Source organism: Streptomyces sp. NPDC046805 (assembly GCF_040645355.1).
Classification (GTDB): Bacteria; Actinomycetota; Actinomycetes; order Streptomycetales; family Streptomycetaceae; genus Streptomyces.
Genome location: NZ_JBEYYC010000002.1, coordinates 56865 through 287550, shown reverse-complemented (window position 1 = coordinate 287550; position 230686 = coordinate 56865). Strand labels below are relative to the sequence as shown.

Annotated in this window: 207 protein-coding genes, 1 tRNA gene and 2 pseudogenes (2 of these 210 only partly in view); 128 read left to right on the top strand and 82 right to left on the bottom strand. The window is 71.0% G+C overall.

The annotated features are described in order from the left end of the window. The 16 genes from rsmH to ABZ910_RS03995 all read left to right on the top strand — a co-directional run. On the top strand, window positions 1-596 hold the 3' portion of the coding sequence (gene rsmH, locus ABZ910_RS04070; RefSeq protein WP_361358818.1) for a 16S rRNA (cytosine(1402)-N(4))-methyltransferase RsmH. It extends 361 nt beyond the left edge of the window; the window shows 596 of its 957 coding nt (coding positions 362-957); its start codon lies off the left edge, out of view; its stop codon occupies window positions 594-596. 33 nt (window positions 597-629) lie between these two features. Continuing rightward, a complete protein-coding gene (locus ABZ910_RS04065; RefSeq protein WP_361358815.1) occupies window positions 630-1238 on the top strand; it encodes a septum formation initiator family protein in 609 nt (202 codons plus the stop codon). A gap of 5 nt (window positions 1239-1243) precedes the next feature. Beyond that, window positions 1244-3271, top strand: coding sequence for a penicillin-binding protein 2 (locus tag ABZ910_RS04060; protein WP_361358812.1), 2028 nt, complete (start codon window positions 1244-1246; stop codon window positions 3269-3271). A gap of 190 nt (window positions 3272-3461) precedes the next feature. Beyond that, a complete protein-coding gene (locus tag ABZ910_RS04055; protein ID WP_361358809.1) occupies window positions 3462-4982 on the top strand; it encodes a UDP-N-acetylmuramoyl-L-alanyl-D-glutamate--2,6-diaminopimelate ligase in 1521 nt (506 codons plus the stop codon). Window positions 4983-4986: 4 nt separating this feature from the next. Then, window positions 4987-6393, top strand: a complete 1407-nt coding sequence (gene murF, locus ABZ910_RS04050) for a UDP-N-acetylmuramoyl-tripeptide--D-alanyl-D-alanine ligase (RefSeq protein WP_361358806.1) — start codon at window positions 4987-4989, stop codon at window positions 6391-6393. Beyond that, window positions 6393-7463, top strand: a complete 1071-nt coding sequence (gene mraY / locus ABZ910_RS04045; RefSeq protein ID WP_361359100.1) for a phospho-N-acetylmuramoyl-pentapeptide-transferase — start codon at window positions 6393-6395, stop codon at window positions 7461-7463. The genes murF and mraY overlap by 1 nt, the downstream gene beginning before the upstream one ends. After that, the gene (gene murD / locus ABZ910_RS04040; protein ID WP_361358804.1) at window positions 7445-8884 is read left to right on the top strand and encodes a UDP-N-acetylmuramoyl-L-alanine--D-glutamate ligase; all 1440 of its coding nucleotides are present in this window, start codon (window positions 7445-7447) and stop codon (window positions 8882-8884) included. The genes mraY and murD overlap by 19 nt, the downstream gene beginning before the upstream one ends. A 118-nt stretch (window positions 8885-9002) precedes the next feature. After that, window positions 9003-10358 (top strand): putative lipid II flippase FtsW, encoded by a 1356-nt coding sequence (gene ftsW, locus ABZ910_RS04035; RefSeq protein WP_361358801.1) that lies wholly within the window; start codon window positions 9003-9005, stop codon window positions 10356-10358. A 6-nt stretch (window positions 10359-10364) separates the two neighbouring features. Then, complete coding sequence (murG, locus tag ABZ910_RS04030; protein WP_361358798.1) at window positions 10365-11453, top strand: undecaprenyldiphospho-muramoylpentapeptide beta-N-acetylglucosaminyltransferase; 1089 nt, start codon at window positions 10365-10367, stop codon at window positions 11451-11453. A gap of 26 nt (window positions 11454-11479) precedes the next feature. Further along, on the top strand, window positions 11480-12274 hold the full coding sequence (locus tag ABZ910_RS04025) for an FtsQ-type POTRA domain-containing protein (RefSeq protein WP_361358795.1): 795 nt from the start codon (window positions 11480-11482) through the stop codon (window positions 12272-12274). A gap of 278 nt (window positions 12275-12552) precedes the next feature. Further along, on the top strand, window positions 12553-13752 hold the full coding sequence (gene ftsZ / locus ABZ910_RS04020; protein WP_361358792.1) for a cell division protein FtsZ: 1200 nt from the start codon (window positions 12553-12555) through the stop codon (window positions 13750-13752). Next, the gene (pgeF, locus tag ABZ910_RS04015) at window positions 13749-14477 is read left to right on the top strand and encodes a peptidoglycan editing factor PgeF (protein WP_361358789.1); all 729 of its coding nucleotides are present in this window, start codon (window positions 13749-13751) and stop codon (window positions 14475-14477) included. The genes ftsZ and pgeF overlap by 4 nt, the downstream gene beginning before the upstream one ends. A 6-nt stretch (window positions 14478-14483) precedes the next feature. Then, a complete protein-coding gene (locus ABZ910_RS04010) occupies window positions 14484-15203 on the top strand; it encodes a YggS family pyridoxal phosphate-dependent enzyme (RefSeq protein ID WP_361358786.1) in 720 nt (239 codons plus the stop codon). Window positions 15204-15332: 129 nt separating this feature from the next. Then, complete coding sequence (gene sepF, locus ABZ910_RS04005; protein ID WP_361358783.1) at window positions 15333-15974, top strand: cell division protein SepF; 642 nt, start codon at window positions 15333-15335, stop codon at window positions 15972-15974. 52 nt (window positions 15975-16026) lie between these two features. After that, window positions 16027-16311, top strand: a complete 285-nt coding sequence (locus tag ABZ910_RS04000; protein ID WP_361358780.1) for a YggT family protein — start codon at window positions 16027-16029, stop codon at window positions 16309-16311. A gap of 52 nt (window positions 16312-16363) precedes the next feature. Beyond that, window positions 16364-17590, top strand: a complete 1227-nt coding sequence (locus tag ABZ910_RS03995; protein ID WP_361358777.1) for a DivIVA domain-containing protein — start codon at window positions 16364-16366, stop codon at window positions 17588-17590. A 290-nt stretch (window positions 17591-17880) separates the two neighbouring features. On the opposite strand, the gene ileS is transcribed toward ABZ910_RS03995, so the two are convergent. Beyond that, window positions 17881-21018: an isoleucine--tRNA ligase gene (gene ileS / locus ABZ910_RS03990; protein WP_361358774.1), complete on the bottom strand. Its 3138-nt coding sequence runs from the start codon at window positions 21016-21018 to the stop codon at window positions 17881-17883. A gap of 603 nt (window positions 21019-21621) precedes the next feature. On the opposite strand from ileS, the gene ABZ910_RS03985 reads away from it, so the two are divergent. The 6 genes from ABZ910_RS03985 (at window position 21622) to ABZ910_RS03960 (ending at window position 27537) form a co-directional block, all read left to right on the top strand. Beyond that, a complete protein-coding gene (locus tag ABZ910_RS03985; RefSeq protein WP_361358771.1) occupies window positions 21622-22812 on the top strand; it encodes a TraR/DksA family transcriptional regulator in 1191 nt (396 codons plus the stop codon). Window positions 22813-22879: 67 nt separating this feature from the next. Further along, window positions 22880-23485 carry a signal peptidase II gene (gene lspA, locus ABZ910_RS03980; protein WP_361358768.1) on the top strand — a complete coding sequence of 202 codons (606 nt, stop codon included), beginning with the start codon at window positions 22880-22882 and terminating at the stop codon, window positions 23483-23485. A 43-nt stretch (window positions 23486-23528) separates the two neighbouring features. Further along, window positions 23529-24473 (top strand): RluA family pseudouridine synthase, encoded by a 945-nt coding sequence (locus ABZ910_RS03975; protein WP_361358765.1) that lies wholly within the window; start codon window positions 23529-23531, stop codon window positions 24471-24473. Then, on the top strand, window positions 24470-24937 hold the full coding sequence (locus ABZ910_RS03970) for a GNAT family N-acetyltransferase (RefSeq protein WP_361358762.1): 468 nt from the start codon (window positions 24470-24472) through the stop codon (window positions 24935-24937). The genes ABZ910_RS03975 and ABZ910_RS03970 overlap by 4 nt, the downstream gene beginning before the upstream one ends. An 88-nt stretch (window positions 24938-25025) precedes the next feature. After that, on the top strand, window positions 25026-26612 hold the full coding sequence (locus ABZ910_RS03965) for a Na+/H+ antiporter (RefSeq protein WP_361358759.1): 1587 nt from the start codon (window positions 25026-25028) through the stop codon (window positions 26610-26612). Window positions 26613-26793: 181 nt separating this feature from the next. Then, entirely contained in the window at window positions 26794-27537 is a 744-nt protein-coding gene (locus ABZ910_RS03960) for an SDR family oxidoreductase (protein WP_361358756.1), read from the top strand. Window positions 27538-27540: 3 nt separating this feature from the next. Here ABZ910_RS03960 and ABZ910_RS03955 read toward each other — a convergent pair whose 3' ends face one another. Next, window positions 27541-28647 (bottom strand): mechanosensitive ion channel domain-containing protein, encoded by a 1107-nt coding sequence (locus tag ABZ910_RS03955; protein ID WP_361358753.1) that lies wholly within the window; start codon window positions 28645-28647, stop codon window positions 27541-27543. A 105-nt stretch (window positions 28648-28752) separates the two neighbouring features. Here ABZ910_RS03955 and ABZ910_RS03950 point away from each other — a divergent pair, with 105 nt between their 5' ends. Continuing rightward, a complete protein-coding gene (locus tag ABZ910_RS03950) occupies window positions 28753-29322 on the top strand; it encodes a dienelactone hydrolase family protein (RefSeq protein ID WP_361358750.1) in 570 nt (189 codons plus the stop codon). Window positions 29323-29340: 18 nt separating this feature from the next. Here ABZ910_RS03950 and ABZ910_RS03945 read toward each other — a convergent pair whose 3' ends face one another. From ABZ910_RS03945 to ABZ910_RS03930, 4 genes are all read right to left on the bottom strand, one after another. Beyond that, window positions 29341-31011 (bottom strand): alkaline phosphatase D family protein, encoded by a 1671-nt coding sequence (locus ABZ910_RS03945; RefSeq protein WP_361358748.1) that lies wholly within the window; start codon window positions 31009-31011, stop codon window positions 29341-29343. Between the two features lie 108 nt (window positions 31012-31119). Beyond that, window positions 31120-31962 (bottom strand): DsbA family protein, encoded by an 843-nt coding sequence (locus ABZ910_RS03940; RefSeq protein ID WP_361358745.1) that lies wholly within the window; start codon window positions 31960-31962, stop codon window positions 31120-31122. An 87-nt stretch (window positions 31963-32049) separates the two neighbouring features. Then, complete coding sequence (locus tag ABZ910_RS03935) at window positions 32050-32745, bottom strand: hypothetical protein (protein ID WP_361358742.1); 696 nt, start codon at window positions 32743-32745, stop codon at window positions 32050-32052. A 79-nt stretch (window positions 32746-32824) separates the two neighbouring features. Continuing rightward, window positions 32825-34150, bottom strand: a complete 1326-nt coding sequence (locus ABZ910_RS03930; RefSeq protein ID WP_361358739.1) for a DUF2252 domain-containing protein — start codon at window positions 34148-34150, stop codon at window positions 32825-32827. Between the two features lie 297 nt (window positions 34151-34447). Here ABZ910_RS03930 and dnaE point away from each other — a divergent pair, with 297 nt between their 5' ends. Next, a complete protein-coding gene (gene dnaE, locus ABZ910_RS03925; RefSeq protein WP_361358736.1) occupies window positions 34448-37987 on the top strand; it encodes a DNA polymerase III subunit alpha in 3540 nt (1179 codons plus the stop codon). An 82-nt stretch (window positions 37988-38069) separates the two neighbouring features. Here dnaE and ABZ910_RS03920 read toward each other — a convergent pair whose 3' ends face one another. Next, window positions 38070-38249 carry a hypothetical protein gene (locus ABZ910_RS03920; protein WP_361358734.1) on the bottom strand — a complete coding sequence of 60 codons (180 nt, stop codon included), beginning with the start codon at window positions 38247-38249 and terminating at the stop codon, window positions 38070-38072. 224 nt (window positions 38250-38473) lie between these two features. Between ABZ910_RS03920 and ABZ910_RS03915 the strand changes: the two genes are divergently transcribed. The 4 genes from ABZ910_RS03915 (at window position 38474) to ABZ910_RS03900 (ending at window position 42400) form a co-directional block, all read left to right on the top strand. Next, window positions 38474-39694: an NYN domain-containing protein gene (locus ABZ910_RS03915; RefSeq protein WP_361358731.1), complete on the top strand. Its 1221-nt coding sequence runs from the start codon at window positions 38474-38476 to the stop codon at window positions 39692-39694. Window positions 39695-39821: 127 nt separating this feature from the next. Further along, entirely contained in the window at window positions 39822-40796 is a 975-nt protein-coding gene (locus ABZ910_RS03910) for an ABC transporter ATP-binding protein (RefSeq protein ID WP_361359097.1), read from the top strand. A 52-nt stretch (window positions 40797-40848) separates the two neighbouring features. Beyond that, window positions 40849-41670 carry an ABC transporter permease gene (locus ABZ910_RS03905; protein ID WP_361358728.1) on the top strand — a complete coding sequence of 274 codons (822 nt, stop codon included), beginning with the start codon at window positions 40849-40851 and terminating at the stop codon, window positions 41668-41670. A gap of 34 nt (window positions 41671-41704) precedes the next feature. Next, window positions 41705-42400 (top strand): AAA family ATPase, encoded by a 696-nt coding sequence (locus ABZ910_RS03900; protein WP_361358725.1) that lies wholly within the window; start codon window positions 41705-41707, stop codon window positions 42398-42400. Between the two features lie 202 nt (window positions 42401-42602). Here ABZ910_RS03900 and ybaK read toward each other — a convergent pair whose 3' ends face one another. The 4 genes from ybaK to ABZ910_RS03880 all read right to left on the bottom strand — a co-directional run bounded on the left by ybaK (window position 42603) and on the right by ABZ910_RS03880 (window position 46628). Next, the gene (gene ybaK / locus ABZ910_RS03895) at window positions 42603-43103 is read right to left on the bottom strand and encodes a Cys-tRNA(Pro) deacylase (protein WP_361359095.1); all 501 of its coding nucleotides are present in this window, start codon (window positions 43101-43103) and stop codon (window positions 42603-42605) included. Window positions 43104-43133: 30 nt separating this feature from the next. Further along, complete coding sequence (locus ABZ910_RS03890) at window positions 43134-43874, bottom strand: LON peptidase substrate-binding domain-containing protein (RefSeq protein WP_361358722.1); 741 nt, start codon at window positions 43872-43874, stop codon at window positions 43134-43136. 11 nt (window positions 43875-43885) lie between these two features. Next, window positions 43886-44905 carry a hypothetical protein gene (locus tag ABZ910_RS03885; protein WP_361358719.1) on the bottom strand — a complete coding sequence of 340 codons (1020 nt, stop codon included), beginning with the start codon at window positions 44903-44905 and terminating at the stop codon, window positions 43886-43888. A 145-nt stretch (window positions 44906-45050) separates the two neighbouring features. Further along, entirely contained in the window at window positions 45051-46628 is a 1578-nt protein-coding gene (locus tag ABZ910_RS03880) for an oxidoreductase (RefSeq protein ID WP_361359093.1), read from the bottom strand. A 221-nt stretch (window positions 46629-46849) separates the two neighbouring features. On the opposite strand from ABZ910_RS03880, the gene hisD reads away from it, so the two are divergent. The 12 genes from hisD (at window position 46850) to ABZ910_RS03820 (ending at window position 55259) form a co-directional block, all read left to right on the top strand. Then, on the top strand, window positions 46850-48175 hold the full coding sequence (hisD, locus tag ABZ910_RS03875; protein WP_361358716.1) for a histidinol dehydrogenase: 1326 nt from the start codon (window positions 46850-46852) through the stop codon (window positions 48173-48175). Next, window positions 48172-49278, top strand: a complete 1107-nt coding sequence (locus tag ABZ910_RS03870; RefSeq protein ID WP_361358713.1) for a histidinol-phosphate transaminase — start codon at window positions 48172-48174, stop codon at window positions 49276-49278. The genes hisD and ABZ910_RS03870 overlap by 4 nt, the downstream gene beginning before the upstream one ends. Further along, window positions 49275-49868: an imidazoleglycerol-phosphate dehydratase HisB gene (hisB, locus tag ABZ910_RS03865; RefSeq protein WP_019328035.1), complete on the top strand. Its 594-nt coding sequence runs from the start codon at window positions 49275-49277 to the stop codon at window positions 49866-49868. The genes ABZ910_RS03870 and hisB overlap by 4 nt, the downstream gene beginning before the upstream one ends. After that, entirely contained in the window at window positions 49865-50029 is a 165-nt protein-coding gene (locus tag ABZ910_RS03860) for a hypothetical protein (RefSeq protein ID WP_361358710.1), read from the top strand. The genes hisB and ABZ910_RS03860 overlap by 4 nt, the downstream gene beginning before the upstream one ends. Next, entirely contained in the window at window positions 50020-50667 is a 648-nt protein-coding gene (gene hisH / locus ABZ910_RS03855; RefSeq protein WP_361358707.1) for an imidazole glycerol phosphate synthase subunit HisH, read from the top strand. The genes ABZ910_RS03860 and hisH overlap by 10 nt, the downstream gene beginning before the upstream one ends. A 3-nt stretch (window positions 50668-50670) precedes the next feature. Further along, window positions 50671-51396 (top strand): bifunctional 1-(5-phosphoribosyl)-5-((5-phosphoribosylamino)methylideneamino)imidazole-4-carboxamide isomerase/phosphoribosylanthranilate isomerase PriA, encoded by a 726-nt coding sequence (gene priA / locus ABZ910_RS03850; protein WP_361358704.1) that lies wholly within the window; start codon window positions 50671-50673, stop codon window positions 51394-51396. After that, a complete protein-coding gene (locus tag ABZ910_RS03845; RefSeq protein WP_361358701.1) occupies window positions 51393-51785 on the top strand; it encodes a RidA family protein in 393 nt (130 codons plus the stop codon). The genes priA and ABZ910_RS03845 overlap by 4 nt, the downstream gene beginning before the upstream one ends. A gap of 71 nt (window positions 51786-51856) precedes the next feature. Then, complete coding sequence (hisF, locus tag ABZ910_RS03840) at window positions 51857-52612, top strand: imidazole glycerol phosphate synthase subunit HisF (RefSeq protein ID WP_361358698.1); 756 nt, start codon at window positions 51857-51859, stop codon at window positions 52610-52612. 67 nt (window positions 52613-52679) lie between these two features. Continuing rightward, window positions 52680-52898, top strand: a complete 219-nt coding sequence (locus ABZ910_RS03835; RefSeq protein WP_361358695.1) for a hypothetical protein — start codon at window positions 52680-52682, stop codon at window positions 52896-52898. Beyond that, complete coding sequence (locus tag ABZ910_RS03830) at window positions 52895-53269, top strand: hypothetical protein (RefSeq protein WP_361358692.1); 375 nt, start codon at window positions 52895-52897, stop codon at window positions 53267-53269. The genes ABZ910_RS03835 and ABZ910_RS03830 overlap by 4 nt, the downstream gene beginning before the upstream one ends. Before the next feature lie 83 nt (window positions 53270-53352). Then, complete coding sequence (locus ABZ910_RS03825; protein WP_361358689.1) at window positions 53353-53940, top strand: helix-turn-helix domain-containing protein; 588 nt, start codon at window positions 53353-53355, stop codon at window positions 53938-53940. 11 nt (window positions 53941-53951) lie between these two features. Next, a complete protein-coding gene (locus ABZ910_RS03820) occupies window positions 53952-55259 on the top strand; it encodes an MFS transporter (protein ID WP_361358685.1) in 1308 nt (435 codons plus the stop codon). A 22-nt stretch (window positions 55260-55281) separates the two neighbouring features. On the opposite strand, the gene ABZ910_RS03815 is transcribed toward ABZ910_RS03820, so the two are convergent. Beyond that, entirely contained in the window at window positions 55282-55680 is a 399-nt protein-coding gene (locus tag ABZ910_RS03815; RefSeq protein WP_361358682.1) for a VOC family protein, read from the bottom strand. Between the two features lie 17 nt (window positions 55681-55697). Next, on the bottom strand, window positions 55698-56333 hold the full coding sequence (locus tag ABZ910_RS03810) for a TIGR03085 family metal-binding protein (protein WP_361358679.1): 636 nt from the start codon (window positions 56331-56333) through the stop codon (window positions 55698-55700). Between the two features lie 95 nt (window positions 56334-56428). Between ABZ910_RS03810 and hisI the strand changes: the two genes are divergently transcribed. Together hisI and ABZ910_RS03800 are read left to right on the top strand one after the other, a co-directional pair. Then, window positions 56429-56827, top strand: a complete 399-nt coding sequence (hisI, locus tag ABZ910_RS03805) for a phosphoribosyl-AMP cyclohydrolase (RefSeq protein WP_361358676.1) — start codon at window positions 56429-56431, stop codon at window positions 56825-56827. Between the two features lie 11 nt (window positions 56828-56838). Further along, window positions 56839-58317, top strand: coding sequence for an anthranilate synthase component I (locus tag ABZ910_RS03800; RefSeq protein ID WP_361358673.1), 1479 nt, complete (start codon window positions 56839-56841; stop codon window positions 58315-58317). Window positions 58318-58332: 15 nt separating this feature from the next. Here the strand turns inward: ABZ910_RS03800 and ABZ910_RS03795 are convergent, their stop codons facing one another. Further along, window positions 58333-59523: a S53 family peptidase gene (locus ABZ910_RS03795; protein WP_361358670.1), complete on the bottom strand. Its 1191-nt coding sequence runs from the start codon at window positions 59521-59523 to the stop codon at window positions 58333-58335. A gap of 287 nt (window positions 59524-59810) precedes the next feature. On the opposite strand from ABZ910_RS03795, the gene ABZ910_RS03790 reads away from it, so the two are divergent. The 9 genes from ABZ910_RS03790 (at window position 59811) to lgt (ending at window position 66867) form a co-directional block, all read left to right on the top strand. After that, window positions 59811-60449, top strand: coding sequence for a TIGR02234 family membrane protein (locus tag ABZ910_RS03790; RefSeq protein ID WP_361359090.1), 639 nt, complete (start codon window positions 59811-59813; stop codon window positions 60447-60449). A 212-nt stretch (window positions 60450-60661) separates the two neighbouring features. Next, window positions 60662-60919 (top strand): HGxxPAAW family protein, encoded by a 258-nt coding sequence (locus tag ABZ910_RS03785; protein WP_361358667.1) that lies wholly within the window; start codon window positions 60662-60664, stop codon window positions 60917-60919. Window positions 60920-61035: 116 nt separating this feature from the next. Then, window positions 61036-61476 (top strand): DUF2752 domain-containing protein, encoded by a 441-nt coding sequence (locus ABZ910_RS03780; protein ID WP_361358664.1) that lies wholly within the window; start codon window positions 61036-61038, stop codon window positions 61474-61476. Between the two features lie 134 nt (window positions 61477-61610). Beyond that, entirely contained in the window at window positions 61611-62420 is an 810-nt protein-coding gene (gene trpC / locus ABZ910_RS03775; RefSeq protein ID WP_361358661.1) for an indole-3-glycerol phosphate synthase TrpC, read from the top strand. A gap of 22 nt (window positions 62421-62442) precedes the next feature. Next, entirely contained in the window at window positions 62443-62616 is a 174-nt protein-coding gene (locus tag ABZ910_RS03770; RefSeq protein ID WP_361358658.1) for a hypothetical protein, read from the top strand. Between the two features lie 137 nt (window positions 62617-62753). Then, window positions 62754-64037 (top strand): tryptophan synthase subunit beta, encoded by a 1284-nt coding sequence (gene trpB, locus ABZ910_RS03765; RefSeq protein WP_361358655.1) that lies wholly within the window; start codon window positions 62754-62756, stop codon window positions 64035-64037. Then, window positions 64034-64852, top strand: a complete 819-nt coding sequence (gene trpA, locus ABZ910_RS03760) for a tryptophan synthase subunit alpha (protein ID WP_361358653.1) — start codon at window positions 64034-64036, stop codon at window positions 64850-64852. Before trpB ends, trpA begins: the two co-directional genes overlap by 4 nt. An 88-nt stretch (window positions 64853-64940) precedes the next feature. Then, window positions 64941-65717: a thioredoxin domain-containing protein gene (locus ABZ910_RS03755; RefSeq protein ID WP_361358650.1), complete on the top strand. Its 777-nt coding sequence runs from the start codon at window positions 64941-64943 to the stop codon at window positions 65715-65717. Window positions 65718-65823: 106 nt separating this feature from the next. Continuing rightward, window positions 65824-66867, top strand: coding sequence for a prolipoprotein diacylglyceryl transferase (gene lgt / locus ABZ910_RS03750; protein ID WP_361358647.1), 1044 nt, complete (start codon window positions 65824-65826; stop codon window positions 66865-66867). A gap of 57 nt (window positions 66868-66924) precedes the next feature. Here the strand turns inward: lgt and ABZ910_RS03745 are convergent, their stop codons facing one another. From ABZ910_RS03745 to ABZ910_RS03715, 7 genes are all read right to left on the bottom strand, one after another. Further along, complete coding sequence (locus tag ABZ910_RS03745) at window positions 66925-67737, bottom strand: CoA ester lyase (protein WP_361358644.1); 813 nt, start codon at window positions 67735-67737, stop codon at window positions 66925-66927. After that, complete coding sequence (locus tag ABZ910_RS03740) at window positions 67734-68966, bottom strand: CoA transferase (protein ID WP_361358641.1); 1233 nt, start codon at window positions 68964-68966, stop codon at window positions 67734-67736. The genes ABZ910_RS03745 and ABZ910_RS03740 overlap by 4 nt, the downstream gene beginning before the upstream one ends. Then, complete coding sequence (gene rbsK / locus ABZ910_RS03735; RefSeq protein WP_361358638.1) at window positions 68963-69856, bottom strand: ribokinase; 894 nt, start codon at window positions 69854-69856, stop codon at window positions 68963-68965. The genes ABZ910_RS03740 and rbsK overlap by 4 nt, the downstream gene beginning before the upstream one ends. After that, a complete protein-coding gene (locus ABZ910_RS03730; protein WP_361358635.1) occupies window positions 69772-71217 on the bottom strand; it encodes an ADP-ribosylglycohydrolase family protein in 1446 nt (481 codons plus the stop codon). Before ABZ910_RS03730 ends, rbsK begins: the two co-directional genes overlap by 85 nt. Then, the gene (locus ABZ910_RS03725) at window positions 71205-72389 is read right to left on the bottom strand and encodes an ADP-ribosylglycohydrolase family protein (RefSeq protein ID WP_361358632.1); all 1185 of its coding nucleotides are present in this window, start codon (window positions 72387-72389) and stop codon (window positions 71205-71207) included. The genes ABZ910_RS03730 and ABZ910_RS03725 overlap by 13 nt, the downstream gene beginning before the upstream one ends. Before the next feature lie 8 nt (window positions 72390-72397). Beyond that, entirely contained in the window at window positions 72398-73513 is a 1116-nt protein-coding gene (locus tag ABZ910_RS03720; RefSeq protein ID WP_361358629.1) for an ADP-ribosylglycohydrolase family protein, read from the bottom strand. A 488-nt stretch (window positions 73514-74001) separates the two neighbouring features. Next, complete coding sequence (locus ABZ910_RS03715) at window positions 74002-75156, bottom strand: ADP-ribosylglycohydrolase family protein (RefSeq protein ID WP_361358626.1); 1155 nt, start codon at window positions 75154-75156, stop codon at window positions 74002-74004. A 267-nt stretch (window positions 75157-75423) separates the two neighbouring features. Between ABZ910_RS03715 and ABZ910_RS03710 the strand changes: the two genes are divergently transcribed. From ABZ910_RS03710 to ABZ910_RS03700, 3 genes are all read left to right on the top strand, one after another. Then, on the top strand, window positions 75424-76155 hold the full coding sequence (locus tag ABZ910_RS03710; RefSeq protein ID WP_361358623.1) for a VIT1/CCC1 transporter family protein: 732 nt from the start codon (window positions 75424-75426) through the stop codon (window positions 76153-76155). A 505-nt stretch (window positions 76156-76660) separates the two neighbouring features. After that, window positions 76661-81181: a glutamate synthase large subunit gene (gene gltB / locus ABZ910_RS03705; protein WP_361358620.1), complete on the top strand. Its 4521-nt coding sequence runs from the start codon at window positions 76661-76663 to the stop codon at window positions 81179-81181. Next, entirely contained in the window at window positions 81174-82637 is a 1464-nt protein-coding gene (locus tag ABZ910_RS03700) for a glutamate synthase subunit beta (RefSeq protein WP_361358617.1), read from the top strand. The genes gltB and ABZ910_RS03700 overlap by 8 nt, the downstream gene beginning before the upstream one ends. Window positions 82638-82793: 156 nt before the next feature. On the opposite strand, the gene ABZ910_RS03695 is transcribed toward ABZ910_RS03700, so the two are convergent. Together ABZ910_RS03695 and ABZ910_RS03690 are read right to left on the bottom strand one after the other, a co-directional pair. Then, complete coding sequence (locus ABZ910_RS03695) at window positions 82794-83702, bottom strand: chitosanase (RefSeq protein ID WP_361358614.1); 909 nt, start codon at window positions 83700-83702, stop codon at window positions 82794-82796. A 25-nt stretch (window positions 83703-83727) separates the two neighbouring features. Beyond that, a complete protein-coding gene (locus tag ABZ910_RS03690; RefSeq protein ID WP_361358611.1) occupies window positions 83728-84600 on the bottom strand; it encodes a rhomboid family intramembrane serine protease in 873 nt (290 codons plus the stop codon). Between the two features lie 183 nt (window positions 84601-84783). On the opposite strand from ABZ910_RS03690, the gene ABZ910_RS03685 reads away from it, so the two are divergent. Next, window positions 84784-86445 (top strand): cytochrome bc complex cytochrome b subunit, encoded by a 1662-nt coding sequence (locus ABZ910_RS03685; RefSeq protein WP_361358608.1) that lies wholly within the window; start codon window positions 84784-84786, stop codon window positions 86443-86445. A gap of 9 nt (window positions 86446-86454) precedes the next feature. Here the strand turns inward: ABZ910_RS03685 and ABZ910_RS03680 are convergent, their stop codons facing one another. Next, complete coding sequence (locus ABZ910_RS03680) at window positions 86455-87342, bottom strand: hypothetical protein (RefSeq protein ID WP_361358605.1); 888 nt, start codon at window positions 87340-87342, stop codon at window positions 86455-86457. A gap of 124 nt (window positions 87343-87466) precedes the next feature. Here ABZ910_RS03680 and ABZ910_RS03675 point away from each other — a divergent pair, with 124 nt between their 5' ends. The 7 genes from ABZ910_RS03675 (at window position 87467) to pyk (ending at window position 96836) form a co-directional block, all read left to right on the top strand. Beyond that, the gene (locus ABZ910_RS03675) at window positions 87467-87811 is read left to right on the top strand and encodes a chorismate mutase (RefSeq protein WP_361358602.1); all 345 of its coding nucleotides are present in this window, start codon (window positions 87467-87469) and stop codon (window positions 87809-87811) included. 139 nt (window positions 87812-87950) lie between these two features. Then, the gene (locus ABZ910_RS03670) at window positions 87951-88508 is read left to right on the top strand and encodes a response regulator (RefSeq protein ID WP_361358599.1); all 558 of its coding nucleotides are present in this window, start codon (window positions 87951-87953) and stop codon (window positions 88506-88508) included. A 56-nt stretch (window positions 88509-88564) separates the two neighbouring features. Further along, on the top strand, window positions 88565-91048 hold the full coding sequence (gene pepN, locus ABZ910_RS03665; protein WP_361358596.1) for an aminopeptidase N: 2484 nt from the start codon (window positions 88565-88567) through the stop codon (window positions 91046-91048). Window positions 91049-91168: 120 nt separating this feature from the next. Further along, on the top strand, window positions 91169-92005 hold the full coding sequence (locus tag ABZ910_RS03660) for an NAD(P)H-binding protein (protein WP_361358593.1): 837 nt from the start codon (window positions 91169-91171) through the stop codon (window positions 92003-92005). Between the two features lie 304 nt (window positions 92006-92309). Continuing rightward, window positions 92310-93668, top strand: coding sequence for a pyridoxal-dependent decarboxylase (locus ABZ910_RS03655; protein WP_361358590.1), 1359 nt, complete (start codon window positions 92310-92312; stop codon window positions 93666-93668). Further along, window positions 93665-95074: a SidA/IucD/PvdA family monooxygenase gene (locus ABZ910_RS03650; RefSeq protein ID WP_361358588.1), complete on the top strand. Its 1410-nt coding sequence runs from the start codon at window positions 93665-93667 to the stop codon at window positions 95072-95074. The genes ABZ910_RS03655 and ABZ910_RS03650 overlap by 4 nt, the downstream gene beginning before the upstream one ends. 325 nt (window positions 95075-95399) lie before the next feature. Beyond that, a complete protein-coding gene (gene pyk, locus ABZ910_RS03645; protein WP_361358585.1) occupies window positions 95400-96836 on the top strand; it encodes a pyruvate kinase in 1437 nt (478 codons plus the stop codon). A 10-nt stretch (window positions 96837-96846) separates the two neighbouring features. Here the strand turns inward: pyk and ABZ910_RS03640 are convergent, their stop codons facing one another. Beyond that, a complete protein-coding gene (locus tag ABZ910_RS03640) occupies window positions 96847-97623 on the bottom strand; it encodes a helix-turn-helix domain-containing protein (RefSeq protein ID WP_361358582.1) in 777 nt (258 codons plus the stop codon). A gap of 106 nt (window positions 97624-97729) precedes the next feature. After that, window positions 97730-97802 (bottom strand) — tRNA-Leu (locus ABZ910_RS03635). Between the two features lie 100 nt (window positions 97803-97902). Here ABZ910_RS03635 and ABZ910_RS03630 point away from each other — a divergent pair. Then, window positions 97903-98559: a response regulator gene (locus ABZ910_RS03630; protein WP_361358580.1), complete on the top strand. Its 657-nt coding sequence runs from the start codon at window positions 97903-97905 to the stop codon at window positions 98557-98559. Between the two features lie 85 nt (window positions 98560-98644). Here the strand turns inward: ABZ910_RS03630 and ABZ910_RS03625 are convergent, their stop codons facing one another. The 7 genes from ABZ910_RS03625 to ABZ910_RS03595 form a co-directional block, all read right to left on the bottom strand. Next, entirely contained in the window at window positions 98645-99361 is a 717-nt protein-coding gene (locus ABZ910_RS03625) for an ABC transporter ATP-binding protein (protein WP_361358577.1), read from the bottom strand. Further along, window positions 99358-100467, bottom strand: coding sequence for an ABC transporter ATP-binding protein (locus ABZ910_RS03620; RefSeq protein WP_361359088.1), 1110 nt, complete (start codon window positions 100465-100467; stop codon window positions 99358-99360). The genes ABZ910_RS03625 and ABZ910_RS03620 overlap by 4 nt, the downstream gene beginning before the upstream one ends. Before the next feature lie 8 nt (window positions 100468-100475). After that, window positions 100476-102269, bottom strand: a complete 1794-nt coding sequence (locus ABZ910_RS03615) for a branched-chain amino acid ABC transporter permease (RefSeq protein WP_361359085.1) — start codon at window positions 102267-102269, stop codon at window positions 100476-100478. Between the two features lie 5 nt (window positions 102270-102274). Then, window positions 102275-103204: a branched-chain amino acid ABC transporter permease gene (locus ABZ910_RS03610; protein WP_361358574.1), complete on the bottom strand. Its 930-nt coding sequence runs from the start codon at window positions 103202-103204 to the stop codon at window positions 102275-102277. Between the two features lie 106 nt (window positions 103205-103310). Continuing rightward, complete coding sequence (locus ABZ910_RS03605) at window positions 103311-104522, bottom strand: branched-chain amino acid ABC transporter substrate-binding protein (protein WP_361359083.1); 1212 nt, start codon at window positions 104520-104522, stop codon at window positions 103311-103313. 111 nt (window positions 104523-104633) lie between these two features. Then, entirely contained in the window at window positions 104634-105416 is a 783-nt protein-coding gene (locus tag ABZ910_RS03600) for a hypothetical protein (protein ID WP_361358571.1), read from the bottom strand. 72 nt (window positions 105417-105488) lie between these two features. After that, complete coding sequence (locus ABZ910_RS03595) at window positions 105489-105953, bottom strand: hotdog fold thioesterase (protein ID WP_361358568.1); 465 nt, start codon at window positions 105951-105953, stop codon at window positions 105489-105491. 159 nt (window positions 105954-106112) lie between these two features. On the opposite strand from ABZ910_RS03595, the gene polA reads away from it, so the two are divergent. Together polA and ABZ910_RS03585 are read left to right on the top strand one after the other, a co-directional pair. Beyond that, on the top strand, window positions 106113-108839 hold the full coding sequence (gene polA / locus ABZ910_RS03590; RefSeq protein WP_361358565.1) for a DNA polymerase I: 2727 nt from the start codon (window positions 106113-106115) through the stop codon (window positions 108837-108839). Between the two features lie 290 nt (window positions 108840-109129). Beyond that, the gene (locus ABZ910_RS03585) at window positions 109130-109573 is read left to right on the top strand and encodes a hypothetical protein (RefSeq protein ID WP_361358562.1); all 444 of its coding nucleotides are present in this window, start codon (window positions 109130-109132) and stop codon (window positions 109571-109573) included. Here ABZ910_RS03585 and ABZ910_RS03580 read toward each other — a convergent pair. Further along, complete coding sequence (locus ABZ910_RS03580) at window positions 109467-110348, bottom strand: DUF4184 family protein (RefSeq protein WP_361358560.1); 882 nt, start codon at window positions 110346-110348, stop codon at window positions 109467-109469. The two genes, ABZ910_RS03585 and ABZ910_RS03580, sit on opposite strands and share 107 nt — an antisense overlap. A 326-nt stretch (window positions 110349-110674) precedes the next feature. On the opposite strand from ABZ910_RS03580, the gene ABZ910_RS03575 reads away from it, so the two are divergent. After that, a complete protein-coding gene (locus tag ABZ910_RS03575; protein WP_361358557.1) occupies window positions 110675-112462 on the top strand; it encodes a lytic murein transglycosylase in 1788 nt (595 codons plus the stop codon). Window positions 112463-112498: 36 nt separating this feature from the next. On the opposite strand, the gene hrpB is transcribed toward ABZ910_RS03575, so the two are convergent. Next, window positions 112499-115042 carry an ATP-dependent helicase HrpB gene (gene hrpB / locus ABZ910_RS03570; protein WP_361358554.1) on the bottom strand — a complete coding sequence of 848 codons (2544 nt, stop codon included), beginning with the start codon at window positions 115040-115042 and terminating at the stop codon, window positions 112499-112501. 115 nt (window positions 115043-115157) lie between these two features. Beyond that, complete coding sequence (locus ABZ910_RS03565) at window positions 115158-116018, bottom strand: class I SAM-dependent methyltransferase (protein WP_361358552.1); 861 nt, start codon at window positions 116016-116018, stop codon at window positions 115158-115160. Window positions 116019-116330: 312 nt separating this feature from the next. Between ABZ910_RS03565 and rpsA the strand changes: the two genes are divergently transcribed. The 4 genes from rpsA (at window position 116331) to ABZ910_RS03545 (ending at window position 120225) form a co-directional block, all read left to right on the top strand. Then, complete coding sequence (rpsA, locus tag ABZ910_RS03560; protein ID WP_361358549.1) at window positions 116331-117824, top strand: 30S ribosomal protein S1; 1494 nt, start codon at window positions 116331-116333, stop codon at window positions 117822-117824. Between the two features lie 271 nt (window positions 117825-118095). Beyond that, a complete protein-coding gene (locus ABZ910_RS03555; protein ID WP_361358546.1) occupies window positions 118096-119034 on the top strand; it encodes a PAC2 family protein in 939 nt (312 codons plus the stop codon). A 79-nt stretch (window positions 119035-119113) separates the two neighbouring features. Next, window positions 119114-119794: a dephospho-CoA kinase gene (coaE, locus tag ABZ910_RS03550; protein ID WP_361358543.1), complete on the top strand. Its 681-nt coding sequence runs from the start codon at window positions 119114-119116 to the stop codon at window positions 119792-119794. Window positions 119795-119844: 50 nt separating this feature from the next. Then, a complete protein-coding gene (locus ABZ910_RS03545; protein WP_361358540.1) occupies window positions 119845-120225 on the top strand; it encodes a tetratricopeptide repeat protein in 381 nt (126 codons plus the stop codon). 150 nt (window positions 120226-120375) lie between these two features. Here the strand turns inward: ABZ910_RS03545 and ABZ910_RS03540 are convergent, their stop codons facing one another. Continuing rightward, window positions 120376-120687 (bottom strand): DUF6343 family protein, encoded by a 312-nt coding sequence (locus ABZ910_RS03540; RefSeq protein WP_361358538.1) that lies wholly within the window; start codon window positions 120685-120687, stop codon window positions 120376-120378. Window positions 120688-120764: 77 nt separating this feature from the next. Between ABZ910_RS03540 and ABZ910_RS03535 the strand changes: the two genes are divergently transcribed. Continuing rightward, window positions 120765-121673 carry an acyltransferase domain-containing protein gene (locus ABZ910_RS03535; protein ID WP_361358535.1) on the top strand — a complete coding sequence of 303 codons (909 nt, stop codon included), beginning with the start codon at window positions 120765-120767 and terminating at the stop codon, window positions 121671-121673. 88 nt (window positions 121674-121761) lie between these two features. Then, window positions 121762-122445 carry a class I SAM-dependent methyltransferase gene (locus tag ABZ910_RS03530; RefSeq protein WP_361358532.1) on the top strand — a complete coding sequence of 228 codons (684 nt, stop codon included), beginning with the start codon at window positions 121762-121764 and terminating at the stop codon, window positions 122443-122445. 161 nt (window positions 122446-122606) lie between these two features. Here the strand turns inward: ABZ910_RS03530 and ABZ910_RS03525 are convergent, their stop codons facing one another. Continuing rightward, on the bottom strand, window positions 122607-123074 hold the full coding sequence (locus ABZ910_RS03525) for an RNA-binding S4 domain-containing protein (RefSeq protein WP_361359080.1): 468 nt from the start codon (window positions 123072-123074) through the stop codon (window positions 122607-122609). Between the two features lie 507 nt (window positions 123075-123581). Between ABZ910_RS03525 and ABZ910_RS03520 the strand changes: the two genes are divergently transcribed. Next, entirely contained in the window at window positions 123582-124289 is a 708-nt protein-coding gene (locus ABZ910_RS03520; RefSeq protein ID WP_361358529.1) for a uracil-DNA glycosylase, read from the top strand. A gap of 84 nt (window positions 124290-124373) precedes the next feature. Here the strand turns inward: ABZ910_RS03520 and ABZ910_RS03515 are convergent, their stop codons facing one another. Next, on the bottom strand, window positions 124374-124847 hold the full coding sequence (locus ABZ910_RS03515) for a GNAT family N-acetyltransferase (RefSeq protein ID WP_361358526.1): 474 nt from the start codon (window positions 124845-124847) through the stop codon (window positions 124374-124376). Further along, window positions 124844-125260 carry a RidA family protein gene (locus ABZ910_RS03510; protein WP_361358523.1) on the bottom strand — a complete coding sequence of 139 codons (417 nt, stop codon included), beginning with the start codon at window positions 125258-125260 and terminating at the stop codon, window positions 124844-124846. Before ABZ910_RS03510 ends, ABZ910_RS03515 begins: the two co-directional genes overlap by 4 nt. A 214-nt stretch (window positions 125261-125474) precedes the next feature. On the opposite strand from ABZ910_RS03510, the pseudogene ABZ910_RS03505 reads away from it, so the two are divergent. Beyond that, window positions 125475-125709 (top strand): annotated as a pseudogene (locus tag ABZ910_RS03505) (DUF899 family protein); the annotation flags it as partial. 173 nt (window positions 125710-125882) lie between these two features. Beyond that, a complete protein-coding gene (locus ABZ910_RS03500) occupies window positions 125883-126059 on the top strand; it encodes a hypothetical protein (RefSeq protein ID WP_361358520.1) in 177 nt (58 codons plus the stop codon). A gap of 68 nt (window positions 126060-126127) precedes the next feature. Here the strand turns inward: ABZ910_RS03500 and ABZ910_RS03495 are convergent, their stop codons facing one another. Continuing rightward, the gene (locus ABZ910_RS03495; protein ID WP_361359077.1) at window positions 126128-127990 is read right to left on the bottom strand and encodes an ABC transporter ATP-binding protein; all 1863 of its coding nucleotides are present in this window, start codon (window positions 127988-127990) and stop codon (window positions 126128-126130) included. A gap of 293 nt (window positions 127991-128283) precedes the next feature. Beyond that, entirely contained in the window at window positions 128284-128718 is a 435-nt protein-coding gene (locus tag ABZ910_RS03490; RefSeq protein WP_361358516.1) for a hypothetical protein, read from the bottom strand. Between the two features lie 646 nt (window positions 128719-129364). Between ABZ910_RS03490 and ABZ910_RS03485 the strand changes: the two genes are divergently transcribed. Together ABZ910_RS03485 and ABZ910_RS03480 are read left to right on the top strand one after the other, a co-directional pair. After that, complete coding sequence (locus tag ABZ910_RS03485) at window positions 129365-130225, top strand: helix-turn-helix transcriptional regulator (protein ID WP_361358514.1); 861 nt, start codon at window positions 129365-129367, stop codon at window positions 130223-130225. Beyond that, window positions 130226-130501: a DUF397 domain-containing protein gene (locus ABZ910_RS03480; RefSeq protein WP_361358511.1), complete on the top strand. Its 276-nt coding sequence runs from the start codon at window positions 130226-130228 to the stop codon at window positions 130499-130501. It abuts the gene before it with no gap. Window positions 130502-130574: 73 nt separating this feature from the next. Here ABZ910_RS03480 and ABZ910_RS03475 read toward each other — a convergent pair whose 3' ends face one another. Continuing rightward, window positions 130575-132062 (bottom strand): glutamate synthase subunit beta, encoded by a 1488-nt coding sequence (locus ABZ910_RS03475; RefSeq protein WP_361358508.1) that lies wholly within the window; start codon window positions 132060-132062, stop codon window positions 130575-130577. A gap of 218 nt (window positions 132063-132280) precedes the next feature. Next, complete coding sequence (locus tag ABZ910_RS03470) at window positions 132281-132976, bottom strand: DUF2293 domain-containing protein (protein ID WP_361358505.1); 696 nt, start codon at window positions 132974-132976, stop codon at window positions 132281-132283. Window positions 132977-133102: 126 nt separating this feature from the next. Here ABZ910_RS03470 and ABZ910_RS03465 point away from each other — a divergent pair, with 126 nt between their 5' ends. Together ABZ910_RS03465 and ABZ910_RS03460 are read left to right on the top strand one after the other, a co-directional pair. Continuing rightward, window positions 133103-133744, top strand: a complete 642-nt coding sequence (locus ABZ910_RS03465) for a uridine kinase (RefSeq protein ID WP_361358502.1) — start codon at window positions 133103-133105, stop codon at window positions 133742-133744. Window positions 133745-133979: 235 nt separating this feature from the next. Next, complete coding sequence (locus ABZ910_RS03460; protein ID WP_361358499.1) at window positions 133980-134414, top strand: CBS domain-containing protein; 435 nt, start codon at window positions 133980-133982, stop codon at window positions 134412-134414. 36 nt (window positions 134415-134450) lie between these two features. Here the strand turns inward: ABZ910_RS03460 and ABZ910_RS03455 are convergent, their stop codons facing one another. Then, complete coding sequence (locus tag ABZ910_RS03455; RefSeq protein WP_361358496.1) at window positions 134451-135578, bottom strand: magnesium and cobalt transport protein CorA; 1128 nt, start codon at window positions 135576-135578, stop codon at window positions 134451-134453. A gap of 257 nt (window positions 135579-135835) precedes the next feature. Here ABZ910_RS03455 and ABZ910_RS03450 point away from each other — a divergent pair, with 257 nt between their 5' ends. Further along, on the top strand, window positions 135836-136630 hold the full coding sequence (locus tag ABZ910_RS03450; RefSeq protein ID WP_361358493.1) for a methyltransferase: 795 nt from the start codon (window positions 135836-135838) through the stop codon (window positions 136628-136630). Window positions 136631-136665: 35 nt separating this feature from the next. Here ABZ910_RS03450 and ABZ910_RS03445 read toward each other — a convergent pair whose 3' ends face one another. The 5 genes from ABZ910_RS03445 to ABZ910_RS03425 all read right to left on the bottom strand — a co-directional run bounded on the left by ABZ910_RS03445 (window position 136666) and on the right by ABZ910_RS03425 (window position 140285). After that, window positions 136666-136830 carry a PfkB family carbohydrate kinase gene (locus ABZ910_RS03445; RefSeq protein ID WP_361358490.1) on the bottom strand — a complete coding sequence of 55 codons (165 nt, stop codon included), beginning with the start codon at window positions 136828-136830 and terminating at the stop codon, window positions 136666-136668. Next, window positions 136796-137812 carry a PfkB family carbohydrate kinase gene (locus tag ABZ910_RS03440; protein WP_361358487.1) on the bottom strand — a complete coding sequence of 339 codons (1017 nt, stop codon included), beginning with the start codon at window positions 137810-137812 and terminating at the stop codon, window positions 136796-136798. The genes ABZ910_RS03445 and ABZ910_RS03440 overlap by 35 nt, the downstream gene beginning before the upstream one ends. Next, the gene (locus ABZ910_RS03435; RefSeq protein WP_361358484.1) at window positions 137797-138738 is read right to left on the bottom strand and encodes a pseudouridine-5'-phosphate glycosidase; all 942 of its coding nucleotides are present in this window, start codon (window positions 138736-138738) and stop codon (window positions 137797-137799) included. Before ABZ910_RS03435 ends, ABZ910_RS03440 begins: the two co-directional genes overlap by 16 nt. Before the next feature lie 78 nt (window positions 138739-138816). Further along, entirely contained in the window at window positions 138817-139371 is a 555-nt protein-coding gene (locus ABZ910_RS03430) for a methylated-DNA--[protein]-cysteine S-methyltransferase (RefSeq protein WP_361358481.1), read from the bottom strand. Between the two features lie 41 nt (window positions 139372-139412). Continuing rightward, window positions 139413-140285: a glycerophosphodiester phosphodiesterase family protein gene (locus ABZ910_RS03425; RefSeq protein WP_361358478.1), complete on the bottom strand. Its 873-nt coding sequence runs from the start codon at window positions 140283-140285 to the stop codon at window positions 139413-139415. A gap of 292 nt (window positions 140286-140577) precedes the next feature. Here ABZ910_RS03425 and ABZ910_RS03420 point away from each other — a divergent pair, with 292 nt between their 5' ends. From ABZ910_RS03420 to ABZ910_RS03395, 6 genes are all read left to right on the top strand, one after another. Continuing rightward, window positions 140578-141453 carry an MHYT domain-containing protein gene (locus ABZ910_RS03420; protein WP_361358475.1) on the top strand — a complete coding sequence of 292 codons (876 nt, stop codon included), beginning with the start codon at window positions 140578-140580 and terminating at the stop codon, window positions 141451-141453. 40 nt (window positions 141454-141493) lie between these two features. Further along, window positions 141494-143644 (top strand): excinuclease ABC subunit UvrB, encoded by a 2151-nt coding sequence (uvrB, locus tag ABZ910_RS03415; protein ID WP_361358472.1) that lies wholly within the window; start codon window positions 141494-141496, stop codon window positions 143642-143644. 156 nt (window positions 143645-143800) lie between these two features. Further along, the gene (locus ABZ910_RS03410; RefSeq protein ID WP_361358469.1) at window positions 143801-144379 is read left to right on the top strand and encodes a TerD family protein; all 579 of its coding nucleotides are present in this window, start codon (window positions 143801-143803) and stop codon (window positions 144377-144379) included. Between the two features lie 250 nt (window positions 144380-144629). After that, window positions 144630-145628, top strand: a complete 999-nt coding sequence (locus tag ABZ910_RS03405; protein ID WP_361358467.1) for a TerC family protein — start codon at window positions 144630-144632, stop codon at window positions 145626-145628. Window positions 145629-145685: 57 nt separating this feature from the next. Then, a complete protein-coding gene (locus tag ABZ910_RS03400) occupies window positions 145686-145988 on the top strand; it encodes a hypothetical protein (RefSeq protein WP_361358464.1) in 303 nt (100 codons plus the stop codon). A gap of 107 nt (window positions 145989-146095) precedes the next feature. After that, a complete protein-coding gene (locus tag ABZ910_RS03395; RefSeq protein WP_361358456.1) occupies window positions 146096-147196 on the top strand; it encodes an ionic transporter y4hA in 1101 nt (366 codons plus the stop codon). A gap of 75 nt (window positions 147197-147271) precedes the next feature. Here the strand turns inward: ABZ910_RS03395 and ABZ910_RS03390 are convergent, their stop codons facing one another. Then, on the bottom strand, window positions 147272-148543 hold the full coding sequence (locus ABZ910_RS03390; RefSeq protein WP_361358453.1) for an MFS transporter: 1272 nt from the start codon (window positions 148541-148543) through the stop codon (window positions 147272-147274). A 93-nt stretch (window positions 148544-148636) separates the two neighbouring features. Continuing rightward, the gene (locus tag ABZ910_RS03385) at window positions 148637-149683 is read right to left on the bottom strand and encodes a S66 peptidase family protein (protein ID WP_361358450.1); all 1047 of its coding nucleotides are present in this window, start codon (window positions 149681-149683) and stop codon (window positions 148637-148639) included. Window positions 149684-149788: 105 nt separating this feature from the next. Here ABZ910_RS03385 and aroQ point away from each other — a divergent pair, with 105 nt between their 5' ends. Continuing rightward, a complete protein-coding gene (aroQ, locus tag ABZ910_RS03380; RefSeq protein ID WP_361358447.1) occupies window positions 149789-150262 on the top strand; it encodes a type II 3-dehydroquinate dehydratase in 474 nt (157 codons plus the stop codon). Window positions 150263-150280: 18 nt separating this feature from the next. Here aroQ and ABZ910_RS03375 read toward each other — a convergent pair whose 3' ends face one another. Beyond that, the gene (locus ABZ910_RS03375) at window positions 150281-150937 is read right to left on the bottom strand and encodes an MBL fold metallo-hydrolase (RefSeq protein WP_361358444.1); all 657 of its coding nucleotides are present in this window, start codon (window positions 150935-150937) and stop codon (window positions 150281-150283) included. A 90-nt stretch (window positions 150938-151027) separates the two neighbouring features. Then, window positions 151028-151717, bottom strand: coding sequence for a maleylpyruvate isomerase family mycothiol-dependent enzyme (locus ABZ910_RS03370; RefSeq protein WP_361358441.1), 690 nt, complete (start codon window positions 151715-151717; stop codon window positions 151028-151030). Between the two features lie 223 nt (window positions 151718-151940). Between ABZ910_RS03370 and uvrA the strand changes: the two genes are divergently transcribed. Continuing rightward, window positions 151941-154988 carry an excinuclease ABC subunit UvrA gene (uvrA, locus tag ABZ910_RS03365; RefSeq protein ID WP_361358438.1) on the top strand — a complete coding sequence of 1016 codons (3048 nt, stop codon included), beginning with the start codon at window positions 151941-151943 and terminating at the stop codon, window positions 154986-154988. An 84-nt stretch (window positions 154989-155072) separates the two neighbouring features. On the opposite strand, the gene ABZ910_RS03360 is transcribed toward uvrA, so the two are convergent. Then, window positions 155073-155654 carry a YceI family protein gene (locus ABZ910_RS03360; protein ID WP_361358435.1) on the bottom strand — a complete coding sequence of 194 codons (582 nt, stop codon included), beginning with the start codon at window positions 155652-155654 and terminating at the stop codon, window positions 155073-155075. A 100-nt stretch (window positions 155655-155754) separates the two neighbouring features. On the opposite strand from ABZ910_RS03360, the gene ABZ910_RS03355 reads away from it, so the two are divergent. Continuing rightward, window positions 155755-156618 (top strand): helix-turn-helix transcriptional regulator, encoded by an 864-nt coding sequence (locus tag ABZ910_RS03355; protein WP_361358432.1) that lies wholly within the window; start codon window positions 155755-155757, stop codon window positions 156616-156618. Between the two features lie 67 nt (window positions 156619-156685). On the opposite strand, the gene ABZ910_RS03350 is transcribed toward ABZ910_RS03355, so the two are convergent. Next, entirely contained in the window at window positions 156686-157597 is a 912-nt protein-coding gene (locus tag ABZ910_RS03350) for a carbohydrate kinase (protein WP_361358429.1), read from the bottom strand. After that, window positions 157594-158706, bottom strand: a complete 1113-nt coding sequence (locus ABZ910_RS03345) for a LacI family DNA-binding transcriptional regulator (RefSeq protein ID WP_361358426.1) — start codon at window positions 158704-158706, stop codon at window positions 157594-157596. Before ABZ910_RS03345 ends, ABZ910_RS03350 begins: the two co-directional genes overlap by 4 nt. A 197-nt stretch (window positions 158707-158903) precedes the next feature. Here ABZ910_RS03345 and ABZ910_RS03340 point away from each other — a divergent pair, with 197 nt between their 5' ends. After that, window positions 158904-159335, top strand: coding sequence for a Rieske (2Fe-2S) protein (locus ABZ910_RS03340; RefSeq protein ID WP_361358423.1), 432 nt, complete (start codon window positions 158904-158906; stop codon window positions 159333-159335). 62 nt (window positions 159336-159397) lie between these two features. Here the strand turns inward: ABZ910_RS03340 and ABZ910_RS03335 are convergent, their stop codons facing one another. Beyond that, window positions 159398-160441 carry a hypothetical protein gene (locus ABZ910_RS03335; RefSeq protein WP_361358420.1) on the bottom strand — a complete coding sequence of 348 codons (1044 nt, stop codon included), beginning with the start codon at window positions 160439-160441 and terminating at the stop codon, window positions 159398-159400. Window positions 160442-160703: 262 nt separating this feature from the next. Between ABZ910_RS03335 and uvrC the strand changes: the two genes are divergently transcribed. From uvrC to pgi, 12 genes are all read left to right on the top strand, one after another. Continuing rightward, window positions 160704-162779 carry an excinuclease ABC subunit UvrC gene (gene uvrC, locus ABZ910_RS03330; protein ID WP_361358417.1) on the top strand — a complete coding sequence of 692 codons (2076 nt, stop codon included), beginning with the start codon at window positions 160704-160706 and terminating at the stop codon, window positions 162777-162779. After that, window positions 162776-163852, top strand: a complete 1077-nt coding sequence (gene rapZ / locus ABZ910_RS03325; protein ID WP_361358414.1) for an RNase adapter RapZ — start codon at window positions 162776-162778, stop codon at window positions 163850-163852. The genes uvrC and rapZ overlap by 4 nt, the downstream gene beginning before the upstream one ends. Next, entirely contained in the window at window positions 163849-164916 is a 1068-nt protein-coding gene (yvcK, locus tag ABZ910_RS03320; RefSeq protein ID WP_361358411.1) for a uridine diphosphate-N-acetylglucosamine-binding protein YvcK, read from the top strand. Before rapZ ends, yvcK begins: the two co-directional genes overlap by 4 nt. Further along, window positions 164907-165896, top strand: a complete 990-nt coding sequence (whiA, locus tag ABZ910_RS03315; protein ID WP_361358408.1) for a DNA-binding protein WhiA — start codon at window positions 164907-164909, stop codon at window positions 165894-165896. Before yvcK ends, whiA begins: the two co-directional genes overlap by 10 nt. 148 nt (window positions 165897-166044) lie before the next feature. Next, complete coding sequence (locus ABZ910_RS03310; protein WP_361358405.1) at window positions 166045-168999, top strand: M14 family zinc carboxypeptidase; 2955 nt, start codon at window positions 166045-166047, stop codon at window positions 168997-168999. A gap of 247 nt (window positions 169000-169246) precedes the next feature. Then, window positions 169247-170257, top strand: a complete 1011-nt coding sequence (gene gap / locus ABZ910_RS03305) for a type I glyceraldehyde-3-phosphate dehydrogenase (protein ID WP_361358402.1) — start codon at window positions 169247-169249, stop codon at window positions 170255-170257. Window positions 170258-170429: 172 nt separating this feature from the next. Beyond that, entirely contained in the window at window positions 170430-171641 is a 1212-nt protein-coding gene (locus tag ABZ910_RS03300) for a phosphoglycerate kinase (protein ID WP_361358399.1), read from the top strand. A 5-nt stretch (window positions 171642-171646) separates the two neighbouring features. Beyond that, window positions 171647-172423 (top strand): triose-phosphate isomerase, encoded by a 777-nt coding sequence (tpiA, locus tag ABZ910_RS03295; RefSeq protein ID WP_361358397.1) that lies wholly within the window; start codon window positions 171647-171649, stop codon window positions 172421-172423. Window positions 172424-172522: 99 nt separating this feature from the next. Continuing rightward, window positions 172523-172759 carry a preprotein translocase subunit SecG gene (gene secG / locus ABZ910_RS03290; protein WP_361358394.1) on the top strand — a complete coding sequence of 79 codons (237 nt, stop codon included), beginning with the start codon at window positions 172523-172525 and terminating at the stop codon, window positions 172757-172759. A 252-nt stretch (window positions 172760-173011) separates the two neighbouring features. After that, on the top strand, window positions 173012-173347 hold the full coding sequence (locus ABZ910_RS03285) for an RNA polymerase-binding protein RbpA (RefSeq protein WP_361358391.1): 336 nt from the start codon (window positions 173012-173014) through the stop codon (window positions 173345-173347). Between the two features lie 151 nt (window positions 173348-173498). Next, the gene (locus tag ABZ910_RS03280) at window positions 173499-174767 is read left to right on the top strand and encodes an MFS transporter (protein ID WP_361358389.1); all 1269 of its coding nucleotides are present in this window, start codon (window positions 173499-173501) and stop codon (window positions 174765-174767) included. Between the two features lie 58 nt (window positions 174768-174825). Continuing rightward, window positions 174826-176478: a glucose-6-phosphate isomerase gene (pgi, locus tag ABZ910_RS03275; protein ID WP_361358386.1), complete on the top strand. Its 1653-nt coding sequence runs from the start codon at window positions 174826-174828 to the stop codon at window positions 176476-176478. Between the two features lie 319 nt (window positions 176479-176797). On the opposite strand, the gene ABZ910_RS03270 is transcribed toward pgi, so the two are convergent. The 3 genes from ABZ910_RS03270 to ABZ910_RS03260 all read right to left on the bottom strand — a co-directional run bounded on the left by ABZ910_RS03270 (window position 176798) and on the right by ABZ910_RS03260 (window position 180470). Further along, window positions 176798-179080: an FtsX-like permease family protein gene (locus ABZ910_RS03270; protein ID WP_361358383.1), complete on the bottom strand. Its 2283-nt coding sequence runs from the start codon at window positions 179078-179080 to the stop codon at window positions 176798-176800. Window positions 179081-179187: 107 nt separating this feature from the next. Continuing rightward, window positions 179188-179958 carry an ABC transporter ATP-binding protein gene (locus tag ABZ910_RS03265; protein WP_361358380.1) on the bottom strand — a complete coding sequence of 257 codons (771 nt, stop codon included), beginning with the start codon at window positions 179956-179958 and terminating at the stop codon, window positions 179188-179190. Beyond that, window positions 179955-180470, bottom strand: a complete 516-nt coding sequence (locus tag ABZ910_RS03260; RefSeq protein WP_361358377.1) for a PadR family transcriptional regulator — start codon at window positions 180468-180470, stop codon at window positions 179955-179957. Before ABZ910_RS03260 ends, ABZ910_RS03265 begins: the two co-directional genes overlap by 4 nt. 139 nt (window positions 180471-180609) lie before the next feature. On the opposite strand from ABZ910_RS03260, the gene ABZ910_RS03255 reads away from it, so the two are divergent. The 5 genes from ABZ910_RS03255 (at window position 180610) to ABZ910_RS03235 (ending at window position 187311) form a co-directional block, all read left to right on the top strand. Further along, entirely contained in the window at window positions 180610-181881 is a 1272-nt protein-coding gene (locus tag ABZ910_RS03255) for an ABC transporter substrate-binding protein (protein ID WP_361358374.1), read from the top strand. A 145-nt stretch (window positions 181882-182026) separates the two neighbouring features. Continuing rightward, window positions 182027-183700: a glycoside hydrolase family 13 protein gene (locus ABZ910_RS03250; RefSeq protein WP_361358371.1), complete on the top strand. Its 1674-nt coding sequence runs from the start codon at window positions 182027-182029 to the stop codon at window positions 183698-183700. Window positions 183701-183742: 42 nt separating this feature from the next. Beyond that, window positions 183743-185077: an ABC transporter substrate-binding protein gene (locus ABZ910_RS03245; RefSeq protein ID WP_361358368.1), complete on the top strand. Its 1335-nt coding sequence runs from the start codon at window positions 183743-183745 to the stop codon at window positions 185075-185077. 6 nt (window positions 185078-185083) lie between these two features. Further along, complete coding sequence (locus tag ABZ910_RS03240) at window positions 185084-186451, top strand: ABC transporter permease subunit (RefSeq protein ID WP_361358365.1); 1368 nt, start codon at window positions 185084-185086, stop codon at window positions 186449-186451. A gap of 20 nt (window positions 186452-186471) precedes the next feature. Beyond that, complete coding sequence (locus tag ABZ910_RS03235; protein ID WP_361359074.1) at window positions 186472-187311, top strand: carbohydrate ABC transporter permease; 840 nt, start codon at window positions 186472-186474, stop codon at window positions 187309-187311. 86 nt (window positions 187312-187397) lie between these two features. Here the strand turns inward: ABZ910_RS03235 and pgl are convergent, their stop codons facing one another. Genes pgl through tkt form a run of 5 tightly spaced genes read right to left on the bottom strand, consistent with a single transcriptional unit; the run spans window position 187398 to window position 194029 of the window. Continuing rightward, window positions 187398-188180, bottom strand: a complete 783-nt coding sequence (pgl, locus tag ABZ910_RS03230) for a 6-phosphogluconolactonase (protein WP_361358362.1) — start codon at window positions 188178-188180, stop codon at window positions 187398-187400. After that, window positions 188177-189265 (bottom strand): glucose-6-phosphate dehydrogenase assembly protein OpcA, encoded by a 1089-nt coding sequence (opcA, locus tag ABZ910_RS03225; RefSeq protein WP_361358359.1) that lies wholly within the window; start codon window positions 189263-189265, stop codon window positions 188177-188179. The genes pgl and opcA overlap by 4 nt, the downstream gene beginning before the upstream one ends. After that, the gene (gene zwf / locus ABZ910_RS03220) at window positions 189262-190785 is read right to left on the bottom strand and encodes a glucose-6-phosphate dehydrogenase (RefSeq protein ID WP_361358356.1); all 1524 of its coding nucleotides are present in this window, start codon (window positions 190783-190785) and stop codon (window positions 189262-189264) included. The genes opcA and zwf overlap by 4 nt, the downstream gene beginning before the upstream one ends. A 4-nt stretch (window positions 190786-190789) precedes the next feature. Next, window positions 190790-191908, bottom strand: a complete 1119-nt coding sequence (gene tal / locus ABZ910_RS03215) for a transaldolase (protein WP_361358354.1) — start codon at window positions 191906-191908, stop codon at window positions 190790-190792. A gap of 33 nt (window positions 191909-191941) precedes the next feature. Continuing rightward, window positions 191942-194029: a transketolase gene (gene tkt / locus ABZ910_RS03210; RefSeq protein WP_361358351.1), complete on the bottom strand. Its 2088-nt coding sequence runs from the start codon at window positions 194027-194029 to the stop codon at window positions 191942-191944. Window positions 194030-194414: 385 nt separating this feature from the next. Between tkt and ABZ910_RS03205 the strand changes: the two genes are divergently transcribed. From ABZ910_RS03205 to ABZ910_RS03195, 3 genes are all read left to right on the top strand, one after another. Beyond that, a complete protein-coding gene (locus ABZ910_RS03205) occupies window positions 194415-195449 on the top strand; it encodes a heme o synthase (RefSeq protein WP_361358348.1) in 1035 nt (344 codons plus the stop codon). A 108-nt stretch (window positions 195450-195557) separates the two neighbouring features. After that, window positions 195558-195890, top strand: coding sequence for a hypothetical protein (locus ABZ910_RS03200; RefSeq protein WP_361358345.1), 333 nt, complete (start codon window positions 195558-195560; stop codon window positions 195888-195890). A gap of 66 nt (window positions 195891-195956) precedes the next feature. Beyond that, complete coding sequence (locus ABZ910_RS03195) at window positions 195957-197063, top strand: amidohydrolase family protein (RefSeq protein WP_361358343.1); 1107 nt, start codon at window positions 195957-195959, stop codon at window positions 197061-197063. A 44-nt stretch (window positions 197064-197107) separates the two neighbouring features. Here ABZ910_RS03195 and ABZ910_RS03190 read toward each other — a convergent pair whose 3' ends face one another. The 4 genes from ABZ910_RS03190 to ABZ910_RS03175 all read right to left on the bottom strand — a co-directional run bounded on the left by ABZ910_RS03190 (window position 197108) and on the right by ABZ910_RS03175 (window position 200798). Next, window positions 197108-198115 (bottom strand): COX15/CtaA family protein, encoded by a 1008-nt coding sequence (locus tag ABZ910_RS03190; RefSeq protein ID WP_361358340.1) that lies wholly within the window; start codon window positions 198113-198115, stop codon window positions 197108-197110. Between the two features lie 73 nt (window positions 198116-198188). Next, window positions 198189-198905, bottom strand: a complete 717-nt coding sequence (locus tag ABZ910_RS03185; protein ID WP_361359072.1) for an ABC transporter permease — start codon at window positions 198903-198905, stop codon at window positions 198189-198191. A 59-nt stretch (window positions 198906-198964) separates the two neighbouring features. Next, window positions 198965-199942 carry an ABC transporter ATP-binding protein gene (locus ABZ910_RS03180; protein WP_361358337.1) on the bottom strand — a complete coding sequence of 326 codons (978 nt, stop codon included), beginning with the start codon at window positions 199940-199942 and terminating at the stop codon, window positions 198965-198967. A 31-nt stretch (window positions 199943-199973) separates the two neighbouring features. Continuing rightward, window positions 199974-200798 (bottom strand): AAC(3) family N-acetyltransferase, encoded by an 825-nt coding sequence (locus ABZ910_RS03175; protein WP_361358334.1) that lies wholly within the window; start codon window positions 200796-200798, stop codon window positions 199974-199976. 195 nt (window positions 200799-200993) lie between these two features. Here ABZ910_RS03175 and ABZ910_RS03170 point away from each other — a divergent pair, with 195 nt between their 5' ends. From ABZ910_RS03170 to ABZ910_RS03110, 13 genes are all read left to right on the top strand, one after another. Continuing rightward, complete coding sequence (locus ABZ910_RS03170) at window positions 200994-201728, top strand: metalloregulator ArsR/SmtB family transcription factor (protein ID WP_361358331.1); 735 nt, start codon at window positions 200994-200996, stop codon at window positions 201726-201728. Beyond that, on the top strand, window positions 201725-203146 hold the full coding sequence (gene sufB / locus ABZ910_RS03165; protein WP_361358328.1) for a Fe-S cluster assembly protein SufB: 1422 nt from the start codon (window positions 201725-201727) through the stop codon (window positions 203144-203146). The genes ABZ910_RS03170 and sufB overlap by 4 nt, the downstream gene beginning before the upstream one ends. 58 nt (window positions 203147-203204) lie before the next feature. Continuing rightward, on the top strand, window positions 203205-204425 hold the full coding sequence (gene sufD / locus ABZ910_RS03160) for a Fe-S cluster assembly protein SufD (RefSeq protein WP_361358325.1): 1221 nt from the start codon (window positions 203205-203207) through the stop codon (window positions 204423-204425). Further along, window positions 204422-204742, top strand: a complete 321-nt coding sequence (locus ABZ910_RS03155) for a non-heme iron oxygenase ferredoxin subunit (RefSeq protein WP_361358322.1) — start codon at window positions 204422-204424, stop codon at window positions 204740-204742. Before sufD ends, ABZ910_RS03155 begins: the two co-directional genes overlap by 4 nt. Before the next feature lie 7 nt (window positions 204743-204749). Then, the gene (sufC, locus tag ABZ910_RS03150) at window positions 204750-205514 is read left to right on the top strand and encodes a Fe-S cluster assembly ATPase SufC (protein ID WP_361358319.1); all 765 of its coding nucleotides are present in this window, start codon (window positions 204750-204752) and stop codon (window positions 205512-205514) included. After that, window positions 205511-206767, top strand: a complete 1257-nt coding sequence (locus tag ABZ910_RS03145) for a cysteine desulfurase (protein WP_361358316.1) — start codon at window positions 205511-205513, stop codon at window positions 206765-206767. The genes sufC and ABZ910_RS03145 overlap by 4 nt, the downstream gene beginning before the upstream one ends. Window positions 206768-206783: 16 nt before the next feature. Next, window positions 206784-207251, top strand: a complete 468-nt coding sequence (sufU, locus tag ABZ910_RS03140; RefSeq protein WP_361358313.1) for a Fe-S cluster assembly sulfur transfer protein SufU — start codon at window positions 206784-206786, stop codon at window positions 207249-207251. Further along, window positions 207248-207580, top strand: coding sequence for a metal-sulfur cluster assembly factor (locus tag ABZ910_RS03135; protein ID WP_361358310.1), 333 nt, complete (start codon window positions 207248-207250; stop codon window positions 207578-207580). The genes sufU and ABZ910_RS03135 overlap by 4 nt, the downstream gene beginning before the upstream one ends. Before the next feature lie 119 nt (window positions 207581-207699). Further along, on the top strand, window positions 207700-208020 hold the full coding sequence (locus ABZ910_RS03130; RefSeq protein ID WP_361358308.1) for a multidrug efflux SMR transporter: 321 nt from the start codon (window positions 207700-207702) through the stop codon (window positions 208018-208020). Further along, on the top strand, window positions 208020-208559 hold the full coding sequence (locus ABZ910_RS03125; protein ID WP_361358305.1) for a TetR family transcriptional regulator: 540 nt from the start codon (window positions 208020-208022) through the stop codon (window positions 208557-208559). The genes ABZ910_RS03130 and ABZ910_RS03125 overlap by 1 nt, the downstream gene beginning before the upstream one ends. A 115-nt stretch (window positions 208560-208674) precedes the next feature. After that, window positions 208675-209664 carry a 2,3,4,5-tetrahydropyridine-2,6-dicarboxylate N-succinyltransferase gene (gene dapD, locus ABZ910_RS03120; protein WP_361358302.1) on the top strand — a complete coding sequence of 330 codons (990 nt, stop codon included), beginning with the start codon at window positions 208675-208677 and terminating at the stop codon, window positions 209662-209664. Between the two features lie 397 nt (window positions 209665-210061). Further along, entirely contained in the window at window positions 210062-210667 is a 606-nt protein-coding gene (locus ABZ910_RS03115) for a hypothetical protein (RefSeq protein WP_361358299.1), read from the top strand. A 166-nt stretch (window positions 210668-210833) separates the two neighbouring features. Then, on the top strand, window positions 210834-211469 hold the full coding sequence (locus ABZ910_RS03110; protein ID WP_361358296.1) for a LysE family transporter: 636 nt from the start codon (window positions 210834-210836) through the stop codon (window positions 211467-211469). Window positions 211470-211512: 43 nt separating this feature from the next. Here ABZ910_RS03110 and dapA read toward each other — a convergent pair. Both dapA and ABZ910_RS03100 read right to left on the bottom strand, forming a co-directional pair. After that, window positions 211513-212423: pseudogene (gene dapA, locus ABZ910_RS03105) on the bottom strand (4-hydroxy-tetrahydrodipicolinate synthase). A gap of 88 nt (window positions 212424-212511) precedes the next feature. Beyond that, entirely contained in the window at window positions 212512-214347 is a 1836-nt protein-coding gene (locus ABZ910_RS03100) for an endonuclease/exonuclease/phosphatase family protein (protein WP_361358293.1), read from the bottom strand. Between the two features lie 370 nt (window positions 214348-214717). Between ABZ910_RS03100 and ABZ910_RS03095 the strand changes: the two genes are divergently transcribed. After that, complete coding sequence (locus tag ABZ910_RS03095) at window positions 214718-216151, top strand: hypothetical protein (protein WP_361358290.1); 1434 nt, start codon at window positions 214718-214720, stop codon at window positions 216149-216151. A 55-nt stretch (window positions 216152-216206) separates the two neighbouring features. On the opposite strand, the gene ABZ910_RS03090 is transcribed toward ABZ910_RS03095, so the two are convergent. Next, entirely contained in the window at window positions 216207-216626 is a 420-nt protein-coding gene (locus ABZ910_RS03090) for a hypothetical protein (protein ID WP_361358287.1), read from the bottom strand. 117 nt (window positions 216627-216743) lie between these two features. On the opposite strand from ABZ910_RS03090, the gene ABZ910_RS03085 reads away from it, so the two are divergent. Then, the gene (locus ABZ910_RS03085; protein WP_361358284.1) at window positions 216744-218186 is read left to right on the top strand and encodes an alkaline phosphatase PhoX; all 1443 of its coding nucleotides are present in this window, start codon (window positions 216744-216746) and stop codon (window positions 218184-218186) included. A 67-nt stretch (window positions 218187-218253) separates the two neighbouring features. Here ABZ910_RS03085 and ABZ910_RS03080 read toward each other — a convergent pair whose 3' ends face one another. Continuing rightward, the gene (locus ABZ910_RS03080) at window positions 218254-219696 is read right to left on the bottom strand and encodes an MFS transporter (RefSeq protein ID WP_361358281.1); all 1443 of its coding nucleotides are present in this window, start codon (window positions 219694-219696) and stop codon (window positions 218254-218256) included. A 146-nt stretch (window positions 219697-219842) separates the two neighbouring features. On the opposite strand from ABZ910_RS03080, the gene ABZ910_RS03075 reads away from it, so the two are divergent. Then, on the top strand, window positions 219843-220421 hold the full coding sequence (locus ABZ910_RS03075) for a helix-turn-helix domain-containing protein (RefSeq protein ID WP_361358278.1): 579 nt from the start codon (window positions 219843-219845) through the stop codon (window positions 220419-220421). Between the two features lie 52 nt (window positions 220422-220473). Here ABZ910_RS03075 and ABZ910_RS03070 read toward each other — a convergent pair whose 3' ends face one another. From ABZ910_RS03070 to ABZ910_RS03035, 8 genes are all read right to left on the bottom strand, one after another. Then, on the bottom strand, window positions 220474-221649 hold the full coding sequence (locus ABZ910_RS03070) for a TerD family protein (protein ID WP_361359069.1): 1176 nt from the start codon (window positions 221647-221649) through the stop codon (window positions 220474-220476). A 61-nt stretch (window positions 221650-221710) separates the two neighbouring features. After that, window positions 221711-222703: a zinc-dependent alcohol dehydrogenase family protein gene (locus ABZ910_RS03065; protein WP_361358276.1), complete on the bottom strand. Its 993-nt coding sequence runs from the start codon at window positions 222701-222703 to the stop codon at window positions 221711-221713. Next, window positions 222700-223545, bottom strand: a complete 846-nt coding sequence (locus ABZ910_RS03060; RefSeq protein ID WP_361358273.1) for a carbohydrate ABC transporter permease — start codon at window positions 223543-223545, stop codon at window positions 222700-222702. Before ABZ910_RS03060 ends, ABZ910_RS03065 begins: the two co-directional genes overlap by 4 nt. Beyond that, window positions 223542-224477 carry a sugar ABC transporter permease gene (locus tag ABZ910_RS03055; RefSeq protein WP_361358270.1) on the bottom strand — a complete coding sequence of 312 codons (936 nt, stop codon included), beginning with the start codon at window positions 224475-224477 and terminating at the stop codon, window positions 223542-223544. Before ABZ910_RS03055 ends, ABZ910_RS03060 begins: the two co-directional genes overlap by 4 nt. After that, window positions 224474-225844 carry a sugar ABC transporter substrate-binding protein gene (locus tag ABZ910_RS03050; RefSeq protein WP_361358267.1) on the bottom strand — a complete coding sequence of 457 codons (1371 nt, stop codon included), beginning with the start codon at window positions 225842-225844 and terminating at the stop codon, window positions 224474-224476. The genes ABZ910_RS03055 and ABZ910_RS03050 overlap by 4 nt, the downstream gene beginning before the upstream one ends. A 78-nt stretch (window positions 225845-225922) precedes the next feature. Beyond that, window positions 225923-226693, bottom strand: coding sequence for a DeoR/GlpR family DNA-binding transcription regulator (locus tag ABZ910_RS03045; RefSeq protein WP_361358264.1), 771 nt, complete (start codon window positions 226691-226693; stop codon window positions 225923-225925). A 310-nt stretch (window positions 226694-227003) separates the two neighbouring features. Next, on the bottom strand, window positions 227004-227813 hold the full coding sequence (locus ABZ910_RS03040) for an NAD(P)-dependent oxidoreductase (RefSeq protein WP_361358261.1): 810 nt from the start codon (window positions 227811-227813) through the stop codon (window positions 227004-227006). 16 nt (window positions 227814-227829) lie between these two features. Continuing rightward, window positions 227830-229032, bottom strand: a complete 1203-nt coding sequence (locus ABZ910_RS03035; protein ID WP_361358259.1) for an MFS transporter — start codon at window positions 229030-229032, stop codon at window positions 227830-227832. A gap of 184 nt (window positions 229033-229216) precedes the next feature. Between ABZ910_RS03035 and ABZ910_RS03030 the strand changes: the two genes are divergently transcribed. Beyond that, window positions 229217-229804 (top strand): TIGR03086 family metal-binding protein, encoded by a 588-nt coding sequence (locus ABZ910_RS03030; RefSeq protein WP_361358256.1) that lies wholly within the window; start codon window positions 229217-229219, stop codon window positions 229802-229804. Window positions 229805-229937: 133 nt separating this feature from the next. Further along, window positions 229938-230686, top strand: partial view of an HAD family acid phosphatase gene (locus ABZ910_RS03025; protein ID WP_361358253.1) — the 5' portion only. It continues 49 nt past the right edge of the window; only the first 749 of its 798 coding nucleotides appear in the window; its start codon is at window positions 229938-229940; its stop codon lies off the right edge, out of view.

Sequence of the window (230686 nt, the reverse complement as noted above, 5' to 3'; positions counted from 1 at the left end):
ACGCCCAGGACGCCCCCCTCGACATGCGCATGGACCAGACGACCGGCATCAGCGCCGCCGAGGTCCTCAACACCTACCCGGCCGGCGAACTCGTCCGCATCCTGCGCGCGTACGGCGAGGAGAAGCAGGCCAAGCGGATCGTGGCCGCGATCGTCCGCGAGCGGGAGAAGGAACCGTTCAGCAACAGCGCCCGGCTGGTGGAGCTGATCCGGGACGCCCTGCCGCAGGCCGCCAAGCGCACCGGCGGCAACCCGGCCAAGCGCACCTTCCAGGCGCTGCGCATCGAGGTCAACGGTGAGCTGTCCGTCCTGGAGCGGGCGATCCCGGGCGCGGTGAAGACGCTCGACGTGGGCGGCCGGATCGCCGTCCTGTCGTACCACTCGCTGGAGGACCGGCTGGTCAAGCAGGTGTTCGCGGCCGGCGCCGCGTCCACCGCGCCGCCCGGACTGCCGGTCGTGCCCGAGCGCTACCAGCCGCGGCTCAAGCTGCTCACGCGCGGCGCCGAACTTCCCACCGAGGAAGAGGTCGCGGAGAACCGCCGCGCCGCCCCGGCGCGGCTGCGCGGGGCGCAGCGCATCAGGGAGGACGCCGAGTGAGCGCATGGGGTCTGCGGGCTCAGCGGAGGGCATGTGAGTAGGAAACCCGAACTGAGGGGGAGGGCCGCCCGGCTCGCGCGGCTCTTCCCGGCCGGCCGGGCACGGGCGGCCCGCACCCCGTTCGTCCTCCTCGTCGTCCTGCTCCTCGGCGGCGGCCTCATCGGGCTGCTGGTGCTGAACTCGGCGCTCAGCGAAGGCTCGTTCCAACTCGACGACCTGCAGAAGCAGACGAAGAACCTCACCGACGAGGAACAGGCCCTCCAGCGCGGCATCGACGCCTACTCCTCGCCCGACGCCCTCCAGCGCCGCGCCCGCGAACTCGGCATGGTGCCCGGCGGCGACCCGGCCTTCCTGGCCCCCGACGGCACCGTCAAGGGCGTCCCCGGCCCCGCCGCCGCGCAGCCCCGCCCGCTCGCGCCCCCGGCACCAGAAGCGCTCACCCAGTCCCCGCTCCCGTCGCAGTCGTCGGCACCCTCCGCGGGTCAGTCCCCGGCACCCACCGGGTCCGCCCCCGCAGTCCGGTCCCCGGCATCTCCCGCGTCCGCCCCCGCGGCCCTGGCTTCGGGTCACCCCGCCGCCACGTCGCCGGCGCCGCCCCCCTCCCCAGCCCGGTCCGCCCCGACCACGACCCCCGGCAGGTGACGGAAGTGTCCGACAGGGAACCGCCGCGCCGCCGCGTGCCCGGCCCCGCCAAGCCTTCTCCCGGCGCTCGCGTTCGTTCGGGCAACGGGAAGCCCCATCAGGGCCCCCACTGGCATCCCCAGCGGCCGGGCAACGGCGCGCGGCGGCCCTCCGGGCAGGGCGGCGGACCGGGCCGGCGCCCGAGCGCACCGCGGCCCCCGGCCCGGCGGACCCTCCGGCTCGGCAGTCCCCGGCCCCGGCTGCGCATGGTCAGCCTCGGCCTGACCCTGGTGCTGCTCGCCTTCGTCGTACGGCTGCTCCAGGTCCAGGCCGTCGACGCCAGCGCGTACGCCGCCAAGGCCGAGCAGAACCGCTACGTCGTCCACACCATCACCGCCGAGCGCGGCGGGATCACCGACCGCACCGGCGTGGCCCTCGCGATCAGCGAGGACGCCTACGACATCACCGCCGACCCGACGATGTTCACGCACAGGATGCTGGGCGTCGACGACGGCCCCGAGCAGGCCGCCGCGCTCCTCGCGCCGATCCTCGGCCAGGACCAAGGCGCCCTCGTCAGGAAGCTGCGCCCCGAGAACAAGGACGCGCGCTACGTCAGGCTCGCCGCCCGCCAGACCCCGCAGGTCTGGAAGCAGATCAAGGACCTGAAGGCCGCGCTCGCCAAGAAGGCCCAGACGGACAAGGCGACCGCCAACGTACTCGCCGGTGTCTTCTCCGACCCCAGCAGCCAGCGCGTGTACCCGGGCGGTGACCTCGCCGCCGGGATACTGGGCTGGGTCAACGCCGACGGGAAGGGCGCGGGCGGTGTCGAGCAGCAGCTCGACAAGGAGCTGTCCGGAAAGAACGGCGAGATCCGCTACGCCCAGTCCGGCGGCCGTGAGGTGCCCACGGTGGGTTCCACCGAGAAGCCCGCCGTGCCCGGCGCCGACGTCGAGCTCACCGTCGACCGCGACATCCAGTGGGCCGCGCAGAACGCCATCAGCGATCAGGTCAGGAAGTCCAAGGCCGACCGCGGCTACGTGATCGTCCAGGACACCCGCACCGGCGAGATCCTGGCCATGGCCAACTCACCCGGTTTCGACCCCAACGACCTGAGCAAGGCCGACCCGACCGCCCTCGGCAACGCGGCCCTCCAGGACGCCTACGAGCCGGGCTCGACCGCCAAGGTCATGTCGATGGCCGCCGTACTGGAGGAGAACGCCGCCACTCCGCTCACGCGCGTCGTCGTGCCCAACCGGCTGCACCGCGGCGACCGGCTCTTCCAGGACGACATCGACCACGGGACCTGGAACCTCACGCTCAACGGCGTGCTGGCCAAGTCCAGCAACATCGGCACCATCCTGGCCACCGGGCAGCTCAGCAAGAAGCAGTCGGAGGTCAACAAGATCCTCTACTCCTACCTGCACAGGTTCGGCATCGGCAGCTACACGGGACTCGACTTCCCCGGCGAGACCAGGGGCATCCTCGCCCCGGCGGACCGGTGGTCGACGTCGCAGCAGTACACGATTCCTTTCGGCCAGGGCTTCTCCATCAACGCCATGCAGGCGGCCTCCGTGTACTCGACGATCGCCAACGGCGGGGTCCGCGTCGAGCCGACCCTGGTGCGCGGGACCAGGGGCGCCGACGGGCGCTTCACCCCGGCTCCGCGCCCCGAGAAGACGCGGGTGGTCAGCGCGAAGACGGCCCGGGCCCTGGCCCGGATGCTGGAGTCGGTCGTCGACGACGAGCAGGGCACCGGCAACAAGGCGCGCATCCCCGGCTACCGCGTCGCAGGCAAGACGGGCACCGCCAACCGTGTGGATCCGGCCACCGGCAAGTACCGCGGCTACACCTCGTCCTTCGCCGGATTCGCCCCCGCGGACAAGCCGCGGATCACCGTCTACTGCGCGATCCAGAACGCCACCAAGGGCAACTACTTCGGGGGCCAGATCTGCGGCCCCATCTACAAGCAGGTGATGGAGTTCGCCCTGAAGACCCTGCAGATCCCGCCGACCGGCGCCAAGGCCGCGAACCTCCCCGTCGCCTACCAGCCCTGACCCGCTCCGACCCGTCCTGATCAGCACCTTCGGGAAGACCACCAGGAACCAGCTCGTGACAACGATCACTCCCGATTCCGGGAACCACGCCTCGCAACAGGCCTCCTTTCGCCCCGGAGCGGGTGCGCCCGGTACGCTCACCGCCGTGCCACACGCTGATCAGTCCCAAATCACCCAGAAGGGCGCTTCCGTGACATATTCGGGGCCGCCGCGACCGGTTCAGGTCTCCGCCACACCTCTCGCGGAGCTCGCCGATCAGCTGGGTGCCGCCGCGCCGGACAGCACCGCCGCAGTCACGGGCATCACCCATGACTCGCGCGCCGTGCGTCCCGGCGACCTGTACGCCGCCCTCCCGGGCGCCCGCCTGCACGGCGCCGACTTCGCCACCCAGGGCGCCGGCCTCGGCGCGGTCGCCGTGCTGACCGACCCGGCCGGCGCCGAGCGCGCCGCCGCGACCGGTCTGCCGGTGCTGGTCGTGGACGACCCGCGCGCGCGGATGGGCGAACTGGCGGCCACCATCTACGGCCACCCCGGCCGTGAGCTGCTCCAGATCGGCATCACCGGCACCTCCGGCAAGACCACCACCGCCTACCTCGTCGAGGGCGGCCTGAAGACGGTCAAGGCCACCGGCTTGGTCGGCACGGTCGAGATGCGCATCGGCGACGAGCGCATCAAGTCCGAGCGCACCACCCCCGAGGCCACCGACCTGCAGGCCCTGTTCGCCGTCATGCGCGAGCGCGGCGTCGAGGCGGTCGCCATGGAGGTCTCCAGCCACGCCCTGGTCCTCGGCCGGGTCGACGGCTGCGTCTTCGACATCGCCGTCTTCACCAACCTCAGCCCGGAACACATGGAGTTCCACTCCGACATGGAGGACTACTTCCGGGCCAAGGCGCAGCTGTTCACCCCGGGTCGCAGCAGGCTCGGCGTCGTCAACACCGACGACGAGTACGGCCGCCGGCTCGCGAAGGAGGCCTCCGTCCCGGTCGTCACCTTCTCCGCCGAGGGCCACCCCGACGCCGACTGGCGCGCCGAGGACGTGCAGGTCGGGCCGATGGACTCGACGTTCACGGTCGTCGGCCCGCAGGGCGAGCGGATCGCGGCCAAGTCGCCGCTCGCGGGTCCCTTCAACGTGGCGAACACGCTCGCCGCCATCGTCGCCCTCGCCGTCGCCGGCCTCGACCCGCAGGCCGCCGCCGACGGCATCGCCGGCGTGCCGGGTGTGCCGGGCCGCCTGGAGCGCGTCGACGCCGGACAGCCGTATCTCGCGGTCGTCGACTACGCCCACAAGACCGACGCCGTCGAATCGGTCCTCAAGGCGCTCCGCAAGGTCACCAAGGGGCAGCTGCACATCGTGCTCGGCTGCGGCGGCGACCGCGACCAGACCAAGCGCGTCCCGATGGGCGCCGCCGCGGCACGGCTCGCCGACACGGCCGTACTGACCTCCGACAACCCCCGCTCCGAGGACCCCCTCGCGATCCTCGCGACCATGCTCCAGGGCGCGGCGTCCGTGCCCGCGCACGAGCGTGGCGAGGTGCTCCTCTTCGAGGACCGGGCCGCCGCGATCGCCGCCGCCGTCGGCCGGGCGCAGCCCGGGGACACCGTGCTGGTCGCGGGCAAGGGCCACGAGCAGGGCCAGGACATCGCCGGAGTGGTCCGTCCCTTCGACGACCGCCAAGTGCTCCGCGAAGCTATCCAGAAGACCCAGGGATGAACTTGTGATCGCCCTCTCCCTCGCCGAGATCGCAGCAGTCGTCGGCGGGCAGACGTACGACATACCGGATCCGTCCGTCCAGGTCACCGGACCGGTCGTCCGGGACTCCCGTGAAGCGGAGCCCGGCAGCCTCTTCGTCGCCTTCGCCGGCGAGCGCGTGGACGGCCACGACTTCGCACCGCAGGTCACCCGGGCGGGCGCGGTCGCCGTACTGGCGTCGCGTCCCGTCGGCGTGCCCGCGATCGTGGTCGAGGACGTCCAGGCCGCGCTGGGTGCCCTCGCCCGGCATGTCGTGACCCGCCTCGGCGCGACCCTCGTGGGCCTCACCGGCTCCGCGGGCAAGACCAGCACCAAGGACCTCATCGCCCAGGTGCTCCAGCGCAAGGCGCCGACCGTGTTCACGCCCGGCTCGCTCAACAACGAGATCGGACTGCCGCTGACCGCCCTGTCCGCCACCGAGGAGACGAAGTTCCTCGTGCTGGAGATGGGTGCGCGCGGAGTCGGCCACATCCGTTACCTCGCCGGCCTCACCCCGCCGAGGATCGGCCTCGTGCTCAACGTCGGCACCGCCCACATCGGCGAGTTCGGCGGCCGCGAGCAGATCGCCGAGGCCAAGGGCGAGCTCGTGGAGAGCCTGCCCGAGGACGGCGCCGCGATCCTCAACGCCGACGACCCGCTGGTCCGCGCCATGGCCTCCCGTACCAAGGCGAAGGTGGTCCTTTTCGGAGAGTCGGCCGAAGCGGACGTACGGGCCGAGAACGTGCGACTCACGGACAGTGGACAGCCCTCGTTCAGGCTTCACACACCCTCCGGTGCAAGCGATGTGACCATGCGCCTGTACGGTGAGCACCACGTGTCGAACGCGCTCGCCGCGGCCGCCGTCGCCCATGAGCTGGGCATGTCCGCGAACGAGATCGCCACCGCGCTCTCGGAGGCGGGCTCCCTCTCCCGCTGGCGGATGGAGGTCACCGAGCGCCCGGACGGCGTGACCATCGTCAACGACGCCTACAACGCCAACCCCGAGTCCATGCGAGCCGCCCTGCGCGCGCTCGCGGCCATGGGCAACGGACGGCGGACCTGGGCGGTGCTCGGCAAGATGGCCGAGCTCGGTGACGAGTCACTCGCCGAGCACGACGCGGTCGGACGGCTCGCCGTCCGGCTCAACGTCAGCAAGCTCGTCGCGGTCGGGGGCAGGGAAGCCTCCTGGCTGCAACTGGGCGCATATAACGAGGGTTCGTGGGGTGAGGAGTCGGTGCACGTGTCCGACGCACAGGCGGCGGTCGACCTGTTGAGCAGCGAGTTGCGCCCGGGAGACGTCGTACTCGTGAAGGCGTCCCGTTCGGTCGGCCTGGAGAGCGTCGCCCAGGCGCTGCTTGCGGCCGGTGCCGAGGGTGAGGTCGCTGCCCGATGATGAAGCAGATCCTGTTCGCAGGAGTCATTGGTCTCTTCCTGAGCCTTGTCGGCACCCCGTTGCTGATCAAGCTCCTCGCCCGCAAGGGCTACGGCCAGTACATCCGCGACGACGGCCCGCGCGAGCACGCCAGCAAGCGCGGTACGCCGACCATGGGTGGCATCGCCTTCATACTGGCGACGATCGCCGCGTACTTCCTGTCCAAGGTGATCACGGGCTATCCGCCCACCTTCTCCGGCCTGCTGGTGCTCGGCCTGATGTTCGGCATGGGCCTGGTCGGCTTCCTCGACGACTACATCAAGATCGTCAAGCGGCGTTCGCTGGGTCTGCGGGCCAAGGCGAAGATGGCCGGCCAGCTGATCGTCGGCATCGCCTTCGCGGTGCTCTCCCTGCAGTTCGCCGACGCGCGCGGCAACACGCCCGCCTCGACGAAGCTCTCGTTCATCACGGACTTCGGCTGGACGATCGGCCCGGTGCTGTTCGTGGTCTGGGCGCTGTTCATGATCCTCGCGATGTCGAACGGCGTGAACCTCACCGACGGTCTGGACGGCCTGGCCACCGGCGCCTCCGTCCTCGTCTTCGGCGCGTACACCTTCATCGGCGTGTGGCAGTTCCAGGAGTCCTGCGCCAACGCGATGACGCTGACCAACCCGGCCGCCTGCTACGAGGTGCGCGACCCGCTCGACCTCGCGGTGGTCTCCTCCGCGCTGATGGGCGCCTGCCTGGGCTTCCTGTGGTGGAACACCTCGCCGGCGAAGATCTTCATGGGTGACACGGGCTCGCTCGCCCTCGGCGGTGTGCTCGCCGGTCTGGCCATCTGCTCCCGTACGGAGCTGCTGATGGCCATCCTCGGCGGCCTGTTCGTCCTCATCACCATGTCGGTGGTCATCCAGGTCGGCTCGTTCCGGCTCACCGGCAAGCGCGTCTTCCGGATGGCGCCACTCCAGCACCACTTCGAACTCAAGGGCTGGTCAGAAGTTCTCGTCGTGGTCCGATTCTGGATCATTCAGGGCATCTGTGTCATCGTCGGACTGGGTCTCTTCTACGCGGGATGGGCAGCAGACAAGTGACCGACTCGGTGCCTTCCGAATTCCAGGGCAAGCACGTCACCGTCGCCGGACTCGGCGTCTCCGGTGTCCCGGCGGCCAAGGTCCTCAGCGGCCTCGGCGCGATCGTCACCGTCGTCAACGACGGCGACGACGAGCGCGCCCGGGCGCAGGCCGCCGAGCTGGAGGCCCTCGGGATCACCGTCCGCCTCGGCGACGGGGCGACCCTGCCCGAAGGCACCGAGCTGATCGTCACCGCGCCCGGCTGGCAGCCGGACAAGCCGCTGTTCGCGGCCGCCGAGCAGGCTGGCGTCCCCATCTGGGGCGACGTCGAGCTGGCCTGGCGGCTGCGCGGCCCGGACGCGGCGCCCTGGCTGTGCGTCACGGGCACCAACGGCAAGACCACGACCGTCCAGATGCTCGCCTCCATGCTGAAGGCGGCGGGCCTGCGCACGGCCGCCGTCGGCAACATCGGCGTCTCCCTGCTGGACGCGGTCCTCGGCGACGAGAAGTACGACGTCCTCGCGGTCGAGCTCTCCAGCTACCAGCTCCACTGGGCGCCCTCGCTGCGCGCCTACTCGGCGGCCGTCCTCAACCTCGCCCCGGACCACCTCGACTGGCACGGCTCCATGGAGGCTTACGCCGCCGACAAGGGCCGTATCTACGAGGGCAATCGGGTCGCCTGCGTCTACAACGTGGCCGACAGGCTCACCGAGGACCTGGTGCGCGAGGCGGACGTCGAGGAGGGCTGCCGGGCCATCGGGTTCACCCTGGGCCCGCCCGCGCCCTCCCAACTCGGCGTCGTGGACGACATCCTGGTCGACCGCGCCTTCGTCGAGAACCGGCAGAAGAACGCGGCGGCGCTCGCCGAGGTCTCCGACGTCAACCCGCCCGCCCCGCACAACATCGCCAACGCCCTTGCCGCGGCAGCCCTCGCGCGCTCCTTCGGGGTGCCCGCCGAGGCCGTACGCGACGGTCTGCGGAACTTCACCCCGGACGCCCACCGCATCGCCCACGTCGCCGACGTGGACGGGGTGGCCTACGTCGACGACTCCAAGGCCACCAACACCCACGCGGCGGAAGCCTCGTTGGCGGCGTACGAGTCGATCGTCTGGATCGCGGGCGGACTCGCCAAGGGCGCGGACTTCGACGAGCTGGTCGCCACGTCGGCCAAGCGCCTTCGGGGCGTGGTCCTCATCGGCGCCGACCGCGCGCTCATCCGCGAAGCCCTCGCGCGACACGCGCCGGAAGTACCCGTCGTCGACCTCGACCGGACCGACACTGGGGCGATGCTCCAGGCGGTCCAGGAGGCGGCGCGGCTCGCGCAGCCCGGCGACACGGTGCTGCTCGCCCCGGCCTGCGCTTCCATGGACATGTTCACCAACTACAACAAGCGCGGTGACGCGTTCGCGCAGGCGGTGCGCGAGCTCGGCGCGGGCGCCTGACGGCGGGTCTCGGCCAAGACGGGTACCTCGGGACCCTGACCCTTGAAGGGACACGTGACTCGGATGTGGCTCAGGGTGGGTCGGCGGTCGCCCGCCGGTGGCCGGTCGGGGGCCGGGGATGACCGATAGCCGTACGGGCCGTCCACCGGTTCAGCGGGCGTCCCGGCGGCCCGCGGCCTTGCGTGTCCCGCGCGACCATGCCGTACGACGGTTCTGCACGAGCGCGCGGAGGGCCTGGGACCGGCCGCTGACCGCGTACTACCTGATCCTCGGCGGCAGCCTGCTGATCACCGTGCTCGGCCTGGTGATGGTCTACTCGGCCTCCCAGATCACCGCGCTCCAGCTGTCGCTGCCGGGGTCGTACTTCTTCCGTAAGCAGTTCCTGGCCGCCGTGATCGGCGGCGGGCTGCTGTTCACGGCCTCCCGCATGCCGGTGAAGCTGCACCGGGCGCTGGCCTACCCGATCCTCGCCGGTGCCGTCTTCCTGATGGCCCTGGTGCAGGTGCCGGGGATAGGGCTGGCGGTCAACGGCAACCAGAACTGGATCTCGCTCGGCGGCTCCTTCCAGATCCAGCCCAGCGAGTTCGGCAAGCTCGCGCTGGTGCTGTGGGGAGCGGACCTGATCGCGCGCAAGCAGGACAAGAAGCTGCTGGCCCAGTGGAAGCACATGCTGGTGCCGCTGGTCCCGGTCGCCTTCCTGCTGCTCGGGCTGATCATGCTCGGCGGCGACATGGGCACCGCGATCATTCTCACGGCGATCCTGTTCGGGCTGCTGTGGCTCGCGGGGGCGCCGACCCGGCTGTTCGTCGCCGTGCTGTCGATCGCCGCCGCGATCGGTGTGATCCTTATCAAAACCAGCCCGAACCGCATGGCCCGGCTCGCCTGCATCGGCGCCACCGAGCCGCGCTCCGGGGCCACTGACTGCTGGCAGGCCGTGCACGGGATCTATGCGCTGGCCTCCGGCGGACTCTTCGGATCCGGGCTCGGTGCGAGCGTGGAAAAATGGGGTCAACTCCCCGAAGCCCACACCGACTTCATCTTCGCCGTCACCGGTGAGGAACTGGGCCTGGCGGGGACGCTGTCGGTCCTCGCCCTCTTCGCGGCTCTAGGCTATGCGGGTATCCGCGTGGCCGGACGCACGGAGGACCCCTTCGTGAGGTACGCCGCGGGAGGCGTGACCACCTGGATCACCGCCCAGGCGGTGATCAACATCGGTGCGGTGCTCGGTCTGCTGCCGATCGCCGGCGTCCCCCTCCCGCTGTTCTCCTACGGAGGGTCCGCCCTGCTGCCGACCATGTTCGCCATCGGGCTGCTGATCGCGTTCGCGCGCGACGAGCCCGCTGCGCGGGCGGCGCTTGCGATGCGGCAACCTCGCTTTGGTAGAAAGCGGAGTGCCGGGGGCCGCACTGGGCCTCGGAGATGGAACACGATGCGACGGCGCGCCTCGGTGGCGCGTTCGTCCAGAGAGCGGTGAATTTCGGTGCATGTCGTACTCGCCGGCGGGGGTACCGCGGGCCACATCGAGCCCGCGCTCGCCCTCGCGGACGCCCTGCGCAGGCAGGACCCGACCATGGGGATCACGGCCCTGGGCACGGAGCGGGGCCTGGAGACCCGGCTCGTCCCCGAGCGCGGCTACGAGCTCGCGCTGATCCCGGCGGTCCCGCTGCCGCGCAAGCCCACGCCCGAGCTGATCACCGTCCCGGGCCGGCTGCGCGGCACGATCAAGGCGACCGAGGAGATCCTGGAGCGCACCAAGGCGGACTGCGTGGTCGGCTTCGGCGGCTACGTCGCGCTGCCCGCCTACCTGGCCGCCAAGCGGCTCGGTGTGCCGATCGTGATCCACGAGGCCAACGCGCGCCCGGGCCTGGCCAACAAGATCGGCTCGCGCTACGCCGCCCGCGTCGCGGTCTCCACACCCGACAGCAAGCTGCGTGACGCCCGCTACATCGGTATCCCGCTGCGCCGCTCCATCGCCACGTTGGACCGCGCGGCGCTGCGCCCCGAGGCCCGGCACTACTTCGGCCTCGACCCCAACCTGCCCACGCTGCTCGTCTCGGGCGGCTCGCAGGGCGCCCGCCGCCTCAACGAGGTGACCCAGCAGGTCGCGCCCTGGCTCCAGCAGTCCGGCATCCAGGTCCTGCACGCGGTCGGCCCGAAGAACGAACTGCCCCAGGTGCACCAGATGCCGGGAATGCCCCCGTACATCCCGGTAAGTTACCTGGACCGGATGGACCTCGCGTACGCCGCGGCCGACATGATGCTCTGCCGCGCCGGCGCGATGACCGTCGCCGAACTCTCCGCCGTCGGGCTTCCGGCCGCCTACGTCCCGCTGCCCATCGGCAACGGCGAACAGCGGCTCAACGCCCAGCCGGTGGTCAAGGCCGGCGGCGGCCTCCTCGTCGACGACGCGGACCTCACGCCGGAGTGGGTGCAGCAGAACGTCCTTCCCGTGCTCGCTGATCCGCACCGGCTGTACGAGATGTCCCGCGCCGCGGGCGAGTTCGGCCGCCGGGACGCCGACGACCTGCTCGTCGGCATGGTGTACGAGGCGATGGCCTCGCGCCGTTAGGACCGTATGACGAAAGGGCGATCAGCGTGGCCGGACCGACTGTTGCCGAGCGCGACGAAGCACGACAGGAGTCGTCCGGCCCGCCGCTCGTCCCGAAATGGCGCGCGCCCCGCCTTCGTACGATCGTCATCCTGGCCGCCACCGTGGTGCTCCTCGGCGCCGGTTGCGTATGGGCGTTGTACGGCTCCACGTGGCTGCGCGCGGAGTACGTATCCGTGTCCGGGACCCGTGCGTTGACGCCCGCTCAGGTCCGCGAGGCCGCCGACGTGCCGGTCGGGGAGCCGCTGGTCTCCCTCGACACCGGCGCGATCGAGGCCCGACTCCGCCGGAAACTGGCCCGAATTGACAGGGTCGACGTCGTTCGCTCCTGGCCGCACACCATCGGGCTGGAGGTGACCGAGCGGACCCCGGTCCTCCTGCTCCGCAAGGACGGCGGGTTCGTCGAAGTGGACGACGAGGGCGTCCGGTTCGCCACCGTTTCGAACGCCCCAGGGCGCGTTCCCGTACTCGAATTGACGGTTTCCCGGTCGAGTTCGGCCTCCGCGAGCCTGCGGCGCTTCGGAACGGACCGCCTCACGCGCGAGGCCGTGCGGGTCGCCCGCGTCATTCCGGCCGCCGTCGCGCGGGACACCCGGACCGTCAAGGTCCGTTCGTACGACGCCATCTCGTTGGAGTTGAGCGACGGCCGCAGTGTCGCGTGGGGGAGCAGCGAGAACGGCCGAGCGAAGGCGCGTGCGCTCACCGCTCTCATGAAAGCAGCTTCAAACGCACGGCACTTCGACGTCAGCGTCCCCTCCGCCCCTGCGTCATCGGGGAGTTGACGCACATTCACGCAGGCCAGCACCCTGGTTGAGCACCGCTACGGCTGATCACATAGGGTGAAAAGAAAAACGGGAGGTTCGGCGTGTTCGTTGAACGCGCGCCACTTGTCGACTTAGTGTCCTGTTCGGAAGAGTCCAAGGAACAGACACACTGGTAACCCTAAACTTCAGCGTTAGGGTTTGGGTCGGCCCTCGGACCGTCCCATTCGGCATCAGTCGTCGGATCGCGGCAGCGTCGCGAGACGCCGACACGTAACTCGAGGCGAGAGGCCTTCGACGTGGCAGCACCGCAGAACTACCTCGCAGTCATCAAAGTCATCGGTGTCGGCGGCGGTGGTGTCAATGCCATCAACCGGATGATCGAGGTCGGTCTCAAGGGTGTCGAGTTCATCGCCATCAACACGGACGCGCAGGCGCTGTTGATGAGCGACGCCGACGTCAAGCTCGACGTCGGCCGCGAACTGACGCGCGGACTCGGCGCCGGCGCCAACCCGGCCGTCGGCCGCAAGGCCGCCGAGGACCACCGCGAGGAGATCGAGGAGGTCCTCAAGGGGGCCGACATGGTCTTCGTGACGGCCGGTGAAGGCGGCGGCACCGGCACCGGCGGCGCCCCCGTCGTGGCCAACATCGCCCGCTCCCTGGGCGCTCTCACCATCGGCGTGGTCACGCGCCCGTTCACCTTCGAGGGACGGCGCCGCGCGAACCAGGCCGAGGACGGCATCGCCGAACTCCGCGAAGAGGTCGACACCCTCATCGTCATCCCGAACGACCGGCTGCTGTCCATCTCGGACCGCCAGGTCTCGGTCCTGGACGCCTTCAAGTCCGCGGACCAGGTGCTGCTCTCCGGTGTCCAGGGCATCACCGACCTCATCACCACGCCCGGCCTGATCAACCTCGACTTCGCCGACGTCAAGTCCGTGATGTCCGAGGCCGGTTCGGCCCTCATGGGCATCGGCTCGGCCCGCGGCGACGACCGCGCGGTGGCGGCGGCCGAGATGGCGATCTCCTCTCCGCTGCTCGAAGCCTCCATCGACGGCGCCCGCGGTGTGCTGCTCTCCATCTCCGGCGGCTCGGACCTCGGCCTGTTCGAGATCAACGAGGCCGCCCAGCTGGTCAGCGAGGCCGCCCACCCCGAGGCCAACATCATCTTCGGCGCGGTCATCGACGACGCCCTCGGCGACGAAGTCCGGGTCACCGTGATCGCGGCCGGCTTCGACGGCGGCCAGCCGCCGTCCCGCCGGGACAGCGCCGGCTCTACGTCGTCCTCCTCGGCCCGCCGTGAAGAGCCCGCTCCGGTACGGCAGTCCGAGAGCCGCCCCTCCTTCGGCTCGCTCGGCAGCGTGACCCCGAAGGAGGAGCCGGAGCCCGCTCCGGCGCCGGTGCCCGAGACCCCGGTGGTCGCGCCTCCGGTCCCGCCGTCCCGGACCTACTCGGACAGCGCGGCAGAGGAACTGGACGTGCCGGACTTCCTGAAGTGATAGGACAGCGCGACACCGTGAACGGCGCGCACTTCGCCTTCACCGACAGGTGGGGCGGGGTGAGCGCCGTTCCGTACGAGGAGCTCAACCTCGGCGGAGCGGTCGGCGACGACCCCGACGCCGTACGGACCAACCGTGAACTGGCCGCCAAGTCCCTGGGTATCGACCCGGCGGACGTGGTCTGGATGAACCAGGTGCACTCGGCGGACGTCGCGGTCGTGGACGGCCCCTGGGGCTCCGCACCGGTGCCGGAGGTCGACGCGATCGTCACCGCGCGACGCGGGCTTGCGCTCGCCGTCCTCACCGCGGACTGCACCCCGGTGCTGCTCGCCGACCCCGTCGCCGGGGTCGTGGCCGCGGCCCACGCCGGGCGGCCCGGGATGGTCGCCGGGGTCGTCCCCGCAGCCGTACGCGCGATGACGGAGCTGGGCGCGGACCCGGCCCGCATCGTCGCCCGCACCGGGCCCGCCGTCTGCGGCCGGTGCTACGAGGTGCCGGAGGCGATGCGCGCCGAGGTGGCCGCGGTGGAACCGGCGGCGCATTGCGAAACGAGTTGGGGTACTCCGGCGGTCGACGTGAGTGCCGGAGTGCACGCGCAGCTCGAACGGCTCGGGGTGCACGACCGGGAGCAGTCGCCGGTGTGCACGCTGGAGTCGGGCGATCACTTCTCGTACCGCCGCGACCGCACCACCGGGCGGCTCGCGGGCTATGTGTGGCTGGACTGATGGGGCATGACGGAACGTAGGGCTGAACTCGCCGCAAACCTGGCGAAAGTGGAGGAGCGCATCGCCGCCGCCTGCGCGGCCGCCGGGCGCAAGCGGGAAGAGGTGACCCTGATCGTGGTCACCAAGACTTATCCGGCGAGCGATGTGCGAATCCTGTCGGAACTTGGTGTGCGTCATGTCGCCGAGAACCGCGACCAGGACGCGGCTCCCAAGGCCGCCGAGTGTTCGGATCTTCCCTTGAGTTGGCATTTTGTCGGTCAATTGCAGACCAACAAGGTGCGATCTGTGGTCGGTTACGCGGATTTCGTGCAGTCTGTCGACCGGCCCAAGCTCGTTACGGCTCTGTCGAAGGAAGCGGTGCGGGCCGGGCGCGAGGTGGGGTGCCTCCTCCAGGTCGCGTTGGACGCGGGGGCGAGCGGGCGAGGCGAGCGGGGTGGCGTGGCCCCCGGCGGAATCGAGGAGTTGGCCGCCCTCGTCGCCGACGCTCCGGGGTTGCGGCTCGACGGGCTGATGACCGTCGCTCCGCTCACCGGGGAGTACGCGGGGCGTCAACAGGCGGCGTTCGAGCGGATGATGGATTTGTCGACCGACCTGCGCCGAGCCCATCCGGCTGCGAACATGGTCTCGGCAGGGATGAGCGTGGACCTCGAGCAGGCTGTGGCGGCCGGAGCGACACATGTACGCGTCGGCACCGCGGTACTCGGAGTCCGCCCCAGGCTCGGGTAACGTCGCCAAGAAGTCGGACCACAGCAGAAAATATGGTCAATGTCGCTGTAAAGCGGACACAACGACCCCGTGGATCGCGGGCACTTGGCAATCGTCACCCGATCCACCACAGAGCGGAGGACTCAGAGCATGGCCGGCGCGATGCGCAAGATGGCGGTCTACCTCGGCCTCGTGGAGGACGATGGGTACGACGGCCGGGGGTTCGACCCCGATGACGACTTCGAGCCCGAGCTCGACCCGGAGCCCGAGCGTGACCATCGGCGGCATGAACCGTCACACCAGTCACACGGTGCACATCAGTCCCAAAGGGACGATCCGGTAAGAGTGGTGCAGCCTCCGGCGCCGCGCGAGCCGGTCTCCCACTCGGCTTCGCTAGCCGCGGAATCCGGGCGCCCGGCGCGCATCGCTCCCGTGTCGTCCATCACACAAGAACGTCAGTCCCTGGAGAAGAACGCGCCGGTGATCATGCCCAAGGTCGTGTCGGAACGAGAGCCTTACCGGATCACCACGCTTCACCCCCGGACCTACAACGAGGCCCGTACCATCGGGGAACACTTCCGTGAAGGCACTCCGGTGATCATGAATCTGACCGAGATGGATGACACGGACGCGAAGCGACTTGTCGACTTTGCGGCCGGTTTGGTGTTCGGTCTTCACGGCAGCATCGAGCGGGTGACGCAGAAGGTGTTCCTGTTGTCGCCTGCTAACGTCGATGTCACGGCGGAGGACAAGGCCCGCATCGCAGAGGGCGGGTTCTTCAACCAGAGCTGAGACGCAGGACCGGTAGACGCAGTACCGCACAGGGGAGAGGGAAGAACAGGCCATGAGCGTGTTCGCGCAGGTGATCTACATCGCGCTGATGGTGTTCCTCATCGTGCTTATCTTCCGGCTGGTCATGGACTATGTCTTCCAGTTCGCCCGCTCGTGGCAACCCGGCAAGGCGATGGTGGTCGTTCTGGAGGCCACCTACACTGTCACCGATCCACCGCTCAAGCTTCTGCGGCGGTTCATTCCGCCGCTGCGTCTCGGGGGCGTGGCGCTCGATCTGTCCTTCTTCGTGCTGATGATCATCGTCTACATCCTGATCTCGATCGTGAGCCGGCTGTGAGCGATGTGAACTACCGTCTTGCCGATGCCGACGACTACGTTGAGGTGAAGAGATGCCGTTGACCCCCGAGGACGTGCGGAACAAGCAGTTCACGACCGTCCGCCTCCGAGAAGGCTATGACGAGGACGAGGTCGATGCCTTCCTCGACGAGGTCGAAGCCGAGCTGACCCGCCTGCTCCGCGAGAACGAGGACCTGCGCGCCAAGCTGGCCGCTGCCACGCGCGCGGCTGCCCAGAACCAGCAGAACATGCGCAAGCCCCCGGAGCAGCAGGACGGCCCGCCGCAGCAGCAGGGTGGCATGCCGCAGCAGGGTGGTATGCCGCAGCAGGGTGGTATGCCGCAGCAGGGCATGCGAGGCCCCGGCGCTCCGGTGCCCGCCGGCATATCGGGCCCGCCGCAGCAGCAGATGGGTGGCCCCATGGGTGGCCCGCCCCAGCTGCCGAGCGGTGCCCCGCAGCTGCCTGCCGGTCCCGGCGGTCAGGGCGGTCCGCAGGGCCCCGGCCCGATGGGTCAGGGTCCGGGTCCGATGGGTCAGGGCCCGATGGGTCAGGGCCCGATGGGTGGTCAGCCGCCCATGCAGCAGCAGATGGGTGGCCCGATGGGCGGTCCCATGGGTGGCCCGATGGGCGGCCCCGGTGGTCCTGGTGGCCCCGGTGGTCCCGGTCAGGGTCCCGGTGGCGACAGCGCCGCGCGTGTCCTCTCGCTGGCCCAGCAGACCGCCGACCAGGCGATCGCCGAGGCCCGCTCCGAGGCCAACAAGATCGTCGGCGAGGCCCGCAGCCGCGCCGAGGGTCTCGAGCGTGACGCCCGTGCCAAGGCCGACGCCCTGGAGCGGGACGCGCAGGAGAAGCACCGCGTGGCCATGGGCTCCCTGGAGTCCGCGCGCGCCACGCTGGAGCGCAAGGTCGAGGACCTGCGCGGCTTCGAGCGCGAGTACCGCACCCGCCTGAAGTCGTACCTGGAGTCGCAGATGCGTCAGCTGGAGGCCCAGTCCGACGACTCTCTGGCTCCGCCGCGCACCCCGGCCACCGCGTCCCTCCCGCCGTCCCCGGCGCCCTCCATGGCCCCGGCCGGCGCGGGTGCCCCGTCCTACGGCGGCGGCAACCAGACGATGGGCGGTGCCCCTGCTCCGTCCGCCCCGTCCTACGGCGGCGGTCAGCAGCAGATGTCCCCGGCGATGACCCAGCCGATGGCTCCCGTCCGTCCGCAGGGCCCGTCCCCGATGGGGCAGGCACCCTCGCCGATGCGCGGATTCCTCATCGACGAGGACGACAACTGACCGGCCCGAGGGCCATGTTGTGGCCTGACAGCCAGTAGTACGCCGTAGGCGTCGGCAGCGTTCACAGGGCGGGGCCCCGGATTCCGGTCCGGGGCCCCGCCCTTGCGCTACGCGCGTTCACGGTTTTTCTTGCGTTTCCTGCCCTATGAGCGGTTGCAGTGGTGCCGTAGCTGTTTACGGCATCTGTTCGTTTCTGGGGGACCTGTCCGACGTACACCACGCCGAAGGCCCGGGTCCGCCGAGATTCTTCTCGGTGGCCCCGGGCCTTCGTCTACCCGGCCGGCTCCCGGTTACGCCTTGCGCAGGCGGAACGTCAGGGACAGGCCCTCGTCGGTGAACGGCTCGCCGTAGGCGTCGTCCGCCTCGCCCTGGGCGAAGTCCGTGGCGAGGACCTCGTCGGCGATCAGGGCCGCGTGCTCGCTCAGGGCCGCGATGACCGCCGGGTCCGTGGACGTCCAGCGCAGCGCGATGCGGTCGGCCACATCGAGGCCGCTGTTCTTGCGGGCCTCCTGGATCAGACGGATCGCGTCACGGGCGAGGCCCGCCTGGCGCAGCTCCTCGGTGATCTCCAGGTCCAGCGCGACGGTCGCGCCGGAGTCCGAGGCCACCGACCAGCCCTCGCGCGGGGTCTCCGTGATGATCACCTCGTCGGGGGCGAGGGAGATCGTCTCGCCGTCGACCTCCACCGAGGCCGTGCCCTCGCGCAGGGCGAGGGACAGCGCGGCCGCGTCGGCGTTCGCGACGGCCTTGGCCACGTCCTGGACGCGCTTGCCGAACCGCTTGCCCAGCGCGCGGAAGTTGGCCTTGGCGGTCGTGTCCACCAGCGAGCCGCCGACCTCGGAGAGCGAGGCCAGGGAGCTGACGTTCAGCTCCTCGGTGATCTGCGTGTGCAGCTCGGGGTCGAGGGTCTCGAAGCCCGCGCCCGCCACCAGGGCGCGCGACAGCGGCTGGCGGGTCTTGACGCCCGACTCCGCGCGCGTGGCACGGCCGAGCTCCACCAGGCGGCGGACCAGGACCATCTGCCGCGACAGCTCCGGGTCGATCGCGGACAGGTCCGCCTCCGGCCAGGCCGCCAGGTGCACCGACTCGGGCGCGCCCGGGGTGACCGGCACGATCAGGTCCTGCCACACCCGCTCGGTGATGAACGGGGTGATCGGCGCCATCAGCTTCGTGACCGTCTCGACGACCTCGTGCAGCGTGCGCAGCGCGGCCTTGTCGCCCTGCCAGAAGCGGCGGCGCGAGCGGCGGACGTACCAGTTGGACAGGTCGTCGACGAACGCCGACAGGAGCTTGCCGGCGCGCTGGGTGTCGTACGCGTCCAGGGCCTGCGTCACCTGGTCGGTGAGCGCGTGCAGCTCCGACAGCAGCCAGCGGTCCAGGACCGGGCGGTCGGCCGGGGCCGGGTCCGCCGCGGACGGCGCCCAGTTCGAGGTACGGGCGTACAGCGCCTGGAAGGCGACCGTGTTCCAGTACGTCAGCAGCGTCTTGCGGACGACCTCCTGGATCGTGCCGTGGCCGACGCGGCGGGCCGCCCAGGGTGAGCCGCCGGCCGCCATGAACCAGCGCACCGCGTCCGCGCCGTGCCGGTCCATCAGCGGGATCGGCTCCAGGGTGTTGCCCAGGTGCTTGGACATCTTGCGGCCGTCCTCGGCGAGGATGTGGCCCAGGCAGACGACGTTCTCGTACGACGACTCGTCGAAGACGAGCGTGCCGACGGCCATCAGCGTGTAGAACCAGCCGCGGGTCTGGTCGATCGCCTCGGAGATGAACTGCGCCGGGTAGCGGCTCTCGAACAGCTCCTTGTTCTTGTGCGGGTAGCCCCACTGCGCGAACGGCATCGAACCCGAGTCGTACCAGGCGTCGATGACCTCCGGCACGCGCGTGGCCGTCTTGCCGCACTCGGGGCACGGGAACGTGACCTCGTCGATGAACGGGCGGTGCGGGTCCAGCTGGGACTGGTCCGTGCCGGTCAGCTCGGAGAGCTCCGCGCGCGAGCCGACGACGGTGAGGTGGTCCTCCTCGCAGCGCCAGATCGGCAGCGGGGTGCCCCAGTAGCGGTTGCGGGACAGCGCCCAGTCGACGTTGTTGGTCAGCCAGTCGCCGAACCGGCCGTGCTTGACCGTCTCCGGGAACCAGTTGGTGCCCTCGTTCTCCGCGATCATCCGGTCCTTGACGGCCGTGGTGCGGATGTACCAGGACGGCTGCGCGTAGTAGAGCAGCGCGGTGTGGCAGCGCCAGCAGTGCGGGTAGCTGTGCTCGTACGCCAGGTGCCGGAAGAGCAGGCCGCGGGCGTCGAGGTCCGCGGTGAGCTGCTCGTCGGCCTTCTTGAAGAAGACGCCGCCGACCAGCGGGACGTCCTCCTCGAAGGTGCCGTCGGGGCGGACCGGGTTCACGACCGGCAGGCCGTAGGAGCGGCAGACCTTGAGGTCGTCCTCACCGAAGGCGGGCGCCTGGTGGACCAGACCCGTACCGTCCTCGGTCGTGACGTAGTCGGCGTTCACCACGAAGTGGGCCGGCTCGGGGAACTCGACGAGCTCGAAGGGACGCTGGTACGTCCAGCGCTCCATCTCGGCGCCGGTGAAGGACTGACCGGTGGTCTCCCAGCCCTCGCCGAGCGCCTTCTCGACGAGCGGCTCGGCGACGACGATCTTCTCCTCGCCGTCGGTCGCGACGACGTAGGTGACGTCGGGGTGCGCGGCGACGGCGGTGTTGGAGACCAGGGTCCAGGGGGTCGTCGTCCACACCAGCAGCGAGGCCTCGCCGGCGAGCGGGCCGGAGGTCAGCGGGAAGCGGACGTACACGGACGGGTCGACGACCGTCTCGTAGCCCTGCGCCAGCTCGTGGTCGGACAGGCCGGTGCCGCAGCGCGGGCACCAGGGGGCGACGCGGTGGTCCTGGACGAGAAGGCCCTTGCCGAAGATCTCCTTCAGCGACCACCAGACCGACTCGATGTACTCGGGGTCCATCGTGCGGTACGGGTCTTCGAGGTCGGTCCAGTAGCCCATGCGGGTCGTGAGCGCGGCGAACGCGTCGGTGTGGCGCAGCACGGACTCACGGCACTTGGCGTTGAACTCGGCGATGCCGTACGCCTCGATGTCCTGCTTGCCGCTGAAGCCCAGCTCCTTCTCGACCGCCAGCTCCACCGGCAGGCCGTGGCAGTCCCAGCCGGCCTTGCGGCCCACGTGGTAGCCGCGCATGGTGCGGAAACGGGGGAAGACGTCCTTGAAGACGCGCGCCTCGATGTGGTGGGCGCCGGGCATGCCGTTGGCGGTGGGCGGGCCCTCGTAGAACACCCACTCCGGGCGGCCCTCGGACTGCTCCAGACTCTTGGCGAAGATCTTCTGCTCGCGCCAGAAGTCGAGCACCGCGTGCTCGAGTGCGGGCAGATCGACCTGGGCGGGTACCTGGCGGTACGTCGGCGCTGTCATCAGCGAGCTTCCTCCAACGGACTTGCTGCCTTCCGTCGGAGGGACGAGAGCCGTATGTGCTACGTACGCCGTGCGGCGCGCTCCCGCGGTACCACCCTCCTTGGCTCACCATGCGCCCTGCGCGCCGGTGAGCCCCCTCATTGGGGTCGCGATGCCGGTTCTACTCGCCCTCCGCGGGCTTTCCTCCGGCGGCTCAGGGGTGATCTTCACGTCGCGCTCGCCCCCGGGCTTCCACCGTCCCCGGGTCGCTCTGGGCTGCGTACGTCGCTACTCGTCCCCATCCACGCTTTTCGCTCAGCCCAGTGTACGGCGCCCCGGGGACAGCGGCCGACCGGTTTTTCGTACGGGGGCAGGCGGGTCTGAAGCCGCCGCCCGGCCGGTGGTGAGATGACCCGAATGGCGGGGTACGGGTGTTCGCACCCAGGGATGCCCGGCTCGGCGGATTACCCGGCGGGGAGCTGGGCACAACGCATGAAGGTTTGCTGCTCGGGGGGCGAGGGACGGCGAATCGGACCGCGTGCCCCGTTGCCGCGAGCCGCAAGTCGATTTATCGTCCCAGCACGATTCGCGAGCAAAATCACAAAATGTGAAGGGGCCGCGGCCATGGTGGCGAAGAAGACGGCCGTACAGCAGTCGGCGTCCGGCAGGTCCGGGAGCGTGCTTGCCTCCGGCGGTGCGGCCAAGGGTTCCGGGGGGAAGAAGAGCACGCAGGGGACGCCGGCGCGGCGGGCCGCGCATGCGGCGACGCCGGCGAAGACGGTGCGGACGGCTGCCGCCGGGGCCACGGCGGGGAAGGCCGTCGGCACTAAGGAAGTCGGTGGTGACGGGGTGAACGGCAGCAGCGTGGCCGACGGGCGTACGGCGGCGAACAAGGCGACGAAGGCCACGAAGACCACGAAGACGGCGAAGACGACCAAGGCGAAGGCGGCTGCGACGAGGGCCGCGGAGCCGGGAAAGGCGGCCCCTTCGAAGAAGGGGGCCGCGGCCACGGAGGAAGCCGCGGGAGCAGCGAAGGAGCGGGCCGCCGAGAAGACCGCCGCCAAGAGGACGGTGGCCAAGAAGACCACTAAGAAGACCGCCGCAAAGAAGGCGGCCGAAAGCAAGGCACCGGCCAAGAAGACAGCCGCCACGCGCGCGAACGCGAAGAAGACCGCGACCGCGGAGAAGACGGCGAGCGCAGAGGCCGGGGGCACGAAGGCCCCCGCCAAGAAGAGCACTCCCAGGAAAAGCACTCCCAGCAAGAGCACGGCCAAGAAGAGCACGGCCAAGAAAGCGGGCGCGGCGAGGGCCGCGAAGCAGACGGGAGCCACGACGGTGGTTGCGAAGAAGACTCCTGGCACGGCCACGGCGGCGAAGACCGCCGTCCCCAAGGCCCGGCTCGGCGCGGCGGCGGAGCCCGGCGAGCTGGCGGTGCGCCCGGGCGAGGACCCGTGGACGCCGGAGGAGGTCGAGGAGGCGCGCGCGGAGCTGCTGTCCGAGGGGGAGCGGCTGCGCGCCGAGATCAGCTCGTCCGAGGCGTCCCTCGTGGGCCTGATGAGGGACTCCGGGGGCGGTGCCGGCGACGACGAGGCGGACACCGGGTCCAAGAACATCACGCGCGAGCACGAGATGGCGCTGGCCGCCAACGCGCGCGAGATGCTCGTCCAGACCGAGCGTGCCCTCCAGCGGCTGGACACCGGCACCTACGGCCTGTGCGAGAACTGCGGCAACCCCATCGGAAAGGCCCGTATGCAGGCCTTCCCGCGGGCCACACTGTGCGTGGAGTGCAAGCAGAAGCAGGAACGTCGCTCCTGAGCACATGGGGTGCCGGGGGCGTGCCGTAGTCTCGTGCCCAGTCAGGCACCTAGGTTGAGGGACTCACGTGGCAGAGGCGGAGCGCATCATCGGTACGCCGGACACCCCGGACGACAGTGGCGAGAAGCCGGCAGCGGCCGGCGCGTCCGGGGCGGGCGAGCGAGAGACCGCGGTCGCGCGCCCCCGGGGCAAGCGCCGGATCGCCGTGCTGTTCGCGGTGGCCGTCTTCGCGTTCGCCCTCGACCTGATCAGCAAGATGATCGTGGTCGCGAAGCTGGAGCACCACGCGCCGATCCCGCTCGTCAACGACTGGCTGGAGCTCAACGCCATCCGCAACCCGGGTGCGGCCTTCGGCTTCGGGCAGGCCTTCACGATCATTTTCACCGTGATCGCGGCCGCCGTGATCGTGGTGATCATCCGGCTGGCCCGCAAGCTCTACAGCCTGCCCTGGGCGATCGCGCTCGGCCTGCTGCTCGGCGGTGCGCTCGGCAACCTCACCGACCGGATCTTCCGTTCCCCGGGGGTCTTCGAGGGCGAGGTCGTCGACTTCATCGCGCCCCGGGGATTCGCGGTGTTCAACCTGGCCGACTCGGCGATCGTGTGCGGCGGCATCCTGATCGTGCTGCTGTCCTTCCGCGGCCTGGACCCGGACGGCACCGTCCACAAGGACTGACGGCGCTGACGGCGCTGTCCGACCCGTCCGTCATACTCGTCGGGTGAGCACGATTCCCGAGATCCGTACCCTGCCCGTGCCCGACGGCCTGGAGGGCGAGCGCGTCGACGCCGCCATCTCGCGCATGTTCGGCTTCTCCCGCACCAAGGCGGCGGAGCTGGCCGCGGCCGGCAAGGTCCAGGTCGACGGCACGGTGGTCGGCAAGTCCGAGCGGGTGCACGGCGGTGCCTGGCTCGAGGTCGAGATGCCCCAGGCGCCCGCGCCCGTCCAGGTGGTCGCCGAGCCGGTCGAGGGCATGGAGATCGTCTACGACGACGATGACGTGGTCGTGATCGTCAAGCCGGTCGGCGTCGCGGCCCACCCGTCGCCGGGCTGGAGCGGTCCCACCGTCATCGGCGGCCTCGCCGCCGCCGGCTACCGGATCTCCACCTCCGGCGCCGCCGAGCGCCAGGGCATCGTGCACCGCCTCGACGTCGGCACGTCCGGTCTGATGGTGGTCGCCAAGTCCGAGCGCGCGTACACGTCGCTGAAGCGCCAGTTCAAGGAGCGCACGGTCGACAAGCGCTACCACACGCTCGTCCAGGGCCACCCGGACCCGACCAGCGGCACCATCGACGCCCCCATCGGCCGCCACCCCCAGCACGACTACAAGTGGGCGGTCACGGCCGACGGCAAGCCCTCCGTGACCCACTACGACCTCATCGAGGCCTTCCGCGCCGCCTCCCTGCTCGACGTGAAGCTGGAGACGGGCCGCACCCACCAGATCCGCGTCCACATGGCCGCCCACCGCCACCCGTGCGTCGGCGACCTGACCTACGGCGCCGACCCGACGCTGGCCAAGCGGCTCCACCTGCTCCGCCAGTGGCTGCACGCCGTACGACTCGGTTTCGAGCACCCGGGGACCGGCGAGTGGGTCGAGTTCGAGAGCGACTACCCGGAGGACCTGCAGAAGGCCCTGGACCAGGTCCGCGAGGAGACCTACGGGTGAGCGCCCCCTACGTGGTGCGCGTCGCCGAGGACCTCGCCGACCGCGAGGCGTGCTTCACGGTGCGCAAGGAGGTCTTCGTCGTCGAGCAGGGCGTCCCGCAGGACCTCGAGTACGACGAGTACGACGCCGTCGCCGTACATGTGCTGGCGGTCCGCGAGGACGGCACGCCCCTCGGCACCGGGCGGCTGCTGTACGGCGAGGAGGCCGCGGCCAAGACCGGCGGGGATCCGTCCGTGGGCTCGCTGGGGCGGCTCGCGGTCACGCGGGAGGCGCGCGGACTGGGCGTGGGCGTCGCGCTCGTGCGTGCCATCGAGGAGGCGGCACGCGCGCGTGGGCTCGCGGCGGTCGACCTGCACGCCCAGACGCACGCGCTGGGTTTCTACGAGCGGCTGGGCTACGAGGCGTACGGCCCGGAGTTCCCGGACGCGGGGATGCCGCACCGGGCGATGCGGCGCGCACTGTAGCCGGGGCGCCGAAAGGGCCGGTGCGGCAGGTCACATGGCAGGCTTGAGGCCCGCCGTGTGATCGTCGTCGACTCCCGGAGTACCGGCCGTGGATCAGTTGGGCCTGTTGTTCGTGCTGCTGCTCGGGGCCGTGCTGAGTGTCCCGATCGGGGACCGGTTCGGGCTGCCGGCGCCGGTGCTCATGACGCTGCTCGGGATCGTCCTGGCGGTGCTCGACTTCGTGCCGAACGTGCACATCCCGCCGGAGCTGATCCTGCCCGCGCTGCTCCCGCCGCTGCTGTACGCGGCCGTACGGCGCACCTCCTGGCGGCAGTTCGCGGCCAACAAGCGGCCCATCTTCCTGCTGGCCGTGGCCCTGGTGTTCGTCACCACGTTCTGCGTGGCCGCGGTGGCCCACGCGATCGTGCCCGGGCTGCCGATCGCCGCCGCCGTGGCGCTGGGCGCGCTGATCGCGCCGCCCGACCCGGTCGCCGCCACCGCCGTCGCCGGCCAGCTCGGGCTGCCGCGCCGGCTGGTGTCGATCCTGGAGGGCGAGGGGCTGTTCAACGACGTCACGGCCATCGTGCTGTACCACGTGGCGATCGCCGCCGTCGTCAGCGGCAGCTTCTCCCCGTGGCGGGCCGGCCTCGACCTCGTCCTCTCCGCCGTGGTCGCGGTCGCCGTGGGGCTCGTGCTGGGCTGGGGCGCGAACCAGCTGCTGGACGTCCTCGGGGACGCGACGCTGCAGATCGGGCTGAGCCTGCTCGTGCCCTACGCGTCGTACGTGCTCGCCGAGGACCTGCACGGCTCCGGCGTGCTGGCGGTCCTCACCACGGCGCTGTTCCTCGCCGAGTACGCCGCCGACCCCGACGACGTGATGACTCGGCTCGCCGGCCACGCCTTCTGGGAGATCATCGAGACGCTCGTCACCGGGGTGGCGTTCGGGCTGATCGGGCTCGAACTGTACAGCGCGACCCGGACGGCGTCCGGCCGGTGGGGGGAGCTGCTCGGTCAGGCGGCCGCGGTCGTGGGCGTGGTCGTGGTCGTACGACTGCTGTGGCTGGTGCCGGCCGCCACGCTGGCCCAGCGGCTGCACGCGAAGCGGGACCGTGACGAGGACATCCCGATGAGCTGGCGGGAGACGGTCGTCATGTGGTGGGCCGGGATGAGGGGGGTGGCGTCGGTGGCGCTGGCGCTCGCCATTCCGCTCACGACCCGTGCGGGGGAGCCCTTCCCCAAGCGGGACGAGATCGTGTTCATCGCGTTCTCGGTGATCATCGCGACGCTGGTGCTGCAGGGGCTGACCCTGCCGTGGCTGGTGAAGCGGCTGGGGGTGCGGGCGGACACGGAGCGGGAGAAGGAATTCGAGAAGGAGCTCGCGGTGCGGGCGGCGAAGGCGGCGAAGCTGCGGCTGCGGGAGATCGAGGCGGCGGAGGAGCTGCCCGAGGAGCTGTCCGAGCAGATGCTGCGGAGGTCCTTCGACATCGGGATGCGGATCAGTCCGGCGTTCGGCGAGGAAGAGCGCCGGGAGGGACACGAGAAGCGGGTACGCCGGCTCAAACGGGACCGGCGCATCCAGGGGGAGATGCTGAGCGCCGCGCGGCACGCGGTGCTGGCGGCGCGGAACGAACCGGGGGCGGATCCGGAGATCGTGGACCGGGTGCTCCGGCATCTGGACGTGCGGAGCCTGCGCTGAGTGACGCCCGCCGGGGCTTGCGCAGCCATGGACACCCAGGCCCGCAGGGTCGTGGACACCCAGGCCCGCAGGGGCAGAGAGGCAGAGAAGCCCAGGCCCGCGGACACTCGCGGTCATACAAGCGGACGGCGGCTGTGGACAACCGCAGGCCCGGCCGACGGCCCGGTCGTAGTCTCGGATCATGACACGCAACATTGTGATCAGTGGTGGCGGTACGGGAATCGGCCTGGCGACGGCACACCTCTTCGCGGGGGAGGGCGATCGGGTGCTGCTGCTCGGGCGGCGTGCGGAGGTGCTGGAGAAGGCCAAGGTGCCGGGGGCGCTCACCTATGCCGCCGACCTCAGCGATCCGGGGGCCGTGCGAGGCGTCGCCCGGTTCGTCGCCGAGGAGCTCGGGGCCGTGGACGTGCTCGTCCACAGCGCCGGGGGTTCGGGGAACCTCGAACCCGAGGCCGGGGCGGACGACCCCCTCGCTACCGTCGCACACGACTGGACCGTCGCCTTCCGGCTCAACACCCTGACCGCCGTGCTCCTCACGGAGGCCCTGAAGGAGCGGCTCGCCGAGCCCGGCGGCCGGGTGCTGTTCCTGAGCTCCATCGCCGCCTACCGGGGCTCGGGCAGCGTGGCCTACGCGGCCGCCAAGGCGGCCCTGCACCCCTATGCCCACGAGCTCGCCCGGGAGTTGGGGCCGCGGGGGATCACCGTGAACGTGGTGGCGCCCGGTTATGTCGAGGACACGGAATTCTTCGGGAGCGGCGGCATGCAGGAGACGCGGCGGGAGCGGCTCATAGCCGAGACGCTCAACGGCCGCGCCGGTACGCCGGGGGACGTCGCCGGCACGCTGCACTGGCTGGCCTCCCCGGCGGCCGGGCACATCACCTCGCAGGTCGTCCAGGTCAACGGGGGCGCCGAGCGCGGCCGTTGACCGTCACCCCCGGCCCGTACCCGGCGATTCGCGCGCGCGCCGCGACTCCGTACCGTCCTGGGACGGGATGCCACCGGACGGCAGGACCGCCTCCGCCGTGTTCACCCGCGGTAGCGCGTACGGGTGTTCCGCGCACAGCCAGCGGATCATCTGCTCGCGGACCGTGACCCGTACCGTCCAGACGTCGGCCGAGTCCTTGGCGGTCACCAGGGCGCGGATCTGGAGGGTGTTCGGCGTCGAGTCGACGACCGCGAGGGCGTAGTCGCGGCCGTCCCAGGCCGGGCACTCGCGCAGGATGTCGCGCAGCCGCTCGCGCATCGCCTCGACGGGAGCCGAGTGGTCGAGGTGCCAGAAGACGACGCCGGTCATCTGCGGGGTGCCGCGCGACCAGTTCTCGAAGGGTTTGGAGGTGAAGTACGACACCGGCATCGTGATCCGGCGCTCGTCCCAGGTCCGCACAGTGAGGAACGTCAGGGTGATCTCCTCGACGGTGCCCCACTCGCCGTCCACCACCACCGTGTCGCCGAGCCGCACCAAGTCGCCGAAGGCGATCTGCAGTCCGGCGAACACATTGGACAGCGTGGCCTGTGCGGCGACGCCGGCGACGATGCCCAGGATGCCGGCCGAGGCCAGCAGCGAGGCGCCGGCCGCGCGCATCGCCGGGAACGTCAGCAGCATCGACGCCGCGGCCACCACGGCGACGACGGCCGTCACCACGCGCTTGATCAGCGACACCTGGGTGTGCACCCGGCGGACCCGGGCCGGGTCGCGATGGGCGCGGGCGTAGCGGGAGTACGACGTCTCGACGATCGCAGCGGCGATCCGGACCACCAGCCAGGCAGCGGACCCGATCAGCACCAGGGTCAGCGTCCGGCCGATGCCGATCCGATGCTCCTCGAACAGCTCCGCCTCGTTGTACGAGCCTCTCAACAAGGCTGCGCACAGAACCAGTTGGTACGGGATCCGGGCGCGGCGCAGCAGGCCCCACAAGGGTGTCTCGTTATGGCGTTCGTCGGCCTTGCGCAGCAGCAGGTCCGTTCCCCACCCGATAATGAGCGTCAGGACAACGGCCCCGCCGACCACGATCAGTGGGCGGATGAGGTTCTCCATAGAGAGAACGTAACCAACTCCGGCGTTCATGAACATGTGACGCCCGGATCGACATGAGGACGGTCGCGGCCGAGTGCGGTCGTACCCGGCTGGCACCATGGCCTCATGAACATCATGCTCTTTCACTCGTCAGGCGGCCTCACCCCCGCCGTGCGCCAGGCCGCGGACCGCTTGCGGGAGGCGGGGCACGAGGTGTGGACACCGGACCTCTTCGAGGGGCGTACCTTCGAGACGGCCGAGGAGGGCATGGCCTTCCAGGAGGAGCTCGGCAAGGACGAGCTGCTGAAGCGGGCCGTCCTGGCGGCGGCGCCGTACTCCGAGCGGGGGCTGGTGTACGCCGGGTTCTCGCTCGGCGCCTCCATCGCGCAGACCCTGGCCCTCGGCGACGACAAGGCGCGCGGGCTGCTGCTCCTGCACGGCACGTCGGACATCGCACCGAACGCCTCCGCGGACAATCTGCCGGTCCAGCTGCACGTGGCCGACCCCGACCCGTACGAGACGGACGACTGGCTGAACACCTGGTACCTGCAGATGGGCAGGACGGGCGCCGACATGGAGGTCCACCGGTACGCCGGGGCCGGCCACCTCTACACCGACCCCGACTCGCCGGACTACGACGAGGAGGCCGCCGAGGCCACCTGGCGGGTGGCGCTCGGCTTCCTCGACAGCTTGTAGGCCCCGGAGGGCGGGCGGTCACACGGGGTCGTAGGTCTGCTCGACCTTCTGCGTGCCGCTGCGCGTGCGGTACGAACGCGCCCAGGACGAGGTCGCATTCGGGTTCGTGCGGTCGGACACCACGTAGTAGTCCATCTGCGCCCGGTCGGCGGTGATGTCCAGGATGCCGTGGCCGTGCCGGTCGGTGTCGACCCAGTGGACGTGCCGGTTGGCGGCGCGGATGGCCGGCGAGGCGGTCGCGGAGACACGGCCCTCGGGGAGGTTCGCCATGTCGTCGAGGTTGTCGGAGGTCACCGACGTGACCACGAACTCGGTGGCCGCCGACGCGGACAGCGGGTAGGTCCCCGCGTCCACCGGCACGTCGTTGGCCCACGCCATGTGGATGTCACCGGTCAGGAAGACGGTGTTGCCGATGGCGTGGGAGCGCAGGTGGTCCAGCAGCTCGCGGCGGTCGTCGGTGTAGCCGTCCCACTGGTCGGTGTTGAGGGCCAGGCCTTCCTTCGGCAGACCGAGCAGCTCGGCGAGCGGCCGGAGCAGATCGGCGGTGAGGGAGCCGAGGGCGACCGGCGAGATCATCACCGAGTTGCCGACCAGGCGCCAGGTGGTGTCGGAGGACGCCAACCCGGCCTTCATCCAGTCGAGTTGCGCACGGCCCGTGATCGTACGGTCCGGGTCGTCGACCGCGCCGCTGCCTGTGGCCGCCTGCTGGGAGCGGAAGGAGCGCAGGTCCAGCAGGGACAGGTCGGCCAGCTTGCCGAAGCGCAGCCGGCGGTAGGTGGTGCCCGCGATCGCCGGGCGGACCGGCATCCACTCGAAGTAGGCCTGCTTGGCGGCCGCCTGACGCGCCGTCCAGGTGCCCTCGGCGCCCTCGGTGTGGTTGACCGCGCCGCCCGACCACGCGTTGTCGGCGAACTCGTGGTCGTCCCAGATGGCGACGACCGGCGCCGTGAGGTGCAGGGCCTGCAGGTCCGGGTCGGTCTTGTACCGGCCGTGCCGGGCACGGTAGTCGGCGAGCGTGATGATCTCGTGGGTCGGGGTGTGCGGGCGTACGACCGTGCCGCGGGTGCCGTACTCGCCGGACCGGTACTCGTAGATGTAGTCGCCGAGGTGCAGCCACGCGTCGAGGTCGCCGCGGGAGGCGAGATAGCGGTACGAGGAGAAGTAGCCCGCCTCCCAGTTGGCGCAGGAGACCACGCCGAAACGGAGGTTCGGCACCGTCGCGTCCGCCGCCGGCGCGGTGCGGGTGTGCGCCACCGGGGAGTCGGTGCCGCCGGCCGAGAAGCGGAACCAGTAGTCGGTGGCCGGGGCCAGAGCGCGGATGTCGGCCTTGACGGTGTGGTCGGAGGCGGCCGTCGCGGTGGTGGAGCCCTGGGCGACGACGTTCCCGAGCGCCTTGTCCGTGGCGACGACCCAGCTCACCTCGGTGTCCGGACCGACCCCGGAACCGGGTATCGCCTCGGGGGTGGGGGTTACCCGGGTCCACAGCAGGACACCGTCCGGAAGCGGGTCACCGGAGGCGACACCGTGCAGAAAGGAGGGGGCGCCCGCGTCCGCCCGGGCCGGAAGCGCGGCGACGAGCGGCCCACCCAGAACGGCACCGGCGGCCGCGGCCTTGACGACCGTACGACGGCTGGGCGTACGGGAGTTGGGGCGCCGGAACGCCTCGAATGATCTGTCTCGACTGGTCACGAGCGATCAGGTTACTGATCGGTACCAGCGGCTGGGTACGAGTTGACGAAAGTGCCCCGGACCTGAACCAGGTCCGGGGCACTCCGCGTTCCCGTCGGCGACGTGGAACTACGAATTCAGGGCCTTCTGTATCGCGGTGTTGAAGTCGGCGACCGTCATGGGCGGGTTGCCCTGGCTGTTGGTCGTGAGCATCTTGCCGTCCATGACGAAGCTCGGGGTGCCCGTCACGCCGTCCTTGTTGGTGTCGAAGGTCTTCGACATCGCCAGAGCCCAGGCGTCGTACGTGCCCTTCTTCACCGCGTTCTGGAACGTCGTGTTGTTCTTGAGCGCCGGCACCGTGTCCGCGACCTTGATGAGGTAGGCGTCGTCCTTGAACTTGTCGTCCGTCTCCTCCGGGTGCCACTTCGCCGAGTACAGCGCGGTCTTGTACTCGAGGAAGGCCTCCGGGCTGACGTTCAGCGCGGCGCCCATGGCGCTCATCGCGTTCTTGGAGCCCTCGCCTCGCGTACCGATCTTGCCCTTGCCGAGCGAGTCGCCGTCGAGGAAGGTGCCACCGATGTACTGGATCTTGAACTTGCCGTCGTCGATGTCCTTCTTCACGGTCGCGCCGACGGTCTGCTCGAACTGGGCGCAGATCGGGCAGCGCGGGTCCTCGTAGACCTTCAGGGTCTTCTTGGCGGTGTCCTTGCCGATGACGACGGTGGTGCCGTTCGCGCCCGAGGTGTGGGCCGGGGCCACGACCTTGGCGTTCTTCAGGCTCTCCCAGTGGCTGGGCTTGTTGGCCTGCACGACGAAGTAGCCGATGCCGCCCGCCGCGGCCAGTACGGCCACGATCGCGCCGGCCACGACGGCCTGCCGCTTGACCTTGTCGCGCTTGGCCTGCCGCTCGCGCTCCGCGCGCAGCCGCTCGCGGGCCGCCGTCTTCGCCGCCTGGCTGTTCCGCTGACTCATGGTGGTGATCTCCCTGGGGGACGCGCACATGTCGTACGCGGGATAGGTGTGGGGACTGAGGGTGCTCGGGTGCCCGAAGGGTGTCGCTCAGGGCACGGCGACCGAGCACGGCGGTCCACGCCGTCCCAGGGAGTAGACGAAGATCGGGTCGCGGGCGGCGGTCGCCCGGCGGCGGGGGCGCGGCAGGCGCCGTACCGGCGCGGCGGCCGGGCGGGCCGAGACCGCGGCGACCGCCAGCAGCAGCGGGCGGAACGTCGTCGCGGCGGCGGCCGTCAGCAGCTGGGCCAGCGCCCGCTCGCCGCGGCGCAGCCAGGCGGCGGCGAGCAGGCCGACGCCGACGTGGGCCGCGAGCAGGAGCCACGCGGTGGCCGGGTCGGCATGGGCGAGCGGCGCCGCGAGGCGGTCGATGTCGGTGCCGGTCGCGCGGGCCAGCGGCGTGCCGACCTGGGTGTGGCTGCCGCAGAGCACGTCCCAGCCGACGGAACGCAGCGGTCCCGCGACCGGGCCGCCCGCCCGGCCGTAGCAGAGGTGCTGGCCGGTGGTGAAGACCGTGTCGGCGGCCAGCTCCAGCGGGACCAGCAGTGCGGCGATCGGCCCGAAGCGGCGCTCGCGGCCGGCCAGCGCGAAGGAGACCGCGAACACGGCGGCGGCGACCGCGGCCACCGTGTTCAACGGCAGCGGGACCCGCGACAGCAGCACGTGCGACGCGGTGCCGAGCGTCACGACGAGTGCCGTGAACAGCGCCGCGCGAAGCGCTCTGATGCGGGTCCCGGATATGTCCATAGCGGGGAGAGTCTGTCACGTGGTCCGGTAAGGGACCCTTAAAGGGTCCCTGTGAGCCCCGGGGGGCGACGACGGCCGGTCAGAGCCCCGGAATCCGGCCGTTGCGGAACAGGTCCACGAAGATCTGGTGGTCGGCACGCGCGCGTGCGCCGTAGCTGTGCGCGAACTCGGTCAGCAGGTCCGCGAGGCCGTCCTCGTCGGCCGCGATCGCCGCGTCGATGGCCCGCTCCGTGGAGAACGGCACCAGCGACTCGCCGGAGGTGGTGTCCGCCGCCGCGTGCATCGTGGCCGTGGCGCGGCCCAGGTCGGCGACGACGGCCGCGATCTCCTCCGGGTCGTCGATGTCGCTCCAGTCCAGGTCCACGGCGTACGGCGAGATCTCGGCGACCAGCTGGCCGGCCCCGTCCAGCTCGGTCCAGCCCAGCCACGGGTCGGCGTGCGCCTGCAGGGCCCGCTGGGAGATCACCGTGCGGTGGCCCTCGTGCTGGAAGTAGTCGCGGATCGCCGGGTCCGTGATGTGCCGGGAGACGGCCGGGGTCTGGGCCTGCTTGATGTAGATCACGACATCGTTCTCGAGGGCGTCGCTGTGGCCCTCCAGCAGGATGTTGTACGACGGCAGGCCCGCCGAGCCGATGCCGATCCCGCGCCGGCCGACGACGTCCTTGACCCGGTACGAGTCCGGGTGGGCCAGGGAGGTCTCCGGGAGCGTCTCCAGGTAGCCGTCGAAGGCGGCCAGGACCTTGTAGCGGGTGGCCGCGTCCAGCTCGATGGAGCCGGCCCCGGGCGCGAAGCGGCGCTCGAAGTCCCGGATCTCGGTCATCGAGTCCAGCAGTCCGAAGCGGGTCAGGGAGCGGGCGTCGCGCAGCGCGTCCAGGAGCGGCCCGCGCGCGGTGTCCAGCGTGAACGGCGGCACCTCGTCGCTCTTGGCGCCGGTGGCCAGGGCGTGGATGCGCTCGCGGTACGCGCCCGCGTACACCCGCACCAGGTCGCTGATCTGCTCGTCGCTGAGCGCCTTCGCGTACCCGATGAGGGCGACGGAGGCGGCGAAGCGCTTCAGGTCCCAGGTGAACGGGCCGACGTACGCCTCGTCGAAGTCGTTGACGTTGAAGACCAGGCGGCCGTTCGAGTCCATGTACGTGCCGAAGTTCTCCGCGTGCAGATCGCCGTGGATCCACACGCGCGAGGTGCGCTCGTCCAGGTACGGTCCCCCGCGCCGCTCCGCGTCCAGGTCGTGGTAGAAGAGGCAGGCCGTGCCCCGGTAGAACGCGAAGGCCGACGCCGCCATCTTGCGGAACTTCACGTGGAACGCGGCGGGGTCGGCGGCCAGAAGCCGGCCGAAGGCGGTGTCGAAGACGGCGAGGATCTCCTCGCCGCGCTGCTCGTCGCTGAGCTGGGGGAGCGGCATCGCTGGGTGCCTCCTGGTGCTGTTCGTGCAGGAACGGGACGGGGGCATTTCTGCCGTGTCCAACGGGCGACCATACGCACAAGTGCCCGGGCCCGCGGACGAAGGTACGCGAGGAATCCCGCCCGCCGCCGGACGACCGCCCCTCGCGGAGGCGCTTCGCGCCGCGGGATCCGTCCCGCTGTCAGTGCCGGGGCATAGACTTCGTCGCTGTCCCCCCGACCGCCCGCCGTCACCCGACCACCGCCCCTCAACGAGGCGCTACGCGCCGCCCTTGCTCATTTTCTGGAGGCCGAAACCGTGTCAAAGCCGCCCTTCACGCACCTGCACGTCCACACCCAGTACTCGCTGCTGGACGGTGCCGCGCGGCTCAAGGACATGTTCAATGCCTGCAACGAGATGGGCATGACGCACATCGCCATGTCCGACCACGGCAACCTCCACGGGGCGTACGACTTCTTCCACTCCGCGCAGAAGGCCGGAGTCACGCCGATCATCGGCATCGAGGCTTACGTCGCGCCCGAGTCCCGGCGCAACAAGCGCAAGATCCAGTGGGGCCAGCCGCACCAGAAGAGGGACGACGTCTCCGGCTCGGGCGGTTACACCCACAAGACGATCTGGGCGGCCAACCGGACGGGCCTGCACAACCTCTTCCGCCTCTCCTCGGACGCGTACGCCGAGGGCTGGCTGCAGAAGTGGCCCCGCATGGACAAGGAGACCATCGCCCAGTGGTCGGAGGGACTCATCGCCTCGACGGGCTGCCCCTCCGGCGAGCTCCAGACCAGGCTGCGCCTCGGTCAGTTCGACGAGGCCCTGAAGTCGGCCGCCGAGTACCAGGACATCTTCGGCAAGGACCGCTACTTCCTGGAGCTGATGGACCACGGCATCGAGATCGAGCGCCGGGTCCGCGACGGCCTGCTGGAGATCGGCAAGAAGCTCGGCATCCCCCCGCTGGTCACGAACGACTCGCACTACACGTACGCGCACGAGGCGGGCGCCCACGACGCCCTGCTGTGCATCCAGACCGGCAAGAACCTCTCCGACCCCGACCGCTTCAGGTTCGACGGCACCGGCTACTACCTGAAGTCCACGGACGAGATGTACGCCGTCGACTCCTCGGACGCCTGGCAGGAGGGCTGCCGCAACACGCTCCTGGTCGCCGAGCAGGTCGACACCACGGGCATGTTCGAGAAGCGCGACCTCATGCCCAAGTTCGACATCCCCGAGGGCTACACCGAGGTCACCTGGTTCAAGGAGGAGGTCCGCCGCGGCATGGAGCGCCGCTTCCCCGGCGGCATCCCCGAGGACCGCCAGAAGCAGGTCGAGTACGAGATGGACGTCATCATCCAGATGGGGTTCCCGGGCTACTTCCTCGTCGTCGCCGACTTCATCATGTGGGCCAAGAACAACGGCATCGCCGTCGGCCCCGGCCGAGGCTCCGCGGCCGGCTCGATCGTCGCCTACGCCCTCGGCATCACCGACCTCGACCCGATCCCGCACGGCCTGATCTTCGAGCGGTTCCTGAACCCCGAGCGCGTCTCCATGCCCGACGTCGACATCGACTTCGACGAGCGTCGGCGCGTCGAGGTCATCCGGTACGTGACGGAGAAGTACGGCGCCGACAAGGTCGCCATGATCGGCACGTACGGCAAGATCAAGGCCAAGAACGCGATCAAGGACTCCGCGCGCGTGCTCGGCTACCCGTACGCGATGGGCGACCGCCTCACCAAGGCGATGCCCGCCGACGTCCTCGGCAAGGGCATCGACCTGGACGGCATCACCAACTCCTCGCACCCCCGCTACAGCGAGGCGGGCGAGATCCGCGGGATGTACGAGAACGAGCCGGACGTGAAGAAGGTCATCGACACCGCCAGGGGCGTCGAGGGTCTGGTCCGGCAGATGGGCGTGCACGCCGCCGGCGTGATCATGTCCAGCGAGACCATCACCGAGCACGTGCCCGTCTGGGTCCGGCACACCGACGGCGTGACCATCACGCAGTGGGACTATCCGAGCTGCGAGTCGCTCGGCCTGCTGAAGATGGACTTCCTCGGCCTGCGCAACCTGACGATCATGGACGACGCCGTCAAGATGGTGAAGTCCAACAAGGGCATCGACATCGACCTGCTGTCGCTGCCGCTCGACGACCCGACGACCTTCGACCTGCTCCAGCGCGGCGACACGCTCGGCGTCTTCCAGTTCGACGGCGGCCCGATGCGCTCGCTGCTGCGGCTGATGAAGCCCGACAACTTCGAGGACATCTCCGCCGTCTCCGCGCTCTACCGTCCCGGCCCGATGGGCATGGACTCGCACACCAACTACGCGCTGCGCAAGAACGGCCTCCAGGAGATCACCCCGATCCACAAGGAGCTCGAAGAGCCCCTCAGGGAGGTCCTGGACGTCACCCACGGCCTGATCGTCTACCAGGAGCAGGTGCAGAAAGCCGCCCAGATCATCGCCGGCTACTCGCTCGGCGAGGCCGACATCCTCCGCCGCGTGATGGGCAAGAAGAAGCCCGAGGAGCTGGCGAAGAACTTCGTCCTCTTCCAGCAGGGTGCTCGCAAGAAGGGCTACAGCGACGAGGCGATCCAGGCGCTGTGGGACGTGCTGGTCCCCTTCGCCGGCTACGCGTTCAACAAGGCGCACTCGGCCGCGTACGGCCTGGTGTCGTACTGGACCGCCTACCTCAAGGCGAACCACCCCGCCGAGTACATGGCCGGCCTGCTCACGTCCGTCAAGGACGACAAGGACAAGTCGGCCGTCTACCTCAACGAGTGCCGGCGCATGGGCATCAAGGTGCTCCCGCCGAACGTCAACGAGTCCATGTCGAACTTCGCCGCCCAGGGCGACGACGTGATCCTCTTCGGCCTCTCCGCCGTCCGCAACGTCGGCACCAACGTGGTCGAGGCGATCATCCGCGGCCGCAGGACCAAGGGGAAGTACAGCTCCTTCCCGGACTACCTCGACAAGGTCGAGGCGGTCGCCTGCAACAAGCGCACCACCGAATCGCTGATCAAGGCGGGCGCGTTCGACTCGATGAACCACACCCGCAAGGGCCTCACCGCGCAGTACGAGCCGATGATCGACAACGTGGTCGCGGTCAAGCGCAAGGAGGCGGAGGGCCAGTTCGACCTCTTCGGCGGGATGGGCGAGGCCGACACCAGCGAGCCGGGCTTCGGGCTCGACGTGGAGTTCTCCACCGAGGAGTGGGACAAGACCTATCTGCTCGCTCAGGAGCGGGAGATGCTCGGTCTGTACGTCTCCGACCACCCGCTCTTCGGCCTGGAGCACGTGCTGTCCGACAAAGCCGACGCGGGCATCTCCCAGCTCACCGGAGGTGAGCACGCGGACGGCGCGGTCGTCACCATCGGCGGCATCATCTCGGGCCTGCAGCGCAAGATGACCAAGCAGGGCAACGCCTGGGCGATCGCCACTGTGGAGGACCTCGCGGGCTCCATCGAGTGCATGTTCTTCCCGGCGACGTACCAGCTCGTCTCGACCCAACTCGTCGAGGACGCCGTGGTGTTCGTCAAGGGCCGCCTCGACAAGCGCGAGGACGTGCCGCGGCTGGTCGCGATGGAGCTGCTGGTCCCGGACCTGTCCAACGCGGGCACCAACGCGCCGGTGATCCTGACCATCCCGGCGGTCAAGGTGACCCCGCCGATGATCAGCCGCCTCGGCGAGATCCTCAGCCATCACAAGGGCGACAGCGAGGTCCGCATCAAGCTCCAGGGCCCGCGCAAGACGACGGTGCTCCGCCTGGACCGGCACCGGGTGAAGCCCGACCCGGCGCTGTTCGGCGACTTGAAGGTGCTGCTGGGACCGTCCTGCCTGGCCGGCTGAGCGGCGCCGGCGCGAGCGCGGCACCAGCGTGAGAGGGGCGCACCCGGCACGGATGCGCCCCTCTTCTCTGCGTGCGCGGGCCTCAGTTGTGGCCGAAGCGCTTCTGCTGCTTACGGGCAACATCGGCGGGGCTGCCCGGGCTGTGCATGACGGGGGACTCGTGGGCCTCCGTCGACGTCCGGTGCGCCTGCTCCTGGGCCTGCTCGGCCTGCGAGGCGCGGTTTTGCGGGCCACCCTGCTTACGGTTCTTGTTCTTGGCCATGGTGATCTTGCCTCCTGTGGGGACTAGGGGCCAGGGCCGCCATCAGATTCACATAGGCTGACAGCACACGCATGTCGGATAATTACCGTGTGTGACACGGTAGGTCGGGGTTCCGGCCCCGGAAACGCCACGCCGAAGATCGAGTTCCGGCCGTGAACCCCCGCGCGGTCGGGCAGACTCGAAGGACAGCCCGAAGCAAACCTCCCGGAAAGAGGGTGAGTCGTGTGGACCGCTGCATCGTCCTGGTGGACGCCGGGTATCTGCTGGGGGCCGCTGCCAGCCTCCTCGCCGGTGAGCCTTCGCGGTCCCGGATCACCGTCGACCACACCGCACTGATCCAGGCGCTGCGCGAGCGCGCCGAGTCGGACACCGAACGCCCGCTGCTGCGCATCTACTGGTTCGACGGCGCACCCGACCGCGTCCCGCAACCCGAGCACCGCAGGCTGCGCGTGATGCCCCGGGTCACCGTCCGGCTCGGTGCCCTGACCCGCAGCGACGGACGCTGGGCCCAGAAGGGCGTGGACGCGGCCATGCACGCCGAGCTCACCGAGCTCGCCCGCAACCGCGCCTGCTCCGACATCGTCCTGGTCACCGGCGACGGCGACCTGCTGCCGGGCATGATGGCCGCCAAGGAGCACGGCGTCGCCGTCCACCTGTGGGCCGTACAGGCCGGCGACGGCGACTACAACCAGTCCGAGGACCTGGTCGCCGAGGCCGACGAACGGCGCGTCCTGGACCGTGCGTGGATCACCAAGGCCGTACGCGCCAAGGAGCTCACCGGCATCTGCGCGCCGCCCCCCGCGCCCCGGCCCGAGATCGCCGCGATCCTCTCCGCGCCGCTGCCCGACTCGGCCCTCGCCGCGGCGGCCGAGCGGCCCGCCGAGCAGAGCGAGCACGCGCCCGCGGCCACCGCACAGCAGAACGGCACGCAGGAGCGGGCGGCCGCGCCCAAGGGCGTCCCCACCCCCAAGGACCTCGCCGCGCTGCGCGCCCCCGGGGCCCATGCCGTCCAGCACCCCGCGACCGCGACCCTGCGCTGGTCCTCCGACAAGGGCTGGGTCGACCGCCCGGGCGCGACGGCCGAGCCCCCCGACGTCGCGGCGATGCCGACGCTGGCCCAGCTGACCACGGCCGAGCAGCGCTGGGCCGACCGGGAGGAGGACATCACCACGGTCGGCGGGGACCCCTACGAGGTCGGGCAGGTCTTCGCGCGGCGCTGGATGTCCCGGCTCGGCGACCAGAGCCATCTGCAGAAGCTGTCCGGTCTCTACCCGCGCATCCCGCACCGCATCGACGGCGAACTGCTGCGCTACGCCGCCCGTTTCGGCCTGCTGGCGCACAAGGACGACCAGATCGACGAGCACGACCGCTACGCGATCCGGGCCGGGTTCTGGCGCGAGATCGACGTACGCACGGCGGCGGAGCACGCGCCCGCCGGGGAGTGAAGACGCGGGGACACACGCGCGGGGTCCACGGCCGACGCCCCAAAGGCGAGTAAAGGCCGTGGACCCCGTAGTCTCCTCCCTTGTGAGTACGCGCGCGACCCAGGCACTTCGACATCGGGACGACGTCGTGTGCGCGGTGCGCGGGCTGACCAAGACCTATCCGGCCGTCCGGGGACGGCGCGGCGCGCCGGGGGCGCCCGAGGTGCGGGCCACCGACGGCGTGGAACTGGAGGTCCGGCGCGGGGAGATCTTCGGGCTGCTCGGGCCGAACGGCGCCGGCAAGTCCACCCTCGTACGGCAGCTCACCGGACTGCTGCGGCCGGACAGCGGCAGCGTCGAGATCCTCGGCCACGACATCGTGCGGCACCCGGAGCGGGCCGCCCGGATCCTCGCCTACCTCGGCCAGGAGTCGACCGCCCTCGACGAGCTGACCGTCTCCCTCGCCGCCGAGACCACCGGTCGGCTGCGCGGACTGGACCTGCGGCGGGCGCGCGCCGAGCGGGACGACGTGCTCGACGAGCTGGGGCTCACGCCGATCGCCGGACGCCCCCTGAAGAAGCTGTCCGGCGGACAGCGGCGGCTCGCCTGTCTCGCCGCCGCGCTCGTCGGGGAGCGGCCGCTGCTGATGCTCGACGAGCCCACGACCGGCATGGACCCGGTGGCCCGGCGCGCGGTGTGGGCGGCCGTGGACCGGCGGCGGGCCGAGCGCGGGACGACCGTGCTGCTCGTCACCCACAACGTCATCGAGGCCGAGACGGTGCTCGACCGGGTCGCCGTCCTCGACCGGGGCCGGGTCATCGCCTGCGACAGCCCCGCCGGACTCAAGGAACGCGTCGCCGACGAGGTGCGCGTCGAGCTGGTCTGGCGGGAGGCGGCGCCGCTGGAGGTGCCCGAGGTCGCCACGCTGCGGGAGCGGGCCGTGGAGTCCGGGCGCCGCTGGACGCTGCGGCTCGCGCCCGAGGAGGCCCGCGCGGTCGTCGCGACGGTGACCGGCGGGGCCGCGTTCGCCGCCCTGGACGACTTCACGCTCGCCACGCCCAGCCTGGAGGACGTGTACCTGGCGCTGGGCGGGGCCGCGCGGCAGGGACTGGTGAAGGCATGAGCGAGGGCACCGGCGGGAAGGGCGAGGGCATCCGCATGAAGGGGGGCGCGACGTGAGTGTCGTACCCGTGGAGGTTGTGCAGGGCGGTGCGCCGGCCGTGACGGACCGGGCGCGGGGGGCGGTCGAGCTCGGACCGTCCGCACGGCTGTGGCCGTCGCTGGCGGCCGTCTACCGGGCGCAGCTGTCGCGTGCGCGGGTGGCGCGCATCCCCCTGCTGTTCGTCGCGACCTTCCAGTCGGTCGGCATCATGATCATGATGCGCGGGGTGGTGGACACGCGGGGCGAGGCCCAGGCCGTGGTGGCCGGGTCGTCGATCGTGGTCGTCGCCTACGTCGCGCTGAACCTGCTCGCCCAGTACTTCGGGCAGCTGCGGGCCACCGGCGGGCTCGACCACTACGCGACGCTGCCGGTGCCGCCCGCGGCGGTGGTGCTGGGCGCGGCGGGCGCGTACGCCTCCTTCACCGTGCCCGGGACCCTGGTGACCGCCGTCTTCGGCTGTGTGCTGTTCGGGCTGCCGCTGACGAACCTGTGGATCCTGGCCGCCGTGATCCCGCTCGCGGGTGCCGCCCTCTCCGGGCTCGGCGCCGCCTTCGGGCTGCTCGCGCCGCGGCCGGAACTGGCCACCCTGCTCGGTCAGTTGGGCATGTCGGCGGCGCTGCTGCTCGGGGTGCTCCCGGCGGACCGGATGCCGGAGATCGTCCGGCTGGCGCGCGACCTGCTGCCGTCGACCTATGGTGTGGAGGCCTACGCGCGGACCTTCGGGGCGCACCCCGACTGGGCGCTCGTCGCCGCTGACCTGGGCGTGTGCGCGGGCGTCGGGGTGGCGTCGCTGGCCGCGGCGTCCTGGGCGTACCGCCGGGCCGCCGTCCGGTGACGCGCCGTACGGGCCGACCTGGCACGATGACAAGGTGACCGCACCGTTGACTCCGCCTCCTCCGCCGCACGACCAGTCCCAGCACCAGGCCTGGCAGGCGCCGCCTGCCGCGGCGGTGGGGGGCGCGTACGAACAGGACGGTCCCGGGATGAAGACCGAAGTGCGGGAGGCCGCCGTGGTCACGGTGGCGGTGGCCCTCTCCGGCGTGCTGCTCGGGCTGCTGTGGTGGTGGCTGGCTCCGCATGTGCCGCTGGTCGGGGACCAGGTGGACAAGGCCTGGGTCGTCTACCTCAAGGACACCGAGGGAGAGCAGGCGGCCGGGGTGGACGGAACGTTCACCCTGCTGGCGCTCGCCTTCGGCGTGGTCAGCGCGGTCGTCGCCTTCCTGCTGCGCCGGCGCGGAGGCGTGCCGATCGTGGTGGCGCTGGGCGTCGGGGGCCTGCTCGGGTCGCTGCTGGCCTGGCGGCTGGGGGTGTGGCTCGGACCCTCCCAGAACGTGGTCGCCCACGCGAAGGCCGTCGGCAAGGGCGTGACGTTCTCGGCGCCGCTGAAGCTGGGGGCTAAGGGCGCGCTGCTGACCTGGTCCATCGCCGCGCTGGTGGTGCACCTCGGGCTGACGGCGCTGTTCGGGCCGCGCGACCCCGACTCCTATCTGGAGGGGCCGTACGAGCAGGGGCCCCACGGTGAGCACGGTGAGCACCACGGGCCGTACGGGACGCCGCCGGCGTAGCCGCGGGGCGCCCCGTCGATCTCCTCAGCCGGTCGCCGATCTCCTCACGCCGGCCGCGGATCGCCTCACGCCGGCCGCGGATCGCCTCACGCTGGTCGCCGTCCGTGGTTCGAGCGGCCCTTCTTGATGCGCCACCTGCGTTTCCGGGTTCTCTTCGACATGTCCCTCGTACTTAACCGAGGAACGGGCGTCCGTCGAGAGGTCACGCACGCCCGATGGGGGCGAGGACGGCGCGGGTGAGCCGGGCCAGGTCGTCGGGGGACAGCTCGACCTCCAGGCCGCGGCGGCCCGCCGAGACACAGACCGTGCCGTGGGACGCGGCCGAGTCGTCCAGGACCGTGGGGAGCTTCTTGCGCTGGCCCAGCGGGGAGATGCCGCCGCGCACATAGCCCGTGGTGCGCTCGGCGAGGGCCGGATCCGCCATCGCGGCCCGCTTGCCGCCGACCGCCGAGGCCAGGGCCTTGAGGTCGAGGGAGCCCGCCACCGGGACCACCGCCACCGTCAGCGCGCCGTCGACCTCCGCCACCAGCGTCTTGAAGACGCGGTCGGGCAGGACGCCCATCGCCTCGGCCGCCTCCTCGCCGTAGGAGGGGTGGGCGGGGTCGTGGTCGTAGGAGTGGACCGTGTAGTCCACGCCCGCGGCCGTCAGGGCCACCGTCGCGGGGGTTCCCCCCGGCTGCTGCTTCTTCGACTTCTTCGCCATCGCGTTCTTCGCCATCGGGGGTCCGGGCCTTCAGTTCAGACTCGTCGGGGCGCGCGTCAGCTCCGACGCCGGCAGCGACGGCAGGTTGCGGATGATGGCCGTCTCCGCGCGCAGCAGCCCCAGCTCGTCCCGCAGCCGTGAGGCCGTGTCGGGTGCCTGGAGCAGGCGTTGCCGCGTCGGCGTGTCCAGCATCGTCGCGGCCGCCACCAGGTAGGAGACGACGCTCGGTTCGTCGGGCAGCTCCGCGCCCGTCGCCAGGGTCTGCTTCTGCGCGCCCGCCAGACGCTTCTGGTACTGCCGGAAGGCCCGCAGCACCCCCTCGGCCAGCGGGCCGGCCTCGTCGCCCGGCTCCTCGGTCAGCTCCTGGAGCTCCGCCGTCAGGAACGGGCCCGAGGCGTCCACCGACAGCAGCCGTACCCGGGTCGTCCCGGTCGCCAGCACCTCGAAGCCGCCGCCCGCCCGCTCCCGGATGGTCGCCGCGTCCGCCACGCAGCCCACGCCGTGGAACGCCCGGAACGGGTCGGCGCCGAAGCCGGCCGCCGGGCCGCGCTCGGGCACCGCGGTCGGATCCGGCATGCCCGGGGCGCTCGGGGCCACCTCGTGGCCGTCGCGGATCGCCACGACGGCGAACCGGCGCGGTTCGTCCTCGGGGGTCTTCAGCAACTCGCGCATCATGGCGCAATAGCGCTCCTCGAAGATGTTCAGAGGGAGCACCAGCCCCGGGAACAGCACGGAGTTCAGTGGGAAGAGGGGGAGACGGACGGTGGTCACGGCGTCACAGCCTAATGGTCACCGGCGGTCGCGTGTCCGCCGCGCTCGCTCCGGGGTCCTCGGCCGGCCGCCGTCGTGAGCTCGGCGCGCAGCCGCAGGACGTGTTCCAGCGGGTCCTCGGACACCCGGTCCCAGGGGAAGGACGTGACGTACGGCCCGGCCAGCCGCAGTTCGCGCAGGGCGTCCCGCGGCCGGTCGAGGCGTACGAGGAGGTGCGCCAGCAGGTTGCGTACCTCGGCCGGCCAGGGGTCGGCCGACGGATACAGCGCGGAGAGCGCGACGGCCCGGTCGGCGGCCGCGTCCAGCCGCCCCCGCGGCACCATGAGGCCGCGGGCCAGGCAGGCGTGCGCCGCGTGGGCCGGGAGGGCCTGGACCAGTGCCCCGGGCGGGGCGTCCCGGGCCGCCGACTCGGCGAAGGCGAGGCACGCGTCAAAGGAGTCGGCGGCGCCGGGCGAGGCCGCGGGGAGGCGGACGAGGTACCGGAGCGCGGCCACATGGCAGCCGTAGTGGTGGGCGGAGCGGCGCAGCGCCTCCCGCCACAGCCGCTCGAACTCCGTGTGCCCGGCGTTCATGCCGCGCGCCCGGTCCAGCGCGATCCGCCAGGGCACCGGGTCGCGCCGGTCGGCCTCGGCGGCCGCGGCGATCAGCGCTCCCGCCTCGCCCAGCAGCTCGGTCCGGGCCGGGGACGACCAGCCGCGGTCCACCGCGAGCTGCGCGACGAGCAGCTGGGCGTCCGGGTCGGCGGGGGCCGCCGCGCGCCACGCCTCGACCCACGCGGGGCGCGAGCGGGCGAACACGGCGAGCCGCCGCACATAGCGGTCCCGGTGCTCCCACTCGGCGCCGCCGCGGGCCGCGGCGAGCAGTTTCGCGGCAGGCTCGTACTCGCCCCGGGCGGCCGCGACCAGCGCGGGTGCCAGTCGCTCGTCGGGCGCGTCGAGCAGCACCTCGGCGTCGGCCGGTAGTCCGGCGGCGGGGCGCGAGGCGAACCGTGCCCGCCGTGCGTGGCGGAGGAGAGCGCGCAGTGGTCCCATGGTGTCGACCATTGAAAGTCCGCAGGTCGGGCCCGCGCCAGGGGCTACGGGCAACCCGTGGAAGGTTGTACGGCCCCCGGTCAAGGCCGGGTAAAAGGTGATTGTTCAGTCACTGTCGGGTACCTGCCGGTGCCGGATGCGGCGGTCATCCGCGCCGCAGCATCCGCGTCGCCCCCGCCGCCACCGTCGTCGCCAGGACCCAGCCCAGCAGGATCATCACCGCGGCCAGCCACTGCCAGCCGCCGCGCAGCCGCCACTGGTCCGCCTGGCCCAGATCGATCACCGGCAGCAGCAGGTCGAGGGCGAACAGGGCCGGGTTCCACACCGGATGGGCGCCGGAGTCCATCGGCTGCGGTCCGGCCCGCGCGAAGGCGAACGTGGCCGCCGCCCACAGCACCGCCATCCACACCGCGGCCCGGCCCGGCCGGTACCCGTAGGCGACCGTCCAGTCCTGCACGTACCCCCACAGCTTGGCGGCCGGCGGCAGGGTCTCGCGGCGACGGCGCTGCTTGGCGAGCAGCACCTCGCGCGCGTCCTCGTCCTCGCCCGCGGCCCGCAGCACACCGGCGAGGCGCTCGTACGGCTCCGGGTGGTACTCGGCGGTGGCCGCCGCGACCCAGTCCAGGCGCCGGTCCAGCGGGAACGGGCCCCGCGGTACGAGGCTCTCGTACGTGAAGCCGCCCATCTGCAGATTGCCCGGCTCCGGCCAGCTGCCCGCCCGGTCCACGAGGGTGACGATCCGCGCGCCCGACAACACCACCTTGCCGCGCCGCGGCTTCTCCCCGAGGAAGCGCAGCTCGGGCGTCTGTACCCGGCGCAGCGACAGTTCCTGGTCGTCGGTGAAGGCCAGCCGCGCCCGCTCCAGGTCGACCGCGTCCCCGAACCGCCCGTCGTCCAGACGCACGCCGCCCTGGCACTCGAACCGCTGGACGCGCGTCCCGCGCGCGGGCGTCATGCCGCCGAGCAGCGAGCTGCCCACGCCGGCCGGGGTCAGGTACAGGGTGCGCTCGACGGTCAGCTGGGGCGCGTTCAGGGCGAGCCGTGCGCAGGGGTTGACCAGCCGCGCGCCGCGCAGGCTCAGCGAGACGCCGACCTTGGCGCCGCGCAGGCTCAGCTCGCCGTACGACTGGAGCATCTCCGCCTGGAGGTCCTGGCCGACGGTCAGGCCGTCCGCGGCGATCGAGCGCCCGCCGCGGCCCGGGTGCACGACCGCCTGGTTGAGCAGCAGATCCGTACCGATGTGGGCGTCGGTCAGACGGACGCCGTACCGGAAGCGGCAGCGCGGCAGGTGCAGGTCGCCCTCGGTGTGCAGCCGGGCCGCCTCCAGGCGCGGCACCGAGCAGTCCACGAACCGCACGGTGGTGCAGCGGGCCTCGGGCAGCAGGACCTCCTGGTCGAAGCGGCAGCCCCGCAGCTCCAGGTACGGCGTGACCGTGCCGCCCGCCAGGTCCAGCGGGCCGGTGATCTGCACCCCGGCCAGCTTCAGGGCGGACACCCGGCCCGCGAGCGCGGGGGGCCCGGCGAGCAGCAGCCAGGCGACGACACGCGCCCGCACGGTCCGCTCGGGCCCCCAGGGTTGGTCACCGTGCGGATCGTCGAGGGCGCCGTCTCCGCGCGTGAGGTCGTACACGCTGCCGTTGCGGAAGGCCTGCCACATACCGGCCTCGGCGGCGGTGAGGTCGTCCGGCAGGTCCCCGCCCCGCGGCCCGGCCTCTTCGCTCAGGGCGCTTCCTTCCTCCACCGCCACTCCCGGGCCTCCTCGGTCACTCGCGAACTCGCCTGTTTCGTACAGCCGTTCATGCCCGCTGAGTGACATCTCGAACACTGTCCGTAAAGTGAGGGTGCCGGTTCCGGCCACGGCCGTGTATCAGCTGACGGCGGTTTCCGTATCACTCATTGATACGCGCGAACTGCGTCCGACTCCGGTCTGAGAGAATTGGCCCTGTGATCTCCCGAATCGATCTGCGCGGCGACGCCCTCCCCGAGGGCCCTGCCCTGCGCGACCTGCTGCCCCGAGCCGACTTCGACGTCCAGGCCGCCCTCGAGAAGGTGCGTCCGATCTGCGAAGCCGTGCATCATCGTGGCGACGCGGCACTGATCGACTTCGCCGAGAGGTTCGACGGGGTACGGCTGGAATCCGTCCGTGTCCCGGCCCAGGCGCTGGTCGACGCCCTGGAGTCCCTCGATCCGGCGGTCCGCGCGGCCCTGGAGGAGTCCATCCGCCGAGCCCGTCTCGTCCACCGCGCGCAGCGCCGTGCGGCGCACACGACCCAGGTCGTGCCCGGCGGCTCCGTCACCGAGAAGTGGGTGCCGGTCGAGCGGGTCGGGCTGTACGCGCCCGGCGGCCGCTCGGTCTACCCGTCCTCCGTGATCATGAACGCCGTGCCCGCCCAGGAGGCCGGCGTCGAGTCGATCGCGCTCGCCTCCCCGCCCCAGGCGGAGTTCGGCGGCCTGCCGCACCCGACGATCCTCGCCGCGTGCGCGCTGCTCGGCGTCGACGAGGTGTACGCGGCGGGCGGCGCGACCGCGGTCGCGATGTTCGCGTACGGCACCGAGTCCTGCGCCCCCGCCAACATGGTCACCGGCCCCGGCAACATCTGGGTCGCCGCCGCCAAGCGCTTCTTCACGGGCAAGATCGGCATCGACACGGAGGCCGGTCCCACCGAGATCGCGATCCTCGCGGACGACACGGCCGACCCGGTGCACGTCGCCGCCGACCTGATCAGCCAGGCCGAGCACGACCCGCTCGCGGCGGCCGTGCTGGTCACCGACTCGGTCGAGCTGGCCGAGGCGGTGGAGACCGAGCTCAAGGCGCAGGTCGCCGCCACCAAGCACATCGACGACCGGATCGTCCCGGCCCTGCGCGGGCGGCAGTCCGCGATCGTCCTGGTCGACGGCGTCGAGGAGGGCCTGCGCGTGGTCGACGCCTACGGCGCCGAGCACCTGGAGATCCAGACGGCGGACGCGGCCGCCGTCGCCGACCGGGTCAGGAACGCGGGCGCGATCTTCATCGGCCCCTGGGCGCCGGTGTCGCTGGGCGACTACGCGGCCGGGTCCAACCACGTCCTGCCCACCGGCGGCTGCGCCTGCCACTCCTCCGGCCTGTCCGTGCAGTCCTTCCTGCGCGGCATCCACATCGTCGACTACACGAAGGACGCGCTGGCCGACGTCGCGCATCACGTGGTGACGCTGGCGGAGGCGGAGGACCTGCCCGCGCACGGCGCGGCGGTCAAGGCGAGGTTCGGCTGGAAGGTACCCGAGAGCAAGTGACCGGCATCGACGATCTCCCCGTACGGGACGAACTGCGCGGCAAGTCCCCATATGGCGCGCCCCAGTTGGACGTCCCCGTACGGCTGAACACCAACGAGAACCCCTATCCGCTGCCCGAGCCGCTCGTCGAGCGGATCGCCGAGCGGGTGCGCGAGGCCGCCCGCGACCTGAACCGCTACCCCGACCGGGACGCGGTCCAGCTGCGCACCGAGCTGGCCGCGTACCTGACGAAGACCGGCAAGTACCCGCTCGGCATCGAGAACGTCTGGGCCGCCAACGGCTCCAACGAGGTCATCCAGCAGCTGCTGCAGACCTTCGGTGGACCGGGCCGCAGCGCGATCGGCTTCGAGCCGTCGTACTCGATGCACTCGCTCATCGCGCGCGGCACGGGCACGGGCTGGATCCCGGGCCCGCGGCGCGAGGACTTCACGATCGACGTCGCCGCGGCCGAGCAGGCCATCGCCGAGCACAAGCCCGACGTCGTCTTCATCACCACCCCCAACAACCCCACGGGCAACGCGGTCCCGCCCGAGACGGTCGTCGCGCTGTACGACGCCGCGCAGGCGGCCAAGCCGTCGATGGTGATCGTCGACGAGGCGTACATCGAGTTCAGCCACGGCGACTCGCTGCTGCCGCTGCTCGAAGGCCGCCCGCACCTGGTGGTCTCCCGGACCATGTCGAAGGCGTTCGGCGCGGCGGGCCTGCGCCTCGGCTACCTCGCCGCGCACCCGGCCGTCGTGGACGCCGTTCAGCTCGTCCGGCTGCCCTACCACCTGTCGGCGATCACGCAGGCGACCGCGCTGGCCGCCCTGGAGCACACCGACACGCTGCTGAAGTACGTCGAGCAGCTGAAGGGGGAGCGGGACCGGCTGGTCGCCGAGCTGCGTGCGATCGGCTACGACGTCACCGAATCCGACGCCAACTTCGTGCAGTTCGGACGGTTCCCCGACGCCCACGGGGCCTGGCGCAGGATCCTCGACCGGGGCGTCCTGGTCCGGGACAACGGCGTACCGGGATGGCTGCGGGTGTCCGCCGGGACCCCGGAAGAGAACGACGCGTTCCTGGACGCGGTCCGTGAGTTGAAGAAGGAGCTTGAGGCATGAGCCGCGTCGGGCGCGTGGAGCGCACCACCAAGGAGACCTCGGTCCTGGTCGAGATCGATCTCGACGGCACCGGGAAGACCGACATCGCCACCGGTGTCGGCTTCTACGACCACATGCTCGACCAGCTCGGCCGGCACGGTCTGTTCGACCTGACCGTGAAGACCGACGGCGACCTGCACATCGACTCGCACCACACCATCGAGGACACCGCCCTCGCGCTCGGCGCCGCCTTCAAGCAGGCGCTCGGCGACAAGGTCGGCATCTACCGCTTCGGCAACTGCACGGTCCCGCTGGACGAGTCCCTCGCCCAGGTCACCGTCGACCTGTCCGGCCGCCCCTACCTCGTGCACACCGAGCCCGAGAAGATGGCGCCGATGATCGGCGAGTACGACACGACGATGACCCGGCACATCCTGGAGTCCTTCGTCGCCCAGGCGCAGATCGCGCTGCACGTGCACGTGCCGTACGGGCGCAACGCGCACCACATCGTGGAGTGCCAGTTCAAGGCGCTGGCGCGGGCGCTGCGCTACGCCAGCGAGCGCGACCCGCGCGCGGCCGGCATCCTGCCCTCCACGAAGGGTGCGCTGTGAACGGTCTGTCCGCCCTCCTGATCTTCGTCGGTCTCTTCCTCGTCGGCGGGATCATCTCCTTCGTCAAGCAGCAGATGCCGAAGGGCCTGATCGTGCTGCTGTCCATAGGCGCGGCCATGGCCCTCGTGGCGGGCGTCATCCGGCTGGAGGTGTGGAATTGAGCACCCGTAAGAGCGTCGTGGTCTTCGACTACGGCTTCGGCAACGTCCGCTCCGCCGAGCGCGCCCTCGCGCGCGCGGGAGCCGACGTCGAGATCACCCGCGACTTCGACAAGGCGATGAACGCCGACGGCCTGCTGGTGCCGGGCGTCGGCGCCTTCGCCGCCTGCATGGAGGGCCTGAAGAAGGCCCGCGGCAACTGGATCGTCGACCGCCGGCTGGCCGGCGGGCGCCCGGTGATGGGCATCTGTGTCGGCATGCAGATCCTGTTCGCGCGCGGCATCGAGCACGGCGTGGAGACCGAGGGCCTCGACGAGTGGCCCGGCACGGTCGCGCCGCTGGAGGCCGACATCGTGCCCCACATGGGCTGGAACACCGTCGACCGGCCGGCCGGCTCCGACCTGTTCGCCGGCATCGACCCGGACGCGCGCTTCTACTTCGTGCACTCCTACGCCGTCCAGGACTGGACCATGGAGACGACCCACCCGGCGATGCGGGCCCCCATGGTGGCCTGGTCGACGTACGGCAAGCCCTTCGTGGCCGCCGTCGAGAACGGCGCCCTGCGCGCGACGCAGTTCCACCCCGAAAAGTCCGGCGACGCCGGCGCACAGCTGCTCACCAACTGGATCGGAACCCTGTAGACCATGGCCAAGCTCGAACTCCTCCCCGCCGTCGACGTCCGCGACGGCCAGGCCGTCCGCCTCGTGCACGGCGAGTCCGGGACCGAGACCTCGTACGGCTCCCCGCTGGAGGCCGCCCTCGCCTGGCAGCGGTCGGGCGCCGAGTGGCTGCACCTGGTCGACCTGGACGCCGCGTTCGGCACCGGCGACAACCGCGCGCTGATCGCCGAGGTCGCCAGGGCCATGGACATCAAGGTGGAGCTGTCCGGCGGCATCCGCGACGACGACACGCTCGCCGCCGCGCTCGCCACCGGCTGCACCCGCGTCAACCTCGGCACCGCCGCCCTGGAGACCCCGGAGTGGGTCGCCAAGGTCATCGCCGAGCACGGCGACAAGATCGCGGTGGGCCTGGACGTCCGGGGCACCACGCTCCGCGGCCGCGGCTGGACCCGCGACGGCGGTGACCTCTACGAGACGCTGGAGCGCCTCGACAAGGAGGGCTGCGCCCGCTACGTCGTCACGGACATCGCCAAGGACGGCACGCTGCAGGGCCCGAACCTGGAGCTGCTGCGGGGCGTGTGCGCGGCGACGGACCGCCCGGTCGTGGCCTCCGGCGGCGTCTCGTCCCTCGACGACCTGCGTGCCATCGCAGGCCTGGTCCCCCTCGGTGTCGAGGGCGCCATCGTCGGGAAGGCGCTGTACGCAAAGGCGTTCACCCTGGAAGAGGCCCTGGAGGCTGTGTCGTCATGACGTCCGGTGGCGTACGGCGCGTGCAGAGCGGAAGTCCCTGGGAGGAGTCGTTCGGATTCGCGCGCGCCGTCGCGGCGGGCGACCGTGTGCTGGTCGGCGGTACGACGGCCTTCAAGGGCCGGGTGCTGTACGGCGAGGGCGACCCGTACGAGCAGGCCAAGGTCGCCTTCACCAGCGCGCTGGAGGCGATCGGCGAGTTCGGGCTCGGCATCGAGTCCGTCATCCGTACGAGGATGTACCTGACGCATACGCGGGACGTCGACGAGGCGGGCCGGGCCCACAAGGAGCTCTTCGACGCGGTGCGCCCGGTGTCCACCCTGCTGGTGGTGGAGGGCTTCGTCGATCCCCGCATCCTGGTCGAAGTGGAAGTGGAAGCCTTCCGAGGCTGAGGCCCTTTCGAACGGATCGGCATTTCAAGGCAGTTCAGCATTTCAAGGCACTACAGAGGAGCCGTGGATTCATGACCCTGGCGGTCCGAGTCATCCCCTGCCTGGACGTGGACAACGGCCGGGTCGTCAAGGGCGTCAACTTCCAGAACCTGCGCGACGCGGGCGACCCCGTCGAGATGGCCAAGGTGTACGACGCAGAGGGCGCCGACGAGCTGACGTTCCTGGACATCACCGCGTCCTCGGGCAACCGTGAGACGACGTACGACGTGGTGCGCCGCACCGCGGAGCAGGTCTTCATCCCGCTGACGGTCGGCGGCGGCGTCCGCACGGCCGACGACGTGGACAAGCTGCTGCGGGCCGGTGCCGACAAGGTGGGGGTCAACACGGCCGCGATCGCCCGCCCGGACCTGATCCGCGAGATCGCCGAGCGCTTCGGCCGCCAGGTGCTGGTCCTGTCGGTCGACGCGCGCCGGACCCCGTCCGGAGGCTTCGAGGTCACCACCCACGGCGGCCGCCGTGGCACCGGCATCGACGCGGTGGAGTGGGCGCACCGGGCGGCCGAACTGGGCGCCGGCGAGATCCTGCTCAACTCCATGGACGCGGACGGCACCAAGGACGGCTACGACCTGGAGATGATCGCGGCGGTGCGGGGGCACGTCACGTGCCCCGTCATCGCCTCGGGCGGCGCGGGCAAGCTGGCGGACTTCCCGCCGGCGATCACCGCGGGCGCGGACGCGGTGCTCGCGGCGTCCGTGTTCCACTTCGGCGACCTGCGCATCGGCGAGGTGAAGCAGACGCTGCGGGAGGCGGGGCGTCCCGTTCGCTAGGTCGAGGTATCACCCCCGGTAGTGAACGCGGTAGTGATCAAGGTTGCGCGTTGACTAACGTGCTCGTATGCCTGGAATCACGATCGAGTTCACCGAGGAAGAGCTGGCCGAGCTGCGCGCGGAGGCCAAGGAGCAGGGCGTCGCGATCAAGCGGCTGGCGCACGACATACTGACGGAGGATGTCGTGCGGCGGCGGCAACGGCAGAAGTTCATCGAGGGGGCCAGCGCCAAGTTCAGGCTCCTCGCCCCGGAGTTTCTGGAAGCCTTTCCGGAGGGGGAGCGATGATTCTGCACATCGACGCCGGCTGGATCCTGGGTGTCCAGTACAGCAATACGCCCACTGATCCCGCTCTGCGTGACTGGGGCGCGCTTCATGCGGCCGTGGAGCGGCACAAGTTCGAGCGTTTCGCCGGCAGTGCCTACTACGAGGAGGCGCCGACTCGCGCTGCCGTCCTCCTGCAGACGATCGTGTTGCTCCAGCCCTTCGAGGACTACAACGGCATCATCGGCTCCATGTGTGCGTGGGAGTACATGGATCAGTCCGGAACTCCCATCGCTCCGCCGCCCGGCGCGATGACGCACCTGGTCCGCGATGTCCGAGGCGAGAAGGCGAGCCTCCAGGAAGCGGCCAGGCGGCTGCGCGACTGGGCCTCCTGACCCGCCACCCCCCTCGACGATACGAAAGAGAAGTTGTGCAACGTCTATTGTGCAACTTCTCTTTCGTATCTAGGGTCAGGGACATGGCAAGCAAGGAGCAGCGGCAGGTCACCGACATCGGCACGCTGAAGGCGCTCGCGCACCCGCTGCGCATGAAGCTCTACCGGTTGCTGTTCGTCGCCGAGGCGGCCACCGCCTCGCAGCTCGCCGGGCAGGTGAACGAGGCGGTCTCCCTGGTCAGCTACCACCTGCGCAAGCTGGCCGAGCACGGGCTGGTGGAGGAGGCCGAGCCGCGGAGCGCGGACGCCCGGGAGCGCTGGTGGCAGCCCTCGTCCGAAGGCGTCAACGTCCGGAACGAGAGCTTCCGGGACGCCCCGGAGAAGGTGGCCGCGCACATCGCGGCCTCCCGCCTGTTCCAGGAGCAGCGCTCCGAGATGTACCGCACGTACCTCGACGAACGCGCGCACTGGGGCCGGGACTGGAGCGAGGCCGCGTGCGACTCCGAGGCGCTGCTGCGGCTGACGGCCGACGAACTGGCCGATCTGAAGAGGGACATGCGCGCCGTACTGGAGCGGTACGACGAGCAGGGCCGCGCCCGTGAGGCCGCCGGCCGTATCGAGGGGCGGGAGAACGTCGCACTGCACGTGTACGGCTTCCCGTTCCGCGTCTGAGGGGGATCTTCGTGACCGAAACGCTCGACACGTCCATACCGTCCGCGGCCGGCGCCTCGGACCGGCCCGCCCACCGCGACTCGAACGTCCTGCGCTGGCTGGGCGCCTACCTGTCCTCGATGGTCGGCGACAGCGTCTACTACACCGCCCTGTCCTGGGCCGCCGTGCAGACCGGAACGCCCTCGCAGGCCGGTGTCGTGATGGCGGTCAGCGCGCTGCCGCGGGCCGTGCTGCTGCTGGGCGGGGGCGTGATCGCCGACCGGCTGGGTCCGCGCCGGGTCGTCATCGGCAGCGACGCGGTGCGCTGCGCGGCCGTCCTCGCGGTGGCCGCGCTGCTGTTCCTCACCACACCCGGTCTCTGGCCGCTGGCGGCGCTGTCCCTGGTCTTCGGGGCCGTCGACGCCGTGTTCATCCCCGCGGTGGGCGCGCTCCCGGCACGCGTCACCGCCAAGGACCAGCTGGCCCGGGTCCAGGGCATGCGCGGTCTCGCGATCCGCCTCGCGAACGTCGTCGGCGCCCCGCTCGGCGGCCTCGGTGTGGCGGTCGGTGGCGCGGCGACCGCGTTCGGTCTGGCCGGGCTGCTCATCGCCGTGTCGGTGCCGCTGCTGATCTCCGTACGGGTGCGGGAGCTGCCGGCGGACGACAAGGACGGCAAGGTCGGCACGCTCCACACGACCGACGCCACCGATGTGCCCGAGGCCGCTCCCGCGCAGCCCCGGCGTGAACTCCGGGACGGGTTCGCCTACATCCGCGGCCACCGCGTCCTGGCCCCCCTGATGCTGGCCATCGCGCTCGGTGACTTCGGCTTCGTGGGGCCGCTCAACATCGGGCTGACCCTGCTCGCCGACCGGCGTGGCTGGGGTGCCTCCGGGATGGGCTGGGTGCTCGCCGGGTTCGGCGTCGGCGCGGGCATCGCCTCGCTGCTGCTGGCCGTCCGGGGACGGCTGCCGCGCGCCGGGCTCGTCGCCGCGTACGCGATCCTCGCCGGGTCCGTCGCGATCGGTGCGCTCGCCTACGTCCCGAGCCTGCTCGGGGCCGTCGGGGTGTCCCTGCTCGTCGGGCTGCTCGCGGGGCTCAGCGGCGCCATGTGCGGCGCCCTGCTGCAGACCCAGGCCGAACCCGCCTACCTCGGCCGGGTCACCGCCGTCGCCAGCCTGGTCAGCCTGGGGCTCGCCCCGCTGAGCATGCCGTTCGCGGGCGCCGCCGTCGCCGCCTGGGGGGTTGCGCCGGTCTTCGTCGTCAGCGCCGCCGTCTGCGGCCTGGGCGGCGTCGTCGTCCTGTGCGCCCCGGCCCTGCGCCGCGCCGAACTGCCCCGCTGACGGCCCGGCCTGCTCAGCCGGCTCAGCCCGTCGGCTGGGCCAGCTGCACCAGGTTGCCGACCGTGTCGTCCAGCACGGCGGCGATCACCGGCCCCTGCTCCTGCGGCTCGTGCGTGAAACGCACGCCGAGGCCGCGCAGCCGCTCGTACTCCGCCTGGATGTCGTCCACGGAGAAGACGATGCAGGGGATTCCCGCCTCGTACAGTGCCCGGCGGTACGGCTCCGCGATCGGGCCCTCGCCCGGCTCCAGCAGCAGCTGGAGGTCCTGCTGGCCGCCGCCGCGCGCGCCGACCGTGACGAACAGCGTGCCGCCGCCCAGGTCCAGGTGGGTGCGGGTCTCGAAGCCGAGGACGTCGGTGTAGAAGGCGTGCGCCTTCGGCACGTCGTCGACGTACACGTGAGTCATCGCGACCTTGATCATGACCGTCGGCCCGCTTCTCAAAAGCCCAGTTGCTTCGACTCGGTCAGCTCGGCGATCGCGTTCTCGTCGCCGTCCAGGGCGACCTTGGCCGCGTTCTGCCGGCCGTACAGGAACAGCAGCAGCTCGGACGGCTCGCCGGTGACCGTGACGACCGGTGTGCCGCGGTGGGCGACGGTCGTCTGGCCGTCGGGGCGGCGCAGCACCATGCCGGTCGGGGCGCCGCGGCCCACCAGGCGGGCGGAGCGCTCCAGCCGGGACCACAGTGCGTCCTGGAAGACCGGGTCCAGCTCGCGCGCGCTCCAGTCCGGCTGGGCCCGGCGGACGTCCTCGGCGTGGACGTAGAACTCGACCGTGTTCGACGCCTCGTCCACCTGCTTGAGCTGGAAGGGCGAGAAGCGCGGCGGACCGGTGCGGATCAGCTGGATGAGCTCCTCGTACGGCTTGGCCGTGTACTCCGCCATCACGGTGTCCAGGCGCGGCGCGAGCTGCTTGATCAGGATGGCCGCGGCGGCGTCGGGACGGCGCTCGCGCACCACCACGTGCGCGGCGAGGTCTCGGGTCAGCCAGCCCTCGCAGAGGGTGGGGGCATCCGGACCGGCGGTTTCCAAGAGGTCGGCGAGCAGAAGCCGTTCACGCTTGGCGAAGGTCGACATACGGTCAGCGTACGACCACGCACCGGCTCCCCGCAGAGGACACGGTCGCGGGGCTGGTTCGGGGACTGCCGGTGCGGCGCGGCACAATGGCATCCATGACCAGCACGCCGCCCAGCAGCCTCGACCCCGAGATCGCCGCGCGCCTCAAGCGCAGCGCCGACGGTCTCGTCCCCGCCATCGCCCAGCAGTACGACACCGGGGAGGTGCTGATGCTGGGCTGGATGGACGACGAGGCGCTGCACCGCACGCTGACGACGGGCCGCTGCACCTACTGGTCGCGCAGCCGCCGGGAGTACTGGGTCAAGGGCGACACCTCCGGCCATGTCCAGTGGGTCAGGTCCGTCGCCCTCGACTGCGACGCCGACACGCTCCTGGTCAAGGTCGACCAGGTGGGCGCCGCCTGCCACACGGGCGCGCGCACCTGCTTCGACGAGGACGTGCTGTTCACCGGCGACCTGCCCGCCGGTTCCGGCGCGGCCGCCACGGACCAGTGAGGCCGGACGCCATGGACCTCGAGACCTTCCGCAAGCTCGCCACCGACCGCCGCGTCATCCCGGTCACCCGCAAGCTCCTCGCCGACGGCGACACCCCGGTCGCGCTCTACCGCAAGCTGGCCGCAGAGCGCCCCGGCACCTTCCTGCTGGAGTCCGCGGAGAACGGCCGCTCGTGGTCCCGGTACTCCTTCGTCGGCGTCCGCTCGGCCGCGACCCTGACCACGAAGGACGGCCAGGCCCACTGGGTCGGCACCCCGCCCGTCGGAGTCCCCACGGACGGCGACCCGCTGGCCGCCCTGCGCGCGACCATCGAGGCGCTCCACACCCCGCACCACGAGGGCCTGCCCCCCTTCACCGGCGGCATGGTCGGCTACCTCGGCTACGACATCGTCCGCCGCCTGGAGAAGATCGGCCCCGGCGAGCGCGACGACCTGAAGCTGCCCGAGCTGACCATGCTCCTCACCAGCGATCTCGCCGTCATGGACCACTGGGAGGGCTCGGTCCTGCTGATCGCCAACGCGATCAACCACAACGACCTCGACACCGGCGTCGACGAGGCGTACGCCGACGCGGTCGCCCGTCTCGACGCCATGGAGGCGGACCTCTCCCGCCCGGTCGTGCAGCCCCCGGCCGCCCTGCCGCCCTCCGAGCTCCCCGAGTACACCGCGCTGTGGGGCGGCCCCGACTTCCAGGCCGCCGTCGAGGACGTCAAGGAGCGCATCCGCGCGGGCGAGGCCTTCCAGGTCGTCCCCTCGCAGCGCTTCGAAACCCCCTGCACCGCAAGCGCGTTGGACGTGTACCGGGTCCTGCGGGCCACCAACCCCTCGCCGTACATGTATCTGTTCCGCTTCGAGGGCTTCGACGTGGTCGGCTCCTCGCCCGAGGCGCTGGTGAAGGTCGAGGACGGGCGGGCCATGGTCCACCCCATCGCCGGCACCCGGCCCCGCGGTGCCACCCCGCAGGAGGACCAGGCGCTCGCCGACGAGCTGCTCGCCGACCCCAAGGAGCGCGCCGAGCACCTCATGCTGGTCGACCTGGGCCGCAACGACCTCGGACGGGTCTGCGAGCCCGGCTCGGTCGAGGTCGTCGACTTCATGTCCATCGAGCGGTACTCGCACGTCATGCACATCGTCTCGACGGTCACCGGCAAGGTCGCCGAGGGGCGTACCGCCTTCGACGTCCTGACGGCCTGTTTCCCGGCGGGCACCCTCTCCGGCGCGCCCAAGCCTCGCGCGATGCAGATCATCGACGAACTGGAGCCGTCGCGGCGCGGGTTGTACGGCGGCTGCGTGGGCTACCTGGACTTCGCGGGCGACTCCGACACGGCCATCGCCATCCGTACGGCGCTGCTCCGCGGCGGCACGGCGTACGTCCAGGCCGGAGCCGGCATCGTCGCCGACTCCGACCCGGTCGCGGAGGACAACGAGTGCCGCAACAAGGCGGCCGCCGTCCTCCGCGCGGTGCATACGGCCAACCGGCTCAACTCATAGGGGCAGTGCCCGAGTTCAGCCGGTGAAGGCCGCCGTCCCGTTCGGCACACCGAGGCCGGACGGGCCGTCGTAGCCGGCGCCGCCGGTGCACAGGTACGACGGCGAGCAGGTGCCGTTGGAGCCGCTGGTCACGTCGTACAGCGCCGAGGTGTGCGCGTACGGGAACGACGCCGGGTACGAACCGGCCGACGGGGTGCCCGCCAGCGCGTAGACCGCCGCGATCAGCGGGGCCGAGGCGCTGGTGCCGCCGAAGACCATCCAGCCGGTGGCGGAGCGGTAGCTGTCATAGACCGCGACGCCGGTGTTGGGGTCGGCGACCGCGGAGACGTCGGCGACCGTGCGCCTGGCGCAGCCGCTGTCGGTCTGCCAGGTGGGCTTGGCGTCGTACGCGGAGCAGCCGGAGCCCGCGCCGCTCCACACGGTGTCGGTCCAGCCGCGTGCGGTGCCCGAGGTCGTCAGGGACGTACCGCCCACGGCCGTCACGTACCGGGAGGCGGCCGGGTACTCGACGCCGTAGCCGCCGTCACCGGAGCTGACGGTGATGGCGACGCCCGGGTGGTTGAAGTACGCCGAGTCGTAGGTGGTGTCGCTCGCGGACTCGCCGCCGCCGTAGCTGTTCGAGACGAACTTGGCGCCCTGGTTCACGGCGGTGTTCACGGCCGTACCGAGGTTGGTCATGGTCGGCGAACTGGCCTCGACCAGCAGGATCTTGCAGTTGGGGCAGGCCGCGCTGACCATGTCGAGGTCGAGGGAGATCTCCTCGGCCCATCCGGAGTCGCCGCGCGGGTAGCTGGTGCCGCCGTTCTGGTCGACCTTCTTGAAGCAGCCGTTGGCGGTGGTGCAGGCGGGCAGCCCGTACTGGGAGCGGTAGACGCCGAGGTCGGCCTCCGCGTTCGGGTCGTCGTACGCGTCGACGATGGCCACGGTCTGGCCCGAACCGCCCGTGGCGGAGGGCAGGTTGTACGCTGCCTGGAGCGAGGACGGGCCGTAGCCGGCCGGCGCTGCGGCCGCCGTCAGGTCGCTCTCGGTACGGGCGGACTTCGGGGTGCCCGCGGTGACCTTGAGGGCGTTGCAGGCCATGACGTTCTTCTGCGTCGGGGCCGCACACGAGCGGGCGACGGAGACGCCGTGCGCCGACGAGGCGGTGGACGCGGCCTGTCCGACGGGCGCCGTCAGTGCGAGGGCTGCTGTGGCCAGTGCTGCCACGACGGTGAATGAAGTGGTTCTGCGCAACGTACTTCCTCCGGAACGGGGGTGAGACCAGGGGGACATGCGGGTGCGCTGTGCAGCCCTGGGGCAGGGTGTGCGCCAGGACCGGCGCAGAACCTACGGCTGTCCGGAACACGTCAACAAGGAGATCGCTTGAGGGCGTGGAAAACCTTTGCCGTTGCCGGTCGATTCATGCCACATTTCTGAGGTGTTCATGATCGAACGGTGACTCGATCATGGGTTGACACGCCCCGGACGAGGGACCGGTCCCGGTGCAGGCGATAGTGGAGTACGTGACTGCCGTACCCCACCCCCGTTCCGAGGCCGCAGGACCCGCCCGGTCCGGCCGCCGAAGCCTCGCCCTGGCGCTGCTGTGCGGCGCGCTCGGCACGGCCGTGACGCTGCTCGCCAGCCGGCAGCGCTGGTCCGAGGGCACCGCCACGGTGGCCGGCGGCGCCTTCCCGCTCACCGCCAAGGGCAGCGACGTCACGGGCGTCCCCGCGGCCCTCGCCATCGTCGGGCTCGCCGCGCTCGTCGCCGTCTTCGCCGTCCGCCGGCTCGGCCGCCTCCTCGTCTCCGCGCTCCTCGCGCTCTGCGGCGCCGGTACCGTCGCCGCGGCCGTGATCGGCGCCTCCGACAGCTCCGCGCTGGACGAGCAGGCCGCCCAGGCCACCGGCGACACCGCCGCCACGGTGACCACGCTCACCCACACCGGCTGGCCCTACGTCGCGGCCGTCGGCGGCCTGCTGCTCCTGCTCGCCGGGCTCATCGCCCTGCGCCACGGACGGCTGTGGCCCGCCATGTCCGGCCGCTACGAGCGCGGCACGACCCGGCCGCGCCGCAGCGCCCCGCCCGTCGACCCGGACCGCCCCGAGGACCTCTGGAAGGCCCTGGACCGGGGCGAGGACCCGACGGGGGCATAGCTCGAGGACGACATGGCGCGCCGGACTTCGGGGGTCCGGTGCCGGTGCCGGTGTGGCGCATCAGACTCGACCGAGGTGCCACCCCCACTCATCTTCCGCGCGCGCGTACGGGACAATGGAGCGTGAGCGCCCCGCTCACCACGGAGGCACCGAGCCGTCCGGCTCGCACAGCCACACCGAGCACACACGCACAGAGCAACGAGGAGCAAGCAATGGCGGGCAGCAGCCACGGACACACCCCGGCCGCCTGGACCGGTGTCATCATCGCCTTCATCGGCTTCCTCGTCGCGGGCACGTTCACGGTGATGGCCCAGCCCGTGGGCTTCTGGGCCGGTCTGGTGATCGTGGCGCTCGGCGGTGTCGTCGGCGCCGTCATGCGGTCCATGGGCCTGGGCCAGCCGAAGGAGGCCCAGCAGCCGCCGCGGCCCCGGGCCTCAGTGACGGCCGAGCCGGTCGCCGCCGAGAGCTGATCCTCGCCCCGACGGTCGGGTAGACCGTCTCGCACGACGTCCCGGAGGGGCGGCCTAGGCGCCGAGAGCCGCCTAGGCCGCCCCTCCGCGCACGCGCGCGGCGCGCACGGGGCACAATGCCAAGCGTGAACGCCGACCGTCAGCGAGCCGCAGCGCGTGTGACCCCGTGGCGGAGGCTCGCCGCCCCGGCAGGCGTCCTCGCGGCCGTCGCCGGGGCCTTCGCGTACGTCGGGACCGTGGACCCCAACCAGCCCGGCCACTACCCGGTGTGCCCCCTCTACCGCCTCACCGGCCTCTACTGCCCCGGCTGCGGCGGTCTGCGCAGCGCGCACGCCTTCATCCACGGGGATCTCCCGGCCGCGCTCCAGGACAACGCGGTGGCCGTCGTCGCCTACGGGATCTTCGTGGTGCTGTGGACCATGTGGGCCGTCCGCGCGGCCCGTGGGCGACCGCTGGGGATCGAGCCGGGGCCGCTCCAGATGTGGAGCCTGGGGGCCGTGCTGCTGGCCTTCACCGTTGTCCGGAACCTGCCGTTCGGTGGCTGGTTGCATCCTTGATCGATCTGCGAACGCGCAGGTAATGGGGGTCGGGGGCGACCGGATGCGCGACCTGCGCCCTCCTCCGGATACCATCGCAGTGACCATGGGTTTTCAGCCCGCTTTGCACAACCGTCCGGAAGGGGGCCGCTCGCGTGAGTGTGCTCGACGGGATCATCGACGGAGTCCGTGCCGACCTCGCGGAGCGGCAGGCGCGCGTCAGCCTCGACGAGCTCAAGGAGCGCGCGGCGAAGGCTCCTGCGGCCAAGGACGGCGTGGCTGCCCTGCGCGGTGACGGCGTCAAGGTGATCTGTGAGGTCAAGCGCTCCAGCCCGTCCAAGGGCGCGCTGGCCGCGATCGCCGACCCGGCCGGTCTCGCCGCCGACTACGAGGCGGGCGGCGCGGCCGTCATCTCCGTGCTGACCGAGCAGCGCCGCTTCGGCGGTTCGCTCGCCGACCTGGAGGCCGTCCGGGCCCGGGTCGACATCCCCGTGCTGCGCAAGGACTTCATCGTCACGTCGTACCAGCTGTGGGAGGCCCGGGCGTACGGCGCCGACCTCGTGCTGCTGATCGTCGCGGCCCTGGACCAGCCGGCCCTGGAGTCGCTGATCGAGCGTGCCGTCTCCATCGGCCTCACCCCGCTCGTCGAGGTGCACGACGAGGACGAGGTCGAGCGTGCCGTGGCCGCGGGCGCCAAGGTGATCGGCGTGAACGCGCGCAACCTGAAGACGCTGGAGGTCGACCGCTCGACGTTCGAGCGCGTCGCCCCGGAGGTCCCCGAGGGCATCGTCAAGGTCGCCGAGTCCGGCGTGCGCGGCCCGCACGACCTGATCGCCTACGCCAACGCGGGCGCCGACGCGGTCCTGGTCGGCGAGTCCCTCGTCACCGGCCGCGACCCGAAGACGGCGGTCGCCGACATGGTCGCGGCGGGTGCGCACCCCGCGCTGCGGCAGGGGCGCGACTGATCTCCGGCTAGGCTTGGCTCCGATGACTTCCCCGATCACCCTGACGGCCCGGGACCCGTACGCCCGCCTCGCGCGCGGCTGCCGGCCCCGAGGCTGCCGTGCCCCCGCCCGCCGGGTGCACGGCCGCAGGGTCCGATACGTCATCGGGGACGAGCCGGGCCAGGTGAACGGCATGCGATGGCAGCAGCCGTCCTGAGGGGCGCGGGACTCTGCTGAATCTGCGACTTTGTCGCGTGGGCGCGACCAGCCACGACGCGGCCGCAGTCGACCGACCACCCCCCCGCCCCCACGGCGCTCAGTGTCTTTTCCACGCACTCACCGTGAGGTATCGGCATGCCCAGTCAGTTCTTCATCCCCGACCCGGAGGGTCAAGTCCCCAGCGCCGAAGGCTACTTCGGCGCATACGGCGGCAAGTTCATCCCGGAGGCCCTCGTCGCCGCCGTGGACGAGGTCGCCGTCGAGTACGACAAGGCCAAGCACGACCCCGAGTTCGCCCGTGAGCTCGACGACCTGCTCGTCCACTACACCGGCCGCCCCAGCTCCCTCACCGAGGTGCCGCGGTTCGCCGAACACGCCGGTGGCGCCCGGGTGTTCCTCAAGCGCGAGGACCTCAACCACACAGGGTCGCACAAGATCAACAACGTGCTCGGCCAGGCCCTGCTCACCAAGCGTATGGGCAAGACCCGCGTCATCGCGGAGACCGGCGCCGGCCAGCACGGCGTCGCCACCGCCACCGCCTGCGCGCTGTTCGGCCTCGACTGCACCATCTACATGGGCGAGATCGACACCCGGCGCCAGGCCCTCAACGTGGCCCGCATGCGCATGCTGGGCGCCGAGGTCGTCGCGGTGAAGTCCGGCAGCCGGACCCTGAAGGACGCCATCAACGAGGCGTTCCGGGACTGGGTCGCCAACGTCGACCACACCCACTACCTCTTCGGCACCGTCGCCGGACCCCACCCCTTCCCGGCCATGGTCCGCGACTTCCACCGTGTGATCGGTGTCGAGGCGCGCCGTCAGATCCTGGAGCGCGCGGGCCGGCTGCCCGACGCCGCCATCGCCTGCGTCGGCGGCGGCTCCAACGCCATCGGCCTCTTCCACGCCTTCATCCCGGACGCCTCCGTGCGCCTCATCGGCTGCGAGCCCGCGGGCCACGGAGTCGAGACCGGCGAGCACGCGGCCACGCTCACCGCGGGCGAGCCCGGCATCCTGCACGGATCGCGCTCCTACGTCCTCCAGGACGACGAGGGCCAGATCACGGAGCCGTACTCCATCTCGGCCGGTCTGGACTACCCGGGCATCGGCCCCGAGCACTCCTTCCTCAAGGACAGCGGCCGCGGCGAGTACCGCGCGGTCACCGACGACGCCGCCATGCAGGCGCTGCGCCTGCTGTCGCGCACCGAGGGCATCATCCCGGCCATCGAGAGCGCCCACGCGCTCGCCGGCGCCCTGGAGGTCGGCAAGGAGCTGGGCAAGGACGGGCTGATCGTCGTCAACCTGTCCGGCCGCGGCGACAAGGACATGGACACGGCCGCCCGCTACTTCGGCCTGTACGACACCGACGCCGAGGTCGCCGCCGACGCGGCCGACACCGCCGAGATCGAGGGGGACGCCAAGTGAGCGGCAACGTCCAGCTGTTGACCGACACCCTCGCGGGCGCCAGGGCCGAGGGCCGCTCCGCCCTCATCGCCTACCTCCCGGCCGGCTTCCCGACCGTGGACGGCGGCATCGAGGCGATCAAGGCCGTCTTCGACGGCGGCGCCGACATCGTCGAGGTCGGCCTGCCGCACAGCGACCCGGTCCTCGACGGTCCGGTCATCCAGACCGCCGACGACGTCGCCCTGCGTGGCGGCGTCAGGATCGCCGACGTCATGCGCACGGTCCGTGAGGCGTTCGAGGCCACCGGCAAGCCGGTGCTCGTCATGACGTACTGGAACCCCATCGACCGCTACGGCGTCGAGCGCTTCACCGCCGAGCTGGCCGAGGCGGGCGGCGCGGGCTGCATCCTGCCCGACCTCCCGGTCCAGGAGGCGGCGCTGTGGCGCGAGCACGCCGAGAAGCACGGCCTCGGCACGGTCTTCGTCGTCGCCCCCAGCAGCAAGGACGAGCGGCTCACCGAGATCACCGCCGCGGGCAGCGGCTTCGTGTACGCCGCCTCGCTGATGGGTGTCACCGGCACCCGTGAGTCGGTGGGCACGCAGGCCAAGGACCTGGTGCGGCGCACCCGGGCCGCCCGCGCCGACCTGCCCGTCTGCGTCGGCCTCGGCGTCTCCAACCGCGCCCAGGCCGCCGAGGTCGCCGGCTTCGCCGACGGCGTGATCGTCGGCTCGGCCTTCGTCAAGCTGATGCTGGACGCGCCGGACGACGCGGCCGGCGTCGAGGCCGTCCGCGAACTCGCCGGTGACCTGGCGAAGGGCGTGCGCGGACAGGCGTAACAGAGCGGGGTATCTCGCGTGGGTCCCTCGTACGGGTGGACCTGGGACCGGGGAGGCGCGCTGCGCCTCCCCGGTTCGTTCTGGGGGTGTGAGCGAGAAGAACCGTGACGGAAAGCGCGCCGCCCGGGAGCGGCTGGCGGTCGAGCGTGAGAAGCAGAAGTCCGCGGAGAAGCGACGGCGGGCGCTGATCGTGGGCGCCAGCGTCGTCTGTGTCCTGGGCCTCGCCGCGGTGATCGGCGTGATCGCCGCGAACGCGGGCAAGGACAAGCACAGCGAGAAGGCCGGCCCGGTCGTCGCGCCCTCGGGCGCACAGGGCAAGGACAGCCTCGCCATCCCGGTCGGCAAGGACAACGCCAAGTCCACGCTCACCGTGTGGGAGGACTTCCGCTGCCCGGCCTGCCGCGCCTTCGAGACGGTCTACCGCCCGACGCTCCACGAGCTGACCGATTCCGGCAAGCTCAGAATCGACTACCACGTGGTCACGCTCATCGACGGCAACCTCGGCGGCAGCGGCTCCCGGCGCGCGGCCAACGCGGCGGCCTGCGCGCAGGACGCCGGAAAGTTCCGTGACTTCCACGACGTGCTCTACGCGAACCAGCCCAAGGAGACCGACGACGCGTACTCCAGCAACGCCAAGCTGATCGCGCTCGCGGGCAAGGTCGAGGGCCTCGACACGCCGGCGTTCCGCAAGTGCGTCAACGACGGTACGCACAACAGCTGGGTCGAGAAGTCGCACCAGGCCTTCCAGGCGGGCGGCTACTCCGGCACCCCGACGGTCCTCCTGGACGGCAAGAACATCTACCAGGACCAGACGATGACCCCGGCGAAGCTGAAGCAGATGGTGGAGGCCGCGGCGAACCACTGAGCGCGGCGGGCGGGCCGCTCGGCGTCCCGCCCCCGGCTCCTGTTATGGACCCGTAGCCGGACTTCCTGCCGGGCGCCCGGTCCGGCACGGTAGCGTCGACCTTGCCATGGAACTTGCCTACATTCCCAGTCCGTCGCGCGGGGTCTGGAACCTCGGTCCGATTCCGCTGCGCGCCTACGCCTTCTGCATCATCATCGGCGTCTTCGTTGCCGTCTGGCTCGGCAACAAGCGCTGGGTCGCCCGCGGAGGGCGCTCCGGCACGGTGGCCGACATCGCGGTCTGGGCCGTGCCCTTCGGCCTGGTCGGCGGCCGGCTCTACCACGTGATCACGGACTACGAGCTGTACTTCACCCCGGGCCGTGACTGGGTGAACGCCTTCAAGGTGTGGGAGGGCGGCCTCGGGATCTGGGGCGCGATCGCGCTCGGCGCGGTGGGCGCCTGGATCGGCTGCCGCCGCCGCGGCATCCCGCTGCCCGCCTACGCCGACGCCATCGCCCCCGGCATTGCCTTCGCACAGGCCATCGGCCGCTGGGGCAACTGGTTCAACCAGGAGCTGTACGGCCGCGAGACGCACGTCCCGTGGGCGCTGCACATCACCTCCACCGCGGGCGACCGCGTGCCGGGCTACTACCACCCGACCTTCCTGTACGAGTCCCTGTGGTGCGTCGGCGTCGGCCTCCTGGTGATCTGGGCCGACCGCCGCTTCAACCTGGGCCATGGCCGGGCCTTCGCCCTGTACGTCGCTGCCTACTGCGTGGGCCGCGGCTGGATCGAGTACATGCGCGTCGACGACGCCCACCACATCCTGGGCCTGCGCCTCAACGACTGGACCGCGATGATCGTGTTCCTGCTCGCCGTGGCGTACATGGTGGTGTCGGCCAGGCTGCGGCCGGGCCGCGAGGCCGTGGTGGAGCCGGATGCCGCCGACGGTTCGGACGAGGACGACGCCGAGGCGGCGCCGGTCGTCTCCGGCGGCGATGCGCAGGACCGGGCGGAGACCGGCACCGAGGCCGACGTCGAGGACGAGGCCGAGGACGAAGGCAAGGACAAGACCGAGGCCGACGCCGACGCCGGGGACACGGCCGAGGCGGACGGGCCGGAGAGTTCCGAGACCAAGGACGCCGCCGAGTCGGTGACGAAGAAGGGCTGACGTCCGGCCGTACGACGACGAGGGTGCCCGTGGGATCACGGGCACCCTCGTCGTATGTCAGGACGTGCGGGCCAGGGACAGCGTGCGCCGGGCCGCCGCCACCACGGCCGCGTCGACGAACCGGCCGTCCGGCAGTGCCTGGGCGCCCTGCTCCGCCGTCGCCGCCTTCACGATCGTCTCGGCCTCCTCCAGCTCCGCGTCCGTGGGCAGATACGCCCGCTCGATGATCGGGAGCTGACGGGGGTGGATGGCGGCGCGCCCCAGGAAGCCGAGGGCGCGGCCGTGGGCGCAGGAGGCGGCCAGGCCCGCCAGGTCGCGGATGTCGGGGTGGACCGACTGGGGCGGCGGGGCGAGGCCGGCCGCCCGCGCGGCGACGACGACGCGGGAGCGGGACCAGTCCAGGCCCGCGTCGTCGCGTACCCCCAGATCGGCCCGCAGGTCCGCCTCGCCGAGGGAGATGCCCCGCAGCGACGGATGGGCGGAGGCGATGGCGTGGGCGTGCTCGATGCCCAGCGCTGTCTCCAGGAGGGCGTAGAGCGGGAGCCCGGTCCGCTCGGCGACCCGGACCACCTCCGCGGCAGACGTCACCTTCGGCAGCCGGAGCCCGGACACACCCGGAAGGGCGGCCACCGCCCGCAGGTCCGCGGCCGCCCAGGGTGCCTGCGCCGCGTTGACCCGGACATGCACACGGACCGGCTGCGGCTCGGCGAGAAGGTCGGCGGTCGCCGCGCGGGCGTACTCCTTGCGGTCGGGGGCGACCGCGTCCTCCAGGTCGATCACCACCACGTCCGCGCCCGAGACCAGGGCCTTGGCCACCACGTGCGGCCGGTCGCCGGGGACGTAGAGCCAGGTGAGCGGGAAGGGGATCACAGGGCGCCCTCCTCGCGCAGGGCGGCGAGCTCCGCCGGGGTCAGCCCCAGCTCGGTCAGGACGGCCTCCGTGTCCGCGCCGTGCGGCCGGCCGGCCCAGCGGATCGCGCCGGGCGTCGCCGAGAGCCGGAACAGCACGTTCTGCATGCGCAGCGGGCCCAGCTCGGGGTCGTCGACGGTGGTGAGGGTGCCGAGCGCGGCGTACTGGGGGTCGGTCATCACGTCCCGTACGTCCTGGATCGGCGCCACCGCCGCCTCCGCTTTCTCGAACGCGGACAGCACCTCCTCGCGGGTGCGGGCGGCGATCCAGGCGCCGACCGCCGCGTCGAGGACGTCGGCGTGCGCGGCCCGCTCCGCGCCGGTCGCGAACCACGGCTCGTCGGTCAGATCGGGGCGGCCGACCAGGCGCATCACGCGCTCGGCGACCGACTGCGCCGAGGTGGAGACGGCCACCCACGAGCCGTCCGCCGTGCGGTAGGTGTTGCGCGGGGCGTTGTTCTGGGAGCGGTTTCCGGTCCGGGGCTGGACATGACCCAACTGGTCGTACCAGACGGGCTGCGGGCCGAGGACGGTCAGGATCGGCTCGATGATCGCCATGTCGACGACCTGGCCCTCGCCGGTGCGCTCCCGCGCCGCGAGCGCCGCCAGCACCGCGTATGCCGTCGCCAGGGCCGCGATGGAGTCGGCGAGGCCGAAGGGCGGCAGGGTCGGCGGCGCGTCCGGCTCCCCGGTGATCGCGGCGAAGCCGCTCATCGCCTCGGCGAGGGTGCCGAAGCCCGGGCGGTGCGCGTACGGCCCGAACTGGCCGAAGGCGGTGACCCGGGCCAGCACCAGCCGGGGGTTGGCGGCTGACAGCTCCGCCCAGCCCAGGCCCCACTTCTCCAGGGTGCCGGGGCGGAAGTTCTCGATGATCACGTCGGCGGTGGCGGCGAGGCGCAGGAGGGTGGCGCGCCCGCCGGGCCTCGACAGGTCGAGGGTGATCGTGCGCTTGCCCCGGCCGAGCAGCTTCCACCACAGGCCGACGCCGTCCTTCGCGGGACCGTGACCCCGGGACGGGTCGGGCTTCGCCGGGTGCTCGACCTTGACGACCTCGGCGCCGAAGTCGCCGAGCAGGGTGGCGGCGAGCGGACCGGCGAAGAGGGTGGCGAGATCGAGCACGCGCAGGCCGTCGAGGGGCGGGGGCGGCGGAGTCGTACCGGGACCGGGGCCGCTCGTCTCGGGCGTACTCATGTGGTGTACTGCGCCTCGATCTCCGGGCGGTACGGCATCGACGAGGACGCCCCCTCGCGCTGTACGGAGATCGTCGCCGCGGCGACCGCCCAGGTCAGCGCCTCACGGATCGGCCGTTCCTCGGCGAGCGCCACCGCGAGGACGCCGACGAAGGTGTCGCCCGCGCCCGTGGAGTCCACCGTGGTGACCCGGGGCGCGGGAATCATGAGCGGTTCGGCGTCCCGGGTCAGGTAGAGGCTGCCCGCCTCGCCGAGGGTGACCACCACCTCCGGCACCTGGTCGAGCAGGGCGAGCGCCGCCTCGCGCGGGTCGGCGCGGCCGGTGAGCAGGGCGGCCTCGTGCTCGTTCGGGACCAACAAGTCGGTGGAGGCGAGGAGTTCGGGCGGGAGCGGCCGGGCGGGGGAGGGGGTGAGGACCGTACGGACGCCGTGGCGGCGCGCGGCCTGCGCGCCCGCGAGGACCCCGTCCAGGGGGATCTCCAGCTGCAGCAGCAGTGCGTCCGCGGTGGCGATCACGGCCTCGTCGCCCGGGCTGAGATGGTCCACGGTGCCGTTCGCGGCGGGGATCACGACGATCGCGTTGCCGCCCTCGTCGTCCACGACGATGTGCGCGGTGCCCGACGGGCCCTCGACCGTGCGCAGGGAGTCGGTGTCCACGCCCGAGTGTTCGAGGGTGTCGCGCATCCGGACGCCGAAGCCGTCGTTGCCGACCGCGCCGATCATCGAGACCGTGGCCCCGGCGCGGGCCGCGGCGATCGCCTGGTTGGCGCCCTTGCCACCGGGGACCGTACGGAACTCCCGTCCCGTCACGGTCTGTCCGCGCTGCGGGGCCCGCTCGACGTACGCGACGAGGTCCATGTTGATGCTGCCGAGTACGGCGATGTGGGGCATGGGCGGGTCGCCTCCAGGTGCGTGAGGTGGGCCAGGGTGTCGAAGCCGGTGCCGTCGAAGTCGGCGACGGAGGTGGCGAGCCGGTTCTTCAGCGGCGTCGTCCACCGGTCGGGGAGCCGCGCGGGGGCGCCGGCGAGCAGGCCGGCGACGCTCCCGGCCGTGGCTCCGCCCGAGTCGGTGTCCAGGCCGCCGGACACCACCCGGCAGATGGAGCCGGTGAAGTCGCCGTCCGCGTGGGTCAGGGCGGCGGCGATCAGGGCGGTGTTGGGGACGGCGTGGACCCAGTGGTAGGCGGGGGAGTGGGCGGCGTGGAGCTCGTCCACGATGTCGTCGAACTCCTCGTGCGTCTCGGCCAGTCGGACGGCGTGGTCGATGGCCTCGGCGAGCCGGGACCGGGGCGGGATCACCGTACGCCCGGTGCGCAGGCACGCGTGGATGTCCTGGGTGCCGTCGGCCGCCGCGGCGATGGCGGCCGCCGTGAACATCGCCGCGTAGACGCCGTTGGCGGTGTGGGTGAGGACGGCGTCGCGATGGGCCTGTTCGGCTGCGCCCGAGGGGTCGCCCGGGTTGGTCCAGCCGTGCACGTCGGCGCGGATCAGGGCGCCGATCCACTCGCGGAAGGGGTTGCGGTGGCGGGCGGTGTGCGGGGGTTCGACGCCGCCGAGGAGGTTGCGGTAGGCGACGCGTTCGGCGGTGAAGGTGCGGCCCGCCGGGAGCTCGTCGAGCCACAGCCGGGCCACGTCGACGGTGGTGAAGGCCCTGCCGTGGCGGCGCAGCAGAAGCAGGTTGAGCAGGGGGTAGTCGAGGTCGTCGTCCTCGGGCATGCCGTCGATGTTCTCGGCGAGGGAGGTGGCGGCCGAGCGGCGGTTCCAGGGGTGTTCGCGCAGCAGCTCCTCGGGAACGCCCCGTGCCGTGAACCAGGTGGTCAGCGGCCAGTTGCCGGCGGACTGCGCGAGGCGGCGGACGGCGTCGCGGGGGAGCTTCTCGACGGGCTTGCCGAGGAGGCAGCCGACGGCCCTGCCGAGCCAGGCCGCTTCCAGGGCGAGCGGCGTGAGGGAGGGAGCGGAGGCTCGCCGGTCCGGCCAGTCCGGGCACAGTGCCCTGATCTTCGCCAGATCGGTCGGTTCCTGCTCGCTCAACGCGCTCGGCAGATCCGCCAGTTCGTCCAGCAGGTCCTCGGCGAGCAGCCGCAGATAGCGCGAGGCGGGTCGCGCCGAGGCGCCCGCGCGCGGCGGGGCGTCGCCGCCGCCCGCCGCCCTCCACCGAGCCGCGATCACCGACGGTTCGCGGCCGTCCTGGGCGGCCTGGCGGAGTTCATGCCCCACCAGGTCCTCCGGCTGGACCCACGTCAGTCGGAGCACGTCGCGCCCCCGAGTTCGCCGAAGGCCCGCTCGTGCGCGCGACGCCGCCGCACGTCCCGTGCGAAGACCTCCCGGGCGACCTCCGCGAGGATGTGCGCCGGTTCCCACAGATCCAGGCGGCTGGCCTCGGCCACCGTCTTCGACCAGTCCTCCGGGACGCGCGAGCCCAGGGCGCCGGCCAGCGCACCGGCCATCGTCGCGATCGAGTCGCAGTCGCGGCCGTAGTTGACCGAACCCAGCACCGCCTGGCGGTAGTCGCCGCCGGCCACCACCACCATGCCCAGGGCGACGGGGAGTTCCTCGATCGTGTGGAGCCGGGAGGGGCGGCGGGCCGCGAGGGACGGGGCCCGGTAGTCGGGGCCCACCGTGTCGTACGGGGCCACCGCCTCGCGCAGCGGTGCGAGCGCCGACTCGAAGTCCCGGAATCCGGCGGCCACTTCGCAGACACGCTCGATCGCCGCCCGCGTGCCGTCCTTCGCCAGCGACAGGCAGGCGTCGACCACCGAGCCGGGGGTCGCCCCGGGGGAGGCCGCGGCCGCCACCGCCGCCGCGAACACCCCGGCCGCCTCACGGCCGTACGACGACTGGTGCGCGCCCGCGATGTCCAGCGCCTCGGCGTACGCGCCCGCCGGGTTGCCCGCGTTGACCAGGCCGACGGGGGCCATGTACATCGCCGCACCGCAGTTGACGATGTTGCCCGTGCCGGCCTCCCGCGGGTCGACATGGCCGTACGCCAGCCGTGCCACCAGCCATTTCTCCGCCAGGAAGAGCCGCTGCAGGGGAAGCGCCTCGGCCTCGAGCTCCGGGATCCAGCGCGGGTTCGTCATCAGGTCCGGGACCAGGTGGTCGGCGATCGCGTACGCGTCGAGGTGGTCGCGGACCCGCGCGTACACCCGGACCAGCGCGTGGGTCATCAAGGTGTCGTCGGTGACGTGGCCGTCGCCCTTGTGGTACGGGGCGATGGGGCGGGCGATGCGCCACGCGTCGCCGTTCCAGGGGCCGACGACGCCGGTGACGCGGCCGCCGTGGCGTTCCAGGATCTGGTCGGGGGAGTAGCCCTCGACGGGACCGCCGAGGGCGTCGCCGACGGCGGCCCCCACCAGGGCTCCGGTGATCCGTTCGTCGAGACCGTCCGGACCCGGCCCGCTGCTTTCTTCTCCTTTGGGCGTCATGCCCCGAATCATCCTCCTGGAGAGGCCGGTTGCGTGGCTTCCAGGAGTCCGGCGAGTTCCACGAGGTCCGTACCGGTGAGGCGCGGGAGCGCACATCCGGAGAGGATGCGGCAGGCGTCCCGCCAGGCCTCCGGGATCGCCTCGCCGCCGCCGAGCGCACCGGTCAGCGCGCCGGCCAGGGCGGGGGCCGAGTCGGCGACCCGGGAGAGGCAGGCCGCGGCGGGCACGGCCTCGGCGATCCGGCCGCGCGCGGCGGTGGCCAGCGCCAGGGCGACCGGGACCGTTTCGGCGGCGGCGATGCCGTAGCTGTAGACGTGGTCGACGATCTGGTGCTCCAGGAGCGGGATCAGGGCGAAGGCGCTGTCGGCGCAGCGGGCGAGGACCAGCGCGTGCCGGGTGTTGCGGCCGATCTCCGTCTCCTCGGGCAGCTCGGCGAGCGCCGCCGCCACGCAGGCCTCGGCCTCCGCCCCGGCGAGCGCCAGCGCGAGGGCCGCCGCCATCGCCCGGGCGCCGTGCACCCCGTCGCCGTCCTGCGTGTAGCGGGCGTCGAACTCGGCCAGATCGGCGGCGCGGTGGGCGTCGCCGGGATGGGCCACCGCCAGGACGCAGGCGCGGACGCAGGCCGCGTCGTCGAAGTAGTGCGGGTTGTCGTGGCCGGTGGCGGGCGGGCGCAGTCCGGTGGCGAGGTTGCCGAGCCCGGCGCGGACCGAGATCCGGGCGCGCAGCGGCAGCACCGCCGACTCGACCTCGGGGGCGCGTTCCGCCGCCGCGGCCACCTCGGAGGCGACGGCGCTCCAGGTGAGGTCGATGGCGGCCCGGGTCCGGCGCTCCCGGCTCAGGTCGCCGAGCACGCTGTCGTCACCGGCGCGCAGCACCGCCTGCGCCGCGAACACCGCCCACTCGGCGTCGTCGGAGGGGCCGAGCCGGAGCGGCTCCGGCGGCTGGTTGAGCGCGATGGGCACGGGCAGCGTGGTCGTCGCGTTCTGCTCGGCGAACGTGTCCAGCTCCCGGGTGAGCCGCCGGGTCCACTCGGGCATCCGGGCGGCCCGGTGCCGGGCGGCGGGCCAGCCGGCCGCGTCCCCGGCGGCCAGCCCGAGGAGGAGGCCTTCGACGCGGCGGGTCACGGCCGCGCCTCGCGGTCCGGGCTGGGTCCCGGAGGCCGGCTGCGGATGCGCTGGGTCATGGGGTGGGCTTTCCGTGAGGGGGAACGCGGGGTCCTCGGGCGTCGGGCGGGTCCGCGCCGCCGCTCCGGGACGGTGGCACGGCCCAGGGAAGGGGGAGTACGGCATGTCACTGACGTACGCCCGGCTCCCCAGTGGCTCCGCGCGCGACGGCGGTGGCTCCTCCGCTACGGCGGCGGGTCGGGGCGGCTCGCCACCGGTGGGGCCTGTCCCTCCCGGCGCTGCTGTGGCACGTACGGGCCGGGGACGCCGTGCGGTGGAACATCGGCGGACCTGCGCTGCTGCGGCAGGCGGGCGGCGGGTTCGCCGTGCGGTGGGGCGTTGGCACGGCACCGTCTCGACGGAGCGGCCCGTGCGGCGGTTGCACGACTCGGCACGTCACGGACCTGCCTTCCGGCATCGCGGTGGGGGCCGGTGTCCGGCGTGGGGAGTCACCCTCGTGCCCCGTCCTCCTGTGCCGCCGGGACGCAGGCCGCCGGGTCCAGGGGCGGTCGCTCGGTGCGGCGTGCGGGGTTCCATTCCGGGGTGAGGTGGTGCGGTGCGCCTGGCAGGAGGGCCGGTATGACCACGTCGGCGCCCCATTTGCCGCCCTCCTCCGGCACCAGCAGCTCCGCCACGTCCAGGACGTGGTGGCCCGCCATGGACGGCAGGCAGGTGCCGCGGGCCGGGCCGATCGCCGCGGCCCAGTCGGCCGGGACGGCGGACACGCCCCGGGTCGCGCCGGCCAGGGCACCCGCCACCGCGGCCGTGGTGTCGGCGTCGCGGCCCATGTTGACGGCCGCGAGGACGGCCTCCCGGAAGTCGCCGTCGGCGGCCGTGTACGCGCCGAAGGCCAGGGCCACCGCCTCGGGGGCCAGGTCGGTCCACGGGTAGCCGCCGATGACGACGGCCGAGCGGACCGCGCGTTCGCCGCGGTGGGCGACGGCCACCGCACGGCGCAGCGAGCGCGCCGTCCAGGAGTCGTCGGGGACGACGGCCAGGGCTGCGGCCACGACCGTGAGCACCGGGGCGCCCGCCATCGCCGCCGCGACCCCGGCCGCCACCGCCTGGCCGCCGTAGATGCCTTCGCCCTCGTGGCTGACCGAGCCGTCGATCGCCACCAGCCGGGCGGCCTCGGCGGGGCGGCCCGCCGCGAACACCCCGAAGGGCGCCGCCCGCATCGCGAGGCCGTCGCTCCAGGCGTGCCGGTGCTGGGCCGAGATGGGGGCGGCGAGGCCCCGGCGCAGGTTCTCCAGCGTGCCGCGCTCGCTGAAGCCCGCGCCCCGGAAGGGCCCCTCGTCCCGGTCGGCGATCCACTCGTGCCAGGCAGCCTCCACATGGGCCGGGGTGAGCGCCGAGCCGTGCCGGGCGAGCAGCAGGCCGGAGAAGATCGCGTACTCGGTGTCGTCCGTGCCCGCCGGACGCTCGGCGACGTACCCGGTGACACGGCCCCAACGCGCGCGGATCTCCGAGGGCTTCAGGTTCTCGGCGGGTGCCCCGAGCGCGTCTCCCACGGCCAGGCCGAGCAGCGCGCCGCGGGCCCGATCGCGCAGTCCGGCGGCGTCCCCGGGCGCGGAGACCGAGGGCGTGCAGGCGATCCATGCCATGGCGCGGCGTCTCCTTCGGCTTCGGGGGCCCTTGGGTTCCTCGGCGGATGTGTCCCACCCCTGCGGTGCCCGAGAGCCTCAGGCGCCTCAGCATCACCCGGTCGACATCTGAGCTGCATACGGCACGGATGAGCGACTCGGAGTAAAGGTGCTGGTTAGCCCAGCCTTTCCTTGCTGGCGTGATCCAGAGGGAGGGCGTAAATTCAGTGCTGTCAAAAAATAGAACACATCTAAAGTTAGCTTTGCCTAAGCTTTCTGGGGGACCATATGGCCATCATCGAAACCGAGGCCGCGCTGCACGAGGCGCACCGTGACAACCACACGCACCGGGATGTGAACGGCGGCTGGCTGCGCCCCGCCGTCTTCGGTGCCATGGACGGCCTGGTCTCCAACCTCGCCCTGCTGACCGGCGTCGCCGGCGGCTCGGTCGGCCACCAGACCATCGTCATCACCGGGCTGGCCGGGCTCGCCGCCGGGGCCTTCTCCATGGCCGCCGGCGAGTACACCTCCGTGGCCTCGCAGCGCGAGCTCGTCGAGGCCGAACTCGACATCGAGCGCCGCGAGCTGCGCAGACACCCGCAGGACGAGGAGCAGGAGCTCGCCGCGCTCTACGTGTCCCGCGGCGTCGAGCCGGAGCTCGCCCGCGAGGTCGCCCGGCAGCTGTCCGAGGATCCCGAGCAGGCCCTGGAGATACACGCCCGCGAGGAACTGGGCGTCGACCCCGCCGACCTGCCCTCGCCGCTGGTCGCGGCCGTGTCCTCGTTCGGTTCCTTCGCGCTCGGCGCCCTGCTGCCCGTCCTGCCGTACCTGCTGGGCGCGACCGTGCTGTGGCCGGCCCTGCTGCTGGCGCTCGCCGGGCTCTTCGGCTGCGGTGCCGTGGTGGCCAAGGTGACCGCACGCTCCTGGTGGTTCAGCGGTCTGCGGCAGCTCGCCCTGGGTGGCGCCGCCGCCGGTGTGACGTACGCCCTGGGCAGTCTGTTCGGGACGGCCGTAGGATAGGTCAACTACTGCTTATGCAGAGGGCTGTATAAGTAGTTGTTACTCGCTGGTTTCGAATGGTTTACCACGGGGCATGAGGGCGTAAGCGCTGCGGGCAATGACGCCCTGCCGTGCACTCCCGGGTGGGCGACGGCGCCCACCTCGTCCCCCCTCGACGGCCCGGCGGACGCCAATCCGAACGATCCTGTCCGCTCCAGGTCCCCCACATTTCAGCCACCCGCGCGCGACACCCCCGCCGCTCGTGCGCCACACTCACCCCTCGCCGCGAAACCCCCCACGGCGTCCGCATGTTGGAACGCGGTATCCGATTTCCGAGAATCGCTCCATCATGTAACCTGCGCGAAATTTCGCCATTCCTCGCAGAGGGCCAACGTCGTCCCTCGGCACCTGCACATGCCACTTGACGACGACGGGAGAGCCGATGCGTACACCGCGCCAGCCGTCCCAGCACTCCACGAATGGCCGAAACTGGTCGTTCATGGATGCTCGCCCTGCTGCGCAGGGTATGTACGACCCCCGTGACGAGCACGACGCCTGCGGCGTCGGCTTCGTGGCCACCCTCACCGGCGAGGCGAGCCATGCGCTGGTCGACCAGGCGCTCACGGTTCTGCGAAACCTCGAGCACCGCGGTGCCACCGGCTCCGAGCCCGACTCCGGCGACGGCGCGGGCATCCTCACCCAGGTCCCCGACGCCTTCTTCCGCGAGGTGGCCGGCTTCGAGCTCCCCACGGCCGGTGCGTACGCCGTCGGCGTCGCCTTCCTGCCCGAGGACGGCACCGAGGACACCGTCGCGCGGATCGAGACGATCGCGGCAGAGGAGGGCCTGACCGTCCTGGGCTGGCGCGAGGTCCCCGTCGCCCCGGAACTGCTCGGCGCCACCGCCCGTTCGACGATGCCCGCCTTCCGGCAGCTGTTCGTCGCCGACGGGTCCGGGTCGAGCGAGGGCATCGCGCTCGACCGCAAGGCCTTCGTCCTGCGCAAGCGCGCCGAGCGGGAGGCGGGCGTCTACTTCCCGTCGCTGTCCGCCCGCACGATCGTCTACAAGGGCATGCTGACCACCGGCCAGCTGGAGCCCTTCTTCCCGGACCTGTCCGACCGCCGCTTCGCCTCCGCGATCGCGCTCGTGCACTCCCGGTTCTCCACGAACACCTTCCCGTCGTGGCCGCTCGCGCACCCCTACCGCTTCGTCGCGCACAACGGTGAGATCAACACCGTCAAGGGCAATCGCAACTGGATGCGCGCCCGTGAGTCGCAGCTGGTCTCGGACCTGTTCGGTTCGGACGAGCGGGCCATCGAGCGGATCTTCCCGGTCTGCACGCCCGACGCCTCCGACTCCGCCTCCTTCGACGAGGTCCTCGAACTCCTGCACCTCGGCGGCCGCTCGCTGCCGCACTCCGTGCTGATGATGATCCCGGAGGCCTGGGAGAACCACGGCTCGATGGACCCGGCCCGGCGCGCCTTCTACCAGTTCCACTCCACGATGATGGAGCCCTGGGACGGCCCCGCGTGCGTCACCTTCACCGACGGCACCCAGGTCGGCGCCGTGCTCGACCGCAACGGACTGCGCCCCGGCCGCTACTGGGTCACCGACGACGGCCTCGTCGTCCTCGGCTCCGAGGTCGGCGTCCTCGACATCGACCCCGCCAGGGTCGTCCGCAAGGGCCGCCTGCAGCCCGGCCGCATGTTCCTCGTCGACACCGCCGAGCACCGCATCATCGAGGACGACGAGATCAAGGCGACCCTCGCCGCCGAGCAGCCCTACGCCGAGTGGCTGGAGGCCGGCGAGATCGAGCTCGGCGACCTGCCCGAGCGCGAGCACATCGTCCACACCCACGCCTCGGTCACCCGCCGCCAGCAGACCTTCGGCTACACCGAGGAGGAGCTGCGCGTCCTCCTCGCGCCGATGGCCAAGTCCGGCGCCGAGCCGATCGGTTCGATGGGCACCGACTCGCCGATCGCGGCCCTCTCCGAGCGCCCACGGCTGCTCTTCGACTACTTCACCCAGCTGTTCGCGCAGGTCACCAACCCGCCGCTGGACGCGATCCGCGAGGAGCTGGTCACCAGCCTGCGCAGCTCGCTCGGCCCGCAGGGCAACCTGCTCGACCCGACGGCCGCCTCCTGCCGGTCCGTCCTCCTGCCCTTCCCGGTCATCGACAACGACGAGCTGGCCAAGCTCATCCACATCAACGCCGACGGCGACCTGCCCGGCTTCAAGGCCGCGACGCTGTCCGGCCTGTACCGGGTCTCCGGCGGCGGTGAGTCCCTCGCCGCGCGCATCGCCGAGATCTGCGCCGAGGCCGACGCCGCGATCGGCAACGGCGCCCACCTGATCGTCCTGTCCGACCGGCACTCCGACGCCGAGCACGCGCCGATCCCCTCGCTGCTGCTCACCGCGGCCGTCCACCACCACCTCATCCGTACCAAGCAGCGCACCCACGTGGGCCTGCTGGTCGAGGCCGGTGACGTCCGCGAGGTCCACCACATCGCCCTGCTCATCGGCTACGGCGCCGCCGCCGTCAACCCGTACCTGGCGATGGAGTCCGTCGAGGACCTGGTCCGCGCGGGCACCTTCCTGCCCGGCATGGACGCCGAGCAGGCCATCCGCAACCTGATCTACGCCCTCGGCAAGGGCGTACTGAAGGTCATGTCCAAGATGGGCATCTCGACCGTCGCCTCCTACCGCGGAGCCCAGGTCTTCGAGGCCGTAGGCCTCGACGAGGCCTTCGTCGAGCAGTACTTCAACGGCACGACCACCAAGATCGGCGGCGTCGGCATCGACGTCATCGCCGAGGAGGTCGCCGCCCGCCACGCGAAGGCGTACCCCGCCAGCGGCATCGCGCCCGCCCACCGCGCGCTGGAGATCGGCGGCGAGTACCAGTGGCGCCGCGAGGGCGAACCGCACCTGTTCGACCCGGAGACGGTCTTCCGCCTCCAGCACTCCACGCGCAGCAACCGCTACGACATCTTCAAGAAGTACACGGACCGCGTGAACGAGCAGTCCGAGCGCCTGATGACGCTCCGCGGGCTCTTCGGCTTCACGTCCGACCGGCCCTCGATCCCGATCGAGGAGGTCGAGCCGGCGTCCGAGATCGTCAAGCGCTTCTCCACCGGCGCCATGTCGTACGGCTCCATCTCCCAGGAGGCGCACGAGACCCTCGCCATCGCCATGAACCAGCTGGGCGGCAAGTCCAACACCGGTGAGGGCGGCGAGGACCCGGAGCGCCTGTACGACCCGGCGCGCCGCTCGGCGATCAAGCAGGTCGCCTCCGGCCGCTTCGGCGTCACCTCCGAGTACCTGGTCAACGCGGACGACATCCAGATCAAGATGGCCCAGGGCGCCAAGCCCGGCGAGGGCGGCCAGCTGCCCGGCCACAAGGTCTACCCGTGGATCGCCAAGACCCGGCACTCCACGCCCGGCGTCGGCCTGATCTCCCCGCCGCCGCACCACGACATCTACTCCATCGAGGACCTGGCCCAGCTGATCCACGACCTCAAGAACGCCAACCCGGCGGCACGTATCCACGTGAAGCTGGTGTCGGAGGTCGGCGTCGGCACGGTCGCCGCGGGTGTGTCCAAGGCCCACGCGGACGTCGTCCTCGTCTCCGGCCACGACGGCGGCACGGGCGCCTCGCCGCTCACCTCGCTCAAGCACGCGGGCGGCCCCTGGGAGCTCGGCCTCGCCGAGACCCAGCAGACCCTGCTGCTCAACGGTCTGCGCGACCGCATCGTCGTCCAGACCGACGGCCAGCTGAAGACCGGCCGCGACGTCGTGATCGCCGCGCTGCTCGGCGCCGAGGAGTTCGGTTTCGCGACCGCGCCGCTCGTCGTCTCCGGCTGCGTCATGATGCGCGTCTGCCACCTGGACACCTGTCCGGTCGGCATCGCCACGCAGAACCCGACCCTGCGCGAGCGGTACGCCGGCAAGGCCGAACACGTCGTGAACTTCTTCCGGTTCATCGCCGAAGAGGTCCGCGAACTGCTCGCCGAGCTCGGCTTCCGCTCCATCGAGGAGGCCGTCGGCCACGCCGAGGCCCTCGACGTCACCCGGGCCGTCGACCACTGGAAGGCGCAGGGCCTGGACCTGGAGCCGCTGTTCCACGTGCCCGAGCTGCCCGAGGGCGCGGTGCGCCACCAGCTCGTCGCCCAGGACCACGGCCTGGAGAAGGCGCTCGACAACGAGCTGATCAAGCTCGCCGCCGACGCCCTCGCCGGGACCGGCGTCAACGACGCCCAGCCGGTGCGCGCCCAGGTCGCCATCCGCAACATCAACCGCACCGTCGGCACCATGCTCGGCCACGAGGTGACAAGGAAGTTCGGCGGCGCGGGCCTGCCCGACGACACCATCGACATCACCTTCACGGGCTCGGCCGGCCAGTCCTTCGGCGCCTTCCTGCCGCGCGGTGTCACCCTGCGCCTGGAGGGCGACGCCAACGACTACGTCGCCAAGGGCCTGTCCGGCGGCCGGGTCGTCGTACGCCCGGACCGCGGCGCCGACCATCTCGCCGAGTACTCGACGATCGCGGGCAACACCCTCGCCTACGGCGCGACCGGCGGCGAGATGTTCCTGCGCGGCCGCACCGGTGAGCGGTTCTGCGTGCGCAACTCCGGCGCGCTGGTCGTCTCCGAGGGCGTCGGCGACCACGGCTGTGAGTACATGACCGGCGGCCGCGCCGTCGTCCTCGGCGAGACGGGCCGCAACTTCGCGGCCGGCATGTCGGGCGGCATCGCGTACGTCATCGACCTGAACCCCGACAACGTCAACGTCGGCAACGTCGAGTCCGTCGAGGCGCTCGACGACGACGACAAGCAGTGGCTGCACGACGTGGTGCGCCGCCACCAGGAGGAGACCGGCTCCACGGTCGCCGAGAAGCTGCTGGCCGAGTGGGACACCGCGGTCGAGCGCTTCAGCAAGATCATCCCCAGTACGTACAAGGCAGTGCTCGCCGCCAAGGACGCCGCCGAGCGAGCCGGTCTCTCCGAGACCGAGATCACCGAGAAGATGATGGAGGCGGCGACTCATGGCTGATCCCAAGGGCTTTCTCCACCACGGCCGCGAGGTCGCCCAGACCCGCCCCGTCGGTGAACGCGTCAAGGACTGGAACGAGGTCTACGTCCCCGGCTCCCTGCTGCCGATCATCGGCAAGCAGGCCAGCCGGTGCATGGACTGCGGCATCCCGTTCTGCCACAACGGCTGTCCGCTGGGGAACCTGATCCCCGAGTGGAACGACTACGCCTACCGCGGAGACTGGACCGAGGCGTCCGAGCGGCTGCACGCGACGAACAACTTCCCGGAGTTCACCGGCCGCCTCTGCCCGGCCCCCTGCGAGTCGGCGTGCGTGCTCGGCATCAACCAGTCGCCGGTCACCATCAAGAACGTCGAGGTCTCGATCATCGACAAGGCGTGGGAGACCGGTGACGTAGCCCCGCAGGCGCCCGAGCGGCTGTCCGGCAAGACCGTCGCGGTCATCGGCTCGGGCCCGGCGGGCCTCGCCGCCGCCCAGCAGCTGACCCGGGCCGGCCACACGGTCGCCGTGTACGAGCGCGCGGACCGCATCGGCGGCCTCCTGCGCTACGGCATCCCCGAGTTCAAGATGGAGAAGCGGCACATCAACCGCCGTATCGAGCAGATGCGCGCGGAGGGCACCCGCTTCCGTACGGAGGTCGAGGTCGGCCGCGACGTCACGGCGACCGACCTGCGCAGGCGCTACGACGCGGTCGTCATCGCCGCCGGCGCGACGACCGCCCGCGATCTGCCCGTCCCCGGGCGGGAGTTGAACGGCGTCCACCAGGCGATGGAGTACCTGCCGCTGTCGAACAAGGTCCAGGAGGGCGACTACGTCACCGCCCCGATCTCGGCCGAGGGCAAGCACGTCGTCGTCATCGGCGGCGGTGACACCGGCGCCGACTGCGTGGGCACCGCCCACCGTCAGGGCGCGGCGTCCGTGACCCAGCTGGAGATCATGCCGAGGCCGGGGGAGGAGCGGAACCCGGTCGCCCAGCCGTGGCCGACCTTCCCGATGCTCTACAAGGTCACCTCGGCCCACGAGGAGGGCGGCGAGCGGGTCTACTCCGTCTCCACGACCCACTTCGAGGGCGACGAGGACGGCAACGTGCAGTGGCTGCACCTGGCCGAGGTCGAGTTCGTCGACGGCAAGCTCACCCAGAAGCCGGGCACGGAGCGTAAGATCCCCGCCCAACTGGTCACCCTGGCCATGGGCTTCACCGGCACCGACCGCGCCAACGGCCTGGTCGAGCAGTTCGGCCTGGAGCTCGACGAGCGCGGCAACATCGCCCGCGACGCCGACTTCCAGACCAACGTGCCCGGCGTGTTCGTCGCCGGTGACGCGGGCCGCGGCCAGTCGTTGATCGTCTGGGCGATCGCGGAAGGCCGCTCGGCCGCCCGTGGCACCGACCGCTTCCTGACCGGCGCCAGCGACCTCCCGGCCCCGATCCGTCCGACGGACCGCTCCCTGATGGTCTGACGGCCGACGAGGAAGAAGACCCCGACAGACGTCCCGTACAACGGCGTACGGGCTGGGGTCCGGGGGACACCCCCAGACTCCCGCAAGACGGCGCCTGCCCCGTCCCCGACCAAGGACATCCGGGCAGGCGCCGCCGCACGTCCCGGGCCGCCTCGCCTACGGCACCTTGTACGTCTCCCCGTACACCTGCCACACCAGCGGCGTCCTCAGGTCCAGGTTCCCGTCGTCCAGGAACCGCCGCTGGGCCGTGTCGATGCGGCTGGTGTCGATGCCGGGCCGCTTCGCCTTCATGGCCGCGCGCCGCACGTCGAGGAAGACGTCGAGGTACGTCTTCTCGCTGCCGCCCTGCGCCGGGGCGGCGGCCTTCTCCATCGCGCTCTCGCGCAGGCCGTAGAAGCCGTTCGGGCCGGTGCCGGGGCCGTGGAAGACCATCGCGTCGTAGTAGATCAACTGGCCCAGCGGGCCCAGTCCGTCGAGCTTGGCGCGGCGTACGGCCGGGTCGAAGTAGACCCGGTCGCGCTCGGCGTCCTGCGCCGCACGGAACGCCGGGAGCCTCGCCTCGGCCTTCCAGGCACGGGGGAAACCGGGGTCCAGACCCCGATGGGAGTCCGTGCCGTCGACATTGCGCAGCGCGGGGAGGTAGACGGCGAGACCGTTGTCCGGGTGCGCCTCGGTGTAGCGCTCGACCAGGGTGAGCAGGTCGTGGGTGCCGGTGCAGAATCCGATGACGCCGGCCGTGTAGCCCTGGCCGTCGCCGATGTCCTCGATGTAGCCGTACGCGCTGCGCCAGTCGAGGGTGGAGTTCTCTGCGCTCGCCACGATCTCCTGGGCCAGCTCCTTCTCGGGGGGCGCGGCCAGTCCCGGCGGCGCGGCGGCGATCGCGGTGTCGTCCGCGGCCCGCTCGGACGCGGCCCGCGCCTCGGTGCCCCGGCGGGACTGCACGGCGGCGGCCGACGCCGGGCGCGCCGGCCCGCCCGGGCCCGGCCCGCCCGGGACGACGGCGAACACCACCGCCGTGACGACGACCGGGACGGCCGCGAACAGGAGGATTCCGGCACGTTTCATGCCGGATACCGTACGGCGCTCCAGGTCAGACAGCCCCGCCCGCGAGGCCCGACACCTTCGCCCAGGTGAGTCCCACGAGCAGGACCAGCAGCGCCGCGCACGCGCCCGCCTGGATCAGCGCCCGGCGGTCGCCGCGGGGCGCGTATGCGTACGCCAGCGCCACCGCGCCGCCGGTCAGCAGACCGCCGAGGTGCCCCTGCCAGGACGCGAACCAGGAGGACGCCACCAGCCACAGCAGCAGGCCCGTCATGGAGCGGTTGACGGCGTCCGCGGCGAAGCCGAGGCGGCGGGCCAGGACGAAGTACGCGGCACCCAGCCCGAAGATCGCGCCGGACGCGCCGACGCAGCGGGCCTCCGGGGAGATCAGCAGCTCCAGGACCGAGCCGCCGAGCAGCGACAGCAGATACAGGGCCAGGTAGCGGACGCGGCCCAACTGCCCCTCCACCACACGCCCGACGGTCCACAGCGACGCCATGTTCATCACGATGTGCACCACGCCGATCCCCTGGCCGGGGGGCAGGTGCAGGAACCCGCTGGTCAGCAGCCGGTACCACTCGCCGTGCGCGACGCCCTCGGGGTAGTAGCCCGGCGCCACCGTGCCCAGCATGTCGAAGCGGCCGAGCAGCGCCGGGCGCACCAACTCGCCCAGGTAGGCGAGGACGTTGAGCCCGACGAGGACGTACGTCACGATCGGCACCGCCGTGACGCGGCCGCCGAACGCCGTCCGCGCCTGCCGTATCGACCGCGCGCCCTCCTTCACGCACTCCGTGCACTGGTGGCCGACGGCGGCCTCCCGCATGCAGTCGGGGCACATATAGCGGTCGCAGCGGGTGCAGCGGACGTGGGACTCCACCTTGGGGTGGCGAAAACAGGTGGTGACGGCGGACTCGGCATCCACGCCGGCTCCTCGGTGACACGGGGACAGGACTGAGCCGGTGGGGGCGGCGGCGAACAAAATAGCGAACTGCTGTGACAGCAGGGGGACATGGGGCCCGTGAGTGGACCGGCCGAGCCTTCGTCCGCACCGTTGGCTCAGCCGCGACGTCGTGCCACCCTGGGGGTGTTGCGACGGGGAGGGTCGATGAGCGACGGTACGCGCACAGTGAACGGAGCGAATGCGGCGGGGAGTTCCGCACGCAGGGACGAGGCCGGCAAGGGCGAGCGGCTCGCCGACTGGGCCGACGGACGGCTCGGGCTCTACGCGCTGGCCAAGGCCAACATGCGCAAGGTGTTCCCGGACCACTGGTCCTTCATGCTCGGCGAGATCTGCCTCTACAGCTTCCTCATCCTGATCCTCACCGGCATCTATCTCACCCTCTTCTTCGAGCCCAGCGGCGCCGACGTCGTCTACCACGGCTCGTACGCGCCGCTCAACGGCATCATCATGACCAAGGCGTACCAGTCGACGCTGCACATCAGCTTCGACGTGCGCGGCGGGCTGCTGATCCGGCAGATCCACCACTGGGCGGCCGTCGTGTTCGTCGCCGGCATGCTCGTGCACATGATGCGGGTGTTCTTCACCGGCGCGTTCCGCAAGCCCCGCGAGATCAACTGGCTGTTCGGCTGGACCCTGTTGTTCCTCGGCATCCTCACCGGCCTGACCGGCTACTCGCTCCCCGACGACCTGCTCTCCGGCACCGGCGTCCGCTTCGCCGACGGCGCCATCCTGTCCCTCCCGATCGTCGGGACGTACATCTCGATGTTCCTGTTCGGCGGGGAGTTCCCCGGGCACGACATCATCTCGCGGTTCTTCCCCATCCACGTCCTGCTGCTGCCCGGCATCATGCTCGGCCTGGTCGTGGCCCATCTGATCCTGGTCATCTACCACAAGCACACCCAGTACCCCGGGCCCGGACGGGACCAGAAGAGCGTGATCGGCATGCCCTTCCTGCCCGTCTACATGGCCAAGGCCGGCGGCTTCTTCTTCCTCGTCTTCGGCGTCCTCGCCCTGATGGGCGGCATCGCCACCATCAACCCCGTGTGGGCCTTCGGCCCCTACCGCCCCGACCTGGTGACGACCGGCGCCCAGCCCGACTGGTACCTCGGCTTCTCCGAGGGGCTGATCCGGGTGATGCCGGGATGGGAGGTCAACTTCTGGGGCCACACACTGGAGTTGGGCGTCTTCATCCCGTTCACGCTGTTCCCGCTGTTCCTGCTCGCCATCGGCGTCTACCCCTTCATCGAGGCATGGATCACCGGCGACAAGCGCGAACACCACATCCTGGACCGGCCGCGCAACGCCCCCGTGCGCACCGCGCTCGGCGTGGCCTGGCTGAGCCTGTACGGCGTGCTGCTGATCGGCGGCGGCAACGACATCGTCGCCACGCATCTGCACCTGTCCATCAACGCCATCACCTGGTTCGTGCGGATCTCCGTCTTCGTCGTCCCCGTCCTCGCCTTCATGCTGACCAAGCGCATCTGCCTCGGACTGCAGCGCCGGGACCGGGACGACGTGCTGCACGGCAGGGAGACCGGCACGATCAAGCGGTTGCCGCACGGCGAGTACGTCGAGGTCCACGAACCCCTCGCCCAGGACCGGATGTTCACCCTCACCCAGCACGAGCAGAACCCGCCCTACGAGATCGGCCCGCTCGTCGACGCCAACGGCGTGCGCCGCCCGGTCACCGTCTCCCAGCGGGTGCGCGCCCGGCTGTCCCGGGCGATGTTCGGCCCCCGCTCGCACATCCCGAAGCCGACCCGCGAGGAGCACCGGGAGCTCACCGGCGGAGAGCACACGCACTGACGGCGCACGCTACGTGTCGCACTCCAGCACCGTCCGGCACAGCGCGCACCGCGCCCGCACGCGCCCCCGCACCGGCACCCTGATCCGCTGGTGGCAGGTCGGGCAGGGAAAGGAGACCCGGAGCCGGCCCTGGCCGTCGGGCGTGAAGGCGTACGGCACCCCGGTCTCGGATCCGGTCCCGGGGGCGTGGCGGCGGTCCCGGGCGTAGCGGCGGCGGCCCGCCCAGCCGGCCGCGGTCAGCGGCGGCTGCTGCTCGTCCTGGCGGGCCAGCGCCATGCCCTTGCCGTACGCCGTATAGGCCTGCGGGCTGGTGAACCACACCGACGGATCCTCGTGGAAGACCAGGGCGCGCTTCGCCAGCACATAGCCGAACTCCTCCGGCGTGAGGTACCCCAGCTTCTGCGACGACGCCGCATCCTCGCGGTAGGCGTCCAGCAGCAGCCAGCCCGCGCCCAGATACGTCGTCACCGTGTCCGTGAGGATCTCGTTCGCCGGCGTGCCCGGAAAGGACAGGTCCAGGCGGTGCAGGTAGACATGCGCCACCTCGTGCGCCAGAGCCGCCCCGATGTCCCGCCGATGCGTACGGAACCGGTCGTTCAGCTCGACGAAGTACTCGGGGCCCGCCGCGAGTTCCACGTTCGCCGCATGCGTCATCTCGCGGAAGCTCACGATCAGCCGCGCGTCCGGCAACCGGAAATGCCGCACCAGCTCGCGGGCCACCCGCTGCGCGCCCAGATACAGGTCGTCGGTGTCGCAGAAGGCCACGTCGGCCGGGGCCACGCTGACCGGGAACGTCTGGACGCTGTCGTACGACAGGCGCCTGTACAGCGCGGTGACGGCGGCCCGCACCGTCTCCAGATGCGGATAGCCGTGCTCGACCCGTCCGTCGTTCGCCACGCCCGTACCCCCAAAGACGCCCAGAACTCCTCATCCACTCTATGCGGGTGCGCGCCCCGTGACCGGTGCTGCGCCGGTGATCGCATGTCCGCGGTCCGTTCCGGTCCGCTTAGGGTTGACGCCCATGACCACCATCAACCCCGGGACCGGCAACGATGACGTCGACGCCGCCGTCCGCGAGGAGCTCGCCCGGCTGCGCGACAGCATCGACAACATCGACGCCGCCGTCGTCCACATGCTCGCCGAGCGCTTCAAGTGCACCCAGCAGGTCGGCCGCCTCAAGGCCGTCCACCAGCTGCCGCCCGCCGACGCCGCCCGCGAGGCACGGCAGATCGCCCGGCTGCGCACCCTCGCCGAGAACGCCAAACTCGACCCGGCGTTCGCCGAGAAATTCCTCAATTTCATCATCGCCGAGGTGATCCGGCACCACGAGCGCATCGCCAACGACGAGGTACCCGAAGCGAACTGACCTCGACCGACGTGAACGGGGCGTGACAGCGGGGCCCGGGCGGCGCATGCTGCGCCGTGCACTCCTCGTCAGCATGCGAGTACTGCGTGTCAGTGCGGAGTCGTAAGCTGGGTTGTCCACGCGGGAGGGACGTCGGGCCATGCCGTCGGATGCCAAGATCCTCATCGTTGACGACCACAAGGACACGCTGTACGCGCTGGAGAGCGCGCTTGCCCCGCTGGGCTACCTGCTCGGCTGCGTCACCAGTGGCGACGAGGCGCTCAAACAGGTCCTGCGCGGCCGGGTCGGGCTCCTCCTGCTCGACGTGCGCATGCCCGGCGTCAGCGGACTGGACGTCGTGCGCTACCTGCGCAGCCTGGAACAGACCCAGCACATCCCCGTCATCCTGCTCACCGGCTTCGGCCCCGACCACGAACTGGCCACCGCCGCCTTCGGGCTGGGCGTCGCCGACCTCGTCCTCAAACCCGTCGACCCCTGGGCCCTGCGCACCAAGGTCCGCTACCTGTACGACGCCCACCAGCGCCAACTGGCCCTTCAGGAGCAGGTCCGCGAGCTGCGCGCCGAGGTCAAACGCCGCGACGAGGCCGAGGAGCGCGCCCCGGGTCCCGTCCCGGGGCCCGCCCTCGCCCACCCCGACCCCCTCGTCGCACCCCCGCGCGGCGTCTGCCGCGCCAGCCCCACATCAGGCCGGACATAAGCGACCTATCGATCGACCCCTGTGCGTGGCCTGCGGCATCAGGCAGCATGTCGTGCATGTCCGTACTGACGCGCGACGAAGCGCAGCACCGTGCCAAGCTCCTCGACGTCCACCGCTACACGATCGAGCTCGACCTGACCACCGGGGACGACACCTTCGACTCCCACACGGTGATCCGGTTCACCGCACGGTCCGACGGGGACACGTTCGTCGAGCTCAAGCCCGCCGAACTGCGCACCGCCACCCTCGACGGACAGCCCCTCGACCCCGAGACCCTCGACGGCAACCGCCTGCCCCTGAAGCACCTCACCGCCGGCGAGCACGAACTGCACATCGACGCCGCCATGCCCTACTCCCGCACCGGCGAGGGCATGCACCGCTTCACCGACCCCGCCGACGGCGAGACCTACCTCTACACCCAGCTCTTCCTCGACGACGTCCAGCAGATCTACGCCGCCTTCGACCAGCCCGACCTGAAGGCCGTCTTCGAGCTGACCGTCACCGCCCCCGAGAACTGGACCGTCCTCGCCAACGGCATCACCGAACACCTCGGCGACGGCCGCTGGAAGGCCGCCCCCACCCCGCCCCTGTCCACCTACCTCGTCGCCGTCGCCGCCGGCCCCTGGCACTCCGTCACCACCGAACACCGCGGCCTGCCCTTCGGCATCCACTGCCGCCGCTCCCTCGCCCCCCACCTCGACGCCGACGCCGACGAACTCCTCGAGATCACCAAGCAGTGCTTCGACCGCTACCACGAGAAGTTCGAGGAGCCCTACCCCTTCGACTCCTACGACCAGGCGTTCGTCCCCGAGTTCAACGCCGGCGCCATGGAGAACCCCGGCCTCGTCACCTTCCGCGACGAGTTCGTCTACCGCTCCGCCGTCACCGACACCCAGCGGCAGACCCGCGCCATGGTCATCGCCCACGAAATGGCCCACATGTGGTTCGGCGACCTCGTCACCCTCAAGTGGTGGGACGACATCTGGCTCAACGAGTCCTTCGCCGAGTACATGGGCTACCAGACCATCACCGAAGCCACCCGCTTCACCGACACCTGGGTCGACTTCGGCGTCGCCCGCAAGGCCTGGGGCTACGACGCCGACCAGCGCCCCTCCACCCACCCCGTCGCCCCCGAAGCCGTCGACGACACCGCCGCCGCCCTCCTCAACTTCGACGGCATCTCCTACGCCAAGGGCGCCTCCGCACTGCGCCAACTCGTCTCCTGGCTCGGCGAGAAGGACTTCCTCGCCGGCATCAACACCCACTTCGAACGGCACAAGTTCGGCAACGCAACCCTCGCCGACTTCATCGACTCCCTCGCCTCCGCCACCGAACGCGACGTCCACGCCTGGGCCGACGCCTGGCTGCGCACCACCGGCGTCGACACCCTCACCCCCGTCATCACCGCCGCCGACGACGGCACCCGTACCCTCACCGTCGAACGCGACGGCAGCCGCCCCCACCGCATCACCGCCGGCCTGTACGACCAGGACGTCACCGACGACGGCCGCCTCGCCCTGCGCGAACGCCTCGACCTCGACATCCCGCAGACCACTCCCCACCCCATCGGCAAGCGCCCCGCACTGCTCCTCCTCAACGACGGCGACCTGACCTACGCCAAGGTCCGCTTCGACACCGAGTCCTTCGAGACGATCCGCACCAGCCTGTCCGGCCTGCCCGACCCGCTCAGCCGCGCCGTCGTCTGGAACGCGCTGCGCGACGCCGTCCGCGACGGCGAACTCCCGCCCGCCGCCTACCTGGAGACCGCCCGAACCCACCTGCCCCACGAGACCGACCTCGCCCTCGTCGAAGGCGTCCTCGCCTTCGCCGCCACCCAGGTCGCCGACCGCTACCTGCGCCCCGAGGACCGCCCCGCCGCCCTCGCCACCCTCGGCTCCCTGTGCCGCGACCTGATCCGCCGCACCGAGGACGGCGACCACCCCGGCCTGCGCCTCATCGCCGTACGCCACTTCATCGACGTCGCCGCCCACCCCGACACCATCGCCGCCTGGCTCGCCGACGGCACCGTGCCCGGCGGCCCCGAACTCGACCCCGAACTGCGCTGGCGCATCCTCGGCCGGCTCGCCGTCCTCGGCGCCACCGACGAGGACGCCATCGCCGCCGAACTGCGACGCGACCCCAGCGCCACCGGCCAGGAAGGCGCCGCCCACTGCCACGCCGCCCTGCCCGACCCCGAGGCCAAGCGGGCGGCCTGGGACGCGATGTTCGCCACCGACGACCTCTCCAACTACCTGTTCACGGCCACCGCCCGGGGCTTCTGGCAGCCGGAACAGGCCGACCTGGTACGCGCGTACGTACCCCGGTACTACGAGGCCGCGGTCGCCGTCGCCGCCCGCCGTGGCCCCGCCATCGCCACCGCCGCCGGCCGCTGGGCCTTCCCGTCCCACGCCGTCGACGCCGAGAACCTCGCCCTGGGCGAGGCCTGCCTGCGCGACGACGCCCCGTCCACCGCCCTGCGTCGCAGGCTCGCCGACGAACTCGACGACCTCGCCCGGGCCCTGCGGGTACGCGAGGCGTAGGACCGCGGCCGTAGGGCATCTCCGGCGCGTCCGGTACCTGACGACGATGCGGGCACCGATCGTCCTTCCTAGGCTCGACAGGGCCAGGAAGGACGATCGACCCGAGCCCAGGAGGCCACAGTGATCGCAGTGACCGGCGCCACCGGCAACGTCGGACGCGCCCTCGTCGAACGACTCGTCGCCCTCGGCCGACCCGTACGCGCGCTGACCCGCGACCCCCAGCGCGCCCGGCTGCCCGAAGGCGCCGAAGTGGTGACGTTCCGGCCGGACGATCCGGCCCCCGCCCTCCAAGGAGCGACCCGGCTCTTCCTCTACGTCCAGGCGGCCGGCCCCCACGCCCCCGCCCTGCTCGACGCCGCCCGCACGGCCGGCGTCCGCCACGTCGTCCTGCTCTCCTCCGGCATCATCCAGGAGGGCGCCGACGAGACCCACCCCATCCACGTCATGCACGCCACCGCGGAACAGCACCTCCGCGACAGCGGCCTGGCATGGACCTTCCTGCGCCCCAACGCGTTCGCCACCAACGCCCTCCAGTGGGCACCCCAGATCCGCACCGGCGACACCGTCCGCGGCGTCTACGCCGACATGCTCACCGCACCCATCCACGAGGACGACATCGCCGCCGTCGCCGAACGCGCCCTCCTCGACACCGGCCACGAAGGCGCCGTCCACCGGCTGACCGGCCCCGAGGCCACCACCAACACCGACCAGATCGCCGCGATCGGCCGGGCCATCGGCCGCGACCTGACCTTCGCCGAGGTGCCGGCCGACGAAGCGGGACCCGAACTGTTCCCGCACGCACCCCCGGAGTTCGTACAGAGCCTGCTGAAATCCTTCGCCGCCACCATCGGCGTACCCCCGGAGATCACCACCACCGTCGAGAAGATCACCGGCACCCCGGCCCGCACCTTCGCCCAGTGGGCCGACGACCACGCCTCCGACTTCCGGAAGATCTAGCCGACCCCCCTCAAGACCCGCACACCGCGACCCACCCGCTCGGGGCGTCGCCCGGGCCGGGCCGGGCCGGGGCGTCGCCCCCGGTTTCGACCCGGCCCGGCGCACGCCCCGACCCGCAGCACACCACACCCGTCCCGTCAAGACCGCGTCAACCGCCCAGCCGACGCCACGCCTCGCTCACCTGCACACCCCACAGGCTTTCCCCGCACGGGAGTACCCCCTTTCGGGTTTCGATCGTTGCGCTTTCCGGCCGCGCCGCCCCCACCGCGTACAAGCTGGAACTCCCGCTCCCGAGGAGAGCCCCATGAGCACGCCGTCCCTCGCCTCAGGCCCCCAAGGACCGCAAGCCCTACGGCCGTTGCTCCACACCGTGCTCGACGCCCTCCGCGACGGCAACCGCGCCCGCGGCGGCCCGCTGCCCGCCGGCGGACCCCCGGCCGTCGCCGCACGCATCGCCGACGCCGTGGGCGACGTCCTGCCCGACGACGGCGACCCCGACGCCCTGCGCGCCCTCGTCCACGCCCTCGCCGAAGGCGCCGCCGACCCCGCCGACCCCCTGTGCGCCGCCCACCTGCACTGCCCCCCGCTCGCCGTCGCCACCGCCGCAGACCTCGCCGCGAGCGCCCTCAACCCCTCACTGGACTCCTGGGACCAGGCCCCCGCCGCCTCCGCACTCGAAGCCCTCGTCACCCGCACCCTCGCCCACGAGACCGGCCTCGCCGACGCCCTCGTCACCACCGGCGGCACCGAATCCAACCAACTCGCCCTCCTCCTCGCCCGCGAAGCCCACGGCGGCAGCGTCCGCCTCGTCTGCGCCGCAGGCGCCCACCGCTCCCTGACACGCGCCGCCTGGCTGCTCGGCCTGCCCGACCCCGTCGTCCTCCCCGCACCCGGCGGCACCCTCGACCCCGCCACCCTCGACGACGCCCTGACCCACCTCACCGGCCCCCTGCTCGTCGCCGCCACCGCCGGCACCACCGACGCCGGCCTCATCGACCCCCTGCCCGACATCGCCGCCCTGTGCACCGCCCACGGCACCCGCCTCCACATCGACGCCGCATACGGCGGCCCCCTCCTCTTCAGCCGACGCCACCGCCACCTGCTCGCCGGCCTCGAAGCCGCCCACACCGTCACCCTCGACCTGCACAAACTCGGCTGGCAACCCATCGCCGCCGGCCTCCTCGCCGTCGCCCACCCCGACGAACTCGCCGTACTCCACCAACACACCGACCACCTCAACGCCGACGACGACACCGACGCCGGACTCCCCGACCTCCTCAGCCGCTCCCCGCGCACCAGCCGCCGCCCCGACATCCTCAAGACCGCCGTCACCCTCAAAACCCTCGGCCGCACCGGCCTCGGCGCCCTGATCGACCACGTCTGCGCCACGGCACGCGAGTTCGCCGCTCTCATCCACCACCACCCCACCCTCGACCTCTACGACGAACCCACCCTCACCACCGTCCTCTTCCGACCCACCGGAGCCACCGACGACACCGTCGCCCAACTGCGCCGCACCCTCCTGCACGACGGCCGCGCCGCCCTCGGCCGCGCACGCCTCGACGGCCGCCTCTGGCTCAAAGCCACCCTCCTCAACCCCCACACCCGAACCGACGACCTGACCGACCTGCTGAAACTCGTGGAAGGAACCACCCCCGGATGAACCGCCCCCCACACCACGAGCCCCGCACACCCCACGACCTCGTCGGCATCGGCATCGGCCCCTTCAACCTCTCCCTCGCCGCCCTCGCCCACCCCCTCACCGACCTCGACACCGCCTTCTACGAACAACACCCCCGCTTCGACTGGCACCCCGGACTCCTCATCGACGGCACCACCGTCCAAGTCCCCTTCCTCGCCGACCTCGTCACCCTCGCCGATCCCACCAGCCCCTGGACCTTCCTCCGCTACCTCACAGCCCACGACCGGCTCTTCCCCTTCTACTTCACCGAGCGCTTCCACATCCACCGCGCCGAATACGACGCCTACTGCCGCTGGGTCGCCGAACACCTCCCCGGACTCCACTTCTCCCACCAGATCGACGCCGTCCGCTGGAACGCCGAACACGAGGTCTTCGAAGTCGACTTCACCCAACTCGACACCGACGGCGAAGCCGAAGCCCTCGGCCGCACCCACACCCGCAACATCGTCCTCGGCGTCGGCACCACCCCTCACATCCCCAGCCCCCTCAAACCCCTCGCCGACGACCCCGGCATCCCCGTCCTCCACGCCGCCGACTACCTCCACCACCGCGACACCCTCCTCGCCGCCGAACACGTCACCGTCGTCGGCTCGGGACAGACCGGCGCCGAGATCTTCCTCGACCTGCTGCGCCACCGCCCCGCCGGCCGCGAACGCCTCCACTGGCTCGGCCGCACCGAGGCCTTCGCACCCATGGAGTACTCCAAGCTCGGCCTCGAACACTTCACCCCCGACTACACCCGCTACTTCCACGCCCTCGCCGAGCCCGACCGCGACCAACTCGCCGCCGCCCAATGGCAGCTCCACAAGGGCATCGACGCGGGCACCATCGCCGCCATCCACGACGAGCTCTACCGCCGCACCCTGCACGGCGGCTGGCCCGACGCCACCCTCACCCCCGGCGTCCACGTCCGCACCGCCGGCCGCATCGCCACCGCCAAGATCGAACTCCACCTGGAACACACCCGGCAGAACACCCGCACCCCGCTCACCACCGACGCCGTCGTCCTCGCCACCGGCTACCGCCCCCGCCCCCTCGACCGCATCCTCGCCGCCATCGACCCCTACCTGCGCCGCGACAGCGCCGGACGACCCCGCATCGACGAGGACCACCGCCTCGACCTCGACCCCTGCGTCACCGGCAGGATCTACGTCCAGAACACCGACCTGCACACCCACGGCGTCGGCACCCCCGACCTCGGCCTCACCGCCTGGCGCAGCGCCACCATCCTCAACTCCCTCACGGGCAAAGAGACATACCGCCTGCCCCACCGCACCGCCTTCACCACCTTCGGACTCCAGCAGCCCTCCCGAATCCCCTCCGCCCGCCACGCCCCGTCCCTCACGCCGCTCGCCGACGGCAGGTGACCGCAGGTGCCGCAGAAGCCCTGGACGGTGACTGCAGTCACTCCGGTAACGGGTATTCGCGCACCTGGCCGGCTCGAATGGACGGCCGACACCACGCACACATTCTGGAAAACCGAAGCCCGAGCGAAGTTCGTGCGCAGACGAGCGAGCCCATGCGAACTCATTCCCCGGCGCCCCCACCCATGGAATACACAACACTCACGGGACGCTCATCGGAGCGCCGGTGCGCACAATTCGACACTTGTCAATAGGCCTTCACCCACTGGTCGTTGACCAGTCACGTCCGACCAATTCTCTACCCGTCGGTAAGGCCTAGGCTCGCCTTATGCGCCGAGCAAAGATCGTCTGTACATTGGGGCCCGCCACCGACTCGTACGACCAGATCAAGGCACTGGTCGACGCCGGAATGGACGTCGCCCGATTCAACCTCAGCCACGGCACCCACGCCGAACACGAGGAGCGCTACCAGCACGTACGAAGGGCCGCCGACGAAACCGGCCGCAGCGTCGGCATCCTCGCCGACCTTCAAGGCCCGAAGATCCGCCTCGGCCGCTTCACCGAAGGACCCGTACTCCTTGAACGCGGCGACACCTTCACCATCACCGTCGACGAAGACACCGAAGGCGACCGGACCCGGTGCGCCACCACCTACCCCGGCCTCGCCACCGACGTCACCTCCGGCGAACGCATCCTCGTCGACGACGGCAAAGTCAGCCTCGAAGTCACCTCCGTCGACGGCCCCGACGTCCACACCACCGTCCGCGAAGGCGGCATGGTCTCCGACCACAAAGGCCTCAACCTGCCGGGCGTCGCCGTCTCCGTCCCCGCCCTCTCCGAGAAGGACGAGGCCGACCTCCGCTGGGCCCTCCACACCGGCTTCGACGTCATCGCCCTCTCCTTCGTCCGCAGCGGCGACGACATCAAGGACGTCCACCGCATCATGGACGAGGAAGGCCGCCGCCTCCCCGTCATCGCCAAGGTCGAGAAACCCCAGGCCGTAGAGGCCATCGACGCCATCGTCGCCGCCTTCGACGGCATCATGGTCGCCCGCGGCGACCTCGGCGTCGAAATGCCCCTGGAGCAAGTCCCCCTCGTCCAGAAGCGCGCCATCAAACTGGCCAAGCGCAACGCCAAGCCCGTGATCGTCGCGACCCAGATGCTCGACTCGATGATCGACAACTCCCGCCCCACCCGCGCGGAAGCCTCCGACGTCGCCAACGCGATCATCGACGGCACCGACGCGGTGATGCTGTCCGGCGAGACCAGCGTGGGCAAACACGCCATCGAGACGGTACGCACGATGGCCCGCATCGTGGCAGCGGCGGAGCAGGACATCCTGGCCAAGGGCCTGCCGGCCCTGACCGAACGGAACAAGCCCCGCACCCAGCCCGGCGCGGTCGCGAGGGCGGCGGCGGAAATGGGCGACTTCCTCGGCGCCAAGTTCCTGGTCGCCTTCACCCAGTCCGGAGACACCGCCCGCCGCCTCTCCCGCTACCGCTCCCCGATCCCGTTCCTGGCCTTCACCCCGGAACCGGCGACCCGCTCCCAACTCACCCTCACCTGGGGCGTGGAAACGTTCCTGGGCCCGCACGTGGGGTCGACGGACGCGATGGTCGACCAGGTGGACGAGCTGCTGTTGAAGTACGGCCGATGCGAGAAGGGAGACGTCGTGGTGATCACGGCGGGCTCGCCTCCCGGAGTGTCCGGCTCGACGAACATGGTGCGCGTGCACCACATCGGGGAGGACGACAGTCCCAAGTAGCAGTGCCGGCTCAGTACTTGGGGCCTACGTGGGTGTCCATGAGGGCTACGGAGGCCTTCTTGGCGACGGAGATGTTGTACGGGTTGCCGTTTCTGCGGCAGTGGGTCCAGTCGACGCCGAGTGCGTCAAGGGTGTCGGTGAACAGGCGACGGATGTCGTCGGAGACGTTGGTGAAGAAGTACCGGGGGTATTCGTAGCGCTTGCGCTCGCTGGCGACGATGCGGGTCGTCCAGTTGGTGATGCGGCAGCCGTCGGAGTGGATGAGGCCTCGGATGAACTCCCACGGGTGGTCGTCGACGATTTCCTGTTGCCAGAGTTCGAGAGTGATGGAGCGGTTGTGCTTCTTGCCGGGCCCGTGTTGAGGGAAAAGGCAAGGCCAGTGCCAGCTGTACCCCACCACGGATGTGTAGCCGACCGCTTGCACCCGGTACGCCTTCTTGCCGGGATTGATGGCTTCGATCGCGGCAGCGCAGGTCTCGATGAGTCCAGGCCATGCATCAGCGCATGCGATGCGTAGGAAGTAGCCGGCTTTCATGCCAGGGCTGATACAGCCATCACCGAGATAGAGCCCGAGAAGATAGCTGTATGACGCCTTGTCCGCCGGTGGTTCGGTCGATGGCCCGCATATCGAGCATGGTGAACGCTGCATCCGCGGCATCGGGGTGATGCGCGTCTGCCAGGATCGGATTGCGTTGCGGGATATCCCGGTTTCCTTGCTGACAGAGTTCAGGCTGCGGCCCTGCTCCACCAGTTCGAGCGCTCGCTTGCGCGTGCTGAGGTCGTACATGCGGCCACTCTGCGGGGGTGGTCGTAATGACACGCAGCAAAAAGCGAATGTTCACGAGAACGTGGACATTCGCTTTCAAATTCATTCCTTGGATTCCAAGGAAAAGTGCCCCGAGTCGGATTCGAACCGACGCTGTATGGGTTTTGAATCCATGGCCTCTACCGCTGGGCTACCGGGGCCCCTTCGAAAAGAAGGTCAGCGGTTACCCGCCGTGCCACCACCTTACCGCAGCTAGGTAGGCTCTTGTCAGCAGACCCCTGCCCTTGACAAGGAGCCTTCGTGACCGCCCCCGAGTCGCCCCAGCCCACAGACGTGCCCGACGACGACAAGGCGCACGTGCCCCCGCTGACGACCCGTGTCGTCATTGCCGAGGACGAGGCGCTGATCCGGCTCGACCTGAAAGAGATGCTGGAGGAGGAGGGGTACACCGTCGTCGGCGAGGCCGGTGACGGTGAGGAGGCGGTCGAGCTCGCCCGGGAGCACAAGCCCGATCTGGTGATCCTGGACGTGAAGATGCCCAAGCTCGACGGCATCTCCGCGGCCGAGAAGATCGCCGAGGAGTCCATCGCCCCGGTCCTCATGCTCACCGCCTTCTCGCAGCGCGACCTCGTCGAGCGGGCCCGGGACGCCGGTGCCATGGCGTACCTGGTGAAGCCGTTCAGCAAGAGCGACGTCGTACCGGCGATCGAGATGGCCGTGTCGCGGTTCAACGAGCTGAAGGAGCTGGAGAAGGAGGTCGCCGACCTCACTCTGCGGCTGGAGACGCGCAAGCTGGTCGACCGGGCGAAGTCGATCCTTCAGACGGAGTACGGGCTGACGGAGCCGGCCGCGTTCCGGTGGATCCAGAAGACGTCGATGGACCGCCGGCTGTCCATGCAGCAGGTCGCCGAGGCCGTGATCGCGGACAGCCAGGAGAAGAAGTCCTCCAAGGGCTGATCCGCGCCGTCGCCGTACGGGAGAGGCCCGCGCCCCTGACTCAGGGGTGCGGGCCTCGTCGTATCCGTCGTACATGACGTCCTGGCTAGTCCTCGCCGAGGTACGCCTTCCGCACGGACTCGTCGTGCAGCAGTTCCTGGCCGCCGCCCGAGAGGACGATGTTGCCGACCTCCATGACGTGTCCCTGGTCGGCGAGCGAGAGGGCCGCCTGGGCGTTCTGCTCGACGAGGAGGATCGTCGTGCCCTGGGACTTCAGCTCGGAGATGGTGGCCATGATCTTCTGCATCATGATCGGAGACAGGCCCATGGAGGGCTCGTCGAGCATGAGCAGTTTGGGCTGGGACATCAGGGCGCGGCCCATGGCGAGCATCTGCTGCTCACCGCCGGAGAGGGTGCCCGCGGCCTGCCTGCGCCGTTCTCCGAGGATGGGGAAGAGGTCGTACGCCCGCTGGATGTCCTTCTCGATGCCTTCCCTGTCCTTGCGGAGGAAGGCGCCGAGCTGGAGGTTCTCGGTGATGGTGAGGCGCGGGAAGATGTGCCGGCCCTCGGGGGAGTGGGCGAGTCCGAGGGCGACGATCTTGTGGGCGGGTACGCCGGTGAGCGGCTTGCCGTTGAAGAGGATCTTTCCGGAGGTGGGCTTGAGCAGCCCGGAGAGGGTGCGCAGGGTGGTCGTCTTGCCGGCGCCGTTGGTGCCGATGAGGGTGACGACCTGACCGGCTTCGACGCTGAACGAGATGCCCTTGACGGCTTCGATCTTGCCGTAGGCGACCCTGAGGTCTTCGACCTCGAGCAGTGCGGTCACGGGGTCTCTCCCTTGGTGGTGCCGGTGGTGCGGGTGCTCTCCGAGTCGGCGGCGGCCTCGTCTTCCTCGGTCTCTTCGGCTTCCTCGGTTTCCGCGGAGGTTTCGGCCTCCTCGGTCTCTTCGGCTTCCTCGCTGTCCCCGGCTTCCGCTTCCGTGTCCTCGACGCCCTCGACGCCCTCGACGCCCTCGACGCCCTCGACGTCCTCCACGACGTCCGCGGCCTCGGCTTCCGTGACCTCGGCCTCGGCCTCCTCGGTCTCCGTGACCTGAGCGTCGGCCTCGCCCCCGGCAGCCGACTCCGCCGCCGAGACCTCCGCCGCTTCCGCCTCGCCCGGGTCGCCTTCGAAGGGCTCGCCCAGGTAGGCGGCGATGACGCGTTCGTCGGCCTGGACGACCTCGGAGGTGCCCTCGACGAGTTTTTCGCCCTGGACGAGGACGGCGACGCGGTCGCACAGGTTGAAGATGAAGCGCATGTCGTGCTCGATGACGAGGACGGCGACGCCCTTGTCGCGGATGGCGAAGACGAGCTCCTCCGTCGCGCGGGTCTCCTGCGGGTTCATGCCGGCGGTCGGCTCGTCGAGGAGCAGCAGTCCGGGTTCGCTCGCGAGGGCTCGGGCGATTTCGAGCTTGCGCTGTTCGCCGTAGGGCAGATTGCGAGCGAGGTGGTCGCGCTTGTGGGCGAGGCCGATGAACTCGAGGAGTTCCATGGCGCGTTCCTGGCTGGCCTTTTCGGCCTTCTTGAAGCCGGGGCCGCGCAGGAGGGCCGACCAGAGGCCTTCCTTGGTGCGGGTGTGGCGGCCGACGAGGACGTTTTCCAGGACGGTCATGTTGGCGAAGAGCCGGATGTTCTGGAAGGTGCGGGCGACGCCTGCCTGGGTGACCAGGTGGGGCTTGGCGGGCAGGACGCTGCCCTTGTACGAGACCTTGCCTTCGGTGGGGATGTAGAGGCCGGTGAGGCAGTTGAAGAAGGTGGTCTTGCCGGCGCCGTTGGGTCCGATGAGGCCGACGATTTCGCCGCTGTTGACGGTGAAGTCGACGGAGCGTACGGCGGTGAGGCCGCCGAAGCGCATGGTGACGTCGCGGGCTTCGAGTACGGGTGTGGTCATGGTGGTGGTCACGCCCCCGCCTTGCTGACGGACGTGACGGACGGTTCGTCGGTCAGCGTCGTTTGTTCCGGGATGTCGAGTTGTCCTGTGTCGTGGAACTCGAGCTGGCGGCGGCGGTTGGCGATGATGCCTTCCGGCCGGAAGCGCATGAGCAGGACGAGGGCGATGCCGAAGGCGAGGAGCTCGTAGTTCTGGAGGAACTGGAGCTTTTCGGGGATGAGGTAGAGCAGGCTGGCGCCGAGGAGGGGGCCGCTGACGGTGCCCATGCCGCCGAGGACGACGGCGGCGAGGAGGAAGGCGGAGTTGGGCGGGGCGGCGCCGGCGAACTGGTAGGGCTGCGGGTTGACGCTGTAGTTGACGTGCGCCATGACGGTGCCGGCGAGTCCTGCGAGGGAGGCGCCGAGGGCGAAGGCGATGAGCTTGACCCGGAAGCCGTTGATGCCCATGGCGGTGGCGGCGGTCTCGTCTTCGCGGATGGCGATCCAGGCGCGGCCGATGCGGGAGTCGGCGGCGCGGGTGAAGACGAGGACGACGATGGCCGTGACGACGAGCATCAGGAACAGGTAGTTGGCGAACCTGCCGAGCACGAATCCGCCGACGTCGTGGGATTCGCCGAGGTTGAACCCGAAGAGTTCGATGTCGGGGATGCGGGAGATGCCGTTGGGCCCGTTGGTCAGGTTGGGGCCGGAGTCGCCGTCGAGGTTGTTGACGGTGATGCGGAAGATCTCTCCGAAGCCGAGGGTGACGATGGCGAGGTAGTCGCCGCGCAGGCGGAGGGTGGGGGCGCCGATGAGGACGCCGAAGACGAGGGAGGCGACCATGCCGGTGAGGGCGGCGGCCCAGAAGGGGAGGTGGACGCCGGAGAAGCGGGAGAACTCGGAGCCGGAGACGAGGGCTGCGGCGTAGGCGCCGACGCCGAGGAAGGCGACGTATCCGAGGTCGAGGAGGCCGGTGAGGCCGACGACGATGTTCAGGCCGAGGGCGACGGTGGCGAAGATGAGGATGCTGACGCCGATGTTGGCGTTGTGGTCGTTGCTCTGGGTGAACGGGAAGATCACCGCGGCGGCGAAGGCGAGGGTGGCGGCGAAGCCCTTGTGCCGGTTGCTGATCGCGGCGTAGCGGTCGAGGAGGCCGGCGTTGATGAAGCCCCATGCGGCGAAGACGATGATGAGGAGGTAGCCGATGAAGGTTTCGCTGTCGTCGTCGTCGATGCCGATGCCGTAGGTGAAGACGACGAGGGCGAGGGCGGTGCCGAGGGTGATGACGGCACGTTCGACGAGGGGGGAGAGCGTGGCGGGGCGGGGCTGGTCGGGCTTGGTGAGGTAGCCGAGGATGCCGGTTCCGGGGGCGCCGGGGTGGGGGAGGGCGAGGGCGCCGATGACGGGCAGTGCGGAGGCGATGACCGCGACGTAGGCGCCGGGTTCGAGGTTGACCAGGCCGCCGAGGTCGATGGCGATGGCGAGGGCGGTGAACCAGCAGACGGTGAAGGCGGACAGGGCCGTCAGGAGGACGGGGGAGGTGGCGTCGGCGGGGTTGAGCCAGCGCAGTCCGCGGACGTTCCACAGGGCGAGGGCGTACAGGAGGGTGAGGGCGCCGGCGACGAGGGCGAGGATCTGGAGTCCGGCCGGGTAGCCGTAGACGGTGAGGTCGCCGGGGAAGTTCGGGGTCCAGGTCCAGCTGAGGAAGGTGCTGGCGATGGTGGCGATGCCGCCGGCGGCGATGAGGGCGCGGGCGGCGGCTGCGGGGAGCGGGATGGGTCCGCTGCGCGGGGCGGTTGCGGTTGCCGTGGTGGTGTCGGTCATGGTGGTCACGCCCTGTCCGCGACGCGTTCGCCGAGCAGGCCTTGGGGCCTGAAGAGGAGTACGAGGATGAGCAGGACGAAGGCCCAGACGGCGGCCCAGCCCTGTCCGCCGAGTTGCTGCATGCCGGGGATGTTGGAGATGTAGGCGGTGGCCATGGCTTCGGCGAGGCCGAGGACGATGCCGCCGAGCATGGCTCCGTAGATGTTGCCGATGCCGCCGAGGACGGCGGCGGTGAAGGCCTTGAGGCCGGCGATGAAGCCCATGTCGTAGGCGACGGAGCCGTATTTGAGGCCGTAGGCGACGCCGGCGACGGCGGCGAAGAGGCCGCCGATGGCGAAGGCGATGACGATGATGCGGTTGGTGTCGATGCCCATGAGCTGGGCGGTGTCCGGGTCCTGGGCGGTGGCCTGCATGGCGCGGCCGGTGCGGGAGAGGCGGACGAAGAAGGCGAGGACGGCCATGCAGAGGGGGGCGGCGGTGATGAGGAAGAGGTCGCCGCTCTGGATGGTGATGCTGCCGAGGTGGAAGGGCCCGAAGGGGAGTTGGGGGAAGACGCGGGCGGTCTTGGCGTCGGGGTAGACGTTGAAGACGAGTTGCTGGAGTGCGAGGGAGAGGCCGATGGCGGTGATGAGGGGGGCGAGGCGTGGTGCTCCGCGCAGGGGCCGGTAGGCGAAGCGTTCGGCGCCGACGGCGATGAGGACGGCGACGAGTGCTCCGCCGATGAGCATGGCGGGTAGGGCTATCCACATGGATATGCCGGCCGGCAGGGCGAGGTAGACCGTGAGGGCGCCGAAGCCTCCGGTCATGAAGATCTCGCCGTGGGCGAAGTTGATGAGCTGGACGATGCCGTACACCATCGTGTAGCCGATGGCGATCAGGCCGTACATCGAGCCGAGGAACAGCCCGTTGGCCAGCTGCTGCGGCAGGGTGTTCACCGCATGGCCTCCATGTGGTGGGGAGAGTCAGGGGGTAGGTAGAGCGCGGGCCGCGCGGTGGCGATGGTGTGCGCCGCGCGGCCCGGTGTGGTGCGGTGTGGTGCGGTCAGCTCTTCGGCTCGAAGGTGCCGCTCTTGACGGACTTCCAGTCGCCCTTGGTGACCTGGTAGACGGTCAGCTGCTTGTTGGTGGTGTCGCCGTACTGGTCGAAGGCGATCTTTCCGGAGAGGCCTTCGAAGTTGGCCTTCTGGACGCCGTCGACGACCTGGGCGCGGGCGTCGGAGGGGACCTTGCCGTCCTTCACGACCGAGGCGACGGCCTTGATGATGGCGGTGGCGGCGTCGTAGGAGTAGCTGCCGTAGGTGCCGTAGTCGCCGGGGTACTTCTTGGCCTTGTAGGCGGCGACGAAGTCCTTGGCGGCGGGCAGGGTGTCGACGGGGACGCCGATGGAGGTGACGAGGTCGCCCTCGGCGGCCTTGCCGGCGGTCTTGATGTAGGTGGGGGTGAACATGCCGTCGCCGCCGAACAGCGGGATCTTGGCGCCGCCGTCCTTGAGCTGCTTGGTGAGGACCTGGGACTCGTCGTACTGGCCGCCGTAGTAGACGAGGTCGGCGTGCGAGTTCTTGATCTTGGTGACGAGGGTGGAGAAGTCGCGGTCGCCGACGTTGACGTGGTCGGTGCCGATGACCTTGCCGCCCTGCTTGGTGAACTGCTCCTTGAAGATCTTGGAGAGGCCGGCGCCGTAGGTCTGCTTGTCGTCGACGACGAAGGCCTTCTTCTTCTTGAGGCCGTTGTAGGCGTAGTCCGCGGCGAAGCCGCCCTGGAACTCGTCGGTGGTGGCGGTGCGGAAGTACGTCTTGTACGGGCGGACCTTCTTGGTCTGCCAGTTCTTGCCCTGAGTGAGCTCGGGGTTGGTGTTCGAGGGGGAGATCTCGGCCAGGTTGGCGGTGGCGAAGACCTGCTGCATCTGCGTGGCCACACCGGAGTTGAGGGGGCCGACGACGCCGAGGACCTGGTCGTCCGCGACGAGCTGGGAGGCGTTTTGCTGGCCGGTGGCGGGCAGCGCCTTGTCGTCGAGGGCCTTCACCTTGAAGGTGACGCCGGGGACGGTCTTGTTCTTGTTGGCGTTGTCGACGGCGATCTGCGCGCCGTACTGGATGCCGAGGCCGGTGGCGGAGTTCTGGCCGGTCAGCGGGGCGTCGACGCCGATCACCACGGTGGTGTTGCCGCTGTCACCGCTCTTGCCGTTGTTGTCGCGGGAGCCGCATGCGGTGAGAGTCAGAGCTCCGGTGGTGAGGACGGAGGTAAGGATCACCAGAGAACGCTGTCGCACAATCAGTCCTTTCCGCAGGCAGGTCCGCCCCTGCACGGGGACGGCGGGTGCCGCGCCGGTACCGAACTCCCGATGGAGCGGTGACTGGCCGTGACTCTAAGCCCGGTATACGGACATGGGTATCGCCGTGCGCTGGCTTGTGACGCTCTTGTTATGACGTCCTGGGCGGCGGGTGCGCGGGTGGGAGGTCCTGTTCGGTTTCGGTGGTGTTACCGATCGATCCGCCGGGTACGAATGCGCACTTCCGGTTGGCAGTTGGCCGGGCGGGGTGTGCGGGCGGTCGCACGCGCCGTGCAGCAGCCGGGAAAGATCCCGCGAGAGGGCGCGGCCGAAGATGAAACTGTGGTGCTGTATGGCGCGTTTGCTACGCAGTGTTACGTCCAGGAAGGGAAGGTCCTCGTTCAGGGAGAGTGTGGAGCAGTCGGCAGCCGAGATCTCCACGGTGATCCGACGGGTCGTTTTGGCGGTCACGGTGAAGCGGGGTTCGGGGGTGGCGCGGGCGGCGAGTCCGGCGAAGGCGGCCCCGGTGACCTGGAGGGTGACGGGGGGTCCGGCATCGACGGTGACCGCGAAGCGGAAGCGGCCGCTGGTGGCGTGTGCGGCGGGGGGTGCCGCGAGGCCGAGGTAGCTCCACTCGGTGACGTTGGCGGGGTACGGCGTGTGGTCGAGCGGTGCGGTCCGTGACGCGGCGGTCCTGCTCGTGAGCAGGGCAACTCCGGTCAGGACGAGGGCGGTTGCGGCGGTGACCGCGCCGCGTCGCAGACCGGGGCGCAGGGCGTGCCGACGTTCGCCGAGCCGGGTGGGGTCCCGGCCGATGACGTCGTGACTGTCCTGCGCCTCGGCCGGGTCGACGGGTTCGAGGGGCCCGATCCCCCTCATGGCCGGGGCCTCATGGGCCAACGGTAGGTAAGGGGGCGGGAGTTGCCCAGCAGTCGTGTCGCCCGGTGCGGGTCAGTCGGCTGCGGGGACCTCGCGCAGGAGGCAGGTGAGGCGTGCGCTGCACACGCGCCGGTCCTGCTCGTCGCTGATCACGATCTCGTACGTCGCGGTGGTGCGGCCTCGGTGCACGGGCGTGGCGACCCCGGTGACCATGCCGGAGCGTACGCCGCGGTGGTGGGTGCAGTTCAGGTCGACGCCGACGGCGATCTTGGAGGGGCCGCCGTGCAGCATGGATCCGACCGAGCCGAGGGTCTCCGCGAGGACGGCGGACGCGCCGCCGTGCAGCAGTCCGTAGGGCTGGGTGTTGCCCTCGACCGGCATCGTGCCGACGACGCGCTCGGCGGAGGCCTCGAGGATCTCCACGCCCATGCGGGTGCCGAGGTGCCCGGCGGAGAACAGTGCGGGCAGGTCGACGCCGAGCGCGGCGTACTCGTCGATGACCTCCTGCGGGAATTTCACGTGCTGCTGCTCACCCATGGGGCCGGGCTCCGTTCGTCGTGATCAAGGCGGAGGAACTCGCCTGAGCAAACGCTCAGTCGGTCGCCGATTGTTCCAGACGTACGACGACGGACTTGCTGGCCGGGAGCCGAGGCCGGGCTTTCGGTGATGTCAGTGGGCCGTGGCAGGATCGGGGGCGTGGCAGAGACAGCATCGAAGAAGACCGACAAGAACCCCGGCGGCGGCCGTCCCCGGCTGATGCTCATGGACGGGCACTCGCTGGCGTACCGCGCGTTCTTCGCGCTGCCCGCGGAGAACTTCACCACCGCGACGGGCCAGCCGACGAACGCGATCTACGGCTTCGCGTCGATGCTGGCCAACACGCTGCGTGACGAGGCGCCGACGCACTTCGCGGTGGCCTTCGACGTCTCCCGCAAGACGTGGCGTTCGAAGGAGTTCACGGAGTACAAGGCGAACCGCTCCAAGACCCCGGACGAGTTCAAGGGCCAGGTCGAGCTGATCGGCGAGCTGCTCGACGCGATGCACGCGCAGCGTTTCGCGGTCGAGGGCTTCGAGGCGGACGACATCATCGCCACGCTCGCCACGCAGGCCGAGGCCGCGGGCTTCGAGGTGCTGATCGTCACCGGCGACCGCGACTCCTTCCAGCTGGTCACCGAGAACACGACGGTGCTGTATCCGACGAAGGGCGTCTCGGAGCTGACCCGGTTCACCCCGGAGAAGGTTTTCGAGAAGTACGGGTTGACGCCCGCCCAGTACCCCGACTTCGCGGCGCTGCGCGGCGACCCGTCCGACAACCTCCCCGGCATCCCGGGCGTCGGCGAGAAGACGGCCGCGAAGTGGATCAACCAGTTCGGCTCGTTCGCGGACCTGGTGGAGCGCGTCGAGGAGGTCAAGGGCAAGGCCGGGCAGAACCTCCGCGACCACCTGGAGGCGGTCAAGCTCAACCGCCGGCTCACCGAGCTGGAGCGCCAGGTGGAGCTGCCGAAGGCGGTCGCCGACCTGGAGCGGGCCGCGTACGACCGCAAGGGCGTCGCGATGGTCCTCGACACCCTGGAGATCCGCAACCCGTCCCTGCGGGAGCGGCTCTTCGCGGTCGACCCCGGCGCCGAGGAGGCCGAGACCACCCCGGTCGCGGCGGACGGCGTGGAACTGGACGGCACGGTGCTCGGCACGGGCGAGCTGGCCGGCTGGCTCGCCGAGCACGGCACCGGGACGCTGGGCGTCGCCACCGTGGACAGCTGGGGGCTCGGCACCGGCTCGGTCGCCGAGATCGCGCTCGCCTCGGCCGACGGGGCGGCCGCCTGGTTCGACCCGTCCGAGCTGGACGAGGCCGACGACAGCGCGTTCGCGGCCTGGCTGGCGGACGCGGACCGGCCCAAGATTTTCCACAGTGCCAAGGGCGCCATGCGGGTCTTCGCCGAGCACGGCTGGAGCATCGAGGGTGTCACCATGGACACGGCGCTGGCCGCCTACCTGGTCAAGCCGGGCCGCCGCTCCTTCGACCTGGACGCGCTGTCCCTGGAGTACCTGCACCGCGAGCTGGCCCCGGCCGCGGCGGCCGACGGCCAGCTGGCCTTCGGCGCGGACGACGGCGCCGAGGCCGAGGCCCTGATGATCAAGGCCCGTGCCGTCCTCGACCTGGGCGAGGCATTCGAGGGCCGCCTGGAGGAAGTGGGCGCGGCGGACCTTCTGCGCGATGTGGAGCTGCCCACCTCCGTGCTGCTGGCCCGCATGGAGCGGCACGGCATCGCGGCCGACCGGGCCCACCTGGAGGCCATGGAGCAGACGTTCGCGGCCGCGGTGCAGCAGGCCGTGAAGGAGGCGCACGCGGCGGCCGGGCACGAGTTCAACCTGGGCTCGCCCAAGCAGCTCCAGGAGGTCCTCTTCGGCGAGCTGGCGCTGCCCAAGACGAAGAAGACGAAGACCGGCTACACCACCGACGCCGACGCGCTGGCCTGGCTCGCCACCCAGACCGACAACGAACTGCCGGTGATCATGCTGCGCCACCGCGAGCAGGCGAAGCTGCGCGTCACGGTCGAGGGCCTGATCAAGACCATCGCGGGCGACGGCCGTATCCACACCACCTTCAACCAGACGGTGGCCGCGACCGGCCGCCTGTCCTCCACGGACCCGAACCTGCAGAACATCCCGGTCCGCACGGACGAGGGCCGTGCGATCCGCCGCGGCTTCGTCGTCGGCGAGGGCTTCGAGTCGCTGATGACGGCCGACTACAGCCAGATCGAACTGCGGGTGATGGCCCACCTCTCCGAGGACGAGGGCCTGATCGAGGCGTTCACCTCGGGCGAGGACCTGCACACCACGGTCGCCTCGCAGGTGTTCGGCGTCGAGCGCTCCGGCGTGGACGCGGAGATGCGCCGCAAGATCAAGGCGATGTCGTACGGCCTGGCGTACGGACTGTCGGCCTTCGGCCTCTCCCAGCAGCTGAACATCGAGGCGGCCGAGGCCCGGGCCCTGATGAACACCTACTTCGAGCGGTTCGGCGGCGTACGGGACTATCTGCGCCGGGCCGTCGACGAGGCGCGGGCCACGGGCTACACGGCGACGCTGTTCGGGCGCCGCCGCTACCTCCCCGACCTCAACAGCGACAACCGCCAGCGCCGCGAGGCGGCCGAACGCATGGCCCTGAACGCGCCGATCCAGGGCACGGCGGCCGACATCGTCAAGATCGCCATGCTCAACGTCGACCGGGCCCTGCGCGAGGCGGACCTGAGGTCCCGCATGCTGCTCCAGGTCCACGACGAAATCGTTCTGGAGATCGCCCCCGGCGAGCGCGAGCGGGCCGAGGAGATCGTCCGCCGCGAAATGGCCGACGCGGTCCGCCTGCGCGCCCCACTGGACGTGTCGGTGGGCGTGGGCCCGGACTGGGAGTCGGCGGCGCACTAGCCTGCCGCGGTTCGACGAAGGGGGCGTTGCGGCACACGGTGCTGCGCCGCCCCCTTCCGCTGCCCGCTGCAACCCGGCGGGAACGGCGAACAACCACCATGGCGCAACCCGGTGGTGCCGTACCGGCCGGACCTCCTCCGAAGTCCGGCCTGCACAGCCCGGGCGCAGGCACGACCCGCCCCCCCCCGCCAAGGCACCCCGCACAACCCCGCCCAAGCCCCGCAGGGACCCGTCACTCACGTGGCCCCCGTCAAAACGCCCCCGCCATCCCCGACGGTCAGGATGCGGGCATGGGTATACGCATGCTCCACCGCCGGACGGCGCAGGCGCGGACCACGGCACGGGCAGCCGCCGCCGCGGGCCCGGTCCCGCGGCCCCCGCTGGTTCTGGCCCTCGCGGCCGACGCAAGCACCGCCCGTATCCACACCGACCTGGCGACGACGGTGCGCACAGCCATGACAGATCTCGGCCGCCGACTCACGCACCATCTCTCCCGACTCTCCCGAGCGGGCCTGGCGGCCGCCTGCCACCGCGGTGCCGACCTCGTCCGCGGCTATCTGGCGCTGCTGCTCGCCGCGCTGCCGAGCCCACGCCCGCCGCGCACCATCACCGTGTTCGTGGCGACCGTCATCGAGCCGCCGGCCGGCTCAACTCCGCATCGCCCCCGGCGCGAACAGCGGGACCAGCGCCATCGGCGACACCGGCAGGAACCCGGGCCGGACGCCACACCCTGACCGCCTTGGCGTACACCAGCAGCCCCAGCAGCAGGCCCGCGCCCGCCCCGAAGCACACCGTCGGCACGATCTCCCAGGGCTTCGTCGCGGGCCCCCGATGAGCCCACCGCTGGGAAAGCCGCTGCGCCGCCCCGGCCGCCGCACAGCAGGCGGTCACGGCACCGGCCCACCACCGGTCCCGTGCGGTCAGCGACGGCACCCCCACCGGCGCTCCCGCGGGCGCCCGTCGTAGCGCGTGCACGAGGAACACGGCGAGCACGACGGCGGCCACCGCCGAACCGCCGTACTGCAGGTACCAGCAGAGGGGAGCGCCGGCCAGTTCCCGGCCCAGCACCGGGATCAGCCGCATGCCCCACCTGTCCAGGTGGGTGAACGTGTCCCACACGACGTGGGTCAGCGCGCCGAGGGCCGCGCAGGCGTACCACCACGCGACCGAAGCGGGCCGCACGCGCGCGGGGGGCGTCCCGCACCGCAACAGGGCCGCCGGACGTCCCTGACGCGCGCGCGGTGCGAGCGCCACCAGGGGTTCGCGCACCAGCAGCCACAGCCCCACCAGGGTCCAGGCGATCGCCACGTCCAGGGTGAAGACGCCGCCGAACGAGTGCGTGACGTCTGCGAACTCCATCGCGCCCGGCACGGCACTCGCCGCGTAATACGTCATGTCGGGCGAGAATGATCCCGCGACGAGCACCGCGGGCACCAGGCGGCCCCGGCCGGATCCGTCCCCGCGCAGCGCGGGCAGGACGGCGGCCGCGTGGCTGAGGGTGAAGGGCAACGCAGCCTCCCGGGGCGGAAGTCGGGCCGCCCACCGACCCGGAACCGAGCCCGTCAAGTATGCGGCGCGGCCCGCTGCGACGACGCCATTTGGCCAATGGCGTGGAATCGGCGGCAACAAGGCGCCAGGAAAGGGAAGTTGTCGTAGGGTCACCTGGGTCACCGAGCCGAATGCAAGATCGAACTCAAGGTCGGGTAACTCGAAAGGGCGCAACGAGGGCAACCGGAACGCCGGGTCAACCGTCACACCAGGGCGAAGCTGGCAGAGTTCAGGCAGGCAGGCAGGCAGAGACAGACGCGCGGGCGTCCACGGGAGGGGTTCACGCTATGGCGGCGCACTTCGGCAGGCGGCTGCGCAAGGGGGCGGCGACGACCGCCGTGGCCGCGGCGGCGGTCGCGGCTCTCTCCGCGTCCCAGGCCCCCGGCATGCAGGCCGGCGATCAGGGCAAGGACACCTCCGCCGCCACCTCCGCGCCCGAGGCCGGCGCCGACGGCAACGCCACCGGCAACTCGCCGTACTACACGGACCTCCCGCCGCTCAGCAGCCCCAGCCCGGCCCCCTCGTCGGGCACCGGCATCCCCGTCACCCCGGGGACGGCCGAGGCCGGCATCCCCGCCAGCCTCCTCGACGCCTACAAGAAGGCCGAAGCGGAGCTGCGCCGTTCCAAGCCGGGCTGCAACCTGCCCTGGCAACTCCTCGCCGCCATCGGCAAGGTCGAGTCGGGGCAGGCCCGCGGCGGCCGCGTCGACGCGGCCGGTACCACCCTCGGCCCGATCCTCGGCCCACAGCTCGACGGCCACGGCTTCGCGCACATCGCGGACACCGACCACGGCGCGTACGACGGCAACAGCACGTACGACCAGGCCGTAGGACCCATGCAGTTCATCCCGTCCACCTGGGCGTGGGCCGGCCGGGACGGCAACGGGGACGGCAAGAAGGACCCCAACAACATCTACGACGCCGCGCTCGCGGCAGGCCACTACCTGTGCCAGGGCGACCGGGACCTGTCCGTCCAGGCCGACCTGCACGGCGCGATCCTCAGCTACAACAACTCGCAGGACTACCTGACCACGGTCCTGTCGTGGCTGGAGTACTACCGCAAGGGCATCCACTCGGTCCCCGACGGCACCGGCCCGCTGCCCGTCAACCGCAGCGACGAGCACGCCCGGACACGCTCCACACCGTCGCCCACGCACTCCCGCCCGGCGAAGCCACGCACGCCGGCGTCGCCCGCGCACCCCGGTGGCACCCCGGGCGACAGCGTCCCGGGTGGCGGCACCGGCAGCGGCTCGGGCCGCAGCACACAGGACCCCAAGTCGCCCGCGACCAAGTCCCCGGGCACGCCCTCAACTTCCACCCCTGCTGCCACACCCACCCCCACCGACACGGTGGACCACCTGGAGGACGCGGGCACCGCCAAGCTCACCGCGATGGCCGGGGACGCGTTCGCCAAACGGATCAGCACACGGGCCGAGACCGAGACCGGCAAGCCTGTCGGCAAGGTGCGGATCCGCTTCACCGTCCTCGGCGACACGGACACCACCTTCACCGGCGGCGAGAGCGTCGCCACGGTCGTCACCGACGGCAGCGGCGTGGCGGTCGCGCCCGCGCTCCAGGCGGGCGAGAAGACCGGCGACTTCACGGTCCGGGCCACCGTCGTGGGCCGCGCGGTCCGCGGCCTCGACTACACGGCCGCTGTCACCCCGCGCGCGGCCGACAAGCTCGTCCGCACCAGCGAGACCGAGCCGAGGTGCACGGCGGGCGGCGAGTTCGCCGACCAGGTCGAGGTGAAGGCCACCTACCGCGGCGCCGTCGCCGACAAGGTCGCGGCCACCGCCACCCTCGTCAAGTCGGCCCAGGACAGCACCGAGAACGACAAGGGCCCCTACTTCAAGGACGCCGACGGCAAGCCCGTACGCACCCTGACCGACCTGGAGACCGATGCGAAGGGCCTCCTCGAGCTGCCGAAGCTGTACGCGGACGACACCACCGGCACCTTCCTGCTCCGCATCACCACCACCGGCGGCGCGACCGTCACCGTCGAACTGAAGGTCACCGCGGCGGACGCGTCGGCCGCGCCCAGCACGTCGTCGAGTCCCTCCACGTCGTCGTGACGGCGCCGCGACCGACGGGACGTCAGCTCCGGAAGGTCAGCGCCTGAGTCGGGCGTTGGTGTGCCGCGTGGGCTCGGCGGTGGCCGGGTCCTCGGGCCACGGATGCTTGGGGTAGCGCCCGCGCAGCTCCGCTCGTACGGCCCTGTAGCCGTCCTTCCAGAAGGAGGCGAGGTCGGCGGTGACGGCGGCCGGGCGCCCGGCGGGGGACAGAAGGTGCACGAGCAGCGGCAGCCCCGCGACGGCCGGCGACTCCCGCAGCCCGAACATCTCCTGCAACTTCACGGCGAGCACGGGCTGCTCGGGATTGCCGTAGTCGACCCGGATCCTGGAGCCACTCGGCACGGCGATCCGCTCCGGGGCGAGTTCGTCGAGCCGGGCCGCGTCACCGCTCGCCCACGGCAGCAGCCGCGCGAGCGCCTCCCCGGCATCGATCCGCGCGAGGTCGGCGCGCCGCCGGGCCCGCCCCAACTCGGGCTCCAGCCACTCGTCCACGCGCGCGTGCAGGGCATCGTCCGACACATCCGGCCACGGCTCCCCGAGCCGCAGCCGCAGAAAGGCCATGCGCTGCCGCAGTACGTGCGCCTCCGCCGACCACCGCAGCAGCCCGAACCCCTCCCGCCGCAGCCCTTCGAGCAGCGCCTCGCGTACGAGGGCGGGGTCGGCGTCCCTGAGCGGCCGTACCGTCAACTCCACGGCCCCCAGCCGCTCGACGCGCCGGGCCACGACATCGCCGTCGCCCCAGCGCACCTCCTCCCCCTCCTCCAGCAGCGCCCCGCCCGCGAGCCGCGCCACGTCCTCGTCGATCAGCGCGCCGAGCCGCACGCGCGCGTGCCCCCTGCCCACGGGGCGATCGGCGGCGGCGACGGCGATCCACTCACCGCCCCGCAGCGCGGACGCCTCCCCGAGCTCGGCCCGGGTCCCCGACACCATCAGGCAGGACCCCCCGTCCCACTTCCCGACCCACTCGGGAAACGCGAGCGCGGCGACGACACCGGCCGCCCTGTCCTCCCCGACCCCGCCCCCGACGCCTGCCGCGGCGGCCGATGCGGGGGAGGGCGCCTGGGCGGACTCCGCCGCTACGGCCCGCAGACGCCGTACCTCCGTCCGCCACCGTGCCGCATACGCGTCGCCCCCGCGCCGGGCGGCGCGCCAAGCAGCGGCCAGGTCGTCGCCGTACTCACGCGGCGTCTCCTCGCTGAGCAGCGCGACGACCTCGGCAGCCCGGTCCGCCCCCACCAGCGGCGCCGCGTCGAGCAGCGCACGCGCCAGCCGCGGGTGCAGACCGAGCCGCGCCAGCCGTACCCCCCGCTCCGTGGCCCGGCCGGCGGAGTCCACCGCGCCGATCGCCGTCAGCACACCCCGCGCCGCCGCCATCGCGCCGCCCGGCGGCGGATCCAGCAGCGCCAGCCCGGTGGCGTCCGGGTCGCCCCAGCAGGCCGCCTGCAGCGCGAACGCCGTCAGGTCGGCCACCTTGATCTCCGGGGCCGGGAACCGCGGCAGACGCGTGTCCTCTGCTTCCGACCAGCACCGGTACACCACACCGGGTGCCTCGCGCCCTGCGCGCCCCGCCCGCTGCCGGCCCGCCGCCTGCGACGCCCGTACCGTCGTCAGTGCGCTCAGCCCGCGCGCGTGGTCGACGCGCGGCTCCCGCGCCAGCCCGGAGTCGACCACCGTCCGCACCCCGGGAACCGTCAGCGACGACTCCGCCACGGACGTCGCCAGCACCACTCGGCGCCGCTCCCCGGGCGCGAGCACCGCGTCCTGCACCGCCGCCGGAGCCCGCCCGTGCACCTGCAGCACATCGATGCCGCCACGCTCACCCAGGTCCCCCAATTGCCCGGCGACCCGCGCGATCTCCCCCACGCCCGGCAGGAAGCACAGCACGTCCCCCGGCCCCTCGGCCAGCGCCCGCCGCACCACCGACGCCACGTGCGCCGGCAGTGCCGGGTCGACCCACATGCCGTGCGGCGGCCGTACCGGACGGGACGGAGGCGCCCACACCACCCCGACCTCGTGCGCGGCCCCGCGCGCCTCGACCACCGGCGCGTCGCCCAGCAGCCGCGCCCACCCCTGCGCGTCCGTGGTCGCCGACGCGGCCACCAGCCGCAGCTCCGGCCGCAGCGTCTGCCGTACGTCCCACAGGAACGCCGCCACCGTGTCCGCGTCCAGATGCCGCTCATGGCACTCGTCGAGCACCACCACGTCGACGCCGGCCAGCTCCTGGTCGCGCTGCAGCCGCTGCAGCAGCACACCCGTCGTGACGACCTCCACGCGCGCGCGGCGGCCCACGACCCGCTCCCCGCGCACGGTGTAGCCGACGCTCTCCCCGACCTTCTCGCCGAGCAGCCACGCCATCCGCCGGGCCGCCGCCCTGGCCGCGATCCGCCGCGGCTCGGCCACGACGACCCGCCGCGCGGGCCCCTCGCCCAGCAGCCCCGACAACGCCAACGGCACCAGCGTCGTCTTACCGGTGCCGGGCGGCGCCACGAGGACGGCGGTGCCGTGCCCCTCCAGGGCGTCGTCGAGGGAGGGCAGGGCACCACGTACGGGCAGGGCGTCCAGGGCGTCGTAACGGATCACGCCGCCAGTGTCGTACGGCCCCGGAACCACCCGCGCCGCACGGCCCAGGAAAACACGGGCACGCGCGCGTGAGGGCAAAACACAGGCACGCGCGCGTGAGGGCGACGTGGTGCGCTCAGTCCCGCTCGCACACGAAGATCGCCGTACCCGGGATCAGACGGCCGCGCAGCGGCGACCAGCCGCCCCACTCCGAGGTGTTCCAAGCCGGCCACTCCGGCTCCATCAGATCCACCAGCCGGAAGCCCGAGGCGACGACGTCCCGGACGCGGTCGCCGATCGTCCGGTGGTGCTCGACGTAGACCGCCCGCCCCTCGTCGTCCTGCTCGACGTACGGCGTGCGGTCGAAGTAGGAGGCCGAGACCGACAGCCCCTCGGGGCCGGGCTCGTCCGGGAAGGCCCAGCGGATCGGATGCGTGACGGAGAAGACGAAGCGGCCGCCCGGGCGCAGCACCCGCCGTACCTCCCGCAGCACCAGCCGCGGATCCGCCACGAAGGGCAGCGCCCCGTACGCCGAGCACGCCAGGTCGAAGGAGGCGTCGGCGAAGGGCAGCGCACCGGCGTCCGCGCACACCAGGGGGAACGAGCCGCCGATGCGCAGCGCGTGCTGGAGCTGGCGGTGGGAGAGGTCCAGGGCCACCGGCCGGGCGCCCTGCGCGGCCAGCCAGCGCGCGCACTGGGCCGCGCCGGCGCCGATCTCCAGGACGTCCTTGCCCTTCAGCTCCTCCGGCGGGCCGAGCAGCTCCGCCTCCACCTCGTCGAGGCCCTCGGGGCCCCACACGAAGCGGTCGTCGCCGAGGAACGTGCCGTGTTCGATCTGGTACTCGTCCGCGTTCCGGTCCCACCAGCCCCGGCTGGCCCGGGAACTCTCCGCGACGTCGGCGTCACGCCGGGTGGCTTCCGGTTCGAACGGTTCGGGCTCTTGGATGATGGGCTCCCTCGTCGTACTCTTCCGTGCAACCCTCCAGGGGCGTGTCACAGGAGTGGTCCCCCGGGCGCGCGCCGCCTCGTGGGACGGTTCTTGCGCCGGGTATGCGGTGATCCGCCCCGGCTGTGCGCCTTCGCGCATTGACCCTGTCCGGCTGCCCCCGTATGCTACAAGTTGCGCTGCGAGCCTGCGTGCCTCAGACGTAGCAGGCTGCGCTCGCATCTGTTGTATGTCCCCTCGGTTGTCGAGGCGCCACCGTTTTGTGTGGCGCTTCCTTGGCTGTCCGGCGTCTGCAGAGCGAAACGGGCTCCCGGCGTAAGCAGTACCTACGACTTCAATGTCCGTACCGGAGCCCTTTCCCACATGACGAGCAGCACCGAGACCACCGCCACCACCCCGCAGGTTGCGGTCAACGACATCGGTAACGAGGAAGCCTTCCTCGCCGCGATCGACGAGACGATCAAGTACTTCAACGACGGCGACATCGTCGACGGCGTCATCGTGAAGGTCGACCGGGACGAGGTCCTGCTCGACATCGGTTACAAGACCGAAGGTGTCATCCCGAGCCGTGAGCTCTCGATCAAGCACGACGTCGACCCGAACGAGGTCGTGGCCGTCGGCGACGAGATCGAGGCCCTTGTCCTCCAGAAGGAGGACAAGGAAGGCCGCCTGATCCTCTCGAAGAAGCGCGCCCAGTACGAGCGTGCCTGGGGCACCATCGAGAAGATCAAGGAAGAGGACGGCATCGTCACCGGTACCGTCATCGAGGTCGTCAAGGGTGGTCTCATCCTCGACATCGGCCTCCGTGGCTTCCTCCCGGCCTCCCTGGTCGAGATGCGCCGCGTCCGCGACCTTCAGCCGTACGTCGGCAAGGAGCTCGAGGCCAAGATCATCGAGCTGGACAAGAACCGCAACAACGTGGTCCTGTCCCGCCGTGCCTGGCTGGAGCAGACCCAGTCCGAGGTCCGCCAGACGTTCCTCACGACCCTCCAGAAGGGTCAGGTCCGCTCCGGTGTGGTCTCCTCGATCGTCAACTTCGGTGCCTTCGTGGACCTGGGTGGCGTCGACGGTCTGGTCCACGTCTCCGAGCTGTCCTGGAAGCACATCGACCACCCGTCCGAGGTTGTCGAGGTCGGCCAGGAAGTCACCGTCGAGGTTCTCGACGTCGACATGGACCGCGAGCGTGTCTCCCTGTCGCTGAAGGCGACGCAGGAGGACCCGTGGCAGCAGTTCGCCCGTACGCACCAGATCGGTCAGGTCGTCCCGGGTAAGGTCACCAAGCTGGTTCCGTTCGGTGCGTTCGTCCGCGTGGACGAGGGCATCGAGGGTCTGGTCCACATCTCCGAGCTGGCCGAGCGCCACGTGGAGATCCCGGAGCAGGTCGTCCAGGTCAACGACGAGATCTTCGTCAAGGTCATCGACATCGACCTCGAGCGTCGTCGCATCAGCCTCTCGCTGAAGCAGGCCAACGAGGCCTTCGGTGCCGACCCGGCCTCGGTCGAGTTCGACCCGACCCTGTACGGCATGGCCGCGTCCTACGACGACCAGGGCAACTACATCTACCCCGAGGGCTTCGACCCCGAGACCAACGACTGGCTCGAGGGCTACGAGACCCAGCGCGAGGCGTGGGAGCACCAGTACGCCGAGGCGCAGCAGCGCTTCGAGCAGCACCAGGCGCAGGTCATCAAGTCCCGCGAGGCCGACGAGGCCGCTGCCGCCGAGGGTGGCGAGGCTGCCGCTCCGGCCGCGGCCGGTGGCGGTTCGTACTCCTCCGAGGGTGCGGACACCTCCGGTGCCCTGGCCTCGGACGAGGCGCTTGCCGCGCTGCGCGAGAAGCTGGCCGGCGGCCAGAGCTGATCATCGCTAGCCGCTGGGCTTAGCCGATAGTCCTGAGGGCCCGTACCTTTCGAGGTACGGGCCCTTCGGCGTTCCCCGGGGGGCCTTTCGTCGTCCTTCGAGCGCGGGTCGGTGTGGGCTGATCGCGCAGTTCCCCGCGCCCCTGGGTGGGCCTTGCGGCCTGTGCCGTGAGGTGGGCGCGTCCTGTGACGGTGCGTCAAGGCTGGCGGGGTGGGAATGCTCGTGTCCCGGGGTGTGTTGGACCGTACGAACACGAGGAGGAGCGGTCACAGTGCTTGATCCGCAGGGTTTGTACGCATGGGAGCCGAAGGGGCTGGCCGTCGTCGACATGGCGCTGGCCCAGGAGTCGGCCGGTCTTGTCATGCTCTACCACTTCGACGGATACATCGACGCGGGCGAGACCGGCGACCAGATCGTCGACCGGCTCCTCGACTCGCAGCCCCACCAGGTCGTGGCCCGCTTCGACCACGACCGGCTGGTGGACTACCGAGCCCGCCGCCCGCTGCTGACTTTCACGCGCGACCGCTGGACCGACTACGAGGTACCCGGCATCGAGGTCCGGCTCCTCCAGGACGCCACCGGCGCGCCCTTCCTGCTGCTGTCCGGTCCCGAGCCGGACGTGGAGTGGGAGCGGTTCGCCGATGCCGTACGGGAGATCGTGGACCGCCTCGGTGTCCGCCTCTGCGTGAACTTCCACGGCATCCCCATGGGCGTCCCGCACACCCGGCCGGTCGGCCTCACCCCGCACGGCAACCGCACCGACCTCGTCCCGGGCCACAGCAGCCCCTTCGACGAGGCCCAGGTGCCCGGCAGCGCCGAGTCCCTCCTGGAGTACCGCCTCATGGAGGCCGGTTACGACGTCCTCGGCGTCGCGGCGCACGTCCCGCACTACATCGCCCGCTCCGCGTACCCCGACGCGGCGCTGACCGCCCTCGAGGCCATCACGGCCGCGACCGGCCTGGTCCTGCCCGGTATCGCGCACGCCCTGCGCACGGAGGCGCACCGCACGCAGACCGAGATCGACCGGCAGATCCAGGAGGGCGACGAGGAACTCACCTCCCTCATCCAGGGTCTTGAGCACCAGTACGACGCGGCCGCGGGCGCCGAGACCCGCGGCAACATGCTCGCCGAACCGGTCGACATCCCGTCGGCGGACGAGATCGGGCGCGAGTTCGAACGCTTCCTGGCGGAGCGTGAAGGCGAGATCTAGGGCCTTGGTGGCCTAGGGCCTCGAGCCCTCTGGTTGGGCGGCGGATGCCCTGCCAGGGGCAGGGCCTAAGCTTCCGCTCATGCTGAAAGTTGGCCTGACCGGCGGGATCGGAGCCGGCAAGAGCGAGGTGTCGCGGCTGCTCGTGGAGCGCGGTGCCGTGCTCATCGACGCGGACCGCATCGCGCGCGAGGTCGTCGCGCCCGGAACGCCCGGACTGGCGGCGGTGGTCGAGGCCTTCGGCAAGGAGGTGCTGGCCCCGGACGGCAGCCTGGACCGGCCCGGGCTGGGGGCGATCGTCTTCGCCGACCCGGAGAAGCTGGCCGTCCTGAACGCGATCGTCCACCCCCTGGTCGCCGCCCGCTCCCGCGAACTCGAGAGCACGGCCGCCGACGACGCCGTCGTCATCCACGACGTCCCGCTCCTCACGGAGAACGCCCTCGCGCCGCTGTACGACGTCGTGGTGGTCGTCGACGCGAGCCCGGAGACCCAACTCGACCGGCTCGTACGGCTGCGAGGCATGACCGAGGAGGACGCACGCGCGCGTATGGCCGCGCAGGCGACCCGCGAGAAGCGCCGGGAGATCGCCGACGTCGTCATCGACAACGACGTACCCCTGGAGGCGCTGGAGCGGCGTGTGGACGACGTGTGGGCGGACCTCGCCCGCCGGGCCCACGCGCACAGTGCGGTGCCCCGGGAGGCGTCCGAGGGCCAGTCCCCGGAGCCACTTGACGGGGCGTCCCACGAGTCGCCCGAGGAATAGCGGGTCCCTGCCCGGGCGTTGAAGCCCTCCAGTAAGGGAAGGACTTTGCTGTGCCCGAGATCAGCGGTTCGACCGGACGTACTCCGGAGACGCATGTCATCGACTTCCGTGCGGCCGAGCAACTGCTCAACGCACGGGACCCGCAGGGCGCGGTGAAGCTGCTCGACGGCGTCATCGCGGCGCACCCCGAGAACACGGCCGCACGCCTGCTGCGCGCACGCGCCTTCTTCGCGTCCGCGCAACTGCGGCCCGCCGAGCTGGAGTTCACCCTCGTCCTGGAACGCGAGCCGGACAACGCGTTCGCCCACTTCGCCCTCGCCCGCACCTACGAACGCCAGGGCCACCCGGACCAGGCCAGGCGCCACTTCCGCCTGGCGGCCGCGCTGGACCCGAACCCGCGCTACCTGGAGGCGGCGCGCTTCGATCCGTGACGGGGAGCGGGGGAGAGAGCCCGCGGGGGGTGTGCCTACGTACTGTGGAACGCACTGGATGCACTGGAGTGCGCTGGCGTGCACCGGAGCGTCCTGCGGTGCCTACGGCGTCCTACCGTGCCGTACGGAAATGTGGCGTGGCCGGCCGGTTCACGGGTGCCGGTGCTGCGGCGGGCGCCGGTAGCGCGGATGGTGCTGCGGCAGCGGGTCCTCCAGCGGCCGGTACGGCGGGACGTCCCGGCCCGGCTGGTAGTGCGGGCCCTGCCGGATGTGCCGGAGGATCATGGTCATGTCGATGGTGATCACCAACCACAGCACCCCGCAGGCAGCCGCCCAGCCGGGCCGCCCGACGAGCGCGAACGCCGCCGTGCCGAAGATCGCCCAGACCAGCCCCCACACGCTCAGCCAGAACCGCGCCCGCAGTGCACTGCGCGCGGTCGCCGGTTCACTTCCTGTACGCATCGGGACCACCACTCCTCTTTGAAACGTACTCTTCGACGAGGGCGACCACCAACGTTCACCCGAGGGGGGACCGCGACGTGCTGCCGGACGCCGACCACCTGCCCGAGCTGCTGCTCGATCTCGCCGTACCGCACGAAGACATCAACGAACTCGTCGGCCTGCGGCGCACGGTGACGGGCGACCCGGGCACGCTGCGACTCCTGGAGGAGTGCGTCGAGGAGCTGGTCCGGGAGGTGGGGGAGGTGGGCCGCGCGTCACGGCTCAGGGAGCGGGTGGCAGAGGCCCCGGCCGCGCTGGGCGGCTACTTCAGCGTGTACGTCTTCGTCGCCGCGCTTCCGCACACACGCGCCTACCACCGCGCACGCGGTATCCCGGACGACGTGTCCCGGCGCACCCTCGCCGACCTGGGCCGCAACATGGCCGTGCACCGCAGGTGGCATGGCAGGGGAGGAGTGCAGCAGCCGTACTGGCTCGTCCACCACTTCCGCGGCGAGCTGTACCAACTGGGGCGGCTGCAGTTCGAGCGGGTGCGGTTGGGGGAACGTTCGGTGCGCGCGCTGCGGGAAGCCGGGCTGACGGCATCGCCGGGTGACCCCTGCCTCGCCCTCCACATCCCCGACTTCCGCGGGCCGCTCACACCGGCCGCGTGCGATCAATCCCTGGCGCAGGCGCGGGAGTTCTTCGCCCGGTACTTCCCCGAGGAGCGTTACGAGACGGCGATCTGTCAATCCTGGCTGCTCGACTCCGAGTTGAAACGGTATCTGTCCGCCGACTCCAACATCATCCGGTTCCAGGAGCGGTTCCAGGCCGCCCGCGAGGACTCGAAGCCGTCCGACCGGGAGCCGGTGCAGTTCGTGTTCGGGAACCCGGACCTGCCGACGGCTGACCTGCCGCGCCGCACGTCCGTCGAACGGGCCGTCGGAGACCATCTGCGGGCCGGCGGCCACTGGTACATCGGGCACGGGTGGTTGCCGCTGGGGCACTGAATTACTCGAATTTACTCGAACGAGTGAACTGAGGCGGTGGGGGAACGGCCGTGCCGGGCCCAGCCGTTGTTCGGGCATGACGGTTGAAATGCGTGAGGGGTACGAGGGGACAGGACCGGGGGCGATCACCCCGGACGGCTGCGCGGTGGAGCTGTACACGCGGTTGCCGGTGAGGGGCGAACCGGATGTCATCGCTGCGGCGGTGCCGGCCGGTGCGCACATCCTGGAGCTCGGCAGCGGCGTGGGACGTGTGACTCACCCCCTGCTGGAGCGAGGGTTCACGGTCACGGCGGTCGACGAGTCCGCCGAGATGCTGGAGCGCGTCCGCGGGGCGCGCACGATATGCAGCCCGATCGAGGACCTCGACCTGGGCGAGACGTTCGACGTGGTGATGCTCGCCTCGTTCCTGGTGCACACCGGGGACGCCGACGTACGGCGGGGCCTGCTGCGCACCTGCGCCCGGCACATGGCGGAGGGCGGCTGCGTGCTGATCCAACGGGAGGGCGAGGACTACTACACGAACCTGCCGCGGGAACGGGTCGACCCCAGCGGCTTCACCGTGCGGATCGTGTCGGCGGAGCCGGTCGGGGACGGGGTGAACTCGGTGCGCGCGGAGTATGTGTTCCCGGACGTGGTCTGGACACAGACGTTCCGCTCCCGACCGCTCACCAAGGAGAAGTTCGAGGAGGCACTGGCGGAGGCGGGGCTGGAGGTGGACGAGTACCTGACAGGGGATGGGGTGTGGGTGCGCGCGATACGAACGGAGCAATAGGGGCGGCCGAGACGCGGGCGACTGAGATACGGGTGAGTGAGTTGTGGGCGGTTGAGATATGGGCGGCTGAAGGGAGTGCCGGACGGTAGGGCCCGACGCGACGAGGTTGCAACGCCGAACTACTTCAACGTCGAACTACTTCTACGGGCGCGACGGGTGGGTCAGCGTCCCCGGGGATGGCTGCCGGGCTCGCCCAGCCCTAGCAGCCGCTCCAGCTCGCGACGGTCCCGCTTGGTGGGGCGGCCGGTGCCGCGGTCGCGGAGCCCGGCGGGAGCCGCGGCTTCGCGGGGCGGGGGCGGCGGGGAGTTGTCGATGTAGCACTGCGCGGCCACGGGGGCGCCGACGCGCTTGCGGATCAGACGCTTGACGACGACGATCCGCTCCCGGCCCTCGTGCCGCACGCGCACCTCGTCACCGACGCGCACCGAGTGCGCGGGCTTCACGCGCTCACCGTTCACATGGACGTGTCCGCCACGACAGGCGGCGGCGCCCAGGGAACGGGTCTTGATCAGGCGCACGGCCCAGATCCAGCTGTCGATGCGAACGGTCTCGCCGCTCGCTGGCCCGGCGGCCTCGGCGACAGCCACCGCGGCGGCGACCTTCGGATCCGTGACTGGGGAGTCGCCGATGACCGCGGTTTCGGCGGTGTCTGTGGCTTCGGTGACTGAGATTCCGTCGGTGTCTGTGGCTCCGGAGGGCTGTGTGGCTTGAATGGGCGTGCCTGTGCTGTCCGCCTCGCCTGTGCCGGCCGTGTCCGCCGCGTCGGTCGCGCTCGCAGTGTCGGTGCTGTCCGTCGTACGCGTCATGCGCGTCGTTTCGGTCAGGCGGATCTTGCTCTTGTCCGCATCCTCGGAGGCCATGTCCCGACCTTAGCTCTCCGGAGCGGGTGAGCCGGACGCGTTTTCCGCCGGTGCCGGTGCCGGTGCCGGTGCCGGTGCCGGGTGCCGGGTGCCAGGTGCCAGGTGCCAGGTGCGGGCGGCGGGTGACGGTGTCGGGTGGCTGGTGCCGTGGGTGACGCAGGCGGGTGGCTGGTGCGGTGGGCTGGAAAACGAGGGGGTGGGGAGGGGGAGGGGGGACCCCCACACACGACACGGCGGGACCTCACGGCACGGCGTCCCCCGCCCTACCGTAGAAGCATGACCACCAGCCCTCCCTCAGACCTCGGCGACCTCGATCGGCGTATCGCCGGCTGCCGGGCCTGTCCGCGGCTGGTCACCTGGCGTGAGGAGGTGGCCCGCACCAAGCGCGCCTCCTTCGCCGACTGGACGTACTGGGGCCGGCCGGTGCCGGGCTTCGGGCCGCCGGACGCCCGACTGTTGATCATCGGGCTCGCTCCCGCGGCGCACGGCGGCAACCGCACCGGCCGCATGTTCACCGGGGACCGTTCCGGGGACGTGCTGTATCAGGCGCTCTACGACGTCGGGCTCGCCTCGCAGCCGACCTCCGTGAGCGCCGACGACGGCCTGGAGCTGTACGGCGTACGCGTCACGTCGCCCGTCCACTGCGCCCCGCCCGCCAACAAACCGATCCCCGAGGAGCGCGACAACTGTCGCCCGTGGCTGGTCGAGGAGCTGAGGTTGCTGCGGCCGACCCTGCGGGCCGCGGTCGTGCTCGGCGCTTTCGGCTGGCAGGCCGCGCTGCCCGCGTTCGCCGAGGCGGGCTGGACGGTGCCCCGCCCACGGCCCGCCTTCGCCCACGGCAGCCGCGTGACACTCGACGACGGGCTGGACCTGTTCGGCTGCTTCCACGTGAGCCAGCGCAACACCTTCACCGGCCGGCTCACCCCCGAGATGCTGCGGGAGGTGCTCCGTACGGCAGCGGACGCGGCGGGACTCCGTACGTGAGGCGAGGCCGGGGCGCAGTGCGACGGCCGCCACACGCGCACTGCATGTGCACGTGCAGTGCGCACACCTGCTACGGCTCTCGCGTCACGGTTGCCACACGTACCGCACGTCCGGCTCCCGTTCCTCGTTCGCGCTGCCGTCCGTGAACTCCACGGCGACGAAACCGTGCCGCTCGTAGAAACGGTGGGCGGGCTTGTTGACCTGGAAGGTCCACAGCGTCAGTCCCCGGGGGCTGCGCCGCTTGGCGAGGGCGACGAAGCGGTCGCCGATGCCCCGCCCCCGCCATTCCGGGGCGAGGTAGAGCTGGGACAGCAGGTCGCCGTCGAGCACCATCAGCCCCACGATGCCGCCCATGCCGCCCCTGTCGGCGACTTCGGCCACCCAGGTCTCCCGCAGCGGCACCACCACGTCCCGGATGTGGTCGCGAACCTCGTCGTCGGACCGCGGCCGTACGACCGTGGGCAGCGCGGCGGCGAAGGAACGCAGCCAGACGTCGGCGGCGGCAGCCGCATCAGAAGCGGCCGCCCGGCGCAGGACGACCCTTGTCTCGGCGCTCACGGGTGGCTGCACTTCTCGGGGACCACGGCCGTCGCTGTGATCTCCACGAGCTGCCCGGTGTACCCGAGACAGGCCACCCCGAGCAGCGTCGACGCATGAGGCCCGGCGCTGAGCCCGGACGCCTCGACCACGTCCCACACCGCGGAGAGCACCGCAGGCTCACTGCTCACGACGTACACATCCGTCGCCACGACCTGTCCCAAGTCACTGCCGACCGCGTTGAGTTGCTCACTCAGATTGGCGATCACCTGCTCGGCCTGTCGCACGGGGTCCCCGAGGCCGACCACCTCCCCCTGGGCATCGAGGGGCACGGCTCCGGCGAGGAACGCGAGCCTTGTACCGGCCTCCACCACCGAGGCGTGGGAGTAGGTGGGCGGGGGAAACAGGCCGGGGGCAGTGACGCGCTGGATCACGAGGACTCCTCGCGTGGAAGGCGGACGACGCACCGATCATCCGGGCCACCGACCACGACCGCACCCCAATTACGAGCCCGGCTGCGAGGCGTGGACGGCGTGATCGCGTCCTTGTGCGCAGGAGCAGGGCCGTACGATCTGATCCCGGTGATCACGAAGGCCCAGACGCTCCTGCCAACTCACCACCCAGCGCCGCGATCCCGGCTGCCCCGACAACGACTTCAACCGGGACTTCGGAGCGATCCTGGAGTGGCACGGGGAGCTGGTGGAACGGCCGGGTCTCAGTTGCTTCCTGCGGGAGCGCGACCGGGTCTTCCACACCTACTCGGCGTACGAGCGGGAGCTCGACGGGCTGGGTTCGACGACCAGCCTGCTGGATCTGACGGTGCTGGGGCCGCACTCCCGAAGGCGGTGACCAGTTCCGCTGTCACGACGAGTACGAGGACTGACATGCCAAGAGGCCAACTAGCCAATTAGCCGAGGTGCCGCGGGGACAGTCAACGGAACCTCACCATCCGTATGGAGCCGGTATCGGCTACGTCTCAGTCCCATCACTGCGCGAGGCTTTTCCCTCCTCCACAGCGTTGACTCCTCCAAGGACGACGCTTTCTGGAGGTGCAGGATGGTGAACGGGCGAACCGTGCTCGAACGCTTTCCCGCCGGCGGACCCCGGGGATCCTGGCCGGCCGAGGAGTTCGCGCACGCGCGACGTCTGGAAGGCCTGCCCGCCGAGGTCGTCATGGATCTTGCGACGGACACGTTCCTCGTGATCGTCCGCGGCGGTGACGGCAAGGAGTGAGCCGGATACGGCAGGGAGTGAGCGGGTACGGCAACGCGTGAGTCGGGCACCGCAAGGAGTCAGCCCGCTCAGCTCGCCTTCGGTGCGGGCAGCTTGGCCGTGAACTGCTCGGCCTGGAGGCCGTACAGCTCCGCGTAGACGCCACCGGTGGCCAGGAGTTCGTCAGGGGTGCCGGACTCCACCAGCCGGCCGTGCTCCAGGACGTGCACCAGGTCCGCGTGGCGTACCGATGCCAGCCGGTGGGTGATCAGGACGACCGTCTGGCCGCTCCCCGCCAGCGCCCGGATCTTCTCGAAGACCTCCAGTTCGGCCCGGGCGTCCAGGGCCGCCGTCGGCTCGTCCACGATCAGGATCCGCCCCCGCCGGTACGCGGCCCGGGCGATACCGAGGCGCTGCCACTGGCCGCCGGACAGCTCGTGCCCGCCGCTGAAGTTCCGGGCCAGCAGGGTGTCCAGGCCGCGTGGCAGATCCGCGACCACCTCCTCCGCGCCCGCCTCCACGACCGAGGTGGCCAGGCGGTCCTCGGTCAGCGGCGCCGAGGAACGCCCCACCGCGACATTGACCTTGGCCGTGAACGGCCACCGCTTGAAGTCCTGCGCCACCATCGCGATCCGCTCGGCCAGCTGGTGCCGATCCGCGCTCGCCGCGTCGACGCCGTCCCACAGGATGCGGCCCCGATCCGGCTCGTACAGCCCCGCGAGCAGCTTGACCAGGGTCGTCTTGCCGGAGCCGTTCTCGCCCACCAGCGCGATGATCCGGCCGAGCGGCAGAGTGAGCGTGACGTCGTCGAGGGCCGGGCGGGTGGCCTCGCCCGGATAGCTGAACGTGACGTTCTCGAACCGGATCTCCTGTGGATCCTCCGGCAGCGGCTTCCCGCCGGCCGGGATCGCCCGCTCGGCCGCCTCGACGTACAGCCGCTGCAGATCGCTGACGAACAGGGCCTCCTCATGCAGCTGGTTGATCTCCAGGACGAGGCTGTCGAGGCTCGCGGAGCCCGTGCGGATCGCGATCACCGCCGTGCCCGCGACGGACAGCGCCATCGCCCCGCCCAGCAGCAGCGCGCCCAGCGTTGCGTACGTCGCCAAGGTCGCGAGGCCCGTCCAGGCCGCCGCGATCAGCCCGGTCCGGGCCGCGAGCCGGGCCAGCCGGGCCTGTTCCGCCTCCGCTGACTCCGACATCGCCCGGAAGTGCCGCAGCAGGAAGGGGCCGACGCCGTGCACGCGGATCTCGGGGGCGGCCTGAGGTTCGGTGAGCAGGCTGCCTATCAGGTGTCCGGCCCGCGCGTGCTGCACCCACGTGTGGAACGACTCGTAACGGCGCCGCGCGTTGGTCAGCGCGCCCCAGGCGCTGGGCACGGTCATGGTCGCCAGCAACGGCAGCAGCGCCGGGTGCAGCACGGTCAGCACGCTCGCCGCCGCGGCCAGCGAGATCAGCGCGTTCACCACCTGCGTGCCGTACTTGATCATCCGGCGGGCGGACTGAGCGCCGTACTGCGCGGTGTCCAGCAGCTTGTGGAAGGCGTGATCCTCGATCGCGGCCAGTTCCACGGCCGCGGCCCGTTCCAGGTACAGCTCGGTCGCCACCCGCTCCACCTTGGGCTCCAGCCGGCCGGTGGCGTACGTCGACGCGGCGCGCAGCAGCGCCCCAACCAGTGCTACGACGGCCATGGTGGCCAGGGCGGGGGCGGCGCCCCGCAGCCGGCCTTCAAGCGTGCCCCCGCCGATCAGCTGCCCCAGTGCACTGTTCACGGCGAGCAGGCTCACGGCCTGGGCGGCGCCCCGGGCCGCCTCGGCGAGCAGCACGGTCCGCGCGGCCCGCGCGTCGGCCTGCCGGGCCAGCCGGAAACTGGAGGCCAGCATGCCGGGTAACCGGGTCACCATGGCCCGGAAGTCCAACTCCAGGAAGGCGTCCCGGTGTTGGTTCCACCCCATGTCGTAGCGCAACGGGCCACCGAAGAGCAGCTGTTCGGACTCGGACACCTCGGGCGTGACCCGGCCGCGTCTCTTCCCCACATGGACCTCCCCCGTCTGCGGACGAACGGCCACTATGGCGGGGCGGAAGCCTGCCGGGCAGGGCGCGTGACAGGGCCGACGGAAGCGCGCGGGCGTACGCCGCCGGGACGGCTTGGCGTACGTGGAGTACATGGCGTAGGCCGTATACGAGGCGCACACGGTTCACATGGCGTACATGGGCTTGTGCGCTGCGTACGGCTTATGGGCTGTGCTCACACACTGATACGCCACGACCAGTCCGGCGTCGTCCCGGTGACCCGGCACAGCGCCAAGTACAGCGGGATCGGCGGGGTGTACGGAAAGGTGCCGTCCGGTCGGTGGATGAGGCGGGCGGCGGTGGGGAGGAGAGCACCGGGAGCGTAGTGGGCGGGGGAGTGCCAGCGCAGGGCGTAGTCGGAGTCCGACGGGACGATCCACCACCAGTGCGCCCCGTCGTCGTACAGGCATCCCACACGGGGAAGCCGGGGTACGACGAGCGGTCCGATGTGGGCCGGCACCGCCACGGCGTCGCAGCCCAGGGGGGTCGTCATGCCCTCGGGCAGAAGCAGGCGCCCGGCCGCGGCCGGCGTGCTCCGCTCGCGCCTCATGCGGACCAGCGTGTCCAGTGCGAGCGCGTGGCCGGAGCCTCGGCCACCGCTCAGAGCCATTCCGCCCCCATTCGACCCCCAGGTGCTCTGGTCCGGTTCTCGGGTTCGTTGATCCGGTCCGCAGGTCTGCTGGTCCGGTTCCCGGGTTGCCCGGTCCGGTGTCGTGCTTCTCCGGTCCAGTGCTGTGGCTCCCTGACACGGTGCGCCGGCTTAGTGCGCTCCTGCTCACTGGGACCGTGGGACGGGCGGGGCTTGGGGCGGGCTCCCCAACCCAGGTCGTTGCGCGGCTGCGGCTGCGGCTGCGGCAGGCGTCTCGCCTGGACGGTGGACCCCGGCCGGGCTGTCGGCTCGCACCGGAACCGGCGCTCGGCAGTGGGCCCACCAGGGACGACCGTCGCTGTCACGACGAGATGGGGGTGCTCGTCGGGGCGTTCGTCGGGGTGGTCCGTGGCGGTGACTGTTCCTAAGGACGCGGACGGAATCACGCTTGCCACTATCACCCCGCCGTGAACACTTGGCAAGAGTCACTATGGAAATTGCAGAGTGTGTGGGACGTGGTGAACGGCCGTGGCACACTGCTCGCAACAGCACGTACAGCGGCGCCAGTTGGGGGCATCGGGGATCCACCGGATCAACGAGCGCGTCTTCGAGTGGCGCCGTAGGGCTGTCAGGATTCATGCGTGGAGGCCGGCGTGGAGGTAGGAGCGTGAGCGAACCGCGCCCCGCGCCGACGGTGGGCCAGGTGGTCCTCGGCCGGCGACTGCTGGACCTGCGGGAACGCGCCGGTCTCAAGCGCGAGGATGCCGCCCGCGTCCTGCGCGTCGCCCCGGCCACCGTCCGCCGCATGGAGATGGCCGAGGTCTCCTTCAAGATTCCGTACCTCCAACTGCTTCTGAAGGCCTACGGAGTCGGCGACGAAGAGGCCGACGCCTTCGTGCGGTTGGCCGAGGAGGCCAACAAGCCCGGCTGGTGGCAGCGGTTCCACGACATACTGCCGGGCTGGTTCTCGATGTACGTCAGCCTTGAGGGGGCGGCCGCCCTCATCCGGTCGTACGAGCCGCACTTCGTGCCCGGACTGCTGCAGACCGAGGACTACGCGCGCGGCGTGCTGCGAGCGGGCGCCGTCGGCCAGACCAGCCCCGAGGACATCGAGCGCCATGTCGCCCTGCGCATGGAGCGTCAGGAACTGCTCGCCCGTCCCGACGCCCCCCGCTTCTGGGCCGTGGTGGACGAGACCGCTCTGCGCCGTCCGGTGTGCGGTCCGAAGGTGATGCGGGCGCAGATCGACAAGCTGCTCGAGGTCATGGCGCTGAACCACGTGACCCTCCAGGTCGTCCCGTTCGCGGGCGGGCCCCACCCCGGCACGTACGGACCGTTCGTACTGTTCCGGTTCGCCATGTCAGAACTCCCGGACATGGTCTACAGCGAGTACCTGACCGGCGCCGTCTACCTGGACGCGCGCTCCGAGGTGGCGACCTACCTCGAGGTCATGGACCGCATGGCGGCGCAGGCCGCCACAGCACATCGCACGAAGGAGATCCTCCGGGATCTCCGCAAGGAGTTGTGAATGGATCGCATCATGTCCCAGCCCAGGCCCCGGGTTCGCGGGGAGCACATCTACAACGGCATGCCCGCACGGGAGTTGGGCAGCGAGGGCTGGCACAAGCCGTGGAGCGGCGGCAACGGGGGCAACTGTCTGGAAGCGATGAAGCTGGCCGACGGCAGGATCGCGGTCCGCCAGTCCACCGACCCGGACGGCCCGGCGCTGATCTACACCTCGGACGAGATAACGGCCTTCATCGAGGGCGCCAAGGCAGGCGAGGCGGACTTTCTGCTGTCCTGAACGGTCTCCTGCCCCCACCCTGCACCACCCACCGTTCCACCACGGATCGACGTCACATCGCCATACGGCGGCGTCACACCGCCATGGGCCGGTCGTACGGCGATATCGGCGCCGCAAGTCGCGTACTCCCCGTCAGATAGCGGTCGACGGCCGCCGCCACCGCCCGGCCCTCGGCGATCGCCCACACGATCAGCGACTGCCCGCGCGCGGCGTCCCCGGCGGCGAACACACCGGGCACGTTGGTCGCGAAGCCGGCGTCCCGGGCGATCGTGCCACGCGGCTCCAGCGCGAGTTCGAGCTGGTCGATGAGGCCGTCCTCGCGGTCGGGCCCGGAGAAGCCGAGGGCGAGCAGCACCAGGTCGGCGGGGAGCTCCTGTCCGCTGTCCGGCAGCGGTCGCCGCTTCGCGTCCACCTCGACCAGGTGCAGCGACCGTACGTGCCCGCTCGCGTCCCCGGCGAAGCGCAGCGTCGACGCCGTGAACAGCCGCGCGTCCGCGTCCGCCGCCGGCGCCGTCTCCAGGTCGCGGGCTTCCTCGTGCGCGGCCGACAGCCGGTAGACCTTCGGGTACGTCGGCCAGGGCTCGGTCTCCTCGTCCCGCTCGGCGCCCGGCTGGGCGTAGATGTCGAGCTGGGTCACCGACGCGGCGCCGTCCCGCACGGCCGTGCCCAGACAGTCCGCCCCGGTGTCGCCGCCGCCCACGATGACGACGTGCTTCCCGGCGGCGGACAGCGGTGACGCCGCCAGATCTCCCTCGCACACCCGGTTGGCCAGCGGCAGATACTCCATCGCCTGGTGTATTCCGACCAACTCCCTCCCCGGTACCGGCAGTTCGCGCCACGCCGTGGCCCCGGTCGCGACGATCACGGCGTCGTACCGCGCGCGCAGCTCGGCCGCCCCGATGTCCCGCCCCACCACCGTCGACGTGCGGAACCTGGTCCCCTCGGCCCGCATCTGCGCCAGCCGCCGCTCCAGATGCCGCTTCTCCATCTTGAACGCGGGGATGCCGTACCGCATCAGCCCGCCGATCCGGTCGTCCCTCTCGTACACGGCGACGGTATGACCGGCCCGGGTCAGCTGCTGTGCCGCGGCGAGCCCCGTCGGCCCTGAGCCGATCACCGCGACCGTCCGCCCGGACAGCCTGTCCGGTGGCCGGGGCGGAGCGAAGCCCTCCGTCCAGGCTCGGTCGGCGATCGCACACTCCACGTTCTTGATGGTCACGGCCGGCTGATTGATCGCGAGCACACACCCCGCCTCGCACGGAGCCGGACACAACCGCCCCGTGAACTCGGGGAAGTTGTTCGTGGCGTGCAGCCGGTCGCTCGCCGCCCTCCAGTCCTCGCGCGAGACCAGGTCGTTCCACTCGGGAATCAGATTGCCCAGCGGGCAGGCGTCGTGGCAGAACGGGATGCCGCAGTCCATGCAGCGGTCGGCCTGCTCGCTGACGATGGGCAGCAGCGCCCCGGGGACGTACACCTCGTTCCAGTCCCGCACCCGCTCCTCGACAGGCCTCCGTGGCCACTCCTCGCGCGGCGTGGTCATGAAACCCTTGGGATCGGCCATGGCCGTCTTCCTTGCGTACGCATACGACGGGCCGTGCGCCGGCGGGCGGCGCTCTCTCGGCCACGATACGTCCCTCGTGGCACGTGCGCAGTGCGGTGAACAGCGCTTTTCGGGGCGGCGGTGGTGCTGGGCCCGCAGGCTGTCCCGTCGACGCACCCACGGCAGTCCAGCCGAGGTCTCACGCAGCCGGCGTTTCAGCCGGCACACCAGCCGACGGGTCAGCCGTCGTCCCCACCCGACGTCCGCCACTCCCACAGCACTGCCTCCACACCCGCCGCCGTACGCCGCCGCGCCTCCTTCCGGGGCACCCCGCTCATCAGCAGCTGGTCGTACGGGGTGTCCACGTGCCGTACCGATGCCGCGACCGCCGAGCTCACGGCGTCCTCGGACAGCGCCTGCCCCGCCGCGCTGCGCCCCACCCGGCCGCTGCCCCGCACGGAGGCGTGCGCGGCGATGGCCTGGGCCCGGGCGGCCGGGCAGCCGGGAAACAGCCGTCGGATCTCCGCGGTGAGCGCCTCCGCGAACCGCATGTCCTGCGCCGCCCGGCGCTGCGTGTCCCGCTCCCGGCGCCGGCGCCGCGCCTCCGCGTCGGCCAGGCACCGTTCCTCGGCCCGGGCGAGCGCTGCCTCCTCGACGAGGACGCCCTGCCGCTCGTACCGGTTCTTGCGCCGGTTGAACCGCACCACCACCGCCGACAGCGCACTCTCCTCCCGCGACCTGCGGGTCAGCGCCGTGTCGCCACGCGGCAGGAACACCAGGTGGCCGAGGTCGGCGCAGTCCAGGCAACGCGGCGTGCCGTCCTCGAGCACGAGCAGCGACAGCGGTCCGCTGCGGCACGCGGCACAGTGCTTCCGCCCGAGCGGCTGGATCACGAGCGGTCCGCTGCCGGGGGGAGGAGTCACGAGGTGTGCCATAGGCGGTTCCTTCCCCGTACACGCGCGCGATTGCCCTGCCGGGCCGTCCCGGGGCGGGCTCACCGTCTGCCGGTGTCTGCCGGTGTCTGCCGGAGCCCGGCGGAGCCTTCGCCGTCGCACGGCATCATGGGCCGTGTGCGACTCGAAGCGATCACCTGGGACCGGCTCGGCGAGCTGCTGGCCGACCGAGTGCTGGATCTGAAGCCCGCCGACGGTGCGCTGTGGCCGCGCGTCGCCTTCGACGGTGCGCCGGCTGCCCGCCCGGGTGACCTGGCGGAGCGCGTCGCGGATGCGCTGCGTGTGCGTGGCCGCCCGTCGTTCGTCGTGAGCGCCGAGGGCTTTCTGCGTCCGGCCTCGCTCCGTCTGGAGCACGGCCGCCATGACGTGGAGTCGTACTACAGCGGCTGGTTCGACACCGCCGCCCTGTGGCGCGAGGTCTTCGACCCCCTCGAACCGGGCGGAGGCGGCCGTGTCCTGCCCGATCTGTGGGACCCCGCCACCGACCGGGCCACCCGCAGTTCCTACGTCCAACTCCCGCCCGGTGCGGTCCTGTTGCTGCACGGCCCCCTCCTTCTGCGTCATTGGTTCCCCTTCGATCTGACCGTTCACGTCCTTCTCTCGCCGGGCGCCCTGCGCCGCCGCACGTCCGAGGCCGACCAGTGGACGCTGCCCGCCTTCGAGCGCTACGCGGACGAGACCGACCCCACCGCGGCCGCCGACGTCCTGGTGCGTGCCGATGATCCGCGCCACCCGGCGTGGAACGGCTGATCCGGCCAACCGCCTTTCCGTGATGGCATGTACGGGTGCCGCACGGCTGTTGGTTGAGCGTGCACCGACCAGTCGGTCGTGACGTCGTCAACCAGTCGACGCCGAGGTCGTGATCGACTGAGCGGTTTCCGCCTGAGGGTGCGGGCACCGTGCCGTGCGCGGGACAATGAAGGGCGCCGGGACCCAGCGGTGCGTCCCGCGCCGCACCGGCCCGTCCGGTACCGGGAGGTACACCATGACCACCGCCGGAGACATCATGCACCGCGGTGCCCAGTGGATCCCCGCCCACGAGACCCTGGACCGCGCCGCCCAGCTGATGCGCGAGCTGGGCGTGGGAGCCCTGCCCATCAGCGACGAGAACGAACGGCTCTGCGGCATCCTCACCGACCGGGACATCGTCGTCGGCTGCGTGGCCATGGGCCACGACCCGGCCAAGGTCACCGCCGGCGAGATGGCGAAGGGCACGCCCCGATGGATAGAGGCGAGCGCCGACATCGGCGATGTGCTCCACGAGATGCAGGAGCACCAGATCCGCCGGCTCCCCGTCATCGAGAACAAGCGGCTGGTCGGAATGATCAGCGAATCCGACCTCGCCGAGCACGTGGGCGAGGACCAGATGGCCGCCTTCACCGAGAGCGTCTACGCCAGGACGACCCCGTCGGGCCACTGACGCCCGCGCCCGACCTGCTGTCCGCCCCCGGGCCGGTCACAGCCAGCCGTTGCGCCGGAACCCTCGGTGCAGCGCCAGACAGGCGACGGATATGACGCCGATGAAAAACGGATAACCGAAACGCCAGTGCAGTTCCGGCATGTGGTCGAAGTTCATGCCGTAGACGCCGCACACCATCGTCGGTACGGCGATCACCGCGGCCCAGGCCGTGATCTTCCGCATGTCCTCGTTCTGAGCGACCGTCACCTGCGCGAGGTGGGCCTGCAGGATCGAGTTGAGCAGCTCGTCGAAGGAGGCGATCTGGTCCTTGGCGCGCATCAGGTGGTCGAGGACGTCCCTGAAGTAGGCCTGTATCTCCGGGTCGACCACCCGGATCGACCGCGTGGCGAGATCCTCGACCGGTCGGGCCAGCGGCACCACGGCCCGTTTCAGTTCGAGGAGTTCACGCTTCAGCTGGTAGATCCGTCCGGGGTCGACCCGTGCGCCGGTCTCCGCGAACACGTCCGTCTCGACCTGGTCGATGTCCGCCTGCACCGAATCCGTGACGTTCAGATAGTCGTCGACCACATGGTCCGCGATCGCGTGCAGCACCGCCGCCGGCCCCTTGGCCAGCTGGTGCGGATCCGACTCCAACTCCTCGCGCAGCGGACCCAGTGAGCCGTGCCGTCCGTGGCGCACGGTGATGACGAAGTCGTGGCCGACGAACACCATGATCTCGCCGGTGTCCACCACCTCACTGGTCGCCGTCAGCTGCTCGTGCTCGACGTAGCAGACCGTCTTGAACACGGCGAACAGCGTCTCGCCGTACCGCTCCACCTTCGGGCGCTGGTGCGCCTCGACCGCGTCCTCGACCGCCAGGGGGTGCAGGTCGAACAGCTCGGCGATGCCCGCGAACTCACGGTCCGTCGGCTCGTGAAGCCCCAGCCAGACGAACCCGGCGCCGCTCTTGCGCACCCGCTCCACCGCGTCCACCAGATCGCCGCTCCCGGAGACCCGGACGCCGTCCTGATACGTCACGCAGTTGACGACCGAGGAGCCCAGCGGCGACCGGGCGGGGTGACTCAGGTCGACCCGCGGCCGGCGCCGGCCCAGCCGCGCCACTCTGCGCAGGCCGCCGACCCGTCCCAGTCCCCGGACCTTCCGCAGGTTCCCTGCCATGGACATCTGGATCTCCTCGCGCCGTGTTGTCGCGCCTTGGCGAGAAAGTCTGCCAGTCCGGCGCGCATCGTGGGAAAGCCTGTGGGAACAGGTGATTCCGCTTGGTTCCCGTCTGTGGACAAGTCGCCCGCCACCGCAGTCGGACCGGAGTCGGCCCAGCTCCGGAGCGGCTCGCCATCGGCTCGGGGCAGGCTCGGCCTACGGCGCTTCGTACCGGAGCGTCGGCCGTTACGCAGAAGCGGAGCAACTGGGATGATCGCGGTATGACGCGATCCGACGGGTACCTCCTCGACAATCGGCAGTCCGAGGCAGAACAGCGCTTCGAAGCCTTTGCCACCCTTTTCGACCCGACCACGTTCCGGCATCTCGAACGGTTGGGCGTGGGCCCCGGCTGGCGCTGCTGGGAGGTCGGTGCCGGTGGTACCTCCGTGGTGTCCTGGCTGGCCAAGAAGGTCGGACCGACCGGAAAGGTCGTCGCGACCGACATCGACACCTCCCTGCTCGCCGCGGTCGCCCGCCCGCCGGTCGAGGTCAGCGTCCACGACGTGGGTGCCGAAGAGCCGCCCGGCGAGGGCTTCGACCTGGTGCACGCCCGGCTCGTCCTCGTCCATGTGCCCGACCGGGACAGGGCGTTGCGGTCGATGGTCAAGGCGCTGCGGCCCGGCGGGAGGCTGCTGGTCGAGGACGCCGACCCCGCCCTGCAGCCCCTGATCTGCCCCGACGAGAGCGGCCCCGAGCAGCAGCTCGCCAACCGGCTGCGGCACGGCTTCCGCAAGCTTCTCGCCGACCGCGGAGCCGACCTGTCCTACGGCCGCAGACTCCCGCGCCTGCTCCGCGAGGCCGGGCTGCGCCGAGTGGAGGCCGACGCGTACTTCCCCCTCACCTCGCCCGCCTGCGCCGCCCTGGAGTCCGCCACCGTGCGGCAGATCCGCGACCAGCTCGTCACGGCGGGCCTGGCCACCGACGAGGACATCGAGCAGCACCTGGCCAACGTCGCGTCCGGTGCCATGGACCTGGCCACGGCACCGATGATCTCGGCGTGGGGGCGCAAGGCGTAGTCGGCGCGAGGTGCCGGGCGCCTGTGGGCCGTGCGTCAGCCGTGCGTCGGTGGCCTGCCGCCCAGCCGCTCCACCGCCAGCGCACCGGCCCGGCACCCCTCTGCCGCGGCGTCCACGGCATCCGCGCCCGCGACGAGCGCGGCGAGGAACGCGCCGGTGAAGGCGTCACCGGCACCCGTCTGCCGCGGCGTCCACGGCATCCGCGCCCGCGACGAGCGCGGCGAGGAACGCGCCGGTGAAGGCGTCACCGGCACCCGTGGTGTCCCGGGGCGTCGCCGACCGGGCGGAGACGCGGGTGACCACGGTGCCCGACCGGGCCACCAGAGCACCGTCCGCGCCCAGCTTGGCCACGACCAGCGGGACGTGGCGGCTCAGCTTCGCCGCCGCGTCCGCCGGATCGGGCAGCCCTGTCAGCAGGCACGCCTCGTCACGGCTGGGCAGCAACAGGTCCAGCCCCTCGGCGAATGCCAGGAAGCGGTCGACCCGCAGGCCTCGGAGGAAGCCCGCAGAGGCAGGATCCAGGCTGACCGGTACGCCACGCGCGCGTGCCGCCTCGACCGCCGCCGCCGCTAAGGCCCGGCTCGACTCGGAGAACAACAGGTAGCCGGACAGGTGCAGCCGGGCGACGCCGTCGAGCAGTGCGTCCGACCAGTCGGCGGGTTCGAGCCGCAGTGAGGCGCCGCTGTCGGTGAGGAAGGTGCGCTCGGCCGAGGCCGCCGTGTCGACGAGACAGATCACCGTCCCGGTGGGGGCCGTCGGGTCGACCACGAGCCGGGGGCGGACCCCGGCCGCGACCAGCTCCCGCTCGTGCCAGGAGGAGGCGTCTGCGCCCACCCGCCCCAGCAGCCGTACGTCCGCACAGCCCGAGTGCGCTGCCCAGCAGGCCACGTTGGCGCCCGCACCGCCGGGCAGCGCGAGAACCGCGGCTGCGGTGTCGGTGCCGGCCGCGAGCGGCCCCTGGTGCCGGGCGACGACATCGGTGACGACGTCGCCGACGACCAGGAGGCCGCGGTGGCTGCTCGCGCGACGTCCGTACCGCGTGTCCCGCTGGTCCGTGCCGGGGTCGCACCCGGCATCAGGGCGAGGTGCCCGGGCGCGGCCCGCTGTCGCTCCGTCGCCCGACCGGTCTGCCGGGTCGGCCGCCACCTCCGAGTCCCTGCCCGCCGTCACCCCCGAGCCCATGCGGCCGCGATGCGCGCCGCCAGCCGTACGTTGCCGCGCACCGCCGCCAGGTTGGCGTTGAGCGAGGCGCCGTCCGTGTGCCGGACCAGGTAGTCGAGCAGGAACGGCGTGACCGCCTGACCGGTGACGCCCCCCGCCTCGCAGGCGCGCAACGCGTCGGCCAGTACGCGCGCGTGCAGCTCGGGATCGAGCTGCTCCTCCTCGGAGACTGGCTGGGCGACGATCAGTGCCGACTCCGGTGCACCCAGTGCGTCCTGCGCCCGCATGACCTCCGCCACCTGCTCCGGGCTCTCCAGCGTCCAGTCGACGGAATGTCCGGAGTCGGACAGGTAGAAGCCGGGGAAGCGGTCCGTGCGGTACCCGGCCACGGCCACACCCAGTGTCTCCAGGCGCTGCAGGGTCGCCGGCACGTCCAGGATCGACTTCACGCCCGCGCACACGACCGTGATCCGTGTGCGCGCCAGCAGGCCGAGGTCCGCGGACTCGTCCTGCGTCACCGTCCACTCCCGGTGCACACCGCCGAGCCCGCCCGTCGCGAACACCCGCACACCCGCCAATGCCGCCAGCAGCGCGGTCGCCGACACCGTGGTCGCCCCGCTCGCCCTCGCCGCCACGGTCAGCGGCAGATCCCGCTGACCGAGCTTGCGGATGCCGTCCTCGCTCGCGACCCGCTCCAACTGCTCCTTGTCGAGGCCGACATGGGGCCGCCCGTCCAGCACGGCGATCGTCGCGGGTACGGCGCCCTCCTGCCGTACCGCCTCCTCCAGCTCGCGGGCCACCCGCAGATTGCGCGGGCGTGGCAGTCCGTGCGCGATGATCGTGGACTCCAGGGCCACCACAGGGCGGCGCGCGTCGATCGCTTCCCGTACTTCCTCCGACACCACCAGCACCACGTGCCTGCCTCCCGTCAGTCGGTCCTCCCTCATCCTGGCGGGGCGGCCGCCCGGCTAAACGCCGGTGTGCACAAGGGCGGACCGACAGAAGGGCCGTACGACTTGCAGCCGTCAGAACAGCGGCTCGGGCAGCACGCCCTCCAGAGCGAGCAGCTTCCGCTTGGTCTCCAGGCCGCCCGCGAACCCGCCGATTCCGCCGTCGCTCTCCACCACCCGGTGGCAGGGCACGACGACCGGCAGCGGATTGGCACCCATCGCCGCGCCCACCGCCTGCGCCGCGCCCGGCTGACCGACCCGCTTGGCCAGGTCGCCGTACCCGACGACCGTGCCGTACGGCACCCCGGAGGCCAGCTCACGCAGGACCTGCCGGTTGAAGCCGGAGATCAGCGACCAGTCCAGTGGCAGCGAGAAGTCGTGCCGCTCGCCCGCGAAGTACGCCTCGATCTGCCGTGTCGCCTCGGTCAGCAGCGGCGATCCGGGCGCCTCGACGGGCTCGCCGCCCAGGCGGGCCGCCAGCTGCTTCAGCGTCTCGTCGCGCACCGCGTCGGTCGCGTGGAACGCGACGGTGACCAGGCCGTCGCGGGTCGCCGCCAGCAGCAGCGGGCCGATACCGGTGTCCACGAGGGTCCACACGACCCGCTGCTCGTCCTGTCCATGGCTGTCCATGCGTTCACCGTACGACCCGCCACTGACAGTGCTCGCGTGGGTCAGGGCTTGTTCAGCGCCGCCCGCACCACGTCGGGCTTGTCGGTGATGACACCGTCGACGCCGTACCCGGCGACGGTCCGGGCCGTGGCCGCGTCGTCCACCGTCCAGGTGAACACTCTGAGCCGCTTGCCATGCGGTCCCACGAACGCGTGAGCCGCGGCGACGTAGTTCTTGGAGATGGTGCTGTGCGAGGAATCGACCAGGTCGGTGAAGCCGGCGTACTTTTGCAGGTCACCCATCTTCGGTGTGCCGAGGAAGCCGGTCGTGACGGCGGGCTTCAGATCGTGGACGATCCGCAGACTGTCCGCGCTGAAGCTATGCACGATCAGCCGGCCGAGGTGCGGCTGGTCCAGCCAGCCCTCGTTGCTGAGGAGGTCGAGGGTCTGCCGCTCGATACCCGGATACAGCTCCGGGTTCTTGAGCTCGAGGAACAGGTTCTCGTGGTTGTCCTCGACGCAGCGCACGTACTGCTTCAGCGTCGGCACGCGCGTGCCCGCGTACGCGGAGCCGAACCAGCTGCCCGCGTCCAGGCGGGCGATCTCGGCGGCGGTGAAGTCCTTCACCTTCCAGGGCGCACGGCCGGGGAAGACCTGCTCGACGTTCGTGGTGCGCTTGAGGCTGTCGTCGTGGATGACGACCAGCTCGCCGTCCTTGGTGCGCTGGACGTCGTTCTCGACCCAGGAGAAGCCCAGGCGGGCGGCCTTGTCGATGGCCGGCAGGGTGTTCTCCGGCGCGTAGGCGGAGGCGCCCCGGTGAGCGATGACCACGGGCTGTTCCCGGACACCGCCGGCCCGTGCGTCGCAGGTGGGGGTCAGTAGGGTGGCCGCCCCTACGAACGCGGTGGTCGTGGCGGCAACAAGGCGCGCGTGCATGCGTACTCCTTGCGTCGAGCAAATGCTGACGAATACGGACAGAACCAGATTGACAGCAGAGAGGCAACGCGAGGGTGTGCAGGACGGCCACAGTTGGAATGGACTTACCCAAGTCCGCTCACTGGTGCCTCACAACTGGGGCAGGAGCGTGTTTCTTTGCCGGAAAATCGTTCGACCATTCCGGTGGGGGTCATACTCTCAGCGTCAACCCCGACCGCCCGAGGGTCCTGGGACGGGGGCGCGAGTCAAGTATTCCGGGACGCAAAAGCAAGAGGGTGAAGGGCAGCCGCGCATGCAAGGCACGGTCGATGGATTCAGCTACGGAGTCGTGACCCCGCTGGTGGCCTATCTGATGGCCTGCCTGGGCGGTGCCCTCGGCCTGCGCTGCACCACGAGATCGATGCTGGTGGCCCATCCCTGGCGGCCCGCATGGCTCGCCCTGGGCTCGGCCGCGATCGGCTCCGGCATATGGACCATGCACTTCGTCGCCATGATGGGCTTCACCGTCAAGGAGACCCCCCTCCACTACGACGAACCGATGACGTACGCGAGCCTCGGTCTCGCCATTGTCTTGGTGGGCGTCGGGATCTTCATCGTCGGCTACCGCGGCGCGACGGGAGCGGCACTGTTCACCGGCGGAACGATCACCGGGTTGGGCGTCGCCTCGATGCACTACCTCGGCATGGCGGCCGTCCGACTCGACGGAAAGTTCGCCTACAACACGCTCACCGTGGCCGCCTCGGTCGTGATCGCGGTCGTGGCCGCCACCACCGCTCTCTGGGCCGCCGGACAGGTGCGCGGCGTCCTGTGGAGCGTGGGAGCGAGCCTCGTCATGGGGCTCGCCGTCAGCGGGATGCACTACACCGGCATGGCCGCTCTCAGCGTCCACGTGCACCACGCCGCGCAGGGCGCCGTGGACAGTCCGCCCGCCACCACGCTCGCTCCCATGCTGATCGGCCCTTTCGCCTTCCTTCTCCTCGCGGGCGTCGTCGTGATGTTCGACCCGCTGATGATCATGGGCAGGCCCGACTGGAGCCGCGCCGAGCGCAAGCCGGGCATCCCGGCCGCCGCCGTCGCCCCCCACCCGGGCCGCCGCCCGCTGCTCCGCCCCGGACAGGAAGCCGGCCAGCAGGCGTATCGCCGCTCGCACGCTTCGCAGAACTGGTGATCCGGACCCGTTGTCAGTGCGGGGTCGTACGGTTGGTTGCATGCGGCCCGTTTCCCACATCGAACGCACGGTGGCGCCCTTCGAGGTCGTCAGCTCCTACCAGCCCAGCGGTGACCAGCCGGCGGCCATCGCCGAGCTGGCCAAGCGCGTCGAGGCCGGTGAGAAGGACGTCGTCCTGCTGGGCGCGACCGGCACCGGCAAGTCCGCCACGACGGCGTGGATGATCGAGAAGCTCCAGCGACCCACCCTCGTGATGGCACCGAACAAGACACTGGCCGCCCAGCTGGCCAACGAGTTCCGCGAGCTCCTGCCGAACAACGCGGTCGAGTACTTCGTCTCGTACTACGACTACTACCAGCCCGAGGCCTACGTCCCGCAGTCGGACACCTACATCGAGAAGGACTCCTCGATCAACGAGGAGGTCGAGCGCCTGCGCCACTCCGCGACCAACTCGCTGCTCACCCGCCGCGACGTCGTCGTGGTCGCCTCGGTCTCCTGCATCTACGGCCTGGGTACGCCGCAGGAGTACGTGGACCGCATGGTGCCCCTGAAGGTCGACGAGGAGATCGACCGGGACGAGCTGCTGCGCCGCTTCGTGGACATCCAGTACACGCGCAACGACGTGGCGTTCACGCGCGGCACGTTCCGGGTCCGCGGCGACACCATCGAGATCTTCCCGGTGTACGAGGAGCTCGCCGTCCGCATCGAGATGTTCGGCGACGAGATCGAGGCGCTGTCCACGCTCCACCCGGTCACGGGCGAGATCATCAGCGACGACCAGCAGCTGTACGTCTTCCCGGCCTCCCACTACGTCGCCGGCCCCGAGCGCATGGAGCGGGCCGTCAACGACATCGAGAAGGAGCTGGTGGAGCGCCTGACCGACCTGGAGAAGCAGGGCAAGCTCCTGGAGGCCCAGCGCCTGCGGATGCGCACCACGTACGACATCGAGATGCTCCGCCAGATCGGCAGCTGCTCCGGCGTCGAGAACTACTCGATGCACTTCGACGGCCGCTCGCCCGGCTCCCCGCCCAACACCCTGCTCGACTACTTCCCGGAAGACTTCCTGCTCGTCATCGACGAGTCGCACAACACCGTGCCGCAGATCGGCGCCATGTACGAGGGCGACGCCTCCCGTAAGCGCACCCTCGTCGACCACGGCTTCCGGCTGCCCTCCGCCCTGGACAACCGCCCGCTGAAGTTCGAGGAGTTCCGGGAGCGGATCGGGCAGACCGTCTACCTGTCGGCGACCCCGGGCACCTTCGAGCTGTCCCGAGGGAACGGCGTCGTCGAGCAGATCATCCGCCCCACCGGCCTCGTCGACCCGGAGGTCGTCGTCAAGCCCACCGAGGGCCAGATCGACGACCTGGTGCACGAGATCCGCGAGCGCACCGAGAAGGACGAACGCGTCCTGGTCACCACGCTCACCAAGAAGATGGCCGAGGACCTCACGGACTACTTCCTGGAACTCGGCATCCAGGTGCGCTATCTGCACAGCGACGTGGACACGCTGCGCCGCGTAGAGCTGCTGCGCGAGCTGCGCTCCGGCGAGTTCGACGTCCTGGTCGGCATCAACCTGCTGCGTGAGGGCCTCGACCTGCCCGAGGTGTCCCTGGTGGCGATCCTCGACGCCGACAAGGAGGGCTTCCTGCGCTCCGGTACGTCGCTGATCCAGACCATCGGCCGTGCGGCGCGCAACGTCTCCGGCCAGGTCCACATGTACGCTGACAAGATCACCCCGGCGATGGAGAGGGCCATCGAGGAGACCAACCGCCGCCGGGAGAAGCAGATCGCCTACAACAAGGCCAACGGCATCGACCCGCAGCCGCTCCGCAAGAAGATCAACGACATCGTCGCGCAGATCGCCCGCGAGGAGGTCGACACCGAGCAGTTGCTCGGCTCCGGCTACCGCAAGACGAAGGACGGCAGAGGCGCCAAGGCCCCTGTACCGGCGCTCGCCGACAAGGCTGCCAAGGGCGCGAAGGCCGCCAAGGGCAAGACCAAGGCAAAGGCCAAGGACGCGGTGCCGACCGACCGCCCTGCCACCGAACTCGCCGAGCAGATCGAGGAGATGACGGAGCGGATGCGGGCCGCTGCGGCGGACCTGCAGTTCGAGATCGCGGCCCGGCTGCGGGACGAGGTCTCGGAGATGAAGAAGGAGCTGCGCCAGATGAGGGAGGCGGGCCTGGCCTGACCCCGCGGACCGTGCCGGACCTCGGTCTCAGCGCGGAGTGTTGCAACCGCGACACAAAGCGCGGGCCGGGGCTCGGCACTGTCATTACCCCTGCGTAGGGTTCTGGACAACCGCGGATTCCGCGGTACCCGGGGCCATCCGAAAGGGGAATCAGCCGTGACGGTCAACATGACCAAGGGTCAGGCCATCAGTCTGGAGAAGAAGGACGGGGGCTCCCTGACCGCGGTCCGGATGGGGCTCGGCTGGCAGGCGGCTCCCCGGCGCGGCCTGTTCGGTTCGCGGACGCGGGAGATCGACCTGGACGCCTCCGCGGTGCTGTTCGCCGACAAGAAGCCGGTCGACGTCGTGTTCTTCCGGCACCTGGTGAGTGACGACGGCTCCGTGCGTCACACCGGTGACAACGTCGTCGGGGGTGCGGGCCGTGGCGGGGACGACGAGGCTATCCTCGTCGACCTGCAGCGTGTGCCCGCCCGCATCGACCAGATCGTCTTCACCGTCAACTCCTTCACGGGCCAGACCTTCCAGGAAGTGCAGAACGCGTTCTGCCGCCTGGTCGACGAGACCAACGGCCAGGAACTCGCCCGCTACACGCTGGCGGGCGGCGGCGAGTACACCGCCCAGATCATGGCCAAGGTGCACCGGTCCGGTACCGGCTGGACGATGACCGCCCTGGGGGCCCCGGCCGACGGCCGCACCTTCCAGGACCTGATGCCTGCGATCCTGCCGCACCTGTAGGGGCCTTGCAGGCGTGAACCAAGTACGAGTAAAGAGCGGTTGACCAGGTTATTTAGCTTTTCTTTGCCAAGGACTTTACCTTCCCTTGGCAATTGGGGTACTGTCTTCGTACGGAGGGGAGTACTCCCCATCTGCTGCGACGCACCCGTCAGTACGGATCGGATCGGATCCCGGGGCGTCGGCCCGTCTGGGTGGAAGAGACCTCCGGTGACAACGACATCGATGGTTGCCGTTACCAACCGGAGGCGTAGTGGATGTTTCCGTGACCCTGTGGGTCCTGACCATCGCGGGTCTCGTGGCCTTGGTCGCGGCCGATTTCGTCATCGGCCGCAAGCCCCATGACGTATCCGTCAAGGAAGCCGGCGTCTGGACGGCCGTCTGGATCACCCTGGCCGGTCTGTTCGGCCTCGGGCTGCTCTTCTTCGGCGGCGGTCGGCCCGCCGGAGAGTTCTTCGCGGGCTACATCACCGAGAAGTCGCTGAGCGTCGACAACCTCTTCGTCTTCGTCCTGATCATGGCGAAGTTCGCGGTGCCGTCGCGCTATCAGCAGCGGGTGCTGCTCGTCGGCGTACTGATAGCCCTGGTCCTGCGGGCCGTCTTCATCGCCGCGGGAGCCGCGATCATCGCCAGTTTCTCCTGGGTGTTCTACCTCTTCGGCGCCTTCCTCGTCTGGACAGCCTGGAAGCTCATCCAGGACGCCCGGTCCAAGGAGGAGGACGAGGAGTACGAGGAGAACAAGCTGCTCAAGGCCGTTGAACGCAGGTTCGGAGTGGCCGACCGCTACCACGGCACCAAGCTGTGGATCCGGCAGAACGGCAAGCGCGTCATGACGCCGATGCTGGTCGTGATGCTGGCGATCGGCACCACCGACGTGCTGTTCGCGCTCGACTCGATCCCGGCGATCTTCGGCCTGACGCAGGACCCGTACATCGTCTTCACCGCCAACGCCTTCGCCCTCATGGGCCTGCGGCAGCTCTACTTCCTGATAGGCGGCCTGCTGGAGAAGCTGGTCCATCTCTCGTACGGCCTGTCGATCATTCTCGGTTTCATCGGCGTCAAGCTGGTGCTGCACGCGTTGCACGAGTCGGGGGTGCACGTCCCGGAGATCAGCATTCCGGTCTCGCTCGGCGTGATCTGCGTCGTCCTGATCGTCACCACGATCACCAGCCTGATGGCCTCCGGGAAGCGGCAGGCAGCGGCCGAGACGGGGAGCGATGCCCCGCGAATTGCCGACCCTCGCCGAGGGTGATTCCGTGGTTGCTGAGCGTTCCCGCCTCGGGGGCGCCGCGGCCGGGTGGAGGAACCGATGAAGTACGTGCAGATCATCGACTTCGAGACCGAGCGCATCGACGAGATGCGAGACCTCGCCAGAGACATCGAGAAGCGCTTCGGGGGCAGCGAGTACGGCCCCGAGCGCCAAGCGGTCCTCAAGGACAGGAGCAATCCGGGCCGCTATATCGAAGTGCTCATGTTCAACTCGTACGACGAGGCCATGCGCAGCGGACAGAGCCCCGAGGCGAAGCAGTTCGCCGAGCGGATGACGGCCCTGTGCACGAGGCCGCCGACCATCCTGGAGTGCGACGTCTTGGAGATGAGCGAGCCCAGGTAGCCGAGCCCGACACCCGAACCGACGGGGGTCCGTGCCGTGCCGGCGCCGGACCCCCGGAAAAGAGAGGACCGGCATGCGAACCCCGTACGCCCGGCCACCGCTGCTGCATGAACAGGCGGCTCACGTCGCTCGCCACGCAGTGGACGGTCCTCGTGCCGGTGCTCGCGGTCGTCCTTCTCGGCCTCACCTGGGGGCGGCATCAGCCCGTCGCGGTCGTCGTGCTGGCGTGCGTGGTCCTCGCCGGGGCCGTGCTGGCGGCCGTCCACCACGCCGAGGTGGTCGCCCACCGCGTGGGCGAACCGTTCGGCTCCCTGGTCCTCGCCATCGCCGTCACGATCATCGAGGTCGCCCTGATCGTCACCCTCATGGCCGACGGCGGCGCCAAGAGCGCGACGCTGGCCCGGGACACGGTCTTCGCGGCCGTGATGATCACCTGCAATGGCATCGTCGGCCTGTGTCTGCTCATGGCGTCCCTCCGCCACGGCACCGCCGTCTTCAACCCCGAGGGCACCGGCGCCGCCCTGGCGACCGTGGCGACCCTGGCCACGTTGAGCCTGGTGCTGCCGACCTTCACGACCAGCAAGCCCGGCCCGGAGTTCTCCGGGGTGCAGCTGACCTTCGCCGCGCTGACCTCGTTGATCCTTTACGGCCTGTTCGTGGCGACCCAGACGGTGCGGCACCGCACCTACTTCCTGCCGATCACCCGGCAGGGCGACGTGATCACCGCGGACGATCACGCGGCGATGCCGTCCGCGCGTGCGGCCTGGACCAGTCTCGTCCTGCTGGGTCTCGCCCTGATCGGCGTGGTCGGCCTGGCCAAGGGTGTGTCTCCCGCCATCGAATCCGGCGTGCAGGCCGCCGGTCTGCCCCAGGCCGTCGTCGGTGTGGTCATCGCGCTGCTCGTGCTGCTCCCCGAGACGATCGCCGCGCTGCGCTCGGCCCGCCGTGACCGGGTCCAGACCAGCCTCAACCTCGCCCTCGGCTCGGCGATGGCCAGCATCGGACTCACCATCCCCGCCGTCGCCCTCGCCAGCGTCTGGCTCCCCGGGCCGCTGGTCCTCGGCCTCGGCGCCACCCACATGCTGCTGCTCGCCCTGACGGTGGTGGTGGGCTCTCTGACGGTGGTTCCGGGGCGGGCCACGCCGCTGCAGGGTGGCGTGCACCTGGTGCTGTTCGCCGCGTACCTGGAGTTGGCGATCAATCCCTAGCGGGCGGCCCCGCGCGGAGGCGCCTACCGCCCCCGAGCGCCGCGTAGTCGTGGCCGCGGGTGCCCGCGGAAGCCGTCACCCCGCAGCCGGCTCGACCGCCGGTGCCGGAGCCGGGCGGGTCTCCGGCAGCAGGGTGAAGCAGGCGAGGCTGAGCAGCGCGATGCCCGTCAGATAGGTGCCCACACCCCAGGGAACCCGCCCTCCATGCGCCGCGAGCGCCGTCGCCGCGAAGGGAGTGAGCGCGCCCCCGAGCACCCCGCCGAGGTTGTAGCCGACCGCAGCGCCGGTGCAGCGCAGCCGCGGCTCGTACAGCTCCGGCAGATAGGCGGCGATCACCGCGAACATGGCGATGAACGAGATCAGGGACCCGAGGAAGCCGAGAAACATCAGCAGCGGTTCGCCGGTCGCCAGGAGCGAGACCATCGGGAACATCCACACGGCGCTGGCCGTGCACCCCGCCAGGCACAGGGGCCGGCGTCCGTAGCGGTCGCCGAGCAGCGCCATCACGGGCGTGAGCGCGCCCTTCACCACCACGGCGGCCATGATGCAGGTCAGCATGACGGTGCGGCTCACGCCCAGCCGCTCCGTCGCATACGCCAGGGACCAGGTCGTCACCGCGTAGAACACCGCGTACCCGACCGCCAGCGCCCCGGCCGTCAGCAGCACCAGCCGCCAGTGGTGCCGTACGACGTCGGCGAGCGGCACGCGCGCGTGGTCCTCGATCTCCAGGAACCGGGGGCTCTCCGTGAGCGACGAGCGCAGCCACAGCCCGGCCACGGCCAGCGCCCCGCCCACCCAGAACGGCACGCGCCACCCCCACTGCTCGAACCGCGCGTCGGACAGCGTCGCCGACAGGGCCAGCATCACACCATTGGCGAGCAGGAACCCCAGCGACGGCCCGACCTGCGGAAAGCTCGACCACAGGGCCCGTCGTCCGGCGGGCGCGTGCTCCGCGGTCAGCAGCACGGCCCCGCCCCACTCCCCACCGAGCCCCAGCCCCTGCAGGAAGCGCAGGACGAGCAGCAGCACGGGAGCGGTCACGCCGATCGTGCCGTACGTCGGCACACAGCCGACCGCGACCGTCGAGGCCCCGGTCAGCAGGAGCGAGGCGACAAGGACCGGACGCCGGCCACGCCGGTCTCCGACGTGCCCGAACAGCACCGAGCCCAGAGGCCGGGCCACGAACCCCACGCTGAATGTCCCGAAGGCCGCCAGTGTCCCCGCCACCGGCGAGAACGTCGGGAAGAACAGCGGCCCCAGAACGAGGGCCGCCGCGGTGCCGTAGACGAAGAAGTCGTAGAACTCGATCGCGGTCCCGGCGAGCGAGGCGGCCGCGAGCCGCAGCATGGAGGGCGTCCTTACGGTGCGTACATCGTGCATGCCGCGTCAACTACCCACCGTGATCGTGCGTTATGGGGGTGTGCGGAGGTGAGGCGCGCTTCAGTAGGTGACCGTGATGCGCCGGGCGGCGCCGTCGACGCGGATCATGCCTCCGTAGGGGAGGACGAGTTGAGGGTCGGTGTGGCCGAAGTCCACATCGAAGACGACGAGCATGTCAGGGGCGTACATACGGAGCGCGCGCTGTACGGCCTGCCGCTGCTCGGCGGCGTAACGCGCGGCCTCCTCGGGGCCGTTGGGGCACGCGAAGGACCAGGTCTTCGGGCGCCCCATCAGCAGGGCGGAGAACCGTCCCAGCAGGCCGCGTTCGCCCATGTTCCGCAGGGTGGTGAAGACCTCCGTGGCGCTCGGCAACTCCTCCGAGGTCTCCAGGAACAGCACGCCGCCGTCGTACTCCGTGAGGTCGTGGGAGACCTCGCGGTCCGCCATCAGCAGCGAGCCGACGATCTCCAGGCAGCCGCCCCAACCGCGGCCCTCCACCACCCGGTCGGCGTTCAGCCAGCTCCACCCCGTGCCCGCCCGCATCTCCGGTTCCGCCGCGAAGGTGGCCGGGTCCCTCCAGTCGCGCTCGATGTCGCGCCAGCGCCCGGCCGGCGCGAGTTCGTACTCGCCGGAGGTGAACAACGCCGCCCGCAGGGACGCGGCGGTCTGCGGATGCATGGCTCCCGGACGGCCGAGCGCGGTCATCACCGTCGCCCCGTGGTAGCCGACGATGCCGCTGTTGCACAGGAACGCGAGCAGGTTCGTGTTGTCGCTCATCCCGAAGAACGGCTTCGGGTCGGCGCGGATCAACTCCCGGTCCAGCTGCGGCAGTACCGTGATCTGGTCGTCGCCGCCGATCGAGGCGATGACCGCCTTGATGCCCGGGTCGGCGAAGGCGGCATGAAGGTCGTCGGCCCGTGCCTGCGGCGTGGCGCCCATCGTTCGGGTGGTCGGGTACTCGACCGGTTCGAGGCCGTACTCCTGGCGCAGCCGCTCCAGCCCCAGTTCGTAAGGGCGCGGGAAGAGTCCGGGCAGGCCCGCGGACGGGGACAGCACGGCTATGCGGTCGCCGGGCGACGGCTTCGGCGGGTACGAGATGCTCGTCATCCCGGGAGGGTACGGCCCGCCCCCGTGCCCGCGCACCGTGATAAACCGAGTCTGAGCGGCGGTCATCAGTGGACCGCCCGCCACCCTGAACGGACCGGAGGAACCGTGCCCCGCACCCTGGCCAATGCCCCGATCATGATCCTCAACGGGCCCAACCTGAACCTGCTCGGCCAGCGCCAGCCGGAGATCTACGGCACGGACACCCTGGCCGACATCGAGGCGATGTGCGCCAAGGCCGCGGCCGCGCACGGCGGCACGGTGGACTTCCGGCAGTCCAATCACGAGGGTGAGCTCGTCGACTGGATCCACGAGGCGCGGCTCAACCACTGCGGGATCGTCATCAACCCGGCCGCCTACTCACACACGTCGGTCGCGATCCTGGATGCGCTCAACGCCTGTGACGGCATGCCGGTGTTGGAGGTCCACATCTCCAACGTCCACCAGCGCGAGCCGTTCCGGCACCACTCGTACGTCTCCCTGCGCGCCGACGGTGTCATCGCTGGGTGCGGCGTGCAGGGGTACGTGTTCGGCGTGGAGCGGGTGGCCGCGCTGGTGGGCGCGGCGCAGTCCCAGGCGTAGGGCTCGCTACGGCGGCGCTCACCACCCGCGCGCGTGCCACTCCGGAAGGTGGGGGCGTTCGGCGCCCAGCGTGGTGTCGTTGCCGTGGCCCGGGTAGATCCAGGTCTCGTCCGGCAGCACGTCGAAGATCTTCGTCTCGACGTCGTGGATCAGGCTGGCGAACGCCTGCGGATCCTTGTGCGTGTTGCCCACGCCGCCCGGGAAGAGGCAGTCGCCGGTGAACACGTGCGGGTGGCCGTGCGGGTCGTCGTAGACCAGCGCGATCGAGCCCGGTGTGTGCCCCACCAGATGGCGCGCCGTGAGCTTCACGCGCCCCACCTCGATCACGTCGCCGTCGTCGACGGGGATGTCGGTCGGTACGGGGATGCCGTCCGCGTCGTCGCGTCCCGCGTACGTACGCGCGCGCGTGGCCGCGACGACATCGGGGAGTGCCTGCCAGTGGTCACCGTGCCGGTGCGTGGTGACGACGGACGCGATGCCATCGTGACCGATCATGCCGAGGAGCTTCTCCGCCTCGTTGGCCGCGTCGATCAGCAACTGCTCGTCCGTGGCCCTGCAGCGCAGCAGGTAGGCGTTGTTGTTCATCGGACCGACCGCGATCTTGGTGATCATCAGGTCCTTCAGCTCGTGCACGTCCGCCGGTCCGCCGACCGTCACCTCACCGCTGTACGTCATGACGATCAGCCTATAGCGGGGGAGCCGTCCGGGGCCCGCTCATGCACTGCAGCCAGGAAAGCGTGGGCCTACGGTCGACGCAGCGCCCGCCTACAGCGATGGAAGCGTCGGCAGCGCCCCGCCCTTGACCGTCAGCGCGGAGCCGTCCCGGCGCCCCGACAGCCAGCCGAGCAGGTCGGCGGTCGAACCCTCCACCGTGACGGGACCGCCCGCCGCACCCCCGCCGGTACCCCCGACCCGGCCCCTGTCGGTGACCAGGTCGATCGCGGGGACGTCCTGGTGCCCGGCGAAGCGCTCCGCGAGGAAGGCGATCTCCCGCTCCACGAACTCCGTCGGGAGATCCTCCAACTCGTACCCGGCCCCGAGGTCCACGTGGTGCAGCTCGACCTCCACCCACCGCCGGAACGGCAGCCGGGCCGCCGAGTCGGTGACCCCGCCGCGCAGCTCGACCGTGCGCGACCAGTCCGCGGGCACGGCCCCCGCCTCCTGGAAGCGGGCGGCGCTCTCGCGCAGGTCCGCGAGGTGGGCGGCGAGGGGGCGCGCGGCGTCCCGCTCGATGTCGGCGTTCCGGGCCTCGGCGGAGACGTACATGGGGCGCCCCTCGAGGACGTTCACGAGGGCGTCCGCGTTGCGGGCGAGGTGCGCGAGGACATGACCCCGGGTCCAGCCGGGCAGACGTGAGGGCTCGGTCACGGCTGCGTCGTCCCAGGAGGCGACTGCGTTGAGGAGCCGGTCGGATGCGTCTCGTACAGATGCCAGGTCGTGGGCGTGATCCATCATGCGGCGACCCTAGCGGCGCCACTCCTTCGGGTGAAGGATGTGGACCGACCTCCGAGAATCGAATGTAAGTGCGATATCTTCGGTTGCGGCGTCGGGCATGCTGGATGGTCGGGGAGTGTTATGCAACCGGGCATCCGACCGTCGTTGTCAGTGGCTCCCTCTAGTCTGAAGAAGTACGGGGGCCTCGCCCCTGTCACTTCTCTCAAGAAAGGTGCGGACCGGCGTGGCCGACCGTCTCATCGTCCGTGGCGCGCGCGAGCACAACCTGAAGAATGTCTCGCTCGACCTGCCACGCGACTCGCTCATCGTCTTCACGGGCCTGTCGGGTTCGGGCAAGTCCTCGCTGGCGTTCGACACGATCTTCGCCGAGGGCCAGCGGCGGTACGTGGAGTCGCTCTCCTCGTACGCCCGGCAGTTCCTCGGCCAGATGGACAAGCCGGACGTCGACTTCATCGAGGGCCTCTCCCCGGCGGTTTCCATCGACCAGAAGTCGACCTCGCGCAACCCCCGCTCGACGGTCGGCACCATCACCGAGGTCTACGACTACCTGCGTCTGCTCTTCGCGCGCATCGGCAAGCCGCACTGCCCCGAGTGCTCCCGCCCGATCTCGCGCCAGTCGCCGCAGGCCATCGTCGACAAGGTCCTGGAGCTGCCGGAGGGAAGCCGCTTCCAGGTGCTGTCGCCGCTGGTGCGCGAGCGCAAGGGCGAGTTCGTCGACCTCTTCTCCGACCTCCAGACCAAGGGCTACAGCCGCGCGCGCGTGGACGGCGAGACCATCCAGCTCTCCGACCCGCCCACGCTGAAGAAGCAGGAGAAGCACACCATCGAGGTGGTCGTCGACCGCCTCACGGTCAAGGACTCCGCCAAGCGCCGCCTCACCGACTCCGTGGAGACCGCGCTCGGGCTGTCCGGCGGCATGGTCGTGCTCGACTTCGTCGACCTCCCCCAGGACGACCCCGAGCGCGAGCGCATGTACTCGGAGCACCTGTACTGCCCGTACGACGACCTGTCCTTCGAGGAGCTCGAGCCCCGCTCCTTCTCCTTCAACTCGCCCTTCGGCGCCTGCCCCGAGTGCACCGGCATCGGCACGCGGATGGAGGTCGACCCGGAGCTGATCGTCCCGGACGAGGAGAAGTCCCTCGACGAGGGCGCCATCCACCCCTGGTCGCACGGGCACACCAAGGACTACTTCGGCCGGCTGGTCGGCGCCCTGGCGGACGCGCTCGGCTTCCGGACCGACATCCCCTTCGCCGGGCTGCCGCAGCGCGCCAAGAAGGCCCTGCTGTACGGCCACAAGACGCAGATCGAGGTCCGGTACCGCAACAGGTACGGCCGCCAGCGCGTGTACACGACGGCCTTCGAAGGCGCCGTCCCCTTCGTCAAGCGCCGGCACAGCGAGGCCGAGAGCGACGCGAGCCGCGAGCGCTTCGAGGGCTACATGCGCGAGGTGCCCTGCCCGACCTGTGAGGGCACGCGCCTGAAGCCGATCGTCCTCGCCGTCACGGTCATGGGGAAGTCGATCGCCGAGGTCTCCAGCATGTCCATCAGCGACTGCGCGGAATTCCTGGGAGAGCTGAAGCTCAACGCGCGCGACAAGAAGATCGCCGAGCGCGTGCTCAAGGAGGTCAACGAGCGGCTGCGCTTCCTGGTCGACGTCGGCCTCGACTACCTCTCGCTGAACCGCGCGGCCGGCACGCTGTCCGGCGGGGAGGCCCAGCGCATCCGGCTGGCCACCCAGATCGGCTCCGGACTCGTCGGCGTCCTGTACGTCCTCGACGAGCCGTCCATCGGCCTGCACCAGCGCGACAACCACCGGCTGATCGAGACCCTCGTGCGGCTGCGCGACATGGGCAACACGCTCATCGTCGTCGAGCACGACGAGGACACCATCAAGGTCGCCGACTGGGTCGTCGACATCGGTCCCGGCGCGGGCGAGCACGGCGGCAAGGTCGTGCACAGCGGAGCCCTGGAGGGACTGCTCGCCAACGCCGAGTCGCAGACCGGTCAGTACCTGTCCGGCAAGAAGTCGATCCCGCTGCCGGACATGCGGCGCCCGCGCGACGCGTCACGGCAGCTCACGGTGCACGGCGCCCGCGAGAACAACCTGCAGGACATCGACGTGTCCTTCCCGCTGGGCCTGTTCACCGCCGTCACGGGCGTGTCCGGTTCCGGCAAGTCGACGCTGGTCAACGACATCCTCTACACGCACCTGGCCCGCGAGCTGAACGGCGCCAGGAACGTGCCGGGGCGGCACACGCGCGTGGACGGCGACGACCTCGTCGACAAGGTCGTCCACGTCGACCAGTCGCCCATCGGCCGCACCCCGCGCTCGAACCCGGCGACGTACACCGGCGTCTTCGACCACGTCCGCAAGCTGTTCGCCGAGACGACCGAGGCGAAGGTCCGCGGCTACCTGCCCGGCCGCTTCTCCTTCAACGTCAAGGGCGGTCGCTGCGAGAACTGCGCGGGCGACGGCACGATCAAGATCGAGATGAACTTCCTGCCGGACGTGTACGTCCCGTGCGAGGTCTGCCACGGTGCCCGCTACAACCGGGAGACCCTGGACGTCCACTACAAGGGCAAGTCCATCGCCGACGTCCTGAACATGCCGATCGACGAGGCCCTCGAGTTCTTCGAGGCCGTCCCGGCGATCGCCCGTCACCTCAGGACGCTGAGCGAGGTCGGTCTCGGCTACGTCCGTCTCGGCCAGTCCGCGACCACCCTGTCCGGTGGTGAGGCACAGCGCGTGAAGCTCGCCAGCGAGCTGCAGAAGCGCTCCACCGGCCGCACGGTCTACGTCCTGGACGAGCCGACCACCGGTCTGCACTTCGAGGACATCAGCAAGCTGCTGAAGGTCCTGGGCGGCCTGGTCGACAAGGGCAACACGGTCATCGTCATCGAGCACAACCTCGACGTGATCAAGACGGCCGACTGGGTCGTCGACATGGGTCCGGAGGGTGGCGCCGGAGGCGGTCTGGTCGTCGCCGAGGGCACCCCCGAGGAGGTCGCCTCGGTCCCGGCCAGCCACACCGGCAAGTTCCTGCGCGAGATCCTCGGCCCCGACCGCGTCAGCGACGCGGTCTCGGTGCCGGCCCCGCGCAAGACGGCGGCCAAGAAGACGGTCGCGGCCAAGTCGACGGCGAGGAAGACGGCCACGGCCCGGGCCACCACCGCGGCCAAGTCCGCCAACAACACGGCGACCAAGAAGGCCGCCGGGGTGACGAAGAAGACCGCGGCCGCGAAGAAGACGACACGGGCACGCAAGGCCTGAGCCGGTCACAGGACGTGTCCTGACACATCCTCAGAAGAGCGGCGCCCCGTGGGAACTCCCCGCGGGGCGCCGCTCGTTCCACTGTCAGCCACCCTGGCCCTGCGGTTCGACAGGTTCCACGAACTGCATGTCCAGCTGCACCTTGACAACATCACCGAGGAGCCCGGTTCCGAAGTCCAGCCCGAAGTCGCTGCGCCGGATCTCGCCCGTCGCCTCGAACCCGGCGTGCCTCCTCTGATCCACAGGGGAGTCCACCACCCCGCCGAACTCGACGGCGAGCGTCACCGGACGGGTCACGTCCCCGATGGTCAAGTCCCCTTCCATCGACCAGTCCTCACCCTGCGCGGACACGCGCGTCGAGCGGAACGTCATGGTCGGCCGCCGCTCCACGTCCAGGAGATCGGCCGAGCGGGTGTGGGCGTCGCGATCGGGGTTCCCGGTGTCGATAGAGGCAAGAGCGATCTCCGCGCTCACCTTCACATCGTCGGTCGTCCCACCGACGTACAGCTCGGCCTTCACGTCGCTGAACCGGCCGCGTACCTTGGCGATCCCGAGGTGGCGGATGGTGAAGTTGACGGCCGAGTGCAGGGAGTCCAGTTCCCAGTCGCCCGCCGCCAGAGGGAGCGCGGGAGTGGTCAGTGTGCGAGGGGCGTTGTCCTGAGTCATGCCTCCACCCTCGGGGCCGTCGCCGGCGCGAGGGAGACCGTGCCGAGGGTGGTAGTCGCAGGGCCACCCTTCCGGCGGGCACGGGAGGTACGTTCGAGCGGTGAGTGACAACGAACTGGGGGCGTTCCTGCGCTCCCGCCGCGAGGCCGTCACCCCCGCCGAGGTGGGCCTGCCCACGGGACTCCGCCGACGCACGCCCGGACTGCGCCGAGCGGAGCTGGCCACCCTCGCCGGTATCAGCGTCGAGTACCTCACCCGGCTCGAACAGGGCCGCGACCGCAACCCGTCCGCCCAGGTGCTGGGCGCCCTGGGAGACGCGCTGCGGCTGCCACCGACCGACCGGTTCCTGCTGCACCGCCTGGTCAAGGAGCAGCACGGCGTCGACAGGGTGTTCTGCGCCTCGGCCCCGGTCCCCGCGCTCACCGTGCGCCCCACGGTCCAGGCACTGCTCGACGGCCTGGAGCCCACACCGGCCGTCCTGTTCAACTGGGTCGGCGACATCGTGGCGTACACCAAGGGCTACGAGCGGTACGCCCGACCGCTCGGGCTGCTCGACGGCCGGCCGCCCAACATCATGCGGTACCTGTTCACCGACGATCGGGCCCGCGCGGTGTACCCGGCCTGGGATCGGATCGCCGACGAGCAGATCGCCCATATGCGGCACGAGGTGCCCCGGCACGACCCTCATGTCGCCGCCCTCGCCGACGAGTTGACGGTCACCGCGGGAGCGCCGTTCAGCGAGCGGCTCGCCGCGGTTCCGTCCCTGCCCGCCCGGTCAGGGACCGACCTCGTCGAACATCCCGAGGTGGGTCGGCTGCGCCTGTCGTTCGAGACGCTCACCCTCCCGGACGCCGGCCAGCGACTGACCGTCCATCTCGCCGCCGACGAGGCCACCGCCGCGGCCCTCGACCACCTCAACGGTCGTACCCCGGGCGCCCTGCGAGCGGTGAGCGGCGGCCGCTGACCGTGCCCCGGGAAGGCGCTCCGGCTGTGCTGCACGCGCTCCCCACGGGCTGGGCGCACAAGGCCCGCTAAAAGTCCCCCAGTTCAGCGGCATACGGCGGCTCCGCCCCTGCCCGTGAGCAGGTGATCGCCGCCGCGCGTGCCGCGAACCGCAGGAGTCGCGTCCAGCCGTCGGCGCCCAGGCCGGCGAGGGCCTCGGGGGAGAGGGCGTTCTGGGCGGACAGGCCGTGCAGCAAGGCCGCGTTGACCGTGTCACCGGCGCCGATCGTGTCGACGACCTCGACCTTCTCGCCCGGAACGGAGTGCTCCGTGCCGTCCCGGGTGAAGACGGTGAGCCCGTCGCCGCCCCGCGTGACCACCACGGCCGAGGGACCCGAGGCCAGCCACTCGCGCGGGGTGCCCCCCAGCCACTGTGCGTCCTCCTCGGAGAGCTTCAGCAGCGTCACCGACGGCAGCCAGGTCCGGAAACGTGCCCGGTAGGCGTCGGCGTCGGGGATCAGACCCGCCCGGATGTTCGGATCGAGGGCGGTGAAGAGGCCCTGCGCGGCCGCGGTGCGCATCAGCTCCTCGTAGGCGCTCGCTCCCGGCTCCAGGACGAGCGAGCAGGTGCCGAAGGACACCGCGCGTGTGGTGGCCGGGAGACGGGCAGGGGCCGTGAACAGGCGGTCGGCGGTGCCCTCGACGTAGAAGGAGTAGGCGGCCGAGCCGTCTCCGTCGACGGTGGCGACGGCGAGGGTGGTCGCCTCCGTACCGCGCTGGACACCCGAGACGTCCACGCCCGCCTGCCGCAGCCCGTCGAGCAGGGCCTCGCCGAACGCGTCGTACGACGTGCGGGAGCAGAAGGCCGTGGGGGAGCCGAGGCGGCCGAGGGCCACGGCCGTGTTGTACGGGCCGCCACCGAGCGCCGGTTTCAGGCTCGCGAGGGCACCCGTGCCCTGCGGTACGAGGTCGATCAGTGCCTCACCGGCGACGACGATCACGAGACGCTTCCTTTCCTGGGCTGCTCGGCTTGATCCGGCTGCTCGGGCTCATCGGACTGCGCGGGTTGCCCGGAACTCGCGGACGGCTCCGGGCAACCGCACGACGTGCGATGGACGAAGGTGCAGGGGAGCCTCACGGTGCGGGCGGGCCGGTCCGGCTCGGCCAGGCGGTCGAGCAGCACATGGACGGCCCGCGCACCGATCTCCCTGCTGGGCTGTGCGACGGCGGTGAGCCTGGGGGAGAACAGGTCCGCCCAGGCGAAGTCGTCGAAGCAGCACAGGGCGATGTCGTCCGGCACGGACAGGCCGCGCTCGCGCAGGGTGCGCAGGACGCCGAGGGCCATCGTGTTGTTGGCGGTGATGAGCGCCGTGGGGGGAGAGGCGAGCGACAGCAGGGACGCGGTGGCCTGCTCGGCGCCGGCCGCCGTGGAGTTGCCGGGCACCACGAGGCGCTCGTCGTGGGCCAGGCCGGACATGGCGAGGCCGTCGCGGTAGCCGGTGAGTCGCTCGCGGGTGGTGCTGAGCCCGGGCAGACCGGCGACCAGGCCGATCCGCCGGTGGCCCCGTCCGGCGAGGTGGGTGACGAGCTGCGCCATGGGTTCGGTGCTCTCGGCGCAGACCTGGTCGAAGCGCGGGAGAGCGTCACCGTGGGCGGCGCGGAGATCGGGCACCCGATCCAGAAACACGGTCGGTACGGCGTGCCGGCCGAGGTAGGCGACCAGCGCGCGCGGGTCCGCGGAGGGCGTGACGATCATGCCGTCCACGCGTCGTTCGTGGAGCAGTTGGACGACCTTGCGTTCGTGCTCGGGGTCGTCGTGCGGGTCGGCGATGAGCAGGCTGTAGCCCTGCTCCAGAGCGGCGGCCTCGACGCCCTGGAGAATCTCCGTGAAGTACGGGTTGCTGATCGCCGACACCGCGAGCCCGATGGAGCGGGTGCGGGACGTCACCAGAGAACGGGCGAGGGTGTTGGGCGTGTAGCCGAGCTCGTCGATCGCGTCCAGCACGGCCTGGCGCGTGTCGGGCAGCACGGGGCGGGTGCCGTTCAGTACGTGGGACACCGTCGCCACGGACACTCCGGCGCTGCGTGCGACGTCGGCCATCGTGGGCATGGCGTTTCCTCCCCGAGCGGCCGCGGCGGGCCTTCTGGCCGGGAACGTATCTCATCCGGCGACAGACGTAAACGCTTGCGCGCTTCCTGCGCTCCCAGGCGTAAACGCTCGCGCAATCGCTTATGCACCCCGCGGCTCTCCTCCTCCCCGCGCCGGGTATCGTCGCCCTGCACCACCGCTGACCTGGGGAGAAACAGATGCCCGACCGGCCCACCCCCGCGAGCCGCCGTACCGTCCTTCGAGGAGCCGCCGCCGCTCCGCTCGCCGGGCTAGGGCTCGCCGCCTGCGGGGCCCCGGGCAACGGCGCCTCGGCGGACGCGACGCCGACCGCGCCGGTGGAACTGGGGGCCGAGAGCGAGGTCGCGAAGGGGAGTGCCGCGCTGTACCGGGACCACAACGTGGTCGTCAGCCGCGCCGGCGACGGCGGCCTCAAGGCGTACAGCACGATCTGCACGCACGCCGGATGCGCGATCAACAAGCTGCAGGGGACGACCCTGATCTGCCCGTGTCACGGAAGTGAGTTCGACGCCCGGACCGGCAAGGTGGTGCAGGCACCGGCGACCGAGCCGTTGAACGAGCTGTCGGTCAAGGTCGTCAAGGGAAAGATCGTCGCGGGGCCGGGCGCCTGATCGCCTGACCGGCAGGGGGGCGGCCCCGGCCGGCGCCCGCCGCCGAGGCCGCCCTCCTCACCTCACTCCCAGTCCCAGCCGATCCCCACGATGCCCGGCCGCACCCGTGGCTCCACGAGGTGCACCGAGCGGTAGGGCCCGCTGAGGGCGAGCTCCTGACGGCCGCCGCGCGGAGCCGCCGCGGAGTGCTGGGTGAACCGGTGGCAGCGCACCGGCAGGGCGTCGGCGTCGAACCGCACCTGGAGCGCGTACTGGCCACCGGGGAAGGCGAAACCGCGGACGTACTCGCGGGCGGCCCCCGCCGTGCCGTCCTCGACGCCGTACCGGAAGAGGAAGGTGTCACCGGAGCGCAGCCGGGTGCCGAAGAGCAGCTCGGCCACGACCACGCCGGTCTCCTGGTCCACGCGGACGCGCCCCGTGCGGCAGTTCTCCAGGGCGTGCACCGCGATGCGCTCGGGCGCGCAGCCCGGGTCGCCGTGGTGGACGGCCACGTAGCGGTCCACCCCGTCCCGGTCGGCCCGCACGATGTGGTGCGACTCACGGGCCGCCAGCTCGCGGCGCGCTCCGATCCGTACCTGCTCGTGGTGCCCGAGATCGTGCAGACCGCCGTCGAGGGACCAGCCCAGCTCGGCGCGCAGCTGGTCCAGGACGTCGGAGGCCTCCACCAGGGAGCGGTAGGAGCGGGCGGCGGGGTGCTGTCCGGCCGAGCGCTCGTCGGCCTCGGCGAGCAGCCGTATCAGCGACTCGTCAGGCAGCCGCAGGATCTCCTCCAGGGCGCGTACGGCACGCAGGGACTCGGGGCGCTGCGGACGCCGGGCGCCCTGCTGCCAGTAGCTCAGGCTCGTGACGCCCACCCTGACGCCGTAGCGCGACAGATGGTGCTGGACGCGCTGGAGCGGAAGTCCGCGGGCGGCTATCGCGGCGCGCAGGGCGACGTGGAAGGGGCCGCCCCGCAGGGCCGTGTCCAGCTCCTCTGCCTCCTCGGCTCCCTCTGCTTCCTCCGCTGTCACGGCTTCCGGTGTCACGGTTTCCGGGATTTCCTGGGCTTCCTGGGCTTGCTCGGTTTCCTCGGTGGCGAGGTCCGCGTGCTGTGTGGCGTACCGCATGCACAGGGGCCTTTCTGTGAATGATCACAACGGCTGGTCAGACCGTTCGCGCGGTTCTGGCGGGACCACCCCGTCGGCGCCGCGGCGTGCGCACATCCCGCACGCCGCATCCGGACGCCGTCGTTCACGGCCCCGAGTTCCCCCGCATTGAAGCGTGTTGACCAAGCCCCGACAACACCTTGTACCGGACCACGGCCTGGACCCGTCGGGCGTTGTCCACAGGCCCGCCGGACTGTCCCCCCTCGACAGTAGGGTGTGAGACATGGCCGACCCCTCCAGCTACCGCCCCAAGCCGGGAGAGATCCCGGACTCCCCCGGGGTGTACAAGTTCCGTGACGCGCACGGCCGGGTGATCTACGTCGGTAAGGCGAAGAGCCTGCGCCAGCGGCTGGGGAACTATTTCCAGGACTTGGCGAACCTCCATCCGCGCACCCGCACGATGGTCACCACGGCCGCGTCCGTGGAGTGGACCGTCGTGTCCACGGAGGTCGAGGCACTGCAGCTGGAGTACTCCTGGATCAAGGAGTTCGACCCCCGGTTCAACGTCAAGTACCGCGACGACAAGAGCTACCCGTACCTCGCCGTCACGATGAACGAGGAGTTCCCGCGCGCGCAGGTGATGCGCGGTCACAAGAAGAAGGGCGTCAGGTACTTCGGGCCGTACGGGCACGCGTGGGCGATCCGTGACACGGTCGACCTGATGCTGCGCGTCTTCCCGCTGCGGACCTGCTCGGCCGGCGTCTTCAAGAACGCCGCCCGCACCGGCCGTCCCTGCCTGCTCGGGTACATCGGCAAGTGCTCCGCCCCCTGTGTCGGCCGGGTCTCGGCCGAGGAGCACCGGGAGCTGGCCGAGGAGTTCTGCGACTTCATGGGCGGCCGCACGGGGACGTACCTGCGCCGTCTCGAGAAGCAGATGGCGGAGGCGGCCGACGCGATGGAGTACGAGCGGGCCGCCCGCCTGCGCGACGACATCGGGGCCCTGAAGAAGGCCATGGAGAAGAACGCCGTCGTGCTCGCCGACGCGACCGACGCCGACCTGATCGCCGTCGCCGAGGACGAGCTGGAGGCGGCCGTGCAGATCTTCCACGTGCGCGGGGGCCGCGTCCGCGGCCAGCGCGGCTGGGTGACCGACAAGGTCGAGGAGATCAGCACCGCCGCCCTCGTCGAGCACGCCCTGCAGCAGCTGTACGGCGAGGAGAGCGGGGACGCCGTTCCCAAGGAGGTCCTGGTACCCGCCCTGCCCGAGCCGCTGGAGCCGGTCCAGGAGTGGCTGGCCGGGCGTCGCGGCTCGAACGTCTCCCTGCGCGTGCCGCAGCGCGGCGACAAGAGGGCCCTGATGGAGACGGTCGAGCGCAACGCCCAGCAGGCGCTCGTCCTGCACAAGACCAAGCGCGCCTCCGACCTGACCACGCGCTCGCGCGCGCTGGAGGAGATCGCGGACGCCCTCGACCTGGACAGCGCCCCGCTCCGGATCGAGTGCTACGACATCTCGCACCTCCAGGGCGACGACGTGGTCGCGTCCATGGTCGTCTTCGAGGACGGCCTCCAGCGCAAGAGCGAGTACCGGCGCTTCCAGATCAAGGGATTCGCCGGTCAGGACGACGTCCGCTCCATGCACGAGGTGATCACCCGCCGCTTCAGGCGCTACCTCGCCGAGAAGGAGAAGACGGGGGAGTGGCCGGACGGCGAGGCCGCCTTCCAGGGTGACGGCGAGGGCGGATCGGGCGAGGGCGGTCTGAAGGACGCCGACGGCCGGCCCAGGAAGTTCGCCTATCCGCCCCAGCTCGTCGTCGTCGACGGCGGCCGGCCGCAGGTCGCGGCCGCCAAGCGGGCCCTGGACGAGCTCGGCATCGACGACATCGCCGTCTGCGGACTCGCCAAGCGCCTGGAGGAGGTATGGGTTCCGGAGGACGACGACCCGTTGGTGCTGCCCCGCACCAGCGAGGGCCTCTACCTGCTCCAGCGCGTCCGCGACGAGGCGCACCGCTTCGCGATCACCTACCAGCGGGCCAAGCGCGCCAAGCGTCTGCGCTCCAGCCCCCTGGACGACGTTCCGGGCCTCGGCGACGCCCGGAAACAGGCGCTGCTCAAGCACTTCGGCTCGCTGAAGAAACTGCGCGCCGCCACCGTCGACCAGATCCGCGAGGTGCCCGGCATAGGCCAGAAGAGCGCCGAGACGATCGCCGCGGCCCTCGCCTCGGCGCCCCCGGCCGCACCCGCCGTCAACATGGCGACCGGAGAGATCATGGATGACGGGGAACCCGCGACGGCGCCGGATTCCCCAGGGGAGCCCGTACCCGCGGGCACCCCGGACGAACGACGGGGGCAGGAGACATGACCGAGCACGAGGCGCAGCCCGGCGCAGAGCCGGATCGGACCCACGCGCGGCCCGCGAAGGAGCGGGATCAGGCGACCGGGGACGCGGTCCGGGACGAGTCGCGGCCGCCGACCGCGGAAGGGCCGACGGCGCGGGAAGCCGAGGGGCCGACGGTCCAGGAAGACGGAGTACAGGTGAGTACGGACGCCACGACAGCCGGGGTCTCCGCTCCGGACATCCCCGAACTGGTGATCATCTCCGGCATGTCCGGAGCGGGCCGGTCGACGGCCGCCAAGTGTCTGGAGGACCTCGGCTGGTTCGTCGTCGACAACCTGCCGCCCGCCCTCATCCCCACCATGGTGGAGCTCGGCGCCCGCTCCCAGGGCAACGTGGCGCGGATCGCGGTCGTCGTCGACGTCCGCGGGCGCCGCTTCTTCGACAACCTGCGCGAGTCCCTCGCCGACCTCGACACCCGGGGCGTCACCCGGCGGATCGTCTTCCTGGAGTCCTCCGACGAGGCCCTGGTGCGCCGCTTCGAGTCGGTGCGCCGCCCGCACCCCCTCCAGGGCGACGGCCGCATCGTCGACGGCATCGCGGCCGAGCGCGAGCTGCTGCGCGAGCTGCGCGGCGACGCCGACCTGGTGATCGACACCTCCAGCCTCAACGTGCACGAGCTGCGCGCCAAGATGGACGCCCAGTTCGCCGGCGACGAGGAGCCAGAGCTGCGGGCCACCGTGATGTCGTTCGGCTTCAAGTACGGCCTCCCGGTCGACGCCGACCTGGTCGCGGACATGCGCTTCCTGCCCAACCCGCACTGGGTCCCGGAGCTGCGCCCCTACACCGGCCGCAACGAGGAGGTCGCCGCCTACGTCTTCAACCAGCCCGGCGCCAAGGAGTTCCTCGACCGGTACGCCGAGCTGCTGCGTCTCATCGCGGCGGGCTATCGCCGTGAGGGCAAGCGCTATGTGACGATCGCCATCGGCTGTACGGGCGGCAAGCACCGCTCGGTGGCCATGTCGGAGAAGCTCGCCGCGCGGCTCGCGGCCGAGGGCGTGGAGACGGTGGTCGTCCACCGGGACATGGGACGGGAATGACAGGACGTACTCCGCGGCTGAGCATGCTGCGCCGGATGGTGCCCGAGGCACGCGCGAGCCGCCCCGTCGAGGCGCGCGGCGCCCGGCCACGGCGGCGTGGCGCGCAGCCCAAGGTGGTCGCCCTCGGCGGCGGCATGGGTCTGTCGGCCTCGCTCGCCGCCCTGCGCCGGATCACCGGCGACCTCACCGCCGTGGTCACCGTGGCCGACGACGGCGGCTCCAGCGGGCGCCTGCGCGACGAGCTCGGCGTGCTTCCGCCGGGCGATCTGCGCAAGGCCCTCGCAGCCCTGTGCGGCGACGACGACTGGGGCCAGACCTGGGCCCGCGTGATCCAGCACCGCTTCCAGTCCCAGGGCGATCTGCACGACCACGCGGTGGGCAACGTGCTGATCGTCGCCCTGTGGGAACAGCTCGGCGACCACGTCAAGGCCCTGGACCTGGTCGGCAAGCTGCTGGGCGCGCACGGCCGAGTGCTGCCCATGTCGGCCGTACCGCTGGAGCTCCAGGCGCTGGTCAAGGGGCACGACCCGGCCCGGCCGGAGGAGGTGGACACGGTGCGCGGGCAGGCGACCGTCGCCCTCACGCCCGGCGAGGTGCAGTCGGTGAACGTCGTCCCGCACGACCCGCCCGCCGTTCCGGAGGCCGTCGAGGCGGTCCTGGACGCGGACTGGGTGGTGCTCGGTCCCGGCTCCTGGTTCTCCTCGGTCATGCCGCACCTGCTGGTCCCCGAACTCCTGAACGCCCTCACGGCGACGAAGGCGCGCCGGGTTCTCTCCCTGAACCTCGCCCCGCAGCCGGGCGAAACCGAGGGCTTCTCCCCGCAGCGTCATTTGGAGGTTTTGGGGCGACACGCCCCTAAACTCGCCCTGGACGTGGTGCTGGCCGACGAGGCCGCCGTGCCCGACCGCGAATCGCTCACCGAGGCCGCCAAGCGGTTCGGAGCCGCGGTCGAGCTGGCGCCGGTGGCCAGGCCCGACGGTTCCCCCCGGCATGACCCGGAGCTGTTGGCCGCCGCGTACGACCGTATTTTTCGGATGCATGGAAGGATCGGCCCATGGCGATGACGGCAGCGGTGAAGGACGAGATCTCTCGGCTCCCCGTCACCCGGACCTGCTGCAGGAAGGCGGAGGTCTCCGCCGTCCTGCGGTTCGCCGGCGGCCTTCACCTGGTGAGCGGGCGCATCGTGATCGAGGCGGAGCTGGACACGGCGATGGCCGCCCGGCGCCTCAAGCGGGACATCCTGGAGATCTTCGGCCACAGCTCCGAACTGATCGTGATGGCGCCCGGCGGCCTGCGCCGCGGTTCGCGCTACGTCGTACGCGTCGTCGCGGGCGGAGACCAGCTGGCCCGGCAGACCGGGCTCGTCGACGGGCGGGGTCGCCCGATCCGCGGTCTGCCCCCGCAGGTGGTCTCCGGGGCCACCTGTGACGCGGAGGCGGCCTGGCGCGGCGCCTTCCTGGCGCACGGCTCGCTGACCGAGCCGGGTCGGTCCTCGTCCCTGGAGGTGACCTGCCCGGGTCCCGAGGCCGCGCTCGCCCTGGTCGGCGCGGCCCGGCGGCTGTCGATCGCCGCGAAGGCCCGGGAGGTGCGGGGCGTGGACCGGGTCGTGGTCCGCGACGGTGACGCGATCGGCGCCCTGCTGACCCGCCTCGGCGCACACGAGTCCGTGCTGGCCTGGGAGGAGCGCCGGATGCGCCGCGAGGTCCGCGCCACGGCCAACCGGCTCGCCAACTTCGACGACGCCAATCTGCGCCGCTCGGCCCGCGCCGCCGTCGCCGCCGGCGCCCGGGTGCAGCGCGCGCTGGAGATCCTCGCCGACGACGTCCCCGAGCACCTCGCGGCCGCCGGCCGGCTGCGCATGGAGCACAAGCAGGCATCCCTGGAGGAGCTGGGCGCCCTCGCCGACCCGCCGCTGACCAAGGACGCCGTCGCCGGCCGTATCCGCCGTCTGCTCGCGATGGCCGACAAGCGCGCCTCCGACCTGGGCATCCCGGGGACCGAGGCCAACCTCACCGAGGAGATGGCCGACAACCTGGTCGGCTGACCTACGGTCGCTCAACTCGCCGGTGCCGACGCCCACTTGGGGCGTCGGCACCGGTTTTGCGTATCCATGAGGCACTCTTGACTCGATCACGAACTGTCATGAGCCTGGCATGAGCTCGCCACGGTGGCGGGCCACGCTAGGGGGGTTCATGAGACACAGAGCGAGATCGATCCTCGCTGTCGGCGCGCTCCTGCTCGGCGGAGCGAGCCTTGCACCCATCGCCCAGGCACAGAGCGGACACCCCGCGGCCTCCGGCCCCGACGAGGTCAAGGTCTTCCGCGCCGACGTCACCCGCAAGCAGATACCCCTGCTGCTCAAGGCCGGACAGGACGCCCGTGAACTCGGCGAGCAGATGGCCCGGAAGGGCCGCGGCCCAGTCGAGGTCTATCTCACCGACAAGCAGGCGAAGAAGCTCGAGAAGCAGGGCGTCGACCTCACCGAGCACACCCTGTCGGCGCGGGCCGAGGCACGCGTCGCGGGCGCGTCCCAGGGGGTGTTCCGCCCGTACAGCGGCAGCGGCGGCCTCGAAGAGGAGGTCGTCAGGACCGGGCAGGCCCACCCCGACCTCACGAAGGTCGAGTCCATCGGCAAGACGCTCGACGGCCAGGACATCCTCGCGCTCAAACTGACCAAGAACGCCAAGAAGTCGCAGGACGGCTCCAAGCCCTCGGTGCTGTACGTCTCCAACCAGCACGCGCGCGAGTGGATCACGCCCGAGATGACCCGGCGTCTGATGCACTACTACCTGGGCCACTACAAGACGGACCGGCGGATCAAGAAGATCGTCGACTCGACCGAGCTGTGGTTCGTCCTCTCGGCCAACCCCGACGGCTACGACTACACCTTCCGGAACTCCGGCACCCGCCTCTGGCGCAAGAACCTGCGGGACGTCAACGGCGACGGCGTGATCGCCACCGGCGACGGCGTCGACCTCAACCGCAACTTCGCCTACAAGTGGGGCTACGACGACGAGGGTTCGTCACCCAACCCGACCAGCGAGACCTACCGCGGCGCGAGCCCGGGGTCCGAGCCGGAGACCAAGGCGCTCGACGCCTTCGAGAAGCGCATCGGCTTCACCTACGGCATCAACTACCACTCCGCGGCCCAACTCCTCCTCTACGGCGTCGGCTGGCAGGTGGCGACCCCGACCCCGGACGACGTCCTGTACAAGGCGCTCGCGGGCACCCCGGACAACCCGGCCATCCCCGGCTACCGTTCGCAGGTCTCCTCGGAGCTGTACACCACCAACGGCGAGGCGGACGGCCACGCGTCGAACGTCAACGGCATGGCGATGTTCACCCCCGAGATGTCGACCTGCCAGACCGCGTCGAACATCGACCCGGGAGACACCTGGAACGCCTCCGACTGCCGGTCGGTCTTCAACTTCCCCGACGACGAGAAGCTGATCCAGCAGGAGTTCGCGAAGAACATCCCGTTCGCGCTCTCCGTCGCCGAGACCGCCGTCCACCCGGACCAGCCGGTCTCCCCCGTCGGATTGAGCGCCGCGGACTTCACCCCGGCCGCGTTCTCCACGTCGTACGCGCGCGGTGGCGACCAGGAAGTCTCCGTCGTCGTTCGGAAGTCGGTGCGCGACAAGGAGCTCAAGTACCGCGTCGGCCACGGCCGTACACAGGAGCAGGCGCTGCGGACCTGGAAGGGCGGTCGGACCTACGGCGGTCGGGACGACCTCTACTTCGACGAGTACCGGGCCAAGGTCCACGGCGCCGGCCCCGGCGACAGGGTCGAGGTCTGGTTCACCGGTGACACGAAGGCCGGAAAGCCCACCTCCAGCGAGCACTTCACGTACACGGCGGCCCCGCGGCCCAAGGCCGACACCCTCGTCGTCGCGGAGGAGGGCGCGGCGGCCACGCACGCGCAGACGTACGTGGACGCGCTGAAGGCCGACGGCCGCACGGCGATCGTCTGGGACGTCGCCACGCAGGGCGCCCCCGACGCGCTCGGCGTCCTGAAGCACTTCGGGACCGTCGTCCACTACTCGGGCACGAACGGCCCGGGCAACGCCACCCAACTCCAGCTGCGCGCCTACCTCAACGAGGGCGGCAGGCTGATCGAGGCGGGCGAGCTGGCCGGCGGCGACGTCGACCTCGGCGGCGGCACCCTGACCGACGACTTCAGCCAGTACTACCTGGGCGCCTACTCCCGTACGTCGTCCCCGGGCGCCACCGGCTTCACCGGCTCCGGCGCGCTGGACGGCTTCACCGGTGCCCTCGGCGACGCCCCCGGCAACCCGCTCGACAAGGCCGGCACCTACGCGGTCACCTCCGACGAACTGCCCGTCGCCTCCTACCCGCAGTTCGCCAGTGCGGGCGCGGGTCAGTTCAGCGGGACCGTCAACCCGTACGGGCCGTACACCGGTTCGTACATGGCCGCGGCCGTGCACACCGACGACGCCTACAAGCGCCTCACCCGCACCGTCGACCTCACCGGAGTCGGCGCCGCCGACCAGCCGGCCCTGCGTACCCGGCTGCTGTGGGACACCGAGCCCGGCTACGACCACGCGGTCGTCGAGGTCCACACCACCGGGGCCGACGACTGGACGACGCTCCCGGAGGCGGGTGGTGCCACCCGCACCACCGTGCCGACCGAGTGCGGGGCCGGATTCCTGATCAACGAGCACCCGTGGCTGCGGCACTACCTGACGCTCGCGAACAACGGCTGCACGGCGACCGGCTCCACCGGCTCCTGGAACAGCCTCACCGGCAGTTCCAGCGGCTGGCAGCCGGTGACCTTCGACCTGAGCGCCTACGCCGGGAAGTCGGTGGAGGTCTCGATCAGCTACATCACCGACCCGGGCACCGGCGGCCACGGCGTCCTCGCCGACGACGCCTCGCTCGTCGTCGGCGGCGCGGCCAGGGAGACCGAGGGCTTCGAGACGTCGCTGGGCGCCTGGAGCGCGGCCGGACCGCCCGCGGGCAGCCCGGCGGTCCTCAAGGACTGGGCGCGCACCGGGGTCCTGTTCCAGACATACGGGGCGGTCACGACCGACCGGACCGTGCTGCTCGGCTTCGGCCTCGAACAGGTCCCGGCGGCGGCTGATCGCACGGCACTGCTGAGGAAGGCGCTGGCGTCACTCGACAGGTGAGCCGACCCGCTCACGAACGAGTGAAAACGGCGCCAACGGGCACCGTCAATCCATAGCAAAACAGGGCGATTCAGTGCCCGACCCCGGACGGTCCGTACCCCTACTGGCGGGTACGGACCGCCTGCCCGTGTATGCGGCATCTCGATGTCACTCCAGGGGCCTCAGAGGGGTAGGGTCGTGGGTGGTCGGGGACATCCCATACAGCTCGCCGGCGCACAAGCCGGCGTACCAACGAGGAGATCGGTTCGTGACGATCCGCGTAGGCATCAACGGCTTTGGCCGCATCGGTCGTAACTACTTCCGCGCGCTGCTGGAGCAGGGTGCAGACATTGAGATCGTGGCTGTCAACGACCTGGGTGACACCGCCACCACCGCACATCTGCTGAAGTACGACACCATCCTGGGCCGCCTGAAGCAGGAGGTCTCGCACACCGCCGACACGATCACCGTCGACGGTCACACCATCAAGGTGCTGTCCGAGCGCAACCCGGCCGACATCCCCTGGGGTGAGCTGGGCGTCGACATCGTCATCGAGTCGACCGGCATCTTCACCAAGAAGGAAGACGCCGCCAAGCACCTCGCCGGCGGCGCGAAGAAGGTCCTCATCTCGGCTCCGGCCAAGGAAGAGGACATCACCATCGTCATGGGCGTCAACGAGGACAAGTACGACCCGGCGAAGCACAACATCATCTCCAACGCCTCCTGCACCACCAACTGTGTGGCGCCGATGGCGAAGGTCCTCGACGAGAACTTCGGCATCGTCAAGGGTCTGATGACCACCGTGCACGCGTACACCAACGACCAGCGCATCCTGGACTTCCCGCACAAGGACCTGCGCCGCGCGCGTGCCGCCGCCGAGAACATCATCCCGACGACCACCGGCGCCGCCAAGGCCACCGCCCTGGTGCTGCCGCAGCTCAAGGGCAAGCTGGACGGCATCGCCATGCGCGTCCCGGTTCCCACCGGCTCGGCCACCGACCTGGTCGTGCAGCTGCAGCGCGAGGTCACCAAGGACGAGGTCAACGCCGCGTTCAAGAAGGCCTCCGAGGACGGCGACCTCAAGGGCTACCTGGCCTACACCGAGGACCCGATCGTCTCCTCCGACATCGTGGGCGACCCGGCCTCCTGCACCTTCGACTCGTCCCTGACCATGGTCCAGGACGGCAACTCGGTGAAGATCCTGGGCTGGTACGACAACGAGTGGGGCTACTCCAACCGCCTCGTCGACCTCACGGAATTCGTCGGCGAGCAGCTCTGACCGACAGAGCGGGCATCTCGATGCGATAGCAGGGCTCGGGCAGCGCACCGTCGCGCCGCCCGAGCCCTGCCGCACGTGCGGACCGGCCGCTGACGTACGGTCGGTCAGCCCTCGTACGATCAAGAGCCCTCGTCAAGAGCCTCGTCAAGAGCCCTCCTCAGGAGTCCCCCTCATGAAGACCATCGACGAACTTCTCGCCGACGGCGTGGACGGCAAGCGGGTATTCGTCCGCGCCGACCTCAACGTCCCGCTCGCCGACGGTGTCATCACCGACGACGGCCGTATCCGCGCCGTGCTGCCCACCATCAAGGCCCTTGCCGACGCCGGCGCCAAGGTCGTCGTGGCCTCGCACCTGGGGCGCCCCAAGGGCGCCCCGGACCCGGAGTTCTCCCTGCTGCCCGTCGCCGAGCGGCTCGGTGAACTCCTCGGCGCGCCCGTCGCGTTCGCCCAGGACACCGTCGGCCCCGCCGCCCACGCCGCCGTCGACGGCCTGGAGCCCGGCCAGGTCGCGGTCATCGAGAACCTGCGCTTCAACCCCGGAGAGACGTCCAAGGACGACGCCGAGCGCGGCGAGTTCGCCGACCGGCTGGCCGCCCTCGCGGACGTCTACGTCGGCGACGGCTTCGGCGCGGTCCACCGCAAGCACGCGTCGGTGTACGACCTTCCGGCCCGCCTGCCGCACTACGCCGGCTACCTCATCGCCACCGAGGTCGGCGTCCTGAAGAAGCTCACCGAGAACGTCGAGCGCCCCTACGCCGTCGTGCTCGGCGGCGCCAAGGTCTCCGACAAGCTCGCCGTCATCGACAAGCTCCTCGACAAGGCCGACCGCCTGCTCATCGGCGGCGGCATGGCCTACACCTTCCTCAAGGCCAAGGGCCACGAGGTCGGCATCTCCCTCCTGCAGGAGGACCAGATCCCGGCCGTCAAGGAGTACATGGAGCGCGCCGAGAAGCAGGGCGTGGAGCTGCTGCTCCCCGTCGACGTCGTGGTCTCCCGGGAGTTCCCGGACCTCAAGACCAAGGCGCCGACCGAGCACACCGTGGTCGACTCGGACAAGATCCCCGCCGACCAGGAGGGCCTGGACATCGGCCCGAAGACCCGAGAGCTGTACGCCTCGAAGCTCGCCGACGCCGAGACCGTCTTCTGGAACGGCCCCATGGGCGTCTTCGAGCACCCCGACTACGCCGAGGGCACCAAGGCGGTCGCCCGGGCTCTCGTCGACTCGGACGGTTTCACCGTCGTCGGCGGCGGTGACTCCGCCGCGGCCGTGCGCACGCTCGGCTTCGACGAGAACGCATTCGGCCACATCTCGACCGGTGGCGGCGCCTCCCTCGAATACCTCGAGGGCAAGACGCTCCCCGGCCTCGCCGCACTGGAGGACTGACCTCAATGAGCACGCGCACGCCGATCATGGCGGGCAACTGGAAGATGAACCTCAACCACCTCGAGGCCATCGCACACGTCCAGAAGCTCGCCTTCGCCCTGTCGGACAAGGACTACGAGGCCGTCGAGGTCGCCGTCCTGCCGCCCTTCACCGATCTGCGCTCCGTGCAGACCCTGGTCGACGGCGACAAGCTCAAGATCAAGTACGGCGCCCAGGACGTGTCGGCGCACGACTCCGGGGCCTACACCGGCGAGATCTCGGGCCCGATGCTGGCCAAGCTGAAGTGCACGTACGTGGTCATCGGCCACTCCGAGCGCCGTCAGTACCACAACGAGACCGACGAGGTGGTCAACGCCAAGGTCAAGGCCGCCCTCAAGCACGGCCTGACCCCGATCCTGTGCGTCGGCGAGGAGCTCGACGTCCGCCAGGCGGGCAACCACGTCACCCACACCCTCGCCCAGCTCGACGGCGCCCTGAAGGACGTCCCGGCCGAGCAGGTCGAGACCATCGTGATCGCGTACGAGCCCGTGTGGGCCATCGGCACCGGCCAGGTCTGCGGCACGGAGGACGCCCAGGAGGTCTGCGCGGCCGTCCGCGGCAGGATCGCCGAGCTGTACTCGCAGGACGTGGCCGACAAGGTCCGCATCCAGTACGGCGGCTCCGTGAAGGCGGGCAACGTCGCCGAGATCATGGCCCAGGCCGACATCGACGGCGCCCTGGTGGGCGGGGCCTCGCTGGACACGGACGAGTTCGTCAAGATCGTGCGCTTCCGGGATCAGTGAGTATGCGCTAGACGGGATCCGTCGTACCCTTGCGGGGGCATGGTAGGTAGCTACCGTGCCCCCGTCGTTTCATCCGAATCCGAGAGAGTTGGTCCAGCCGTGGTTTTGGGGTTCTCGATCGCCCTGATCGTCTTCAGCCTGCTGCTGATGCTGCTGGTGCTCATGCACAAGGGGAAGGGCGGCGGCCTCTCCGACATGTTCGGTGGCGGCATGCAGTCGTCCGTGGGTGGCTCCTCGGTCGCCGAGCGCAACCTGGACCGGATCACCGTGGCGATCGGTCTGCTGTGGTTCGCGTGCATCGTCGTCCTCGGCCTGCTGGTGAAGACGAACAGCTGACGACGTACAGCCGGCGAGATCGGCTGTTGACGAACAGCTGATCAGCGTGTCACCGGCACGCACATTCCTTACGTAAGGCCCCATGTTCGGTACGCGCTCATCAGCGCGGCCTATCATGGGGCTTGCGTCTGTGTATGGGGGGCGGTAACTCCAATCACTGGACGCGCGTTGGGCCTTACGTAGACTGAGGCGCTCGCGGCGAAGTGAAACGCCGACTCGCTTCGCGGCACCATCACGCAGGGAGTTACGACCGTGGCAAGTGGCAACGCGATCCGAGGAAGCCGGGTCGGGGCGGGGCCGATGGGCGAGGCGGAGCGGGGCGAGTCCGCGCCGCGCCTGCGCATCTCCTTCTGGTGCGCCAACGGGCATGAGACTCAGCCGAGTTTCGCCAGCGACGCGCAGGTTCCGGACACCTGGGACTGCCCCCGCTGCGGCTTCCCGGCCGGACAGGACCGGGACAACCCGCCGGACCCGCCGCGCACCGAGCCGTACAAGACCCACCTCGCGTACGTACGGGAGCGGCGCAGCGACGCGGACGGCGAGGCGATCCTCGCCGAGGCGCTCGCCAAACTGCGGGGCGAGATCTAGAAGTTGAGAACCGGCCGGGTGCCCGCAGGCGCCTGCCCGGAGCTGTTTCCCAGGCCTGCCGACACCGGCTTCGGACCGATTGTCAGTGGCGCCCTTTACGGTGTGTGCATCGGTGCTTCGGCACGTTCGGGGTGCGGCGTGAGGGGGAGTCGTGGCGGCGGTCGAGACGGCGGTCGGGCGCGCGCCCGCCTGGCGCGGGGGATTCGGGCGGCTGTGGACGGCCGCCGTCGTCTCCCGGTTCGGGGATGCCTTACGGACGGCCGCGCTGCCGCTGCTCGCCGTGCACCTCACCGCCGATCCCCTCGTCATCGCGTCCGTGACCGCCTGCGGCTATGTGCCCTGGCTCCTGTTCGGACTGCTCGGCGGCGCCGTCGCGGACCGAACGGATCAGCGGCGGGCGATGTGGGCCGTGGACACCGTACGGGGCCTGCTCGTCGCCGGTTTCGCGCTGGCCGCGGGCCTCGGCCACGCCTCGATCCCGTTGCTGCTCGCGCTCGCCTTCGCGCTGACCACCCTCCAGACGCTCTTCGACAACGCCTCCACGGCCCTGCTGCCGTCCCTCGTGGACCGCGAGGCCCTGGGCGGAGCCAACGCCCGCCTGATGACCGGGCAGCAGATCGCGGGCGGATTGCTCGCGGCTCCGCTCGTGCCGGTCCTCCTGCTGGCCGGCGCGGCCATGCCGTTCGCGGCCGACGCGGGCACGTATCTGGCGGCCGCCGCCCTGGTGGCGTCGCTGCGCATACGGCCGCCGGAGCGGGAGCCGCGTCCGGCGGGCAGCACGCTGCGCACCGAGATGGGCCAGGGGCTGCGCGCCCTGTGGGGCGACGGTGCGCTGCGGGCGACCTGCGGGGCCACGCTGCTGTGCAACATCGGCATGGGCGCGCTGATCGCTACGCTGGTGCTGCACGTGACCCGCTGGCTGCACGCGGGCAACGCCGGATACGCGGCGGCGATGACGGCGTACTCGGCCGGGAGCATCGCCGGCGGCTTCGTCGCCCAGCGCATCGCGCGCCGCACCGGGCGTGTGCGCGCCCTGCTGGTGGCGGGCGGCGTCCAGACGTCGGCCCTGCTGGTCATCGGCTGCGTCCGTCAGCTGGCGGCCCTGCTTGTCGGCATGCTGCTGCTCGGTGCGATGAACATGGTCTGGAACGTCAACCAGGTCACGCTCATGCAGCAACGCAGTCCCGGGGCGATGGTGGGCCGCATCGCCTCCGCCTTCCGCACGGCCTCGACGTCCGGCGCCCCGCTCGGTGCCGTCCTCGGCGGAGCCGCGGCCCGCGTCTGGGGACTGAACGGTCCCGCACTGCTCGCGGCCGTCCTCTTCGGTGTGGCGGTGACCTCGTTGATACCGGCGCGCAAGGCGGACGTACCTGTTGTTGCCCGGGAGGACGACTCCGCGACAGCTCGCGCCGCGTGCTGATCAACTAGGTTGGGACGGAAGTGGGCACGATGCGCAGGAAAGAAGGTCGACGTCGGATATGAACGCAGACGGCCGTACGAGGCTCAACCAGACGCCCGAGTGGACCGCTCTGGCCAAGCACCGGGAGGAACTCGGCGACACCCCTCTGCGGGATCTCTTCGCCGCCGATCCGGGACGCGGCACCGCGTACACGCTCCAGGTCGGTGACCTGTACGTCGACTACTCGAAGCACCTGGTCAACGACGAGACGCTGCGGCGCCTGCGTGAGCTGGCCGCCGCGACCGACGTGTTCGGGCTGCGGGACGCCATGTTCCGCGGCGAGAAGATCAACGTCACCGAGGACCGGGCGGTGCTGCACACCGCGCTGCGCGCTCCGCGCAACGCGGTGATCGAGGTCGACGGGGAGAACGTCGTCCCGGGCGTGCACGCGGTGCTGGACAAGATGAGCGACTTCGCCGAGCGGGTCCGCTCCGGCCAGTGGACCGGCCACACCGGCAAGCGGATCAGGAACATCGTCAACGTCGGCATCGGCGGCTCCGACCTGGGCCCCGCGATGGCGTACGAGGTGCTGCGCAGCTTCACCGACCGCGACCTCACGGTCCGCTTCGTGTCGAACGTGGACGGCGCCGATCTGCACGAGGCGGTACGGGACCTGGACCCGGCGGAGACCCTGTTCGTCGTCGCGTCCAAGACCTTCACCACGATCGAGACGATCACCAACGCGACGTCCGCGCGGAACTGGCTGCTCACCGGGCTGAAGGCGGGTCAGGATGCCGTCGCCCAGCACTTCGTGGCGCTGTCGACCAACGCCGAGAAGGTCACCGAGTTCGGCATCGACCCGGACAACATGTTCGAGTTCTGGGACTGGGTCGGCGGCCGGTACTCGTACGACTCCGCGATCGGGCTGTCGTTGATGATCGCTATCGGTCCGGACCGGTTCCGGGAGATGCTCGACGGCTTCCGGCTCGTCGACGAGCACTTCCGCACGGCGCCGCCCGAGTCCAATGTGCCGCTGCTGATGGGCCTGTTGGGGATCTGGTACGGCAACTTCCACGACGCCCAGTCGCATGCCGTGCTGCCGTACTCGCACTACCTGTCCAAGTTCACCGCCTATCTGCAGCAGCTGGACATGGAGTCCAACGGCAAGTACGTCGCGCGGGACGGGCAGGAGGTGGAGTGGCAGACCGGGCCGGTGGTGTGGGGCACGCCGGGCACGAACGGGCAGCACGCGTACTACCAGCTCATCCATCAGGGTACGAAGCTGATCCCGGCGGACTTCATCGGCTTCGCCGAGCCGGTTGGCGAGCTGAGCGACGAACTCAAGGCGCAGCACGACCTGTTGATGGCCAACTTCTTCGCGCAGACGCAGGCGCTGGCCTTCGGCAAGACGGCGGACGAGGTGCGGGCGGAGGGGGTGCCGGAGGAGCTGGTGGCACACAAGACGTTCCGGGGGGACCGGCCGACGACGACGATCCTCGCGAGCGAGTTGACTCCGTCGGTTCTGGGGCAGCTCATCGCGCTGTACGAGCACAAGGTCTTCGTGCAGGGCGCGGTGTGGAACATCGACTCCTTCGACCAGTGGGGTGTGGAGCTGGGGAAGGTGCTGGCGAAGCGGGTCGAGCCGGCGCTGACCGAGGGGGCGGAGGTCGAGGGACTGGACGACTCGACGCGGGCGCTGGTCGCCAAGTACCGGGAGCTGCGCGGGCGTTGACGGGGGGCCTCGCCCACCCACCCACCCGTCTCGGTAGGCCAGAAGGCCGCCCCCGCCCTGGGGCTCCGCCCCAGACCCCGGCGGGGGCTCCGCCCCCTGCGCCCCGCCCTTGGGGGTCCGCCCTAGACCCCTGGCGGGGTGCGCCCCGCCCTGGGGCTCCGCCCCAGACCCCGGCGGAGCTTCGCCCTCTGCGCTCCGCCCCGGGCTCTGCCCCATCCCCCCGTCGCCAGGGCTCTCCTACCGAAGTCCCGGATCCTGCTCCCGCTCCTGCTGCCGCTCCGTTCCCCCGGGCACCGGCCGGTCGAGCTCTGTCCAGTCCTCAGGCCGCCGCGCTGAGTGTGTCTGCCAGGCGGTGGTGGGCCGCTCGGGCTGCGGGGACGGCGGCCAGGGCCGTGGAGGCCAGGACCGCTGTTGCGGTCAGGGTGAGGAGGAGGCCGGGGGAGGGGGACTGGGCGATTCCGGCGCCGATGCCGTTGGAGGCGCCCTGGGTGTCGATCAGCCAGCGGGCCAGGGGGAGGCCCAGGGCCGTGGCGGCGAGGACCGCTGTCAGGGCCGTGCAGGCCGTCGCCGTGACGGTGATCGCGGTGATCTGGCGCGGGGACATGCCGATCGCCTTGAGTGCCAGGAGGTCCCGTTCGCTCTCGCGGACCGAGCCGCCGATCGCGGTGAGCAGTTCGACGATCCCGATCAGGGCCAGCACGGCGATCAGTCCGGCGACCACTCCGCGCAGCGAGGACAGGCCGTCGGCGGGGTTCGTCACCGCGTGTACGTCCAGGTGGCCGTGGCCTGCCGCGGTCAGGTCGGCCGCGACCCGGTGCGCGTCGGCGCCCGGGCGCAGGCGCAGCTGGTAGAGGGTCGGGGCCAGGTGCGGGTCGTTCTCGCGGAGGGTGTCCAGCGAGGTGGAGACCACCCGGCCGGCGTTGTCCGGCTCGATGCTGCGACCCACGATGTGCAGGATCTGCGGCCGGTCGCCCACGGTCATCCGGACCCAGTCGCCCACCCGCACGTCCAGGAGGTCGAGCAGCCCCTGTCCGGCCACCGCCTCGTCGGGTCCGCGCGCGGGGCGGCCCTCGGCGAGGGCGTAGGAGTAGGGGTGCCGGCGGGTGCCCAGGCCGCGCAGGGCGATCGTGGCCGTCTGGCCCGGGACCAGGGCGGCGACCTCGACGCCCGGGTAGGCGGCGGCGACGCGGGGATCGTCCTCCAGGAGGGCACGGGCCTTCCGGTCCCCCAGGGCGGGGTCCGCGTGGGCGGTGAGCGAGGCCACCACGCCCATCCGCTGCGGGCTGCTGTGGAAGCGTTCGATGGTGGTCCACGCGCTCAGCGCCACCACGATCAGCAGCAGCGGCAGAGCCAGGCGGGCCACCGTGGCCAGGGACCGGCGACGGCCCGTGAACGCCTTGTGGCAGCCGAGGACCAGCGCGGGCGGCAGCCGCAGGCCGAGCGCCCACCGGGCCATGCCGGTCAGCCGCCCGCCCCCCGCCGGCGCGGGCCGCGGCACCGGTACCGGAGGCACCCGCCCGGCCCGCCAGGCCGCGAGCCCGGTGGTCAGGCCGATGAACAGCACCGCGGCGACAGGCACCGCGAACAGCGCCACCGCGTGCCCCGGCGGCCCCTGCCAGACGCCCACCGCGTCACCGAGCCGGCCCGGGACGAGACGGCCGAGGCCCCGGATGAACGCCGTCGCGGCCACCGCGCCGAGCGCGGCGTACGCGACGTGCTGCAGCAGGAAGACGCGGACGACCTGGCCGGGCGTGAAGCCGATCGCCTTGAGGATTGAGATGTCCCGCAGATGGCCGCGGATACGGCTCCCGATCGCGCCGTGCACCGCGAACCCGGCGGCCACCAGCGCCCCCAGACCGAACAGCCCGAGCACCTGGCCGAGCAGCCGGCTGTCGCCCTGTGCCTCGGCGCGCGCCTGCTGCCAGGTCGACACCTCGCCGACCGCACCGGCGCCCAGCACCGTGACGGCGCGCTGGACGGCGTAGTCCGTGTCGTCGGGATGGGTCAGGCGCAGCCCGACAACCTGGTCGGTGGGGGCGCGGACGGCTGCGCGGGGGGCCCAGACGAGGCCCGGCTGCTCGCCGGGGCTGTAGCGCGGGTCGGGGCTGTCGGCGATGCCCACCACTTTCAGCGTGCGCGCCGTACCGGGCAGCCGCAGGGTGTCCCCGGGCTCCGCGAGCAGGGCCCGGGCGAGGCGGCCCTCCAGGACCACGCCGTCGGGGTCCGAGGGCCGTAGCCAGTGACCGGAGGTGATGAGGGGGCGCCCCACGGCGGGCCGCCCGGGTGTGCCGCGCAGTTCGACGCTCGCGCGGGTGCCGCGCGAGGAGACGGTGACGGACTCGGCCGGGTAGGGGCCGGCGACGCTCTGCACGCCGTCCAGCCGCGCGAGCCGTCCGGTGTCGGCGGACAGCGCGGCGTGGATCCACACGTGCGCGCCGCGGGCCTGGGTGAAGACCCGCTGCCAGGGGTTGGTCGCGTAGCCGAACAGCGCCGTGGCCAGCAGCAGCGAGGCGACGATGCCGGCGGTGGCGAGCACCATGAACAGCGCCTCGCCCCGGTGCGTGCGCAGATCGGAGTGCGCCCAGCGCAGTGAAGCCCGCACGACTCAGCCCCTCGCCGCGCTCAGGTCGGCAGGACGGTGTCCGTGTGCACCACGGTGTCCGTTCACGCCGAAGCGATCCGCTCCGGTCAGATTGACGTGCCCCACGCTCAGTCCCTCAGTTCCAGCACGCCCGAGATCCCTGTGCGCCGCCGCGACGGGGTGCCGTCCAGCGTGGCGTCGTCCGCTATGCGGCCGTCGAAGAAGCTGATCACCCGGTCCGCGGCGCTGGCCAGCCGGGCGTCATGGGTGACCAGGAGGATGGTCTGGCCTCGGTCGTGGAAGCGGCACAGCAGGCGCATCACCTCGCGGGTGCCCTTGCTGTCCAGGCTGCCCGCGGGCTCGTCGGCGAGCAGCAGGGGCGGATGGTTGACCAGGGCGCGGGCCAGGGCGACCCGCTGCTGTTCGCCGCCGGACAGTTCGGCCGGCATGCTGCGTTCCTTGCCCTCCAGGCCCAGGTCGGCGAGGAGCGCCTCCCGTTCGGCCCGGGCCCGCTTCGGCGGAACGCCGGCGAGGAGCGCGGGCAGTTCGACGTTGTCGGCGACCGACAGGCTGGAGATCAGGTTGAAGAACTGGAAGACGATGCCGATGCGCTTACGGCGCTCCACCGCCCAGCGCGCCTCCGAATAGGAGTCCGTGCGCTCGCCGTCCAGCAGGATGCTGCCCGCGTCCGGCCGCTGGAGCCCGCCCAGCAGGTGCAGCAGCGTCGACTTGCCGGCGCCGGACGGGCCGGTGACGGCCACGAACTCGCCCCGCGCGACGCGCAGATCGACCCCGCGCACGGCATGCGCGGGCGCGCCCGTGCCGTAGTGGGTCTTGGTCAGGCCCTCGGCCCGCAGGAGGGGAGCGGTGGTGCCGTCGGGAGAGGGGCTGTCGCTCACTCCGGCTCCTCCAGTTCCTCCTGGCACCGCTCCAGCCAGTCGAGGTCGGCCTGCAGATGCAGCATGGCGCCCTCGATCAGCAGATGGGCGATGCGGTTGTCCCGGTTCTCGGCCGCGGCCAGTTTCGACAGGTTGCGCATGGTGTTGAGGTACTGGCGCCGCTGCTTGTTGATGAGGGCGATCTGATCGGCGAGACCGGTCTCGGGGGCGAGGGCGAGCTTCATGAAGAACTCGTCCCGCACCCGCGGCTCGTCCGCCGTCTCCTCGTACCAGGCGCGCAGCGCCTCACGCCCGGCATCGGTGAGGTGGTAGATCTTCTTGTTGGGCCGGCTGGACTGCTCGACCTCCTCGCCCTCGATCAGTCCCGACTTCTCGAGGCGGCCGAGGGTCACATAGATCTGGCCGACGTTCGGCTGAGGGTACGCCGAGCCCAGCAGTTGCTCAAGGTCGTGCTTCAGCTCGTAACCGTGGGCGGGGCCACGCGTCAGGAGTGCCAGGAGGGCCAGGCGCACGTGTGCAGTCCTCCTGTCCTCGCGATTGTCCTCGTGATGTGCTCCACGCCCTAGTATCGCCCATACCTAACGGGTATACATGGCCTCTGATTCCGGGCGACGGCGCCCGGTGCCCGAGCCCTTGTGCAAGGAGGAACCCGTGCGGTGGATACGTGCCGCGGGCAGGGGCCTCCTCGTCCTCGCCGTGCTCCTCGCCGGGTACGTCGTCTCGGGCGCCCGTGCCGACGAGCGGGACGCCGACGGCCGCGGCCCGCTGACCCTGGCCACCGCCGGGGATCTGACGGGTTACCTGGGCCCGCTGCTCGACGGCTGGAACCGCACCCACCCCGGCGAGAAGGTCACCCTCGTCGAACTGCCGGACTCCGCCGACGAGACCCACGCGCAGATGACCACCGATCTGCGCGGCGGCGACCGCAGCCGCTTCGACGTCCTCAACATCGACGTCAACTGGACCTCGGAGTTCGCGGCGGCCGGCTGGATACGGCCGCTGCCCCCAGGCCGCTTCCCGCTGAGGACCTTCCTGCCGCCGGTCGTCGACACGGCCACGTACGACGGGCGGCTGTACGCCGTCCCGTACGTCACCAACGCCGGACTGCTCCTCTACCGCAAGGACATCCTCGCCGAGGAGCACGTCGCGCCGCCGCGTACCTGGGCCGAGCTGGAGCACGACGCGAAGACCATCGCGCCGAAGCACGGACTGGACGGCTACGCGGGCCAGTTCCTGCCCTACGAGGGCCTCACCGTGAACGCGGCCGAGGCCGTCTACTCGGCGGGCGGCACCATCCTCGGCGGCGAGGGCACCCGCGTCACCGTGAACTCGGCGGCGGCCCGCGAGGGCATCGGGTTCCTCGCCCGCGGTGTGTGCGAGGGCTGGATCCCGAAGCGGGCGCTGACGTACAAGGAGGAGGAGTCCAAGCGGGCCTTCCAGGACGGACGGCTGCTCTTCCTGCGCAACTGGCCGTACGCGTACGCCGTCGCCTCGGCCCCGGGCTCGAAGGTCGCCGGGAGGATCGGCGCTGTACCGCTGCCCGGACCGCACGGGCCGGGGACCAGCGTCCTCGGCGGCTCCAACCTGGCCGTCACCACGCACGCCCGGCACCCCGACTCGGCCGCGCGCCTGATCGCCTACCTCACCGGTGAGCGGGTCCAGCGCCAGGTCCTCACGCGCGGCGCGCTGCCGCCCGTGCGCGCCGCGCTCTACGACGACCCGGGACTGGTGCGGGAGTTCCCGTACCTGCCGACCCTCCGCGCGAGCGTCCTCTCGGCCGCCCCGCGCCCCAAGAGCCCGCACTACGACCAGGTCAGCCTGGTCGTGCAGGCGGTCGTACACGACGCGCTCACCGGACAGGAGACGCCGGGGAGCGCGGTACGGCGGCTGGCGCGGGAGCTCGCCGCCATCTCTCGTCGCTGAGCCTCCCCTTCCTACTTACGTGTTAAGTAACGTGGGCGTCTCATCTCGCCTCGCGACGACCTGATAAATCAGGACATGACGGATCAACTTCCCAGCAGTGTCTGTCTTTTCGTTGACACCCTCGCGTCATCGCTACTTAACATGCATGCATAACCGTCAGCACGACAGACAGGTCCTCGGGGTGAGTCTCCAGCGCATCCACACCCACCACTGGTGGCGTGACGCAGTGATCTACCAGGTGTACGTCCGCAGCTTCCTGGACAGCACCGGCGACGGCGTCGGCGATCTCGCCGGCGTCCGGGCCGGGTTGCCGTATCTGAAGAAGCTCGGCGTCGACGGCGTCTGGCTGAGCCCCTTCTTCCCGTCGCCGCAGCACGACCACGGCTACGACGTGGCCGACTACTGCGGTGTCGACCCGCTCTTCGGTGACCTCGCCGAGTTCGACCTGCTGATGAAGGACGCCGGGCGCCTCGGCATCAAGGTGCTCCTGGACGTCGTCCCCAACCACTGCTCCAGCGAGCACTCGTGGTTCCGCGAGGCGCTCGCCGCCGAGCCCGGCTCCGAGGCCCGCGCCCGCTTCCACTTCGCCGAGGGCCGCGGCGCGAACGGCGAGGAGCCGCCCAACAACTGGCACGCCATGTTCGGCGGCCCGGCCTGGAGCCGGGTCACCGAGGCGGACGGCAGCCCCGGCCAGTGGTACCTGCACATGTTCACGCCGGAGCAGCCCGACTGGAACTGGCGCAACCCTGAGATATCCGCCGAGTTCGACCGCGTGCTGCGCTTCTGGCTGGACCGGGGCGTCGACGGCTTCCGCATCGACGTCGCCGCGGGCCTCTACAAGCACCCCGAACTGCCGGACTCCGACGACCCCGAGGCCGACGCCCGCACCCGCGACGCGATCAACCAGCTCGCCTGGAACCGGCCCGAGGTGCACGACGTGTGGCGGCACTGGCGCGCGGTGTGCGAGGAGTACACCGCCCGCGACGGCCGCGAACGTCTCCTGGTCGGCGAGGTCTCCGTGCCGACCGCCCGCGAACACGCCGAGTACGTCCGCTCCGACGAACTCCACCAGGCCTTCTTCTTCGACCTGCTCAGGACCCCCTGGGACGCCGACGCCTTCCGCAAGGTCGTCTCCGAGGCCATGCTGGACATCGCCGGCACCGGCTCGACCGTCACCTGGGTCCTCAACAACCACGACCAGGTCCGCACCGTCACCCGCTACGGCGAACCCGCCGTCGAGGGCAGCGGCCTCGGCGCCGCGCGCGCCCGCGCCGCCGCGCTGCTGATGCTGGCGCTGCCCGGAGCCGCGTACATCTACCAGGGCGAGGAGCTGGGCCTGCCCGAGGTCGTCGACCTGCCCGACGACGTCCTCACCGACCCGATCTTCCACCGCACCGGAAGCCGTATGCACGTCCGCGACGGCTGCCGGGTGCCGCTGCCGTGGTCGGGCCAGGCCTCCCCGTTCGGCTTCACCACCGGGGGCGACGGCGTCAGGACGTGGCTGCCGCAGCCCGAGTGGTTCGCCGAGTACGCCACCGAGCGCGCCCTCGCCGACACCCGATCCTTCTGGCACATGTACCGCGACGCTCTCCAACTGCGCGCTTCCCTGCCCCAGTTGGGCGAGGGCACGCTGCGTTGGCTGGAGACCGAGCCGGACGTCCTCGCGTTCGTCCGCGGCGACGGCCTGGTCTGCGCCGTCAACTTCGGTACGGCACCCGCCACCCCGCCCGTCTCCGGCACCCCTCTGCTCGCCAGCGGCCCGTGCCCGGCCGGGGAGCTGCCCGGTGCCACGGCCGCCTGGTGGCTCTCCGACCTCTGATCCACCCCCGTCAACTCCCCACCGCACGAAGGAACATCAACGATGATGCGACGACGTACCACCCTGCTCACCGGCTGCACGGCCCTCGCCCTGGCCCTCGGCGCGACCGCCTGCGGCGGCGGCACCCCGGTCTCGGCCGGCGGCGGCGACAAGGAGCTCAGCGGCCAGACCGTCACCGTGGCCGGTGTCTGGTCCGGCAGCGAGCAGAAGAACTTCCAGAAGGTGCTCGACGCCTTCGCCGCGAAGACCGGCGCCAAGACGCAGTTCACCTCCACCGGTGACAACGTCTCCACCGTCGTCGGCAGCAAGATCGAGGGCGGCAACGCGCCCGACGTCGTGATGGTCCCGCAGGTCGGCGTGCTCCAGCAGTTTGCGCACAAGGGCTGGCTCACGCCGCTGTCCAAGACCGCCGACCAGACCATAACGGCCGACTACGCGCCCGTGTGGAAGAAGTACGGCAGCGTCGACGGCAAGCTGTACGGCCTGTACTTCAAGGCCGCCCACAAGTCGACCGTCTGGTACAGCCCCCAGGCGCTCTCCCAGGCCGGCGTCAAGGCGCCGAAGACGTACGACGAGATGCTGAAGGCCGGTCACACCGTCTCCGACTCCGGCCTGTCCGCCTTCGCGGTCGCCGGGCAGGACGGCTGGACGCTCACCGACTGGTTCGAGAACATCTACCTCTCCCAGGCCGGTCCGAAGAAGTACGACGCCCTCGCCGCCCACAAGCTGAAGTGGACCGACGCGAGCGTCGTCAAGGCGCTCACCACGCTCGGCAAGCTCTTCAAGGACAAGCAGCTCGTCGCGGGCGGCCAGAAGGAGGCCCTGGGCACCGACTTCCCCGGCTCGGTGGAGAAGGTGTTCGGGCCCAAGCCCGAGGCCGGCATGGTCTACGAGGGCGACTTCGTCGCCGGCGTCGCCCACGACCAGTTCGGCAAGACGGTCGGCAAGGACGCGGACTTCTTCCCGTTCCCGGCGGTCGACGGCGGTACGGCTCCGGTGGTCAGCGGCGGTGACGCGGCCGTCGTCCTCAAGTCCGGCAAGAACGCCAAGGCCGGCATGAAGCTCCTGGAGTACCTGGCGAGCCCCGAGGCCGCGGCCGTGTGGGCGAAGGCGGGCGGCTTCCTGTCCCCGAACAAGAAGGTCGCCCTCTCCTCCTACGGTGACGACGTCACCCGCGCCACCGCCAAGTCGCTCGTCGCCGCCGGTGACGCCGACTCCGTGCGCTTCGACATGTCCGACCAGGCGCCCGCCGCGTTCGGCGGCACCAAGGGCGCGGGCGAGTGGAAGCTGCTGCAGGACTTCCTGCGCGACCCGTCGAACCCCCAGGCGACCGCGGGCAAGCTCGAGGCCGCTGCGGCCAAGGCCTACAAGGGCTGACGTGCCATGACCGCCACCACGCTCGAAAAAGAAGCGGGGAGCCGGCCGGTCGCCCCGGGCGCGGCGCTGAGGCGCCGCGCCCGGCGGCGCGGACGGGGCGTCGCCCTGTTCTTCGTCCTCCCCGCCCTGCTCCTGCTCGGCGCGCTCGTCGTCTACCCGGTGCTGTTCTCGGTGGGCCGCAGCTTCTTCGACGCCTCCGGCACGCGGTTCGTCGGCGGCGACAACTACGCGGAGATGTTCCGCGACCCGGCGACGCTGACGGCCATCCGCAACACCATCATCTGGGTCGTCGTCGCCCCGGCGCTGCTGACCGGCCTCGGCCTGATCCTCGCCGTCCTGGTGGAGAAGGTCCGCTGGGCCACCGCGTTCAAGCTGCTGCTGTTCATGCCGATGGCGGTGTCCTTCCTGGCCGCCGGAATCGTCTTCCGGCTCGCCTACGACGAGGACCCGAACAAGGGCGTGCTCAACGCGGCCGTCGTCTCCGTGCACGACGCCTTCGCGGGCACGTCGCCTTACCCGACGGCACGCGGCCGTGAGGGACAGGGGCTGCTGACCCGGGGCCGGGACGGCTCGTACCGGACGAGCGCGAGCGTGTCGCCGGGTGACTCCGTGGCGCTCCCGATGGTCGGCGTGCTGCCGGGCGACCTGCCCAAGGGCGCCGCGCCGGCCTCCCCGGCCGCCGCGCACAAGCCCGCCCCCGGCGAATTGCGCGGTGTCGTCTACCTGGACTTCGTGCCCGGTGGCGGCGGCAGGCAGGGCAAGGTCGACCCGCGCGAGAGCGGGCTGCCCGGGATGACGGTCGAGGCGGTGCGCGACGGGAGGACGGTCGCCTCCGCGACCGCCGCGTCCGACGGTTCCTTCCGCTTCCCGCACCTCGCCTCCGGCTCGTACACGGTGAAGCTGCCCGCGTCGAACTTCGCGCAGCCCTACCAGGGCGTCTCCTGGCTCGGGCCGATGCTGGTCACGCCGGCGATCATCGGGGCGTACCTGTGGATCTGGACCGGCTTCGCGATGGTCCTGATCGGCGCGGGTCTGTCCACGCTGCCGCGCGAGGTGCTGGAGGCGGCGCGGATGGACGGGGCCAACGAGTGGCAGATCTTCCGGCGGATCACGGTGCCGCTGCTCGCGCCCGTGCTGACCGTCGTCTTCGTCACCCTGGTCATCAACGTGATGAAGGTCTTCGACCTCGTCTACATCATCGCGCCGGGACCGGTGCAGGAGAACGCCACCGTGCTCGCGACGCAGATGTGGCTGGTGTCCTTCGGCGGCGGCAACAACCAGGGACTCGGCAGCGCCCTCGGCGTCCTGCTCCTGCTGCTGGTGGTCCCCGCGATGGTGTTCAACGTCCGCCGCTTCCGAAGGAGTCAGCGATGAGCGCGGGGATGAACTCGCCGATGAACGCGGTCAGGCGCGGCCTGGGCAGCGCTCTGGTCCAGGCGTCCCTCGTGGTGATCGGGCTGGTCTGGCTCACCCCGCTGGCCGGCTTGTTCGTGTCCTCGCTGCGGTCGGCCGAGGACACGGCCAAGGGCGGCTGGTGGACGGCCCTGGCCAGTCCCGCGCAGCTGTCCTTCGACAACTACGCGGCGCTGCTGAAGAACTCCGGTATGACGCAGGCGTTCTGGAACACGGTGCTGATCTCGGTGCCGGCGACGACCCTCGTCGTCGTCATCGCGGCGCTCGCCGGATACGCCTTCGCCTGGCTGGACTTCCCCGGCCGCGAGCCGCTCTTCCTGCTGGTGGTCGCCCTGTTGGTGGTGCCGGTGCAGATCGGCCTGCTGCCGGTGGCCCAACTCTTCGGCGCACTGGGCCTGTTCGGCACGATCCCCGGCGTCATCCTCTTCCATGTGGCGTACGGACTGCCGTTCGCGGTGTTCCTGCTGCGGAACTACTTCGCCGAGATACCGAAGGAGATGCTGGAGGCGGCCCGCATGGACGGCGGCAGCGAATGGCGCATCTTCACGCGGCTCGTGCTGCCCGTCGGCCGGCCCGCGATCGCCAGCCTCGCCATCTTCCAGTTCCTGTGGGTGTGGAACGACATGCTGGTCGCGCTGCTCTTCGCCGACAGCTCCTCCCAGCCGCTCACCGTGGAACTCCAGTCCCAGATCCGGCAGTTCGGCAGCAACGTCGACGTGCTGGCACCGGGCGCGTTCCTGTCGCTGATCGTGCCGGTGGTCGTGTTCTTCGCGTTCCAGAAGCACTTCGTGCAGGGCGTGATGGCCGGATCGGTGAAGTAGGCCGGTCAACAAAGCGGATCAACAAAGCGGAGGGGCGGCGCAGAAGTTCTGCGCCGCCCCTCCGCTTTGTCCATGCGTTCACGCGATCACGGGGACGCCGGGGGATACAGCGACCGCGGCAGCTGCGAGGCCGCCGCCGAGTCCAGCAGCCACAGCGTGCGCGAGCGACCCCGCGCTCCCGCCGCCGGGGCCTGGATCTCGCCCGCGCCCGACAGGGCCATGGCCACGGCCTGCGCCTTGTCCTCGCCGGCCGCCAGCAGCCACACCTCGCGGGCCGACCGGATCGCCGGCAGGGTCATCGAGACCCGGGTCGGCGGGGGCTTCGGCGCGCCGTGCACGCCGATCACCGTGCGCTCGGTCTCCCGCACGCCGGGCAGCTCCGGGAAGAGCGAGGCCACATGCGTGTCCGGGCCGACGCCCAGCAGCAGGACGTCGAAGGCGGGCACCGCGCCGTGGTTCTCGAAACCGGCCGCCCGGGCCAGCTCCTCGGCGTACGCCTCGGCCGCCGCGTCCACGTCGCCCTCGTACGGGCCGTCCGACGCGGGCATCGGGTGCACGCGCTTCGGGTCCAGCGGTACGGCGTCGAGCAGCGCCTCGCGGGCCTGGGTGTAGTTGCGCTCCGGGTCGCCCTCGGGCAGGAACCGCTCGTCGCCCCACCAGACGTCCAGCCGTCCCCAGTCGACGGCGTCCCGGGCGGGCGCCGCCGCCAGCGCGGCCAGCAGCCCGTTGCCGTTGCGGCCGCCGGTGAGCACCACCGACGCGTGGCCGCGCGAGGACTGCGCGTCCACGATCTTGGTGATGAGCCGGGCCGCGGCGGCCTGGGCCATCAGCTCCTTGTCGCGGTGCACGACCAGCTGCGGGGTGCTCACTTCGCGGCCGCCTTCCTCGTCGGGGCCTTCTTGGCCGCCGTCTTCTTCGCGGGAGCGGGCGCGGACTCCTGGGCCGACGGGTTCGACGAGTCCGTCGGATCCGACGAGTCCGACTGGTCCGACGGGGCCGAAGCCTCCTCGGCCGGGGTCTGCTCGGGGGTCCGCGACAGCCGGTCCACGCCGTACCGCAGCGCCGAGGCGTACGTGTCGTCCGGGTCCAGCCGGCGCAGCTCCTCCGCGATCAGCTCGGACGTCTCGCGGCGCTTGAGCGCCACCGCCCGGTCAGGCTGGCCCTGGATGGACAGCGTGGCGAGCGAACCGTCCGCGCGGTCCAGGGAGATCGGGCCGCAGCTGGTGTCCAGACGGACGGCCGTCAGGCCGGGACCGCTGGACAGCGAGCGCTTGACGGGGACGTTCAGCCGGTCCGCGAGCCACATCGACAGCAGCTCGCAGCTCGGGTTGAACTCCTCGCCCTCCACCTCGACGGCCTTGACCTCGCAGTCGACCTGGTCCAGGGCCGCGGCCAGCATCGAGCGCCAGGGCGTGATGCGGGTCCAGGAGAGGTCCGTGTCACCCGGGGCGTAGGCGTCGGCGCGGGCGCTCAGCTCCCGCAGCGGCGCCTCGGCCGCGTAGGTGTCGGTCACGCGGCGCTGGGCCAGCGCACCGAGGGGGTCCCGCGCCGGGTCCAGCGGAGCGTTCACCGCCCACCAGACGACGACCGGCGCGTCCGGCAGCAGCAGCGGCAGGACGACGGACTGGGCGTGGTCGGCGACCTCGCCGTACAGGCGCAGCACCACGGTCTCGCCGGTGCCCGCCTCGACGCCGAGGCGCACCTCGGCGTCCAGGCGCGACTTCGTGCGGTCGCGGGGTGAGCGCGAGACGCGCTTGATGACCACGAGGGTGCGCGAGGGGTGCTCGCGCGAGGCCTCGTTGGCGGCCTTCAGCGAGTCGTAGGCGTTCTCCTCGTCGGTGACGATGACGAGGGTGAGGACCATGCCGACGGCGGGGGTGCCGATGGCACGCCGGCCCTCCACGAGCGCCTTGTTTATCTTGCTCGCGGTGGTGTCCGTGAGGTCGGTCTTCATGGGCGGCGCCAGCTCCGTCCGTCTCGTTCGAGCATCTCGTCGGCCTCGACGGGACCCCAGGTGCCCGCGGGGTACTGCGCGGGCTTGCCGTGCTTGTCCCAGTACTCCTCGATGGGGTCGAGGATCTTCCAGGACAGCTCGACCTCCTCCGTGCGCGGGAAGAGGTTGGAGTCGCCGAGCAGGACGTCCAGGATCAGACGCTCGTACGCCTCCGGGCTCGACTCCGTGAAGGACTCGCCGTAGGCGAAGTCCATGGAGACGTCCCGGATCTCCATCGAGGTGCCGGGCACCTTGGCACCGAAGCGGACCGTGATGCCCTCGTCCGGCTGGACGCGGATGACGATCGCGTTCTGGCCGAGCTCCTCCGTCACCGTCTGGTCGAAGGGGGAGTGCGGGGCGCGCTGGAAGACCACCGCGATCTCGGTGACGCGGCGGCCGAGGCGCTTGCCGGTGCGCAGGTAGAAGGGGACGCCCGCCCAGCGGCGGTTGTCCACGCCCACCTTGATCGCGGCATAGGTGTCGGTCTTCGACCCGGGATCGATGCCCTCCTCCTGGAGGTAACCGATCGCCGTCTCGCCGCCCTGCCAGCCGGCCGCGTACTGGCCGCGCACCGTGTGCTTGCCCAGGTCCTTCGGCAGCCTGACCGCGGCGAGGACCTTCGTCTTCTCCGCGGCGAGCGCGTCCGCGTCGAAGGAGGAGGGCTCCTCCATGGCGGTGAGCGCCAGCAGCTGCAGCAGGTGGTTCTGGATGACGTCACGGGCCGCGCCGATGCCGTCGTAGTAGCCGGCCCGGCCGCCGATACCGATGTCCTCGGCCATCGTGATCTGCACGTGGTCGACGTACGACCGGTTCCAGATCGGCTCGAAGAGCGTGTTGGCGAACCGCAGTGCCAGGATGTTCTGGACGGTCTCCTTGCCCAGGTAGTGGTCGATGCGGAAGACCTGGTCCGGGGCGAAGACCTCATGCACGATCTCGTTGAGTTCCTCGGCCGACTTCAGGTCGTGGCCGAAGGGCTTCTCGATGACCGCGCGCCGCCAGGAGCCGCCCTCCTGGTCGGCGAGGCCGTGCTTCTTCAGCTGCTTGATCACCACGGGGAACGCCTTGGGCGGCACGGACAGGTAGAAGGCGAAGTTGCCGCCCGTGCCCTGTGCTTTGTCCAGTTCCTCGATCGTGGAGCGCAGCCGGTCGAAGGCCTCGTCGTCGTCGAAGGTGCCCTGCACGAAGCGCATGCCCTGGACGAGCTGCTGCCAGACCTCCTCGCGAAAGGGCGTGCGGGCATGCTCCTTGACCGCGTCGTGGACCTCCTGGGCGAAGTCCTCGTTGTCCCACTCGCGGCGTGCGAAACCGATGAGCGAGAAGCCCGGCGGCAGCAGACCCCGGTTGGCGAGGTCGTACACCGCCGGCATGAGCTTCTTACGTGACAGGTCGCCCGTGACACCGAAAATGACCAGGCCCGACGGCCCCGCGATGCGCGGGAGCCGTCGGTCTGCGGGGTCACGCAGCGGGTTGCTGCTTGACAAGGGCTCAGCCCTTCGCGGGGGCGAGGCGCTCGAGCTCCGCCTCGGTCGACTTGAGGAGGTCGTTCCAGGACGCCTCGAACTTCTCGACGCCCTCGTCCTCCAGGAGCTGGACCACGTCGTCGTACGAGATGCCGAGCCGCTCGACGGCGTCGAGGTCGGCACGGGCCTGCTCGTAGGTACCGGCGATGGCGTTGCCGCGGATGTCGCCGTGGTCCTCGGTGGCCAGCAGGGTGGCCTCGGGCATGGTGTTCACCGTGTTCGGCGCCACCAGATCGTCGACGTACATCGTGTCCGAGTACGCCTTGTCCTTCACGCCGGTGGAGGCCCACAGCGGACGCTGCTTGTTCGCGCCCGCGCTCTGCAGGGCCTTGAAGCGGTCGGAGGAGAACACCTCCTCGTACGCCTGGTAGGCCAGCCGGGCGTTGGCGACGGCGGCCTTGCCGCGCAGCGCCTTGGCCTCGGGGGTGCCCAGGGCGTCGATCCGCTTGTCGATCTCGGTGTCCACGCGGGACACGAAGAAGGACGCCACGGAACGGATCAGGGACAGGTCCAGGCCGCGCTCCTTGGCCTTCTCCAGGCCGGAGAGGTACGCGTCCATGACCTCGCGGTAGCGCTCCAGCGAGAAGATCAGCGTGACGTTGACGCTGATGCCGAGGCCGATGACCTCGGTGATCGCCGGGAGGCCCGCCTTGGTGGCCGGGATCTTGATGAGCGTGTTCGGGCGGTCGACCAGCCACGCCAGCTGCTTGGCCTCGGCGACCGTGGCCGCCGTGCTGTGGGCCAGACGCGGGTCGACCTCGATCGACACCCGGCCGTCCTGGCCACCGGTCGCGTCGAAGACGGGGCGCAGGATGTCGGCCGCGTCCCGGACGTCCGCCGTCGTGATCATGCGGAGCGCTTCCTCGACGGTGACCTTGCGGGCCGCGAGGTCGGTGAGCTGCTGCTCGTAGCCGTCCCCGCCGCTGATCGCCTTCTGGAAGATCGACGGATTGGTGGTGACGCCCACGACGTGCTGCTCGTCGATCAGCTCGGTCAGGTTGCCGGACGTGATCCGCTTGCGCGACAGGTCGTCCAGCCAGATCGCGACGCCTTCGTCGGAGAGGCGCTTGAGTGCGTCTGTCATGGAATTACATCTCCTACGTGTCGTATGTCAGCGTCAGCGCTGGGCGGCGGCCAGGGATTCCCGTGCCTGGGCGGCCACGTTCTCGGGCGTAAAGCCGAACTCGCGGAAGAGGACCTTGCCGTCGGCCGAGGCACCGAAGTGCTCCAGGGAGACGATGCGGCCGGCGTCCCCGACGTACTTGTGCCAGGTGAGGCCGATCCCGGCCTCCACCGCGACCCGCGCCTTCACGGACGGCGGCAGGACGCTGTCCCGGTACCCCTGCTCCTGCTCCTCGAACCACTCCACCGACGGCATGGACACCACGCGCGTGGGAATGCCGTCCGCCTGCAGCTGCTCGCGCGCCTCGACGGCGACGTGCACCTCGGAACCGGTGGCGATGAGAATGACCTGCGGCTCGCCGCCCTCGGACTCGAAGAGGACGTAACCGCCGCGCGCGGCATCGTCGTTGGGCTCGTACGTCGGCACGCCCTGGCGGGTCAGGACCAGACCGTGCGGGGCGCCCTTGCCGAAGACCTTGGTGTAGCGCTTGAGGATCTCGCTCCAGGCGATCGCCGTCTCGTTGGCGTCGGCCGGGCGGACGATGTTCAGGCCCGGGATGGCGCGCAGCGCGGCCAGGTGCTCGACCGGCTGGTGGGTCGGGCCGTCCTCGCCGAGGCCGACGGAGTCGTGCGTCCACACGTACGTCACCGGCAGGTGCATCAGGGCCGACATGCGCACCGCGTTGCGCATGTAGTCGGAGAAGACGAGGAACGTACCGCCGTAGACACGGGTGTTGCCGTGCAGGGTGATGCCGTTCATCTCCGCGCCCATGGAGAACTCGCGGATGCCGAAGTGGATCGTCCGGCCGTACGGGTCGGCCTCGGGCAGCGGGTTGCTTGCCGGGAGGAACGACGACGTCTTGTCGATCGTCGTGTTGTTGGAGCCGGCCAGGTCCGCGGAGCCGCCCCACAGCTCAGGGATGATCGCGCCCATGGCCTGCAGCACCTTGCCGGAGGCGGCACGCGTGGCGATGCCCTTGCCCGGCTCGAAGACCGGGAGCTTCTCCTCCCAGCCGGTGGGCAGCTCGCCCTTGCTGATGCGGTCGAACTCGGCGGCGCGCTCCGGGTTGCTGTTGCGCCACTCCTGGAAGGACTTCTCCCACTCGGCCTTGGCCCGGCGCCCGCGCTCGATGGCCTGGCGGGTGTGGCCGATGACCTCGTCGGAGACCTCGAAGCTCTGCTCCGGGTCGAAGCCGAGGACGCGCTTGGTGGCCGCGACCTCCTCCTCGCCCAGGGCCGAGCCGTGCGCGGCCTCGGTGTTCTGCGCGCTCGGGGCCGGCCAGGCGATGATCGAGCGCATCGCGATGAAGGACGGCCTGTCCGTCACCTGCTTCGCGGCCTCGATCGCCTCGTACAGGGCGTGCGGGTCCAGGTCGCCGGTGGGCTTCGGCTCGACGCGCTGCACGTGCCAGCCGTAGGCCTCGTAGCGCTTGCAGGTGTCCTCGGAGACGGCCGTCTCGGTGTCGCCCTCGATCGAGATGTGGTTGTCGTCCCACAGCAGGATCAGGTTGCCGAGCTGCTGGTGGCCCGCCATCGAGGAGGCCTCCGCGGAGACGCCCTCCTGCAGGCAGCCGTCACCGGCGATGCAGTAGATGAAGTGGTCGAAGGGGGAGTCGCCCTGCGGAGCGTCCGGGTCGAACAGGCCGCGCTCGAAACGCGAGGCCATGGCCATGCCGACCGCGTTGGCCACACCCTGGCCGAGCGGGCCGGTCGTCGTCTCGACGCCCACCGTGTGCCCGTACTCCGGGTGGCCCGGGGTCTTCGAGCCCCAGGTGCGGAACGCCTTCAGGTCGTCCAGCTCCAGACCGAAGCCGGCCAGGTAGAGCTGTGTGTAGAGGGTCAGGGACGAGTGACCCGCGGACAGCACGAAGCGGTCGCGCGCGACCCAGTCGGGGTCGGCCGGGTCGTGCCGCATCACCTTCTGGAAGAGGGTGTACGCGGCCGGTGCCAGGCTCATCGCCGTACCGGGATGGCCGTTGCCGACCTTCTGTACGGCGTCGGCAGCCAGGACGCGGGCGGTGTCCACGGCCCGCTGGTCCAGTTCGGTCCACTCGAGGTCTGTGGTGGTCGGCTTGGTGCTCACCCTGAGTCAGGGCTCCTCTCCACATGTCGGTTACCGGTCGTGTGGGCGTACAGCCCCCGGCTGCCGGCGCACTCGGTGCCCACCGGCCGCTGTCGAGCCTACCCCCGTGAGGACGTGCATTTTTTCGAGTCATTCCAGACTGCCGGGACTCCCGCCGATCCGCCTCCCGATCGGTCGGGACCGCGCTCGACACATGAATACGGCCCCGCTCATCCGACCGCTCACCGACCTCTCGACCGACCCTCCCCGCGCCTCGGACACGGCCGGGAAACGAGCCGCCCCGACATGACCCGACCCCCGGGAAATGACCGGGTCTGGGCAACGTCTACAGTGGCGTGGTACGCGCGGGCCCTTTACCGACAGTTCACACGGCGGGCTCGCTGGGATGTCTCTGTCAGGGGTGTGCGTGACGGCCGTCGAATCCCGTCCTGGGGGTACCGCCCGTGCCCTCAGGGCTACGGGGGAGGGTGGGGCCACCTCCCCTACCGTTCGGGCCTTGGGGGAACTCGGTGCGACTCAGAGCCCGAGCCACCGGCCGTTCGGGGCCCGTGTCAAGGCGTTCGTGGCGCTGACCAAGCCGCGGATCATCGAGCTGCTGCTCATCACCACCGTCCCGGTGATGTTCCTGGCCCAGCAGGGCGTGCCCGACCTGAAGCTGGTGCTGCTGACCTGCGTCGGCGGCTACCTCTCCGCGGGCGGCGCCAACGCGCTGAACATGTACATCGACCGTGACATCGACGCGCTCATGGACCGCACCTCGCAGCGCCCGCTCGTCACCGGCATGGTGAGCCCCCGTGAGTGCCTCGCCTTCGGCATCACGCTGGCGGTCGTCTCGACGCTGCTGTTCGGACTCACCGTCAACTGGCTGTCGGCGTGGCTGTCGCTCGGAGCGCTCCTGTTCTACGTAGTCGTGTACACGATGCTCCTCAAGCGGCGTACGTCGCAGAACATCGTCTGGGGCGGCATCGCGGGCTGCCTGCCCGTCCTCATCGGCTGGTCGTCCGTCACCGACTCCCTGTCGTGGGCGCCGGTCATCCTCTTCCTTGTCATGTTCTTCTGGACGCCGCCGCACTACTGGCCGCTGTCCATGCGGGTCAAGGAGGACTACGCGCGCGTGGGCGTGCCGATGCTGCCGGTCGTCGCCTCCAACAAGGTCGTCGCCAAGCAGATCGTGATCTACAGCTGGGTGATGGTCGCCGTCTCGCTGCTGCTGACCCCGCTCGGCTACACGGGCTGGTTCTACACGGCGGTCGCGCTGGCGGCCGGCGGCTTCTGGCTCTGGGAGGCGCACGGCCTGCAGAACCGTGCGAAGGCGGAGGTGACGGGCGCCAAGCTGAAGGAGATGCGCCTGTTCCACTGGTCGATCACCTATGTGTCGATCCTCTTCGTCGCGGTCGCGGTGGACCCCTTCCTCCGCTAGTACTTCCAGTACTTCCTCTTCTCGTACGCCGTGACGGGCGGGGTTCGTGGTCAAGGCCACGCACCCCGCCCGTCGCCGTTTGATCTACCCGTCGGTAGCATCCTGACCATGGCAGACACGCAGCAGGTTGACGCGAAGGCCGAGCGCAAGGCCGCCAAGCTCGCCCGGCAGATCGACGCCTTCTCCAAGGCGCACGGCGGCGCCGAGGGCCAGGTGGCCTACATCGGCGAGGAGGGCGCCCGCATCGTGCTCGTCGGCGAGGACGGCGGCTGGGGCGACCTGGTGGCGCCCAGCTACGCCATCGCCGAGCAGGCGGTGGAGAAGGCCGGGATCACCGTCCACGAGGCGTTCGACGGCGAGTTCGCCGCCAAGGTGAAGACGGGCCCGTACGAGTGGACCCGCATGGCCGGGATCCAACTGGGCGGTCCGAGCAACACCTGACGCCCGGCTCACCCGTTAGGACCGTAGGAGTCCCTTGCGGACACGGCCCAGCCACGGGGAGCCGGGATGATCGAAACGCCGTCGCTGGTGGATCAGTACTGCCACGGTGTGCTGAGAACGGAGCTGGGCCTCGGCACCTTCGAGGCCCAACTGGCGCGCACCGAGGGGCCGCCCGCGCCGGGCACCACGCTCTTCGACACGCAGACGGGTTTCGCCGTACGCCGGTGGTGCCCCCCGCTGCTCGGCCTGGATCCGCACTGCCCGCCCGCCCGTTATCTCGCCCGGCGTCGTGAGATCGGCGTACTGGAAGCGGGCCGCAGGTTGCTGCGGGGCAGCGGCATCACGACGTACCTCGTCGACACCGGCCTGCCCGGCGACCTCACCGGACCGGCCGAACTGGCCTCGGCGGGGGATGCGGAGGTCCGCGAGATCGTCCGCCTGGAGCTTCTGGCCGAGCAGGTCGCCGACACCTCCGGCACCGTCGAGTCCTTTCTCGCCAACCTCGCCGAGTCGGTGCACGGTGCCGCCACCGGTGCCGTCGCCTTCACCTCCGTGGCGGGTGTGCGGCACGGACTGGCGCTCGCTCCCGAGCCGCCCGGACCGGGCGAGGTGCGGGGAGCGGCGGGCCGGTGGCTCGCGGGGCGCCGGGTCGGCGGCCGGCTGAGCGACCCGGTGCTGCTGCGGCACCTGCTGTGGATCGCGGTCGCCTCGGGGCTGCCCCTGCAACTGCACGCCGGGCTCGGCGAATCGGGGGCGCGCATCGACCGTACGGACCCGGTGCTCCTGACGGACTTCGTCCGCGCCACCGCCGGCCTCGGCACCGATCTGGTCCTGCTGCACGGCTATCCGTACCACCGCCACGCCGCCCACCTCGCGGGCGTCTTCCCGCATGTGTACGCCGACTCGGGCGCCGCGCTCGTCCGCACCGGGGCCCGTGCGGCGACGGTGCTCGCCGAGATCCTGGAGCTGGCCCCGTTCGGCAAGATCCTCTTCTCCAGCGGCGCCGGCGGGCTGCCCGAGCTGCACGTCGTCGGGGCACGGCTGTTCCGCGAGGCCCTCGGGAGGGTGCTGGGCGGCTGGGTCGCCGAGGGGGCGTGGTCGCTGGGGGACGCGCAGCGGGTGGCCGGGATGGTGGCGGCGGGCAACGCCCGGCGGGTCTACGGGCTGGCCTGAAACGCCGGGCTCGCCGGGCCGCTTCAGACCTTCGCCGGGCCGTCTCAGACCGTGGCCGGCGCCGTCTCCACCGAGGGACCCGGCAGGTCCGCCACCACCTGCGCGCGTTCCCGCAGCGACAGCAGGACCCGCAGCACCCAGATCCAGATGAGGCCGGAGCCCAGCATGTGCAGGCCGACGAGGAGTTCCGGGAGGTGCGTGAAGTACTGGACGTAGCCGATGACGCCCTGCGCGAGCAGGATCAGGAACAGCTCACGGGTACGGTCCAGCGGACCCTTCGGCGCGTCGACCGCCTTCAGGACGAACCACAGCGCGAACGTCAGCGTCACCACGATCCAGGCGAGCACGGCGTGCAGCTTGGCGACCGTCTCCCAGTCGATGGGGATCCGGTGGACCTCCCTGGAGTCGCCCGCGTGCGGACCCGCGCCGGTCACCACCGTGCCGGCCACGATGAGCAGCAGCGAGGCGCCCACCAGGAACCACACCAGCTGGCCCACGGACTTGCCGACCAGCGGACGCGCGGACGCGTCGCCCTCACGGGTGCGCTGCCACATCACCGCGGCGACGGTGATGAGCGCCGTGGAGAGCAGGAAGTGGGCCGCGACCGTGTAGGGGTTGAGGCCGACGAGCACCACGATGCCGCCGAGCACCGCGTTGCCCATGACCACCCAGAACTGCGCCCAGCCCAGCCGAGTGAGGCCACGCCGCCACGGCTTCTCGGCGCGCGCGGCGATGATGGCCCAGCCGACGGCGGCGCACAGCACGTACGTCAGCATGCGGTTGCCGAACTCGATGACCCCGTGGATGCCCATCGCGCGGGTGGTGGTCAGCGAGGTCTCGGTGCAGGTGGGCCAGGTCGGGCAGCCCAGGCCCGAGCCGGTCAGCCGGACGGCGCCGCCGGTGACGACGATGACCACCGACATCACGAGTGCGGCGAGCGCGGCCCGCTGGACGGTCCGGGGGTCCGGGGTCCAGCGTGCGGCGATGAAGGCGAGCGGGTTGCGCAGGGCCGCAACGGCGTCGGCGCGGGTCAGCTTTGGCACGCGCACCATCGTAGGCGCCCCGCTTGTGCACACGTTCACGAGGGTCCACCCCCTGGCCTTCGCGCAGGTCACCCCGAGCGGGTCACTCCCAGCGGAAGAACTTCCCGGCCGCCGCCAGCCCCACGACCGCCCACACGCCCAGGATCCCCAGGTCGCCCCACGGCATCCCGGCCCCGTGCCGGAGCACCTCGCGCAGCCCGTCCGACAGCGCCGAGATGGGCAGCAACCCGAGGACGTCCTGGACGCCGCCCGGGAACTTGTCCAGCGGGACGATCACGCCGCCGCCGACGAGCAGCAGCAGGAAGACCAGGTTGGCGGCGGCCAGCGTCGCCTCCGCCTTCAGCGTGCCCGCCATGAGCAGGCCGAGGCCCGAGAAGGCGGCCGTACCCAGGACCAGCAGGAGCAGTACGGCGGCCGGGTTGCCGTGCGGCGACCAGCCCAGCGCGACGGCGATGACCGTCAGTAGGATCACCTGCAGGACCTCCGTGACCAGCACGGCCGCCGTCTTGGCGGTCATCAGCCCCCAGCGGGGCAGGGGCGAGGAGGCCAGCCGCTTCAGGACGCCGTAGCGGCGCTCGAAGCCGGTCGCGATGGCCTGCCCGGTGAACGCCGTCGACATCACGGCGAGCGCGAGGATGCCCGGGGTGAGGAAGTCGACCGCCCTGCCCGCGCCGGTGTCCACGATGTCGACCGAGCTGAACAGGACCAGCAGCAGCGTCGGGATCACGACGGTCAGCAGCAGCTGCTCGCCGTTGCGCATCAGCATCCTGGTCTCGAGCGCGGCCTGGGCCGCGATCATCCGCGGGAGGGGGGCGGCGCCCGGCTTCGGGGCGTACGAGCCCGTGCTGGTGGTCGTCGTCACGAGCGCAGCTCCTTGCCGGTCAGCTCCAGGAAGACGTCTTCGAGGGTGTGCCGTTCGACCGAGATCCGGTCCGGCATCACCCCGTGTTGCGCGCACCACGAGGTCACGGTCGCCAGCAGCTGCGGATCGACCTTGCCGACGACCCGGTACGAGCCCGGCGTCAGCTCGGCGGCCGCGCAGTCCGCGGGGAGCGCCTTGAGCAGGGAGCTGACGTCCAGTCCGGGGCGGCCCGTGAAGCGCAGCGTGTTCTCGGCGCCGCCGCGGCACAGCTCGTCCGGGGAGCCCTGGGTGATCACCTTGCCGCCGTCGATGATGGCGACGTCGTCGGCGAGCTGCTCGGCCTCGTCCATGTGGTGGGTCGTGAGGATCACCGAGACACCGTCGGCGCGCAGGTCCCGCACCAGGTCCCAGGTGGCCCGGCGGGCCTGCGGATCGAGGCCGGCCGTCGGCTCGTCCAGGAACACCAGCTCCGGGCGGCCCACGACGGCCATCGCCAGCGCGAGCCGCTGCTGCTGGCCGCCGGACAGGCGGCGGTAGGAGGTCCGGCCGCAGGCGCCGAGGCCGAGTCGCTCGATGAGCGCGTCCACGTTCAGCGGGTGCGCGTGCAGCCGGGCCACGTGCCGCAGCATCTCGTCGGCGCGCGCGCCCGAGTAGACACCGCCGGACTGCAGCATCACGCCGATGCGGGGGCGCAGCGCGGCGGAGTCCGCGACCGGGTCGAGGCCCAGGACGCGCACCGTGCCGGAGTCCGGCCTCCGGTATCCCTCGCAGGTCTCGATCGTGGTCGTCTTGCCCGCCCCGTTGGGACCGAGGACGGCGGTGATCCCCGCCCGGGCCACCAGGTCGAGGCCGTCCACCGCGGTCTTCGTGCCGTACCGCTTCACCAGGGCCTGGACCTCGATGAGCGGGTGCGACGCGAAGCGTCTCCCTGAGGGGTGGTGGCCGGGAGACGGGCGCGCGGGCTCACTTCGCATGAGGACAGAGTCTAAGTACGCCGTTCGGCTCTCAGGAGTGGGGGTGCGCGAACTCCTCCTCACGTGGCCGGTGCATCGGCAGCCACCGCTCGGCGTACGCCACCGCGTCGGCCACGGGGAACAGCCGTACGCCGGCCGCGCCCACCGTGCCGCGGACGACCGGGCGGTCGCGCTCGAAGTCGTGCCCCAGCTCGTCGAATTGCTCCGAGGTGATCGACACCTCCGTGACCGTCTCCCATCCGGCGGGGCCGGGGCGGCCCACCCGGACGAGCGGCGACGGTATGCGGTACTCGGCGAGGTGGAAGGCGGTGCACGCGTCGTAGCCCGCGCCGAGCAGCAGCACCCGGGCGCCCGCCCGCTCCAGCCGGGCCAGCGGGCTGCGCTCGCCGAGCCGGCAGTCGGGCGCGTGGCCGCCGGTGATCTCCGCGGCGCGGGCGCCGAGGGCCGCGAAGGAGGTCTGGGGGTGCGCGCTGCGCAGGGCGCCCGGCCAGGTCCGCAGGGTCTCCGGGATCACGCCGACCCCGCGGGACGGCGTGACGAGGGGGTCGTACGCGGGCATCGTGGCGCGGATCGTGTCCCACCACTCCTCGGGCACCGGCGGGTTCTGCCACACCGCCGGGTCGGAGAGGTCGGCGGACTGGGTGGGGACCACGAGCGTGCCGTGCGGGCCGACGGCGTCGAGGAGCCCCTGGACCACCGCGACCGCGCCTCCGCACACCCATCCGAGGGAACGCAGTGACGAATGGACGAGGAGAATCTCACCGGTCTCGACGCCCAGCCCGCGCAACTGCGCCGAGACGGTGTCGCGGGTCACGAGCGGGGCGGCGACTGCGCTGGTCACGGAGGGTTCGGGCATGGCCCGGAAGTGTGCCGGAGCGGGGTGTGCGGCGCCATCGAATTGCGTCGGTGAACGATGTGGCGCCGACCTGTCGCCGATCGATCGATAGATCGTTTTCGCAGGTCACGTTAGGTATGCCTAAGTGATGAAAGGCACCATCTGCCGTACAGGCTCGGCTTGTCAGGCCCTGAGGAATTACGCAACAATGGCGTTGTGAAAAACGTCGGCGAGGCTCGGGAGACCCCCATGGGGTCTCGGCAGGAGGAGCTCGCGACCGGGGAGCGTTCGACGCGGAACCGGGTCGCGCGGTCCATCCTGGATCACGGCCCGTCGACCGTCACCGAACTCGCGGGCCGGCTCGGGCTGACCCCGGCGGCGGTGCGGCGCCACCTCGACGCCCTGGTCGCCGACGACGTCGTGGAGGCACGCGAGCGGCGGGTGTACGGCACGCGGACCCGCGGCCGCCCCGCCAAGGCCTTCGCGCTCACCGACTGCGGCCGCGACGCCTTCGACCAGTCGTACGACAAGCTCGCCGTGGACGCGCTCCAGTGGATCGCCGAGCACGGAGGCGGCAAGGACGCTGTCGTCGCCTTCGCCCGGGCCCGGATCGCCGCCCAGGCGAACGCGTACCGCAAGGCGATCGAGGACGCCGCCCCCGACGAGCGGACCGAAGCGCTGGCCAAGGCCTTGAGCGTGGACGGGTACGCTGCTACGGCGCGCAGCGCACCGGTCGGCGAGCAGCTGTGCCAGCACCACTGCCCCGTCGCCCACGTCGCGGAGCAGTTCCCCCAGCTGTGCGAGGCGGAGACCGAGATCTTCGCCGAGCTGCTCGGAACCCACGTCCAGCGACTGGCGACGATCGCCCACGGCGACGGCGTCTGCACGACGTTCATCCCCAAGATTTCCACTGACGCATCTGCAAGCACGGCCGGGAGGAACCCCGCATGACTCTCCCCACGGAGACTGCTCACCCCGAACTCGAGGGCCTGGGCAAGTACGAATACGGCTGGGCCGACTCCGACGTAGCCGGTGCCGCAGCGAAGCGCGGCCTGAGCGAGGCCGTCGTCCGCGACATCTCGGCGAAGAAGTCCGAGCCGGAGTGGATGACCAAGCTGCGCCTCAAGGGCCTGCGGCTGTTCGACAAGAAGCCGATGCCGAACTGGGGCTCGGATCTGTCGGGCATCGACTTCGACAACATCAAGTACTTCGTGCGCTCCACGGAGAAGCAGGCGGAGTCCTGGGAAGACCTGCCCGAGGACATCAAGAACACGTACGACAAGCTCGGCATCCCGGAGGCGGAGAAGCAGCGCCTCGTCGCCGGTGTCGCGGCCCAGTACGAGTCCGAGGTTGTCTACCACCAGATCCGCGAGGACCTGGAGGAGCAGGGCGTCATCTTCCTCGACACCGACACCGCGCTGAAGGAGCACCCGGAGCTCTTCAAGGAGTACTTCGGCACCGTCATCCCCGCCGGTGACAACAAGTTCGCCTCGCTGAACACCGCCGTGTGGTCGGGCGGCTCCTTCATCTACGTCCCGCCGGGCGTCCACGTCGAGATCCCGCTCCAGGCCTACTTCCGCATCAACACGGAGAACATGGGTCAGTTCGAGCGGACCCTGATCATCGTCGACGAGGGTGCCTACGTGCACTACGTCGAGGGCTGCACGGCCCCGATCTACCAGTCGGACTCGCTGCACTCCGCGGTCGTCGAGATCATCGTCAAGAAGAACGCCCGCTGCCGCTACACGACCATCCAGAACTGGTCGAACAACGTCTACAACCTGGTCACCAAGCGCGCCGTCGCCTACGAGGGCGCGACCATGGAGTGGATCGACGGCAACATCGGCTCCAAGGTGACGATGAAGTACCCGGCCGTCTACCTGATGGGCGAGCACGCCAAGGGCGAGACCCTCTCCATCGCCTTCGCGGGCGAGGGCCAGCACCAGGACGCCGGCGCCAAGATGGTCCACATGGCGCCGAACACCTCGTCCAACATCGTCTCCAAGTCGGTGGCCCGCGGTGGCGGCCGTACCTCCTACCGCGGTCTGATCGAGATCGGCGAGGGCGCCCCGGGCGCCAAGTCGAACGTGCTGTGCGACGCGCTGCTCGTCGACACCATCTCCCGCTCGGACACCTACCCGTACGTCGACGTCCGCGAGGACGACGTGTCCATGGGCCACGAGGCGACCGTCTCCAAGGTCTCCGAGGACCAGCTCTTCTACCTGATGAGCCGCGGCCTGAGCGAGTTCGAGGCCATGGCCATGATCGTGCGCGGCTTCGTCGAGCCGATCGCCAAGGAGCTGCCGATGGAGTACGCGCTGGAGCTCAACCGGCTGATCGAGCTGCAGATGGAGGGCGCGGTCGGCTGACCGCCGACTGCCCTCCCCATCACGCCACTCACGCAAGAAAGCGAGTACTACGACAGCCATGGCTGAGGCTCAGAACTCCCCCACCCTCGAATCCGCTCGGGCGGGGGGACCCCCACCGCTGGGCTCGACTACCGCGGGCTCGATCGCGGTCGCCGCGGAGTCGACCGTCGCCACGCGCATGAGCGCACCCCCCTCCTTCGACGTGGCGGACTTCCCCGTCCCGCATGGCCGCGAGGAGGAGTGGCGGTTCACCCCGCTGGAGCGTCTGCGCGGTCTGCACGACGGCACCGCCGTCGCCACCGGCGAGGGCGTCAAGGTCGCCGTCGAGACCCCCGAGGGCGTCACCGTCGAGACCGTCGGCCGCGACGACGCGCGGCTCGGCAAGGCGGGTACCCCGGTGGACCGCGTCGCCGCCCAGGCGTACTCCGCCTTCGAGCAGGCCTCGGTCGTGACCGTCGCCAAGGAGACCGTCCTCTCCGAGCCGATCCGCATCGCGGTGCACGGCGAGGGCGGCACCGCCTACGGCCACCAGGTGATCGAGCTGGGCGCCTTCGCCGAGGCCGTCGTGGTCATCGACCACACCGGTGATGCGGTGCTCGCCGCCAACGTCGACTACATCCTGGGCGACGGCGCCAAGCTGACCGTCGTCTCCGTCCAGGACTGGGACGACAAGGCCGTGCACGTGGCCCAGCACAACACCCTCGTCGGCCGGGACGCGTCCTTCAAGTCGGTCGTCGTCACCTTCGGCGGCGACGTCGTCCGCCTGCACCCGCGCATCACCTACGCGGGCACCGGCGGCGAGGCCGAGCTGTACGGCCTGTACTTCACCGACGCCGGCCAGCACCAGGAGCACCGCCTGCTGGTCACGCACAACACCCCGCACTGCAAGTCCAACGTCGCCTACAAGGGCGCGCTGCAGGGCGAGGACGCGCACGCGGTCTGGATCGGTGACGTGCTCATCGAGGCCAAGGCCGAGGGCACGGACACGTACGAGATGAACCGCAACCTGGTTCTCACCGACGGCGCGCGCGTCGACTCGGTGCCGAACCTGGAGATCGAGACCGGCGAGATCGTCGGCGCCGGCCACGCCTCGGCCACCGGCCGCTTCGACGACGAGCAGCTCTTCTACCTGATGGCCCGCGGCATCCCGCAGCACGAGGCCCGTCGCCTGGTGGTCCGCGGCTTCTTCGCCGGCCTGGTCCAGCAGATCGGTGTCGCGGACATCGAGGAGCGCCTCCTCGCCAAGATCGAAGAGGAGCTGGAGGCGTCGGTCGCATGAGCTCCTTCGTACGCGTCTGCGGACTGAGCGAGCTGGAGGAGGACACCCCGAAGCGGGTGGAACTCGACGGCACGCCGGTCTCGGTCGTGAAGACCGAGGGCGAGGTGTTCGCGATCTACGACATCTGCTCGCACGCGAACGTGTCGCTCTCCGAGGGCGAGGTGGAGGACGGCCAGATCGAGTGCTGGCTGCACGGTTCCTGCTTCGACCTGCGCACCGGCAAGCCGTCCGGCCTTCCCGCGACGCGCCCTGTCCCCGTATACCCCGTAAAGATCGAAGGGGACGACGTTCTCGTCTCCGTCACCCAGGAGTCCTGAGGCACCCATGGCAACGCTTGAAATCCGAGACCTGCACGTCACCGTCGAGGCCGACAACGCCACGAAGGAGATCCTCAAGGGCGTCGACCTCACCGTGAAGCAGGGCGAGACGCACGCCATCATGGGCCCCAACGGCTCGGGCAAGTCGACCCTCGCCTACTCGCTCGCGGGTCACCCGAAGTACACGATCACCCAGGGCACCGTCACCCTCGACGGCGAGGACGTCCTCGCGATGTCCGTCGACGAGCGCGCCCGCGCCGGCCTGTTCCTCGCCATGCAGTACCCGGTCGAGGTCCCCGGCGTCTCCGTCTCCAACTTCCTGCGCACCTCCGCCACCGCCGTCCGCGGCGAGGCCCCCAAGCTGCGCACCTGGGTGAAGGAGGTCAAGGAGGCCATGGAGCGCCTCAACATGGACCCGGCCTTCGCCGAGCGCAACGTCAACGAGGGCTTCTCCGGCGGTGAGAAGAAGCGCCACGAGATCCTCCAGCTGGAGCTCCTCAAGCCGCAGATCGCGATCCTCGACGAGACCGACTCCGGCCTCGACGTCGACGCGCTGCGCATCGTCTCCGAGGGCGTCAACCGCGTCCGCGAGACCGGCGAGGTCGGCACCCTGCTCATCACCCACTACACGCGCATCCTGCGCTACATCAAGCCGGACTACGTCCACGTCTTCTCCGGCGGCCGCATCGTCGAGTCCGGCGGTGCCGAGCTCGCCGACAAGCTGGAGGACGAGGGCTACGAGGCGTACACGAAGGGCGGCGTATCCGCGTGACTCAGCTGCCGGGCCTCCTCGACACCGAGGCGATCCGCAAGGACTTCCCCGTCCTGGACCGCCTGGTCCACGACGACAAGAAGCTCGTGTACCTGGACAACGCGGCGACCTCGCAGAAGCCGCGCCAGGTGCTGGACGCACTCAGTGAGTATTACGAGCGCTACAACGCCAACGTCCACCGCGGTGTGCATGTGCTCGCCGAGGAGGCCACGGCGCTGTACGAGGGCGCGCGCGACAAGGTCGCGGACTTCGTCAACGCGCCCAGCCGCGACGAGGTGATCTTCACCAAGAACGCCTCCGAGTCGCTCAACCTCGTGGCCAACATGCTCGGCTGGGCCGACGAGCCCTACCGGGTGGACCACGAGACCGAGATCGTCATCACGGAGATGGAGCACCACTCCAACATCGTGCCGTGGCAGCTGCTCGCGCAGCGCACGGGCGCGAAGCTGAAGTGGTTCGGCCTGACCGACGAGGGCCGCCTCGACCTGTCCAACATCAACGAGATCATCACCGAGAAGACGAAGATCGTCTCCTTCGTGCTGGTCTCCAACATCCTGGGCACGGTCAACCCGGTCGAGGCGATCGTGCGCCGCGCCCAGGAGGTCGGCGCGCTCGTCTGCATCGACGCCTCGCAGGCGGCACCGCACATGCCGCTCGACGTCCAGGCCCTCGGCGCCGACTTCGTGGCCTTCACCGGCCACAAGATGTGCGGCCCGACCGGCATCGGCGTCCTGTGGGGCCGCCAGGAGCTGCTGGAGGATCTGCCTCCGTTCCTCGGCGGCGGCGAGATGATCGAGACGGTGTCGATGCACTCCTCGACGTACGCCCCTGCGCCCCACAAGTTCGAGGCGGGCACGCCCCCGATCGCGCAGGCGGTCGGCCTCGGCGCGGCGATCGACTACCTCAACTCGATCGGCATGGACAAGATCCTCGCCCACGAGCACGCGCTCACCGAGTACGCGGTGCGGAAGCTGCGCGAGGTCCCCGACCTGAGGATCATCGGTCCGACCACGGCCGAGGACCGCGGCGCGGCGATCTCCTTCACGCTCGGCGACATCCACCCGCACGACGTGGGCCAGGTCCTCGACGAGCAGGGCATCGCGGTCCGCGTCGGCCACCACTGCGCGCGACCGGTCTGCCTGCGCTACGGAATTCCGGCGACCACGCGAGCGTCGTTCTATCTGTACTCCACGCCGGCCGAGGTCGATGCCCTGGTCGACGGCCTGGAGCACGTACGGAACTTCTTCGGCTGACGGGACGAGCAATCACATGAAGCTGGACTCCATGTACCAGGAGGTCATCCTGGACCACTACAAGAACCCTCACGGGCGTGGTCTTCGGGATGGCGACGCCGAGGTGCATCATGTGAACCCGACGTGTGGCGACGAGATCACCCTTCGCGTGAAGTACGACGGCACGACCGTCGAGGACGTCTCGTACGAGGGCCAGGGCTGCTCCATCAGCCAGGCCTCGGCGTCCGTACTGAACGAACTCCTCGTCGGCAAGGAGCTGGCCGAGGCGCAGAAGATCCAGGAGACCTTCCTGGAGCTGATGCAGTCCAAGGGCCGTATCGAGCCCGACGACGCCATGGAGGAGATCCTGGAGGACGCGGTCGCGTTCGCCGGTGTCTCCAAGTACCCCGCGCGGGTCAAGTGCGCCCTCCTCAGCTGGATGGCGTGGAAGGACGCGACGGCCCAGGCACTGGACGAGGCCGACGCCGAAAGGAAGACGGCATGAGCGACACCGTGGAGATGAAGCCGGCCTCGGAGGAGGAGCTCCGTGAGGCCCTGATGGACGTCGTCGACCCCGAGCTGGGCATCGACGTCGTCAACCTCGGCCTCATCTACGGCATCCACGTCGACGACTCGAACGTGGCGACCATCGACATGACCCTGACGTCGGCGGCCTGCCCGCTGACGGACGTCATCGAGTCCCAGGCCAAGGACGCGACGGAGGGCCTGGTCAGCGAGCTGCGCATCAACTGGGTCTGGATGCCGCCGTGGGGCCCGGACAAGATCACGGACGACGGCCGCGAGCAGTTGCGGGCGCTGGGCTTCAACGTCTGAGGCCGGCTGCGGAGGTCCGAGACCACGAGCCGCAGGGAAACGGCGAGGCACCCGAGAAGGGTCCTCGCCGTTTCGCGTATCCGCCCCCACCCGACACCTCGCTATGTACGCTCGTACACATGGGGTATGTGCTACTCGCCGGCGCGATCGCGGCCGAGGTGATCGCCACGACGGCCATGAAGTACAGCGACGGCTTCAGCAGGCCGGGACCGTCGCTGCTGACCGCCCTCGGGTACGTGGTCGCCTTCGCCCTGCTGGCCCGCACCCTGAAGACCGTGTCGATCGGCACGGCGTACGCGATCTGGGCGGGCGTGGGCACGGCGGCCGTGGCCGCGCTCGGACTGGTGCTGTTCGGCGAGGGGCTGAGCTGGACGAAGGCCGCCGGGATCCTGCTGATCGTCGCTGGAGTGGTCGTGCTGAACCTGGGCGGCGCGCACTGATGCCCCGGCGTTACGACCCCGAGCGGCGGCAGCGGATCATCGACGCGGCGATCCGGGTCGTCGGCAAGAAGGGCATCGCGGGCCTGACCCACCGCTCCGTGGCCGCCGAGGCGAACGTGCCGCTGGGCTCCACGACGTACCACTTCTCGACCCTCGACGACCTGATGGTCGCCGCCCTGCGCCAGGCCAACGAGGGCTTCGCCAAGGCCCTGGCCGGCAGCGGCGTCCTCGACGACACGCAGGGCGACCTCGCGGCGGCCCTCGCGCACGTGCTCGGCGAGTGGCTCGGCGGCGACCGGCAGGGCGTGGAGCTGGAGTACGAGCTGTATCTGGCGGCCCTGCGGCGCCCCGCCCTGCGACCGGTCGCGGCCGAGTGGACCGAGGAGACGGCGGACCGGCTGGCCCGGCGCACCGATCCGGTGACGGCACGGGCGCTGCTCGCCTTGATGGACGGGATCTGCCTGCAGGTGCTGCTGACGGGGGCCGCGTACGACGAGGGGTACGCGCGGGAGGTGCTGGCGAGGGTCGTCCCGGAGTGATCCCGGAGTGATCCGGCGCCGATCGGCTCTGATCAGTGCCGATCGACGGGGCGCTCGCGGGCGGTGCGGCGGACGCGGTTCGCCTGGGGGACGCCGCCCAGGTTAGGTTTCCCTCATGACCGACACGAACGCTCCCCGCACCACCGGCGCCGTGGCCGCCGGCCTCGCCACGATGGCCGCCGACGGCACCGTCCTCGACACCTGGTTCCCCGCCCCCGAACTCGTCGCCGAGCCCGGCCCGTCCGGCACCGAGACGCTGTCGGTCGAGCAGGCCGTGGAACTGCTCGGTGAGGGCGCCGCCGACGCGATCGGTCCGGACCCCCGGCGCGACGTCGAGGTGGTAGCGGTCCGCACGGTCATCTCCTCCCTCGACGAGAAGCCGGTCGACGGTCACGACGTCTACCTGCGTCTGCACCTGCTCTCGCACCGCCTGGTCAAGCCGCACGGCCAGAGCCTGGACGGCATCTTCGGCCACCTCGCCAACGTCGCCTGGACCTCGCTCGGCCCGGTCGCCGTGGACGACCTCGAGAAGGTGCGCCTCAACGCCCGCGCCGAGGGCCTGCACCTCCAGGTCACCTCGATCGACAAGTTCCCGCGCATGACGGACTACGTCGCCCCGAAGGGCGTCCGCATCGCCGACGCCGACCGGGTCCGCCTGGGCGCCCACCTCGCCGAGGGCACCACGGTCATGCACGAGGGCTTCGTCAACTTCAACGCGGGCACGCTCGGCACCTCCATGGTCGAGGGCCGTATCTCCGCGGGCGTGGTCGTCGGCAACGGCTCCGACATCGGCGGCGGCGCCTCCACCATGGGCACGCTGTCCGGCGGCGGCAACGTGATCATCTCCATCGGCGAGCGCTGCCTCATCGGCGCCGAGGCGGGCGTCGGCATCGCCCTCGGCGACGAGTGCGTGGTCGAGGCCGGCCTGTACGTCACCGCGGGCACCCGCGTGACGATGCCCGACGGCCAGATCGTCAAGGCGCGCGACCTGAGCGGCGCCTCCAACATCCTCTTCCGCCGCAACTCGGTCACCGGCGCGGTCGAGGCCCGGCCGAACAACGCGGTGTGGGGCGGACTGAACGACATCCTGCACACCCACAACTGATCACGGGTGGCCGTGACCTGCGGCCGCCTCATCGATCAACGCCAGAACCTGCTGCCGAGCTGTCGGCAGTTGTCGGCATCGGTCACCAATGAGCGCCCTTCCACGGCCCGAGAACGGCCCGGGAGGGCGCTCGTGTGTGAACAAGCGCCCCCTGCGCCGTGCTCTGGTTGCCGTAACGAGATGCGCTGTTCGGGTGCTTGGTAGGTATATACGACCAATCCTGGTAATGCGCCGTTTCCTTGAAGGTATAGATGCTTTCGCCCAGGTTGTCGGTTTCCGAGGCCTGGGGTTCCCATACGTTGCCGTCTCCTCGCTGCTGCGGTTCGGATCTCGTGTCCGAACTGCCCGGGAACGCAGTGGCAGGCGATGGCCGACAGCTCCTCAAGGAGACAATGTGATGCAAAAATCCCGACGACGGCTGCTGGTCGCTTCGCTTCCCGTTGTGATGGCGGCCGGGTTGTCGACCGCGCTCGTCGCGCCTGCCCACGCCGGTACCGGGTTTTCGTTCACCCTCGCCGAGTCCCATCACCAAGCGTTCGTCGCGGGCGAGACGGGGACCTACACCCTCAACGTCGGCAACGCCGGGCCCGGCGCGACCGGCGGGGCCAGCACCAAGGTCATCGCTACCCTGCCCGCGGGCATGACCGCACTCGCTGCCGGCGGAAGCGGCTGGAACTGCACGACGGCACCCAGTCTGAGGTGCACCCGACCTGACGCCCTGGGACCTCGGCAGGCATACACGCCCATCACCCTGACCGTGGGTATCTCGCCCTCCTTGGCAGGGAAGACCGTCGCGAGCAACTTCCGCGTCGGCAAGGTTGGCCGTGCCGCCTTGCAAGACCCGAGCTCCGTCGCCATCACCGTCAACGTCACCGTCACCAACACCCAGTCCCAGTCCCAGAACCAGAACCAGAACCAGAACCAGACGGTCAACGTGAAGTGCCCGGACAAGCACAACAAGCACGCCGCGGTCCGACACCATCCTCGCAAGAGCTACAACTGACGTGATACCGACGGCTGTTGTACATCGAGCGTCCTCCCGGACCGCCCGGGAGGACGCTCGTGCGTGAGCGCAGAGGCGGACCGGTGCTTGCGTGGGCGTGGCGTCGGATCGTCCGCATCGCGAAATCCGTGTGTGCTACATCGAGTCGGCGAGGCATGATCGCCGCATGACGTCTTGGATGCAGCTGAGTCCGCTTGTCGGTGTATGGGCCGTCGTCCTGGCCAGCCCGGGACCCGACGTTCTGGTGACGGCCCAGTATGCGACGGGACGCTCACGCAGAGACGGCCTGCTGGTCGGCCTCGGCGTCACGTCGGCGATCGGGATCTGGGCCGGTGCGAGCCTGTTCGGGCTGTCCGTCCTGCTGGCCAGGGTGAGCTGGCTGTACGACACGGTGCGGCTGGCCGGCGCGGCGTACCTCGCCTGCCTGGGGGTGCGGGCGCTGCTCGCGGTGCGCCGAGAGGGCCGCACGCGGAACGAGGCGGAGGACGCCGCGCCCATGACCGGGGAGCGGTCCGTGTGGGCGGTCTGGCGTGTCGGGTTCCTCACCAACATCGGCAATCCGAAGGCCGCCGTCTTCTTCGGCAGCCTGTTCACCGCGTTCCTTCCGCCTCACCCGGGGGTCGGGCTGGACGCCGCGGTGATCGCGGTCATGCTGCTGATGGCGACGGCCTGGTTCACCGCCGTGGCCTGCTTGTTCTCGCTGTCGCGTGTCGCCCGCGGCTATCGGCGGGCCAAGCGCTGGATCGACACGGCGACCGGCTGCCTCTTCGTGGCCCTGGCCGGCCGCCTGGCCACCGAGTGAGAGCGCGGCCCGGGACGAGAGGCGGCCCGGGCGGAGCCGTGGTTCACCTCTCGCTGACCAGGTCCTCGTACGTCGCGCGCAGACCTTCGGTCGCCTCCCGGTTCGCCGGGCGCAGTGGTGAGCGCACCGGCCCCGCCGGAAGTCCGAGTTCGTTCAGCAGTGCCTTCGCGGTGACCGTGCCCGGCAGGCCGGCGGCCATCATGGCCTCGATCAACGGCATCGCCCGCAGCTGGAGTCCGGTCGAGCGGGCCGTGTCACCTGCCGCGAACGCCTGCAAGACGGCGGCCACCTGGCGCGGGACCACGTTCGCGATCGTGCTCACGCAGCCCACCGCACCCACCGCGTACAGTGCGAGGACGTGTTCGTCGCAGCCCGCGTAGTACGCCAACTCCGTGCGGGCCAGCACCTTTTGGGTGCCGAGGAAGTCGTAGGAGCAGTCCTTCACCGCCACGATCCTCGGATGGTCCGCGAGGCGGATCATCGTGTCCGGCTCGATGCGGGTGCCGGTGCGGGACGGGATGTCGTACAGCATCACCGGGAGGGGGCTTGCGTCGGCGACCTCCCGGAAGTGGGCCTCCAGGGCGTCCTGGGGCGGCCTGCTGTAGTACGGCGTCACCACCAACACCGCGTCCGCGCCCGCCTTTTCGGCCGCCCGGGTCAGTTCGACGGTGTGGCGGGTGTCGGAGGTGCCGACGCCCGAGACGATCGTCGCCCGGTCGCCCACGGATCCCGCACGGCGCAGACCAGATCCGCCTTCTCGGTGTCCGTGGTGGTCGGTGACTCGCCCGTCGTTCCGTTGAGGACGAGGCCGTCGCAGCCCTCCGCCACCAGGCGGGTGGCCAGGTGGCGGGCGCCTTCGAGGTCGAGGGCGCCCGTCTCCGTGAACGGTGTGACCATCGCGCAGAGCGTGCGGCCGAAGGGTGCGGTGGGTCTGCCTGGGGTCCGGTGCGTCATGGGGGTAGTCTCGGCAGACCCACCGTGAAGATCCACTTACTCTTTCTGCGAGATATCCGTAAGTGTCGCTGAGGAGTTGACCGGCGTCCTACGGGTGGAACCGCAGCACCTGCGGGTCGTGGTCGCTGATCTGGTCGCCGAACTCCGAGTTGATGTGCACGGAGTCGTAGTCGACGTCGCAGCCGCGGCGGATCGCCGGGCTGATCAGGATCTGGTCCAGGACCTGCTCGTTGCCCTGATAGTCGTACGTGTAACGCTCGTTCGCCGGCAGCGACTTGATCGCCGACCACAGCTCTCCGTCGCCCTCGAGGAGCTTCGTGGTGCCGGAGAACTCGAAGTCGTTCATGTCGCCGAGCGCGATGACGTCCGCGTTCTTCTGGACCGCGAGGATGTCCTTGACGAAGGTGTTCACCTCCGTCGCCTGGGCGTGCCGCTGGGTCTCCGAGCCGCGCGTCGGCGGCTGGTACTGGGAGGTCAGGGCCTGGTCGCCGCCCTTGGAGTTGAGGTGGTTGGCGATCACGATGACCGTCCGGCCGCGGAAGACGAACTCGCCGGCCAGCGGCTTGCGGCTGGACTTCCAGGCCTCGGACATCGGGTCGATACGGCCCGGGGAGACCGTCAGGGCCGCCTTGCCGCGTTCCTCGGTGACGCCGACGGCCGTGGTGGAGTCGCCGCCCGGCCGGTCGGTGAAGGACACCCGCTGCGGGTTGAACAGGAACACCTGGCGGATGTTGCCGCCCGGCTCGCCGCCGTCCTGGTCGTTGACCGGGTCGATCGACCGCCAGTCGTACCGCGGGCCGCCCGCCGCGACGATCGCGGAGATGAGCTTGGTCACCGTCGCGCCCGCGTCGACCGTGCCGTCGTCCCTGGCGCCGTTGTCGTCCTGGATCTCCTCCAGGGACACGATGTCGGGCGACCTGAGGTTGTTCACGATCGCGGAGGCGTGCGCCGCGAAGCTGGTGTCGGACGGGTCGAGGTTCTCGACGTTGTACGTCGCCACCGCCAGCTCGCCGGGGGACTGCTCGCGGGTCGTCTCGCGCTCAAGACCCGCGCTCTCCAGCGTGCCGAGCCTGCTCGCGACCAGGGTGTAGCCGCCGAACTGGTTGTAGTCCAGCGGGCCCGCGGTCGCGCCGGTCAGGGTGTCGCCGACGTTCGCCTTCGGGAAGTCGGCGACCGCGCCCAGCGACTGGATCTGCAGGCGGCCGGTGTTCTGGGAGTCGTAGGAGCCGTACAGCGTCCCACCGCGGGCGGAAGCGTTCTCGTGCGGCTTCACCGTGACCCACAGCTCGGTGAACGGGTCGGTCGCGGTCACCACGCGCGCGTCGGAGACCTGGACGTCCATGCCTTCCAGGGACTCGTAGTAGTCCAGGGCGTAGGCCGAGGGGTCCAGTCTCAGGCCGTTGACCGAGCCGCCCGCCGCGGCGTCGCCCGCCGGGGCGTACGCCGCCGGGACCGAGCCGGCGTCGATCACCGTGGCGGCCGGGACCGGGTTGCCCCCGGACAGGACGGTGATCACCGGCTTGGTGAGCTCGGTCAGCGACTGGTTGCCGCTGGAGGTGCCGCCGGGCACGAACTCGGAGACCGTACCCGTCACCGTGACCGAGTCGCCGACGGCGACCTTCGGGGTGGATCCGGTGAAGACGAACACGCCCTCGCTGGTCGCCGGGTCGGCGTCCGGGTTCGGGTCCTGGATCCAGAAGCCCCGGGAGGACCCGTAGGTGCGCGTGCCCGTGACGATGCCGGGCACGTCGGCCACCTTCTGGCCGGCGTACGGCGAGACGCGGGTCGTGCCCTGGATGTCGTGGACGCGTACGGCATCCGCGTGCGCGGGCGTGGGGAGGGCGACGATCTGGGCGGCTGCCGTCGCGGAGCAGACGGCGGCGACGGTGAGCGCGGCGAGACGCGCGGAATACCTGCTCGGCATGGTTCCCTCCGGTTACGTACGTACGTGAGTGCCGGGACCGGGGGTGGGAGTGGGGTGCGGAGCGTGCAGGGCGTGCTGCTCTGCGTGTGTGTCATGCACGCGAAGCGGAACGAACAGGGTCCCCCAGGGGTCCCCCCGTCCCCCCGATGTGCGTCCCCCGATGGGTGTCCCCCGATGGGTGTCCCCCGATTTCTACGCGCGTCAATCTCCTGCCTGCTCACGGGAGTTGTCAAGGTTTTGTGCCCGCGTGCAGCCCGGGTGAGAGATGAACCGGGCGTGATGGGGGGAAATCCGTCTAGGCTGAGCGGTTGAGTCGTACGTCGTCCAGAAGGCCGTACGGCCTTCAAGGCGCCCCTAGGAGAACGAGCCGATGTCAGACAGCTCCCCCCTGCCGCCGGTGCGGCTGCACTCCGAAGCGGAGCTGGCGCGTGACGCGCTGTCCACGCCGTTGCTCTCCCGGGCCGCCCGGCTCGCCCGCTGGGCCGGGCCCGACACCCGCGTCGACGCCGGGGGCAGCCTGGTCGAGGAGCAGCTGCCGGCCGCGGCCGAGGCCCTCGGGCTGAGCGGGGAGGACGCCGACGCGTACGCCGCCGAGGCCTGGCGGATCGCCGTCGACACCGGCCTGGTCGAGATCGTCGACGAGGAGGCCGGGACCGTGGCGGCGGGGGAGGAGCTGGCGCTGCTCACCGGCGGCTCGCCGCACGACGTGCTCGCGGTGTGGCTCGCCGCCCTGGAGACCGTCGTCGCCGACGCGAGCGTGCCCGAGCTGGACGGCCTGGTCGACGCCCTCGACGCGGGCGGCGAGATCGACCTCTCGTCGCTCGACTGGGACCCGGAGGCCGAGGCGGACTTCCTCGACGGCGTCCTCGGCAACCTCTACCTGCTGACCGTCGGCGAGGACGGCCCCGGCGACGCCCCGGTGCCGCTGCCCGCGCTGGCCGCCTCGATGCTCGTCCCCGGCGACATGACGGAGCCCACCAACGACGTCCTGGAGCAGGTGTCCGACGCGATGATGCGTCTGGACGACCAGTTCCGGATCCTGGAGCCGGTCGGGCTCGTGGAGTACCAGCCGGTCGACGAGGCGCTGATCGCGGACGCCGAGGACGCCGAGGAGACCCCGGCGCCGGTCGACGACACCGACGTCTCCCGTTACGGCATGGTCCGGCTCACCCCGCTCGGCGCCTACGGGCTGCGGGCACGGCTGCTGGAGGCCGGCTTCGAGGCGCCCGCGGTCGGTGAGCTCGTGGACAAGGGCGCCGACGCCCTGCTCGACGGGACGTCCGCCTTCCCGTCCGCGGCGGCCCAGGCGGAGACCGAGCAGTGGCTGGCGCGCCGTGAACCCCTCGGCGCCGCACGGGAGTTGCTCTCCGCCGCACGCGGCGGCGACGCCGGAGCGCCGCTGCGCCGGCTGCGCTGCCAGCAGGCGCTGTCGCTCGTCGGCGAGGAGGCGGAACCCGCGCTGCGGGAGGTCCTCGACGACGCCGAGCTGGGCGGGCTGGCCCGGGTCTGGCTGAGCGAGCGGGGCGCCCCCGGCGTGCCGGCGCCGTCGCAGGACATGGTGTTCTGGCTGACCGTCGACACGCTGGCCGCGCAGCTTCAGGCCGAGGGGAACTCGGACGAACTGCGCGCCCTGGTCGAGGGCCTGGCCCAGCAGCACAGCGGCTTCTTCGCGACCGCCTGGCGGGTGGACCACCCGGCCACGGCGGACGTCCTGGAGGCGATGGGCCGCCTGCACCCGGACAAGAAGGTCGCCAAGGAGGCCAGGAAGGCCGCCTTCAAGGCCCGTTCCCAGCAAGGGAATTGAGCGAGGTTCTGAGCATGGGACCGTGACCCGCGCCGCACGCGGGTCACGGTCCGGTTCACAGGGCGTCAGCAGTGGTACACCGTCGTGTGCTTGAACGACGACGCCGCCCGTTTAAGCCGTACGTCCCCCGGTACGCCGACGGGCTTTGGAACTCGCCGACGACCGTGAGGGTGGTGGCGCAGGGGCCCTGCCCCGCGCGCCTGGCGTCCAGGCGGAGGGTGTCACCGATGAAGCCGCCCGTGATGTCCCAGGGCGCGCCGCAGATGCCACCCGTGATCTGGCCGCCGAGCACCACGTACGGACAGGCGTTGGGGTTGTAGGTCACCTCCATCGCGAAGGTGACCGGGCCGTTGTGCACTTCGAGCTTCGCCGCCGAGTCAGGCCGGGCCTCGGCGATCTCGACGCGCGGCAGTGCGCGGACGTGCTCGATGTCGTTGGCGACCTGGGGCCCGTGGGGGCGCGCATGCGGATTCATGGAAGCGGGCCGGGTGCGGCCTCCCGGTGTTCAACTCCCGTTCATGGGAAGGGGGGAGCGTTTCGCCGTCCGAGGCCCCCCGCCCTCCACGGCACACCCACCGTCACAGGAGAAACCATGTCGCTCACCCGCAGGGACTTCGCCAGGAAATCCGCGATCACCGGCGCCGGTGTCGCGCTGGCGGGCAGCGTCGGCGCCCTCGCCACCGCCCCGAACGCCCTCGCGTCCACGGAGACGGAGAGCACGGGCAACGAGGCGGCGGCCGCGCAGGACGGCGTCGGCTACGGACCGCTGATCTCCGACCCGGACGGCCTCCTGGCCCTCCCGTCCGGCTTCGAGTACCGCGTCATCACCTACAGCGGCAAGACCCGGCTGGAGTCGGGTGAGTTCACCCCCTCCAACCACGACGGCACCTCCACCTTCCCGGGCCCCCGAGGCGCCACCCTCCTCGTCAACAACCACGAGCTGAAGGGCCCCCGCGCCAACTGGGCGCACCCCGTGCCGCTCACCGAGGGCCTCGTCTACGACCCCGCCGCCTCCGGTGGCTGCACGGTCGTCGAGGTCCGCCGCGACCAGGTGGCCGAGTGGGTCGGCGTCGCCGGCACGTCCACCAACTGCGCGGGCGGCAACACCCCTTGGGGCACCTGGCTGTCCGGCGAGGAGACCGAGGACAAGGCCGGCCAGAACGGCATGACCAAGGACCACGGCTACGTCTTCGAGGTCGACCCCGCGGACCGCCGCGCCAACCGCGACCCGAGGCCCGTCAAGGCGTTCGGCCGCTACGCCCACGAGGCCGTCGTCGTCGACCCCAGGCGCGGCCACGTGTACCTCACGGAGGACGCGGCGGGCCCGAACGGCCTGTTCTACCGCTGGACCCCGCCGGCGGGCTTCGAGCACGGCCGCGGCAAGCTGCGCGCCCTGGCCGACGACGCGGGCACCCTTCAGGCCTTCAAGTGCTTCGACTCCGCCGGCCGGTTCGTCGACGACCTCTCCCGGGCCACCGAGCCCGGCACGGTGTACGGCGTCGACTGGGTGGACGTCACGGACCGCGACGCGCGGACCACCTCCGTCCGCAAGCAGTTCACCACCGGCGAGGTCACCCGCGCCCGCAAGCTGGAGGGCATGTGGTGGGGCGACGGGGGCGCCTACGTCGTCTCCTCGTACGCCCGCGAGGAGAGCCCCGTCCAGCACGACGGCCAGGTCTGGTTCTACGACCCGAGGCGCCGCACCCTGACCCTCAAGGTCCGGTTCGGCGTCAACCCCGACCCGTCCGCCGACGGCGCCTTCGACGGCCCCGACAACATCACCGTCTCCCCGTACGGCGGCCTCGTCATCGCCGAGGACGGCGAGGGCGTCCAGCACCTGTTCGGCGCCACCGACAGCGGCCGCACCTACCCGATCGCCCGCAACGAACTGAACATCGGCACCGCCGAGGCACCGGAGTACAGCGAGTTCACGGGCGTCACCTTCTCCCCCGACGGCAGCACGCTGTTCGCCAACATCCAGACCCCGGGCATCATGCTCGCGATCACCGGGCCCTGGAAGCGGCAGCCGCGCTAGAACGCCGTACGGCGGTCGGTCTCGCCGCACACCGACGAGACCGACCGCCGCCCCATGCACGCACATCTCAGCGGTCGGCCCGCGACGTCCCGCCGCGGATCACGAACGCCGTCACCAGCAGCGCGCCCAGCGCGATCAGTGAGCCGGCGCCGAACGCCTCGGCCGATCCGTGGGTGAGGATCTCGGACGGCGTTCCGGTCGCATGCCGGGTCGCCGTGCCGAACACCGTGACCAGGACGGCGAGTCCGAGGGTGCCGCCGAGCCACTGCAGGGTCTGCAGCAGGCCGGAGGCGGCGCCGGCCTCATGCGGCTCGACGCGCGCGAGGATCGTCGCGTTCAGCGGCATGAAGCTCAGGCCCACGCCCAGCCCCATGAGGAGCAGCGGGCCGAGCAGTCCGCTCACGTACCCGTCGCCCGGGCTCAGCCGCCACAGCCACCCGCTCGCCGCGACGATCAGCGTCATGCCGGTGAGCAGCACCGGCTTGGCGCCGAACCGGGCCAGGAGCCGGGGCACGAGACGCACGGTCGTGAACATCACCAGCGTCAGCGGGAGGAAGGCGAGCCCCGCCTCCAACGGGCTGAATCCCAGGACCGCTTGGCAGATGAGCGTGAGGAAGTAGAACGCGCCGAACATGCCCGCGGGCAGCAGCAGGATCGCCGCGTACCCGCCGGTCCGGTCGCGGTCGGCGAGCAGCCGCAGCGGCGTGATCGGCTGTCCGGCGCGGGCCTCGATCAGGGCGAAACCGGCGAGCAGCGCACCTGCCGCGCCGAAGCCGAGTACCGCCTGCGGGTCGCTCCACCCCCTTTCGGAGACCCGGATGAACGCGTACACCAGCGAGGTCGTTCCGGCCGTTCCGGTGAGCGCGCCCGACAGGTCGAACCGGCCCGCGTGACGCGGGGTCTCGGTGACGAGACGGGGGAGGGCCAGGGCGACGCCGATACCGATGGGCACGTTGATCAGCAGCGCCCAGCGCCAGGAGGCCCAGGACGTCAGCATGCCGCCGAGCGCCAGCCCGACGGAGCCGCCGATGCCCGCCATGGACGTGTAGACGCTCAGCGCGTGGTGCCTGCGGGGGCCCTCCGGGAAGTTGGTGGTGATCAGGGCGAGGGTGCTGGGGGCGATGAGGGCGGCACCGACGCCCTGCAGCGCGCGGGCCGCGATGAGCCGGTCGGCCTCCCCGGCGAGCCCGCCGAGCAGGGAGGAGAGGGCGAAGAGCAGAGCCCCGGCGGTGAGGGCGCGGCGGCGCCCGGCGATGTCGCCCATGCGCCCGCCGAGCAGCAGCAGGCCGCCGAAGGCGAGGGTGTAGGCGTTGAGGACCCAGGACAGTGTGGTGCGGCTGAAGCCCAGGTCCTGTTGGATGTCCGGGAGTGCGACGTTGACGACGGTGGAGTCGACGCCGACCATCAGGTACGCGGTGACGATGACGAGGAGGACGGTGCCGAGCCTGGCCGGACGGGGTGGTCCGGGCCGCGCGTCGCGGGTCGTGGGCGGTAAGGGCGAGGTGGACATGGAGTTCTCCCGTGGTGGCGTCCCCGGCCGGGGCGCGAGCGGGCAGCACGCACTGCCCGTGAAGCGCACGGCACTAAGCGGGGACTGTCTCCGCTTAGTGCCCGATAAAATACGGGGAGGGTCCCCGGTTTGCAAGGAGTAGCTGGATGACGCAGGTCAGGCCCATGCGCGCCGACGCCAGACGCAACTACGAGCGGCTGCTCTCGGCGGCGGCCGAGGCCTTCGCCGAACACGGCGAGAACGCGTCGCTGGACGACATCGCCAAGCAGGCCGGCGTCGGATCCGGCACGCTCTACCGGCATTTCCCGACCCGTCAGGCGCTGCTGGAGGCGGCGTACGCCGACCGGATCGAGGCGCTGGCGGCGCGCGCCGACGAGCTGGCGGCGGAACTGCCGCCGGGCGAGGCGCTGGTGGAGTGGCTGCACGAGGTGGGGCTCGGCGGGATCGAGGTGCGGGGGCTGAAGTCCCTGTTGGGCTCGGCCGTCACGGACGGCAGCTCGGCCACGCTCACCGCCTGCGGCGCATTGATGAAGAGCGCGGCGGCCCGGCTGGTGGAGGCGGCCCAGACGGACGGCACCCTGCGGGCCGACGTCGAGCCGGTCGACGTCCTGCGCCTGACGCACGGCGTGGTGACGGCGTCGGAACTGGCGGACGATCAGGGCAGGCAGCTGCGCCGGTACCTGGCGCTGCTGGTGGAGGGGCTGCGGCCCGGCGCGGCGGGCTGAAGGCCGGGCGCCCCCGCAACCGGGGGCGCCCGTAGGCGTCGTACGGCTGTGTCTACAGCGCCTCTGCCGCCGGCTTCACCATGTTGCGTACCGTGCGGGCCTTCACGAAGTCGCCCAGCGCCGTCATCTCCCACTCGCCGGAGAACTGGCGGATCAGCTTGGCCATCATCACGCCCGTCTGGGGTTCGGCGTTGGTCAGGTCGAAGCGGACCAGTTCCTCGCCGGACGCGGCGTCCAGGAGGCGGCAGTAGGCCTTGGCGACCTCGGTGAACTTCTGTCCCGAGAAGGAGTTGACGGTGAAGACCAGGCCGGTGACCTCCTGGGGCAGACGGCCGAGGTCGACCGTGATCACCTCGTCGTCGCCTCCGCCCTCGCCGGTGAGGTTGTCGCCGGAGTGCTGGATCGCGCCGTTCAGGATGGCCAGCTTGCCGAAGTAGCAGCTGTCGATCGGATTGCGCTGCGGGCCGTACGCGATGACCGAGGCGTCCAGGTCGATGTCCTTGCCGCGGAACGCCGGCTCCCAGCCGAGGCCCATCCGCACCTGGGAGAGCAGCGGGCGGCCGCCCTTGACGAGGGACACGGTCTGGTTCTTCTGCAGGCTGACCCGGCCCTTGTCCAGGTTGATCTTTCCGGCGCCGGGGGCGGGGGAGGGGGCGGCGGCGGGCGGTGCCGAGGGCGGGGGCGGAGCCGTCGGCTGCGCGGCGGGGGGCGGGGTGGTCGCCGGTGTCGGTGCCGGTTCCTCCACCGTCACGCCGAAGTCCGTCGCGATGCCCGCGAGTCCGTTCGCGTAGCCCTGGCCGACCGCGCGGGCCTTCCAGGTGCCGCCGCGGCGGTAGATCTCGACGACCACCAGGGCCGTCTCGGTGCCGAGCTGCGGCGGCGTGAACGTGGCCAGGGCGCTGCCGTCGGCGGCGTCGCGGATCGTCGCCGTCGGCTCGATGCCCTGGAAGGTCTGGCCCGCGGCGTCCGGGCTCGCGGTGACGACGATCTTCTCGATGTCCGAGGGGACGGCGCCGGTGTCGACGGTGATCGAATCCGGCGCCGTACCCCCGCCCGACCGATACGCCACACCCGGGCCGGTCGGCTGGTTGTAGAAGATGAAGTCGTCGTCGGAGCGCACCTTGCCGTCGGCGGCGAGCAGCAGGCCCGATACGTCCAGCCGCACGGGGGCGGCCACGTCCACCGTCACGCGGCCGGCGGACAACGGGATGTTCGAGCCGGGGGTCATAGCTGTCATGTGGGGTGTAACGAGCGAGGGCGCTTTACCGTTCCCTTACCTACGCAGGTGCCTACGAAGGCACCACCACGATCTTGCGCCCCATGCCCGCCGCGAACTGCTCCAGCGCCGCCGGGTACCGCTCCAGCGGAATCCGGTCGCTGATGAACACCTCGGGGTCGAGGACCCCGTTCGCGAACAGCTCCGCCGCCCGCTCGAAGCTGTGCAGCACCGCCATGGAGCCGGTGATGGTGATCTCCTGGTTGTAGATGCGGTACGGGTCGATCGTCACCCGGGTCGCGTAGTCGGCCACCCCGAACTGCAGGAACGTACCCGCCTTCGCCACCCGGTCGAGGCCGTCCTGGATCGCCGCCGCGTTGCCCGTGGCGTCCACCACCACGTCCCAGCCCTGCGGGCGGTCCAGCTCGTCCGGGTGCGTGGCCGAGGCCGAGACGCCGAGCAGGCGGGCGGTCTCCAGGCGGGCCGGGTTCACGTCCACCATGTCCACGCTGGCCGCGCCCGTGCGCTTGGCGAGCTCCAGCATCATCAGGCCCATCGTCCCGGAGCCGTAGATCAACACATGGGCGCCGAGGCGGGAGTTGAGGACGTCGTAACCGCGGACCGCGCAGGACAGGGGCTCCACCAGGGCCGCGTCCTGAGTGCGCACGTGCTCGGGCAGCTTCACGCAGTTCGCCACCGGCGCCAGCGCGTACTGCGCCGCGCCCCCCGCCGTGGTCACGCCGATCGCGGCCCACCGCTCGCAGAGGTTGTTGTGGCCCGTACGGCAGTAGCGGCACTCGTAGCAGTACAGCGAGGGGTCCACCGCCACCCGGTCGCCGACCGCGACCTCGGTGACCCCGGTGCCCACCCCGACCACCTCGCCCGCGAACTCGTGCCCCGGCACGATCGGCAGCTTGGGCGCGAACTCGCCCTGGAGGATGTGCAGATCCGTGCCGCACAGACCGCAGGCGGCGACCTCGACGACGACCTCGCGCGGGCCGGGGGTCGGGTCGGGGACCTCGGTGACGACGGCGCGGCCCACGGACTCGATGACGGCGGCCTTCATTTCACGGCTCCAAGCGACAGGCCCTGGACCAGCTTGTCCTGGGCGGCGAACCCCGCGGCGAGCACCGGCAGGGAGATGACGAGCGACGCGGCGCACACCTTGGCCAGGAACAGGCCCTGGCTGGTGATGAAGCCGGTCAGGAAGACGGGGGCGGTCTCGGCGACCACACCCGTGAGCACCCGGGCGAACAGCAGCTCGTTCCAGCTGAAGATGAAGCAGATCAGCCCCGTCGCGGCGATGCCCGGCAACGCGATGGGGGCGACGACGCGGGCCAGGATCGTCGGCAGGCGGGCTCCGTCCATCCGGGCCGCCTCGATCACGGCGACCGGGACCTCGGCCAGGAAGGACTGCATCATCCACACCGCGATCGGCAGGTTCATGGAGGTGTAGAGGATGACGAGCAGCCAGACGTTGTCCAGCAGCCCGGCGTTCTTCGCGAACAGGTAGACCGGCAGCAGGCCCGCCACCGCCGGCAGCATCTTCGTCGACAGGAAGAAGAACAGGACGTCCGTCCACTTCCTCACCGGGCGGATCGACAGGGCGTACGCCGCCGGGAGGGCCAGCAGAAGGACACACAGCGTCGACACCACCGACGCCACGGTCGAGTTGACGAGCGCGGGCCACGGGCTCGCCCCGCCGCCTGTGCCGAAGAACTCGCGGTAGCCGTCCAGGGTCAGGGCGGCGGCGAAGGACGGCGGACTGGTCGCCGCGTCCTGTTCCGAGTGGAAGGACGTCAGCGCCATCCAGGCGACGGGCAGGAAGAACAGGATTCCGGCCAGCCAGGCCACCAGGCCGAGGCCGGCTGTCTTGCGGCGGCGTACTCGTACGGCCGTGGCGCTCATGCGCGCGACACCTCCTCGCGGAACAGCGACGACACCACGCGCAGGGCGAAGGTCGCGATGACGATCGAGCCGATGACCACCAGGACGCCCGCGGCCGAGGCGAGGCCGTTCTCGTGGGCCTGGTAGAAGCTCTGGTAGACGGTGTAGGGCAGGTTGGCGGTGCCCAGACCGCCGGACGTGATCGTGAAGACCGCGTCGAAGTTCTGGACGATGTAGATCGAACCAAGCAGGGCGCCGAGTTCGAGGTAGCGGCGCAGGTGCGGGAGTGTCAGATGGCGGAAGATCTGCCAGTCGCTCGCGCCGTCCACACGCGCGGCCTCGATCTGCTGCTGGTCGCGGCTCTGCAGCCCGGCGAGCAGGATCAGCATCATGAACGGGGTCCACTGCCAGACCAGGGAGGCCTCCACCGCGAGCAGCGGGGTGCCCGAGACCCAGTCGGGCTGTGGGCCGCCCACAGCGTGCAACAGCCCGTTGAACAGCCCGTATTCAGGGTTGTAGAGCACATGCTTCCAGAGCAGGGCCGCGGCCACGGGCACGACCAGGAACGGGGCGATGAGGAGGGTGCGGACGACACCCCGGCCGCGGAACCTCCGGTCCAGCAGCAGGGCGAGCACCAGGCCCAGGACCAGGCTGGCCAGCACCACGGCCACGGTCAGCACCACGGTCGTCCACACCGAGTGGCGCAGGTCCGCGTCGGTCAGCACCTGGCGGTAGTTGTCGATGCCGGTGAAGTGGCGGGCCTTGGGGTAGAGGGCGTTCCAGTCGAAGAAGGAGATCACCAGCGTGGCCACGAACGGGAGCTGGGTCACGGCGATCATGAAGACGAGGGCGGGGAGCAGCGGCGCCCGCGTGGCCCAGGCGCGCAGCCGGGCGGAGGGGCGCTTCACGCTTCCCACGCGGGTCGCGGCTATCGGTGCTGTCGTGGCGGTCATCGTCCCTGGTACTCCTTGGAGATCTGCTCGGCGAGCTGCTGGGACTTCCTCAGGGCCGAGTCGACCGACTGGCGTCCGGCGATGGCCGCGCTGATCTGCTGGGAGACCTTGGTGCCGAGGTCGGTGAACTCGGGGATGCCGACGAACTGGATGCCGGGCGCGGGGCGCGGCTGCACGCCGGGGTCGTTCGGCCGGGCGCCCTCGATGGCCTTCCTGGTCATCTCCTGGAAGGCGGCGGCCTCCTTGCGGTAGGCGGCGTCGGTGTACGTCGAGGCGCGCTTGCCCGCGGGGACGTTCGACCAGCCGCTGGTGTCGCCGACGAGCTGCTCGTAGCCCTTGCTGGAGGCCCAGGAGACGAACTTCCAGGCCTTGTCGGGGTTGCGGGAGGAGTGCTGGATGCCCCAGGCCCAGGTGTAGAGCCAGCCGGACGAGGCGGTCTTCTCGACGGGGGCGGGGGCGTAGCCGAGCTTGCCCTTGACCGGGGACTTGGCCGCCTCCAGGAGGCCGGCGGCGCTCGTGGCGTCGTACCACATGGCCACCTTGCCCTGGGTCATGTCGTTCAGGCACTCGGCGAAGCCGGACTGGGCCGCTCCCGACTCGCCGTGCCTGCGGACGAGGCCGACATAGAACTTCGTCGCCTTCTCGAACTCGGGGGAGTCGAGGCGCGCCTTCCAGTCCTTGTCGAACCAGGTGCCGCCGAAGGTGTTCGCCACGGTGGTGAGCGGCGCCATCATCTCGCCCCAGCCGGGCAGGCCGCGCAGGCAGATGCCCTTCATGCCCGGCTCGGCGCCGTCCGCCTTGGCGGCGAGGTCGGCCACCTGGGTCCAGGTCGGGTGCGCGGGCATCGTGAGGCCCTTCTTCGCGAACACGTCCTTGCGGTACATCAGGAAGGACGACTCGCCGTAGAAGGGCTGGCCGTAGAGCTTGCCGTCGTCGCCGGTCAGGGACTGGCGCATGGGCTTGAGGATGTCCTGCTCGTCGTACGCCGGGTTCTTGGCGACATAACCGTCCATGTCGTGCAGCCAGCCGTTGCGGGCGTACATCGGGATCTCGTAGTTGCTCAGGGTCGCCACGTCGTACTGGCCGGCCTGGTTGGCGAAGTCCTGGCTGATCTTGTCCCGGACGTCGTTCTCGGGCAGCACGGTGAAGTTGACCTTGATGCCGGTCTCTTTGGTGAAGTGGCTGGCGGTCAGCTTCTGCAGCTCGGTCATCTGGGGGTTGTTGACCATCAGCACGTTGATGGAGTCACCGCCGGAACCGGACCCGCCCGCTCCGACCCAGCAGCCGGAGAGCAGCGGGGCGAGCAGCGTCCCTACGGCGGCCAGGGCGAGCGTGGCTCGCGGCCTCCGTCGGCTCTGGGTGCGCATGTGTCGCTCCTGGAAGTATGGGGACATAAGGGGCACCGCTCGGCGCGGAAGCCCCCTGGTGAACAGGTGGGTCGGCGTTCAGACCCGGATGACCTGCGGCCCCAGCAGCGAGTACCGGTGGGCCTCGGTCGCCGGAAGCAGCGTGCTCGTCACGATCGCCTCCAGCGCGCCGATCTCGGCGAACCGGCAGAAGCTGACCGCGCCGAACTTGGTGTGCACGCCCGCGAAGACGGTGCGGCGGGCGGCCCGGACGGCCTGCGTCTTGACCTCGCTGACCGCGGGGTCGGGGGTGGTCAGGCCGTGTTCGCGGGAGATGCCGTTGGCGCCGATGTAGGCGAGGTCGACGACGAAGCCGGCGAGCATCTTCGTCGTCCAGTGGTCGACGGTCGCCAGCGTGCCGGAGCGGACCCGGCCGCCGAGGAGCAGCACCGAGATGTTCTCGGCCTCGGCGAGGGCGCCCGCGACCGGCAGGGACGCGGTGACCACGGTCAGCGGGCGGTCCCCGGGCAGGGCCTCGGCGATGAGCTGCGGGGTGAAGCCCTCGTCGACGAAGACCGTCTCGGCGTCCCCGAGCAACTCGGCCGCGGCGGTCGCGATCCGGCGCTTCTCGGGCACATGGCTGGTGGCCCGGAACGCCAGCGTCGTCTCGAACCCCGCGCTCTCCACCGGATAGGCGCCACCATGCGTACGGCGCACCAGGCCGTGGTCCTCCAGGCAGCGCAGATCACGACGGATGGTCTCCTTCGCCACGCCCAACTCGGCGGCGAGCACGGTGACATCGACCGCGCCGGTCGCGCGCGCGGCCCGCACGATCTCCCGTTGGCGCTCCTCCGCCGTCCGCGTGCCCATTCCTGTCACCTGCCTTGCCGCATCTGCCTGCTGAGCTGCCCGTTCGGGCCCGCTGGGGGCCTTGGGGGAAGTTCTACAGCGGGCACGCGGTGCTGACCAGGCCTGTTGCGGACCTGATGCTGCCCGTCTGGGTCCGTTTGCCGTGCGGCGTGCCCGTCTCGGACCTGCGGTGCTGTGGCACGGGGGGTGGGAACGGGCATCGTCCGTGCCCGATTGCGCGGGCGAACGGGCCCGTTCGGTGCCCGTCCGCCCGCGCAAACGATCATTTTCCGCCGCGAGCCGCGTCGCCGCGTTTCCGGTGTTGGCCGTGTCAATGCGGCCAGATCGGCGGGTCGGTGACGAAGTGGCCGCCCAGGCGGGCCTCGGACGGATCGCCCGGATCCGGTACGCCCCGCTCCGCGAGAAGCCGCGCGGCGTACGGTTCGGAGTCGTCCCGCGGGTCGTAGCCGAGCGCCCGCGCGGCCGTCAGGTCCCACCACAGGCGCGTGTTGGCGGACGAGCCGTAGACGACCGTGTGCCCCACGCCCTCGGCGGTCAGGGCCGAGTGGAAGAGGCGCGCGGCGTCGGCCGGGCTCAGCCAGATCGACAGCATCCGCACGCTCGTCGGCTCCGGGAAGCAGGAGCCGATGCGCACGGAGACCGTCTCCAGCCCGTGCCTGTCCCAGTAGAGCTGGGCGAGGTCCTCGCCGAAGGACTTGGACAGGCCGTAGAAGGTGTCGGGACGGCGCGGTGTGCCGACCGGGATCAGCGGGGTGCCGTCGCGCGGGACCGGGGTGAAGCCGACCGCGTGGTTGGAGGAGGCGAAGACGATCCGCGCCACGCCCTCCCGGCGCGCGGCCTCGTACAGGTGGTACGTGCCCTCGATGTTCGACCTGAGGATCTGCTCGAACGGCGCCTCCAGGGATATCCCCGCGAGGTGCACGATCGCGTCGACGCCCCGCACGGCCTCGCGCAGAGCGTCCGTGTCACCGAGGTCCGCGGTGATCGCGTCCGGCTCGCCCGCGACGGGGCGCGCGTCGAACAGGCGCAGTGTGTAGCCGTACTCCGGGAGCAGGGAGCGCATCAGAGTGCCGAGCCCGCCGGCGGCGCCGGTGAGCAGGACGGTGCGGGGAGCGGGCATCCTCGGTCTCCTTGGATCAACGGGCGCGTGGGCGCGGGAACCCACGCACTACCAGGCAGCCGGCCGTCGCGGCGAGCCCCAGCCCGGACAGGGCCAACAGCATCCGGAAATCGGCCAGTTCGACCAGTCCCGCCCCGGCGGCCAGCCCCACCACGTTCGGCGTGAACATCAGGGTGCCGGCCGTGGCGGTCGTACGGCCCAGCAGCGGCGCCGGCGTCTCGCGCTGCACCCGGGTCAGCGCGGCGACGAGCACGCACGGCAGTCCCAGGCCGATCGCCCCGCTGCACGCCAGCGCCACCGGATCGGACGGGACCGCCCGCACGGCCACCGCGACGGCCGTGAGCGCGATCCCGCACGCCGCGAACCCGCGCTCGCCCAGCCGCCGCAGCGCCGGCCCGGAGACCAGGCCGGCCGCCACCGAGCCGGTGCCCTGTACTGCGTACAGCACACCGGCGTAGGCGGGGGAGCGGCCGAGGCCGTCCACGACGGCGTGGATCAGCGCCCCGTTCACCGCCGCGAACAGCATGGTGGCGCCACCCGCCAGGACCAGGCGCCGCGTTTCCGGGCGCGCCCACAGGTGGCGGGCGCCCTCGGCGGTCCGCTCCCGCCAGCCGCCGACGGGCGGCTGCGGACGTTGCTCGTGCACGCGCAGGAGGGCGCACAGCCCGCCGGCCAGGACGAAGGTGACCGCGTCCAGGAGGGCCACGGCCCCTCCGCCGTACGCCGCGTAGAGACCCGCGCCGGTCAGCGGGGCCACGAGCTTCATGCCCTCGGTGGCGGTCATCCGCAGCCCGTTGAAGTCACCGAGAAGGCCGGGATCGACTGCTGCGGTGACGAGGGCGGACTCGGCGGCCGTCTGGACGACGCCGGTGGCGCCGTAGACGAACAGGACGGCGAAGAGGAGCCAGAGCCCGTCCTGGGAGCGGACGGTGAGGAGGGTGAGGAGGAGACCGGCCAGGCACAGGTTGGTGGCGAGGAGGAGGGGCTTGCGGCGGAAGCGGTCGGCGAGGGTGCCGAGCGCCGGGCCGGCCGGCGTCGACAGCCACAGCGCGAGCACGCACAGCGCGGCCAGGGCGTTCGAGCCGGTGAGGTCCTTCACCCACACGCCCGACGCCAGCCACAGCGCCGACGTGCCGAACCCGGACACCACCACACCCGCGAGGGCCAGCCCCGCGTTCCGGTTCCGCAGGACACGGGTCATCGGCCAGGAAGTCGTCATGCCTGGTCATCGTGGGTCTAAGGCGGGGGTGTGGGCATCGGGCAGATGACCGGGAAATCCGGATGGCGCGCCATCGGGGCGCCGCTGACCGATGAGTTTCGCGTCGCCCGTAGGTCCGACCTGATGGACCCTGACGGGACCGGACTCCGGAGGAGATCCCGGAGGAGACATGGAGGAGATACGCATGACCGGCACGATCGTCGACCTGGGCCCGCAGGCCCGCGTCGTGGCACGGCTCGCCGAGGGCGTGACCGACGAGCAACTCTCGGCCGTCACACCGTGCGGGGACTACGCGGTGGGCAATCTGCTCGGCCACCTGGTGGGACTGTCGGTGGCCTTCCGGGACGCCGGGCGCAAGGCGTTCGGTCCGACGACCGACACCGCACCGGACGTCGCCGTCCCGGACGTCGGTCCCGGCTGGCGCGAGGCCCTCCCCGCGGCGCTGGACGAACTCGCGGAGGCCTGGGGGAACCCGGACGCCTGGGCCGGGATGACCCGTGCGGGCGGCGTGGACCTGCCCGGCGCGGTCGCGGGCGCCGTCGCCGCCGACGAACTGGTGGTCCACGGCTGGGACCTGGCCCGCGCCACCGGCCGGCCCTACATGCCCGACCCCGCCGCGCTCCAGGCGGCGTACGGCTTCCTGCGCGCCGCGGCCGACGACCCGAGCCGCCGCGGCAGCATCTTCGATCCCGTCGTCGCCGTACCCGAGGACGCGCCCCTGCTGGATCAGATGGTGGGGCTGAGCGGGCGCGACCCGAAGTGGAAGCCGTAGGGCCGGAGTCGGCCGCCCGGGGGCGCCGGGCGTGAGTGTATCGATCGGATAAAGAGGGACCTGTCCGGTGAGTGATGCGCGTAGACAGTCCGTGACTTGGCGCACCACTCACCCAGACAGACCCGGAGAACCCATGCGGAAGTCCCTCAGAGCGGCCGCAATAGCCGCCGCCTGTGTCGTAGCCGGCAGCGCCCTGTACGGCGCGGGCGCGGCCACCGCCGGTCAGTCGGCGGCGAACTCCACCCAGGAGCCCTACAACATCGGGCTCCTGGTGAAGGACATCGACACCTACTACGGCACCGCACTCGACGGCAACGGTGTGTACCAGGCGTCCGCGGACAGCCCGTACGCCCAGGACCTCGCCGGCCTCGACAGGCAGGCGAAGCGGTACATCGACCGGGCGGCGCACACGGCCCGGCAGCAGGGCGACAAGCCCGCGGTCGTCTTCGACGTCGACGACACCCTGCTGCTCAGCCTCGACTACGAGAAGCGCTACAACTACACGTTCAACGCGACCACGTGGAACGACTACGTGAACCGGGCCGACCGCCCCGCCGTGTTCGGCAGCCCCGAACTGGTCCGGTACGCCGAGTCCCAGGGCGTCGAGGTCTTCTACAACTCCGGTCTCAGCGAGTCCCAGCGCGCCGCCGCCGTCGAGAACCTGAAGAAGGTCGGCGCCGACGTGAACCTCGACGCCGGCCACATGTTCCTCAAGGACAAGGCCAACCCGCCGGCCTACCTGAGCGCATGCGCCACCCCGGGCACCTGGACCTGTACGACCGTGCAGTACAAGTCCGGCACCCGCAAGCACATCGAGCAGGACCTCGGGTACGACATCATCGCCAACTTCGGCGACCAGTACTCGGACCTGGACGGCGGCTA

Coding starts and splice junctions, on each gene's coding strand:
- ABZ910_RS03530 (WP_361358532.1), top strand. CDS start 121,762: ATGCGTGAGGGGTACGAGGGGACAGGACCGGGGGCGATCACCCCGGAC.
- ABZ910_RS03780 (WP_361358664.1), top strand. CDS start 61,036: ATGCCAAGCGTGAACGCCGACCGTCAGCGAGCCGCAGCGCGTGTGACC.
- ABZ910_RS03830 (WP_361358692.1), top strand. CDS start 52,895: ATGATTCTGCACATCGACGCCGGCTGGATCCTGGGTGTCCAGTACAGC.
- ABZ910_RS03595 (WP_361358568.1), bottom strand. CDS start 105,953: ATGGGTGAGCAGCAGCACGTGAAATTCCCGCAGGAGGTCATCGACGAG.
- ABZ910_RS03060 (WP_361358273.1), bottom strand. CDS start 223,545: ATGAGCGCCACGGCCGTACGAGTACGCCGCCGCAAGACAGCCGGCCTC.
- ABZ910_RS03130 (WP_361358308.1), top strand. CDS start 207,700: ATGGGGTATGTGCTACTCGCCGGCGCGATCGCGGCCGAGGTGATCGCC.
- rbsK (WP_361358638.1), bottom strand. CDS start 69,856: ATGCCCCACATCGCCGTACTCGGCAGCATCAACATGGACCTCGTCGCG.
- opcA (WP_361358359.1), bottom strand. CDS start 189,265: ATGAAGACCGACCTCACGGACACCACCGCGAGCAAGATAAACAAGGCG.
- ABZ910_RS03460 (WP_361358499.1), top strand. CDS start 133,980: ATGACCACCGCCGGAGACATCATGCACCGCGGTGCCCAGTGGATCCCC.
- ABZ910_RS03960 (WP_361358756.1), top strand. CDS start 26,794: ATGACACGCAACATTGTGATCAGTGGTGGCGGTACGGGAATCGGCCTG.
- lgt (WP_361358647.1), top strand. CDS start 65,824: ATGGAACTTGCCTACATTCCCAGTCCGTCGCGCGGGGTCTGGAACCTC.
- gltB (WP_361358620.1), top strand. CDS start 76,661: ATGTACGACCCCCGTGACGAGCACGACGCCTGCGGCGTCGGCTTCGTG.
- ABZ910_RS03475 (WP_361358508.1), bottom strand. CDS start 132,062: ATGGCCGATCCCAAGGGTTTCATGACCACGCCGCGCGAGGAGTGGCCA.
- ABZ910_RS03450 (WP_361358493.1), top strand. CDS start 135,836: ATGACGCGATCCGACGGGTACCTCCTCGACAATCGGCAGTCCGAGGCA.
- ABZ910_RS03620 (WP_361359088.1), bottom strand. CDS start 100,467: ATGACCACACCCGTACTCGAAGCCCGCGACGTCACCATGCGCTTCGGC.
- ABZ910_RS03175 (WP_361358334.1), bottom strand. CDS start 200,798: ATGCCCGAACCCTCCGTGACCAGCGCAGTCGCCGCCCCGCTCGTGACC.
- sufB (WP_361358328.1), top strand. CDS start 201,725: ATGACTCTCCCCACGGAGACTGCTCACCCCGAACTCGAGGGCCTGGGC.
- ABZ910_RS03045 (WP_361358264.1), bottom strand. CDS start 226,693: ATGGGCACGCGGACGGCGGAGGAGCGCCAACGGGAGATCGTGCGGGCC.
- ftsW (WP_361358801.1), top strand. CDS start 9,003: ATGACCGATAGCCGTACGGGCCGTCCACCGGTTCAGCGGGCGTCCCGG.
- hisF (WP_361358698.1), top strand. CDS start 51,857: ATGACCCTGGCGGTCCGAGTCATCCCCTGCCTGGACGTGGACAACGGC.
- ABZ910_RS03035 (WP_361358259.1), bottom strand. CDS start 229,032: ATGACGACTTCCTGGCCGATGACCCGTGTCCTGCGGAACCGGAACGCG.
- ABZ910_RS03180 (WP_361358337.1), bottom strand. CDS start 199,942: ATGCGAAGTGAGCCCGCGCGCCCGTCTCCCGGCCACCACCCCTCAGGG.
- ABZ910_RS03810 (WP_361358679.1), bottom strand. CDS start 56,333: ATGTCGACCTTCGCCAAGCGTGAACGGCTTCTGCTCGCCGACCTCTTG.
- ABZ910_RS03655 (WP_361358590.1), top strand. CDS start 92,310: ATGAGCACGCCGTCCCTCGCCTCAGGCCCCCAAGGACCGCAAGCCCTA.
- ABZ910_RS03370 (WP_361358441.1), bottom strand. CDS start 151,717: ATGATGGATCACGCCCACGACCTGGCATCTGTACGAGACGCATCCGAC.
- sepF (WP_361358783.1), top strand. CDS start 15,333: ATGGCCGGCGCGATGCGCAAGATGGCGGTCTACCTCGGCCTCGTGGAG.
- ABZ910_RS03845 (WP_361358701.1), top strand. CDS start 51,393: ATGACGTCCGGTGGCGTACGGCGCGTGCAGAGCGGAAGTCCCTGGGAG.
- ABZ910_RS03740 (WP_361358641.1), bottom strand. CDS start 68,966: ATGAGTACGCCCGAGACGAGCGGCCCCGGTCCCGGTACGACTCCGCCG.
- ABZ910_RS03360 (WP_361358435.1), bottom strand. CDS start 155,654: ATGACTCAGGACAACGCCCCTCGCACACTGACCACTCCCGCGCTCCCT.
- hisB (WP_019328035.1), top strand. CDS start 49,275: ATGAGCCGCGTCGGGCGCGTGGAGCGCACCACCAAGGAGACCTCGGTC.
- ABZ910_RS03500 (WP_361358520.1), top strand. CDS start 125,883: ATGGTGAACGGGCGAACCGTGCTCGAACGCTTTCCCGCCGGCGGACCC.
- ABZ910_RS03345 (WP_361358426.1), bottom strand. CDS start 158,706: ATGCCCACGATGGCCGACGTCGCACGCAGCGCCGGAGTGTCCGTGGCG.
- pepN (WP_361358596.1), top strand. CDS start 88,565: ATGTCCGTACTGACGCGCGACGAAGCGCAGCACCGTGCCAAGCTCCTC.
- ABZ910_RS03940 (WP_361358745.1), bottom strand. CDS start 31,962: ATGAGTCAGCGGAACAGCCAGGCGGCGAAGACGGCGGCCCGCGAGCGG.
- ABZ910_RS03695 (WP_361358614.1), bottom strand. CDS start 83,702: ATGAAACGTGCCGGAATCCTCCTGTTCGCGGCCGTCCCGGTCGTCGTC.
- ABZ910_RS03050 (WP_361358267.1), bottom strand. CDS start 225,844: ATGCGCACCCAGAGCCGACGGAGGCCGCGAGCCACGCTCGCCCTGGCC.
- ABZ910_RS03575 (WP_361358557.1), top strand. CDS start 110,675: ATGGCGGCGCACTTCGGCAGGCGGCTGCGCAAGGGGGCGGCGACGACC.
- ABZ910_RS03920 (WP_361358734.1), bottom strand. CDS start 38,249: ATGGCCAAGAACAAGAACCGTAAGCAGGGTGGCCCGCAAAACCGCGCC.
- ABZ910_RS03995 (WP_361358777.1), top strand. CDS start 16,364: ATGCCGTTGACCCCCGAGGACGTGCGGAACAAGCAGTTCACGACCGTC.
- ABZ910_RS03815 (WP_361358682.1), bottom strand. CDS start 55,680: ATGATCAAGGTCGCGATGACTCACGTGTACGTCGACGACGTGCCGAAG.
- ABZ910_RS03770 (WP_361358658.1), top strand. CDS start 62,443: ATGACTTCCCCGATCACCCTGACGGCCCGGGACCCGTACGCCCGCCTC.
- ABZ910_RS03385 (WP_361358450.1), bottom strand. CDS start 149,683: ATGACGAGCATCTCGTACCCGCCGAAGCCGTCGCCCGGCGACCGCATA.
- ABZ910_RS03080 (WP_361358281.1), bottom strand. CDS start 219,696: ATGTCCACCTCGCCCTTACCGCCCACGACCCGCGACGCGCGGCCCGGA.
- uvrC (WP_361358417.1), top strand. CDS start 160,704: ATGGCCGACCCCTCCAGCTACCGCCCCAAGCCGGGAGAGATCCCGGAC.
- ABZ910_RS03095 (WP_361358290.1), top strand. CDS start 214,718: ATGTCAGACAGCTCCCCCCTGCCGCCGGTGCGGCTGCACTCCGAAGCG.
- ABZ910_RS03540 (WP_361358538.1), bottom strand. CDS start 120,687: ATGCGTACAGGAAGTGAACCGGCGACCGCGCGCAGTGCACTGCGGGCG.
- ABZ910_RS03430 (WP_361358481.1), bottom strand. CDS start 139,371: ATGGACAGCCATGGACAGGACGAGCAGCGGGTCGTGTGGACCCTCGTG.
- ABZ910_RS03710 (WP_361358623.1), top strand. CDS start 75,424: ATGGCCATCATCGAAACCGAGGCCGCGCTGCACGAGGCGCACCGTGAC.
- ABZ910_RS03675 (WP_361358602.1), top strand. CDS start 87,467: ATGACCACCATCAACCCCGGGACCGGCAACGATGACGTCGACGCCGCC.
- ABZ910_RS03375 (WP_361358444.1), bottom strand. CDS start 150,937: ATGACGTACAGCGGTGAGGTGACGGTCGGCGGACCGGCGGACGTGCAC.
- ABZ910_RS04010 (WP_361358786.1), top strand. CDS start 14,484: ATGACGGAACGTAGGGCTGAACTCGCCGCAAACCTGGCGAAAGTGGAG.
- mraY (WP_361359100.1), top strand. CDS start 6,393: ATGAAGCAGATCCTGTTCGCAGGAGTCATTGGTCTCTTCCTGAGCCTT.
- ABZ910_RS03440 (WP_361358487.1), bottom strand. CDS start 137,812: ATGGGCTCGGGGGTGACGGCGGGCAGGGACTCGGAGGTGGCGGCCGAC.
- ABZ910_RS03065 (WP_361358276.1), bottom strand. CDS start 222,703: ATGAAGGCCGCCGTCATCGAGTCCGTGGGCCGCGCCGTCGTCACCGAG.
- ABZ910_RS03985 (WP_361358771.1), top strand. CDS start 21,622: ATGGTGGCGAAGAAGACGGCCGTACAGCAGTCGGCGTCCGGCAGGTCC.
- ybaK (WP_361359095.1), bottom strand. CDS start 43,103: ATGGCGAAGAAGTCGAAGAAGCAGCAGCCGGGGGGAACCCCCGCGACG.
- ABZ910_RS03800 (WP_361358673.1), top strand. CDS start 56,839: ATGGACCTCGAGACCTTCCGCAAGCTCGCCACCGACCGCCGCGTCATC.
- ABZ910_RS03615 (WP_361359085.1), bottom strand. CDS start 102,269: ATGACCGACACCACCACGGCAACCGCAACCGCCCCGCGCAGCGGACCC.
- ABZ910_RS03115 (WP_361358299.1), top strand. CDS start 210,062: ATGCAAAAATCCCGACGACGGCTGCTGGTCGCTTCGCTTCCCGTTGTG.
- ABZ910_RS03650 (WP_361358588.1), top strand. CDS start 93,665: ATGAACCGCCCCCCACACCACGAGCCCCGCACACCCCACGACCTCGTC.
- ABZ910_RS03340 (WP_361358423.1), top strand. CDS start 158,904: ATGCCCGACCGGCCCACCCCCGCGAGCCGCCGTACCGTCCTTCGAGGA.
- ABZ910_RS03700 (WP_361358617.1), top strand. CDS start 81,174: ATGGCTGATCCCAAGGGCTTTCTCCACCACGGCCGCGAGGTCGCCCAG.
- sufD (WP_361358325.1), top strand. CDS start 203,205: ATGGCTGAGGCTCAGAACTCCCCCACCCTCGAATCCGCTCGGGCGGGG.
- pgi (WP_361358386.1), top strand. CDS start 174,826: ATGAACGCAGACGGCCGTACGAGGCTCAACCAGACGCCCGAGTGGACC.
- ABZ910_RS03685 (WP_361358608.1), top strand. CDS start 84,784: ATGAGCGACGGTACGCGCACAGTGAACGGAGCGAATGCGGCGGGGAGT.
- ABZ910_RS03955 (WP_361358753.1), bottom strand. CDS start 28,647: ATGGAGAACCTCATCCGCCCACTGATCGTGGTCGGCGGGGCCGTTGTC.
- ileS (WP_361358774.1), bottom strand. CDS start 21,018: ATGACAGCGCCGACGTACCGCCAGGTACCCGCCCAGGTCGATCTGCCC.
- ABZ910_RS03075 (WP_361358278.1), top strand. CDS start 219,843: ATGACGCAGGTCAGGCCCATGCGCGCCGACGCCAGACGCAACTACGAG.
- ABZ910_RS03190 (WP_361358340.1), bottom strand. CDS start 198,115: ATGGTGCGCGTGCCAAAGCTGACCCGCGCCGACGCCGTTGCGGCCCTG.
- ABZ910_RS03335 (WP_361358420.1), bottom strand. CDS start 160,441: ATGCGGTACGCCACACAGCACGCGGACCTCGCCACCGAGGAAACCGAG.
- hisI (WP_361358676.1), top strand. CDS start 56,429: ATGACCAGCACGCCGCCCAGCAGCCTCGACCCCGAGATCGCCGCGCGC.
- sufC (WP_361358319.1), top strand. CDS start 204,750: ATGGCAACGCTTGAAATCCGAGACCTGCACGTCACCGTCGAGGCCGAC.
- ABZ910_RS03670 (WP_361358599.1), top strand. CDS start 87,951: ATGCCGTCGGATGCCAAGATCCTCATCGTTGACGACCACAAGGACACG.
- ABZ910_RS03835 (WP_361358695.1), top strand. CDS start 52,680: ATGCCTGGAATCACGATCGAGTTCACCGAGGAAGAGCTGGCCGAGCTG.
- ABZ910_RS03030 (WP_361358256.1), top strand. CDS start 229,217: ATGACCGGCACGATCGTCGACCTGGGCCCGCAGGCCCGCGTCGTGGCA.
- ABZ910_RS03520 (WP_361358529.1), top strand. CDS start 123,582: ATGACCACCAGCCCTCCCTCAGACCTCGGCGACCTCGATCGGCGTATC.
- coaE (WP_361358543.1), top strand. CDS start 119,114: ATGCTGAAAGTTGGCCTGACCGGCGGGATCGGAGCCGGCAAGAGCGAG.
- ABZ910_RS03445 (WP_361358490.1), bottom strand. CDS start 136,830: ATGCCGTGGACGCCGCGGCAGACGGGTGCCGGTGACGCCTTCACCGGC.
- ABZ910_RS03055 (WP_361358270.1), bottom strand. CDS start 224,477: ATGACCGCCACGACAGCACCGATAGCCGCGACCCGCGTGGGAAGCGTG.
- sufU (WP_361358313.1), top strand. CDS start 206,784: ATGAAGCTGGACTCCATGTACCAGGAGGTCATCCTGGACCACTACAAG.
- ABZ910_RS03195 (WP_361358343.1), top strand. CDS start 195,957: ATGATCGAAACGCCGTCGCTGGTGGATCAGTACTGCCACGGTGTGCTG.
- ABZ910_RS03085 (WP_361358284.1), top strand. CDS start 216,744: ATGTCGCTCACCCGCAGGGACTTCGCCAGGAAATCCGCGATCACCGGC.
- ABZ910_RS03110 (WP_361358296.1), top strand. CDS start 210,834: ATGACGTCTTGGATGCAGCTGAGTCCGCTTGTCGGTGTATGGGCCGTC.
- ABZ910_RS03400 (WP_361358464.1), top strand. CDS start 145,686: ATGAAGTACGTGCAGATCATCGACTTCGAGACCGAGCGCATCGACGAG.
- ABZ910_RS03070 (WP_361359069.1), bottom strand. CDS start 221,649: ATGACCCCCGGCTCGAACATCCCGTTGTCCGCCGGCCGCGTGACGGTG.
- ABZ910_RS03125 (WP_361358305.1), top strand. CDS start 208,020: ATGCCCCGGCGTTACGACCCCGAGCGGCGGCAGCGGATCATCGACGCG.
- ABZ910_RS03250 (WP_361358371.1), top strand. CDS start 182,027: ATGCATAACCGTCAGCACGACAGACAGGTCCTCGGGGTGAGTCTCCAG.
- ABZ910_RS03090 (WP_361358287.1), bottom strand. CDS start 216,626: ATGAATCCGCATGCGCGCCCCCACGGGCCCCAGGTCGCCAACGACATC.
- ABZ910_RS03455 (WP_361358496.1), bottom strand. CDS start 135,578: ATGTCCATGGCAGGGAACCTGCGGAAGGTCCGGGGACTGGGACGGGTC.
- tpiA (WP_361358397.1), top strand. CDS start 171,647: ATGAGCACGCGCACGCCGATCATGGCGGGCAACTGGAAGATGAACCTC.
- ABZ910_RS03585 (WP_361358562.1), top strand. CDS start 109,130: ATGGGTATACGCATGCTCCACCGCCGGACGGCGCAGGCGCGGACCACG.
- rpsA (WP_361358549.1), top strand. CDS start 116,331: ATGACGAGCAGCACCGAGACCACCGCCACCACCCCGCAGGTTGCGGTC.
- ABZ910_RS03390 (WP_361358453.1), bottom strand. CDS start 148,543: ATGCTGCGGCTCGCGGCCGCCTCGCTCGCCGGGACCGCGATCGAGTTC.
- ABZ910_RS03950 (WP_361358750.1), top strand. CDS start 28,753: ATGAACATCATGCTCTTTCACTCGTCAGGCGGCCTCACCCCCGCCGTG.
- ABZ910_RS03785 (WP_361358667.1), top strand. CDS start 60,662: ATGGCGGGCAGCAGCCACGGACACACCCCGGCCGCCTGGACCGGTGTC.
- ABZ910_RS03135 (WP_361358310.1), top strand. CDS start 207,248: ATGAGCGACACCGTGGAGATGAAGCCGGCCTCGGAGGAGGAGCTCCGT.
- ABZ910_RS03240 (WP_361358365.1), top strand. CDS start 185,084: ATGACCGCCACCACGCTCGAAAAAGAAGCGGGGAGCCGGCCGGTCGCC.
- ABZ910_RS03930 (WP_361358739.1), bottom strand. CDS start 34,150: ATGCCGCTCCCCCAGCTCAGCGACGAGCAGCGCGGCGAGGAGATCCTC.
- rapZ (WP_361358414.1), top strand. CDS start 162,776: ATGACCGAGCACGAGGCGCAGCCCGGCGCAGAGCCGGATCGGACCCAC.
- ABZ910_RS03235 (WP_361359074.1), top strand. CDS start 186,472: ATGAACGCGGTCAGGCGCGGCCTGGGCAGCGCTCTGGTCCAGGCGTCC.
- ABZ910_RS03490 (WP_361358516.1), bottom strand. CDS start 128,718: ATGGCTCTGAGCGGTGGCCGAGGCTCCGGCCACGCGCTCGCACTGGAC.
- ABZ910_RS04000 (WP_361358780.1), top strand. CDS start 16,027: ATGAGCGTGTTCGCGCAGGTGATCTACATCGCGCTGATGGTGTTCCTC.
- ABZ910_RS03470 (WP_361358505.1), bottom strand. CDS start 132,976: ATGGCACACCTCGTGACTCCTCCCCCCGGCAGCGGACCGCTCGTGATC.
- ABZ910_RS03600 (WP_361358571.1), bottom strand. CDS start 105,416: ATGAGGGGGATCGGGCCCCTCGAACCCGTCGACCCGGCCGAGGCGCAG.
- ABZ910_RS03310 (WP_361358405.1), top strand. CDS start 166,045: ATGAGACACAGAGCGAGATCGATCCTCGCTGTCGGCGCGCTCCTGCTC.
- ABZ910_RS03300 (WP_361358399.1), top strand. CDS start 170,430: ATGAAGACCATCGACGAACTTCTCGCCGACGGCGTGGACGGCAAGCGG.
- yvcK (WP_361358411.1), top strand. CDS start 163,849: ATGACAGGACGTACTCCGCGGCTGAGCATGCTGCGCCGGATGGTGCCC.
- uvrB (WP_361358472.1), top strand. CDS start 141,494: ATGCGGCCCGTTTCCCACATCGAACGCACGGTGGCGCCCTTCGAGGTC.
- ABZ910_RS03395 (WP_361358456.1), top strand. CDS start 146,096: ATGAACAGGCGGCTCACGTCGCTCGCCACGCAGTGGACGGTCCTCGTG.
- ABZ910_RS03465 (WP_361358502.1), top strand. CDS start 133,103: ATGGGCCGTGTGCGACTCGAAGCGATCACCTGGGACCGGCTCGGCGAG.
- ABZ910_RS03480 (WP_361358511.1), top strand. CDS start 130,226: ATGGATCGCATCATGTCCCAGCCCAGGCCCCGGGTTCGCGGGGAGCAC.
- ABZ910_RS03640 (WP_361358582.1), bottom strand. CDS start 97,623: ATGTACGACCTCAGCACGCGCAAGCGAGCGCTCGAACTGGTGGAGCAG.
- ABZ910_RS03495 (WP_361359077.1), bottom strand. CDS start 127,990: ATGGGGTGGAACCAACACCGGGACGCCTTCCTGGAGTTGGACTTCCGG.
- whiA (WP_361358408.1), top strand. CDS start 164,907: ATGGCGATGACGGCAGCGGTGAAGGACGAGATCTCTCGGCTCCCCGTC.
- trpB (WP_361358655.1), top strand. CDS start 62,754: ATGCCCAGTCAGTTCTTCATCCCCGACCCGGAGGGTCAAGTCCCCAGC.
- ABZ910_RS03185 (WP_361359072.1), bottom strand. CDS start 198,905: ATGATCGCGGCCCAGGCCGCGCTCGAGACCAGGATGCTGATGCGCAAC.
- ABZ910_RS03245 (WP_361358368.1), top strand. CDS start 183,743: ATGATGCGACGACGTACCACCCTGCTCACCGGCTGCACGGCCCTCGCC.
- ABZ910_RS03420 (WP_361358475.1), top strand. CDS start 140,578: ATGCAAGGCACGGTCGATGGATTCAGCTACGGAGTCGTGACCCCGCTG.
- tal (WP_361358354.1), bottom strand. CDS start 191,908: ATGACAGACGCACTCAAGCGCCTCTCCGACGAAGGCGTCGCGATCTGG.
- ABZ910_RS03200 (WP_361358345.1), top strand. CDS start 195,558: ATGGCAGACACGCAGCAGGTTGACGCGAAGGCCGAGCGCAAGGCCGCC.
- ABZ910_RS03205 (WP_361358348.1), top strand. CDS start 194,415: ATGTCTCTGTCAGGGGTGTGCGTGACGGCCGTCGAATCCCGTCCTGGG.
- ABZ910_RS03715 (WP_361358626.1), bottom strand. CDS start 75,156: ATGGCATGGATCGCCTGCACGCCCTCGGTCTCCGCGCCCGGGGACGCC.
- ABZ910_RS03935 (WP_361358742.1), bottom strand. CDS start 32,745: ATGGACATATCCGGGACCCGCATCAGAGCGCTTCGCGCGGCGCTGTTC.
- murD (WP_361358804.1), top strand. CDS start 7,445: ATGGGCAGCAGACAAGTGACCGACTCGGTGCCTTCCGAATTCCAGGGC.
- dapD (WP_361358302.1), top strand. CDS start 208,675: ATGACCGACACGAACGCTCCCCGCACCACCGGCGCCGTGGCCGCCGGC.
- ABZ910_RS03435 (WP_361358484.1), bottom strand. CDS start 138,738: ATGAGGGAGGACCGACTGACGGGAGGCAGGCACGTGGTGCTGGTGGTG.
- ABZ910_RS03155 (WP_361358322.1), top strand. CDS start 204,422: ATGAGCTCCTTCGTACGCGTCTGCGGACTGAGCGAGCTGGAGGAGGAC.
- ABZ910_RS03425 (WP_361358478.1), bottom strand. CDS start 140,285: ATGCACGCGCGCCTTGTTGCCGCCACGACCACCGCGTTCGTAGGGGCG.
- priA (WP_361358704.1), top strand. CDS start 50,671: ATGGCCAAGCTCGAACTCCTCCCCGCCGTCGACGTCCGCGACGGCCAG.
- ABZ910_RS03725 (WP_361358632.1), bottom strand. CDS start 72,389: ATGACGCCCAAAGGAGAAGAAAGCAGCGGGCCGGGTCCGGACGGTCTC.
- ABZ910_RS03825 (WP_361358689.1), top strand. CDS start 53,353: ATGGCAAGCAAGGAGCAGCGGCAGGTCACCGACATCGGCACGCTGAAG.
- ABZ910_RS03885 (WP_361358719.1), bottom strand. CDS start 44,905: ATGGGACCACTGCGCGCTCTCCTCCGCCACGCACGGCGGGCACGGTTC.
- ABZ910_RS03040 (WP_361358261.1), bottom strand. CDS start 227,813: ATGCCCGCTCCCCGCACCGTCCTGCTCACCGGCGCCGCCGGCGGGCTC.
- pyk (WP_361358585.1), top strand. CDS start 95,400: ATGCGCCGAGCAAAGATCGTCTGTACATTGGGGCCCGCCACCGACTCG.
- ABZ910_RS03100 (WP_361358293.1), bottom strand. CDS start 214,347: ATGCCGAGCAGGTATTCCGCGCGTCTCGCCGCGCTCACCGTCGCCGCC.